214 protein-coding genes and 1 riboswitch (1 of these 215 cut by a window edge) are annotated in these 225,587 nt (G+C 71.7%); of the genes, 73 read left to right on the top strand and 141 right to left on the bottom strand.

What is annotated here, in order from left to right; all coding sequences use genetic code 11:
* The 4 genes from GA0070619_RS07980 to rpe form a co-directional block, all read right to left on the bottom strand.
* Positions 1 to 606: the 5' portion of a riboflavin synthase gene (locus GA0070619_RS07980; protein ID WP_088947475.1), read on the bottom strand. It extends 39 nt beyond the left edge of the window; the window shows 606 of its 645 coding nt (coding positions 1–606); its start codon is at positions 604 to 606; the stop codon falls past the left edge of the window.
* Between the two features lies 1 nt (position 607).
* On the bottom strand, positions 608 to 1,669 hold the full coding sequence (ribD, locus tag GA0070619_RS07975; RefSeq protein WP_088947474.1) for a bifunctional diaminohydroxyphosphoribosylaminopyrimidine deaminase/5-amino-6-(5-phosphoribosylamino)uracil reductase RibD: 1,062 nt from the start codon (positions 1,667 to 1,669) through the stop codon (positions 608 to 610).
* Between the two features lie 167 nt (positions 1,670 to 1,836).
* A riboswitch (FMN riboswitch) is annotated at positions 1,837 to 2,008 on the bottom strand.
* Positions 2,009 to 2,088: 80 nt separating this feature from the next.
* Positions 2,089 to 3,045: a response regulator gene (locus GA0070619_RS07970; RefSeq protein WP_088947473.1), complete on the bottom strand. Its 957-nt coding sequence runs from the start codon at positions 3,043 to 3,045 to the stop codon at positions 2,089 to 2,091.
* A gap of 1 nt (position 3,046) precedes the next feature.
* A complete protein-coding gene (gene rpe, locus GA0070619_RS07965; RefSeq protein ID WP_088947472.1) occupies positions 3,047 to 3,727 on the bottom strand; it encodes a ribulose-phosphate 3-epimerase in 681 nt (226 codons plus the stop codon).
* 254 nt (positions 3,728 to 3,981) lie between these two features.
* Here rpe and GA0070619_RS07960 point away from each other — a divergent pair, with 254 nt between their 5' ends.
* Both GA0070619_RS07960 and GA0070619_RS07955 read left to right on the top strand, forming a co-directional pair.
* Positions 3,982 to 4,872 (top strand): septum formation family protein, encoded by an 891-nt coding sequence (locus GA0070619_RS07960; RefSeq protein WP_088947471.1) that lies wholly within the window; start codon positions 3,982 to 3,984, stop codon positions 4,870 to 4,872.
* A gap of 83 nt (positions 4,873 to 4,955) precedes the next feature.
* Entirely contained in the window at positions 4,956 to 5,846 is an 891-nt protein-coding gene (locus GA0070619_RS07955; RefSeq protein ID WP_088947470.1) for a septum formation family protein, read from the top strand.
* A 65-nt stretch (positions 5,847 to 5,911) separates the two neighbouring features.
* Here the strand turns inward: GA0070619_RS07955 and GA0070619_RS07950 are convergent, their stop codons facing one another.
* The 19 genes from GA0070619_RS07950 to pyrR all read right to left on the bottom strand — a co-directional run bounded on the left by GA0070619_RS07950 (position 5,912) and on the right by pyrR (position 28,242).
* Positions 5,912 to 7,390, bottom strand: a complete 1,479-nt coding sequence (locus tag GA0070619_RS07950; RefSeq protein WP_414855631.1) for an RsmB/NOP family class I SAM-dependent RNA methyltransferase — start codon at positions 7,388 to 7,390, stop codon at positions 5,912 to 5,914.
* Positions 7,345 to 8,271: a methionyl-tRNA formyltransferase gene (gene fmt, locus GA0070619_RS07945; RefSeq protein ID WP_088947468.1), complete on the bottom strand. Its 927-nt coding sequence runs from the start codon at positions 8,269 to 8,271 to the stop codon at positions 7,345 to 7,347. The genes GA0070619_RS07950 and fmt overlap by 46 nt, the downstream gene beginning before the upstream one ends.
* A gap of 4 nt (positions 8,272 to 8,275) precedes the next feature.
* Positions 8,276 to 8,833, bottom strand: a complete 558-nt coding sequence (gene def / locus GA0070619_RS07940; protein ID WP_088947467.1) for a peptide deformylase — start codon at positions 8,831 to 8,833, stop codon at positions 8,276 to 8,278.
* Between the two features lie 44 nt (positions 8,834 to 8,877).
* On the bottom strand, positions 8,878 to 10,146 hold the full coding sequence (locus tag GA0070619_RS07935; RefSeq protein ID WP_088947466.1) for a cytochrome P450: 1,269 nt from the start codon (positions 10,144 to 10,146) through the stop codon (positions 8,878 to 8,880).
* A 128-nt stretch (positions 10,147 to 10,274) separates the two neighbouring features.
* Entirely contained in the window at positions 10,275 to 11,258 is a 984-nt protein-coding gene (locus GA0070619_RS07930; RefSeq protein ID WP_088947465.1) for an AAA family ATPase, read from the bottom strand.
* A gap of 255 nt (positions 11,259 to 11,513) precedes the next feature.
* Complete coding sequence (locus GA0070619_RS07925) at positions 11,514 to 13,493, bottom strand: primosomal protein N' (protein WP_088951632.1); 1,980 nt, start codon at positions 13,491 to 13,493, stop codon at positions 11,514 to 11,516.
* A complete protein-coding gene (gene metK / locus GA0070619_RS07920; protein WP_088947464.1) occupies positions 13,490 to 14,683 on the bottom strand; it encodes a methionine adenosyltransferase in 1,194 nt (397 codons plus the stop codon). The genes GA0070619_RS07925 and metK overlap by 4 nt, the downstream gene beginning before the upstream one ends.
* An 87-nt stretch (positions 14,684 to 14,770) precedes the next feature.
* Positions 14,771 to 15,979: a bifunctional phosphopantothenoylcysteine decarboxylase/phosphopantothenate--cysteine ligase CoaBC gene (gene coaBC / locus GA0070619_RS07915; protein ID WP_088947463.1), complete on the bottom strand. Its 1,209-nt coding sequence runs from the start codon at positions 15,977 to 15,979 to the stop codon at positions 14,771 to 14,773.
* Positions 15,980 to 15,993: 14 nt separating this feature from the next.
* Positions 15,994 to 16,257: a DNA-directed RNA polymerase subunit omega gene (gene rpoZ / locus GA0070619_RS07910; protein ID WP_030335666.1), complete on the bottom strand. Its 264-nt coding sequence runs from the start codon at positions 16,255 to 16,257 to the stop codon at positions 15,994 to 15,996.
* A gap of 64 nt (positions 16,258 to 16,321) precedes the next feature.
* The gene (locus GA0070619_RS07905; protein ID WP_088947462.1) at positions 16,322 to 16,855 is read right to left on the bottom strand and encodes a nucleoside/nucleotide kinase family protein; all 534 of its coding nucleotides are present in this window, start codon (positions 16,853 to 16,855) and stop codon (positions 16,322 to 16,324) included.
* Between the two features lie 25 nt (positions 16,856 to 16,880).
* Positions 16,881 to 17,198 (bottom strand): integration host factor, actinobacterial type, encoded by a 318-nt coding sequence (gene mihF / locus GA0070619_RS07900; protein ID WP_030335662.1) that lies wholly within the window; start codon positions 17,196 to 17,198, stop codon positions 16,881 to 16,883.
* Between the two features lie 178 nt (positions 17,199 to 17,376).
* Positions 17,377 to 18,213 (bottom strand): orotidine-5'-phosphate decarboxylase, encoded by an 837-nt coding sequence (gene pyrF, locus GA0070619_RS07895; RefSeq protein WP_088947461.1) that lies wholly within the window; start codon positions 18,211 to 18,213, stop codon positions 17,377 to 17,379.
* Positions 18,214 to 18,281: 68 nt separating this feature from the next.
* Positions 18,282 to 19,556, bottom strand: a complete 1,275-nt coding sequence (locus tag GA0070619_RS07890) for an adenosylmethionine--8-amino-7-oxononanoate transaminase (protein WP_088947460.1) — start codon at positions 19,554 to 19,556, stop codon at positions 18,282 to 18,284.
* A 358-nt stretch (positions 19,557 to 19,914) separates the two neighbouring features.
* Positions 19,915 to 20,961 (bottom strand): quinone-dependent dihydroorotate dehydrogenase, encoded by a 1,047-nt coding sequence (locus tag GA0070619_RS07885; RefSeq protein WP_088947459.1) that lies wholly within the window; start codon positions 20,959 to 20,961, stop codon positions 19,915 to 19,917.
* On the bottom strand, positions 20,958 to 24,305 hold the full coding sequence (gene carB / locus GA0070619_RS07880) for a carbamoyl-phosphate synthase large subunit (protein ID WP_088947458.1): 3,348 nt from the start codon (positions 24,303 to 24,305) through the stop codon (positions 20,958 to 20,960). The genes GA0070619_RS07885 and carB overlap by 4 nt, the downstream gene beginning before the upstream one ends.
* Positions 24,298 to 25,461 carry a glutamine-hydrolyzing carbamoyl-phosphate synthase small subunit gene (carA, locus tag GA0070619_RS07875; RefSeq protein ID WP_088947457.1) on the bottom strand — a complete coding sequence of 388 codons (1,164 nt, stop codon included), beginning with the start codon at positions 25,459 to 25,461 and terminating at the stop codon, positions 24,298 to 24,300. The genes carB and carA overlap by 8 nt, the downstream gene beginning before the upstream one ends.
* Positions 25,461 to 26,738, bottom strand: a complete 1,278-nt coding sequence (locus GA0070619_RS07870) for a dihydroorotase (RefSeq protein WP_088947456.1) — start codon at positions 26,736 to 26,738, stop codon at positions 25,461 to 25,463. Before GA0070619_RS07870 ends, carA begins: the two co-directional genes overlap by 1 nt.
* A complete protein-coding gene (locus GA0070619_RS07865) occupies positions 26,735 to 27,661 on the bottom strand; it encodes an aspartate carbamoyltransferase catalytic subunit (protein WP_088947455.1) in 927 nt (308 codons plus the stop codon). The genes GA0070619_RS07870 and GA0070619_RS07865 overlap by 4 nt, the downstream gene beginning before the upstream one ends.
* A complete protein-coding gene (gene pyrR / locus GA0070619_RS07860; RefSeq protein WP_088947454.1) occupies positions 27,658 to 28,242 on the bottom strand; it encodes a bifunctional pyr operon transcriptional regulator/uracil phosphoribosyltransferase PyrR in 585 nt (194 codons plus the stop codon). Before pyrR ends, GA0070619_RS07865 begins: the two co-directional genes overlap by 4 nt.
* Positions 28,243 to 28,530: 288 nt before the next feature.
* Between pyrR and bldD the strand changes: the two genes are divergently transcribed.
* Positions 28,531 to 29,019 carry a transcriptional regulator BldD gene (gene bldD / locus GA0070619_RS07855; RefSeq protein WP_007458348.1) on the top strand — a complete coding sequence of 163 codons (489 nt, stop codon included), beginning with the start codon at positions 28,531 to 28,533 and terminating at the stop codon, positions 29,017 to 29,019.
* A 92-nt stretch (positions 29,020 to 29,111) separates the two neighbouring features.
* On the opposite strand, the gene nusB is transcribed toward bldD, so the two are convergent.
* The 5 genes from nusB to GA0070619_RS07830 form a co-directional block, all read right to left on the bottom strand.
* Positions 29,112 to 29,522, bottom strand: coding sequence for a transcription antitermination factor NusB (gene nusB / locus GA0070619_RS07850; protein WP_172862180.1), 411 nt, complete (start codon positions 29,520 to 29,522; stop codon positions 29,112 to 29,114).
* Positions 29,523 to 29,545: 23 nt separating this feature from the next.
* Positions 29,546 to 30,103, bottom strand: coding sequence for an elongation factor P (efp, locus tag GA0070619_RS07845; RefSeq protein WP_007458344.1), 558 nt, complete (start codon positions 30,101 to 30,103; stop codon positions 29,546 to 29,548).
* Between the two features lie 434 nt (positions 30,104 to 30,537).
* Positions 30,538 to 30,969 (bottom strand): type II 3-dehydroquinate dehydratase, encoded by a 432-nt coding sequence (gene aroQ / locus GA0070619_RS07840; protein ID WP_088947452.1) that lies wholly within the window; start codon positions 30,967 to 30,969, stop codon positions 30,538 to 30,540.
* Positions 30,966 to 32,045, bottom strand: coding sequence for a 3-dehydroquinate synthase (gene aroB / locus GA0070619_RS07835; protein ID WP_088947451.1), 1,080 nt, complete (start codon positions 32,043 to 32,045; stop codon positions 30,966 to 30,968). Before aroB ends, aroQ begins: the two co-directional genes overlap by 4 nt.
* A gap of 10 nt (positions 32,046 to 32,055) precedes the next feature.
* The gene (locus GA0070619_RS07830; RefSeq protein ID WP_088947450.1) at positions 32,056 to 33,054 is read right to left on the bottom strand and encodes a helix-turn-helix transcriptional regulator; all 999 of its coding nucleotides are present in this window, start codon (positions 33,052 to 33,054) and stop codon (positions 32,056 to 32,058) included.
* Between the two features lie 79 nt (positions 33,055 to 33,133).
* On the opposite strand from GA0070619_RS07830, the gene GA0070619_RS07825 reads away from it, so the two are divergent.
* Positions 33,134 to 33,862: an alpha/beta fold hydrolase gene (locus tag GA0070619_RS07825; RefSeq protein WP_088947449.1), complete on the top strand. Its 729-nt coding sequence runs from the start codon at positions 33,134 to 33,136 to the stop codon at positions 33,860 to 33,862.
* A 57-nt stretch (positions 33,863 to 33,919) separates the two neighbouring features.
* On the opposite strand, the gene GA0070619_RS07820 is transcribed toward GA0070619_RS07825, so the two are convergent.
* From GA0070619_RS07820 to GA0070619_RS07750, 15 genes are all read right to left on the bottom strand, one after another.
* Positions 33,920 to 34,423, bottom strand: coding sequence for a shikimate kinase (locus GA0070619_RS07820; protein WP_088947448.1), 504 nt, complete (start codon positions 34,421 to 34,423; stop codon positions 33,920 to 33,922).
* Entirely contained in the window at positions 34,423 to 35,601 is a 1,179-nt protein-coding gene (aroC, locus tag GA0070619_RS07815; protein ID WP_088947447.1) for a chorismate synthase, read from the bottom strand. The genes GA0070619_RS07820 and aroC overlap by 1 nt, the downstream gene beginning before the upstream one ends.
* Positions 35,602 to 35,686: 85 nt before the next feature.
* On the bottom strand, positions 35,687 to 36,130 hold the full coding sequence (locus GA0070619_RS07810) for a hypothetical protein (RefSeq protein WP_157743931.1): 444 nt from the start codon (positions 36,128 to 36,130) through the stop codon (positions 35,687 to 35,689).
* A 154-nt stretch (positions 36,131 to 36,284) separates the two neighbouring features.
* Complete coding sequence (locus tag GA0070619_RS07805; RefSeq protein WP_088951630.1) at positions 36,285 to 37,208, bottom strand: glycosyltransferase family 2 protein; 924 nt, start codon at positions 37,206 to 37,208, stop codon at positions 36,285 to 36,287.
* Complete coding sequence (locus GA0070619_RS07800) at positions 37,205 to 37,831, bottom strand: glycosyltransferase (protein ID WP_088951631.1); 627 nt, start codon at positions 37,829 to 37,831, stop codon at positions 37,205 to 37,207. The genes GA0070619_RS07805 and GA0070619_RS07800 overlap by 4 nt, the downstream gene beginning before the upstream one ends.
* A gap of 56 nt (positions 37,832 to 37,887) precedes the next feature.
* The gene (locus GA0070619_RS07795) at positions 37,888 to 38,367 is read right to left on the bottom strand and encodes a glycosyltransferase family 28 protein (RefSeq protein ID WP_088947445.1); all 480 of its coding nucleotides are present in this window, start codon (positions 38,365 to 38,367) and stop codon (positions 37,888 to 37,890) included.
* 214 nt (positions 38,368 to 38,581) lie between these two features.
* Complete coding sequence (locus tag GA0070619_RS07790; protein ID WP_088947444.1) at positions 38,582 to 39,844, bottom strand: phosphotransferase; 1,263 nt, start codon at positions 39,842 to 39,844, stop codon at positions 38,582 to 38,584.
* On the bottom strand, positions 39,841 to 40,743 hold the full coding sequence (locus GA0070619_RS07785; RefSeq protein WP_088951629.1) for a sulfotransferase domain-containing protein: 903 nt from the start codon (positions 40,741 to 40,743) through the stop codon (positions 39,841 to 39,843). The genes GA0070619_RS07790 and GA0070619_RS07785 overlap by 4 nt, the downstream gene beginning before the upstream one ends.
* A gap of 8 nt (positions 40,744 to 40,751) precedes the next feature.
* Entirely contained in the window at positions 40,752 to 42,395 is a 1,644-nt protein-coding gene (locus GA0070619_RS07780; protein ID WP_231927318.1) for a lipopolysaccharide biosynthesis protein, read from the bottom strand.
* On the bottom strand, positions 42,392 to 43,684 hold the full coding sequence (locus tag GA0070619_RS07775; protein ID WP_088951627.1) for an O-antigen ligase family protein: 1,293 nt from the start codon (positions 43,682 to 43,684) through the stop codon (positions 42,392 to 42,394). The genes GA0070619_RS07780 and GA0070619_RS07775 overlap by 4 nt, the downstream gene beginning before the upstream one ends.
* Before the next feature lie 68 nt (positions 43,685 to 43,752).
* Positions 43,753 to 45,351 carry a P-loop NTPase family protein gene (locus GA0070619_RS07770; protein ID WP_088947443.1) on the bottom strand — a complete coding sequence of 533 codons (1,599 nt, stop codon included), beginning with the start codon at positions 45,349 to 45,351 and terminating at the stop codon, positions 43,753 to 43,755.
* Entirely contained in the window at positions 45,344 to 45,859 is a 516-nt protein-coding gene (locus GA0070619_RS07765; protein ID WP_231927317.1) for an acyltransferase, read from the bottom strand. Before GA0070619_RS07765 ends, GA0070619_RS07770 begins: the two co-directional genes overlap by 8 nt.
* Before the next feature lie 133 nt (positions 45,860 to 45,992).
* Complete coding sequence (locus GA0070619_RS07760) at positions 45,993 to 47,930, bottom strand: hypothetical protein (RefSeq protein ID WP_088947442.1); 1,938 nt, start codon at positions 47,928 to 47,930, stop codon at positions 45,993 to 45,995.
* Between the two features lie 219 nt (positions 47,931 to 48,149).
* Positions 48,150 to 49,856 carry a glycoside hydrolase gene (locus tag GA0070619_RS07755; protein WP_088947441.1) on the bottom strand — a complete coding sequence of 569 codons (1,707 nt, stop codon included), beginning with the start codon at positions 49,854 to 49,856 and terminating at the stop codon, positions 48,150 to 48,152.
* 97 nt (positions 49,857 to 49,953) lie between these two features.
* Positions 49,954 to 50,817: a shikimate dehydrogenase gene (locus GA0070619_RS07750; protein WP_088947440.1), complete on the bottom strand. Its 864-nt coding sequence runs from the start codon at positions 50,815 to 50,817 to the stop codon at positions 49,954 to 49,956.
* A 215-nt stretch (positions 50,818 to 51,032) separates the two neighbouring features.
* On the opposite strand from GA0070619_RS07750, the gene GA0070619_RS32185 reads away from it, so the two are divergent.
* On the top strand, positions 51,033 to 51,239 hold the full coding sequence (locus tag GA0070619_RS32185; protein ID WP_157743929.1) for a hypothetical protein: 207 nt from the start codon (positions 51,033 to 51,035) through the stop codon (positions 51,237 to 51,239).
* A gap of 105 nt (positions 51,240 to 51,344) precedes the next feature.
* Here the strand turns inward: GA0070619_RS32185 and mltG are convergent, their stop codons facing one another.
* The 8 genes from mltG to GA0070619_RS07705 all read right to left on the bottom strand — a co-directional run bounded on the left by mltG (position 51,345) and on the right by GA0070619_RS07705 (position 61,625).
* Positions 51,345 to 52,541 (bottom strand): endolytic transglycosylase MltG, encoded by a 1,197-nt coding sequence (gene mltG / locus GA0070619_RS07745; protein ID WP_088947439.1) that lies wholly within the window; start codon positions 52,539 to 52,541, stop codon positions 51,345 to 51,347.
* Positions 52,541 to 52,999 carry a Holliday junction resolvase RuvX gene (gene ruvX, locus GA0070619_RS07740; RefSeq protein WP_088947438.1) on the bottom strand — a complete coding sequence of 153 codons (459 nt, stop codon included), beginning with the start codon at positions 52,997 to 52,999 and terminating at the stop codon, positions 52,541 to 52,543. Before ruvX ends, mltG begins: the two co-directional genes overlap by 1 nt.
* Positions 53,000 to 53,071: 72 nt before the next feature.
* Positions 53,072 to 55,750, bottom strand: a complete 2,679-nt coding sequence (gene alaS / locus GA0070619_RS07735; RefSeq protein WP_088947437.1) for an alanine--tRNA ligase — start codon at positions 55,748 to 55,750, stop codon at positions 53,072 to 53,074.
* Positions 55,747 to 56,052 carry a hypothetical protein gene (locus GA0070619_RS07730; protein ID WP_088947436.1) on the bottom strand — a complete coding sequence of 102 codons (306 nt, stop codon included), beginning with the start codon at positions 56,050 to 56,052 and terminating at the stop codon, positions 55,747 to 55,749. Before GA0070619_RS07730 ends, alaS begins: the two co-directional genes overlap by 4 nt.
* Before the next feature lie 29 nt (positions 56,053 to 56,081).
* On the bottom strand, positions 56,082 to 56,546 hold the full coding sequence (locus tag GA0070619_RS07725) for a DUF948 domain-containing protein (RefSeq protein WP_088947435.1): 465 nt from the start codon (positions 56,544 to 56,546) through the stop codon (positions 56,082 to 56,084).
* Positions 56,547 to 56,695: 149 nt separating this feature from the next.
* A complete protein-coding gene (locus tag GA0070619_RS07720; RefSeq protein WP_088951625.1) occupies positions 56,696 to 57,403 on the bottom strand; it encodes a hypothetical protein in 708 nt (235 codons plus the stop codon).
* Between the two features lie 2,387 nt (positions 57,404 to 59,790).
* A complete protein-coding gene (locus GA0070619_RS07710) occupies positions 59,791 to 61,329 on the bottom strand; it encodes a replication-associated recombination protein A (protein ID WP_088947433.1) in 1,539 nt (512 codons plus the stop codon).
* Positions 61,330 to 61,403: 74 nt separating this feature from the next.
* Positions 61,404 to 61,625, bottom strand: coding sequence for a hypothetical protein (locus GA0070619_RS07705; protein ID WP_088947432.1), 222 nt, complete (start codon positions 61,623 to 61,625; stop codon positions 61,404 to 61,406).
* 140 nt (positions 61,626 to 61,765) lie between these two features.
* On the opposite strand from GA0070619_RS07705, the gene GA0070619_RS07700 reads away from it, so the two are divergent.
* The gene (locus GA0070619_RS07700; RefSeq protein WP_088947431.1) at positions 61,766 to 62,506 is read left to right on the top strand and encodes a GNAT family N-acetyltransferase; all 741 of its coding nucleotides are present in this window, start codon (positions 61,766 to 61,768) and stop codon (positions 62,504 to 62,506) included.
* Between the two features lie 40 nt (positions 62,507 to 62,546).
* On the opposite strand, the gene GA0070619_RS07695 is transcribed toward GA0070619_RS07700, so the two are convergent.
* The 4 genes from GA0070619_RS07695 to aspS all read right to left on the bottom strand — a co-directional run bounded on the left by GA0070619_RS07695 (position 62,547) and on the right by aspS (position 67,262).
* A complete protein-coding gene (locus GA0070619_RS07695; protein WP_088947430.1) occupies positions 62,547 to 63,827 on the bottom strand; it encodes an MFS transporter in 1,281 nt (426 codons plus the stop codon).
* 55 nt (positions 63,828 to 63,882) lie between these two features.
* Positions 63,883 to 64,482, bottom strand: coding sequence for a winged helix-turn-helix domain-containing protein (locus GA0070619_RS07690; protein ID WP_088947429.1), 600 nt, complete (start codon positions 64,480 to 64,482; stop codon positions 63,883 to 63,885).
* Positions 64,483 to 64,548: 66 nt separating this feature from the next.
* On the bottom strand, positions 64,549 to 65,361 hold the full coding sequence (locus GA0070619_RS07685; RefSeq protein ID WP_088947428.1) for a sugar nucleotide-binding protein: 813 nt from the start codon (positions 65,359 to 65,361) through the stop codon (positions 64,549 to 64,551).
* A 95-nt stretch (positions 65,362 to 65,456) separates the two neighbouring features.
* Positions 65,457 to 67,262 (bottom strand): aspartate--tRNA ligase, encoded by a 1,806-nt coding sequence (gene aspS, locus GA0070619_RS07680; RefSeq protein ID WP_088947427.1) that lies wholly within the window; start codon positions 67,260 to 67,262, stop codon positions 65,457 to 65,459.
* Positions 67,263 to 67,417: 155 nt separating this feature from the next.
* On the opposite strand from aspS, the gene GA0070619_RS07675 reads away from it, so the two are divergent.
* Together GA0070619_RS07675 and GA0070619_RS07670 are read left to right on the top strand one after the other, a co-directional pair.
* Positions 67,418 to 68,152: a DUF998 domain-containing protein gene (locus GA0070619_RS07675; RefSeq protein WP_088947426.1), complete on the top strand. Its 735-nt coding sequence runs from the start codon at positions 67,418 to 67,420 to the stop codon at positions 68,150 to 68,152.
* A 73-nt stretch (positions 68,153 to 68,225) separates the two neighbouring features.
* The gene (locus tag GA0070619_RS07670; protein ID WP_088947425.1) at positions 68,226 to 68,879 is read left to right on the top strand and encodes a DUF998 domain-containing protein; all 654 of its coding nucleotides are present in this window, start codon (positions 68,226 to 68,228) and stop codon (positions 68,877 to 68,879) included.
* Between the two features lie 112 nt (positions 68,880 to 68,991).
* Here the strand turns inward: GA0070619_RS07670 and GA0070619_RS07665 are convergent, their stop codons facing one another.
* Together GA0070619_RS07665 and GA0070619_RS07660 are read right to left on the bottom strand one after the other, a co-directional pair.
* Positions 68,992 to 70,038: a S1 family peptidase gene (locus GA0070619_RS07665; protein ID WP_088947424.1), complete on the bottom strand. Its 1,047-nt coding sequence runs from the start codon at positions 70,036 to 70,038 to the stop codon at positions 68,992 to 68,994.
* Positions 70,039 to 70,327: 289 nt separating this feature from the next.
* Entirely contained in the window at positions 70,328 to 70,804 is a 477-nt protein-coding gene (locus GA0070619_RS07660; RefSeq protein WP_088947423.1) for a winged helix-turn-helix transcriptional regulator, read from the bottom strand.
* Positions 70,805 to 70,859: 55 nt separating this feature from the next.
* Between GA0070619_RS07660 and GA0070619_RS07655 the strand changes: the two genes are divergently transcribed.
* Positions 70,860 to 71,366 carry a PaaI family thioesterase gene (locus GA0070619_RS07655; protein ID WP_088947422.1) on the top strand — a complete coding sequence of 169 codons (507 nt, stop codon included), beginning with the start codon at positions 70,860 to 70,862 and terminating at the stop codon, positions 71,364 to 71,366.
* Positions 71,367 to 71,478: 112 nt separating this feature from the next.
* Here the strand turns inward: GA0070619_RS07655 and GA0070619_RS07650 are convergent, their stop codons facing one another.
* From GA0070619_RS07650 to GA0070619_RS07640, 3 genes are all read right to left on the bottom strand, one after another.
* Positions 71,479 to 72,420, bottom strand: coding sequence for an acyl-ACP desaturase (locus GA0070619_RS07650; protein ID WP_088947421.1), 942 nt, complete (start codon positions 72,418 to 72,420; stop codon positions 71,479 to 71,481).
* Between the two features lie 71 nt (positions 72,421 to 72,491).
* Positions 72,492 to 73,820 carry a histidine--tRNA ligase gene (hisS, locus tag GA0070619_RS07645; RefSeq protein WP_088947420.1) on the bottom strand — a complete coding sequence of 443 codons (1,329 nt, stop codon included), beginning with the start codon at positions 73,818 to 73,820 and terminating at the stop codon, positions 72,492 to 72,494.
* A 71-nt stretch (positions 73,821 to 73,891) separates the two neighbouring features.
* On the bottom strand, positions 73,892 to 74,608 hold the full coding sequence (locus GA0070619_RS07640) for an MBL fold metallo-hydrolase (RefSeq protein WP_088947419.1): 717 nt from the start codon (positions 74,606 to 74,608) through the stop codon (positions 73,892 to 73,894).
* A gap of 270 nt (positions 74,609 to 74,878) precedes the next feature.
* Between GA0070619_RS07640 and GA0070619_RS07635 the strand changes: the two genes are divergently transcribed.
* Together GA0070619_RS07635 and GA0070619_RS07630 are read left to right on the top strand one after the other, a co-directional pair.
* The gene (locus GA0070619_RS07635) at positions 74,879 to 75,757 is read left to right on the top strand and encodes a peptidylprolyl isomerase (protein WP_088947418.1); all 879 of its coding nucleotides are present in this window, start codon (positions 74,879 to 74,881) and stop codon (positions 75,755 to 75,757) included.
* A gap of 61 nt (positions 75,758 to 75,818) precedes the next feature.
* Positions 75,819 to 76,661, top strand: a complete 843-nt coding sequence (locus GA0070619_RS07630; RefSeq protein WP_088947417.1) for a peptidylprolyl isomerase — start codon at positions 75,819 to 75,821, stop codon at positions 76,659 to 76,661.
* Positions 76,662 to 76,727: 66 nt separating this feature from the next.
* On the opposite strand, the gene GA0070619_RS07625 is transcribed toward GA0070619_RS07630, so the two are convergent.
* The 8 genes from GA0070619_RS07625 to ruvC form a co-directional block, all read right to left on the bottom strand.
* Positions 76,728 to 79,250: a RelA/SpoT family protein gene (locus GA0070619_RS07625; RefSeq protein WP_088947416.1), complete on the bottom strand. Its 2,523-nt coding sequence runs from the start codon at positions 79,248 to 79,250 to the stop codon at positions 76,728 to 76,730.
* A gap of 197 nt (positions 79,251 to 79,447) precedes the next feature.
* Positions 79,448 to 80,014, bottom strand: coding sequence for an adenine phosphoribosyltransferase (locus GA0070619_RS07620; protein ID WP_088951624.1), 567 nt, complete (start codon positions 80,012 to 80,014; stop codon positions 79,448 to 79,450).
* An 88-nt stretch (positions 80,015 to 80,102) separates the two neighbouring features.
* Complete coding sequence (secF, locus tag GA0070619_RS07615) at positions 80,103 to 81,296, bottom strand: protein translocase subunit SecF (RefSeq protein WP_088947415.1); 1,194 nt, start codon at positions 81,294 to 81,296, stop codon at positions 80,103 to 80,105.
* Between the two features lies 1 nt (position 81,297).
* Positions 81,298 to 83,208: a protein translocase subunit SecD gene (secD, locus tag GA0070619_RS07610; RefSeq protein ID WP_172862000.1), complete on the bottom strand. Its 1,911-nt coding sequence runs from the start codon at positions 83,206 to 83,208 to the stop codon at positions 81,298 to 81,300.
* A gap of 279 nt (positions 83,209 to 83,487) precedes the next feature.
* On the bottom strand, positions 83,488 to 83,844 hold the full coding sequence (yajC, locus tag GA0070619_RS07605; protein WP_231927316.1) for a preprotein translocase subunit YajC: 357 nt from the start codon (positions 83,842 to 83,844) through the stop codon (positions 83,488 to 83,490).
* Positions 83,845 to 83,965: 121 nt separating this feature from the next.
* Complete coding sequence (ruvB, locus tag GA0070619_RS07600) at positions 83,966 to 85,033, bottom strand: Holliday junction branch migration DNA helicase RuvB (protein ID WP_088947412.1); 1,068 nt, start codon at positions 85,031 to 85,033, stop codon at positions 83,966 to 83,968.
* Positions 85,030 to 85,632 carry a Holliday junction branch migration protein RuvA gene (ruvA, locus tag GA0070619_RS07595; RefSeq protein WP_088947411.1) on the bottom strand — a complete coding sequence of 201 codons (603 nt, stop codon included), beginning with the start codon at positions 85,630 to 85,632 and terminating at the stop codon, positions 85,030 to 85,032. Before ruvA ends, ruvB begins: the two co-directional genes overlap by 4 nt.
* Positions 85,629 to 86,156: a crossover junction endodeoxyribonuclease RuvC gene (gene ruvC / locus GA0070619_RS07590; protein WP_088947410.1), complete on the bottom strand. Its 528-nt coding sequence runs from the start codon at positions 86,154 to 86,156 to the stop codon at positions 85,629 to 85,631. The genes ruvA and ruvC overlap by 4 nt, the downstream gene beginning before the upstream one ends.
* A gap of 362 nt (positions 86,157 to 86,518) precedes the next feature.
* Here ruvC and GA0070619_RS07585 point away from each other — a divergent pair, with 362 nt between their 5' ends.
* Positions 86,519 to 87,301 (top strand): 3-hydroxybutyrate dehydrogenase, encoded by a 783-nt coding sequence (locus GA0070619_RS07585; RefSeq protein WP_088947409.1) that lies wholly within the window; start codon positions 86,519 to 86,521, stop codon positions 87,299 to 87,301.
* A 14-nt stretch (positions 87,302 to 87,315) separates the two neighbouring features.
* On the top strand, positions 87,316 to 89,235 hold the full coding sequence (locus GA0070619_RS07580) for a helix-turn-helix domain-containing protein (protein WP_088947408.1): 1,920 nt from the start codon (positions 87,316 to 87,318) through the stop codon (positions 89,233 to 89,235).
* 34 nt (positions 89,236 to 89,269) lie between these two features.
* Here the strand turns inward: GA0070619_RS07580 and GA0070619_RS07575 are convergent, their stop codons facing one another.
* From GA0070619_RS07575 to GA0070619_RS07540, 8 genes are all read right to left on the bottom strand, one after another.
* A complete protein-coding gene (locus GA0070619_RS07575) occupies positions 89,270 to 89,878 on the bottom strand; it encodes a TetR/AcrR family transcriptional regulator (RefSeq protein ID WP_088947407.1) in 609 nt (202 codons plus the stop codon).
* Positions 89,879 to 89,889: 11 nt separating this feature from the next.
* The gene (locus GA0070619_RS07570) at positions 89,890 to 91,458 is read right to left on the bottom strand and encodes an MFS transporter (protein ID WP_088947406.1); all 1,569 of its coding nucleotides are present in this window, start codon (positions 91,456 to 91,458) and stop codon (positions 89,890 to 89,892) included.
* A gap of 81 nt (positions 91,459 to 91,539) precedes the next feature.
* Positions 91,540 to 92,211 (bottom strand): transcriptional regulator, encoded by a 672-nt coding sequence (locus GA0070619_RS07565; protein WP_231927315.1) that lies wholly within the window; start codon positions 92,209 to 92,211, stop codon positions 91,540 to 91,542.
* A 77-nt stretch (positions 92,212 to 92,288) separates the two neighbouring features.
* Positions 92,289 to 93,305: a branched-chain amino acid ABC transporter permease gene (locus GA0070619_RS07560; protein WP_088947405.1), complete on the bottom strand. Its 1,017-nt coding sequence runs from the start codon at positions 93,303 to 93,305 to the stop codon at positions 92,289 to 92,291.
* Complete coding sequence (locus GA0070619_RS07555; protein WP_088947404.1) at positions 93,302 to 94,183, bottom strand: branched-chain amino acid ABC transporter permease; 882 nt, start codon at positions 94,181 to 94,183, stop codon at positions 93,302 to 93,304. The genes GA0070619_RS07560 and GA0070619_RS07555 overlap by 4 nt, the downstream gene beginning before the upstream one ends.
* 55 nt (positions 94,184 to 94,238) lie before the next feature.
* A complete protein-coding gene (locus tag GA0070619_RS07550; RefSeq protein WP_172861999.1) occupies positions 94,239 to 95,489 on the bottom strand; it encodes an ABC transporter substrate-binding protein in 1,251 nt (416 codons plus the stop codon).
* Positions 95,490 to 95,540: 51 nt separating this feature from the next.
* Positions 95,541 to 96,233 (bottom strand): ABC transporter ATP-binding protein, encoded by a 693-nt coding sequence (locus tag GA0070619_RS07545; protein ID WP_088947402.1) that lies wholly within the window; start codon positions 96,231 to 96,233, stop codon positions 95,541 to 95,543.
* The gene (locus GA0070619_RS07540; RefSeq protein WP_088947401.1) at positions 96,220 to 96,981 is read right to left on the bottom strand and encodes an ABC transporter ATP-binding protein; all 762 of its coding nucleotides are present in this window, start codon (positions 96,979 to 96,981) and stop codon (positions 96,220 to 96,222) included. The genes GA0070619_RS07545 and GA0070619_RS07540 overlap by 14 nt, the downstream gene beginning before the upstream one ends.
* A gap of 224 nt (positions 96,982 to 97,205) precedes the next feature.
* On the opposite strand from GA0070619_RS07540, the gene GA0070619_RS07535 reads away from it, so the two are divergent.
* Both GA0070619_RS07535 and GA0070619_RS07530 read left to right on the top strand, forming a co-directional pair.
* A complete protein-coding gene (locus tag GA0070619_RS07535; RefSeq protein WP_088947400.1) occupies positions 97,206 to 98,063 on the top strand; it encodes an SPFH domain-containing protein in 858 nt (285 codons plus the stop codon).
* A 155-nt stretch (positions 98,064 to 98,218) separates the two neighbouring features.
* On the top strand, positions 98,219 to 99,601 hold the full coding sequence (locus tag GA0070619_RS07530; RefSeq protein WP_172861998.1) for an RNA-guided endonuclease InsQ/TnpB family protein: 1,383 nt from the start codon (positions 98,219 to 98,221) through the stop codon (positions 99,599 to 99,601).
* Between the two features lie 11 nt (positions 99,602 to 99,612).
* Here GA0070619_RS07530 and GA0070619_RS07525 read toward each other — a convergent pair whose 3' ends face one another.
* The 6 genes from GA0070619_RS07525 to GA0070619_RS07500 form a co-directional block, all read right to left on the bottom strand.
* A complete protein-coding gene (locus tag GA0070619_RS07525; RefSeq protein WP_088947398.1) occupies positions 99,613 to 100,989 on the bottom strand; it encodes a permease prefix domain 1-containing protein in 1,377 nt (458 codons plus the stop codon).
* Positions 100,986 to 101,351 (bottom strand): PadR family transcriptional regulator, encoded by a 366-nt coding sequence (locus GA0070619_RS07520; protein ID WP_088947397.1) that lies wholly within the window; start codon positions 101,349 to 101,351, stop codon positions 100,986 to 100,988. Before GA0070619_RS07520 ends, GA0070619_RS07525 begins: the two co-directional genes overlap by 4 nt.
* Before the next feature lie 132 nt (positions 101,352 to 101,483).
* Entirely contained in the window at positions 101,484 to 102,536 is a 1,053-nt protein-coding gene (locus GA0070619_RS07515) for a hypothetical protein (RefSeq protein ID WP_088947396.1), read from the bottom strand.
* Between the two features lie 69 nt (positions 102,537 to 102,605).
* Positions 102,606 to 103,745 (bottom strand): alcohol dehydrogenase catalytic domain-containing protein, encoded by a 1,140-nt coding sequence (locus GA0070619_RS07510; RefSeq protein ID WP_231927314.1) that lies wholly within the window; start codon positions 103,743 to 103,745, stop codon positions 102,606 to 102,608.
* Positions 103,742 to 105,196, bottom strand: coding sequence for an aldehyde dehydrogenase family protein (locus GA0070619_RS07505; RefSeq protein ID WP_088947395.1), 1,455 nt, complete (start codon positions 105,194 to 105,196; stop codon positions 103,742 to 103,744). The genes GA0070619_RS07510 and GA0070619_RS07505 overlap by 4 nt, the downstream gene beginning before the upstream one ends.
* Before the next feature lie 105 nt (positions 105,197 to 105,301).
* Positions 105,302 to 105,958 carry a TetR/AcrR family transcriptional regulator gene (locus GA0070619_RS07500; RefSeq protein WP_088947394.1) on the bottom strand — a complete coding sequence of 219 codons (657 nt, stop codon included), beginning with the start codon at positions 105,956 to 105,958 and terminating at the stop codon, positions 105,302 to 105,304.
* 97 nt (positions 105,959 to 106,055) lie between these two features.
* On the opposite strand from GA0070619_RS07500, the gene GA0070619_RS07495 reads away from it, so the two are divergent.
* Positions 106,056 to 107,228, top strand: a complete 1,173-nt coding sequence (locus GA0070619_RS07495) for an acyl-CoA dehydrogenase family protein (protein WP_088947393.1) — start codon at positions 106,056 to 106,058, stop codon at positions 107,226 to 107,228.
* Between the two features lie 60 nt (positions 107,229 to 107,288).
* On the opposite strand, the gene GA0070619_RS07490 is transcribed toward GA0070619_RS07495, so the two are convergent.
* Positions 107,289 to 108,326 (bottom strand): aminotransferase class V-fold PLP-dependent enzyme, encoded by a 1,038-nt coding sequence (locus GA0070619_RS07490; RefSeq protein ID WP_088947392.1) that lies wholly within the window; start codon positions 108,324 to 108,326, stop codon positions 107,289 to 107,291.
* Positions 108,327 to 108,397: 71 nt separating this feature from the next.
* Positions 108,398 to 110,587 carry an FUSC family protein gene (locus GA0070619_RS07485; protein ID WP_157743928.1) on the bottom strand — a complete coding sequence of 730 codons (2,190 nt, stop codon included), beginning with the start codon at positions 110,585 to 110,587 and terminating at the stop codon, positions 108,398 to 108,400.
* 227 nt (positions 110,588 to 110,814) lie between these two features.
* Here GA0070619_RS07485 and GA0070619_RS07480 point away from each other — a divergent pair, with 227 nt between their 5' ends.
* Together GA0070619_RS07480 and GA0070619_RS07475 are read left to right on the top strand one after the other, a co-directional pair.
* Positions 110,815 to 111,348: a SigE family RNA polymerase sigma factor gene (locus GA0070619_RS07480; RefSeq protein ID WP_088951621.1), complete on the top strand. Its 534-nt coding sequence runs from the start codon at positions 110,815 to 110,817 to the stop codon at positions 111,346 to 111,348.
* Positions 111,335 to 112,567 (top strand): hypothetical protein, encoded by a 1,233-nt coding sequence (locus GA0070619_RS07475; RefSeq protein WP_088947390.1) that lies wholly within the window; start codon positions 111,335 to 111,337, stop codon positions 112,565 to 112,567. The genes GA0070619_RS07480 and GA0070619_RS07475 overlap by 14 nt, the downstream gene beginning before the upstream one ends.
* A gap of 204 nt (positions 112,568 to 112,771) precedes the next feature.
* Here GA0070619_RS07475 and GA0070619_RS33765 read toward each other — a convergent pair whose 3' ends face one another.
* A complete protein-coding gene (locus GA0070619_RS33765; protein WP_269458560.1) occupies positions 112,772 to 112,906 on the bottom strand; it encodes a hypothetical protein in 135 nt (44 codons plus the stop codon).
* 129 nt (positions 112,907 to 113,035) lie between these two features.
* Here GA0070619_RS33765 and GA0070619_RS32180 point away from each other — a divergent pair, with 129 nt between their 5' ends.
* From GA0070619_RS32180 to GA0070619_RS07460, 3 genes are all read left to right on the top strand, one after another.
* Positions 113,036 to 113,653 carry a hypothetical protein gene (locus GA0070619_RS32180; protein ID WP_157743927.1) on the top strand — a complete coding sequence of 206 codons (618 nt, stop codon included), beginning with the start codon at positions 113,036 to 113,038 and terminating at the stop codon, positions 113,651 to 113,653.
* 76 nt (positions 113,654 to 113,729) lie between these two features.
* On the top strand, positions 113,730 to 114,626 hold the full coding sequence (locus GA0070619_RS07465) for a DUF4231 domain-containing protein (RefSeq protein WP_088947388.1): 897 nt from the start codon (positions 113,730 to 113,732) through the stop codon (positions 114,624 to 114,626).
* Positions 114,627 to 114,804: 178 nt separating this feature from the next.
* Entirely contained in the window at positions 114,805 to 115,800 is a 996-nt protein-coding gene (locus GA0070619_RS07460; protein WP_088947387.1) for an AraC-like ligand-binding domain-containing protein, read from the top strand.
* A 9-nt stretch (positions 115,801 to 115,809) separates the two neighbouring features.
* Here the strand turns inward: GA0070619_RS07460 and GA0070619_RS32710 are convergent, their stop codons facing one another.
* The 4 genes from GA0070619_RS32710 to GA0070619_RS07445 all read right to left on the bottom strand — a co-directional run bounded on the left by GA0070619_RS32710 (position 115,810) and on the right by GA0070619_RS07445 (position 118,933).
* Positions 115,810 to 116,265, bottom strand: coding sequence for a DUF6069 family protein (locus GA0070619_RS32710; RefSeq protein WP_172861997.1), 456 nt, complete (start codon positions 116,263 to 116,265; stop codon positions 115,810 to 115,812).
* On the bottom strand, positions 116,249 to 116,527 hold the full coding sequence (locus GA0070619_RS32705) for a hypothetical protein (protein ID WP_172861996.1): 279 nt from the start codon (positions 116,525 to 116,527) through the stop codon (positions 116,249 to 116,251). Before GA0070619_RS32705 ends, GA0070619_RS32710 begins: the two co-directional genes overlap by 17 nt.
* 5 nt (positions 116,528 to 116,532) lie before the next feature.
* Complete coding sequence (locus GA0070619_RS07450; protein ID WP_088947386.1) at positions 116,533 to 117,531, bottom strand: RNA polymerase subunit sigma-70; 999 nt, start codon at positions 117,529 to 117,531, stop codon at positions 116,533 to 116,535.
* A gap of 985 nt (positions 117,532 to 118,516) precedes the next feature.
* Positions 118,517 to 118,933 (bottom strand): hypothetical protein, encoded by a 417-nt coding sequence (locus tag GA0070619_RS07445; protein ID WP_088947385.1) that lies wholly within the window; start codon positions 118,931 to 118,933, stop codon positions 118,517 to 118,519.
* A 303-nt stretch (positions 118,934 to 119,236) separates the two neighbouring features.
* Between GA0070619_RS07445 and GA0070619_RS07440 the strand changes: the two genes are divergently transcribed.
* On the top strand, positions 119,237 to 121,954 hold the full coding sequence (locus GA0070619_RS07440; protein ID WP_157743926.1) for an HD domain-containing protein: 2,718 nt from the start codon (positions 119,237 to 119,239) through the stop codon (positions 121,952 to 121,954).
* A gap of 202 nt (positions 121,955 to 122,156) precedes the next feature.
* On the opposite strand, the gene GA0070619_RS07435 is transcribed toward GA0070619_RS07440, so the two are convergent.
* Complete coding sequence (locus GA0070619_RS07435) at positions 122,157 to 123,548, bottom strand: cation:dicarboxylate symporter family transporter (protein ID WP_088947383.1); 1,392 nt, start codon at positions 123,546 to 123,548, stop codon at positions 122,157 to 122,159.
* 100 nt (positions 123,549 to 123,648) lie between these two features.
* Between GA0070619_RS07435 and GA0070619_RS07430 the strand changes: the two genes are divergently transcribed.
* From GA0070619_RS07430 to abc-f, 3 genes are all read left to right on the top strand, one after another.
* Positions 123,649 to 125,235, top strand: a complete 1,587-nt coding sequence (locus GA0070619_RS07430; RefSeq protein WP_088951620.1) for an ATP-binding protein — start codon at positions 123,649 to 123,651, stop codon at positions 125,233 to 125,235.
* Positions 125,232 to 125,927 carry a response regulator gene (locus tag GA0070619_RS07425; protein WP_088947382.1) on the top strand — a complete coding sequence of 232 codons (696 nt, stop codon included), beginning with the start codon at positions 125,232 to 125,234 and terminating at the stop codon, positions 125,925 to 125,927. Before GA0070619_RS07430 ends, GA0070619_RS07425 begins: the two co-directional genes overlap by 4 nt.
* A gap of 436 nt (positions 125,928 to 126,363) precedes the next feature.
* On the top strand, positions 126,364 to 128,001 hold the full coding sequence (abc-f, locus tag GA0070619_RS07420) for a ribosomal protection-like ABC-F family protein (protein ID WP_088947381.1): 1,638 nt from the start codon (positions 126,364 to 126,366) through the stop codon (positions 127,999 to 128,001).
* 52 nt (positions 128,002 to 128,053) lie between these two features.
* Here abc-f and dnaE read toward each other — a convergent pair whose 3' ends face one another.
* Positions 128,054 to 131,584, bottom strand: coding sequence for a DNA polymerase III subunit alpha (gene dnaE / locus GA0070619_RS07415; protein WP_088947380.1), 3,531 nt, complete (start codon positions 131,582 to 131,584; stop codon positions 128,054 to 128,056).
* A gap of 148 nt (positions 131,585 to 131,732) precedes the next feature.
* Between dnaE and GA0070619_RS07410 the strand changes: the two genes are divergently transcribed.
* The 3 genes from GA0070619_RS07410 to GA0070619_RS07400 all read left to right on the top strand — a co-directional run bounded on the left by GA0070619_RS07410 (position 131,733) and on the right by GA0070619_RS07400 (position 133,532).
* Complete coding sequence (locus tag GA0070619_RS07410; RefSeq protein ID WP_088947379.1) at positions 131,733 to 132,353, top strand: L-threonylcarbamoyladenylate synthase; 621 nt, start codon at positions 131,733 to 131,735, stop codon at positions 132,351 to 132,353.
* A gap of 88 nt (positions 132,354 to 132,441) precedes the next feature.
* A complete protein-coding gene (locus GA0070619_RS07405) occupies positions 132,442 to 132,981 on the top strand; it encodes an RNA polymerase sigma factor (protein WP_088947378.1) in 540 nt (179 codons plus the stop codon).
* Complete coding sequence (locus GA0070619_RS07400) at positions 132,978 to 133,532, top strand: hypothetical protein (protein WP_088947377.1); 555 nt, start codon at positions 132,978 to 132,980, stop codon at positions 133,530 to 133,532. Before GA0070619_RS07405 ends, GA0070619_RS07400 begins: the two co-directional genes overlap by 4 nt.
* A gap of 83 nt (positions 133,533 to 133,615) precedes the next feature.
* On the opposite strand, the gene GA0070619_RS07395 is transcribed toward GA0070619_RS07400, so the two are convergent.
* Positions 133,616 to 135,001: a serine/threonine-protein kinase gene (locus GA0070619_RS07395; protein ID WP_088951619.1), complete on the bottom strand. Its 1,386-nt coding sequence runs from the start codon at positions 134,999 to 135,001 to the stop codon at positions 133,616 to 133,618.
* Positions 135,002 to 135,134: 133 nt separating this feature from the next.
* On the opposite strand from GA0070619_RS07395, the gene GA0070619_RS07390 reads away from it, so the two are divergent.
* From GA0070619_RS07390 to GA0070619_RS07355, 8 genes are all read left to right on the top strand, one after another.
* A complete protein-coding gene (locus GA0070619_RS07390; RefSeq protein WP_088947376.1) occupies positions 135,135 to 135,731 on the top strand; it encodes a hypothetical protein in 597 nt (198 codons plus the stop codon).
* A gap of 141 nt (positions 135,732 to 135,872) precedes the next feature.
* Complete coding sequence (locus GA0070619_RS07385) at positions 135,873 to 136,214, top strand: PadR family transcriptional regulator (RefSeq protein ID WP_088947375.1); 342 nt, start codon at positions 135,873 to 135,875, stop codon at positions 136,212 to 136,214.
* Positions 136,211 to 137,158: a permease prefix domain 1-containing protein gene (locus GA0070619_RS07380; protein WP_088947374.1), complete on the top strand. Its 948-nt coding sequence runs from the start codon at positions 136,211 to 136,213 to the stop codon at positions 137,156 to 137,158. Before GA0070619_RS07385 ends, GA0070619_RS07380 begins: the two co-directional genes overlap by 4 nt.
* A 119-nt stretch (positions 137,159 to 137,277) precedes the next feature.
* Positions 137,278 to 138,615 carry a sensor histidine kinase gene (locus tag GA0070619_RS07375; protein ID WP_088947373.1) on the top strand — a complete coding sequence of 446 codons (1,338 nt, stop codon included), beginning with the start codon at positions 137,278 to 137,280 and terminating at the stop codon, positions 138,613 to 138,615.
* The gene (locus GA0070619_RS07370; protein WP_088947372.1) at positions 138,612 to 139,331 is read left to right on the top strand and encodes a response regulator; all 720 of its coding nucleotides are present in this window, start codon (positions 138,612 to 138,614) and stop codon (positions 139,329 to 139,331) included. The genes GA0070619_RS07375 and GA0070619_RS07370 overlap by 4 nt, the downstream gene beginning before the upstream one ends.
* A gap of 81 nt (positions 139,332 to 139,412) precedes the next feature.
* Complete coding sequence (locus tag GA0070619_RS07365; RefSeq protein ID WP_088947371.1) at positions 139,413 to 140,306, top strand: ABC transporter ATP-binding protein; 894 nt, start codon at positions 139,413 to 139,415, stop codon at positions 140,304 to 140,306.
* Positions 140,303 to 141,364: an ABC transporter permease gene (locus tag GA0070619_RS07360; protein WP_088947370.1), complete on the top strand. Its 1,062-nt coding sequence runs from the start codon at positions 140,303 to 140,305 to the stop codon at positions 141,362 to 141,364. Before GA0070619_RS07365 ends, GA0070619_RS07360 begins: the two co-directional genes overlap by 4 nt.
* A gap of 177 nt (positions 141,365 to 141,541) precedes the next feature.
* Complete coding sequence (locus GA0070619_RS07355; RefSeq protein WP_088947369.1) at positions 141,542 to 143,335, top strand: carbohydrate binding domain-containing protein; 1,794 nt, start codon at positions 141,542 to 141,544, stop codon at positions 143,333 to 143,335.
* Between the two features lie 68 nt (positions 143,336 to 143,403).
* Here the strand turns inward: GA0070619_RS07355 and GA0070619_RS33760 are convergent, their stop codons facing one another.
* Positions 143,404 to 144,696: a peptidoglycan-binding protein gene (locus tag GA0070619_RS33760; protein WP_088947368.1), complete on the bottom strand. Its 1,293-nt coding sequence runs from the start codon at positions 144,694 to 144,696 to the stop codon at positions 143,404 to 143,406.
* A gap of 254 nt (positions 144,697 to 144,950) precedes the next feature.
* Here GA0070619_RS33760 and GA0070619_RS07345 point away from each other — a divergent pair, with 254 nt between their 5' ends.
* Positions 144,951 to 146,093, top strand: coding sequence for an RICIN domain-containing protein (locus GA0070619_RS07345; RefSeq protein WP_088947367.1), 1,143 nt, complete (start codon positions 144,951 to 144,953; stop codon positions 146,091 to 146,093).
* 22 nt (positions 146,094 to 146,115) lie between these two features.
* On the opposite strand, the gene GA0070619_RS07340 is transcribed toward GA0070619_RS07345, so the two are convergent.
* The 3 genes from GA0070619_RS07340 to GA0070619_RS07330 all read right to left on the bottom strand — a co-directional run bounded on the left by GA0070619_RS07340 (position 146,116) and on the right by GA0070619_RS07330 (position 148,468).
* Complete coding sequence (locus GA0070619_RS07340) at positions 146,116 to 146,736, bottom strand: ribonuclease FAU-1 family protein (RefSeq protein WP_088947366.1); 621 nt, start codon at positions 146,734 to 146,736, stop codon at positions 146,116 to 146,118.
* A 110-nt stretch (positions 146,737 to 146,846) separates the two neighbouring features.
* Positions 146,847 to 147,599: a YebC/PmpR family DNA-binding transcriptional regulator gene (locus GA0070619_RS07335; protein WP_088947365.1), complete on the bottom strand. Its 753-nt coding sequence runs from the start codon at positions 147,597 to 147,599 to the stop codon at positions 146,847 to 146,849.
* A 230-nt stretch (positions 147,600 to 147,829) separates the two neighbouring features.
* On the bottom strand, positions 147,830 to 148,468 hold the full coding sequence (locus GA0070619_RS07330; protein WP_088947364.1) for an NADPH-dependent FMN reductase: 639 nt from the start codon (positions 148,466 to 148,468) through the stop codon (positions 147,830 to 147,832).
* Between the two features lie 104 nt (positions 148,469 to 148,572).
* Here GA0070619_RS07330 and GA0070619_RS07325 point away from each other — a divergent pair, with 104 nt between their 5' ends.
* On the top strand, positions 148,573 to 149,424 hold the full coding sequence (locus GA0070619_RS07325; protein ID WP_231927453.1) for a helix-turn-helix transcriptional regulator: 852 nt from the start codon (positions 148,573 to 148,575) through the stop codon (positions 149,422 to 149,424).
* Positions 149,425 to 149,440: 16 nt separating this feature from the next.
* Here the strand turns inward: GA0070619_RS07325 and pdxT are convergent, their stop codons facing one another.
* The 6 genes from pdxT to pgsA all read right to left on the bottom strand — a co-directional run bounded on the left by pdxT (position 149,441) and on the right by pgsA (position 154,605).
* Positions 149,441 to 150,046: a pyridoxal 5'-phosphate synthase glutaminase subunit PdxT gene (gene pdxT / locus GA0070619_RS07320; RefSeq protein WP_088951618.1), complete on the bottom strand. Its 606-nt coding sequence runs from the start codon at positions 150,044 to 150,046 to the stop codon at positions 149,441 to 149,443.
* A gap of 43 nt (positions 150,047 to 150,089) precedes the next feature.
* On the bottom strand, positions 150,090 to 151,007 hold the full coding sequence (pdxS, locus tag GA0070619_RS07315) for a pyridoxal 5'-phosphate synthase lyase subunit PdxS (RefSeq protein ID WP_088947362.1): 918 nt from the start codon (positions 151,005 to 151,007) through the stop codon (positions 150,090 to 150,092).
* Between the two features lie 128 nt (positions 151,008 to 151,135).
* Positions 151,136 to 151,639, bottom strand: a complete 504-nt coding sequence (locus GA0070619_RS07310) for a hypothetical protein (protein ID WP_088951617.1) — start codon at positions 151,637 to 151,639, stop codon at positions 151,136 to 151,138.
* A gap of 81 nt (positions 151,640 to 151,720) precedes the next feature.
* Positions 151,721 to 152,881, bottom strand: a complete 1,161-nt coding sequence (locus GA0070619_RS07305) for a glycosyltransferase family 4 protein (RefSeq protein WP_088947361.1) — start codon at positions 152,879 to 152,881, stop codon at positions 151,721 to 151,723.
* Between the two features lie 115 nt (positions 152,882 to 152,996).
* Complete coding sequence (locus GA0070619_RS07300) at positions 152,997 to 153,929, bottom strand: phosphatidylinositol mannoside acyltransferase (RefSeq protein ID WP_088947360.1); 933 nt, start codon at positions 153,927 to 153,929, stop codon at positions 152,997 to 152,999.
* 46 nt (positions 153,930 to 153,975) lie between these two features.
* A complete protein-coding gene (pgsA, locus tag GA0070619_RS07295; RefSeq protein WP_088947359.1) occupies positions 153,976 to 154,605 on the bottom strand; it encodes a phosphatidylinositol phosphate synthase in 630 nt (209 codons plus the stop codon).
* Between the two features lie 251 nt (positions 154,606 to 154,856).
* Between pgsA and GA0070619_RS07290 the strand changes: the two genes are divergently transcribed.
* On the top strand, positions 154,857 to 157,010 hold the full coding sequence (locus GA0070619_RS07290; RefSeq protein WP_088947358.1) for an elongation factor G-like protein EF-G2: 2,154 nt from the start codon (positions 154,857 to 154,859) through the stop codon (positions 157,008 to 157,010).
* Positions 157,011 to 157,317: 307 nt separating this feature from the next.
* Here GA0070619_RS07290 and GA0070619_RS07285 read toward each other — a convergent pair whose 3' ends face one another.
* Together GA0070619_RS07285 and GA0070619_RS07280 are read right to left on the bottom strand one after the other, a co-directional pair.
* Complete coding sequence (locus GA0070619_RS07285) at positions 157,318 to 158,376, bottom strand: aldo/keto reductase (RefSeq protein ID WP_088947357.1); 1,059 nt, start codon at positions 158,374 to 158,376, stop codon at positions 157,318 to 157,320.
* 204 nt (positions 158,377 to 158,580) lie between these two features.
* Complete coding sequence (locus tag GA0070619_RS07280) at positions 158,581 to 159,093, bottom strand: HIT family protein (RefSeq protein WP_172862178.1); 513 nt, start codon at positions 159,091 to 159,093, stop codon at positions 158,581 to 158,583.
* 176 nt (positions 159,094 to 159,269) lie between these two features.
* Between GA0070619_RS07280 and GA0070619_RS07275 the strand changes: the two genes are divergently transcribed.
* Complete coding sequence (locus GA0070619_RS07275; protein ID WP_088947355.1) at positions 159,270 to 159,998, top strand: D-Ala-D-Ala carboxypeptidase family metallohydrolase; 729 nt, start codon at positions 159,270 to 159,272, stop codon at positions 159,996 to 159,998.
* Positions 159,999 to 160,140: 142 nt separating this feature from the next.
* Here the strand turns inward: GA0070619_RS07275 and thrS are convergent, their stop codons facing one another.
* Positions 160,141 to 162,150, bottom strand: coding sequence for a threonine--tRNA ligase (gene thrS / locus GA0070619_RS07270; protein ID WP_088947354.1), 2,010 nt, complete (start codon positions 162,148 to 162,150; stop codon positions 160,141 to 160,143).
* Between the two features lie 187 nt (positions 162,151 to 162,337).
* On the opposite strand from thrS, the gene GA0070619_RS07265 reads away from it, so the two are divergent.
* Positions 162,338 to 163,216: a DUF1775 domain-containing protein gene (locus GA0070619_RS07265; RefSeq protein ID WP_088947353.1), complete on the top strand. Its 879-nt coding sequence runs from the start codon at positions 162,338 to 162,340 to the stop codon at positions 163,214 to 163,216.
* 120 nt (positions 163,217 to 163,336) lie between these two features.
* Here the strand turns inward: GA0070619_RS07265 and GA0070619_RS07260 are convergent, their stop codons facing one another.
* A complete protein-coding gene (locus GA0070619_RS07260) occupies positions 163,337 to 164,257 on the bottom strand; it encodes an ADP-ribosylglycohydrolase family protein (RefSeq protein WP_088947352.1) in 921 nt (306 codons plus the stop codon).
* A gap of 73 nt (positions 164,258 to 164,330) precedes the next feature.
* On the opposite strand from GA0070619_RS07260, the gene GA0070619_RS07255 reads away from it, so the two are divergent.
* Complete coding sequence (locus GA0070619_RS07255) at positions 164,331 to 165,020, top strand: response regulator transcription factor (RefSeq protein WP_088947351.1); 690 nt, start codon at positions 164,331 to 164,333, stop codon at positions 165,018 to 165,020.
* Positions 165,021 to 165,049: 29 nt separating this feature from the next.
* Entirely contained in the window at positions 165,050 to 166,453 is a 1,404-nt protein-coding gene (locus GA0070619_RS07250; protein ID WP_172861995.1) for a HAMP domain-containing sensor histidine kinase, read from the top strand.
* 252 nt (positions 166,454 to 166,705) lie between these two features.
* On the opposite strand, the gene GA0070619_RS07245 is transcribed toward GA0070619_RS07250, so the two are convergent.
* Complete coding sequence (locus GA0070619_RS07245) at positions 166,706 to 167,728, bottom strand: adenosine deaminase (RefSeq protein ID WP_088947350.1); 1,023 nt, start codon at positions 167,726 to 167,728, stop codon at positions 166,706 to 166,708.
* Positions 167,725 to 168,519, bottom strand: coding sequence for a trans-aconitate 2-methyltransferase (locus tag GA0070619_RS07240; protein WP_088947349.1), 795 nt, complete (start codon positions 168,517 to 168,519; stop codon positions 167,725 to 167,727). The genes GA0070619_RS07245 and GA0070619_RS07240 overlap by 4 nt, the downstream gene beginning before the upstream one ends.
* Positions 168,520 to 168,603: 84 nt before the next feature.
* Between GA0070619_RS07240 and GA0070619_RS07235 the strand changes: the two genes are divergently transcribed.
* Positions 168,604 to 169,587: an aldo/keto reductase gene (locus GA0070619_RS07235; RefSeq protein WP_088947348.1), complete on the top strand. Its 984-nt coding sequence runs from the start codon at positions 168,604 to 168,606 to the stop codon at positions 169,585 to 169,587.
* Between the two features lie 88 nt (positions 169,588 to 169,675).
* A complete protein-coding gene (locus GA0070619_RS07230; protein ID WP_088947347.1) occupies positions 169,676 to 169,870 on the top strand; it encodes a hypothetical protein in 195 nt (64 codons plus the stop codon).
* Between the two features lie 116 nt (positions 169,871 to 169,986).
* On the opposite strand, the gene GA0070619_RS07225 is transcribed toward GA0070619_RS07230, so the two are convergent.
* The 7 genes from GA0070619_RS07225 to GA0070619_RS07195 form a co-directional block, all read right to left on the bottom strand.
* Positions 169,987 to 170,190, bottom strand: coding sequence for a cold-shock protein (locus GA0070619_RS07225; protein ID WP_030338233.1), 204 nt, complete (start codon positions 170,188 to 170,190; stop codon positions 169,987 to 169,989).
* A gap of 288 nt (positions 170,191 to 170,478) precedes the next feature.
* The gene (locus GA0070619_RS07220) at positions 170,479 to 170,739 is read right to left on the bottom strand and encodes a DUF4235 domain-containing protein (RefSeq protein WP_371409995.1); all 261 of its coding nucleotides are present in this window, start codon (positions 170,737 to 170,739) and stop codon (positions 170,479 to 170,481) included.
* Positions 170,740 to 170,747: 8 nt separating this feature from the next.
* Positions 170,748 to 171,122, bottom strand: a complete 375-nt coding sequence (locus GA0070619_RS07215) for a DUF3618 domain-containing protein (RefSeq protein WP_088947345.1) — start codon at positions 171,120 to 171,122, stop codon at positions 170,748 to 170,750.
* Positions 171,119 to 171,553: a phage holin family protein gene (locus GA0070619_RS07210; protein ID WP_088947344.1), complete on the bottom strand. Its 435-nt coding sequence runs from the start codon at positions 171,551 to 171,553 to the stop codon at positions 171,119 to 171,121. The genes GA0070619_RS07215 and GA0070619_RS07210 overlap by 4 nt, the downstream gene beginning before the upstream one ends.
* A gap of 342 nt (positions 171,554 to 171,895) precedes the next feature.
* A complete protein-coding gene (locus GA0070619_RS07205; protein WP_088951615.1) occupies positions 171,896 to 173,083 on the bottom strand; it encodes a mechanosensitive ion channel family protein in 1,188 nt (395 codons plus the stop codon).
* Between the two features lie 83 nt (positions 173,084 to 173,166).
* Entirely contained in the window at positions 173,167 to 173,988 is an 822-nt protein-coding gene (locus GA0070619_RS07200) for a DUF1206 domain-containing protein (protein ID WP_088947343.1), read from the bottom strand.
* Positions 173,989 to 174,047: 59 nt separating this feature from the next.
* Complete coding sequence (locus GA0070619_RS07195) at positions 174,048 to 174,413, bottom strand: hypothetical protein (RefSeq protein WP_088947342.1); 366 nt, start codon at positions 174,411 to 174,413, stop codon at positions 174,048 to 174,050.
* Between the two features lie 96 nt (positions 174,414 to 174,509).
* On the opposite strand from GA0070619_RS07195, the gene GA0070619_RS07190 reads away from it, so the two are divergent.
* Complete coding sequence (locus GA0070619_RS07190; protein ID WP_088947341.1) at positions 174,510 to 175,736, top strand: cysteine desulfurase-like protein; 1,227 nt, start codon at positions 174,510 to 174,512, stop codon at positions 175,734 to 175,736.
* A complete protein-coding gene (locus tag GA0070619_RS07185; protein WP_088947340.1) occupies positions 175,733 to 176,020 on the top strand; it encodes a GNAT family N-acetyltransferase in 288 nt (95 codons plus the stop codon). The genes GA0070619_RS07190 and GA0070619_RS07185 overlap by 4 nt, the downstream gene beginning before the upstream one ends.
* Before the next feature lie 14 nt (positions 176,021 to 176,034).
* Here GA0070619_RS07185 and GA0070619_RS07180 read toward each other — a convergent pair whose 3' ends face one another.
* The gene (locus GA0070619_RS07180) at positions 176,035 to 177,528 is read right to left on the bottom strand and encodes a glycoside hydrolase family 3 protein (protein WP_088947339.1); all 1,494 of its coding nucleotides are present in this window, start codon (positions 177,526 to 177,528) and stop codon (positions 176,035 to 176,037) included.
* Between the two features lie 216 nt (positions 177,529 to 177,744).
* Here GA0070619_RS07180 and GA0070619_RS33755 point away from each other — a divergent pair, with 216 nt between their 5' ends.
* The 4 genes from GA0070619_RS33755 to GA0070619_RS07165 all read left to right on the top strand — a co-directional run bounded on the left by GA0070619_RS33755 (position 177,745) and on the right by GA0070619_RS07165 (position 181,249).
* Positions 177,745 to 177,870 carry a hypothetical protein gene (locus GA0070619_RS33755; protein ID WP_255421242.1) on the top strand — a complete coding sequence of 42 codons (126 nt, stop codon included), beginning with the start codon at positions 177,745 to 177,747 and terminating at the stop codon, positions 177,868 to 177,870.
* A gap of 99 nt (positions 177,871 to 177,969) precedes the next feature.
* Positions 177,970 to 178,920, top strand: coding sequence for a TIGR03557 family F420-dependent LLM class oxidoreductase (locus tag GA0070619_RS07175; RefSeq protein WP_088947338.1), 951 nt, complete (start codon positions 177,970 to 177,972; stop codon positions 178,918 to 178,920).
* Between the two features lie 105 nt (positions 178,921 to 179,025).
* Positions 179,026 to 180,657 carry a RecQ family ATP-dependent DNA helicase gene (locus GA0070619_RS07170; protein ID WP_088951614.1) on the top strand — a complete coding sequence of 544 codons (1,632 nt, stop codon included), beginning with the start codon at positions 179,026 to 179,028 and terminating at the stop codon, positions 180,655 to 180,657.
* An 88-nt stretch (positions 180,658 to 180,745) separates the two neighbouring features.
* Positions 180,746 to 181,249 (top strand): hypothetical protein, encoded by a 504-nt coding sequence (locus GA0070619_RS07165; RefSeq protein WP_088947337.1) that lies wholly within the window; start codon positions 180,746 to 180,748, stop codon positions 181,247 to 181,249.
* A 137-nt stretch (positions 181,250 to 181,386) separates the two neighbouring features.
* On the opposite strand, the gene GA0070619_RS07160 is transcribed toward GA0070619_RS07165, so the two are convergent.
* Positions 181,387 to 182,973: an MFS transporter gene (locus tag GA0070619_RS07160; RefSeq protein WP_197699607.1), complete on the bottom strand. Its 1,587-nt coding sequence runs from the start codon at positions 182,971 to 182,973 to the stop codon at positions 181,387 to 181,389.
* An 82-nt stretch (positions 182,974 to 183,055) separates the two neighbouring features.
* Between GA0070619_RS07160 and GA0070619_RS07155 the strand changes: the two genes are divergently transcribed.
* On the top strand, positions 183,056 to 183,817 hold the full coding sequence (locus GA0070619_RS07155; protein WP_088947336.1) for a TetR/AcrR family transcriptional regulator: 762 nt from the start codon (positions 183,056 to 183,058) through the stop codon (positions 183,815 to 183,817).
* Positions 183,818 to 183,826: 9 nt separating this feature from the next.
* On the top strand, positions 183,827 to 184,861 hold the full coding sequence (locus GA0070619_RS07150) for a helix-turn-helix domain-containing protein (RefSeq protein ID WP_088947335.1): 1,035 nt from the start codon (positions 183,827 to 183,829) through the stop codon (positions 184,859 to 184,861).
* A 151-nt stretch (positions 184,862 to 185,012) separates the two neighbouring features.
* On the opposite strand, the gene GA0070619_RS07145 is transcribed toward GA0070619_RS07150, so the two are convergent.
* The 8 genes from GA0070619_RS07145 to GA0070619_RS07110 are packed head-to-tail and all read right to left on the bottom strand — an operon-like array spanning position 185,013 to position 193,682.
* Positions 185,013 to 185,996: a DNA topoisomerase IB gene (locus GA0070619_RS07145; RefSeq protein WP_088947334.1), complete on the bottom strand. Its 984-nt coding sequence runs from the start codon at positions 185,994 to 185,996 to the stop codon at positions 185,013 to 185,015.
* Positions 185,980 to 186,933 (bottom strand): glycosyltransferase family 9 protein, encoded by a 954-nt coding sequence (locus GA0070619_RS07140; protein ID WP_088947333.1) that lies wholly within the window; start codon positions 186,931 to 186,933, stop codon positions 185,980 to 185,982. Before GA0070619_RS07140 ends, GA0070619_RS07145 begins: the two co-directional genes overlap by 17 nt.
* A complete protein-coding gene (locus tag GA0070619_RS07135; RefSeq protein ID WP_088947332.1) occupies positions 186,930 to 187,631 on the bottom strand; it encodes an SDR family oxidoreductase in 702 nt (233 codons plus the stop codon). Before GA0070619_RS07135 ends, GA0070619_RS07140 begins: the two co-directional genes overlap by 4 nt.
* Positions 187,628 to 189,100, bottom strand: a complete 1,473-nt coding sequence (locus GA0070619_RS07130) for a PfkB family carbohydrate kinase (protein WP_088947331.1) — start codon at positions 189,098 to 189,100, stop codon at positions 187,628 to 187,630. Before GA0070619_RS07130 ends, GA0070619_RS07135 begins: the two co-directional genes overlap by 4 nt.
* A gap of 16 nt (positions 189,101 to 189,116) precedes the next feature.
* Entirely contained in the window at positions 189,117 to 189,821 is a 705-nt protein-coding gene (locus GA0070619_RS07125) for a D-sedoheptulose-7-phosphate isomerase (RefSeq protein ID WP_088951612.1), read from the bottom strand.
* On the bottom strand, positions 189,818 to 191,035 hold the full coding sequence (locus tag GA0070619_RS07120; protein ID WP_088947330.1) for a glycosyltransferase: 1,218 nt from the start codon (positions 191,033 to 191,035) through the stop codon (positions 189,818 to 189,820). Before GA0070619_RS07120 ends, GA0070619_RS07125 begins: the two co-directional genes overlap by 4 nt.
* On the bottom strand, positions 191,020 to 191,994 hold the full coding sequence (locus GA0070619_RS07115) for a glycosyltransferase (protein ID WP_088947329.1): 975 nt from the start codon (positions 191,992 to 191,994) through the stop codon (positions 191,020 to 191,022). The genes GA0070619_RS07120 and GA0070619_RS07115 overlap by 16 nt, the downstream gene beginning before the upstream one ends.
* Positions 191,991 to 193,682 (bottom strand): HAD-IIIA family hydrolase, encoded by a 1,692-nt coding sequence (locus GA0070619_RS07110; RefSeq protein ID WP_088947328.1) that lies wholly within the window; start codon positions 193,680 to 193,682, stop codon positions 191,991 to 191,993. Before GA0070619_RS07110 ends, GA0070619_RS07115 begins: the two co-directional genes overlap by 4 nt.
* Before the next feature lie 154 nt (positions 193,683 to 193,836).
* Between GA0070619_RS07110 and GA0070619_RS07105 the strand changes: the two genes are divergently transcribed.
* The 3 genes from GA0070619_RS07105 (at position 193,837) to GA0070619_RS07095 (ending at position 196,237) form a co-directional block, all read left to right on the top strand.
* Complete coding sequence (locus GA0070619_RS07105; RefSeq protein ID WP_088947327.1) at positions 193,837 to 194,283, top strand: SRPBCC family protein; 447 nt, start codon at positions 193,837 to 193,839, stop codon at positions 194,281 to 194,283.
* Positions 194,280 to 195,281 carry an SDR family oxidoreductase gene (locus GA0070619_RS07100; protein WP_088947326.1) on the top strand — a complete coding sequence of 334 codons (1,002 nt, stop codon included), beginning with the start codon at positions 194,280 to 194,282 and terminating at the stop codon, positions 195,279 to 195,281. The genes GA0070619_RS07105 and GA0070619_RS07100 overlap by 4 nt, the downstream gene beginning before the upstream one ends.
* A 188-nt stretch (positions 195,282 to 195,469) precedes the next feature.
* Positions 195,470 to 196,237 carry a polyprenol monophosphomannose synthase gene (locus tag GA0070619_RS07095; protein WP_088947325.1) on the top strand — a complete coding sequence of 256 codons (768 nt, stop codon included), beginning with the start codon at positions 195,470 to 195,472 and terminating at the stop codon, positions 196,235 to 196,237.
* 48 nt (positions 196,238 to 196,285) lie between these two features.
* On the opposite strand, the gene GA0070619_RS07090 is transcribed toward GA0070619_RS07095, so the two are convergent.
* Positions 196,286 to 197,893 carry a phytoene desaturase family protein gene (locus GA0070619_RS07090; protein WP_088947324.1) on the bottom strand — a complete coding sequence of 536 codons (1,608 nt, stop codon included), beginning with the start codon at positions 197,891 to 197,893 and terminating at the stop codon, positions 196,286 to 196,288.
* Between the two features lie 72 nt (positions 197,894 to 197,965).
* Between GA0070619_RS07090 and GA0070619_RS07085 the strand changes: the two genes are divergently transcribed.
* Positions 197,966 to 199,399, top strand: a complete 1,434-nt coding sequence (locus GA0070619_RS07085; protein ID WP_088947323.1) for an aldehyde dehydrogenase family protein — start codon at positions 197,966 to 197,968, stop codon at positions 199,397 to 199,399.
* A gap of 54 nt (positions 199,400 to 199,453) precedes the next feature.
* On the opposite strand, the gene GA0070619_RS07080 is transcribed toward GA0070619_RS07085, so the two are convergent.
* The gene (locus GA0070619_RS07080) at positions 199,454 to 199,855 is read right to left on the bottom strand and encodes a ChaB family protein (RefSeq protein ID WP_088947322.1); all 402 of its coding nucleotides are present in this window, start codon (positions 199,853 to 199,855) and stop codon (positions 199,454 to 199,456) included.
* A gap of 176 nt (positions 199,856 to 200,031) precedes the next feature.
* Here GA0070619_RS07080 and GA0070619_RS07075 point away from each other — a divergent pair, with 176 nt between their 5' ends.
* The 4 genes from GA0070619_RS07075 to GA0070619_RS07060 all read left to right on the top strand — a co-directional run bounded on the left by GA0070619_RS07075 (position 200,032) and on the right by GA0070619_RS07060 (position 202,423).
* Entirely contained in the window at positions 200,032 to 201,021 is a 990-nt protein-coding gene (locus tag GA0070619_RS07075; protein ID WP_088947321.1) for a YihY/virulence factor BrkB family protein, read from the top strand.
* A 99-nt stretch (positions 201,022 to 201,120) separates the two neighbouring features.
* Positions 201,121 to 201,537, top strand: a complete 417-nt coding sequence (locus GA0070619_RS07070) for a DUF2795 domain-containing protein (protein ID WP_088947320.1) — start codon at positions 201,121 to 201,123, stop codon at positions 201,535 to 201,537.
* A gap of 52 nt (positions 201,538 to 201,589) precedes the next feature.
* Positions 201,590 to 202,051, top strand: a complete 462-nt coding sequence (locus GA0070619_RS07065) for an SRPBCC family protein (protein WP_088947319.1) — start codon at positions 201,590 to 201,592, stop codon at positions 202,049 to 202,051.
* A 108-nt stretch (positions 202,052 to 202,159) separates the two neighbouring features.
* A complete protein-coding gene (locus GA0070619_RS07060) occupies positions 202,160 to 202,423 on the top strand; it encodes a hypothetical protein (RefSeq protein WP_088947318.1) in 264 nt (87 codons plus the stop codon).
* On the opposite strand, the gene GA0070619_RS07055 is transcribed toward GA0070619_RS07060, so the two are convergent.
* Positions 202,378 to 203,667, bottom strand: a complete 1,290-nt coding sequence (locus GA0070619_RS07055) for an MFS transporter (RefSeq protein WP_088947317.1) — start codon at positions 203,665 to 203,667, stop codon at positions 202,378 to 202,380. The genes GA0070619_RS07060 and GA0070619_RS07055 overlap by 46 nt on opposite strands.
* Before the next feature lie 158 nt (positions 203,668 to 203,825).
* Between GA0070619_RS07055 and GA0070619_RS07050 the strand changes: the two genes are divergently transcribed.
* On the top strand, positions 203,826 to 204,035 hold the full coding sequence (locus tag GA0070619_RS07050; protein ID WP_088947316.1) for a hypothetical protein: 210 nt from the start codon (positions 203,826 to 203,828) through the stop codon (positions 204,033 to 204,035).
* Here GA0070619_RS07050 and GA0070619_RS07045 read toward each other — a convergent pair.
* Positions 204,032 to 204,481, bottom strand: coding sequence for a hypothetical protein (locus tag GA0070619_RS07045; RefSeq protein WP_088947315.1), 450 nt, complete (start codon positions 204,479 to 204,481; stop codon positions 204,032 to 204,034). The two genes, GA0070619_RS07050 and GA0070619_RS07045, sit on opposite strands and share 4 nt — an antisense overlap.
* Positions 204,482 to 204,642: 161 nt before the next feature.
* Here GA0070619_RS07045 and GA0070619_RS07040 point away from each other — a divergent pair, with 161 nt between their 5' ends.
* Positions 204,643 to 204,996 (top strand): DUF6401 family natural product biosynthesis protein, encoded by a 354-nt coding sequence (locus GA0070619_RS07040; protein ID WP_088951611.1) that lies wholly within the window; start codon positions 204,643 to 204,645, stop codon positions 204,994 to 204,996.
* 68 nt (positions 204,997 to 205,064) lie between these two features.
* Here GA0070619_RS07040 and GA0070619_RS07035 read toward each other — a convergent pair whose 3' ends face one another.
* On the bottom strand, positions 205,065 to 205,874 hold the full coding sequence (locus GA0070619_RS07035; protein ID WP_088947314.1) for a mechanosensitive ion channel family protein: 810 nt from the start codon (positions 205,872 to 205,874) through the stop codon (positions 205,065 to 205,067).
* 198 nt (positions 205,875 to 206,072) lie between these two features.
* Between GA0070619_RS07035 and GA0070619_RS07030 the strand changes: the two genes are divergently transcribed.
* From GA0070619_RS07030 to GA0070619_RS07020, 3 genes are all read left to right on the top strand, one after another.
* Positions 206,073 to 208,211, top strand: coding sequence for an ATP-binding SpoIIE family protein phosphatase (locus tag GA0070619_RS07030; protein ID WP_088947313.1), 2,139 nt, complete (start codon positions 206,073 to 206,075; stop codon positions 208,209 to 208,211).
* 25 nt (positions 208,212 to 208,236) lie between these two features.
* Positions 208,237 to 208,914 carry an HAD family hydrolase gene (locus tag GA0070619_RS07025; protein WP_088947312.1) on the top strand — a complete coding sequence of 226 codons (678 nt, stop codon included), beginning with the start codon at positions 208,237 to 208,239 and terminating at the stop codon, positions 208,912 to 208,914.
* A gap of 107 nt (positions 208,915 to 209,021) precedes the next feature.
* The gene (locus GA0070619_RS07020) at positions 209,022 to 210,320 is read left to right on the top strand and encodes a cation:proton antiporter domain-containing protein (RefSeq protein ID WP_088947311.1); all 1,299 of its coding nucleotides are present in this window, start codon (positions 209,022 to 209,024) and stop codon (positions 210,318 to 210,320) included.
* 61 nt (positions 210,321 to 210,381) lie between these two features.
* On the opposite strand, the gene GA0070619_RS07015 is transcribed toward GA0070619_RS07020, so the two are convergent.
* Complete coding sequence (locus GA0070619_RS07015) at positions 210,382 to 211,320, bottom strand: NAD(P)/FAD-dependent oxidoreductase (protein WP_088947310.1); 939 nt, start codon at positions 211,318 to 211,320, stop codon at positions 210,382 to 210,384.
* A gap of 106 nt (positions 211,321 to 211,426) precedes the next feature.
* Here GA0070619_RS07015 and GA0070619_RS07010 point away from each other — a divergent pair, with 106 nt between their 5' ends.
* Positions 211,427 to 211,642: a DUF3072 domain-containing protein gene (locus GA0070619_RS07010; protein ID WP_172861994.1), complete on the top strand. Its 216-nt coding sequence runs from the start codon at positions 211,427 to 211,429 to the stop codon at positions 211,640 to 211,642.
* Positions 211,643 to 211,751: 109 nt separating this feature from the next.
* On the opposite strand, the gene GA0070619_RS07005 is transcribed toward GA0070619_RS07010, so the two are convergent.
* Both GA0070619_RS07005 and GA0070619_RS07000 read right to left on the bottom strand, forming a co-directional pair.
* Complete coding sequence (locus tag GA0070619_RS07005) at positions 211,752 to 212,252, bottom strand: metallophosphoesterase family protein (RefSeq protein WP_088947308.1); 501 nt, start codon at positions 212,250 to 212,252, stop codon at positions 211,752 to 211,754.
* 91 nt (positions 212,253 to 212,343) lie between these two features.
* Positions 212,344 to 214,176 (bottom strand): glycoside hydrolase family 15 protein, encoded by a 1,833-nt coding sequence (locus GA0070619_RS07000; protein ID WP_088947307.1) that lies wholly within the window; start codon positions 214,174 to 214,176, stop codon positions 212,344 to 212,346.
* A 122-nt stretch (positions 214,177 to 214,298) separates the two neighbouring features.
* Here GA0070619_RS07000 and GA0070619_RS06995 point away from each other — a divergent pair, with 122 nt between their 5' ends.
* Positions 214,299 to 214,886: a YflT domain-containing protein gene (locus GA0070619_RS06995; protein ID WP_088951610.1), complete on the top strand. Its 588-nt coding sequence runs from the start codon at positions 214,299 to 214,301 to the stop codon at positions 214,884 to 214,886.
* A gap of 44 nt (positions 214,887 to 214,930) precedes the next feature.
* Here GA0070619_RS06995 and GA0070619_RS06990 read toward each other — a convergent pair whose 3' ends face one another.
* Both GA0070619_RS06990 and GA0070619_RS06985 read right to left on the bottom strand, forming a co-directional pair.
* Positions 214,931 to 215,518 (bottom strand): DUF1684 domain-containing protein, encoded by a 588-nt coding sequence (locus GA0070619_RS06990; protein ID WP_088947306.1) that lies wholly within the window; start codon positions 215,516 to 215,518, stop codon positions 214,931 to 214,933.
* A gap of 18 nt (positions 215,519 to 215,536) precedes the next feature.
* The gene (locus GA0070619_RS06985) at positions 215,537 to 216,121 is read right to left on the bottom strand and encodes a TetR/AcrR family transcriptional regulator (RefSeq protein ID WP_088947305.1); all 585 of its coding nucleotides are present in this window, start codon (positions 216,119 to 216,121) and stop codon (positions 215,537 to 215,539) included.
* Positions 216,122 to 216,181: 60 nt separating this feature from the next.
* On the opposite strand from GA0070619_RS06985, the gene GA0070619_RS06980 reads away from it, so the two are divergent.
* Positions 216,182 to 216,670, top strand: coding sequence for an FBP domain-containing protein (locus tag GA0070619_RS06980; protein ID WP_088947304.1), 489 nt, complete (start codon positions 216,182 to 216,184; stop codon positions 216,668 to 216,670).
* Here GA0070619_RS06980 and GA0070619_RS06975 read toward each other — a convergent pair.
* Positions 216,660 to 217,205 carry a GNAT family N-acetyltransferase gene (locus GA0070619_RS06975; RefSeq protein WP_088951609.1) on the bottom strand — a complete coding sequence of 182 codons (546 nt, stop codon included), beginning with the start codon at positions 217,203 to 217,205 and terminating at the stop codon, positions 216,660 to 216,662. The genes GA0070619_RS06980 and GA0070619_RS06975 overlap by 11 nt on opposite strands.
* Positions 217,206 to 217,363: 158 nt before the next feature.
* On the opposite strand from GA0070619_RS06975, the gene GA0070619_RS06970 reads away from it, so the two are divergent.
* Positions 217,364 to 217,846: a MarR family winged helix-turn-helix transcriptional regulator gene (locus GA0070619_RS06970; RefSeq protein ID WP_088951608.1), complete on the top strand. Its 483-nt coding sequence runs from the start codon at positions 217,364 to 217,366 to the stop codon at positions 217,844 to 217,846.
* 9 nt (positions 217,847 to 217,855) lie between these two features.
* On the top strand, positions 217,856 to 218,842 hold the full coding sequence (locus tag GA0070619_RS06965; protein ID WP_088947303.1) for a pirin family protein: 987 nt from the start codon (positions 217,856 to 217,858) through the stop codon (positions 218,840 to 218,842).
* 64 nt (positions 218,843 to 218,906) lie between these two features.
* On the opposite strand, the gene GA0070619_RS33750 is transcribed toward GA0070619_RS06965, so the two are convergent.
* Positions 218,907 to 219,035, bottom strand: a complete 129-nt coding sequence (locus tag GA0070619_RS33750) for a hypothetical protein (RefSeq protein ID WP_255508778.1) — start codon at positions 219,033 to 219,035, stop codon at positions 218,907 to 218,909.
* A 132-nt stretch (positions 219,036 to 219,167) separates the two neighbouring features.
* Between GA0070619_RS33750 and GA0070619_RS06960 the strand changes: the two genes are divergently transcribed.
* Complete coding sequence (locus GA0070619_RS06960; RefSeq protein WP_088947302.1) at positions 219,168 to 220,757, top strand: phospholipase D family protein; 1,590 nt, start codon at positions 219,168 to 219,170, stop codon at positions 220,755 to 220,757.
* Here the strand turns inward: GA0070619_RS06960 and GA0070619_RS06955 are convergent.
* Positions 220,706 to 221,461 (bottom strand): hypothetical protein, encoded by a 756-nt coding sequence (locus GA0070619_RS06955; protein WP_088947301.1) that lies wholly within the window; start codon positions 221,459 to 221,461, stop codon positions 220,706 to 220,708. The genes GA0070619_RS06960 and GA0070619_RS06955 overlap by 52 nt on opposite strands.
* Positions 221,462 to 221,836: 375 nt before the next feature.
* On the opposite strand from GA0070619_RS06955, the gene GA0070619_RS06950 reads away from it, so the two are divergent.
* A complete protein-coding gene (locus GA0070619_RS06950) occupies positions 221,837 to 222,661 on the top strand; it encodes a SigB/SigF/SigG family RNA polymerase sigma factor (RefSeq protein WP_088947300.1) in 825 nt (274 codons plus the stop codon).
* Positions 222,662 to 222,752: 91 nt separating this feature from the next.
* Here the strand turns inward: GA0070619_RS06950 and GA0070619_RS06945 are convergent, their stop codons facing one another.
* From GA0070619_RS06945 to GA0070619_RS06935, 3 genes are read right to left on the bottom strand one after another with little or no spacing between them, the layout of a single operon-like run.
* Positions 222,753 to 223,343 (bottom strand): GNAT family N-acetyltransferase, encoded by a 591-nt coding sequence (locus tag GA0070619_RS06945; protein ID WP_088947299.1) that lies wholly within the window; start codon positions 223,341 to 223,343, stop codon positions 222,753 to 222,755.
* On the bottom strand, positions 223,340 to 224,851 hold the full coding sequence (locus GA0070619_RS06940; RefSeq protein WP_088947298.1) for an APC family permease: 1,512 nt from the start codon (positions 224,849 to 224,851) through the stop codon (positions 223,340 to 223,342). Before GA0070619_RS06940 ends, GA0070619_RS06945 begins: the two co-directional genes overlap by 4 nt.
* Before the next feature lie 48 nt (positions 224,852 to 224,899).
* The gene (locus tag GA0070619_RS06935; RefSeq protein ID WP_088947297.1) at positions 224,900 to 225,526 is read right to left on the bottom strand and encodes a GOLPH3/VPS74 family protein; all 627 of its coding nucleotides are present in this window, start codon (positions 225,524 to 225,526) and stop codon (positions 224,900 to 224,902) included.
* Positions 225,527 to 225,587: the final 61 nt, after the last annotated feature.

Raw genomic sequence — 225,587 nt, 5'->3', positions numbered from 1 at the left:
ATCGGTGCCGGTGAGCCGGTCGCCGAGCAGCCGCTCGACGTACTTGGCCAGCACGTCGACCTCCAGGTTGACCGGGTCGCCGACGCTCTTCGCGCCGAGCGTGGTCAGCTTGAGCGTGGTCGGGATCAACCCGACGGCGAACTCGTCCGCGCCCACCTGGGCCACGGTCAGCGAGACACCGTCGATGGTGATCGAGCCCTTCTCCACCACGTACCGGGACAGGGCGGCGGGCAGCCGGAACCGGACCGTCTCCCACTGCTCGGCCGGCTCCCGGGAGAGCACCGCGCCGACGCCGTCCACGTGGCCCTGCACCAGGTGCCCGCCGAGCCGGCTGCCGAGTGCGGCGGCCCGCTCCAGGTTGACCGGGTCGCCGACGTTCAGCGCGCCCAGCGCGGAGCGGCGCAGCGTCTCCCCCATCACGTCGGCGGTGAAGACCCCGTCGGCCACCTCCACCACGGTCAGGCACACGCCGTTGACCGCGATGGAGTCGCCGTGCCGGGCGTCGGAGGTGACCAGCGGACCGCGTACGCCGATCAGCGCCGAATCGCCCGCCGTCGGCGTGACCCGGACGATCTCGCCCAACTCCTCGATAATGCCGGTGAACATCTCAGCCCTCCCTTTTGCGGGGCAAAGCGGTGATCCGGAGATCCGGACCGATCTGCGTAACGTCGACGAACTCCAGATCGATGGCCTCAGCGATGGTGCTCACTCCGGCGTCGACCAGGGCGGTCGGGCCGGCGCCGAGCAACCGGGGCGCGACGTACCCGACGATCTTGTCGACCAGGCCGGCCCGCAGGAACGCGCCGGCCAGCCGGGGGCCGCCCTCCAGCAGCACCGCGCGGACCCCGCGCTGGTGCAGCGCCGCGAGCAGCGCCGTCAGGTCGACCCGGCCGTCCGGGTCGGCGCCCACCTCGGCGGCGGTCGCGATCCACGTCCGCGCGGCGCCGTCGCGGACCCGGGCGTCAGCCGGGGTACGCCCCGAGCTGTCCACCACCACCCGCAGCGGCTGCCGGATGGCCAGGCTGCCGTCACGAAGGTTGCGAGCGGTCAACCGGGGGTCGTCGGCGAGAACGGTGCCCACCCCGGCGAGCACCGCGTCGACAGTGCCACGCAGGGCGTGCACGTCGATCCGGGCCGCCTCCGAGGTGATCCACATGCTGGTGCCGTCGAGCGCGGCGGAGCGCCCGTCGACGGTGGCGGCGTACTTCCAGATGACGTACGGCCAGCCCCGGCGCATCGAGGTCAGCCAGGCGACGTTGCCGGCCTCGGCCTCCTCGCCGCGTACCCCCAGGTCGACACGGACCCCGGCGGCGCGCAGGGTGGCGGCGCCGCCGGACGCGACCGGGTTGGGGTCGGGCACGGCGATGACCACCCGGGCGACCCCGGCCTGGACGAGCGCGGAACTGCAGGGGCCGGTGCGGCCGGTGTGATCGCAGGGTTCCAGAGTGACGACGGCGGTGCCGCCCTTGGCCCGCTGCCCGGCCTGCGCGAGGGCGACGATCTCGGCGTGCGGCCCGCCGGCGTACGCGTGGAAGCCCTCACCCACGACCTGGCCGTCGTCGTCGAGCAGCACGCAACCGACCACCGGATTGGGGCTGGTCGTGCCGAGCCCGCGCGCCGCCAACTCGATCGCACGCCGCATCGCCTCATCGACGGAGACGCTGGCCATCGCGCTGCCCCTGCCCTCTCACTCGCCGGTCCGCGCGCTGGCGGTCAGGGAGGCTGCGGCCATGGGGCCGCGGGCAGGCGGAGACGGAGTCCGGGAACGGCACAGCCGCCCCGGGGGGCTCGGCACGGCACGCTGAAGCCAGCGGCCGGCTCGGACCCGTCCGTCCCGCGCGCTGTCTCCCATCCGGACTGTCTGGGCGCGGACGAACCGCCCCCAACCGTCGGCCCCGGATTTTCACCAGGTCCACCGGGCGGCCAGAGCCGTCCGGGTCGCGGGCTGACCACGGTTGGACCGTGGATCACCGCCGGTTCGGAATTTCACCGAGTCCCGCCAGCGCGTGGTGGGTTATACGGGCAGTCTTACACGCCGATGCGGGTGCGCCGCCACCTAGGCGAGGTACTTCACAGCGGGATCACGCGTCAGGTGACGCCGCGACGCCGGTCCACTGCCACGTACGAGCCCGGCTGGCTCTTGGCGACCGTCTTCATCTCCGAGGCCACCGCGATCGCTTCGAGGGGGTCGGTGAACCGCTTGCCGGCGTCGGAGAGGGACACCCCGATGGAGAGCGTGACCAGGGCGGCGCGCCGGATGTTGCCGCGCCGGTCCTTCAGCTCTACGAAGCCGCGCTCACGGTCGGTCGCGTCGTAGAGCGTGTCGGCCGACTTCTCGAAGTCGACAACCGCACGGGACGTCAGCGGGCGCACCTGGTCCGGGGCGCAGACGATGACGAAGTCGTCGCCACCGACGTGACCGAGGAAGGCCGGTGGCAGCCCCACCGCCACCACCGCCCGGTGCAGGCTGCGGGCCAGCGCGGAGATGAAGTCGTCGCCGCGGACGAAGCCGTACCGGTCGTTGACGCTCTTGAACCGGTCGATGTCGATGTAGCCGACCGCGTAGTCGACACCGTGGCGGACCCGGTCGCTGATCTCCCGACGGATCCGGCTGTTGCCGGGCAGCCCGGTCAGCGGGGAGACCTCCCGGAACTCCTTGTTGCGGCGCAACGTGGACGAGACCCGGGCCACCAGCTCGGCGGTGTCGAACGGTTTGACCAGGTAGTCGTCGGCGCCGGCGCTGAGACCGTGCACCTTGTCCACCGTCATGCCCTTGGCGGTCAACATGATCACCGGAATGGCGGAGGTCATCGGGTCGGCGCGCAGCCGCCGGGTCAGCTCCAACCCGTCGATCCGGGGCATCATCAGGTCGATCACCGCCAGGTCCGGACGCTGGCGTTCGATGACCTCGAGCGCCTCCTGACCGTCGCTGGCGTGGATCACCTCGAAGCCGTGCAGCCGCAGGTTGAACTCGACGAAACGAGCGATGTCCTCGTCGTCGTCGACGACGAGGATGATGTCCTTACGGTCGTCGTCGGAGTCCACCTCAGGCGCCTGGAGCCGCGCGTGCCGCCAGTGCCCGCAGGTGCCGTACGGCCTCCGCCGGGTCGGCGGCGCCGTACACGGCGGTGCCGGCCACGAACGCGTCGGCGCCCGCGGCGGCGGCCTGCTCGATGGTGTCGGCGGCGATGCCGCCGTCCACCTCGATGCGCAGTTCCAGGTGCCCGGCCGAGATGTGCCGGCGGGCGGTACGAACCTTGTCCAGCAGTTGCGGGATGAACCGCTGCCCGCCGAAGCCGGCCTTGATCGTCATGATCAGCAGGGTGTCGAAGCTGGGCAGCAGGTCGAGGTACGGCTCGATCGGGGTGTCCCGGTCGATGGCCAGGCCAGCCTTCGCACCGGCCGAGCGCAGGTCCTTGGCCAGCGCCACCGGGTCGTCGGACGCCTCGGCGTGGAAGGTGACGTTGTACGCCCCGGCGTCCGCGTAACCGGGAGCCCAGCGGCGCGGATCCTCGATCATCAGGTGCACGTCGAACGGCATCGCGGTGACAGCCCGCAGGCTCTGCACGACGGGCAGCCCGATGGTCAGGTTCGGCACGAAGTGGTTGTCCATCACATCGACGTGCAACCAGTCCGCAGCGTCCTCGACGGCACGGACTTCTTCGGCGAGGCGGGCGAAATCGGCGGCCAGAATGCTCGGCGCGACGATCGGCGGCGGTACGGTCACGTGGTCAGTGTACGAACGTTGCGGCCCGCAACCCGCATCGCGGCACCAACAGGGACGCGCTGTGACCCAGCAGTGACCAGTGGTGCAGAATTGGTCGCTCCGGACCGCCGATTCCGGACGAACAGACGTCATTGGCTGGCCGATCGACGGAAAGGCGACGACACTCCAACCGGGACTGTGCCGTAGGCTGCACGCCCGCCGGGGTCTCGCCGCGGGGCGCGGTGACCGGCCGCCAGCTCCCGGAAGGGCGGACGATGCGACGGTGGCTTCCAGCGCTGGCGCTGGCCGGCGTCACCACGATGCTGCTGGCCGGCTGCGCGCCGGCGCGAGGCGCGGACGGTGATCTCACCGACGACTGGCCGGCGCTACGGGTCCCGAAGCCGTTCGCTCCCGCCGCCGACACCTGCCTGCCCCGGATCATCCCGGTCGTGCAGGCCAGCACCTACGAGACGGTGGACTGCGCGCGCAGCCACCTGGCCGAGACCATCCACGTCGGCACGTTCGTTGGGCCCGACGCGCTGACCGAGGCCCGGCCCGAGCCCGGGTCGCCGGCGCTGCGCACCGCCCGCGCCGAGTGCGACCAGCGGGCCCGGGAGGTGCTCGGCGGCGACTGGCACACCGCCCGGCTGGCGCTGTCGCTCGCGTTGCCGTCCGCACCCGCCTGGTCCGGCGGCGCGCGCTGGTTCCGCTGCGACCTCAGCGAGACCGGCAGCATCGACAACACCCGCCCGGTCAACCGCACCGGCAGCCTGCGCGGCGCGTTGATCGGCGACAACCCGCTGACGCACCGCTGCTTCGACCCGAAGCTGATCGGCGACAACCTCAACTACATGGCGCCGGTGCTCTGCACCGAACCGCACCGCGCCGAGTTCGTGGGCGTCTACGAGGAGCGGGACATGAGCTGGGCCGACTTCAAGAAGTCGCCCGCGCAGGCGCACCAACGCTGCATGCAGTTGATCGCCGAGTTCGCGTCCGTGCCGAACAACAGCGACCTGCCGTACCGGGCCGGGTCCATCTACTACCCACCGTCGCAACGCGAGTGGGAGGAGGGTGACCGGGGCGTTCGGTGTTTCCTGTGGAGCGACGACCGCAAACTCACCCGCTCGATGCGGGGTGCCGGCCCGGAGGGACTACCGGCGATCTGAACATCGGTGCCGTATGCTGCTGCGCCGTGGCGCTACCGACCGGCGAGGTCCGGCCGGAGGCCACCAGCGGCGGGAGGTCGGGGATGCGACGGTGGTTGGCGGCGTTCGCCGGGGGTGCGGCCCTGACCCTGGCACTGGCCGGGTGCGGCGCACCCGCCGGAGTCGACACTGACCTCATCGACGACTGGCCGGCGCCCGTCGCGGCGCAGCAGTTCGTTCCCGCCGCCGACGTCTGCCACCACTCCTCCCAGCAGGTCGGCTTCCTGAGCGGTTACAACCCGATGCCGTGCACCGAGGCCCACCGGGTGGAAACCATGCACGTCGGCACCCTCACCGGCCCGGGCGCCGAGCGCGACGCACCGCCGCAGGCCGGGTCGGTGGGCATGCGGGCCGCGCAGAGCGCCTGCGACACCGAGGTCAACAAGGCGCTGGGCGCCGACTGGCGGTCCGGGCGACTCGGCGTGACAGTCGTGCTGCCCTCGCCGCAGGCGTGGTCGGGCGGGGCCCGCTGGTACCGCTGCGACGTCACCGAGATCGCCAGCATCGACGACACCGCCGTCGACCTGCGCACCGGCAGCCTCCGGGGCGCACTGTCCGGCGCGGCGCCACTGGCGTACCGCTGCTTCAACCCGAAGCTGGTCAAGGACGACGTCGACGAGATGGTGCCGGTGTCCTGCACCGCCAAGCACCACGCCGAGTTCGTCGGGGTCTGGCAGGCGCCGGACGTCACCTACGCCGAGTTCTCCCGCACCATCAAGCGCACCCACCGTGCCTGCCAGTCGATGATCGCCAAGTACGCGAAGGTGCCGGACAACTCCCAGCTCGACTTCCGCGCCGGGACGATCTACTACCAGCCGTACGAGGAGGAGTGGAAGAACGGCAACCGTGGCGTGCAGTGCTTCCTCTGGATCTCCGACCGCAACCTCACCCGCTCGATGAAGAACGCCGGCAACAAGGGCCTCCCGGTCACCTGAGCGCCCCTGAGCTGAAGGAAGGGCCCCGAGGGGCCCTTCCTTCGCGCGTCGGGTGTCGGTGCGACTCAGCCTCGGCGCAGGACGGCGAGGAACATCGCGTCGGTGCCGTGGCGGTGCGGCCAGAGCTGCACGGTCGGCCCGTCGCCCAGACCGGGCATGCCGGCCGGCAGCAGCGGCCGGGCGTCCACGAAGTCCACAGCGACCCCGCTACGGCGGGCCGCCTCGGTCACCGTCACGTGTGTCTCGACAGTGTGCGGCGAGCAGGTGACGTAGGCGACCAGCCCACCTGGGCGGACCGCCCGCAGCGCCGCGCCGAGCAACTCCCGTTGCAGCCGGGTCAGCGGCGGCAGGTCGGACGGCTGGCGACGCCAACGCGACTCCGGCCGGCGGCGCAGCGACCCCAGCCCGGTGCACGGGGCGTCGACCAGCACCCGGTCGAAGTGCTGCTCCGGCAGCTTCGGGTCGCCGCCGACCTCACGGCCGTCCATGGTCAGCACGGCCACCGGCAGGTCCCGGGTCGCCAGGGAGACCAGCCGGGCACGGTGCTCGGCCACCTCCACCGCTGTCACCCGGGCACCACGTTGCGCGGCCAGCGCGCCGAGCAGCCCGGCCTTGCCACCCGGGCCGGCGCACAGGTCCAGCCAACGCCCGTCCGGGCCGTCCAGCGGCGCGTCGGCGAGTGCGGCGGCCACCAGCTGGGAGCCCTCGTCCTGGACGTGGGCCCGACCGTCGACCACCGCCGGGATGTCGCCCGGCGCTCCGCCGGGCAGATAGACGGCGTACGGCGAGAAGGCACCGGGCGCTCCGCCGACCTGGTCGGCCAACTCGACCGGGTCGATCAGCCCCGGCCGCGCGCACAGGTGCACCGGCGGGCGCTCATTGTCCTCGATCAGCAGGCGCTCGGTCTCACCCAGATCACCGTCGAGCGCCTCGGAGAACGCCCGCACGATCCACTGCGGGTGGCTGTACGCCAGTGCGAGGTGCCCGACCGGGTCGGTCTCCCTCGGCGGGGCGAGCTTCGCCACCCAGGCGTCCGCGTCCCGGGTGGACACCTCGCGCAGCACCGCGTTGGCGAAGCCGGTGGCACCCGGTGCGACCGAGCGGACCAGGTCCACTGTCGACGAGACGGCGGCGTGCGCCGGCACCCGGGTGTGCAGCAGCTGGTACGCCCCGAGACGCAGCGCGTCACGCACCGGCGGGTCGATCCGGGCCACGTCCCGGCCGGCCGCGTCGGTCAGGATCGCGTCCAACGTGCCGAGGTGGCGCAGGGTGCCGTAGGTCAGTTCGGTGGCGAAGGCCGCGTCCCGACCGAACAGCCCCTCCTCCCGCAGGATCATGGGCAGAACCAGGTTGGCGAACGCGTCGTCGCGGTGCACCGCGGCAACCGCCTCGTACGCCGCACGACGCGGTCGGTCCAGTGGTGGCCGGACCGGCCGGCGGTCCCCGCCACGACCCGCGGGCGGGCCGGAGCGGGTGGGGCGGGTGCCCTCGGGGGCTGTCACGCGAAGTCCTCTCCAGTGCCGACGCGGACGCCGCGCGCCCAGTCGGTCGCGCCCATTGCCCGCTTGCCCGCGGCGCGGACCTCGCCGAGGCGCACCGGCACTGTCGCCGTGCCGCTCAGCACCCGGGACTTCTCCACCAGCAACTCCCCCGGCTTCAACTCTGGGCCGTCGGGCACCGGCACGACCGGGCCGAGCTTCACCCGCTCGCCCCGGAAGGTGGTCCAGCTGCCCGGGGCCGGGGTGCAGGCCCGGATCCGACGGTCCACGGCGAAGGCCGGATCGCTCCAGCGCACCCGGGCGTCGTCCACAGTCAGCTTCGGCGCCAACGACACCCCGTCGGCGGGCTGCGGCTCGGCCCGGGCGGTGCCGTCGGCGATCGCGTCGAGCACCGCCACCAGCAGACCGGCCCCGGAGTCGGCGAGCCGCTCCAGCAGGTCGCCGGAGGTGTCGGCGGCCCGGATCTCGTCGGTCAGGGTGCCGTAGACCGGGCCGGTGTCCAGGCCCTCCTCCAACTGGAAGACGCTGGCACCGGTCAGCTCGTCGCCGTGCAGCACGGCGTGCTGCACCGGTGCGGCACCCCGCCACGCGGGCAGCAGCGAGAAGTGCAGGTTGATCCAGCCGTGCCGGGGGATCTCCAGGGCGGCCGGCGGCACCAACGCGCCGTAGGCCACCACCGGCACGCAGTCCGGCGCGAGCGCGCGGAGCCGGTCGAGGAACTCGGGGTCGCGGGGACGGGCCGGCGTGAGCACCTCGACGCCGTGCTCGTCGGCCCACTCGCCGACCGGGGACCGGGACAGGCCACGCCCGCGGCCGGCGGGCGCGTCGGGCCGGGTGACCACGGCGACCAGCTCGTGCCGGGAGGCGGCGACGGCGGCCAGGGCGGGAACGGCGACGGCCGGCGTGCCGGCGAAGATCACGCGCATCCGGTCACCGACCCAGACCGAACGGGTCGCTGAGGTGCGGGCTGAGCTTCACCGTGGGCGGGGCCGCCGCGTCGTACCACTCGGCCTGGCGGATCGCCTTCATGGCCTCCTTGCGCCCGGCGGCGTCCAGCCGGTCGAGGAAGAGCACACCGTCGAGGTGGTCGGTCTCGTGCTGCACACAGCGGGCCATCAGGCCGCTGCCGACGATCTGCATCGGGTCGCCGAACGAGCTGAAGCCCTTGGCGATGACGTTCTGGCGGCGCTTGGTGTCGAAGTAGAGCCCGGGGATGGACAGGCAGCCCTCCGGGCCGTCCTGCTCCTCCTCGTCGGGGAACTCGAGGACGGGGTTGACCAGGTGCCCGAGCACGTCGTCGACGTCGAAGGCGAACACCCGCAGGCTCACACCGAGCTGCGGGGCGGCCAGGCCGGCGCCGTTCTGCTCACGCATCGTGTCGGTGAGGTCGGCGACGAGCCGACGCAGCTCGGCGTCGAAGTCGACCACCGGATCGGCCGGCGTGCGCAGCACCGGATCCCCAAACAGACGGATGGGCTGGACGGTCACGCGGGGTGGCTCCTTCATGGGTCGGACGGGGATGCCGTACCAGTCTACGGAGTGCCCCGCCACGTGCCGGCCGGCGTACCTCGATCGGCGACGGCCGGTGTGCCCAGTGTCACCAGCAGGCTCTCGTAGCCACGCAGGGTGAGTCGGGTCCGGTGCCGGGGCTGCTCGGCCAGTGCCAGCTCGGGGAGGCGGCGCAGCAGCATCGGGAAGGCCAGTTGCGCCTCCAGCCGGGCCAAGCCGGCGCCGAGGCAGTAGTGCGGGCCGGCGCCGAAGGACAGCGGGTGCGCCTGGGCACGGGTCGGGTCGAAGCGCTGTGGGTCGGGAAACCGGCGCGGGTCCCGGTTCGCCGCGCCGAGCAGCAGCAGCGTCGTGCTGCCGGCCGGGAGGTCGAGCCCGCCGCAGCGCACCGGCGCCGTACTGGTCCGGGTCGTCAGCTGCACCGGCGAGTCGTAGCGCAGCAGCTCCTCGACGTACGCCGGGGCGAGCGCGGGATCGGCGCGCAGCTCGGCGGCGGCGGCCGGGTGGTCCAGCAGCACGACGAGACCGTTGCCGAGCAGGTTGGTGGTGGTCTCGAAGCCGGCCACCAGCAGCACCACCAGGTTGGCCAGCAGTTCGTCGCCGGTGAGCCGGTCGCCGTCGGCGTCGTGCACCTGGACCAGCGCGGTGGTCAGGTCGTCGGCCGGTGCCCGCCGCCGGGCGACGATCAGCTCGACGAAGTAGTCGCGCAGCTCGGAGGCGCCCGCGTCGGCGACCGTCAACTCCTCGGGGGTTATCTCCGGCTCCAGCACCCCGGTCAGGTCACCGGCCCAACGGCGGAACAGCGGCCGGTCGGCGGCGGGTACGCCGAGCAGCTCGCAGATCACCCCGACCGGCAGCGGGTACGCGAAGTCGGCCAGCACGTCGACCGGAGCGCCGTCCTCGGCCCGGGAGACGATCGCGTCGAGCAGTTCCTCGGCCTGCGCCCGCACCACGTCGCGCATCCCGGCGATCCGGCGGGGGCTGAACGCCCCGGCGGCCAGCCGACGCATCCGGCTGTGGTCCGGCGGGTTGGTGCGCAGCATGGACCGGGCGATCGACGACACGGCGGGGCTGTCCCGCCAGTTCGGCCAGACCTCGTCGCGCAGCGGGTCGTCGAGCACCCCGAGGCGGGGGTCGCGCAGCAGCTCGTCGGCCTCCGGGTAGCCGGTCACCACGTACATGCCCGGCATCGCCTGCACCACCGGCCCATGGGCGCGCAGCCGCTCGTACGTCGGGTACGGGTCGACGCGTCCCTGCGGCGACATGAGCAGTGTGAGCGCTTCGGCAGCCTCCATGGCTGGCCTCCCCCGTCGATGCGTCGGAGGTTCCATCATCCCGGTGCGGCCGCCATCCGGCAGCCCTCGGCGCCGTGCAGTCGACGTCGAGCACAGGCGCCGACGACTCAGGCGCCGGCGCCCAGAGCTCAGGCGCTGGCGGCCGGGTCCCCGGCGAGCACCGCGTCACCGCGGAGCAGCGCGGGCTCAGGCAGCGGCAGCTGGATCTTGTGAGCCGCCTCCCAGTCGTAGATCAGGCCGGGGCGGACCTGGGCGGCGAAGTAGTCGATCGCCGTCATCCCACCCACGACCGGCTCGTCGACCTCGGCGACCAGCTGGGCGGGGACCATGGAGAACCCGTTCTGGAGGGCGGCGCTGAGGCGGCGGTGACCGTCGACGACGAAGAAGTACTCGCCGGTGAACCCGATCTTCAGGGGTTCGAGGGCCTCGTCGCCGGCCTCGGCCACGTCGCCGACGAAGTCGGTGTCCCACAGACCGCGCAGCGTGGCGATGTCCTCGGTCGGGTAGACGCGGGCCGGGTCCAGCAGCAGCAGCGGCGGGCCGTCACGCAGCACCTCGGCGCCGAGCTTCCCCTCGTACGCGGCGACGATGTGCTCGATCACCTCGGTGGCGGACGCCCGGGTGGTGTCGCAGATCAGGTCGTAGTTGCGCAGCCGGGCCTTGTCCACGCCGTATCGGATGATGAACCGGCTGCGCTCGCTCACGCTGCGCTCACGAAGCTTGGCCTTGGCCTCCTCCAGGGAGGCGTAGCTCTCCGCCGGGCCGGACGGTCGGGCGAGCACCCGACGGGCCGCCTCGCCCGGCTCGGTGATCATGTGGACCTTGAGCGCGTCAGTGAAGAAGTGCCAGGCCAGCCGGGAGTCCATGACCAGGCGCTCACCGGAGGCGGCGATGTCCCGCTGGAGCTGGTCGACGTAGCCGTCGACAGCCTGGTCGAGCTCGGCGTGCAGGTTGAGCTGCAACGCGGTCATCTGCCGCTGCTGCGCCATCTCCCGGTAGAGGTCCCCCACACTGACCCGGCGCATGCCGAGCCGCTTGGCGATCTCGACCGACACGGTGCTCTTGCCGCTGCCGAGGTCGCCGTTGAAGACGATCGATTGTCCAACGGTCACGACTGGTCCACCCCTGATCACCGGATCATTGACATCATCGACATCGCGCCCGAGCAACGCGTTACCGCCATTGTCGCGCCATCCTGCGGCGGCCCCGACTCGGCGCGTCCGACGCTCCGTCGCGACCTGGAGCCGCCGTACGCCTCGGCATGACGGGCGATGCTACCACTCTGACGCCACCGCCCTGCCGGACGCGGTGTGCGGGCGACCACCCGACGGACGGGCTGCGGCACCGCCGGCACCGGCGGAAACTTCTCAGAAGAGGCTCAACGGATCGACCTGGAGACGGACCGGGTCGGCGGCCTTGCGGGCGGCACGAACACCGGCAGCCGAGTGCAGCGCCTCGGCGAGCGCGGCAGCTCGGGCCCGGGGCACCCGGACCAGCATCCGCTCCCGGCCCTCCTCGGCCGGCACCGGCCCGAGCACCTCGGCGTCCGCGGGCAGCCGGGCAGCGGTGAGCAGGTCCGCCACCGCCTCGGCCGGGCCGGTGACGCTCGCCATCCGTACCGCCGGCGGGAAGCCCAGCTCCCGGCGCTCGGCCAACTCCCGGCCGGCGAACCAGGCCGCGTCCCAGCGCAGCAACGCCTGCACCGGGGCGAGCGCGCCGTCGGCGACCACCACCACCCGGCCGGCCGGCGCCGGGCGGGCCAGCGCCGCAGCGGCCAGCCAGCGCCGGAGCGCCTCCTCCCCGGCCCGCAGGTCGGCCCGGGTCAGCAGGGCCCACGAGTCGAGCAGCAGCACCGCGCCGTAGCCGCCCTCGGCGACCGGCTCCGCACCCGGAGTGGCCACCACCAGGGCCGCGCCGCCGGGCACGTCGGTCAGCACCTCCTCGCGCCCCGAGGTGCGCACCGGGACATCGGGAAACGCCCGGCCCAGTTCCTCGGCGGTCCGCCGGGCACCGGTCACCGCGGCCCGCAGCCGCCGCCCACCGCACTCCGGGCAGGCGTACGCGGCGGCCACCCGCGCACACCACCGGCAGGCCGGGGTGCCGCCGGCCGAGGGCAGCGCGAGCGGGCCGGCGCAGTGCGCGCAGCGCGCCGGGGTACGGCAGTCCTCGCAGGAGATCGACGGCAGGTAGCCGCGCCGGGGCACCTGCACCAGCACCGGATGGTCCTGCCGGAGGGCGTCGCGGGCGGCCGTCCAGGCCAGGCTGGGCAGCCGGGCGGTGGCGGCCCCGGGGTCGCGGGCCAGTTGGGGGTCGTCACCGGTCGGCGCGATGGCCGGGATACGGGCCCGCACGGTCGCCCGGTCGGCGACCACCTCCCGCGCCCAGCCGGTCTCCAGCAGCAGTTGCGCCTCGGAGGTCCGGGCGTACCCACCGACCAGCGCCCCGGCCTCGGCGAGCTGGACGCGGGTGAGCAGCACGTCACGGGCGTGCGGGTAGGGGGCCCGGGGTTCGGAGTGCAGGTCGTCGCCGTCGTCCCAGATGGCGACCAGGCCGAGCCGGTCCACCGGGGCGAACATCGCCGCCCGGGTGCCGATCACCACCGGCACCTGGCCGCGGCGGGCGGCGAGGAACGCCCGGTAACGCCGGGCCGGCCCGAGCGCGGCGGAGAGGCTGACGTGCCGTCCCGGACCGAGCACGCTGGTGAGCGCGGCGTCCAGCCGGTCGAGATCACGGGCGTCGGGCACCACGACGACCGCGCCGCGCCCCCCGGCGACGGTGGCGGCCACCGCGTCGGCGTAGCGGGCCGCCCAGTCCTCGCCGGGCAGCGCCGACCAGACCGCCCGCGGTGCGCGGCCGTCGGTGAGCGCGCGCAGCAGCGCGGGGCCGCTCGGGTAGTCCCGCCATCCACGAGGGTCAACCGCTGCGGCCTCGGCGACGGCCGTCGGGCCGGGTTCGTCGTCGCGGGCCTCCTTCTCCACCCGCGCGTGCCGGGGCGGCACGGCGAGCCGGAGCACGTCGGCGAGGTTGCCCGCGTACCGGTCGGCGACCGCCCGGGCCAGCCGGGCGACCTCGGGCGCCAGCACCGGTTCCGGCGAGACCACCTTCTCCAGGTACGCGAGCCGGCCGGTGTGCCCGGAGTCGTCGGCACGGGACAGCAACCACCCGTCGACGAGCTGCCCGGCGAATCGCACCTTCACCCGGGTACCGGGCACCGCCACCTCGTCCAGCTCGGCGGGCACCAGGTAGTCGAACGGGCGGTCCAGGTGTGCCAGCGGGACATCCACGCAGACGCGCGCGACCGGCGACCCATCCGCGGGTCGCCGGTCGCTGTGCCTGGTGGCGGTCAGGCTCCCGCGGCCGACTTGAGGTCGGCGGCCCGGTCGGTGCTCTCCCAGGTCAGGTCCGGCAGCTCCCGGCCGAAGTGGCCGTACGCGGCGGTCTGCTGGTAGATCGGGCGGAGCAGGTTGAGGTCCCGGATGATCGCGGCCGGGCGCAGGTCGAACACCTCGGTGACGGCCTTCTCGATCGAGGACACCGGCACGGTCTCGGTGCCGAACGTCTCGATGAACAGGCTCACCGGGTGCGCCTTGCCGATGGCGTAGGCGACCTGCGCCTCGCACCGCTCGGCCAGGCCGGCGGCGACCACGTTCTTGGCGACCCAGCGCATCGCGTACGCGGCCGAGCGGTCCACCTTGGACGGGTCCTTGCCGGAGAACGCGCCACCGCCGTGCCGGGCGTACCCGCCGTAGGTGTCGACGATGATCTTGCGGCCGGTCAGGCCGGCGTCACCCATCGGGCCACCGATCTCGAAGCGGCCGGTCGGGTTGACCAGCAGCCGGTAGCCCTCGGTGTCCAACCCGAGGCTCTCCAGCTCCGGCGCGATGACGTGGTCACGCACGTCCGGGGTGAGCAGCGAGTCCAGCGAGATGTCCGCGGCGTGCTGGCTGGACACGACAACGGTGTTCAGCCGGACCGGGCGCAGCCCCTCGTACTCGATGGTGACCTGGGTCTTGCCGTCCGGGCGCAGGTAGGGGATCGTGCCGTCCTTGCGGACCGCGGCGAGCCGGCGGGCCAGCCGGTGGGCGAGGGCGATCGGCAGCGGCATCAGCTCGGGCGTCTCCGAGCAGGCGAAGCCGAACATCATGCCCTGGTCGCCGGCGCCCTGCGCGTCCAGCGCGCTCTCCGACGCCCCGGTACGCAGCTCGAAGGCGTTGTCCACGCCCTGCGCGATGTCCTCGGACTGCGCGCCGATGGAGACGCTGACCCCGCAGGAGGCGCCGTCGAAGCCCTTCTTCGACGAGTCGTAGCCGATGTCGAGGATGGTCCGGCGGACGATCGTCGGGATGTCGGCGTACGCCTTGGTGGTCACCTCACCGGCGATGTGCACCTGGCCGGTGGTGATCATGGTCTCCACCGCGACCCGGCTGTGCGGGTCCTCGGCCAGCAGCGCGTCGAGGATGCCATCGCTGATCTGGTCAGCGATCTTGTCCGGGTGGCCTTCCGTGACCGATTCGGACGTGAAGAGACGGCGTGTCACGGCACTCCTAAGCGTGTGAGGTCGTTCCGCGGCAGTCTAATCACCACTGCGGCCGGTGTCGGGATCGGTCGCGCCGTTTACCACTCGTCAGGAACTGCCGGGCAGCCGCGCCACGACGAGATCCCAGACGGTGTCGGCCACGGCCTCCTTGGCCTGCTCGGGAAGCCGGCTGACCGAGCCGTCCGCCCCGATGACCGTCACCGTGTTGGTGTCGGCGCCGAACACCTTGTCGGGGCCGACCTCGTTGATCACGATCAGGTCGGCCCGCTTCCGGGCGAGTTTTGCTCTGCCGTTGGTCTCGGCGTCGCCGGTCTCGGCGGCGAACACCACCAGCAGCTGCTCCGGTCGCTTGCGCTGGCCGAGCTCCGCTGCGATGTCGGGGTTCGTGACGAGCTCGATGGTGGGCGCGACACCATCGTCCGACTTCTTGATTTTGCCAGCCGCGTACGTCGCCGGGCGGAAATCGGCCGGAGCCGCCGCCATCACCACCGCGTCGGCGTCGACGGCGGCCTTCACCGTCGCCTCCCGCAGCTCGGCGGTGGTGCCCACCCGGATCAGGTCGACGCCGGCGGGGTCGGGCAGGGAGACGTTCGCCGCGATCAGGGTGACCCGGGCGCCCCGGGCCACGGCGGCGCGGGCGAACGCGTAACCCTGCTTGCCCGAGGAGCGGTTGCCCAGGAAACGGACCGGGTCCAGTGGCTCCCGGGTGCCACCCGCGGTGACGACCACCCGACGGCCGGCCAGGTCGGCGGGGGCGACGTCGCCCCGGGCCAGCACCTGACGGGCGATGGCGAAGATCTCCGCCGGGTCGGGCAGTCGCCCCTTGCCGGTGTCGACGCCGGTGAGCCGGCCGACGGCGGGCTCGATGACCCGGACGCCCCGGGAGCGCAGCGTGGCGACGTTGGCGACGGTCGCCGGGTGCTCCCACATCTCGGTGTGCATGGCGGGGGCCAGCAGCACCGGGCAGCGGGCGGTCAGCAGGGTGTTGGTCAGCAGATCGTCGGCGAGCCCGTGCGCGGCCTTGGCGAGCAGGTCGGTGGTGGTCGGCGCGACCACCACCAGGTCGGCCTGCTTACCGAGTCGGACGTGCGGCACCTCGTGGACGTCGGTCCAGACGTCGTCGGCGACCGGCTGGCCGGAGAGTGCCGCCCAGGTCGGCGCCCCGACGAACCGGAGCGCCGACGCGGTCGGCACGACACGGACCCGGTGACCTGATTCGGTGAAGAGTCGCAGCAGCTCACACGCCTTGTAGGCGGCGATGCCGCCGCCAACCCCGAGGACGATCGAGGCGGACATCGGCCGGCGAGTGCTTACGGCTGGTCGGTCGGCTCGGCGGTGAGCAGGCCCGAGTTGATCTCGCGCATGGCGATGGAGAGGGGCTTCTCCTGCGGGGTGGTCTCGACGAGCGGGCCGACGTACTCCAGCAGACCCTCACCGAGCTGGCTGTAGTAGGCGTTGACCTGGCGCGCGCGCTTGGCGGCGAAGATGACCAGCGCGTACTTCGACGTCGTCTTCTCGAGGAGCTCGTCGATCGGCGGGTTGGTGATGCCTTCGGGGTTGGCGATGGATCCCACGAATTAACCTCTGCGTCTTTCGAGCCGCGCGGACGCGGTGCTGAGTCTCAACAGCGGCCGACCGTCAGCCGCGCACTCGCGACCAGGTCGGATCCGGATAAGAAGAACCGAGTAAGCCTACCAGCTCGTCGGCCACCCGCTCGGTGAGGTCGTGGGTCAGCGTGTGCTCGAAGGCGGCCGCCACCACGGCGTCGGGGTGATACCCGGGTGGGCTCAGCAGCACCAGCCGCGAATCGGGCAGGCGCGCGCGCACCAGCGGGGCGCCGGGCAGGTCGAGCGAAAGAAGCACCGGCTGCCCGGCATCGAGCCGGGCGCGCAGCGGTTGGTACGGGGTGCCCCGGCGGTACGAGCCGATCCGGGACCATTCCAGCAGCTCGCCGGCGACGAGTCGGCGATCGAACTCGGCGGGGGCAAGGAAGACGCGGTCAACGCCGTCGATTTCCGACTCCCGGCGCGGCCGTGTGGTCGCCGGCACCGGCAACCACACGGACGGAGAACGCGCCCGGACGAGCTCGACGACACTCTCCCTGCCGGAACCCGAAGGTCCAGCCAGGACAGTGAGCCGAGCCGCCGGGCGCGCCTCGTCATCCGTGCTCACTGCTTGTTTCTACACGCTGCCAGGTTCAGTTGGCAGCGAACTCTCCAAGCAGTGCCTTGCGCTGCTGCTCGCCGAGGCCACGCAGGCGACGGCTGTCGGCGATCTTGAGCTTCTCCATGATCTGGGTCGCCCGGATCTTGCCGATACCCGGCATGGCCTGCAGGACGGCCGAAACCTTGAGCTTGCCGACGACGTCGTCGCTCTCGGCGCGCTCGAGGACAGCACCGAGGGTGGTCTTGCCCTGCTTGAGCTGCTCCTTCAGCTGAGCACGGGCCTTGCGGATCTCCGCGGCCTTCTCGAGCGCGGCAGCGCGTTGTTCGGGGGTCAGTGACGGGAGCGGCACCAGTTCTCCTCAGGTCCCTATCGCGGCGGGCGGGGCGCACCGCCGCATCTGTGAAACGTGGTGTCGCTGTGAACCAAGGGGTCCGTGGTTCCCAGCGCGGGGAAAACTAGCGGTCAACGGAGCTTTCGGCAACGTGGGGGGCCCATGATCAACGCACAGTGACCGACCCGTCAGTCAGTCACCGGGCAGGCAATACGGCCCGGCAGTCGGCCAGAACCCGGTCCGCGGCGGCCCGCAGGGCAGCGACGTCGGGGCCCGCCGAGAGCACCTCCCGGGAGTACGACGGGAGCACCGAGCCCAGGCTCGAGCCGAAGACGGTACGCAGATCGGCTGCCCCGGCACCCTGCGCGCCGAGGCCCGGGGCGAGCAGTGGACCCCCCACGCCGGAGAGGTCGTGACCGGTGTCGCCGATGGTCGCCCCGACCACCAGACCGAAGCTCCCGAGTGGTGTCGCACCCCTGTTGAGCTGGGAAATCTCGTCGATGACGGTCTGCGCGACGGTGCGGCCGTCGGCCGTACGGGCCCGCTGCACGGCCGCGCCCTCGGGGTTGGAGGTGAGGGCGAGCACGAACACCCCGCCGCCGTGCTGGGCGGCCAGCTCGAACATCGGCGCCAGCGAACCGACCCCGAGGTAGGGGCTCGCGGTGACCGCGTCGACATACAGCGGGCTGGATGGATCAAGGTACGCGGAGGCGTACGCGCTCACCGTCGAGCCGATGTCGCCGCGCTTGACGTCAAGGAGAACGAGCGAGCCAGCATCCCGTAACTGTCGGATAGTTGACTCAAGAATCGCCACGCCCTGGGACCCGAATCGCTCGAAAAAGGCCGACTGAGGCTTGACCACCGCAACCCGGTCACCGAGGGCTTCCACGACGGTTTGGGTGAAGCGGTCAAGACCCTGAAGGTCGTCGGCGAGACCCCAACGGGCCAGTAGACCGGGATGCGGGTCGATGCCCACACAGAGCGGCCCCCGCTCGTCGACCGCCCGGTGCAGCCGGCTTCCGAAGCTCTCCATCCGGTACTCCCTCTCTCCTCCTGCCGGGCGGCGGACCGCCTCCCGGGTACCCGTCGACCACTACCGATTCAGCCGGCCGCCACCGCCGCCGCGACGCCAGCCGCGATCCGAGCCAGGTCGACGTCGTCGGTGACGTACGGCGGCATCGTGTAGACCAGGTCGCGGAACGGGCGCAACCACACCCCCTGCTCGACCGCGGCCCTGGTGGCCGCGCCGAGGTCGACCTCGTGATCGAGCTGCACCACCCCGATCGCGCCGAGCACCCGCACGTCGGCGACGCCCGACGTGCCGCGCAGGGGCTCCAGACCGGCACGCAGACCGGCGCCGACCCTGGCGACCTGCCCTGCCCAGTCCCCGGCCCGCAGCAGCCCGATGGAGGCGTTGGCCACCGCGCAGGCCAACGGGTTGCCCATGAACGTGGGCCCGTGCGCCAGCACGCCGGCGGCGGAGATGCCACGGGCGACCTCAGGGGTGCAGAGCGTCGCCGCGAGCGTCAGGTAGCCCCCGGTGAGTGCCTTGCCCACGCACAGCACGTCCGGGGTCACCCCGGCGTGCTCGGCCGCGAACATCGCACCGGTACGGCCGAACCCGGTGGCGATCTCGTCGAAGATCAGCAGCACCCCGTGGGCGCGGGTCACCTCGCGCAGCACCCGCAGGTAACCCGGGTGGTGGAAACGCATCCCGCCGGCGCCCTGGACGACGGGTTCGACGATCACCGCGGCCAGTTCGTCGGCGTACCGCTCGACGGTCTCCACCAACGCCGCCACGTACGCGTCGTCGGGCGGGTCGTCGAAGCCGCCCGGCGGAACCGGCGCGAACACCTGCCGGGGCAGCACGTCGCCCCAGAGGTGGTGCATGCCGCCCTCCGGGTCGCAGACGCTCATCGGGTGGAACGTGTCGCCGTGGTAGCCGCCCCGCCAGGTCGCCAGCCGGCGTCGCTGCGGCTGCCCGACGGCCCGCTGGTACTGCAGGCACATCTTCACCGCCACCTCCACGCTGACGGAGCCGGAGTCGGCCAGGAACACGTGCTCCAGGCCCTCCGGGGTCAGCTCGACCAGGGTCCGGGCGAGCTGCACGGCGGGCTCGTGGGTGAGCCCGCCGAACATCACGTGACTCATCCGGCCGAGCTGGTCGGTCGCCGCCGCGTCCAGCACCGGGTGCCGGTACCCGTGGATCGCCGCCCACCAGGACGACATCCCGTCCACCAGCTCCCGCCCGTCGGCCAGCCGCAGTCGTACCCCCTCGGCGCTCCGCACCACGTAGGGCGGGTTCGTCGGCGGCAGCGCGGCGTACGGGTGCCAGACGTGCGCCCGGTCAGCAGCCAGGATCTCCTCGGGTGTCACGCGTACTCCTTCGTGCCTCAGGCGGCCCGGACGGCGGACGTCCTGCGGCCGGGTCGAACCTCGCCGTCGCCGCCTCCCGCGCCGCCGCCGCTCCCATGTCCGCTGCCTTTGCTCTGCACCCACGGACGCGACACCCACGGACGCGACACCCGGGGACGCGACACTCGGGGACGCGACACTCGGGGACGCGACACTCGGGGACGCGACACTCGGGGACGCGACACCCGGTGGCCGGGTGTCGCGCTCCGGGTGGTGCATTCACGGGTGCAGAGCAAAGGGGCAACAGCGGGGGTGGGCTCCTCGGCGCGCAGCGGGCTCGGCGCCCGGTTGCGCCGGGCCAGCACCGGACCGGGGGCGGTCACCGACCGGCGACCGGTTCCGGTGCCACGGTTGCGGCCGTCGCGCGGGCGGCGGCGCGCACCAGGGCCGGGCCCCGGTAGATGAAGCCCGTGTAGAGCTGCACCAGGGACGCGCCGGCGTCGAACATCCGTGCCGCGTCGTCCGGGTCGAGCACCCCGCCGACGCCGACGATCGGCAGCCGGCCGCCGGTTTCGGAGTGCACGAAGGCGACGACGTCGCGGGCCCGCGTGGTCAGGGGCCGACCGGACAGACCACCCGCCTGGGCGCCGCGCTCGGCGTCCACAGTGGCCAGACCGGTACGGGCCAGGGTGGTGTTGGTGGCGATCACCCCGGCGGCGCCCCGGGCCAGGCACACCTCCAGCAGCTCGGCGATCGCCGCCTCGGTCAGGTCCGGCGCGATCTTGACCAGCACCGGTTTCTCTCCCACCAGGGCGCCGAGCAGCGCGTCCAGGTGGGCGCGGTCCTGCAACGAGCGCAGCCCCGGCGTGTTCGGTGAGGACACGTTCACGGCGAAGTAGTCGCCGTGCCCGCGCAGCGCCCGGTACGAGGCGAGGTAGTCCTCGACCGCCTCGTCGAGTGGGGTCACCTTGGACTTGCCCAGCGAGATGCCCAGCGGGACCCGGAGCGGGCGCGGCAGCGCCGCCAGCCGGGTGGCCAGCGCGGCGGCCCCGGCGTTGTTGAAGCCCATCCGGTTGACCACGGCCTCGCTGGCCGGCAGGCGGAACAGCCGCGGCCGTGGGTTGCCCGGCTGGGCGTGCGCGGTGACAGTGCCGACCTCGACGAAACCGAAGCCGAGCGCCGGCCAGGCCGGCAGCGCCGCGCCGTCCTTGTCCATGCCGGCGGCCAGCCCGACCGGGTTGGGGAACCGCACGCCGAACACGGTGCGCGGCGCGTTGACCGCGTACCGGGCCCGCAGCGCGGCGAGGGCCACCGGACTCCGCGACAGCGCGCTCAACCGCCGCAGTGTCCACTCGTGCGCCACCTCGGCGTCCCCACCGCCGAGCCGGAACAACTGGGGGCGTACCACCCGCTCGAACAGGGTCACTGGGCCGCCCGCAGGGTGGCGTGCAGGTCCTGCAGGGGGCGTACCTGCATGTCGCCGCGGATCCGCGCCTCGATGCCCATCACGGCCGCGGCGGCGCCGGGAACCGTGGTGATGCAGGGGATGTCGGCGGTGACGGCCGCGCTGCGGATCTCGTAGCCGTCCGAGCGGGCACTGGCACCCGAGCCCTGCGGTGTGTTGATCACCAGCGCCACGTGGCCGCCACCGATCAGCGACACCGCGTCGTCGCCCTCACCGGCCTGGTAGTGCTTACGGATCTGCTCGCAGGCGATGCCGTGCCGGCGCAGCACCTCCGCCGTGCCGGCGGTCGCGACGATCTCGAAGCCCAGATCGGCCAGCCGCTTGATCGGGAAGATCATGCCACGCTTGTCCCGGTTGGCCACCGACACGAAGATCTTCCCCGCGGTCGGCAGCGAGCCGTACGCCGCCGACTGACTCTTGGCGAACGCGTGCCCGAAGTTGGTGTCGATGCCCATCACCTCGCCGGTCGACTTCATCTCCGGCCCGAGCAGCGAGTCGATCCCCTTGCCGGCGCGCGTCCGGAAGCGCTTGAACGGCAGCACCGCCTCCTTGACCGCGATCGGCGCGTCGGCGGGCATCGTGCCCCCGTCCCCGGTCGCCGGCAGCAGGCCCTCGGCGCGCAACTCGGCGATGCTCGCGCCGAGCGCGATCCGGGCCGCCGCCTTGGCCAGCGGCACCGCCGTCGCCTTGGAGACGAACGGAACGGTCCGCGACGCCCGCGGGTTGGCCTCCAGGACGTAGAGCACGTCGTCCTTGAGGGCGTACTGCACGTTGAGCAGGCCGCGGACGCCGACGCCACGCGCGATGGCCTCGGTGTAGCGGCGCACCTCGGCCAGGTGCGAGCCGGCGAGGGTGATCGGCGGCAACGCGCAGGACGAGTCGCCGGAGTGGATGCCGGCCTCCTCGATGTGCTCCATCACGCCGCCGATATAGACCTCGCCGTCGGCATCGCAGAGCGCGTCCACGTCGATCTCGATGGCGTCGTCGAGGAACCGGTCCACCAGCACCGGGTGATCCGGGGAGATGTCGGTGGCGCGTCCGATGTAGTCGCGCAGCGTCGGGTCGTCGTAGACGATCTCCATGCCCCGACCGCCCAGCACGTACGACGGCCGGACCAGCACCGGGTAACCGATCTCGTCGGCGATCGTCTTGGCCTCGTCGTAGGACGTGGCCATGCCGTGCGCCGGCGCGCGCAGCCCGGCCCGGGCCAGCACCGTGCCGAACGCGCCGCGCTCCTCGGCCAGGTGGATCGACTCCGGGGAGGTGCCGACGATCGGCACGCCGGCGTTCTTGAGCCGCTGCGCCAGGCCCAGCGGCGTCTGCCCGCCGAGCTGTACGACCACCCCGACCACGCCCGGCCCGCCGGCCGCCCGGCCGGACGAGTCCTCCGCGTGCCAGACCTCCAGGACGTCCTCGAAGGTCAGCGGCTCGAAGTAGAGCCGGTCGGCGGTGTCGTAGTCGGTCGAGACCGTCTCCGGGTTGCAGTTGACCATGACCGTCTCGTAGCCGGCCGCCCGCAGCGCCTGCACCGCGTGCACGCAGGAGTAGTCGAACTCGATGCCCTGCCCGATCCGGTTCGGGCCGGAGCCCAGGATCAGCACCTTCGGCCGGTCCGACGGCACGACCTCGGTCTCCAGGTCGTACGTCGAGTAGTGGTACGGAGTGGTGGCCTCGAACTCGGCCGCGCAGGTGTCCACTGTCTTGTAGACCGGGCGCACGTCGAGGCGATGCCGCAGGGTCCGTACGCCGTCCTCGGCGGCCAGCTCCGGGCGCAGCGCGGCGAGCTGCCGGTCGGACAGCCCGGCCCGCTTCGCCACCCGCAACAGGTCGGCGTCGAGCACCGGCGCGTCCACGATCTCCGTACGCAGCTCGATCAGGGCGGCGATCTGGTCGAGGAACCACGGGTCGATCCCGCCGGAGGCCTCGGCGACCTCGGCGATCGACGCGCCGAGGCGCAGCGCCCGCTCGACGGTGTACAGCCGGCCGTCGTGCGGGATCCGCAACGCGGCGAGAGTGTCCGCGAGCGTGACGTCGGCCGGGTCCGGCACGGTCCAGAAACCGGCGGCCTTGGTTTCCATCGAGCGCATCGCCTTGTTCAGCGCCTCGGTGAAGTTGCGCCCGAGGCTCATCGCCTCACCCACCGACTTCATCGTGGTGGTCAGCTCCGGGTCCGCACCGGGGAACTTCTCGAACGCGAACCGGGGGATCTTCACCACCACGTAGTCCAGGGTCGGCTCGAACGCCGCCGGGGTCTTCAGGGTGATGTCGTTGGGGATCTCGTCGAGGGTGTAGCCGATGGCCAGCTTCGCGGCGATCTTCGCGATCGGGAAGCCGGTCGCCTTGGAGGCCAGCGCCGAGGAGCGCGACACCCGGGGGTTCATCTCGATCACGACGATCCGGCCGTCGACCGGGTTGACCGCGAACTGGATGTTGCAGCCGCCGGTGTCCACCCCGACCTCGCGCAGCACGGCGATGCCCAGGTCACGCAGGCGCTGGTACTCCCGGTCGGTGAGCGTCATGGCCGGGGCCACGGTGACGCTGTCGCCGGTGTGCACGCCCATCGGGTCGATGTTCTCGATCGAGCAGACCACCACGACGTTGTCCCGCCGGTCGCGCATCAGCTCAAGCTCGTACTCCTTCCAACCGAGCACGCTCTCCTCGATGAGCACCTCGTGCACCGGGCTGGCGGACAGGCCGTCGCCTGCGATGCGGGCCAGGTCCTCCGGGGTGTGCGCCATGCCGGAGCCCAGGCCACCCATGGTGAACGACGGCCGGATCACCACCGGCAGACCCAGCTCGGCGACGGTCGCCTCGACCTCGTCCATCGAGTGGCAGACCCGGGAGCGGGGCACCAGCCCGGTCGGGTCGTCGACGCCCAGGCGGACCCCGGCCTTCGCCACGATCTCCTTGAACAGCTGCCGGTCCTCGCCCCGGTTGATGGCGTCGATGTTCGCGCCGATCAACTCCACGCCGTACTTCTCCAGGACACCGCCCTCGTGCAGGGCGACGGCCGTGTTCAGCGCGGTCTGCCCGCCGAGGGTCGCCAGGATCGCGTCGGGGCGCTCCTTGGCGATGACCAGCTCCACGAACTCCGGGGTGATCGGCTCGACGTAGGTGGCGTCGGCGAACTCCGGGTCCGTCATGATCGTCGCCGGGTTGGAGTTGACCAGGCTGACCCGGATCCCCTCACTGCGCAGCACCCGGCACGCCTGGGTGCCGGAGTAGTCGAACTCGCAGGCCTGCCCGATGACGATCGGCCCGGAGCCGATCACGAGAATGTGCTTGAGATCGGTCCGCTTAGGCATTGCTGCGCCCCCTGCTGTGGTTCCGACCCTCGATCAAGTCGGCGAATCGGTCGAAGAGGTAGTCCGCGTCGTGCGGGCCGGCCGCCGCCTCCGGGTGGTACTGCACCGTGAACGCGGGCACGTCCACGGCCCGCAGCCCCTCGACCACGTTGTCATTGAGGCAGACGTGCGACACCTGGACGCCGCCGAAGTCGGTGTCGATCACCTGGTCGGGGACCACCGCGCCAGCACCCGCGCCCGGCACCTTGACCGCGAAGCCGTGGTTGTGGCTGGTCACCTCGACCTTGCCGGTGACCCGGTCGAGCACCGGCTGGTTGATCCCCCGGTGGCCGTAGCCCAGCTTGTAGGTGCCGAAGCCGAGCGCCCGGCCGAGGATCTGGCTGCCGAAGCAGATGCCGAACAGCGGCACCTCCCGCCGCAGCGCCTCCCGGGCCAGCGCCACCGGGGCGTCGGCGGTGGCCGGGTCGCCCGGACCGGGCGACAGGAAGATCGCGTCGGCGCCGGTGGCGAGCAGGTCGTCGATGCTCGACGAGGCCGGCAGCACGTGGGTGGTCACCCCACGGGTGGCGAGTCGCCGCGGCACGTTGCGCTTGATGCCCAGGTCGAGGGCCGCCACGGTGAACCGGTGCTCGCCGATAGCCTCGACGACGTACGGCTGGGCGGTGGTCACCTCGGCGGACAGGTCCGCGCCGACCATCTGCGGTGCCTGGCGGACGCGGGTCAGGAGGCTCTGCGGGTCGTTGTCGACGCTGGAGATGCCCACCCGCATGGCGCCACGCTCGCGCAGGTGCCGGGTCAGCGCCCGGGTGTCCACCCCGCTGATGCCCACCACACCCTCGGTGGCGAGCCGGTCCTCCAGGCCGCCGGTGGCGCGCCAGTTCGAGCCGATCCGGGCCGGGTCGCGTACGACGTAACCGGCCACCCAGATCCGGCCGGACTCGTCGTCCTCGCCGTTGACTCCGGTGTTGCCGATGTGCGGCGCGGTCTGCACCACCACCTGCCGGTGGTACGACGGGTCGGTGAGTGTCTCCTGGTAGCCGGTCATGCCGGTGTTGAAGACCGCCTCGCCGAAGGTCTCCCCGACGCTGCCGTACGCCTCACCGGGGAACGTGCGCCCGTCCTCTAGGACCAGGATTGCGGGTCTGCGCTTGACCATTACTTGACAGCCTTTCCGTCCAGGACCGTCGGCTCGCCACGCAGGAAGGTCGCCACGATGCGACCCGGCAGCGTCATGCGGGCGTACGGGGTGTTGCGACTGCGACTGGCCAGCTCCGCCGGCTCGATGGTGCGGTGGGCGGCCGGGTCGATCAGGGTCAGGTTGGCCGGCACGCCGGGTGCCGGGTCGATGCCGTGCCCGGTCAGCCCCGCGATCCGGGCTGGGGTGCGCGACATCCGCTCGGCGATCAGGTCCCACTCGGGACCGAGCACGTCGAGCGCGATGGACAGGGCGGTCTCCAGGCCGAGCATCCCCGGCCGGGCGTACGCCCACTCGCACTCCTTGTCCTCCACGGCGTGCGGGGCGTGGTCGGTGGCGATCACGTCGATCACACCGTCGGCGAGCGCGGCGCGCAGCGCGGCGATGTCCGCGGCCGTCCGCAGCGGCGGGTTGACCTTGAAGACCGGGTCGTAGCTCTCCGCACGCTCGTCGGTGAGCAGCAGGTGGTGCGGGGTGACCTCGGCGGTGACGCGTACGCCGCGTGCCTTTGCCTGGCGCAGCACCTCGACGCTGCCGGCGGTGGAGACGTGGCAAACGTGCAGTCGGCTGCCGACGTGTTCGGTGAGCAGCACGTCGCGGGCGATGATCGCCTCCTCGGCGACCGCCGGCCAGCCGATCAGCCCGAGCCGGGTGGAGACCTCACCCTCGTGCATCTGGGCACCCTCGGTGAGCCGGGGCTCCTCGGCGTGCTGGGCGATGATCCCGTCGAACGCCTTGACGTACTCCAGGGCCCGGCGCATCAGCAACGGGTCGGCGACGCAGTGCCCGTCGTCGGAGAAGATCCGCACCCGGGCCGCGGAGTCGGCCATAGCGCCCAGCTCGGCCAGCCGCTCGCCGGCGAGCCCGACGGTGACCGCGCCGATCGGCTGCACGTCGACCAGCCCGGCCTCGCGGCCGAGCCGCCAGACCTGCTCGACCACGCCGGCGGTGTCCGCGACCGGGGAGGTGTTGGCCATCGCGCAGACCGCCGTGTAGCCCCCCATCGCCGCCGCGCGGGACCCGGACTCGACGGTCTCGGCGTCCTCCCGGCCGGGCTCGCGGAGGTGGGTGTGCAGGTCGACGAGGCCGGGCAGGGCGACCAGCCCGGTGCCGTCGACAACTCCTGCGTCCGGCGCGGACAGGCCGGCGCCGACCTCGGCCACCACGCCGTCGCGGATCAGCAGATCGGTCGGCGGGCCGCCGACGACGCTCACGCTGGTGATCAGGTACGCGCTCACCGGTTGTTCCCTCCGAGCAGCAGGTAAAGGACAGCCATCCGCACGGAGACCCCGTTGGTGACCTGTTCGACGATGGTGGAGCGGGGTGAGTCGGCGACCTCGGGGGTGATCTCCATCCCCCGGTTCATCGGGCCGGGGTGCATGACGATCGCGTGCTCCGGCAGCCGGCGCATCCGCGGGCCGTCCAGCCCGTAGCGGCGGGCGTACTCACGCGCGGAGGGGAAGTAGGAGTCGTTCATCCGTTCCCGCTGCACCCGCAGCATCATCACCACGTCGACATTCGGCAGCACCGAGTCCAGGTCGTAGGAGACGTCGGTGGCGGGGGCGAGGGCTCCGGCGATGTCGACCGGGATGAGGGTGGGCGGGCCGACCAGGGTGACCTTGGCGCCGAGGGTGGAGAGCAGCAGCACGTTGGAGCGGGCGACCCGGGAGTGCAGGACGTCCCCGACGACCGCCACCGACAGGCCGGCCAACCGGCCCAGCCGGGACCGCATGGTGTACGCGTCCAGCAGCGCCTGGGTGGGGTGCTCGTGCGTGCCGTCGCCGGCGTTGACGACCGACCCGTCGACCCAGTTGGCCAGTCGGTGCGGCGCGCCGGAGGCCGGGTGCCGGACGACCACGGCGTCGGCGCCCATGGCCTGCAGGGTCAGCGCGGTGTCCTTCAGGCTCTCGCCCTTGGTGACGCTGGACCCCTTCGCGGAAAAGTTGATCACGTCGGCGCTGAGCCGCTTCGCCGCCGCCTCGAAGGAGATCCGGGTGCGGGTGGAGTCCTCGTAGAAGAGGTTCACTACGGTCCGGCCGCGCAGCGCGGGCAGTTTCTTGATCTCCCGGCCGGCGACGGTGGCCATCTCGGCGGCGGTGTCCAGGATCTCGGTGGCGGTCGCGGCGTCCAGGTCGGCGCCGGAGAGCAGATGCTTGATCATGAGGTGGGTCCCCCGTAGAGCTTGACCTCGTCCGTCCCGTCGGTCTCGGCGAGCGTCACCTTCACGCTCTCGGCGAGCGAGGTCGGGATGTTCTTGCCGACGTAGTCGGCGCGGATCGGCAGCTCCCGGTGGCCGCGATCGACCAGGACGGCGAGCTGCACGGACGCTGGGCGGCCCACGTCGTTGAGCGCGTCGAGCGCGGCCCGGACGGTGCGGCCGGAGAACAGCACGTCGTCGACGAGGATGACCCGCTTGCCGTCGATGCCGCCGGGCGGCAGCTCGGTCGGGCCGATCGCGCGGGTGGCGTGCCGGCGCAGGTCGTCGCGGTAGAGGGTGATGTCGAGCACACCGACCGGAACGGCGACGTCCTCGAAGGTGCTGATGCGGTCGGCGAGCCGCCGAGCGAGGGGGGTTCCTCTGGTGGGAATCCCAAGAAGCACCGTGTTGGCGGCGCCCTGGGTCTTCTCCAGGATCTGGTGGGCGATGCGGTCGACCACGCGTTGCACGTCGGCGCTGGCGAGGATCACCTTCACCGAGGGTTGTCGCGGTGGTGACGAGCGGGCAGCCGGTGGGTATGCCACGGCGGACCTCCTTCCCCGCCTCACTGGACGGGTCGTTAAAGGATGTCGGGCACCTCCGGCCGGACCGCAGAGCGCTCCTGAGCCGGGGCTTCACGCCACGTTACCAGTGGTCACCGGGCCGATGGACGGCGGCCACTGACCACCGGATCAGCACCACGAAAGGGGATAACTTCCCAGACGCTCCCCAACGGTAGGGTCACGACCACTTGACCACGTGTCCCATTCCCCGTACCGTCACGCTCCGTAGCGATCGACGGGAGAACCCCGAGCAGCACTGGGAGTGTCCGAATGCCCTCTGAATACGCCAAGTCTCTGGGCGCCCGCCTGCGCTCCATCCGCCAACAGCAGGGTCTTTCCCTGCAGGGTGTGGAGGAGAAGTCGAACGGGCGGTGGAAGGCCGTGGTGGTCGGCTCGTATGAGCGTGGCGACCGGGCCGTGACGGTGTCCCGTCTGGCCGAGCTGGCCGAGTTCTACCGTGTCCCCGTCTCGGAGCTGCTGCCTGACGGCAGCGGCGTCCGTCACGAGCCCACCAGCAAGATCGTCCTGGACCTGGAGCGGCTCTACGACGAGGCCTCCGAGGACCTGGCCTACGTCGCGCGCTACGCCCGCGCCATCCAGCAGCAGCGCGGCGACTACAACGGCCGGGTGCTCTCCATCCGCGCCGACGACCTGCGGGCACTCGCGATCGTGTACGACGCCTCACCGTCGGGCCTGATCGAGCGGCTCACCGAGCACGGTGTGCTGGTGGCCGACCCCCGGGCGTTCTTCGCCTCCTGAGCTGTCGCTTCACCTGATCTGCGGCTTCACCGAAAGGGCCCGTGCCGGATGGCACGGGCCCTTTCGCGTTGCGGCGTTCGTCGGTGCGACGCTCAGCGGGTGGCGTACTCGGCGATCCGGCCGAGCACCCCGTTGAGGAAGCGCGGCGAATCGTCGGTGGACATCTGCCGGGCCAGCTCAACGGCCTCGCTGATCGCCACCGCGTCGTCGATCTCGTCGACGTAGAGCAGCTCGTAGACGGCGATCCGGGCCAGATTCCGGTCGACGACCGGCATCCGCTCCAGCGTCCATCCCTCGGCGTAACTGGCGATGAGCTCGTCGATCCGGTCAAGGTGCTCGGCGACACCCTCGACCAGGCCCACCGCGTAGCCCAGGTGCTCCGGTCGGGGCTGCTCGATCCGCTGCACGTAGCCGGCGAGCACCTCCACCGGAGGCTTGTCTCGTAGGTCGGACTCGTAGAGGACATCCAGCGCCCGCTTGCGCGCCTTGCGGCGCGCCGGCATCTGCTGCTTGGAACCCTCAGCCATCAGGCGCGGCCGAGGTAACGGCCGTCGCGGGTGTCGACCTTGATCTTCTCACCGGTGGTGATGAACAGCGGAACCGGCACTGTGGCACCGGTCTCCACGGTCGCCGGCTTGGTGCCACCGGTCGAACGGTCGCCCTGCAGGCCCGGCTCGGTGTAGGTGACCTCCAGCACGACACTGGTGGGCAGCTCGATGTAGAGCGGCACCCCCTCGTGCTGGGCGACGGTCGCCTCCGCCTCGGGCAGCAGGTAGTTGGCTGCCTCACCGACGGTGCCACCGGGCACGGTGATCTGGTCGAAGGTCTCCAGATCCATGAAGACGAAGTCTTCGCCGTCGGCGTAGAGGTATTGCATCGTGCGCTTGTCAACGGTCGCGGTTTCGACCTTGGTGCCCGCGTTGAAGGTCTTGTCGACCACCTTCCCGGACAGCACGTTCTTCAGCGTGGTGCGCACGAAGGCACCACCCTTACCGGGCTTGACGTGCTGGAACTCGACGACGGCCCAGAGCTCGCCGTCCAGGTTGAGAACCAGGCCGTTTTTGAGGTCGTTGGTGGAGGCCATTTCCTGCCTTGATCATCAATTGGCGGACAGACCTTACGAGTCTACTAGCTGCGCCGAGACTCGCTGACCGCCCTACTTCGGCGCGGGCCACCCCTTGGGCATCGACACCCACGGAGATAACGCAGAGCGACCTTTCAGGGAGGCACCCCTCCCCTGGTCGACCCCCTTTGCTTTGCATACCTATATGCGACAGTCACGCACCGTACCGGCAGGCTGTCGCACCTACGGCAACGCGGCTCGCATATTCGCAGCTCACCGCCCTGTCGCATCCGCAGGTGCAGAGCAAAGGGAGCGAGCAGGCAGGTGCCCTAGCGTCGGGCGGGGGACGCGGAGTGACGCTCGCCGACGAGAGTTGGCGATCACAATCGGTGATTTGCCACAGACCGGCGCGAAAGACGGTGAAAGGTCGGGTGCGGCGGGCGGGAAGCCGCCGGTCAGGCGGCTCGGGTGGCCAGGTGGTGCAGTGCGAGGCGATAACCGTCGATGCCGAGACCGCAGATCACCCCGGTCGCCACCGCGGACACCACCGAATGGTGCCGGAACCCCTCACGGGCGTGGATGTTGGACAGGTGCACCTCCACCAACGGCCCACGCAGCATGGCGCACGCGTCGCGCACCGCGTACGAGTAGTGCGACCAGGCGGCCGGGTTGAGCACCACCGCGGCAGCCTCGTCGGCGGCGGCGTGCAGCCAGCCGAGCAGTTCGTGCTCGGCGTCGGTCTGCCGGACCGTCACGTCCAACCCCAGTTGCTCTCCGGTGCGCTCGCAGAGCGCCACCAGGTCGGCGTAGGTGGTCGCGCCGTACACCTCGGGCTCGCGGGTGCCCAACCGGCCCAGGTTCGGCCCGTTCAAAACATAGACCTTCACGGCGTTGCCACCTCCCGGTAGGCGGCCTCCAGCAGCGCGTCGTCCGGGCCCTCCAGCATCGCCGGGCGGGCCAGCCCGTCCAGCACCACGAAGCGCAACCGACTGCCCCGGGCCTTCTTGTCCACCCTCATCGCGGCCAGCAGCTGCGGCCAGGCGTCGGCCGGGTAGCTCACCGGCAGATCGAGCGCGGTCAGGGTGACCCGGTGCCGGTCGGCGGTCGGGGCGTCGAGCCGGCCGGCGAGCCGGGCCAGCGCGGCGGCGTACACCAGACCGACGGCGACGGCGTGACCGTGCCGCCAGCGATAGCCCTCGTTCTGCTCGATCGCGTGGGCGAGGGTGTGACCGTAGTTGAGCACCTCCCGCACGCCCGACTCGCGCAGGTCACCGGCGACCACGTCGGCCTTGACCCGGATCGCCCGCTCGATCAGCTCCCGCGTCACCGGGCCGCGTGCGTCGGTGGCCGCCTCCGGGTCGCGCTCGACGAGGTCCAGGATCGCCGGGTCGGCGATGAACCCGCACTTGACCACCTCGGCGAGCCCGGCCGCCAGGTCGACAGCGGGCAGACTGTCCAGGGTGGCCAGGTCGGCCAGCACACCGACCGGCGGGTGGAACGCGCCCACCAGGTTCTTGCCGGCGGCCGTGTTGATGCCCGTCTTGCCGCCGACGGCGGCGTCGACCATGCCCAGCAGCGAGGTCGCCACCGGAACCCAGCGCACCCCGCGCAACCAGCAGGCCGCGACGAACCCGGCCAGATCGGTCACCGCGCCACCGCCCACCCCGACGACAGCGTCGGTACGGGTGAAGCCGGCGGCCCCGAGCCGGTCCCAGCAGGAGGCGGCCACGTCGATCTGCTTGCCCGACTCGGCGTCGGGCACCTCGATCGGCAGCGGCTCGATGCCGGCGGCGCGCAGCCGCTCGCCGAGCGCGTCCGCCAGGGCCTTGAGCGGGGGCGCGTGCAGCACCGCCGCACGGCTCGCGCCGGGCAGCAGGCCGGGCAGCGCGCCCAGCAGGTCACGCCCCACCAACACGTCGTACGGCCGCTCGCCGCCGACCGGAATCCGGGTCACCTCGTCCATCGCCGGCAGCCTAGTCGAGCGGACGACGTGGTGCGGGCGGCTGCCCACCTGCTGGCCGGGTCGCCCAGTCGGCGAGCAGTCGGGCGTGCTCGGCCACCTCGGCGCGCAGCGCGTCCGGGTGTCGCACCGTGAACGGGCAGCCCAGGCCGGCGAGCAGCGCGGCCATACCCGGCAGGCTCTCCGCCCGGGCCCGCAGCAGCACCCCGTCGGTGGCGGCGGTCAGCTCGGCCACGCTGGGCGGGATGCGGCGACGGGCGGTGACCAGGTCGGTCTCCAGCAGCACCTCGACCTCGTGTGTGTATGGCACACCGGCCAGTGACCGGGTCACCCGGGCAACCGGGTCGAAGCCCTCCGGGACGGTGAACGTCGCCCCGCCCGGCGTCACGGTGCCGATGCGGTCCAACCGGAACGTGCGGACCTCGCCACGCCGGTGGTCGTGGCCGGTGACGTACCACCGGCCGGAGTGGAAGACCAGACCGTACGGGTCGAGCTCCCGGTGCGACTGCTCACCGCGCCAGGAGCGGTAGTCCAGTGCCACCCGCTGCCGGTGCCGGGCGGCCGAGGCCAGGGCGAGCAGGGTGCCCGACGTCGGCCGCAGCTCCGGCTCGGGGCGTCGCAGGGTGAAGCCGAGGTGCTCCTGCACGGCCGCGAGTCGGTCGGCGAGCGCCGCCGGCAGCACCCGGCGGATCTTCGCGAGTGCCGTGGCCGTGGCGGGCTGCTCGGTGGCCAGCCCGACCCGCTCGGCGACGACCAGGCCGAGCAGCACCGCCACCGCCTCGTCGTCGGTGAGCATCAGCGGTGGCAGCTTGTAGCCCGGGTGCAGCCGGAAGCCGCCGTGGCGGCCCCGGTCGGCGGTGACCGGGATGCCCAACTCGACCAGGGTGGCCGCGTACCGGCGCACGGTCCGCTCGTCGACGCCGAGCCGCGCGGCCAACTCGGCGGCGGTCGCGCGGTGCCGGGCCTGGAGCAACTCCAGCAGAGCCAGCACCCGACCGGCGGGATGTGACACGGGCCACTCCTTCAAACCGGGCGGATCCTGTCCGGATTCGATCGTACGGTCTGTCGGTAACCGAGAGAAGGAGCGACAGATGGCGACGTTCGTACTGGTGCCGGGCTTCTGGTTGGGCGCCTGGGCGTGGCGGGAGGTGACCGCGACCCTGCGCGCGCAGGGTCACGACGTGCACCCGATGACGCTGACCGGGCTGGCCGAGCGCGACCACCTGGCCGGGCCGGAGGTGAGCCTGGAGACCCACACCCGCGACATCGTCCGGCTGATCGAGGTCGAGGACCTGCGCGACGTGCTGCTGGTCGGGCACTCCGGCGGCGGCATGCCGGTCGCCCAGGCGGCGGACCGCATCCCGGACCGCATCGCCCGGGTGGTCTACGTGGAGAGTGGTCCGCTGCCCGACGGCACCGCGCAGTTCGACACAGTGCCCCCGGACGAGCAGCAGCACCTGCGGACCGCGATCGGCGACGGGCACCTGCTGCCGCCGCCGGCCTGGGATCCGGCCGCCGACCCGACCAACCTGGCCGGCCTGGACGAGCCGACGCTGGCCCTGCTCCGCGCCCGGGCCACCCCGCAGCCGCTGCGGGCCGCCACCGACCCGGTGCGGCGCACCGGCGGGCGTCCGGTGCCGACCGCGCTGGTCGCCTGCACCTTTCCGCTGGCGGTGGTGGAGCAGATGATCAGCGAGGGCCACCCGTACTTCACCGGGTTGGCCGGTGGTCAGCTGTTCGCACTGCCCACCTGCCACTGGCCGATGCTCAGCGAGCCGAAGGCCCTGGCCGACGTGCTCGACGCCGCGGCCCGAGGCTGAGCGCTGCCTCGGGAAGGGCGCCGTCGCCCGGCCGGTAGCTCACCGGCCGGGCCGACGTCAGCGGGGCAGCAGGGCGGTGATCTCGTCGACGATCGCCGCCGGGGGCCGCCCGTCGGTGGTCACCGTCGCGGTGGCGACCTCGGCGTAGAGCGGCCGGCGCTGGTCCATCAGGTGCTTGAGGGTGGCCCGCGGGTTGAGCGCCAACAGCGGCCGGCCGGTGCCGAGCCCGACCCGCTTCACCGCGTCAGGCAACTCGACCGAGAGGTGCACCACCCGGTGCCCCACCAGGGCGGCCCGGGTCTCCTCGGCCAGCACCGCGCCGCCGCCGAGGGCGAGCACGCCCGTGCCGGCAGCCAGCGCCGCGGCCACCGCGGCCCGCTCGAGGGTACGGAAGTGCGCCTCACCCTCGTCGATGAAGATCTCCGGGATCGGCTTACCGGCCATCTGCTCGATGTCGGTGTCGGTGTCGCGGAACTCCACCCTGAGGGCGTCGGCGAGCGCCCGCCCGACGGTGGTCTTGCCGCAGCCGGGCGCGCCGACCAGCACGACGAGCGGGGCCATCAGCGGATGACCAGTGCGTCGAGGTATCCGGCCAGGTTGCGGCGCATCTCGGCGATCGAGTCCCCACCGAACTTCTCGGTGGCCGCCTCGGCGAGCACCAGCGCCACCATCGCCTCGGCGACGACCGCCGCGGCGGGCACCGCGCACACGTCGGACCGCTGGTTGATCGCGGTGGCCGGCTCGCCGGTCGTGACGTCCACGGTGGCCAGCGCCCGGTTGAGCGACGAGATCGGCTTCATCGCGGCGCGGACCCGCAGCGGCTCACCGGTGGTGATGCCGCCCTCCAGCCCGCCGGCGCGGTCGGTGACCCGGCGGACGCCGGTGGCCGACGGAATGATCTCGTCGTGCGCCTGCGAGCCACGGGATCGGGCCTGCTGCCAGCCGTCACCGATCTCCACGCCCTTGATCGCCTGGATGGACATCAGCGCGGTGGCCAGTCGGGCGTCGAGCTTGCGGTCCCACTGCACGTGGCTGCCCAGCCCCGGCGGCACCCCGTACGCCAGGACCTCGACCACGCCACCGAGGGTGTCGGCGGCCTTCTTCGCGGCGTCGACCTCGGCGACCATCAGGGCGCTGGCCTCCGCGTCGAGGCAGCGCAGCGGGTCGGCGTCGATGCGGGCGGCGTCGGACGGGGTGGGGCGCAGACCGGGCTTCGCGGCCACCGGGCCCAGCTCGACGACGTGCGAGACGATCTCGATGCCGAGCGCCTGACGGATCAGCGCCTTGGCGACCGCGCCGACGGCGACCCGGGCGGCGGTCTCCCGGGCGCTGGCGCGTTCCAGGATCGGCCGGGCGTCGGTGTGGCCGTACTTCTGCATGCCGGCCAGGTCGGCGTGGCCCGGCCGGGGGCGGGTCAGCGGGGCGTTGCGGGCCTGCCGGGCCAGCTCGTCGGGGTCGACCGGGTCGGCGGCCATCACGGTCTGCCACTTCGGCCACTCGGAGTTGCCGACCCGGATGGCCACCGGGCTGCCCAGGGTGACGCCGTGCCGCAGGCCGCCGAGCAGCTCGACCTCGTCGCGTTCGAACGACATCCGGGCGCCACGGCCGTAGCCCAGCCGCCGGCGGGCCAGCTCGTCGGCGATCACGGTGGTGGTCACCTCGATGCCGGCCGGCACCCCCTCCATCATCGCGACGAGGGCGGGACCGTGCGATTCACCTGCAGTCAGCCAGCGCAACACGTCGGTCAGTCTGTCACGGCCGGTGGCCGCCCCGCCGTGCCGCCCGGCGCGTCCCGCCCTGCGGACGCGGACGTCCGCAGGGCGGTCACCGGGACCCCGCCTGTTCCTGCCAACGCCGTACGTCGGCCAGCAGTTCTCGCAGCCGAATCACGTGCACCGCGATGGGAAACCACGAGTACACGCGGGACGCGGTCAGCGGCGCCTCCCGTCCGTCCCGGAGCGTCAGGACCAGACAGTGACCTTCGAGGAAGCCACCAGGCCGGCCGAGATGCACCTCGGCCACCTCCGTTCGCTCGTACGTGCGCCGCACGAAGAGCCGGACATCGGTGACCGAGGAGTCGGTGATGGAAACCCTGACGACGGCCGCCCGCCACGCCAGCAGTACGAGAACGATGCCGGCCCCGACACCCAGCGCCTTATCCGGTGCGCCCTCAGCGGTCACCACCGACGCGGCAGAGGCAACGGCGAGAACGAGCAGGAGCCCGACCTTGTACGGCTGCTCGGGTGAACGCAGTTCCCTAGTTCGCAACTCCCCACTGGACGTCACTGTTTCGCCAGCGCTGCAGCCCCTTTGAATTCTTCTCAGCCTGGATGCCCTTGGGTCAATTCGACTTGCAATGGACCGAGGGATACTCAGCTTCGAGGCGGCAGGAGTGGATCGATCAGCTCCGTCGTGCACCGGTTCAGATCCCCCGACCGCGCTTGTGCAGGGTGCGCAGCACCGCGTCGGCCCTGACCACCCGACCGGCGACGGCCAGGGCCAGGTAGGCCCGCGGCTCGCGGGGATTGCTCCGCAGGGTACGTCGGGCCCAGCGCAGCGCGCCCCGGCGGTCGCCGGAGGCGGCCTGGGCGAACGCGATCTGCCCGGCCACCCGGGCCTCACCGGCCGGTTGGCTGGCGAACTCCGGGTAGCGCTGCAGCAGCCATTGCAGCGCCTCGGAGATGGTGTCCCAGCGCTGCGCGAAGTACGAGCGTTTGTGCCAGCGAACCAGCACCGACGGCGTACGCAGGTTGATCAGCGGCGCGCTGCGCGCGGCCCGGAGCAGGAACTCGTAGTCCTCCGCGTAGCTGCCCGGGATCTCCTCGTCGACCAGGCCGAAGCCGTCGCGCAGCGCGCTGGCGCGGATCAGGAAGGTCGACGGGTGCAGCTCCGTCATCCGGTCGCGCAGCAGGTCGTCCAGGGTGATCCGGTCCTTGTCGAGCACCCGGTCGACGGTGTGCCCGTCGTAGCTGACGCGGATGCCGCAGCAGACGAACTCGGATTCCGGGTGGGCGGCCAGCGCGTCGACCTGGGCGGCCAGCTTGCCGGGCAGCCACTCGTCGTCGTCGTCGCAGAACGCGACCAGCTCACCGCCGGACGCGACGGTCCCGCTGTTGCGCGCACCAGCCAACCCGGGCGTACGGGAGTTGTGGATCACCCGCACCGCGCGGTCCGGGCCGGTCGCCAGCTCGGTCAGCGACTCGTCCGACGCGGACTGGTCGAACACCACCACGGCCTCGATCGAGCCTGGGTATTCCTGGGCCAGGATCGCGCGCACCGCTGCCCGCAGCAGTTCGGGACGGTCCCGGGTGGGTACCACGACGCTGATGCTGGGCTGCTGGGTCATCGGGTCTCCTTCGTGCCCGGACGTGGCCGGGACCGGACCCGCCACCGGGATGGGCGCGGGGTCGAACCGGCAACCAGGTCGTCGACGATCCGCCCGACCCGGGCCACCGCCGCCCGTCGCGCCTCGTGTGCGTCGGGGTCGGCGGCCACCGCGTACCGGGAAGGGTCGGCCAGCCCGGTCGTCAACGCGTCGTGCAGCGCCTCCCGGGTCTCGCAGAGCGCCACCAGCCCGGCCGCGCCGAGGCGGCGGGCGAAGAGGAGCTGGTGGTCGTCGACGTGCTCACCGCGCGTCGGGTCCCGGGGAACCACGATGGGCAGGTGGCCGTGCCGGCGGGCCTCCAGGATGGTCGCCGGGCCGCCGTGGCAGACCACCAGGTCGGCGTGGACCATCGCCTGCTGCAGCTCGTCGTGGCCGAGGAACGGCACCGCGCCGGGCAGCGACGGCGCGTTCGTGTGCCCGTGCTGCACGGTCAGCCCGACTGGGGCGGTGACCTGCGCGTGCCACTGCGTCAGCCAGTCCACGAGCCGGTCGAAGGGGTGCTTGTCGGTGCCGACCGCCACCAGCAGCTTGAGTTCAGCCGTCGACGCGCTGTCGCGCTGACGCGGCAGGCGGGACGACTCCACTGTCGGCTGCGGCTGCGGCTGCGGCTGCGGACGCCGGGCGGTGCCCGTCTCCCCGGTCACAGCAGCGTCCCGACGACGGTCGCCTCGGGGTACTGCCGGCGCTGCTCGTCCCACTGCACGAGCATCGCGGACAGGAACGGGCGGCAGAGCCGGGCGGTCAGCGTCGGGGTGTCGATCCGGTCGTACACCTCGATGTAGACGGTCGGGATGCGCCGCAGCCGGGCCAGCACCACGAACGGCACCGCCACGCCGGCACCGGTGGTGACCACCGCGGCGACCCGCCGGGCCCGCAGGACCCGCCAGGCCAGCAGCGCGTTGCGCAGCAGGTTCGGCACGTTGCGGGTGGTCGGGTGGTGCGCGGGCACCAGATCCTCACCGTTGAGCAGGGACAGCGCCTCCGGGGTGTCAAAGGTGACCCAGCAGCGCTGCCACTGTTCGTACCAGGGCCGCAGGGCGAGTAGTTGGGCCAGGTGTCCGCCGCTGGATCCGACCAGCAGCAGCACCGGCGCCGTACCGTCATCGTTCTTCGTGTCCACGCGACTCCCCACAAGTTCGCTTGGAATTTCAGTTCACGCCACGCAGAAGCAGATCACACGTTCCCCGGTCCTTGAATAGCGCGACCGGACGAGATGTCGATCTCCACATCGGGCTGTCCGGCGCACCGATCGCCCGAGGACCCATCGACCGTCATCACCACCTGCGAGTTTGTCGTCACTCTGCGCCGCATCCTCGACGCCGCGATTCCCCGGATCAGCCGCTATGTCTTTTCTCTATGACGTCCAGCAGTGCGGGATGCAGCGCGACGTTCCAGCCCGCGCCCGCGTCGGCCAGTCGCCACGTGCGCAACCACATCTCCACCAGGTACGCGTCCGCGACCAGCCGACGCTGCGCCGCGTCGAGGCCGAGTCGGTCGCCGTGCCGGCCCAGGTGCCCGTCGACGGCCGATGCCGCCGCGTCGGCCGACTCCCCCCGCAGCACCAGCGCCCGTTGGAACGCGTCGTGCGCCAGGTCGAACCCGACCGGCACGTCCGGACCGCTGTGCTCCCAGTCCCAGGCGACCAACTGGCCGCCATGCCAGCCCAGGTTCCATGGCACCCAGTCACCATGCCAGTGGCCGAACTCGACACGGGTGTCGCCATGCCGGCGGCCCAGCGCGGAAACCGCGGCTACCGCCCGCGCACCGGCCGGCTCGACCGCGGCGGCCCGATCGGCCAGCCCGGCCAACCGGGTCAGGAAGGTGGAGCCGGCCAGTGGTCGGGGCGTACCCGCCGGGCCGCCGCGTCGGGCGACCGCGAGCAGCGCCGCGATCCGTGGCGGATCGTCGACCGGCACACCGCGTACGCCTGGTGGCAACGGCTCGATCACCGCGACCACCTGACCCGCCCACGCCGTCTCGGTGAGCAGCCCCGGCGGCGTCGGATGATCCGGCACGCCGGTCACCGCGCGCAACGCCCGCAGCGCCGCCGCCTCTGCGGTGACCAGCGCGCGGGTCGCGTCGTTCCAACCGATCTTCGCGTACCCGCGCGGACGACCATCGGCGGTGAAGAGTTGCAGGGTCGGCTTGGCGTTCGGGTCGGGTGGCCGCACCCCGCAGGCGGCCAGCAGCGGCGCGCCGCCCAGATCCGCGGCGAGCCGCTCGGTCAGCAGCAGTTCGGCCGCCGACGCTCCGGCGGGCACCGAGACGGTCAGCGTCGGAAAGGGCGCGAGGCCCACCTGACCGAACCGTGCCAGGCCGCCCAGCACCGCCCGTAGCGCGCGCACCTTCGGTGGCCGGAGGGCGTTGTACGCCAGCAGCGACGCCGCTCCGGCCCGGGATGAGCCCAGCGGCACCAGGAACCTCGCCCGGGCGACCGAGGGCACGACCGCGTACCGGGCCACCGCCTGGTGGCCGGCCGGCAGGGCACCGCCCACGGTCAGGCCGACCCGGTCGTCCGGGAAGACCGCGCGGCTCACCCAGCCCAGACCGTCCACCCGCGAGCGCGGGTCCGTGGTCGGGCCCACCCTCGTCGTCACGCCGGACGGTCCGACCAGTCGAGGTCCAGCCCGAGCCGCTGACGCAACGCGTCGTTGTACGGCCGGTAGTAGTCGGTCAGCTCCGCGCGCACCGCCGGCTCCAACGGCGACGAGCGCCGGTCGTTGTAGACCTTGAAGTTGGGCAGGTCGTACGCCGGCAGCCCGAGGAAGTCGAGCGTGCGCCGGTAGGTCGCGCGGGAGTCGCGGTAGAGGTCCTCGCTGGGCAGGAAGAGGATCTGCTGCCGGTCGAAGCGCTCCAACCACGGCTCCAGGTGTTCCAGGTAGCGCCCCCGGGCCCGGTACGTGTACCAGTCGTACGCCTCGCTGAACGACTCCGGCTCGGCGATCAGCCGCTCCCGCTCCCCCGCCGTGCGCTCCGGCTCGGCGGCCAGCGCATCGGGGAAGTCCAACGGCTCGATGCCGTGGGTGCGGCGTTCCTTCCAGTGCGAGTACGCCCGCTCCACCGGATCCCGCAGCAGGACGATCAGCTTGACCGTCGGCATCAGCGCGGCGACCCGCTGCGCGGCGAGGGGGTGGAACATGTACAGCGGGGCTGCCTCACCGACCCGGACCGGCCCGCCGTGCCGCTTGGCCAGCGCGTCCCGCTGCCGCTCGGTCGGGAAGTGCGAGCGGTACCAGGACTCGCCGCGAGCCCAGTGCTCCTCGAAGTAGTGCGCCGACTTGGTGTTCCACGCGGGAAAGAGGCGCGGCACCAGCGGGTGCTGGATGAGGTAGTTCCACAGGGAGGTGGTGCCACCCCGCTTGGTGCCGATGATCAGGAAGTCCGGCAGCGGCCGGCGATCACTGGTGCGTACCCCGTAGTCGACCAGCGACTCCTTCACCCGGGTGGTCACCTGGGTCGGGACCAACTGCTTGACCCGGTCACGGATGGACGCCACGACGGACCTCACCTGCCTCTCGTCGATGCCGGAGTGGGCTCGGCGGCCGTGGCCGCGTTGTCCCCTGCACGGATCTGCCTCATGGTCCCCCGGATGCCGGCGCGCACCCGGGGCAACGTCAACATGCCGACGCAGCCGGCCAGCAGCACCGCCAGCGCCACCAACAGGCCGGGCAGGCCGCGACCGCCCGCCAGCACGCCGGCGCCGGCCGCCAATCCCACACCGGCGACCGTGACCGCCGCGGCGCGCACCATCGCGGCGTCGAACAGCGGCTCCCGAACCACCGACCGGGCGAACCCGGCGGCGGTGAGGTTCTCGGTGGCGATGCCCGCGGCCCAGGCCACCGCCGCGCCAGTGGCGCCGTGGCTGGGGATCAGCCAGAGGCCCAGCGAGACGGTCACCGTCAACCCGGCGACCGTGGCCACCAGGTGCAGCCCGCTGCGCCCACCCATCAGCAGCAGGCTCTGCACGTTGCCCACCCCGGTGTTGACCAGCATCGCCAGCGCGAGCACCGTCATCGCCGGCACGCCAGCGGTGAACTCCGGCCCGAACAGCTGGAGGAAGGCCAGAGCGAACACCGCCAGCAGCAGGTACACCGGCCAGGACAGCACCAGCCCCCAGATGGTCAACTGCCGGTGCACGGCCGCCGCCGCCGCCCGCTCGCCACGCCCGAGCAGCCGGGACAACTGCGGCGACACCGCCACCCGCAGGCCCTGCATGGCCAGTTGGCCGGCCAGCACGTACCGGCCGACCGCGCCGAACACGCCCGCGTCCGCCGGGCCGGCCAGCACCGAGGTGAGCAGCACACCCACCCACATGCTGCCCGCGTCGATGGCCGCCGAGGCGGCCCGGGGCAGCGCGAAGCGCCAGAACGTCGACCAGTCGGAGCGAACCGGGCGCAACGTCGCACCCCGGCCCAACCCGAGAGGGCCGGCGACCAGGGTGAGGCAGGCCAGCAGCGCCAACGCCGCCGGCACCAACCAGCCGGTCATGCCGGCGAGCAGGCCGCCACCGGCGAGCGCGGCGGCGCCGACCAGCACCGGGCGGGCCACCGGCAGCAGGAGGAACTGCACTCCCACGTACGCCCGGATGGGTCGCACGCAGCGCAGCGCCGCCAGCAACAGGGTCATGGCGACCACCACCGGCACCGCGGCGAACGTGACGGTGAGCAGCGCGTCGCCGCTCGCACCGGAACCGCCCAGCAGCCGGGGAGCGAGCGCGTCGGCGACCAGCACGCCGACCCCGGCGACCAGGAGCCCGGCCAGCAGCGGCGGGATCAGCGCCACCGGGAGCAGCCGCGCCGCGTCCCCGCGCACCCCGGCCGTACGGCGGGGCAGCGCCCACATCAGGCCCGTCTCCGCGCCGAGCGTGCACACTGCGGTGGCCACGGTGACCACGCCGATCGCGGCGAAGAACGCGCCCGCGCCGGCCGTGCCGTACCCCCGGGTGATCACCACGGCCAGCACGAAGCCGAACAGGCCGCTGGTGGCCGCGCCGAGCAGCCCGGCCACGCCGCTGCGGGCGCTGCGGCGGGTCTCGGCCGAACCCGCGTCCGCCGCCACGGCGGCGGCCGGAGCCACCGGCGCGTCCGGGCCGACCGGCGACGGGCCGACCGGCGTCGGGCCGACCGGAGGTCGGGTGGCGGCGGTCATGCGAGCACCACCGGGTCAAGCGTGGCGGGCGGTCGCGGCACCGCCAAGCGGGTCAGCCGTTCGCGTTCGCTGAGCGCCATCGCGAAGGCGACAGCGAAGAACGCGACCGCCAGGTTCTGATTGGCCATGCCGTAGAACGGGACCTGGACCAGGCAGACCACCGGCACCACCGCCAACCACTGCCCGGCCGCCGAGGTCGCCCGCGCGCAGATCACCGCGGCGGCGACGAACCAGGCCAGGAAACAGATGAGCGCGGGCACGCCGTGGCTGAACAGCACCATCCACAGCTGACCCTGGGTGCCGATCGGCGCGGCCGCCGAGACGGTGTCGACGTTCACCGGCGCGCCGTAGCCCAACCACGGCGACTCCTGCACCCGGCGGATCACCTCCGTGTAGAGCGAGAGCCGGTCGGTGTTGGTGTCGCTGGAGTCGACCCGCTGGCTGATCAGGTCGGTGATCGGAATGAACAGCGTGGCCAACGCGCCGATCACCACCACCCCGACGATGGAGGCGGCGACCCGGACGTTGCCGCGCAGGCTGGCCCGCACCCCGAGCACCGCCAGCCCGGCGCCGAGGCTCAGGAACATCGCCCGGTTGAGGGTGAGGAACGCCGGCGCGAGCGACAACGGCAGCGACGCCAGCAACGCCCAGCGCAGCACCCCCCGCCGACGCAGCATCGAGTACGCGACCATGCACGGCAGGGTCATGGCGTACGCGCTGCCGTAGTTGTTCGTGTACGCGAACGGCGCGGCCGGTCGGTAGATCGGGTTCAGCGATCGGGCGCTGTACTCCGCAGTGGTCAGGTGCACCATGTCCTGGATGAACGGGGTGCCGGCCACCCCTGAAGGCAGCAGCACCTCCATCGGGGTGGTCATCGCCAACCGGGGCACCAGCACCCCGAGCCAGCCCAGCGCCACCAGCCCGAACCAGAACGCGCAGAGCGGGGTGAGCACTGCCATCAGGCTGGCGCGTTCCCGCGCGGCGGCGTAGACGTAGACCCCGACCACCAGCGCGGTCAGGTAGAAGGCCAGGCGCAGCGCGAACGTCAGCAGCGAGGCGGGCGACGTGAGCTGGGTGGCACTGACCACCACGATGGCCAGGAACAGCAGCCAGATGCCCACCGCCGGCGGCAGCGGCACCCGCCCCCGGGTGAGCAGCAACGCGAACAGCAGCGCACCCAGCAGGGGCCAGCCGAGGTAGAACGCGCCGAGCAGCCACCAGAGCGGCACCAGGCCGAACATCAGCGACAGCGGCCAGAGCGGCAGTCGGGGCGGCGCGGGCCGCGGCACCGGGGCGACGGCGGCCGGAGCGCCTCCGGGCGGCGGTTCGGTCGCCGGGGCGCGGGTGACCGACACCGTCAGGCCCGGCCGTTGCGCGTGAGCACGAAGCCCAGCGGGGTGACGCCGGCCGCGCGCAGCCGCTCCACGAGGCGGCGCAGGTCGCTCTGCCGGGTGCGGTCCCGCTCGACGACCACCACCGCGCTGCCCTGCCGGGCCACCGCGACGCCGCGCTCGTCGGACTCCGCAGGCGGGGCGTTGAACAGCACCAGGCCGTGGTCCGCACCCTGCCGCCAGGTGCCGAACCGGACGCTGCCCACGCCCACGGCCACCTCCTCCGGGTCGACGACCCGGCCGTTGTCCGGGCGGCCGGACGACACCCGGGGCAGTGTCAGCGTGGCGTCCGGGTCGGTGGACGGGCGGGCGCCGGGCGGGTGCGGCGAGGGCCGGCGGGGGGCCGTGCTGTCCGCGCCGCCAGCGACGACCGTGGTGCTGCCGGCCGGGCGGGGCTTGGGCACGATCGGCCGGGACGGGTCGATGGGCAGCCGCCCCCGGTCGGCGAGCACTGTGGCGCGCAGCCGCTCGGTGCGCCCGCTGTCGTCGGCGACGAAAACCTCACGACCGTCGGCGGCGAGCGCCACAGCGAGCCCCGCGGTGAGCGCGGTGGCGTCCTCCCGGGCGGTGACCAGGGCCACCCGGGCGGGCTGACGGACCCGTTCGGCGACGGCCATCGCCACGTACCGGATGTCGGCGTCGACCGCCCGGGCGCTGCCCCGCAACGCCGGGCGGCGCACAGTGCCGAGCAGCGGCAGACCGGTGGCGTCCCGCCCGTCGGCGACCGAACGGACCCGCCGGTCGGTCGACTCCCAGGCGTACGCCAGCACGATGCCGATCAGCGCCCCACCGAGCAGCCCGGCGACCAGATAGAGCGGTCGGTGCCCGGCGGAGGTGACCAGCGCCTTCTCGGCGGTCTGGGTGACCCAGCCCGGGTTGACGTCGACCGCGGCGATCTCGGTACGGGCTGCGTTGAGTTGCGTGAGCTGGTTGTTGATCCCGGCCAGCTCGGCCACCAGCGCATCCCCGGCGGCGGTGTCCTTGGCGGTGTTCGCCCGCTTCTGCAGCGCGGTCTGCTGGGCGACGACCTTGGTGATGCTCTCGTCGTAGGAACGCAGCATCTCGGCGCGCTGCTGCTCGTACATCGTGCGTCGCACGTCCAGGTAGGCCTGGGCGGCCATGTTGGCGCTCTGCACCGCCCGCTGCGCTTCGCCCGTCTGGTAGGTGAAGCGCAGGATCTGCCCACCGGTGGGCACCTCGACCTCGAGCGCGTTGCGGATGTCGCGCGGGTCGCCGCCGGCGGAGTCGGCGAGCCGCTGCACCACCTCGGTGCCGGTGGCGATGCCGCTCTCCACGTTCATGTTGACCGCGCGGTCGGCGCCCGCGCCGCTGGGTGTGAACGCGTCGGTCACCACCGGCCGGACTGCCACCACGGCGCTCGCGCTCATCGCCGCCGGCACCAGCAGCACGTAGCCGAGCGCAGCGAGCAGACCGACCATCGCCACCGCCGCCACCAACCGCAGCCGGTGCATCGGCACCCGCAGCAGGTCGGTCAGTGTCACCGCGCCGGAGGTCCCGGAGGACGGGGCGTCGGTGGACCAGGTGCCGGGAGCTGCATCAGTCATGGAACTTCTTCACCGTCTGTTGAGGATTGCCGACGACCACGACGCCGGGTGCGACGTCCGTCCGGACCACAGTGGCCGCGCCCACGACGCTGTCCCGGCCGATGCGTACGCCCTTCATGACCAGGGCGTGCGCGCCGACCCACACGTTGTCCTCGAGGACGATCGGGGCGCGGGTGGCGGGGCCGGGCGGCGCGTGCCGCTGCGCGGGCGGCAGGTTGTGGAAGTCGTTGTCGAGCAGCTCGCAGTCCGACAGGAGGCACCGGTCCCCCACTGTCACCGACGTCCAGGTGCCGATCCAGGTCGCGTTGAGCAGACAGTCGGCGCCGACGCGCACCTCGCCGGGGCCCGCGAAGCGGACGAGTTTGTTCAACCGGGTGCGGTCACCGATGGTCACCCGCACGCCGCGGCGCAGCCGGATCCGACCACGGATCTCCACGTCCCGGCCGAGTGTCAGTCGCCGATAGCGGAGCCGATACCAGCCGCGTTTGACCGCGAAGAGCAGACGCACCGCGCGTCTCGTACGGATGCCAGCGGCGCCGAGCAACGACCCTCCCCCACATCGCGGGGCCGGCGGCGGATGAACCACCGCCACCGGCCCAACGTGAACAATCTACCGATGCTCCGTTACGAACGGTTGACCGTTACTGTACGGAGAAGAATGTCGATGGGGTGGACCAGGACAACTCGGGCGTCGCCGTGCTGATCACAGTCGCCGTGGCACCATCGACCGCCGCGCTCGGCCCGGCCGTCGGGTCGAACGGCACGCTGCGCAGAGCGCCGTCAGTGGCACCGTAGACGATCCGGCCACCCACCCAGGCCATGCCACGCACCGTCGACCAGGTCACGCCAGTGGTCGGCAGGGTGAACTCGGTGGCACCGAGGTAGTTGCCGTCGATCTCGAAGTAGCGGTAGTAGAGACCGTTGGCCCCGGTACGGGTGTAGTAGAGCCGACCGTCGAGGAAGAAGGCGCCGGTCAGCAACGCCGGGTTGTACCAGTCGTTGTAGCCAGACGCCTCCCACGGAGAGCCGATCGCCCCGCCGTTGAACAGCGACACGTCGATCCGGCTGCCGGTCGGCGTGCCGGCCACCGTGTGCGACCAGTAGATCCGGTCGTCCACCCGCCAGGTCGCGCCGGCCGCCGTGTACGCGGGCTGGCTGACCGTGGCCGGGGTGCCCAGGGCGACACCGTCGAACGGCACCTTCGCCACGGTGCCCGGAGCGGTGTTGAGGTAGAGGTTGCCGGTGGTGGCGGCGGGCGGGTTCTTCGGGGCGAAGGTACGACCGCCGGCGAGCGGGAACATGCCGAGGCGGCCGTGGTATTCCTCGCCCATGCCATCGGAGTTGTGCCCGAAGTACAGGCCGTCCGAGCCTCGCCAGAGCACCGGCACCGACGAACCCCACGTGCTGGTGCCCGAGGGCATCGAGGCGCCGCCGCTGCGGCGCGGGTTCCAGTTCACCGGCATACCGGTCGCCGGGGTGACGGCGGCGATGCCGAGCCGGTCGACAGCGCCCGCGCCCGCGTTGTCGCTGGCGTTCGGGTTGTTGAGCCAGCGGAAGTGCCCACCCAGGTAGATCACGTTGTCCGCGACCTCGACCGAGGTGATGGTGTCGTTGCCGGTGTAGTCGGCCCAGGTGGCGAGCTGGCCGCTGCCCCGCGCGGCGGTCTCGAAGCGGACCAGGGCGTCGCAGTACGCGGCCGGCCAGCCGCTGCCGCCGTTGGTGCCGACCACGAACCAGCTGCCGTCGGCGCCGAACTTCACGTCCTGCACGTAGTGCACGAAGGTCGCCGGCGCCGCGCACGGCGCGATGAACTTGTCGGTGCTCCAGTCGATCAGCGTGGGCGTCGCGGAGACGTCCACCAGCGCCATCTGGTTGCGCGCCAGGCCGTTGACGAGCGTGAAGTTGCCGCCGACGGCCAGCGTGTTGCCGTCCGGGGTGACGTCGATGGTCCAGACGTACGACGTGGTGCTGTGCCGCCCGACGGTGGCGTCGATGACGAAGCTCGGGTCGATCGCGCCGGTGGTCGCGTTGAGCCGGCCGAGACCGGCGTGCGCGGTGCCGTTGAGCCAGTTGAACGCGCCGGCCACGTACAACCAGTTGCCGTGCAGCACCAGGTCACGGACCGTGCCGCCGTCGGAGCGCCCGACCCAGCTGTCGATGATCGCGCCGGTCGACGGGTTGAGCGCGACCAGGTTCTTGCGCGAGACGCCGTTGACGTTCTTGAAGGTGCCGCCGACGATCAGCGTGCCGCCCGGGCCGGCGACGAGTGTGTTGACCGCCCCGTCGAGCACCGGAAGGAACGTGGTGGACATGGTGCCGGTGGTCCGGTCGTACGCGAAGAGGTAGCGCTGGGTGACCCACGCGGAGCCGGCGGTCTGCCGGAGCTGGGTGAAGCTGCCGCCGACGAAGACGGTGTTGCCCACCTGCGCGAAGGCACGGGTCTCACCGTCTCGCGCGTGCGGAGTCACGTCGGCGGGGTTCGCCGACACCAGGGTTGCCGTCTCCGGGACCGGAACCACCGCAGCCGACGTGGGCGTGGGCACGCCCAGAACTGCGGCGACGATCGCCAACGCGACCACCCCCGCCCGAGCACGACGTCGTCCTGCAGAACGCCACAAGTGCGAGAGTTTGGGCACGCTTCGCCTCCAAGATGGATGAGAACCCGAGGTAGCGTGCCTCGTCCAGCCTGGTAAACAAAATCCGCCGATTGGGCGGTGCATGAATCTGCATGCCGACAGAACGCCGGAGGTCGGATGTCCGACCCCGGCGAACGGCGTCCCGTCAGCGCGTCATGGTCGTCAGCGGCTCCCCCCGGTGGGCTGCCGCAGGTACGGGTCCTGACCGGCCTTCGCGAAGCCGGCCACTGCCGCGGCATTGTGGTTCATCGTCATGTCGCAGGTCGACGTCCGGCTGGTCATGCCGGCCGAGTTGAAGTAGATGGCGGCCTTGATCTTGGGGTGCGCCTTCAGCGCCGCCGGGAACTCCTGGAACCAGCGCTGCTTGGCGCCCGGGTCGGCGGCGTCGAAGTTGGTGCCGAACTCGGCGAGCATCCGGGGCTTGCCGGCGCCGATACCGTTGTCGTCCAACCAGCGGTAGAAACCGCTCACCGTCGTGCTCGGGCTCTTCCACACGGTGCTGCCGTTGCAGACGTGGAAGTTGTACGGGTCGTAGGCCACCCAGTCGACGTACTGGTCACCGGGGTACAGGCCGGCGTACCGGGAGTAGTGGCCCGACCAGCCCATCATCGTCCAGACCCAGACCGCGTTGGTCGCGCCGGCCCGGGCGAACCGCTCGTGGACGTAGCGCCAGGCGCGGACGAAGTCGGCGTCGCTGCCCTTGTTCGGCTCGTCCTCGGGCTCGTGGTCGAAGCCCATGAAGACCGGCACCTTGGCGGCGCGGATACGGCCGGCGACCGCGTCGATGGTCTCGTCCTGCTTGCCGTTGTAGACGTCGGACCACTTCAGCGTGGTGCCAGCCGAGAAGTTGCGGGACTCCCAGGCGAAGAACATCAGCCGACCCTCGCGCATCTGCTGCTGCTCGTACGCGTCCGGGAAGGCGCCGTTGCTGCCGGCGTTGGAGAAGTCGTGGTAGCGGTGCACGACGTCGAACTTGCGGCCGACCTGCGCTTCCACGTCGGTGACGGCCTTGCCGTGGTCCCAGCCGCCGGCGGATCCGGCGGGCGAGTACATGCCCCACCACGCGCCGCAGGAGGGAACGAGCTTGGCCGACACGGACCCGCACTGGCCGGAGGGAAGGGTGCCGGTCGCGCTCGGGGTCGCCGTCCGGCTCGGGGCGACGGTCGGCGAGGGCTTCGGCGAGGCGGTGGTCGGCGAGGCGCTCGGTGCCGGCGGCGGCGCGGGCCGGGTGGTCGTCACCGGCGACGGCCGGGACCCGAGGTCATAGCTGATCAGCAGGCTCGGGCGCAGATCCGGACTGCGGTTCTCGACCGACGCCCAGTAGATCCGGCTCTCCAGGCCCGTCTGGGCCAGCGAGACCGTCCAGGTGCCGTTGCCGGTGACCAGCTTCGAGACGTCCCACTCGTTGAAGCCCTTGGACACACCGGTCACGCTGTCCAGCGCGTCGCCGGTCGCTGCCAGACCCGGCCTGGCCTCGCGGGCGCTCAGCGGCGAGGCGTGCGCCGTCACCGTGGCGGCGAACTGCTGCCAGGCGTGCACCCGCAGCGTCGCCCGGACGTTGACCGCGGCGGCCGGCACTGTGGTCACCGCGAACTCGATGACCGCCTCCCGGCCACCACGCGGGTTGCCTTCGCAGCGCGTCGGGCAGGTGGCCAGCGTCGTCTTGGCGGCGTTGTCCCCGTCCTGCGTCACCGCCGTCGCGGTGGTGTCCGCCACCGCCCGGATCGACAGGTCGTCGCTGGCCAGCAGCGGCATCATGGTCGCCACGATGCCTGCCACCACCGATCCGCCGACCACGCCGATGGCGATGGCCTTGCGCCGGGGTCCGGAGCGGAACCGGGTGATGCGGTGCAGTCCGTGCCTGGTCAAGGAAACTCCCTGTGTCTGCGTCCGTAACGGTGAGCAGCGTATCGATGACCAGGACTTGTCGCCGGGACGACAGTTTCCCGTAAGCGCGTCTTAACCGTCAGCTAAGAAAGTCGGCTGACGTAGCCTCCCCCAGCGCTTTCCGCATCGCCCCGACGGGGGCGACCACGCCGGTGAACTGCTCGAACTGACCGACCGCCTGCGCCAACAGAAGGTCCAGACCGGACACCAGCCGAAGGCCGGCCGCGGCGGCGGCAGCGGCCAGCGGCGTCGGCCACGGGTCGTAGATCGCGTCGAAGAGCACCCTCCCCGGCCGCCACGCCACCTCGCCGGCCAACGGGTCGGCGACCCCCTTCGGCACCGTGGAGACGACCAGGTCAGCGGAGGAGACGCACCGGGGCGCGTCAGCCCAGTTTGCGGGGGTCAGCGCGACGCCCAGGGCATCGGCCACCGGCCGCAGCTCGTCGATCGCCTCCGGTCGGCGGGCGACCACCGTCACCGACGGGCAGCCCAACTGGGCGGCGGCGGCCAGCGCGGCGCGGGCCGTGCCACCGGCACCGAGCACCGTCACGGCGGCACCCGCGCTCACCCCGGCGGCGGTGAGCACCTGCACCATGCCGGCGACGTCGGTGTTGTCGGCAAACCAGGAGCCGTCCGGACGGCGTACCAACGTGTTGGCCGCGCCGACGGCGGCGGCGACCGGCGAGGCCTGCGCGGCCACCGCGAGGGCCGCCTCCTTGCCCGGCATGGTCACCGACAACCCGGCCCACTCCGGGCCCAGGCCGGCGACCAGATCCGGCAGCTCCGCCGCCGCGCACTCGATCCGGGTGTACGACCACCCGGTCAGACCGGCGGCGGCGTAACCGGCGGCGTGGATGACCGGGGAGAGGGAGTGCGCGATCGGTTTGCCCAGCACCGCGGCCCTACGGGTCGTATCGCCCGGGACCCCTGCCGTGTTCCGCATCAATCTCCGCCCTCCGCGATGTTCGGATCGACCCTACCCAGCACGCAGGCCACGCCACCAGAGAACGGGACCGCGGACAATGCTCGACGGCCCGACAATCGCTTGACGGCGATGCATTCTTACGGCGTTACGGCCGACCGGAAAATGGGGGGAAACCTTCAAAACGCATTCTGCGTGCCCTTGTCGCGACTGCCGCGGTCCTCAGTCTTTCGCTGATGATCGGCGCGCCCCCATGCGGACGCCGCAGCCGGCAGCCGGTCGGACAAACACCAACTCTGACCTGGGGCGAGACTTACGGCGCGGTCGACCGCAACACCGGCTACAACCGCACATTCGCGCTGCGACAGCAGAACAGCAACGGCGCGTGGACGTTCCTGAACCCGCGCACCGTTTCGTGGACCGGAACGAGTCACTCACAATGACGCGATAGATGCGTCAGCGTCGACTCAAAAAGGCTCCCTTACCGACGAGACCGCAATTTCGGTCACCGTCGGCAAGGGAGCCTTTCTGGTCTGCTGCGCGGCCGGTCAGATGATGCCGGCCTCCCGGGCCTTGGCCTCGTTGCGCTGGTGCTGCTCGTACGTCTCGGCGAACTCGGAGTGGCCCTCCTTGTCGATCGCCACGAAGTAGAGCCACTTGCCCGTCGGCGTGGCCATGGCACCTTCCAGGGCCTGCTTACCCGGGTTGTTGATCGGGGTGGGGATCATGCCGGGCAGCTTGCGGTTGTACGGGTTCCTCGGGTCGTCCAGCTCGGCCGCCGTCATCTGCTTGGACGACTTGGTCGGCTTGCCGATCGACTCCAGGTAGTAGTTGACGGTGACGTCCATCTCCAGGCAGTTGCAGGGGAACTCGCCGTACGCCCGGTTGTACGCCACCCGGGCGACCTTGCCAAGGTCGTCCTTGTTACCCGCCTCGGCCTGGGCCAACGACGCCACGATCAGCGCCTCGTACGGGCTGACCTTGCGTTCCTTCTGCACCCGGTCGGCGAACTTCATCTCCTGGGTCACGGTGAGGAAGTTGTCCACCATCAGCTTGAGGATGCTCTCCGCGGTGGCCTTCGGCGGGATCTCGTACGTGTCCGGGTAGAGGAAGCCCTCGACGGACTTGACGACCTTCTTGCCGTCCTCGCGCGTGAACCACCAGTCCGGAACGCCGAGCGCCTCCGGGTCCTTCGCGGCGGCCTCGAACTCCTTGACCGGGATCTTGGTCTTGTCGGAGAGCAGCTTGTAGATGTTCTTGGCGGTGCGGCCCTCGGGGATGGTGAGCCCGTTGACGATCTTGTTCTTCAGGTCGAGCATCGCGGTGACGGCACTCTCGCCGCTCATCTGCTTGCGCAGCTTGTACGTGCCCGGCTGGATGTTCTTGCTGCGGGAGTTGGCCTCGGCCGCCTCGATGAACGCCTTCTGGCTCTTCACCACGTCGGCCGCGACGAGGGCGTCCGCCATGTCGGCGATCAGCGCCCCGTTCTTGATCTCGACGGTGATCTCACCGGACCCGGCGCCGTCGTAGTCGGGGGTGACGAAGTAGTTCTGGATGCGGTCGAAGCCGTAGAACGCGCCACCACCGATGCCGCCCAGCAGGACCAGTGCCATCAGCAGAGCCAGGAACGTCTTGCCCCGGCCGCCGCCACCGGACTTACCGTTGCGCTTGCGGAAGCCGCGCCGATGCCGGCCCTTCTCCCCCCGCTCCGGCTCGTCGAACCCAAGGTCCAGATCGTCGATCATTACGTCCGCCTCCGCTGCGCATCCAGCCAGCTCTGCAGGATCTCCACCGCGGCCGCCTGGTCGACAACCGCACGTTGACGTTTACCTCGGACGCCACGCTCGGCAAGCCTACGAGAAGCGACCACGGTCGACATCCTCTCGTCAGTGAGCGTTACCGGGACGGGCGCTATCACATCGACCAGTCGGTCAGCGTACGCCTTCACATGGACGGCCGCAGGGCCATGCTTGCCCGCGAGATTGACCGGAAGGCCGACGACAACCACAACGGCCTCATGCTCGGCCACCAGCGCGGCCAACTCGGCGAGGTCGCTCGGCACCGCGTCCGGCGCCGCCGTCAGATCACGGGCCAGCGTGACCAGCGGCGTTGCCAGGATCCCGTCCGGATCCGAGCGGGAGACCCCCACCCGCACCTGACCGACATCCACACCGATCCGCACACCGCGCTTGAACTCAACCACCGACGGTCACCGCCCGGCGGGTACGAACCAGGGCGGACCAGATGGCCCGCCCTGGCTGAGAGTGATCGCCCATCACGCCTCGGTGATCGCCTTCTCGACGGTGAGCAGCAGGTTCGGAGCCTCGGTCGCCGGCAGTCCGCCACCCTGGGCCAGGTCGGGGCTGCCACCGCCGCGCCCGGAGAACGCCGCCTTCACCAGGTCCGACGCGGCCAGGCCACGGCTGCGCGCGGCCGCGTTGACCGCCACCACCAGGGACGCCTTGCCGTTCGACCGGGCCGCCACCGCGACCACCGCCGGCCGCGCCGGGTCGATCTTGCCGCGAATCTCCTGGGCCAGGGTCCGCACGTCGTTACCGGCCGCGCCCTCCGGCGCCTCGGTGCCCACGTACGCGACCCCGCGCACGTCCTTGGCCTGCGCGGCGAGCGCCGCCGCACCACCCAGCACCAGCTGGGCACGCAGCTTCTCCAGCTCTTTCTCCGCGTCCCGGAGCTGGGTGACGGTCTGCTCCACCCGGTCGGCGACCTGGTCGTTGGGCACCCTGTACAGCTCCGCCAACCGGGAGACCAGCAGGTGCTCACGGGCCAGGAAGCCGAAGGCGTCCATGCCGACCAGCGCCTCGACCCGGCGGACGCCGGAGCCGATGGACGACTCGGAGAGGATCTTCACGAGGCCGAGCTGGGCCGAGCGCGCCACGTGCGTGCCGCCGCACAGCTCCCGGGCGTAGTCACCCACCTCGACGACCCGCACCTCCTCGCCGTACTTCTCGCCGAAGAGCGCCATTGCCCCGATCCGCCGCGCCTCGTCCAGCGAGGTGATGAAGGCGTGCACCTCCAGGTCGGCCAGGAGCACCTCGTTGACCTGCTGCTCCACGTCCCGCAGGACGGTCGGCGACACCCCGGTCGGGGTGTTGAAGTCGAACCGGAGCCGACCGGGCGCGTTCAGCGACCCCGCCTGGGTCGCCGACTCACCGAGGAAGTTGCGCATGGTCTGGTGCACCAGGTGCGTGGCGGTGTGCGACCGGGAGATCGCCCGCCGCCGGGTCGTGTCGATCTCGGCGTAGCCGGCCTCACCGGCGCGCACCTCACCCCGGATCACCCGGGCGCGGTGCACGATCAGGCCAGGCACCGGCTGCTGCACGTCGAGCACCTCGACCTGCCCGCCACCGACGGTGATCATGCCCTGGTCGGGCTGCTGACCACCGCCCTCGGCGTAGAACGGCGTCGTGTCGAGAACCAGCTCGATGGTGTCGCCCTCGGTCGCCGCCTGGCGCGGGCCGTCGGCACCGAGCAGCGCCCGGACCGTCGACTCGCGGGCCACCTCGCTGTAGCCGGTGAACGTCACCGGGCCACCCGAGTCGAGCACCGACCGGTACGCCGACAGGTCGGTGTGACCGGTCTTGCGGGCCTGCGCGTCCGCCTTCGCCCGGGTCCGCTGGTCGGCCATCAGCCGCCGGAACCCCTCGTCGTCCACCTGGAGGCCCTGCTCGGAGGCGATCTCCAGGGTCAGGTCGATCGGGAAGCCGTACGTGTCGTGCAGCTGGAACGCCTTCGCCCCGGACAGCGAGGTGCCTCCCGCGGTGCGGGTCTCGGCGATCGCGGTGTCCAGGATCGTCGTGCCCGCACGCAGGGTGGACAGGAACGCCTCCTCCTCCGCGTACGCGTAATCCGCGATCCGGTCGAAGTCGGTCGCCAGCTCCGGGTACGACGGGGCCATGCAGTCGCGGGCCACCGGCAGCAGCTCGGGCAGCGCGCGATCCTGCCAGCCGAGCAGCCGGATCGACCGGATCGCCCGGCGCATGATCCGGCGAAGCACGTAGCCGCGCCCCTCGTTGGACGGGGTCACGCCGTCGCCGATCAGCATCAGCGCCGTGCGCACGTGGTCGGCGATCACCCGCAGCCGAACGTCGTCCGGGTGCGACTCGCTCGCCACGTGCCCGGAGTGCGCCCCGTACCGCTTACCGGTCAACTCCGCCGCCCGCGCCAGGATCGGCCGGACCTCGTCGATCTCGTACAGGTTGTCGACGCCCTGCAGGATCGAGGCCATCCGCTCCAGGCCCATGCCGGTGTCGATGTTCTTCGCCGGCAGGTCACCCAGGATCGGGTAGTCCTCCTTGGTGGTGCCCGGACCCCGCTCGAACTGCATGAACACGAGATTCCAGTACTCCATGTACCGGTCCTCGTCGACCGCCGGGCCGCCCTCCCGGCCGTACTCCGGGCCCCGGTCGTAGAACAGCTCCGACGACGGGCCGCACGGCCCGGGAATGCCCATCGACCAGAAGTTGTCCGCCTTGCCCCGGCGGACGATCCGGTCGGCCGGCACACCCACCGACCGCCAGATCTCGTACGCCTCGTCGTCGTCGAGGTAGATCGTCGGCCAGATCCGCTCGGGGTCCAGGCCGTAGCCACCCTCGGCGATCGGCTTCGTGGACAACTCCCAGGCCAGCGGGATCGCGCCGGCCTTGAAGTAGTCACCGAAGGAGAAGTTGCCGTTCATCTGGAAGAACGTGCCGTGCCGGCTGGTCTTGCCGACCTCGTCGATGTCCGGGGTGCGCAGGCACTTCTGCACACTGACCGCCCGCTGGTACGGCGGAGTCTGCTGCCCCAGGAAGTACGGCACGAACTGCACCATGCCGGCGTTGACGAACAACAGGTTCGGGTCGCTGATGGCGGGCAGCGGAGCGGACGGCACCACGGTGTGGCCATTCGCCTCGAAGTGCGCGAGGTACCGTCGCTTGATCTCCGCCGTCTTCATCGCTGGTGTTCCTCCGGAAAGATTTCCCGATCGCCGATCCGCGGGTCTTCCCGCAGCTCGGCGAACTGATCGTCGAACGCCTCGCCCTGGGCGAACGCCTGGTGGATCTCCTGCTCGCGCTCGGCCATGCCGACCCGCACGTCCTCCACGAAGCTACGCAGCGACTCGACCAGGCCGCCAGCGGATTCCGTCAACGTGCTGGCGATGCCGGCCGGTGTGTACGCCTGCGCGGTCCGGGTCGCCTTGCGGACCACGATCACACCGACGGCCACTCCGATACCGAGCCAGAACAGACGCCTCATGTCTCGTTACCTCCTGGTACGCCGGCCGGTCAGCGGTTGCCGCGCCGCGCGGCCCGCCGCTGCTGCTTGATGGTGTCGCGGACCTCACGCTCGGTCTCGGCGTGCCGACGGCCGGCGGCGGCCTTGCGCACGCTGTAGCCGAACGCGGCCACCTTGACCAGCGGGTTGGCAGCCGCGGCGGAGACGACGGTGGCCAGGTTGGCGACGTTGGCGGTGACGTTCTGCGCGTGGCTGGTCATCGTGTCGACCTTCGCCAGCTGCAGGTTGACGCCGTCGAGCGAGGTCTGCACCTGCTCCAGCGCCGTGTTGACGTTCTTCACAGTGGTGTTCACGTCACCGAGCAGCGGCGCTGTCCGGTCGTTGAGGTCGTTGATCATGCGGGTGGTGGCGTCAACCGTGTGCCGCAGCCGCAGGATGGGCAGCGTCAGAATGAGCACCAGCACCGCGAACGCGCACGCCGCGATCAGCGCCGCGATGGCTCCAATGTCGCCCACGCCTGTCCTCCTCAAGCAGAGTTCCGCAGGACCCGACGTCCTCGGAACGCACAACGATGGCACCCGTACCGGTCGTCGAGTCGTCGACGCTCACCGGTAGCGGGCATGCCCGCCAGCCCCAGACCCTACCGTCCGTGATGGAGGCCGGCTCAGGACGGTGAGGGTGTCAGCTCCCCCAGCGGATCACCGCTGACCGTCGGGAACGGATCCTCTCCGGTCAGTGACGGGTCGGTGGTCGGCTGCGGCCTGGTCCGCTCGTCGTCGATCGCGTTGCGTACCTTCACCGACACCAACGAGCCGGTGCACCCTGTCGCAGCGGCCGACGGATCGGCAGACGGATCGGTCGACGGCACGACGGCCGGCTCGCCGTCGACCGGCGGCGGCACACAGGTCGGCTCGCGGACCCACAGGTCGAGCGTCAACTCGTCGCGCCGCCAACAGGTGTAGCTGCCCTTGGTCTCCTGCTCCGGGCAGCGGCTCACCTTCCACGGCTGCCAACCGTCCTGACGCAACGCGTTCTCGTAGGCCTTCGCCGTCTCGTCCGGCGCCTTCTCCGAGGTGACGGTGCGCTCACGCAGCCGGCAGTCGAGCAGACACCACCGGCTGCCGCTGACGTCGTCGACGGTCTTCGCGGCAGCCCAGCCGGGCACGTCGAGCTTGTCCAGGTTGTCGAAGACCGGGTCACGGCTCAACGTCCGGATGCCGAAGAAGAGCGGCACCGCACCGAGCAGCACGATGCTGACCAGGGCCAGCACCGCCGCACGCAGCCGGCGTCGTTCACGCGACTCGCGGTGCGCCTCGGCCCGGGCACCCGCTGCGGCGGCGTCGTCCGGCGAGTCCTGATCCGCCGGGCGCAGGGCCGGCCCGCCGGACGGATCCGGTGCCGGGCGGTCCACCGGGCCGGACGGGGACGGCACCGCGGCGGCGGCGCGGGCCACACCGACGGGATCGCCGGGGCGGCCGGGTGGTGGCACCGGGGCGACACCGCTCGGCTCGGCTCGGCCGGGCTCCCGATTCGGAGGCAGGGCACGGCCGGCGGCACGGTCAGGTGGCACCGGTCGACCGACCTGCGCACCACCACGGGCCGGCGCGGGAGAACCCGGTCCGCCGCCCGGCGCACCGCCCGGCCGTTCGTCGGCGGAGGGCGGTTGCATGCCACCGGGTGGGCGGACGGCGGCGCGGGCCGGACCGTCCGGACGCGGACGCGGCGGCCCGTCTCCACCCGGAGGCACGGCGGCACGAGCCGGGCCCTCCGAACGGACGGCGTCGCGGGGGCCGGCACCCGGTGCCTCACCCGCAACGGGCCGGGCCCGACCGGGCGGAGTGGAACGGGCGGCACCCCGAACCGGTGCGGCGGGGCCGGCACCGGGCGCGGGTCGCCCAGCGGCATAAGGGTCGTCGCCCCGGTCGCTCGCCGGCCCCTGTCGACCCGGGCCACCCTCGACGGGCGGACGTCGCCGACCGGCCGGATCCGGAGCGGGCATCCCGTCCGGACCAGGACCAGCAGCCCCACGACCACGCCGCACTGTGGGATCCGGAGCAGGCATGCCGTCCGGGCCAGCACCAGCTGCCGCACGGCCACGCCGCACTGTGGGATCCGGAGCAGGCGCTGCGGCGCCCCGGCCCCGGCCGGGACGGTCGCCGGTCGCCGGCGGATAGGGGGTCGCCTGTTCTCCGGTGGAACCCGACGCGTCGGGGCGTACGGCACGACGACCGGTGGGTCCCTCCGAGCCCGGGTCGGTCGGTGGCCCGGCGGGCCGGCGGCCAGCGGAGCGCTCCGCGGCCGGATCGGGTACGCCGAGCCGACCGGCCGCCGGGTCGACGATGTCACCGGCGCCGGCGGGCGGTACGGGACGCCGGCCCTCGGCCGGCGGGGGCCCACCTCGGCGGTTGACCACCGGCAGGCCCGGGTCGGTGTGCGGCAGGCGACCGGCCTGGCGCAGCCAGTCGGCGGGCCGCTCCGGGCGGTCCGGTCGAGGTTCGCCGCCGGCCGGCGTACGCCGCTCCGGCTCGTCGGAGGTGGCCCGGCGGCGACCCGTGCCGTCGGTGGGGGCGATGGTGGGCGTCGCGCCGCTGTGACCGCCGGACGCTGCGGGCACCGGCGGCGCGTTGCCCGAGCGGGGCACCATCGGCTCGTCGGGTTCGGCGGCGCGGCGGTGGCCGCCGGCTGCCGGGCGGGAGCGCTCAGCGGCACGGGGGCCGGTGGGCTCCGGCGCGCCGGGGTCGACCGGGCCTGGCCGGCGCCGGGCGGTACGCGGGTCACGGTCGATGGCGGGGTCGGGTCGCAGGCCATCCGCGATCGGCGGGACGGCGCCGGCCGGCGTGCCGTCGTACCGCGCTGCGGCGGGGGACGGCCCGGTGCCCCGAGCTGGATCGGGTGCTGGACCGGCGGACCGGCGGCCGGCGGGCGTGCCGTCGGCAGGCGGCACCGCGCGGCCGGGCTCGACGGGCTCGGGGCCCGGTCGGCGGCCCGGCGCTCCGGCGTCCGGTCGGCGCAACGGCGGCATCGCGTCCGGGTTACCCCCGGGCGTGGCAGCGTCCGGACGGCGACCGGTCGGACCGGCAGCATCCGGACGGCGACCGGTCGGGGCGCCGGAGGTCGGAGGGCCCACGGGTGGGCCGGGCGGAACCGCCGCGGGGCGGGAGCGGACCGGGCCGCCGGGCGCGTCGGGGCGAGGCCCCGGTGGGCCGGCCGGGTCGCCGCCAACTGGTCGGGCGGTGGGTGGCGCTGGTGGTACGGCGGCACGCGCAGCGGGTGCCGGCTGCACTCCTCGGCGCGCCGGCTGGCCCGGGGCGGGTGCACCGGGGCTGGCCGCGGGTGGCCGCTCATCCGGGTGGCGGCCGGCGGGCGGCGCCTCCCCCGGCCAGGGACCGTCGACCGGTCGACGCGGGCCGGCACCCGGGTCGGTCTGGCGCGGCGCGGGTGGAGCCGGGGCCTCCGGCGGCACCGGAGCACCGCCGCGTCCACCGGCCGGCGCTGCCGGCGTACCCGTACGCGGCCCCGCCGGTGCGGCCGGCGCACCCGCAGCGGGACGGCTCGGCTCCGCCGGGGCGCCGTCCGGGCCCAGCTCGGTGCGTTGCTGCTTGGCAGAGCGCAGGTCGTCGATCCAGCCGAACTCCTCGCCGGCGACCGGCTCCTCGGGCTCGGGCTCGGCGGCCCGCCCCCGACCCCAGCGACGCGTCTTGGCGCGGGGATCGCGCCGCTCGTCCGGGCCCTCGTCCGGGCGGTCCCCACCACGCGATCTCACTGTTGACCCTCTCCTGCGGCATCAGTGCCGCTGTCCTGCATCGTGCCGGGTGCGCCCGTGCCGGTCGCCGGGCGACCGGTCTCGCCAGGTAGCGCCGACGCGGCCTGTGCCGTTACAGGTGGCTCGGCTGTCGGAGTGTCCGGACGGGCGGTCGGAGCCGGCAGACCCCGCACGATCCGGCGCAGCAGCGGCAGCCGGGTGGCCACCGACCGTTCGGCGCCGTGCGGGCTGGGCTGGTAGTAGTCGGTGCCCACCAGGTCGTCCGGGACGTACTGCTGGGTGACCACACCGCGTTGGTCGTCGTGCGGGTAGCGGTAGCCGGTGCCGTGGCCCAACCCTCGGGCGCCGGCGTAGTGCGCGTCACGCAGCCCTCGCGGCACGGGACCGCCGCGACCGGCCCGCACGTCGGCGATCGCGGCGCCGATGGCGGTGGTGGCGGAGTTCGACTTGGGCGCCGTCGCCAGGTGGATCACCGCCTGGGCAAGGTTGAGCTGCGCTTCGGGCAGACCGACGTACTCGACGGCGTGCGCCGCGGCGGTGGCCACGCTCAGGGCCCCGGGGTCGGCCATGCCCACGTCCTCGCTGGCGAAGATGACCAGGCGGCGGGCGATGAACCGGGCGTCCTCGCCGGCGACCAGCATGCGGGCCAGCCAGTGCACCGCGGCGTCCACGTCCGAACCGCGCATGCTCTTGATGAAGGCGCTGACCACGTCGTAGTGGGCGTCGCCGTCGCGGTCGTAGCGCACCGCCGCCACGTCGACGGCCTGCTCGGCGGTGGCGAGGTCGATCCGCCCGGCGCCGAGCGCCGTGGCGGAGGCCGCCGCCGCCTCCAGTGCGGTGAGTGCCTTGCGGACGTCACCGGCGGCCAGCCGGACCAGGTGGTCCTCGGCCTCCGGGGTCAGGGTCAGGGCGCCGTCCAGCCCGCGCTTGTCGGTGACAGCGCGGCGCAGCAGGCCCCGCACCGCCGCGTCGTCCAACGGTTGCAGGGTCAGCAGCACGCACCGCGACAGCAACGGCGAGATGACCGAGAAGTACGGGTTTTCGGTGGTCGCCGCCAGCAACGTGACAGTACGGTCCTCGACGGCGGCGAGCAGCGAATCCTGCTGGGTCTTGCTGAACCGGTGCACCTCGTCGATGAAGAGCACGGTCTGCGGGCCGCCCGAGCGGCGCTGGCGGCGGGCCGCCTCGATCACCGCCCGCACGTCCTTGACGCCGGCGGAGAGCGCCGACATGGCGACGAATCGGCGGTCGGTCGCCCCGGCCACCAGGTGCGCGATGGTGGTCTTGCCGCTGCCCGGCGGGCCCCAGAGGATCACCGACAGCGGGGCGCCGCCGGAGACCAGCTGCCGTAGTGGGGCGCCGGGGGCGAGCAGGTGGTCCTGACCGATCAGCTCGTCGAGGGTCACCGGGCGCATCCGGACGGGCAGTGGCGAGTCGTCGGCCACCGCGGTGAAGCCGTCGACACCGGCGGGGCCGTCGGGCGCGCTGCGCGACCCGGCGGGTTCACCGAGGGAGAAGAGGGCGTCGGACTCCATCACGAAGACAGTACCGGGCCGGGCCCACGACGCCGGAATCGCGCCGTGGGCCCGCCACCGGTGATCGGTTCCGGTCAGCCGCGACCGGGGCGACGGCCCCGGTACCAGCGGCCGCCGCCACCGCCGCCACCGCTGCGCGGGCCGCTGCCCACGCCGGCCAGGTAGAGCGAGAGCAGGAGCAGCCCGATGAGCACGAGGGTGTTCCAGTTGAACAGGTCAGGTGCGCCGAAGTCGGTGTTGAGCAGATCGAGCAGCAGGGCAAAGCCAAAGACGATGGCCGCGAGAATGGCGAGCATGTCGGTCCTCCGGTGGGGGTTCCCAGTAGGTCGGCGCGTGATGTACCCAATCGGTCCACTCGTCAATCTCCACGGTGGATCTGGTTGCGTCGCCGCTGCCCGGCGCGGGCGTCGCACCGCCGGCTCCTAGGCTGGTGAGCATGATCATCGACGACCCGGTGCTCCAGGACACCCGTGCCATCCTGGCCGCCGTCGGCCACCACCCGTTCGCCCGGCACGCGCTCGGACCGGGCACACCGGCTCGCGGTTACCGGCGCAACGGCGCCGTGGTGTGGAAGGTGTCGCCCGAGCACGGGCCGGCCGGCTGCGGGATCGGCCCGGCCCGGGCGGCGATCGAGACCTGTGCCGCGTTGGCGGCCGACGGGCTGCTGCAACCGGGGCAGCGGCTGCACCTGCCCCGCCACGATCGCGGTCTGCTGGCCGACCGGCTGACGGTGACCGAGCACCGCGACTGGGACTTCCACTGGACCGACACGGCACCGCCGGCACAGGCCGACGAGCACCGGGTGGTGCGACTCGCCGAGGCGGACCGTCCCGCGCTGGAGGCGCTGATCGACGTGGCGTTCCCGAGCAGCACCTCCCGCCCCGGAGACCCACGGGTGGTGGCCTGGTACGGCATCCGGGCAGGCGACCGGCTGGTGGCCTGCGGCGCGGACCGCAGTCAGAGCGACGTTGGCTTCCTCGCCGGCCTGACCGTTGCCCCGGACCAGCGGGGTCGGGGCCTGGGTGCCGCCCTGACCGCCGGCATGACCCGGGCGCTGCTGGCTCACCACGACACCGTCGCGCTGGGCGTCTACACGGACAACGTCGGGGCCGCACGCCTCTACCGTCGACTGGGCTTCACCAACACCCTCCCGCTCAGCTCGGTCCGCCTCGGGTGAGAGGCGAGGTGCCCCTTGCCGTGACAGGGGCACCTCGTCCTCACCGGTCGGCCGGTACGGGAACCGCCGTCGGCTCGGCGGCGGGGGCGCGGCGCCCGGCCAGCCAGGCGGGCAGGTAGAGCGGGGCGGCGACGGCGAGCGCCACCGCGCCGACCACCATCGCGGTGCTGATGCTTGTGGCGGCGGCGAGCGCGGTGAGCACCACCCCGCCGAGGGCGGCGGCCGGCTGCGCCATCATCGAGTTCAGCGAGAGCACGCTGGTCCGGTACGGGCCGTCGACCTGCCGGTGCAGCAGCCCACTGTGCAGCGGGTTGGACGCGCCGTGCACGGCGTAGCAGGCCAGGTACGCCACCAGCACGCCGACCGGCCCGGCGAACAAGCCCATCCCGACCACCGTCACGCCCTGGAGGATGCGCAGCAGGGCCGCACCCGGCGCGGCGCCGAACCAGCGCAGCAGCAGTGGGGTCAGTGCCGCACCGGCCGCCGAGGCGAGCCAGGCGGCCGAGTTCGCCGGCCCGAGCAACGCCGCCGCGCGTTCCGGATCACCGATCACCTCGGCGAGCCGGACCGGCAGCAGCGACTCGAAGGTGACCATGCCGAAGCCCCAGAACAGCTCGACGGCCACCAACGCCAGCAGCACCCGGGAGCGACGCAAGAGCCCGACGGCCTGGCCGATCATCCGGGGCGCCTGGACCACTGAGGCCCGCAGCGCCGCGAACCCGGTTGCCGGCCGCTCTTCGACAAGCAGCACGACCAGCGCGACGAGCGCCGCCGCCTGCGCGACGATGGCGGCCAACACGGGCACCGTGAGCGCGCTGACCGGCCCGATCGGGCCGAGCGCGATGAGACCGCCGCTGAGCAGCGCGCCACCACCGATCGCACCGCCGATGACGGTGCCGGCGTACCCGAGGCCGCGCTCGTACTCGGCCTCCGGGTCGGCGGCCAGGGTGGCGTCGACGTACCAGGACTCCAGCGGGCCGCTGTCCAACGCCCGGTAGACCCCCTGCAGGGCCCAGACCACGAAGAACAGCACGAACGAGTCGGCCACCGCGAACAGCGCCAACGAGGCGAGGTTGATCGCTCCGGCGGCGAGCAGCACCGGCCGGCGGCCGAGTGCGTCGGCGAGCCCGCCGGTGGGCAACTCCAGCGCCAGCACCAGCAGGCCCTGCGCGGTGCCGACCAGGCCGATCTGCGGCAGCGACAGGCCACGCTCCTGCATCAGCAGGATCATGACCGGGATCATCAGACCCGTCGGCAGCCAGCGCAGGCCGTAGAGCGTGAGGTAACGATTCCGGACCTGGCGTACGGTCAGCGCGCTCACGACGACACCTCCGTTCGCGTCTGCGGGGCTCGCACACCCGGCTCACTCCTCGCGCTCACCAGCGCTCGTCCAGACGAGGGAAACCGGCCAGGAACACGTGCACGGGTTTGACGTCCGGGGCATCGGTCGCGGCTTCGTCGCGGTAACGCATCAGCACCGCCCAGAGGTCGTCGCTGAGAGCACGTAGTCGGGCCGGGTCGAGCGGCAGCACCAGGTCACTCATCCCGGCGGCGTCGCGCCAGGCCGGAGACTGGTGGTGCTCGACGGCCATCCAGCGCTCGGCCAGCTCACCCATGAGCCGCACCTGGTCGGCTTGGATCCACTGCACGGCGGCGCGGGTGTCCGGGTCTTCGTCGAAGTCGGTGGGGTCGAAGTGACTCATGTCGTGCGCGGCCTGCCACCAGCGCTGCCGACTGGTGCCCCGGTCGGGATCCTCGGCCACGAGCCCCACCTCGGCGAGTTGCCGCAGGTGGTAGCTGGTCGCGCCGGTGTTGGTGCCCAACTTCTCGGCGAGGGCCGTCGCGGTCGCCGGGCCGTCGATGCGCAGCGAGCCGAGCAGCCGCATCCGCAGTGGGTGGGCCAGCACGCGAACCTGCCGGCCGTCCAGATCGACGCGCCGTGGCTCGGTGCGGCCGTCGGGTGGGGGGTTCTCCATGACTGCACACTATCTCTGCACACTTCCTATGCACAAGAGTTGTGCATAGGAAGTGTGCAATGGCGATCAGGGTGCCAGGAGTTCGCGTACCCCGCGCAGTCGCGTGCGCAGCAGGCCGACGGCGCGAGCGGAGTCGAGGCGTACGTCCAGGGGGCGGGACAGGCCGACGGCGGCCCCGGTGGTGGTCTTGAGTCCGGCCGGGTCGAGGCCGAACCGCTCGGCGACCAGCAGACCCAGCTCGGCCCGGCTGACCGCGTCCGGGCCGGCCACGTTGAGCACACCGGCGTACGTCGAGGCGACCAGTTCCAGTACGGCGTCCGCGAGGTCGGTGACGTCGATCGGGCAGCGCAGCTCGTCGCTGAACAGGACGGCCCGGCCGGCGAGCGCCTCCCGGCAGAGCTGGATCTGCTTGCTGCCCTCCCCCAGGATCAGCGAGGTACGCACCAGGGCCGCGCCGGGGTCGATCGCCCGTACGGCGGTCTCGGCGGCGGCCTTCGCGGCGCCGTACGCGTGCACCGGCGTGGGCGGGTCGTCGTCGGCGTACGGCGTGGGTCGGCCGGCGTGCAGCGCGTCACTGGACACGTGCACCAGTCGGGCGCCCGCCTCGGCGGCGGCGACCGCCACGTTCGCGGCACCGTCGGCGGTGACCGCCCAGTCCCCGTACCGATAGGGGGTCCCGACCACGGCGTCCGGCCGCACCTCGGCGACCAACGCGCGCACGGCGGCCCGGTCGGTCACGTCCAGCCGACGCTCCTTAACGCCCGGCACGGCGATCTCACCGGAGTGGAACGTCCCCACCACCGACCACCCGGCGCGAACCCCCCGCCGACAAACGGCACGCCCGAGTAACCCACTACCCCCGACAACAAGCACCCGCATCCCAGCCCACTCCCCCACCGACGATCAAGAGGTTTGCGTCATCTCGCGGGGCGATGATGACGCAAACCTCTTGATCAACCAAGCAGGAGCGGGGGTCAGACCGGGTCGGCTACCGGGGCTGCGGGGCCGGCCGTTCCCGTGTGGGCCGTTGCGGGCGGCTTGGGCTTGGCGTCGATGCCGGCCTCGGCGCGCTGCTGGGCGGTGATCGGGGTGGGAGCGCTGGTCAGCGGGTCGAAGCCACCCCGGGTCTTCGGGAAGGCGATGACCTCGCGGATCGAGTCGGCGCCGGCGAGCAGCATGCACACCCGGTCCCAGCCGAAGGCGATGCCGCCGTGCGGCGGCGCGCCGTACTTGAACGCCTCCAGCAGGAAGCCGAACTTGTCCTGCGCCTCCTCGGGGGTGATGCCGAGCAGGTCGAAGACCCGCTTCTGCACGTCACCACGGTGGATACGGATCGACCCGCCGCCGATCTCGTTGCCGTTGCAGACGATGTCGTACGCGTAGGCGAGCGCGCGGTCCGGAGCCTCCTCGAACCGGTCGACCCACTCCGAGTTCGGCGACGTGAACGGGTGGTGCACGGCCGTCCAGCCGCCCTCGTCCGTGCGCTCGAACATCGGCGCGTCGACCACCCAGCAGAACGCCCAGGCGCTCTCGTCGATCAACCCGGTCCGCTTGGCGATCTCGACGCGGGCCGCGCCCAGCAGCTCCTGCGCCTCCCGGGTGGTGGCGCTGGCGGCGAAGAAGATCGCGTCGCCCGGCTTGGCGCCGACCGTGTCGGCGAGCCCGCCCAGGTGCTCGGCGGAGAGGTTCTTCGCCACCGGGCCACGCGCCTCGCCGGTCTCGGCGTCCAGCACCACGTACGCCAGGCCGCGCGCGCCGCGCGCCTTGGCCCAGTCCTGCCAGCCGTCCAGCTCCTTGCGGCTCTGCGCCGCACCACCCGGCATCACGACCGCGCCGACGTAGCCGCCCGCGTCGATCGCCCCGGCGAAGACCCGGAACTCGGTGCCACGCAGGTAGTCGGTCAGCTCGGTCAGCTCGACCCCGTAGCGCAGGTCCGGCTTGTCGGAGCCGTACCGGGCCATCGCGTCGTGCCAGGTGATCCGCGGGATCGGCTGGCTGATCTCGTGCCCGGCCAGGTCCTTCCAGAGCGCCGACACGATCGCCTCGCCGAGGTCGATCACGTCGTCCTCGGTGACGAACGACATCTCGATGTCGAGCTGGGTGAACTCGGGCTGCCGGTCGGCGCGGAAGTCCTCGTCGCGGTAGCAGCGGGCGATCTGGTAGTACCGCTCCATACCGCCGACCATCAGCAGCTGCTTGAACAGCTGCGGCGACTGGGGCAGCGCGTACCAGCTGCCGGGCTGAAGTCGCACCGGGACCAGGAAGTCACGGGCGCCCTCGGGCGTCGAGCGGGTCAGCGTCGGCGTCTCGATCTCCAGGAAGTCACGCTCGTGCAGCACGCCCCGGGCCAGGTGGCTGGCACGCGAGCGCAGCCGCAGCGCGTTCGCCGGGCCGCTGCGGCGCAGGTCCAGGTAGCGGTACCTGAGCCGGATGTCGTCGCCGGCCTCGATCTGGTCGTCCACCGGCAGCGGCAACGGCGCCGCCTCGGAGAGCACCTCCAGGTCGGCGACGGTCACCTCGACCTCACCGGTGGGCAGCTCCGGGTTCTCGTTGCCGGCCGGTCGGCGGGTCACCTCACCGACGACCTTCACGCAGAACTCGTTGCGCAGCGCGTGCGCATCTTCCTCACGGAACACCACCTGGACAACACCGGAACCGTCGCGCAGGTCGACGAAGATGACCCCGCCGTGGTCGCGCCGGCGGGCCACCCAGCCGGCGAGCGTCACCGTCGAGCCGGCGTCCGCGGCGCGCAGGCTTCCGGCATTGTGGGTACGGATCACGGCTGGCAACTCCTCATCGTGGAACAGTCCTCACCGGCATTCTGTCAGGGGTGGCCGCCCTGCCTCCGGGGCACCCGGCAGCCCGACGCGATTCGCAGGTGGGGCAGCCCGGCGAACCCGGCTCGGGCAGCGGCCATGCCGGTTAACGTGGCGAAATGCGCGCCGTACCGAACTGGGCCGTCGCCACGGCGGCTGCCGCACCCCTGCTGCTGGTGGCCGGCTGGACGGTCGCGGAGGCGCGGCAGCCCGCCGGTTACGACCCGATCCGGGACACCATCAGTGAGTTGGCCGGGCAGGAGGCCGTCGACGCGTGGATCATGATCACCGCGCTGGTGCTGCTCGGGTGCTGCTACCTGGCCGTCGCCGCCGTGCTGCACGCGGCCGGATTGCCCAGCCGTTTCCTGCTCGCCGTCGGCGGGGTGGCGACCATCGCGCTGGTCGCGTTCCCCCGCCCCACTGTCGGCGGTTCGCTCAGCCACGGCATCGCGGCGACAGTGGCGGTGCTCGCCTTGGCGCTCTGGCCGGCCGGATCGGCACTGTGGCTTCCGCGCGGACACGACACCGAGCACCCGAGCAGGCCGGACCCGCCCTGGGCGTTCCGTCGGGCGGTGGGGCTGAGCGCCACGGTGGTGCTGCTCGCGCTCTTCGGGTGGTGCGCGTACGAGGTGACCAGCGGGTCCCGCACTGGGCTGGCCGAGCGGGTGACGGCGGTGGCGGTCTCACTTTGGCCACTGCTGGCCATCCTCTCCGCCCGGCGGGCGCACCTGGCCTGGGCCGTCGGCGGTGCGACAGCCATCGGTCCGACGTTGCCGACCGGCGGCGTCATACCCCCGGATCCGCTCGGGCCCACAATCGGGCCCGCTCCTCGAGGGCCCGATCGGCTGCCGTAGGTCACGGTGTGTCGGCCCGAATGCCAGGCCTCGGACCCGGGAGTGGGGCCGTTCGCACCGCTACGCTCACCCGATGTCCGCCGTTCCCCGCTGGGCCCTGCTGTCGGCCGCTGGCGCACCGTTGTTTCTGATCGGGGGCTGGACGCTGGCGCAGGCCGCCCAACCCGACGAGTTCGACCCGGTCCGGCAGACCATCAGCGCGCTCGCCGCCGCCGACGCCGACCAACGCTGGATCATGACGGCAGGGCTGGTTGGCCTGGGCATCTGTCACCTGGCAACCGCACTCGGCCTGGTCGTCGCGGCACCGGCGGGTCGTGGGCTGCTCGCCCTGGGCGGCCTTGCCACACTGGTTCTGGTCGCGTTCCCGCAACACCCGGGAGGCGGCTCGACGACGCACGTCGTCGCCGCTGGGGTGGCGTTCGTGGCGTTGGCTGTCTGGCCCGCCCTGGCGGTGCCCCACCGAGCGGCGCCGACGGTGCCCCGTCGAGCGGCACCGCCCCTCGGCCGAACCCGGCGCGATCCACCGGACGGGTCGGCTCCGCGCGTCCGCTGGACAGCGCTCGCGGTGACGACGGCGCTCCTCGGACTGCTCGGCTGGTTCGCCGTCGAGTTCTTCACCGACGGCGCGTGGATCGGGTTGACGGAGCGGCTGGTGGCGGCCGCCGAGGCGGTCGTACCGCTGGCCGCCGTGCTCGCCGCACTGGCCTCTGGGCGGCGGCCGGGCTGACCGCTCGGCGCCGCTCTTTTCTGAGGTACGCCGAGCGCGCCGCGGACGGCGGGTAGCCAGGACAGCGAACGGGCCGCCGGAGAAATCCGGCGGCCCGCTGGCGGTGACTGGATCAGAAGACGCTGACGCCGTAACGGCTGAGCGCCTCGGTGACCGGCTGGAAGTAGGTCGTGCCGCCGGTGCGGCAGTTGCCACTGCCGCCGGAGGTCATGCCCAGGGCGGTGCCACCGGCGAACAGCGAGCCGCCGCTGTCGCCCGGCTCGGCGCAGACGTTGGTGCGGATCAGGCCGGAGACCGAGCCCTCGGCGTAGTTCACCGTGGCGTTGGTCGCGTTCACCGAGCCGCTGCGCAGGCCGGTGGTGCTGCCGGAACGCTGCACCGACTGGCCGACCGACGCGTTGCCGGAGCCGGTGATGTCGCGGAAGCTGCCGTTGTAGAGCGACACGTTGCCGGCCGCGTTGGCCGAGTTGCTGTGCCGCACGATGCCGTAGTCGTTACCCGGGAAGCTCGTGCCGGTACGGGTGCCGATCAGCGAGCTCTGGGAGGAGTTCGAGTACCAGCTGGACGCGATGTTGGTGCAGTGCCCGGCCGTCACGAACGAGTAGGTGCTGCCACTGCGCACGTTGAAGCCGAGCGAGCAACGCCCGCCCCCGCCGGCGTAGATGGCCTGACCGCCGGAGATCCGGGTGCTCAGCACGCCGGCCTCGGCCTCGACCCGGACCGCGCCGTTGGCCCGCGCGGCGGCGGCCTTGACCCGCTCCAGCTTCGCACCGGTGACGGTGCTGTCCACGGAGACGACGACCTGGTTGGTGACCGGGTCACTCCACCAGGCGGTGCCCGGGATCTTGGCGGACCGCTCCAGGTCCGCGGTGGCCCGGTTGAGCTCGCCGGCACCACGGGTGACGTAGCGGACGACGGCGCCGGCCTTGCTCGCCTTGCTGGCGGCGGCGGCGTCGGTCACCGTGACGACGGACTTGCCGCTGGCGTCGATGTACGAGCCGGCGGAGCGGTCACCGAGTGCCGCGGAGAGCGCCGCGGCGGCATCGGGCGAGGCGGCGGGAGCGGCCTGGGCGGGTGCGCCGATGAGCGCGCCGACGACCAGGGATCCGGACACGGCGACGGTGGCCGCGACGCGGAACGAGGACCTCGTGGGTCGCATGTAACAAACCTCCTGGGCGGGGGGACGGGTCACGCCGGGGGGAACGGCTGACCCGAGGGCAACCCGGCCGATCTGCGAAAACCGGTCGAGTGAACTGAAGTATTCACATACTTAAGATCATTGACAAGGCTTGGTTTCGCCCGGATTTGCCGATCTTGGCAGGCCGCAATGCCGCAACACCCCTGACACGCTGGTGAACAACCACCGTCACACCCGCATGGTTTCTCGCGCGCACGATCGTCGATACCTTCCCCGACACCGGATGCCGGGTGGGTGGGGGCGCCGCGTGTCAGGGCGTACGGCGGCGGGCGCCGGGGCCTGGGCGCGGCACCACATCGCGCGGCTGGTCCACGTCGTGCCCCTCGGCGCAGCGCAGGTCCACACGAACCGGAGCGCCACAGTCGCGGTGAGCGACGCTGAGCGGCGGACCCTCCGGGCCAGCGAGGTACCGGTCGCCCCAGCCGAGCACGGCGACCAGCACCGGCCACAGGTCCAGGCCCTTCTCCGTCAGCCGGTACTCGTGGCGCAACCGGCTGCCCGGCTCCCGGTACGGCTCACGGCTCAGCACGCCCTGTTCGACCAGAGTGGCCAGCCGGTTGGTCAGCACCTGACGCGGGATGCCGGTGCGCACCCGCATGTCGTCGAACCGGCGTACGCCGGTGAACACCTCGCGGAGCACCACCAGGGTCCACCGCTCACCGAGGATCTCCATCGCGCGGGCGATGGTGCAGTTGTCCACCGACCAGTCCAGTGCCGCGGGTCGCATCCGACCAGGCTAGGTCTCATTGACAGACTCAGCAACCTGCTGCCAGGCTGCGTCCATGACGCAGACGCAGGAACCGGCGCGCAGCCGGACCTTCAGCTGGGCGGACCCGGCGGCCAACGCCGCCCAGATCGGCCGACGCAGCGGCATCGACATGCTGCGGGCGATGATCGCCGGCGAGCTGGCCGCGCCGCCGGTGATGCACCTACTCGACATGAGCCGGATGGAGGCCGACGAGGGCCGGGTCAGCGTCGAGTTGACCCCGCAGGAGTTCCACTACAACCCGCTCGGCACCGTCCACGGTGGCGTTCTCTCGACGCTGCTGGACACCGCCGCCGGGTGCGCCGTGCACACCACCCTGCCCGCTGGCGTCGGCTACACCTCGCTGGACCTGAACGTGAAGTTCCTCCGCCCAGTCACTGTCGACAGCGGCACGCTGCGCTGCGAGGGCACTGTGCTGCAACGTGGCCGGCGTACGGCCCTGGCAGAGGCCCGCATCACCGACGCGGACGCCCGCCTGATAGCCCACGCCACCAGCACCTGCCTGATCCTCCCCCTCCCCTAACCCCACCTCCCCTTGAGTTGATCAAGAGATTTCGGTCAGGAAACGGGCTCACGGTGACCGAAAGCTCTTGATCAACCCGGTGGGGTGGGGGTGGGGGCGGGGGGGTGGGGGTTTAGCGGAGGGCCAGGCGGGCGGCTCGGGCGTCGCGCTTTTCCTCGAAGCGGCTCGCGGCGCGCTCCAGGTTGTCCAGCTGGCCGGCGAGCTGCTCGCGGGCGGCTTCGCCGTCGGCGTTGAGGCCGGTCACGTTGAAGACGTCCCACTGGCGCAGCACCGGCTGCAGCACATCGTCGCGGTGCTGGCGCAGGTCGTAGATGCCGGCCAGGGCGATCGCCACCGACTTGCGGGCGAAACCGTCGATGCCGCTGCCCGGCATCTGGAAGTCGGCCACCACGTCGGCGACGGCCCGCATGGCCTGACTCGGGGCCAGCTCGAACGCGGCGGCGAGCAGGTTGCGGTAGAAGACCATGTGCAGGTTCTCGTCGGCCGCCACCCGGGCCAGCAGCGCCTCACAGGCGGGGTCGCCGGTGGCCTTGCCGGTGTTGCGGTGCGAGATCCGGGTGGCCAACTCCTGGAACGAGACGTACGCCAGCGAGTGCAGCACCTCGTCGCCGTGGGCGTTGGTGTAGCCCTCGGACATGTGCGTCATCCGGGCCCGCTCCAACGCCACCGGGTCCACGGCCCGGGTGACGGTCAGGTAGTCGCGGATCGCGACGCCGTGCCGGCCCTCCTCGGCGGTCCACCGGTGCACCCAGGTGCCCCACGCGCCGTCGCGGCCGAACAGGGTGGCGATCTCGTGGTGGTACGAGGGCAGGTTGTCCTCGGTCAGCAGGTTCACGATCAGCGCGGTGCGAGCCACGTCCGGGATGGTCGAGTCGGTCGGCGACCACGCCTCGCCGCCGAGCGGCCCGTCGAAGGTCCGCCCTTCGCTCCACGGCACGTACTCGTGCGGGAACCACTCCTTGGCGAGCGTGAGGTGGCGGTCGAGGTTGCGTGCGACCACCGGCTCCAACTCGACGAGGAGAGCGGTCTGACTGAGTGTGGTGCTGACGGTCACAAGAAACTCCCTACGGTGGCGTAACTTACGCTACCGTAGGTCCCCGCGGCCGTCAGCGCCAGTGGAGAGACTCACCCAACAGTCGGCTTGAGGTCCTCCAGAGGGGGCATCCACTCCTGCGCACCGGCCGTGAGCTGCTCACCCGAGCGGATGTCCTTCACCTCGTCCGGCGCTCCGTCGACACCGGGGAACCAGACGTACGGGATGCCGCGCCGCTCGGCGTAGCGGATCTGCTTGCCGAACTTCGCCGCGCTCGGCGACACCTCGGTCGGCACCGCGCGCCGCCGCAGCGCCTCGGCCACCCGGTTGCTGGCCGTCCGCTGCTCCTCGCTGGTCACCGCGACGAGCACGGCGGTCGGCACCTCCCGGGACACCGACAGCTCCCCCGCGCCGAAGAGCAACCCGAGCAGCCGGGTCACCCCGATCGAGATTCCCACCCCGGGGTACGAGACGGCGCCGGCGGTGGCCAGGTTGTCGTACCGGCCGCCGGAGCAGATCGAGCCGAACCGCTCGTAGCCGCGCAGCTGCGTCTCGTAGACGGTGCCGGTGTAGTAATCCAGGCCACGGGCGATGCGCAGGTCCGCCACGCAGAGGCCGGGAGAGTGCTCGGCGGCGGTCTCCACCACCCGGACCAGCTCGTCGATGCCCTCGTCGAGCAGCGGGTCGCTCACCCCCAGCGCGCGGACGGCGTCGGCGAACGAGGCGTCCGGGGCGGAGATCTCGGCCAGCGCCAGGCACGCCTTGGCCTGCGCCTCGCTCGCCCCGGCGGTCTGGGCCAGCAGGTCGGCCACCTTCGCCGGGCCGATCTTGTCGAGCTTGTCCACCGCGCGCAGCGCCGCCTCCGGGTCGGTCAGCCCGATGCCCCGGTAGAAGCCCTCGCAGATCTTGCGGTTGTTGACCTGGATCGTCACCGGCGGGATCGGCAACGAGCGCAGCGCGTCGCCGATGACGAGGGGCATCTCCGCCTCGTGGTGCGGGGCCAGGGTGTCCCGGTCGACGATGTCGATGTCGGCCTGCACGAACTCCCGGTAACGGCCCTCCTGCGGCCGCTCACCGCGCCACACCTTCTGGATCTGGTAGCGGCGGAACGGGAACGCCAGCTTGCCGGCGTTCTCCAGCACGTACCGGGCGAACGGCACGGTCAGGTCGAAGTGCAGGCCGAGCTGGTCGTCACCACCGGAACCCTCCGCGTCGGCGTGCAGCCGCCGGATCACGTAGACCTCCTTCGAGGTCTCGCCCTTGCGCAGCAGCTGGTCCAGCGGCTCCACCGCGCGGGTCTCCAGCGGCGCGAAGCCGTACAGCTCGAAGGTGGCCCGGATCCGGTCGAGCACGAACTGCTCGATCATCCGCTGACCGGGGGTCCACTCCGGGAAACCGGAGATGGGCGTGGGCTTGCTCATCGGCGTACTCCTTGCGGTGCCGCGCCCGCGGCGCGGTGGTGTCGTGGGTCCGCGCGCGGCGCGGAGAAGGTCTAGAGGCCCCGGGTGGGCGCCGGTCGGCCGCCGCCGACCTGCGCCACCTCGATGAGGTACGGGTTGCTGGCGCGCTCGCGGCCGATGGTGGTGGCGGGGCCGTGGCCAGGCAGCACGACGGTGTCGTCGGCCAGCGGAAGGATCTTGTCGCGCAGGCTGGTGAGCATGGCCGGCATGCTCCCGCCCGGCAGGTCGGTGCGGCCGATCGACCCGGCGAAGAGGACGTCACCGGAGAGGCACAGCTCGTCGGCCTCCCAGTCCGACCCCGCGCCGGGCAGCCGGAACAGCACCGACCCGCCGGTATGGCCCGGGGCGTGGTCGACGGCGATCTCCAGGCCGGCGAGCGTGAGGGTGGCGCCGTCGGTCAGCTCCGCCACGTCCTCCGGCTCGGTGTAGCTCAACCGACCGCCGAAGAGCGACGTCAGGTCGGCCGAGAGGCCCTTGGACGGGTCGGCCAGCATCTCCCGGTCGCCCGGGTGCACGTAGGCGGTGACGCCGCGCGCACCACAGACCGGCGCGACCGAGAAGGTGTGGTCGAGGTGGCCGTGAGTGAGCAGCACGGCGGCCGGATGCAGGCGGTGCTCGGCGAGCAGCGCGTCGAGCTGGTCGAGCACCCCGATCCCGGGGTCGACCACCACGCACTGCTCCCCCGGCGCGGTGGCAACCACGTAGCAGTTGGTGCCGAAGGCGTCCGCGGGAAAGCCGGCCACGAGCACAGGCGCTGTCCTTTCCGTCGAGCAGCTGTCGTCCTGCCAGCAGCCTAACGGGCGTGCCGAGCGACTTTGCCGCGTCCGCCCCTCGCGCCCCGTACGGCACAGTGACAACGCCCGATAAGCGCTGCTCGGGATGGGGTGGAACCTCGTACACCACATTCCCAGTCGCTAGCCGTACACTCTGGCGGGCGTGTGGCGCGACACACGTGACGCCCGGACGGGCCGGGACGCCCGGTCGCCGGCGACGACCAGGTAGAGGAAAGGGGAGCACGGGTGGCTTCCAGCAGGGACCGGCAGCGCAAACTGGCGCGGGAAAAGCTCGACCGGCAGTTGGCTCGCCGGGCTGCCGCGACGCGGCGCCGTCGGCAGATCCAGGCCGGTGTCGGTGCCGCCCTGATCCTCGTGTTGGTGGTGGCCGGCTCGGCCTGGGCGCTCGGGGCGTTCGACTCCGACTCGAAGCAGAACACCGCCGCGGAGGAGACCTGCCTCTGGACGCCGCAGGACGCCACGGCCAACACCAACCTGAAGGACGTCGGCACGCCGGCGACCAAGGATCTGCCCACCGACGGCACCCGGGCGATGACGGTGACGACCAACCAGGGCGCGCCGATCACCGCGGAGCTGAGCCTGACCAACTCCCCGTGCGCGGCGGCGAGCATCGCCCACCTGGCGAGCCGGTCGTTCTACGACAACACCAAGTGCCACGAGATCACCACCGAGGGCGCGCTGCACTGCGGCGATCCCAGTGGCACCGGCCTCGGTGGGCCCACCTACTCGTTCTACGACGAGGAGGTGCCGACCGTGCCGTCGGCGTCCCCGTCGGCCAGCCCGGCCCCCGGCCAGCCGCCGACGTACCCGAAGGGCACCGTGGCGATGGTCTCCAACCCGCCGGGCAGCAACGGCAGCCAGTTCCTGATCTTCTTCAAGGACTTCACCACCGCCGACCCGAAGTACCCGGTGATCGGCCGGGTGACCGGCGGGCTGGACGTGGTGGAGAAGATCGGCGCCCTCCCGACCGTGGACAATGGGACCGGGGCCAAGGTCAAGCCCAGCACCGACGTGACGATCCAGAGCCTCACGGTCGGTGAGCCGGTCACCGGCGCCGCACCCCCGGCCTCCGGCGCCCCGGCCAGCAGCCCGAGCGCCGGCTGACCGGGCGCCACCACCCACCCCAAGCGGCACTCAGCAGCAGACAGCCCAGGAGGATCCAGGCGTGACGTCCACCAGAGAGCGGCAGCGCGCGGCGGCACGCGCCCGGCTCGAGAAGGAGATGGCCGAGCGGTCGGCCAAGGCCCGCAAGCGCCGGCAGACGCAGGCGATCGTCAGCGCGGCTGCCGCGTTGGTGCTCGTGGTCGCCGGCACCGTCTGGCTGGCGATGAGCCTCGGCGGCGACGACGACGACAAGAACGACACCGCCGCGCCCGCGGCCGGGGCGTCCGAGTGCGTGTTCAACGCGCTGCCGGCCGAGCAGCGGCCCCCGCAGATCAAGGACGTCGGGGTGCCGAGCAACGAGCAGTACGCCAAGGGCGTGCAGACCATGACGATCGACACCAACCTCGGCCCGATCACGGCCAAGGTCGACCGGTCGCTGGTGCCGTGCACGGCGGGCAGCTTCACCTACCTGGCGGAGAAGAACTTCTTCGACAACACCAAGTGCCACCGCCTGGTGACCGAGGGCATCAAGGTGTTGCAGTGCGGTGACCCCAGCGCCACCGGCAACGGCTGGCGGGAGACCGACGGTCAGGGTGGTCCGAGCTACCGCCTGCCCGAGGAGAACCTGCCCACCGACAAGCGCCCGCCGTACCCGGAGGGTGTCATCGCGATGGCCAACTCCGGCCAGCCGGGCAGCACCGGCAGCCAGTTCTTCATCGTCTACGGCGACTCGCCACTGGACCCGGCGTACACGGTGCTGGGCACCATCACCGGTGGCCTGGACATCGTCAAGGACGTGGCCAAGGCCGGCGACGACGGGGCTTTCGCCCAGCAGGCCGGCGGTGGCCACCCGAAGAAGGAGGTCGTCATCAAGGACCTCACCATGAGCAACCCGCAGGGCTGACCCCCGCGCGCACGACGAAGCGCCCGCCGGCTGAGCCGGCGGGCGCTGTCGTGTCCGGGGTACGCGTCAGGCGCCGGAGGTGACCCGGTACGCGTCGAAGACGCCGTCGACCTTGCGGACCGTGGCCAGCAGGTGGCCTAGGTGCTTCGGGTCGGCCATCTCGAAGCTGAACCGGCTCACCGCCACCCGGTCGCGGGTCGTGGTGACGGTCGCGGAGAGGATGTTGACCCGCTCGTCGGAGAGCACCCGGGTGACGTCGGCCAGCAGCTTGTGCCGGTCCAGTGCCTCGACCTGGATCGCGACCAGGAACGTCGAGGCGGAGGTGAGCTTCCAACTCACCTCGACCACGCGCTCGCTCTGCGCCCGCAGGTCCTCGGCGTTGGCGCAGTCGTCGCGGTGCACGCTCACCCCGCCGGAGCGGGTGACGAAGCCGAACACCGAGTCCGGTGGGACCGGGGTGCAGCAGCGGGCCAGCTTGATCCAGACGTCGCTGACGCCCCGCACCACCACACCGGGGTCGCTGCTGCTCTGCCGGCTGCGCGGTGGCCGGGTGGCGACGGCGGTCTCGGCGATGTCCTCCGCCGCCCCCTCCTCGCCGCCGTACGCGGCCATCAGCTTCTGCACCACCGACTGCGCGGAGACCTGGCTGTCGCCGACCGCCGCGTAGAGCGAGGCCACGTCGGCGAGGTGCAGGTCCCGGGCGATCGACATCAGCGCGTCGGAGGTGAGCATCCGCTGCAACGGCATGCCCTGCTTGCGCATCGCCTTGACGATCGCGTCCTTGCCGGCCTCGATCGCCTCCTCGCGCCGTTCCTTGTTGAAGTACTGCCGGATCTTCGTCCGGGCGCGGGGGCTCTTGACGAAGCCCAGCCAGTCCTGCGTGGGGCCGGCCGTCTCGGACTTCGACGTGAAGATCTCGATCACGTCGCCGTTGGACAGCGTCGACTCCAACGGCACCAGCTTGCCGTTGACCCGCGCCCCGATGCACTTGTGCCCGACCTCGGTGTGCACCGCGTACGCGAAGTCCACAGGCGTCGACCCGGTCGGCAGCGGGATGACGTCACCCTTCGGGGTGAAGACGTACACCTCCTGGCTGGACAGGTCGAAGCGCAGCGCGTCCAGGAACTCGCTCGGGTCGGCCGCCTCACGCTGCCAGTCGAGCAGCTGCCGCAACCAGGTCATCTCGTCGATGTGTGCGGGCGGGCCGACGATCTGGGTGCCCTTGTGCTCCTTGTACTTCCAGTGCGCGGCGATGCCGAACTCCGCGGTGCGGTGCATCGCGTACGTGCGGATCTGCATCTCCACCGGCTTGCCGGTGGGCCCGATGACAGTCGTGTGCAACGACTGGTACATGTTGAACTTGGGCATCGCGATGTAGTCCTTGAAGCGGCCCGGCACCGGCTGCCAGTTGGCGTGGATGACACCCAGCGCCGCGTAGCAGTCCCGAACCGTGTCGACCAGGATCCGCACCCCGACCAGGTCGTAGATGTCGTTGAAGTCCCGACCCCGCACGATCATCTTCTGGTAGATCGAGTAGAGGTGCTTCGGCCGCCCGGTGGTCTCCGCCTTGATCTTGGCGGCCTTCAGGTCGGTGCCGACCTTCTGGGTGACCTGCCGCAGCAGCGTCTCGCGCTGCGGCTGGTGCTCCCCGATCAGCCGGTTGATCTCCTCGTAGCGCTTCGGGAACAACGTGCCGAAGGACAGGTCCTCCAGCTCCCACTTGATCGTGTTCATACCGAGCCGGTGCGCGAGAGGCGCCAGGATCTCCAGCGTCTCCTTGGCCTTCTGCTCCTGCTTGGGGCGGGGCAGGAAGGTCAGGGTGCGCATGTTGTGCAGCCGGTCAGCCAGCTTGATCACCAGCACCCGGGGGTCCTTGGCCATCGCCACGACCATCTTGCGGATCGTCTCGGCCTTGGCCGCGTCACCCAGCTTGACCTTGTCGAGCTTCGTGACGCCATCGACCAGGAGGGCGACCTCGCCACCGAAGTCGGCGCGCATCTGGTCGAGGGTGTATTCGGTGTCCTCGATGGTGTCGTGCAGCAGGGCGGCGACCAGCGTGGTGGTGTCCATCCCCAGGTTGCCGAGGATGGTCGCCACCGCGAGCGGGTGGGTGATGTACGGGTCGCCGGACTTGCGGTACTGCCCGGAGTGCCACCGCGCGGCCGTGTCGAAGGCGCGCTGCAGCAGCCGGGCGTCGGCCTTGGGGTGGTTGTCCCGATGGCTCGCGATCAGCGGCTCCAGCACCTCGCTGACCTGCGAGGTCTGCCAGGGCGCGTTGAACCGGGCCAGCCGGGCCCGCACGCGCCGGCCGGTGGGCGCGTTGGACAGCCCGAAGCCACCGCTCGGCGACGGGTCGATGCCCGCGTCGGTCGGGAACGGCACGACAACCCCGTCGGCGCCGGGCGCGGCCTCGACGCTCGGCGGGCCGCTGATCGGGCGGACAGTGGTCTCGCCCGCAGCCCTGCCGGAGCCGTTGCCGGTGCCCGTCACCCGGGCCGGCGCATCGCCTGACCGGTCAGTCACCGAGCCGTCAGCGTCGCCTGTCGGGTGCACCGTGCCCTCCGCCGGAGGGACGACATCGTGGGACACCGGCCTCCTCACCGCTCGCCGGAAACACACCGACCGAACATCGGCCGGCCTGGTCTCGCCTCGCCGGACGTGTGCGGCCGGCGTCAGCAAAGGGCAATGCTACCCGCACCGGAGGCCACCTGCCGCTCCGCCGGACGGTCGACGCCGGCAGTGTCCGCCGGATCTGGGATCAAACGGTCAGCCGCGTGTCTAACTGCTCAAACGGTCAGCAGGGCGTGCACCGGACGCTGCGCCAACCGCTCGCGCCCGCCCAGGAACCCGAGCTCCAGCAGGACCGTGAAGCCGGTGACGGTGCCGCCGGCCCGCTCGACCAGGTCCAGCGTCGCCTCGGCGGTGCCGCCGGTGGCCAGCACGTCGTCGACGACCAGGACCCGGTGCCCGGCGGTGAAGGCATCCTCGTGCACCTCCAGGGTGGCCTCGCCGTACTCCAGGGCGTAGGACACCGAGTGCGCCGGACGGGGCAGCTTGCCGGCCTTGCGCACCGGCACCACGCCCACCCCGGCCGCGTAGGCGACGGCCGCCGCGACGACGAAGCCGCGCGCCTCGATGCCGACCACCACGTCGAAGGCGTCCCGCCCGTGGTACGCGACGATCCCGTCGATCACCTCACGGAAGACCTTCCCGTCGGCGAACAGCGGCATCAGGTCCTTGAACAGGACGCCGGGCTTGGGGAAGTCGGGCACGTCCAGCACCCGGCTGGCGACCAGTCGGGCGGCCTCCGGGCCGCTGTCCCCGCGCGCCTCGGTGCTGTGGGTCTCCGTCACGGCTGTTCCGCTCTCCTTCAACGACGACGGCGTCCGGCAGTGCTGCTCACACAGCATGCCGGACGCCGTTCGGGTGTTTCCGTTCGGGTCAGCGCCGCTTGGCGCCACCCGGCCGGTTGCCGCCGCCACCCGGGCGACCGCCCCGGGCACCGGTCGGCCGCTTGCCCGCCGGCCGGGCGCCCACCTTGGGGGCGGCGCCCGCCAGCGCGGCGGCGTCCGGGTCGAGCGGCTCGTCGGTCGCGTCGGCCTGGGCCGGGCTCGCGGCCCCCTTCGGGGTGACCTCGCCACGGGCCAGGGCGCCCCGACGGGTCAGGACGCGCTTGTTGTGCGCCTGGATCCGCGGGTCGTAGTTCTTCAGCAGCGCCAGCAGCGGGGTGGCCACCAGGATGGAGGTCAGGAACGCCACCGCCATACCGACGAACAGCACCAGGCCGAGGTCCTTCAGCGTGCCGGCGCCGAGCAGGCCGGCACCGATGAAGAGCAGACCGCCGACCGGCAGCAGGGCGACCACCGAGGTGTTCAGCGACCGCATCAGGCTCTGGTTGACGGCCAGGTTGGCCGCCTCGCCGTACGTCTGGTTGTTGTTGGCGGTGATGCCCCGCGTGTTCTCCTGCACCTTGTCGAAGACCACCACCACGTCGTAGAGCGCGAAGCCCAGGATCGTGAGGAAGCCGATGATCGTCGACGGGGTGACCTCGAAGCCGACCAGCGAGTAGATGCCGGCGGTGAGGATCAGGTTCGTGATCAGCGAGGCGACCGCGGCGACCGCCATCCGCCACTCGAAGCGCAGGATCAGGTAGACCATGACCAGCGCGATGAAGATGACCAGACCGAGCACGGCCCGCTCGGTCACCTGGCTGCCCCACGCCTCGCTGACCTGGTTGCTGCTGATCTGAGCCGGGTCGATGCCGAGGTCCTCGGCGATCTGGGCCTTGACCGCAGTGGTCTGGTCGGCGTCGAGCTGCGCCGTACGCAGCTCATAGGTGTCGCCGCCGGTGCCGCCGACCTTCTGTGCGGTGGCCACCGTGACGCCGGTGTTCTCCGTGGCGAGGGCCGAGTTGACCTCCCGCTCGGCGTCCTCCAGGGTGCCGACGCTGGCCGGCACCTGGAACGAGTTGCCGCCGGCGAACTCGATGCCGAGGCTGAAGCCACGCAGCCCGAAGCTGAGGAGCGCGATCAGGATCAGGACCCCGGCGACGCCGAACCAGACCTTGCGCTTGCCGACGACGTTGAGACCGGCTTCGCCGTTGTAGAGGCGGCTCGCCAGACCGTTTTCAGCCATCTCAGGCCTCCTTGGCGCGCGGGTTGCGGGGCTGAGTCGGCTGGTTGCGGGCCGGAAGCGCCCGACCCAGACCGCTGACCCGCGGGGACAGGAACGCCCGGGTCCGGGCGAACATGGTCATGATCGGGTGGCGGAAGAGGAAGACCACGACCAGGTCCAGGACCGTGGCCAGACCGAGGGCGAACGCGAAGCCCTTGACCGTGCCGACCGAGACCACGTAGAGCACCACCGCGGAGAGCAGGGTGATCGCGTTGGCCGAGATGATCGTCCGGCGGGCGCGGATCCAGGCACGGGGCACCGCGCTACGCGGGCTGCGCCCCTCCCGGATCTCGTCCTTCAACCGTTCGAAGTAGATGACGAACGAGTCCGCCGCGACACCCAACGACACGATCATGCCGGCGATGCCGGCGAGGGTGAGCGTGAAGCCGATCTGCCGGCCGAGCACCACCAGCGCGCCGAAGACGAGCAGCGCGGAGAGGATCAGGCTCAGGAAGATCACCGAGCCGAGCAGCCGGTAGTAGAAGAACGCGTAGATGATGACCAGCAGCATGCCGATGCCGGCCGCGAGCAGACCGGCGCGCAGGTGGCTGGCACCCAGCGTGGCGGTGACGTTCTGCGCCTCCTGCTGCTCGAAGGTCACCGGCAGCGCGCCGTAGCGCAGCTGACCGGCCAGCGTGCTGGCGTCCTTCTGGTTGAAGTTGCCGGTGATCTGCGAGTTGCCGGTCAGCACGGCCTGGATCTCCGGGGAGGAGACGATCTCGTTGTCCAGCACGACGGCCACCCGGCACTTGCCGTCCTGACCCAGCGCGGTCGCGTCGCAGGCCTGACCCTCGTTGTTGAACGCCTCACGGGTCAGCGCCGTCCACTTGCCCTGGCCGTTGCCGGTGAAGTCGAGGCTGACCACCCAGGCGTTGGTCTGGTCGAGCACCGCGTCGGCGTCGGACACGTCGGTGCCCAGCACCTTGGCCTGGTCGAGCAAGTACTTCGAGGCGCCGTCCTCGCAGGAGACGACCTGCTGCTTCGCGTCCGAGATCGACGCCGGCGGGCGGGCGTCGAGCTGCGCGCAACCGATGGTCGGCACGTTGAACTGCATCTGCGCCGGCAGCACGGCGACCTCTTGCGGCGTCAGCGTGCCGAACGGCTTGAGCTTGTCGGCCAGCGAGGGGTCGGACGCCAGGTCGGCGGGGGCCTGCAGACCGTTGGCGGCCTGCCAGGACGCGGCGCCCACCTTCTGCTCGACGGCCTTGCGCTGCTGCTCGATGCTGGCCGGCACCGGCTCGGTGCTGGCGCTCGCCGTGGGGGCGGCGGCACTCGGCGAGGCGGACGCGGACGGGGTCGGCGTGGCGCTCGGCGACGCCGGGGCCATCCCGCCCTGACCACCGCTGGGCGAGGAGGTCGCCTTCGGCGCGCCACTGCCCGACGGGGTCGGGACCGCGCTGCCGGACGGGGTCGGCACGGCGCTGCCGGACGGGGCCGGCGTGGCGGCCGGCGGCGGCACGGCGGCCGTCCCGCTGCCGTCGGCGGCCTTGAGGACCTTGCGGAAGCGCAGCTCGGCCGCTTCGCCGACGTCGTCGAGGTTGCGGTTCTCACCGGGCAGGGAGATGACGATGTTGCGGTTGCCCTCGGTGACCACCTCGGCCTCGGCCACGCCGAACGCGTTGACGCGGCTCTCGATGATCTGGCGGGCCTCCTCGAGGTTCTCCGCCGTCGGAGGCTTGCCGTCGACGCTGTTCGTCGCCTCCAGCGTCACCCGGGTCCCGCCGATGAGGTCCAGACCGAGCCGGGGCTCGAGCCGGTCCTTCAGGCTGCCGCTGGCACCCGAGAAGAACACCAAAAGGTAGAGGACGACGAAGATGAACCCGAGCACGGCGAGCTGCCGCCCGGGGCGCATCTGTCCCTGAGGTGGTGCCACGGCTGTCCTGTCTCCCTGTACGGTCGCGCCGCTGCGCGCAGCGGCGGCGGGTGTCGGGCCGGGGGTCCCGGCCGACGGGTCGGCCCTGGGCCGACGAGGTGCCGACACGAGGACCGGTCACGCCGGCGTGGGGACGCCGACGGTCACGGGAACGTGCCGACGCCCGGCGTCGACCCAACTATCCAGTTTTCACGTCTCGTCCGCTGCCCCGTCGGGCGCGGCGGCCCGGAAGCCGGTCGACCGGCCGTACGCCGGACTCGCCACCCCCGGGAGGAAGGGTCACTCCTTGACGACGTCCGCGTCCTCGGTGACCGGCTCGCTCGGCAGCTCCGCGCGGGTGACCACCCGGGCGATGGCCGGTCGGGCGTAGCGGGTCTGCACGCCCGGAGCGACCTCGATCAGGACGGTGTCGTCCTCGATGCCGGTGACCGTGCCGTAGAGCCCACCGATGGTCACGACCTCGTCGCCGGGGCCGAGGTTGGACTGCATCGCCTCTGCCTCTTTGCGGCGCTTCTGCTGGGGCCGGATCATCATGAAGTACATGACACCGAAGAGCAGGGCGATCATCAGGATCGGCGTGAAACCGCCGGCCCCGCCACCCGCTGCTGCCAAATGCACGGTTACTGACCTTCCCATTGGCCACCTGCCCGGCACCGGGGTGCCGGAGCGGAGGCGGATTCTCACGTCCTGTACAGACCGCGGCGAAGTCTAAACCCTGCACCTGAGAACGCCGAATGCGGCACAGATCACGTTCACATCACGGCTGATCGGTGTCCAAGGAGAACAGATCGGGCGCGGGCGGACTATCCATACCAAATGCACCATTCGGCGGGGTACGTCCGAGATGCCGCCAAGCTCCCTCAGTCGCCACCCGGCCCCGAGGCGTACGGGCCAACAGGCCGGCACGGACCAGGAACGGCTCGCAGACCTCCTCGACCGTGTCCGGCTGCTCCCCCACCGCCACAGCGAGGGTGGACAGACCCACCGGGCCACCCCGGAACGAGTCGACCAGCGCGGTCAGCACCGCCCGGTCCAGCCGGTCCAGGCCGAGCGCATCCACGTCGTACACGATCAGGGCCGCCCGGGCGGTGTCGAGATCCACCACCCCGTGGGCCCGCACCTCCGCGTAGTCGCGGACCCGGCGCAGCAGCCGGTTGGCGATCCGGGGCGTGCCCCGGGACCGACCGGCGATCTCGGTCGCGCCCTCGGGGGTGATCGGCACACCGAGAATCCGCGCCGAGCGGTGCAGCAGCGTCTCCAGATCCGCCGGGGCGTAGAAGTCGAGATGCGCGACGAAACCGAACCGGTCCCGCATCGGCCCGGTCAACAGGCCCGAACGCGTCGTCGCCCCCACCAGGGTGAACGGCTCGACGTCCAGCGGGATCGCCGTCGCCCCCGGACCCTTGCCGACCACCACGTCGACCCGGAAGTCCTCCATCGCGCTGTAGAGCAGCTCCTCCGCCGGCCGCGCGATGCGGTGGATCTCGTCGATGAAGAGCACATCGCCCTCGGCGAGGCTGGTCAGGATGGCCGCCAGATCACCGGAACGCTCGATCGCCGGGCCGCTGGTCACCCGGATGCCCGCGCCCAGCTCCGCAGCGACGATGTTGGCCAGACTCGTCTTGCCCAGCCCCGGTGGGCCGGAGAGCAGGATGTGGTCCGGTGGTGACCCCCGCCGCATCGCTCCCTGCAACAACAGGTCGAGCTGATCGCGCACCCGGTCCTGGGCGATGAACTCGGCCAGCCGCTTTGGCCGTACCGTGGCCTCCGCGTCCCGTTCCGCGTCGCTCACGTACGCCGAGACGAGCCCGTCGATCTCGCTCATCGGGTGCGGCCCAGCAGACGGATGGCCTGCTTGAGCAGGACCGGCACCGGCGGCGTCGGGCCGTCGATGGTCTCCGCCACGGCGGCCACCGCCTGATCGGCCTGACCGGCGGACCAGCCCAGGCCGACGAGCGCCTGCCGGACCTGGTCTGGCCAGGCGCCAACGGTCACCCCGCCCACGCCGTCGGCGCCGATCGACACCGGGCCGATCCGGTCGCGCAGCTCCAGCACCAGGCGCTCGGCGCCCTTCTTGCCGATCCCGGGCACCCGGGTCAGCGCCGCCGTGTCGGCGTTGGCGATCGCCTTGCGCACCGCGTCCGGGGTGTGCACGGCCAGCACCGCCTGGGCCAGTCGCGGGCCCACCCCGCTGGCGGTCTGGAGCAGCTCGAACAGCGACTTGGCGTCGTCGTCGGCGAAGCCGTAGAGGGTCAGCGAGTCTTCCCGCACGATCAGGCTGGTCGCGAGGCGGGCGACCTGACCGACCCGCAGCTCGGCGAGCGTGCCGGGAGCGCAGTGCACGGCGAGACCGACACCGCCGACCTCGATCACGGCCTGGTCCGGACCCGTCGCGGTCACCGTGCCGCGCACGCTGGCGATCATCGTGCTCCTCCTCGTCGTACCCGGTCGGCCGCCGCGGCCAGCTTGGAGCGGGTGCCGCCGCGCCACACGTGGCAGATGGCCAGGGCCAGCGCGTCGGCGGCGTCGGCCGGCTTCGGTGGCTCGGCCAGCCGCAACAGCCGGGTCACCATGGCGGTCATCTGCGCCTTGTCGGCCTGACCGGACCCGGTCACGGCCGCCTTCACCTCGCTCGGCGTGTACGTCTGCACCGGCAGCCCGGCACGCGCCCCTGCCAGCACGGCGATGCCGCTGGCCTGCGCGGTGCCCATCACCGTGCGCACGTTGTGCTGGCTGAACACCCGCTCGACGGCGACACTCTCCGGCTGGTGCTCGGCGACCAGCTTGGTCAGCGACTGATCCAGGTGCAGCAGGCGCAGCGACAGGTCGTCGGCCGGGTCGGTGTAGACCACGTAGTAGGCGATGAGAGTGCAGGGCCGGCCCGGCACACCCTCGACCACGCCCACCCCACACCGGGTCAACCCCGGGTCGACACCCAGCACCCGCACGCGACCCCTCCCCGAAAACCGTGACCAGTACGTGTGTTCGACACCCTACTGCCCGCCCTTCCCAGGAGCCCCACGGGACACGCCCCACGCCCACGCCCCACGCCCCACGCCAAGATCTACGCAACTTCCCGGATGTTGCTGCCTCCGGCGGGCGAGAGACAGCAACATCCCTGATGTTGCGCGGATCTTGACGACGAACACCGTGCCCGCGGCGCGGCGGGACGGGGCCGGAGCGGGGTGGTCGCGAGCGGCGGTGGGGCGGGAGTGGGTGGCAGGGGCGGGTGGGGCCACACAGCTTTGCGCCGGAGTATGTGTCGCTGGCCCATGTGCCGGGGAGCACACAGCTCGTAACTTCTTGCGCCATGACGGCAGAACCCGTGGCGGTCCCCCACGTCGTACAGGTCGACCTCGCCGGTCGGACCGCCCTGGTCACCGGGGGCGGCAGCGGCATCGGGCGGGCGTGCGCCCTGCGGCTGGGCGCGGCCGGTGCCAAGGTGCTCGTGGTGGACCGCAACCTGGAGGCGGCCAAGGCGGTCGCGGCCGAGGCTGGCGGCCGGGCCGAGGGCGTGGACCTGTCCGACGCCGCGGCGGTGGACCGCCTCGACGTGGACGTGGACATCGTGGTCAACAACGCCGGGCTCCAGCACGTCGCGCCGGTGCAGGACTTTCCCGTCGAGCGCTTCGAGTACATCCAGCGGGTGATGGTGGAGGCGCCGTTCCTGCTGATCCGCCGGGCGCTGCCGCACATGTACGCCCGGGGCTGGGGTCGCATCGTCAACATCTCCTCGGTGCACGGGCTGCGCGCGTCGCCGTACAAGGCGGCCTACGTCTCGGCCAAGCACGCTCTGGAGGGGCTGTCGAAGGTGGTCGCGTTGGAGGGCGCCGCGCACGGGGTGACCGCCAACTGCATCAACCCGGCGTACGTCCGCACGGCGTTGGTGGAAAGCCAGATCGCCGACCAGGCGGCGAGCCACGGCATCGACGAGACCGAGGTGATCGAAAAGATCATGCTGGCCCGGGCCGCGATCAAGCGACTGATCGAACCGGAGGAGGTGGCCGAGCTGCTGGCGTACCTCTGCTCGCCGCCGGCGGCCTTCATCACCGGCGCGTCGATCGCCCTCGACGGGGGCTGGACGGCCAACTAGTGGGCCCGAGCACAATGTCGACCATGTCTTCGCCGGTGGAGTTCCTGGAACTGCTCGCGCGGGAGGCCGCCGCTGTCGAGTTCGAGGGACCGTTGGTGGCCGCGCGTGCTGCCGGGCTGCCGCCCGACAAGCTGGCCGAGCTGGAGCAGGCCAAGTCGGTGGCGTTGCGGGTCCGCGCGCTGCTGGAGCGCCGGCGCCGGCGCGAGACCGAGCTGTCCGGCCTGTACGACACGGTCAGTGACCTGGCCGGGCTACGCGACCTGGACGACGTGTTGCGGGCGATCGTGCACCGGGCCCGCAACCTGCTCGGCGCGGACGTGGCCTACATGACGCTCAACGACGACGAGCGCGGCGACACCTACATGCGGGTGACCGACGGGTCGGTTTCGGCCCGTTTCCAGCGGCTGCGCCTGCCGATGGGTGCCGGCCTCGGTGGGCTGGTGGCCCAGTCCGGGGCCCCGTACGTCACCGCGAACTACGGCGAGGACGCGCGCTTCCACCACACCGGTGAGATCGACGCCGGGGTCGGGGAGGAGGGGCTGGTGGCGATCCTCGGGGTGCCGCTGCGGCTCGGCTCCACCTCGATCGGCGTGCTCTACGCGGCCAACCGTTCGGCCCGGCCGTTCGTCCGGGAGGAGGTGGCGCTGCTGGTCTCGCTCGCCGCGCACGCCGCGGTGGCGATCGACACCGCCCGGCTGCTGACCGAGACGCGCTCGGCGCTGGGCGAGCTGTCGGCGGCGAACACCACCATCCGGGCCCACAGCAGCTCGGTGGAGCGGGCCGCGGCGGCGCACGACCGGATGACGGCGCTGGTGCTGCGCGGCGGCGGTGTGGAGGACGTGGCGGCGGCGGTGACCGAGGTGCTGGGCGGTGCGCTGCTGGCGCTGGACGCCGAGGGCCGCCTGCTGGCCCGGGTGGGTGAGATCGACGAGCCGGACCGGGCGGACATCGTGGAGGCGGTTGCGGCCTCGCGCACCGAGGGGCGCAGCGTGCGCCGCAGCCCACTCTGGTACGCGGCGGTGGTGGCCGGTGCGGAGAACCTGGGTGCCCTGGTGCTGCGTCCGGACGACGAGTTGGTCGACGCCGACCAGCGGATCCTGGAGCGGGCCGCGCTGGTGACCGCGCTGCTGCTGTTGTTCCGCCGTACGGTCGCCGAGGCGGAGGGGCGGGTCCGGGGTGAGCTGCTGGACGACCTGATCGCCCGCCCGTTGCGGGACACCGACGCGTTGCGCAGTCGGGCCCGCCGCCTCGGGGTCGACCTGGACGCGCCGCACGTGCTGGTGGCGGTGGGCGACGACGCGATCGCCGCGACCGGCTCGGCGAGGCAGCGGGTGCTCTCCTGGGCCACCACGTACGCCTCGGCGCGCAGCGGGCTGGCCGCGGCGCGGGACGGCCGGGTGGTGCTGATGCTGCCGGGGCTGGACGCCGGTGGCAGCGCTCGCGCGGTCGCGCGGGACCTGTCCCGGGTGACCGGCCGCCCGGTGACCGCCGGGGCGAGTGGTCCGTCGAACGGGCCGGCGGCGCTGGCCGCCACGTTCCACGAGGCGGATCGGTGCCTGACGGCGTTGGGCGCTCTGGGTCGCGACGGGCAGGGTGCGAGCACCGCGGAGCTGGGCTTCGTCGGGTTGCTGCTGGGCACGGTCGGCGATCGGGGTGAGAAGGACGTGACCCAGTTCCTCGCCACGACCGTCGGGCCGGTGGTCGACTACGACGCCCGGCGGGGCACGGCTCTGGTGAAGACGCTGGAGGCGTACTTCGGGGTGGGTGGCAGCCTGGCCCGGGCCGCCGAGCAGTTGCACGTGCACGTCAACACGGTCACCCAGCGGTTGGAGCGGGTCGGGCAACTGCTCGGCGCCGACTGGCAGCGGCCGGAGCGGGCGTTGGAGGTGCAGCTCGCGCTGCGCCTGCACCGGCTGCGCGCACCGGCCGGCTGACCAGGACCGGCCAGCGGGCGGGCTCGCGGCCGGTTCAGCGGACCTGAATGCCCTCCAGCACGGCGTCGACGACCCGCTCGGGGAGGGTCTGCTCGTCCAGGTCCGGGTTCCACTGGAGCACCCGTTGGATCAGCATCGGCCCGGTGAGCAGCGCCATCGTCACCTCGACGTCGATGTCGGCCCGGAGCACCCCCTCGGCGATGCCGCGCCGCAGGACCTCGCGCATGAGCTGCCGCCGGGGCCCGATGATGTTCTGGTAGAGCTGGAACTGGTCCGCGCTGCGGTTCACCGCGGGCACCAGACAGGGCATGATCTTCGCCGCGCGCGGGTCGACGTTCTTGCCGATGGCGCCGACCAGCAGCACCAGGTCGTCGCGGACGGAGTGCCCAGCCGGTTGCGCCATGACGCCCTTGAGTCGCCGCAGCGCGTCCAGCAGGAGGGCGTCCTTGCCGGCCCAGCGGCGGTAGATGGTGGCCTTGCCGACCCCGGCCCGCGCGGCGATCGCCTCGATCGACAGCGCCTCGATGGTGCTGCCCTCGGCGAGCAGGTCGAGGGTGGCTTCGATGATCGCCTCGTCGGCGCGGACGCTCCGCGGTCGCCCGGGCGACCGCGGAGCATCGGCAGTGGACATCATGTCCGGCATTCTTCCCGCACCTACGCCGTGCCGGCCAACTCGGGCTCGGCGACCGGCGCCACAGGGGCGACGTTGGTGTCCTCCCGACCCGGCATCCAGCGCAGCACCACGATGACCCCCAGTGCGGCGATCACCGCGGAGAGCCCGGCCGCCCAGTGCATGGCGGTGACGAAGGCGTCGTTGGCCGCCGAGATCAGCGCCGGCGCGTCCGGGCCGAGCTGGCCCGCCGCCGCGTACGCCCCGGAGATCGACTCGTTGGCCGTGTCGCGGGCCTGCGTGGGCAGGCCGGTCAGTGCGTCACCGATGTCGCTGCGGTAGACGGCGGAGAGCACCGAGCCGAGGATCGCCACGCCGAGCGCACCGGCGACCTGGCGGACGGTGTTGCTGACCGCGGAGCCCACGCCGGCCTTCTCCCGGGGCAGCGCCGACATGATCGACTCGGTGGCGGGCGGCATGATGTTGGCCATCCCGGCGCCCTGGATGAGGAAGGCGAGCAGCACGACCCAGATCGGGGTGGAGGCGCCGATGAACACGAACGCGGCGAGTGACACCACTGTCAGCGCCAACCCGACGGTGGCGACGGCCCGGCCGCCGTAGCGGCGGACCATCGCGGCGCTGCGCGGTGCGAAGACCAGCTGGGCGGCGGCGAAGGGCAGGAAGAGCAGACCGGTCTGCAGCGGGCTGTAGCCCCGCACCAGTTGCAGGTAGAACGAGCCGAAGAACAGCGAGCCCATCGCGGCGAAGAACACCAGACCGACGATGGCGACCGGCGCGGCGAAGCGGGGCACCTTGAACAGCCGGACGTCCAGCGACGGGTGGTCACTGCGCCGCTCGTGCTGCACGAACCAGGCCAGCACCGCGATGCCGACCAGGATCGAGCCCCAGACCACCGGGCGGCCGAAGCCGTGCTCGCCGCCGTCGATGATGCCGTAGGAGAGGGCGACCAGGCCCACCACGGAGAGCAGCACACCGAGCACGTCGACCCGGCCCGGCCGCGGGTCACGCGACTCGGGGACCAGCAGCGCCACCAGGATCACGCCGGCGACGACCACCGGCACGTTGATCAGGAAGACCGAACCCCACCAGAAGTGCTCCAGCAGCGCGCCGCCGAGGATCGGGCCGATGGCCACGGCGAGACCGACCGCTCCGGCCCAGACACCGATGGCCCGACCACGCTCACGCGGGTCGAAGACGTTGGAGATGATCGACAGCGTCACCGGCATGATGGCCGCGCCGCCGACGCCCATCAGGGCGCGGGCCGCGATGAGCTGGCCGGGGCTCTGGGCGTACGCGGAGAGCAGCGACGCCAGGCCGAACAGCACCAGACCGATCATCAGGAAGCGCTTACGGCCGGCGCGGTCGCCGAGCACCCCGAAGGTGAACAGCAGCCCGGCGAAGACCAGCGTGTAGGAGTTGATGGACCACTCCAGCTCGCCCTGGGTGGCGCCGAGGCCGTGCACCGGGTCGGCCAGCGTGCGCAGGGCGACGTTGAGGATCGTGTTGTCGAGGACGACCACGAGGAGGCTGATCACCAGCACCCCGAGGATCGCCCACCTCCTCGGGTGGCCCGTGTTGTTGTGCAGCTCCATGCCTGATTTCCCCCCACGCTTTCCCCGCGACGCAATACGATACGGGTCAGACTCGTAACGCGGGTCAGCCTACGACGCGCATTAACGATACGGCACCGATCCGTATCGTATGTGGTGGGCGTCACGTCCGGGGACGCCCGCGAGGCAGGCGGTGACGGCCCTCGGCAGCGAGTCGAGATGCGCCACCGGCGCGGTGAGCGGCTCGATCCAACCCGGCCCCGCGCCGTACACCCGCAGGCGTGCGAACTCCCGGGCGAAGCGGACCAGACGGTACGCGCGGCCGGTGACCGGCGTCTGCGACCAGAGCACGACGGTGTGCGGCCGTGCCCGATACACCGCGCTGGTCAGCGCCGACCAGGGCAGCGCCGGGCCGAGATTCAGACACCCGCGGCCCTGCTCGCGCAGCGCGGCGGCCAGCGCCTGGAGGCCGAGACTGTGCGCCTCCTTCTCGGCACCCGCCAGCAGCACGCCACCGGTCGGCAGCGACCGGCCCGGCTCCCGGCGGTAGACGTCCAGCCCGACCCGGACACCCTCGCTGAGGGCGTGCTCGACGACCACCTCGGCGGCGGTACGCCCCGACAGCCCGGCCAGCAACGGACGACAGACCTGCTCCCAGAGCGCCGGCACGCCCCAGGCCTCGGCCAACTCCAGCACCAGCGTCGCGACGGCGTTGCCGTCCAGGTCCTCGGCAGCCAGCGACACCTGCTTGTGCGCGATCTCCACGGCCTCGGCCGGCATCGGCTCGATCAGCACCAGACGCACCCCCGGGTAGACGTTCCCTACCCGGGGGTTCGCTGAAACGGCGCGCGGCGGATGCGCCGTCGTGAGATTTACCGGCGACGGGCCGCCAGCCGATGGGCCAGCGCGGCGACGCTGCCCCAGATGCCACGGCGGAACAGCACGACCACGAGGACGAAGATGCCGCCGGTCACCAGGCCGATCGCCTCGAACCCGGAGAACGACAGCCAGTCCTCCAGCCGCACCACGATGCCGGCGCCGAGCACCCCACCCCAGAGGGTGCCGATGCCACCGAGCACCACAACGATGACCGCCTTGCCGGAGGTGGTCCAGTGCAGCACGTCCAGCGAGACGAACCGGTGGCCGACAGCGAACAGCCCGCCGCCGAGGCCGGCGATGAACCCGGAGAGCACGAACGCGGTGAGCTTGTAGCGGTGTACCGGGTAGCCCAGTGCCCGCGCCCGGGCCGGGTTGTCCCGGATGCCGACCAGCACCCGACCGAACGGCGAGTGCACGATCCGCCAGGCGGCGGCCAGCCCGAGCAGCACGATCGGCAGGATCGCGTAGTAGAAGAAGTAGTCGTCGGTCAGATCCAGGCCGAAGAACGAACGGGGCACCCCCTGGAGACCGTTCTCACCCTGCGTGACCGAACGCCACTCGTTGGCCACGTAGTAGACCATCTGCGCGAACGCCAGGGTCACCATCGCGAAGTAGATGCCGGTCCGCTTGACCGCGAGGTATCCGATCGGCACCGCCAGAACGGCCGCGGCGAGCGCGCCGGCCAGCACCGCGAGCGGGAACGGCAGGCCCGCGTGGATGGCCACCAGGCCGGTGACGTACGCCGAGGTGCCCCAGAACGCGGCGTGACCGAAGGACATCAGCCCGGTGAAGCCGAGCAGCAGGTCCACCGCGACGGCGAACAGCGCCCAGCAGAGGATGTCCACCGCGACCGCCGGGTAGAGGCCGTTGGGCAACCACGCCGCGACGGCCAGCCCGACGGCGAGCAGCGCGTACCGCACCCAGCCGGGAGCCCGGGCCACGGCGATCAGCCCGGACGGCGGCGTCGAGCGGGACGCGTCGGCGGCGGCAGTGTCCACGGTGCTGGTCATGCGGGAGCCTCCTCACGACCGAACAAGCCGGCCGGGCGCCAGAGCAGCACGCCGGCCATCACGACGAAGACGATGGTCTGCGAGACGATCGGGAAGGCCGACAGGTACGCCTCACCCCACGCCTGCACGAGGCCGATGCCGAAGCCGGCGGCGACCGAACCGAAGATCGAGCCCAGCCCGCCGATCACGACCACCGCGAACACCACGATGATCAGGTCGGCCCCCATCAGCGGGTTCACCGCGCGCATCGGTGCGGCCAGCACGCCGGCGAGACCGGCCAGCCCGATCCCGAAGCCGAAGACCGGTGTCACCCACCGCCCGACGTCGATGCCGAAGGCGCGGGTCAGGTCGGGCCGCTCGGTGGACGCCCGAACCACCATCCCGATCCGGGTACGGGTGAGCACCCACCACACGGCGACGCAGAGCAGCACCGCGAAGCCGAGGATGAACACCCGGTACGTCGGGAAGTCGAAGAGCCCGAAGTTGACCGACCCGCTCAACAGCGACGGGGTCTCGTACGGGCTGGACTGCACGCCGTAGCGCAGCTTCACCAGATCCTGGAGGATCAGCGTCAGGCCGAAGGTGAGCAGGAAGTTGTAGAGCGGGTCGAGCCTGGTCAGCCGCTGGATCACGGTGCGTTCCAGCGCCATGCCGAGCAGTCCCAGCCCCACCGGCATGATCACCAGGGCGGCCCAGAACGGCACTCCAGCCTCGGTGAGCAGCACGTACGCCCCGAACGCGCCGAGCATGTAGAACGCGCCGTGCGCGAAGTTGACCACCCGCAGCATGCCGAAGATGACGGCGAGCCCGAGGGCGAGCAGGGCGTAGAACGCTCCGCTCACCAACCCGTTGAACGTGTTCTGCGCGAAGCCGCTCACAGCGTCACGCCCGTTCGCGACCGCGGGGCTCGCAAAACCGGCTCACTCCTCGCGCTCACAGCTTGCAGTCCGCGGAGGGCGCGCGGAACGCCTCCGCGGCGGGGATCGTCTTGAGCACCTTCACGTAGTCCCACGGCTCGGTGACCTCGGCCTGAGGCTTCACCTGGGCCAGGTACGCGTCGTGCACCACCCGGTGGTCCTCGGCGCGGATCTTGCCGTTGCGCAGGAAGACGTCCTCGACCGTCTTGCCCTCCAGCCCCTTGACCACGGCGTCCGCGTCGTCGGTGCCGGCGGCCTGCACCGCCTCCAGGTACTGCAAAGCCGCCGAGTAGTTGGCGGCGTGCGCGAACGTCGGCCGGGTGCCGGCCTTCTGCTGGAAGCGGTCGGCGAACTCCCGGTTCTTCGCGTCGAAGTTCCAGTACCAGGCGTCGGTGTACGTGGTGCCGGCCAGCGCGGCCGGGGTGAGCGAGTGGATGTCGGTGAGGAACATCAGCCCCACCGCGAGGCCGACGCCCTTGTCGCGCAGCTTGAACTCGTTGTACTGCTTCACCACGTTGACCAGCTCGGCACCGGCCTGCATGGTGCCCAGCACGTTCGGCTTCGGGTTCAGGTTCGGCGCCTTGAGCAGGAAGGTGGAGAAGTCACCGCTGGTGTTCGGGAACGGCGCCCCGTCCTTGCCGACCACCGTGCCGCCGGCCGCCGTGATCGCGGCGGAGAAGCTCTTCTCCATGTCCTGACCGAAGGCGTAGTTCGGGTACAGGATGTACCAGTTCTTGCCGATCTGCTCGGTGGTGGTCTTCCCGGTGCCGTTGGCCAGCATGTACGTGTCGTACGCGTAGTGGAACGTGTACTTGTTGCAGCTCTTGCCGGTCAGGTCGGTGGTCGCCGCGCCGATGTTGAAGTAGAGCTTCTTCTTCTCCTTCGCCACGTCGGCGACCTTCAGCGCCGCGGACGAGGTGGGCACGTCCAGGATCAGGTCGACGCCCTTGCGGTCGTACATCTCCTGGGCCTTGGAGTTGGCCACGTCCGGCTTGTTCTGGTGGTCGGCGGTCTCCACTGTGATGTTTTTGGTTACCGCCTTGTCGCCGTACTTCGCGGTGAAGTCGGCGATGGCCAGCTCGACCGCCGCCACCGAGTTCTTCCCGGACAGCTCCGAGTACGCCCCGGACTGGTCGTTGAGCACGCCCAGCACGATCTTGTCGCCGGTCAGTTCCTGGTCGCCACCCGACTGGGGGCCACCGCCGCCGCAACCGGCGACCAGCACCACCGCGGCTGACGCCACGGCCACACCCACCGTCCTGCGCATGCCCACTCCATCCATCCGGCGCGTCGTCGCGCGGGTCGTCGTTGAGAGAATTCAGATGCCGAGGTACGCGAGCAGTTCGCGTTCGCGCGAGCGCACCTCGGAGTTGTCCATCGCCTCGGCGACACGCCCCTCGGCCAGCAGGTAGTGCCGGTCGGCGACACCCGTGGCGAAGTGCAGGTTCTGTTCGACCAGCAGCACGGTCACCCCGTGCCGCTTGGCCTCGCGCAGCAGCTCACCGACCTGCTGCACCAGCAGCGGCGACAGCCCTTCGGTGGGCTCGTCGCAGAGCAGCAGCCGGGCACCCATCCGCAGCACCCGGGCCAGCGCGAGCATCTGCTGCTCGCCGCCGGAGAGCATGGTGGCCGCGGAGTCCCGCCGGGTGTGGAGGGCGGGGAACGCCTCGTACACCCGCTCCAGCGGCCACGGGTCGGGGCCCACAGTGGGCGGCAGGGTGAGGTTCTCGGTGACGGTCAGGGTGGCGTAGCTGCCCCGGTCGTCCGGCACCCAGCCCAGCCCCAGGCGGGCCCGTTTGTGCGCCGGCAGCCGGGAGATGTCGCGGCCGTCCAGCTCGACAGTGCCGTGCTGACCGGGGTGCAGCCCCATGACGCAGCGCAGCAGGGTGGACTTGCCGGCGCCGTTGCGCCCGACCAGGGTGACCACCTCGCCGGCGGCGACGTCGAGGCTGACGTCGCGGAGCACCTGCGCCTCGCCGTAGAAGGCGGAGAGGTTCTCAATGCGCAGCATCAGCGGCTCCCAGGTAGGCGGTGATCACGCGCTCGTCGGCCCGGACCTGCTCGTACGGGCCCTCGACGAGGACCTTGCCGGCCTGCAGGACGGTGACGGTGTCGGCGAGTCGGCCGACCACGCTCATGTTGTGCTCGACCATCACCACGGTCCGGCCCTGACGGACAGTGCTGATCAGCTCGACGGTGCGGTCCACGTCCTCCATGCCCATCCCGGCGGTCGGCTCGTCGAGCAGCAGCACCTTCGGGTCCAACGCCAGGGCGATGGCCAGTTCCAGGGCCCGCTTGCGCCCGTACGCCAACGACTCGGACGGTGCCTGCGCCAGGTCGTCCAGCCCCACCATGGCCAGCAACTCGTCGGCCCGCGCGGTGTAGCGACCCATCAGCTTCGCCGACCGCCAGAACCGCCAGCCCAGCCCGCTGGGCGACTGGAGGGCCAGCGCGACGTGCTCCCGGGCGGAGAGCTGCGGAAAGAGGCTGGTGATCTGGAACGAGCGGGCGACACCGAGCCGGGCCACCTGCTCCGGGGGCAGGCCGGTGACGTCCCGGCCGTCCAGCTCGATCCGCCCGGCGCTGGGGCGCAGAAAGCCGGTGAGCAGGTTGAACAGGGTGGTCTTACCCGCGCCGTTCGGGCCGACCAGCGCGTGCACACTCTCCGGCGCGACGTCGAGGTCGACGTCGTCGACCGCCCGGAAGCCCCGGAAGTCGCGGGTCAGCCCACGGGCCGACAGGAGCGCTTGCCCGGCCATCGCCTCATCCTCCGCACCGTCGCCGCGACGGTCGGTTCGGTGACCGTGGTCACAGGCCCGTCGCGTGGACGAAACCTACGGCGGGCCGTGCGAGTCGAGCCATGTCGATGGGATCCATATTCGCCCCGCAATTGACGTGCGCGAACTCCACCTCCCCGTGCCGTCGATTTGACAGGACCCCCTAGGTTGATGATCCACACAGCCCACCGGAAGGTCCTCACCCCATGCCCGTCGGCTTCACCATGGCGATCGTCTTCGCCGTCGCCCTGGCGGTCACCGCCGTCGTCGCCCTCGTCGCCCCGGCACGGTCGCTGAAGCGGATGGCCGCCCTCGCGGCGCTCGGCTTTCTCGCCCTCACCCTGGTTGTCGGCATCGCCTCCAGCGCCCACTCGGTGCCCATCCGCTCGGTGGGCATCGTCACCAGCTTCGGCAAGCCCACCGGCGAGGTGACCGGTTCCGGCCTCAAGTGGGTGGCGCCGTGGCAGAAGGTCGGCGAGTGGGACGCCGGCCGGCAGAAGTACGACCACATCGGCGGCAACAACTGCGTACGGGTGCGCACCGGCACGCTCGCCGACGCCTGTGTCGAGGTGCTCATCGAGTGGCAGGTCAAGCCGGAGAACGCGCCGAAGCAGTTCATGGACTACAAGGGCGACTTCGTCAGCTTCCGGGGCCAGCGGGTGGGTGTGCAGCTCGACAGCGCTGTCAACGACGCGTTCGCCGCGTACAACCCGCTGGAGAAGATCGACGCCCAGACGGGTGACCTCAACGTCGACCTCAAGCCGTTCGCCGCGAACATCAAGACCAGCGCGGAAACCCGGCTCGCCGCCGACGTGGACATCCTCTCGGTGACCATCACCCGGGTGAACCACGACGACAAGACCGAGGGCAACATCAAGGCGTTCCAGGACAAGCTGGCGCAGACCCGCAACCTGGAGCAGGACCGCAAGAACGCCGAGATCTCCAAGCAGATCACCGAGACCAACGCGAAGGTCGACAAGGTGACCCGCTGCCTGGAGATCGCCGAGAAGAACGGCGCCAACCCGGGGCTCTGCATCAACCCGGGCATCGTCACCGGCAAGTGACGGAGAGGCCGGCCCACCCGTGGCGGGTGGGCCGGCTTCCGCCTCGCGTCGGTGGCCCTGGCTAGTGCTGTGTCCACTAACGTTGGCCGGGTTGTGTCAGACCCTCGTGGTTGGCTTCGGGTATGCCCAGACGTAGGGATTCGGGAGCGCCGCGGGTGGTGCATCGCACCGCCCGGGTCGGCCTGCGTCTGACCCGGGCGCAGCGGCAACGCTGCTTCGGCCTGCTCCGCGCGGCCGGGGATCTTTGGGCGTGTGTATTGGAATACAACAGCTGGCGGCATCGTCGTCAAGATCGGCCGGTCGCGAGCTATCAGGAGTTGTGTCGACTGCTCGCCGCGTCTGGTCCGGGCACTTTCGGTGAGCTCGACTCGACCGGCGCCCGGTCGGTGTTGCGTCGCTATTCTGATGCGTGGTTCAGCGCTGCCGCCCGCCGCAGGGCGGGCCATGGTGAGGTGCGGTATCCGCGGCGGCGACGGTCGTTGATGCCGGTCCGCTGGTATCACGGCACGTTCGGTCTGAGTGAACAGCGGCTGCGGTTGCCGACCTCGGCCGGGAGCCCGCCGCTGGTGGTGCGCCTGGACCGGGCGGTTCCCTACCCCCATGATGCGGTGCGGTCAGTGACGCTGGTGTTCGATCAGGGGCGGTTGTGGGTCGAGGTCACCGCGGAGCTTCCGGTCGCGACCTACCCTGCGGGTCAGGAGCCGGAGCGGGGGCGGGTCGCCGGGGTCGACCTGGGCATCATTCACCCGTACGCGGTGGCAGCCGGTGACGGGCAGATGTTGCTGGTGTCCGGGCGGGCGATCCGCGCCGAGCACCGTCAGCACCTGGCCGACACGAAAGGCCGCCGCCGGGCGACCGCCGCCCGTGCGCCGAAGAGGGGCCAGCGGGGTTCGCGGCGGTGGCGCAAGACCCGCCGGCGGGCTCGGCTGATGGAGGGGCGGCATCGGCGTCGGGTACGGCAGGCCGGGCACGAGGCCGCGAAGACCGTGATCGGCTGGGCAGTGCAGCACCGGGTCGGGACGCTGACCGTCGGTGACCCGCGTGGTGTCCTCGATCTGCCGGCGGGTCGGCGGCACAACCTGCGGTTGCGGCAGTGGCAACTCGGCCGGGCGATCGCGGTCCTGAAGGACAAGGCGGAGCTGGCCGGGATCACCGTGTATCTGGTCGATGAGCGGGGTACGTCGTCGACCTGCCCGGTGTGCCGGCGCAGAGTGGTCAAGCCCCGCGGGCGGACCATGATGTGCAGGAGTTGCGGGTTCGTCGGGCATCGTGATGTTGCCGCGGCGTTCACCATCGCCACCCGGACCCCGGGCGGCGTCACCACCACCGCACCCGACGTGGGTGCGGTCATCACGCACCGTCGAGCAGGCCGACACCTTCCCGGTGCCGGGCTGTCCCGGCGTGACCCGCGCCGCCCACCAGCGGTGTCAGGGTCGGTTGGCCGGCTGAGGCCCGCCCCACTACCGGTGGGGAGTCGCTCGCTCCGACAACGTCTGGGCGAGGAACCACAACACCACCGACAACCCGGTGAACGTTAGTGGTCACAGCACTAGGCGTAGCTGAACAACGGTGGGAAGACGAGGACCACGATCCAGGCCCACGCGGCGTACACCGGCAGATAGCCGGTCTGCCACCGTTCGAGCGCCGCGAACGGTGTGCGCCGCCGGATGAAGGCCAGCAGGAGCCACGCCGACCACGCGAGGTTGACCAGCAGGATGACGTTCTCGCCGACCGCGGCCGCCCGGTTGGGCGTTCCGCCGTACTCGTCGGTGATGCGTCCGGTGATCTCCAACAACACCAGCACGTCGATGGCCAACGCGCTGACCACGAGCGCGAGCTGGAGCTTGTCGAACGGGCCGGGCGGGGCCAGCGGATCGCGGGCCGAGAGCGAGTAGAGCAGCAGCCCCAGCACCACGACGAGCAGCAGGTCGAACAGGATCAGAGCTTCGCGCTCGACCTCGATGCCGTGGCTGGTCCAGACGACAGCGACGAGGAAGGCGAGCAGGGCGGCCGTGAAGAGCGGGGTGAACAGCCGGGTGAGGACCGGCGCGATGTTCTCGACGACACTCTGCTTGGCCTCGACCAACCACCCGGCCACCACGACCGCGGCCGCGGCGCCGCAGGGCAGCAGCCACTGCGAGATGAACGCCTCCGGGACGATTCCGATGGCCGCGAAGGTGTTGAACAGGAACGCGGCGAGCACGCCACCACCGAGGGCCATCAGTACGAAATAGATGAACCATTCGCCGGTGAAGCGGATGAAGTCCATGCGTCGACGAGACGAGCGCCAGTCGTCGGCGACGTAGGCCAGACCGACCACGAGCCACAGGGCGATGGGGAGATGGACGCCGCTGACAACCACGGATTGCGAGTCGTCCGCCAGGGGATAGGCGTTGGCCGCCACCGCGCCGAGGGCGAACAGCGCCACCAGCACCGCGATCATCGCCGGTCGGGCTTGCCGTCGCCAAGCCAGGAACGCCGCCAGCCAGGGCAGCGCGAACAGGGTGGCGTTCCGCGCGTAGAACGAGCCGTCGTCGTCGAAGGTCAGCCCGAACAGCGCCGGCGCCTTGACGGACACCACCGCACCCGCCGCGCAGCCGAACATGACCCACAGGTCCCGCCGGGAGCGCGCGCCGGTAACCGGACTGCCGGAGTCGCCGGTCAGCACCAACTGCTTCCACAGTCGCTCCGAATGCTCCCGGGCGAACTCGCGGGAGATGTCGTCGAGGCTGCCCATCCGCTTCACCGCGACCAGGAACGCCTCATCCGGGCTCAGGCCCGCCGCGACCAACTCGTCGACGGAGCCGCGAAGGTGGTCTTCGAGCTCGTCGGCGTCCGACGGTTGCAACTCCCTGCGACGGAGCACGTACTGGCGCCACTGCGCGAACTGCGCTTCCACCTGCTCCGGCCCGTCGTGTGCCGTCATGCGAGGCCCTCCAGCGGGTTCACCGTCAGCGGTGCACGGTCATGCCAGATCTCCTTGAGCGCGCCCACGACGGTGTCCCACTGCCGGCGCTGCTCGGCCAGCTCGGCGAGACCCTTGTCGGTGATGCTGTAGTACTTGCGTTTCCGCTCGCCGACGGCCGACTGCCAGCTCGCCTCCACATAGGCGAGGCGCTCAAGCCGGTGCAGCAACGGGTACAGCAGCCCCTCGGTCCAGTCCAGCTCGCCCCCGGACAACTCGTTGATCCGCCGGAGGATGGCGTAGCCGTAGCTCTCGCCCTCGGCCAGGATGCCGAGCACCATCGGTGTCGCCGAGGCGGCCACCAGATCCTTAGCGACCTTCACGAGACCTCACCACGCTCTCCCAACCCAAGCCTAGAACTACTATGCATAATAGTGCTAGGTATAGGAGGGCGCAACGGGCCAATCAGCAGTGCTTGGGGGTCCCGTCCTGCTCGACGACGTCCGATCGTCTAGTCAGAACGGACCGGCGTACGGATGGCCCGTGACACGGTCGTAGATCGCGCGCAGCCACGGCTGGCGGACCTCGCGCAGCCGCGCCAGCGTGGACAGGAACACCGCCACGTCGGGTCGAAACAGCCCGAAGGGCGTCAGCGGCGACGGGTCGTCTCGGCGGGCGTCGGCGGGCATCGTGCCGGCTCCTGGGACGGACCGCCGGTCGTGCCGGAAGGCCAATTGCGCCCAGACGTCCCAGGGCAGTGGGACGGCGTCCGCCGTTACGGGCGGCGCCCAGTGCTCGCCCGTCTGTGGGTGTTGCGGGACGAGGGCGATGGAGGTGCTGACGGTGGGCAGGCCCGGTCCGGCCAGGGCCAGGGTCTTGACCGGCGGACCCGGCGGGAGCAGAGCGTCGAGCGCGCGGCCGAACGTGTCGGCGACGAGGCCGTCCGGAACAGCTACCCGGGTACCGGCCGACACGGCCAACAGGCGGGCCAGCGCCGCCCCGACGGCGGCCTCCCACAGCGGATGCCACTGCCCGGGCGGCTCGACCGGCGGTACGCCCGGCCGGTCCCTGCGCAGCGCCTCCCAGTCGACCGTCTGAGGCCGGACGGCAGCGCCGGCGACGCGGCGGACCGCCGCTGGGTCGAACCACACCGCCTGCCAGAGCGAACAGTCGTCGATGCGGGTCGCGACCGGCCGGCCGCACTGTGCACACGCCAGGTTAGGGCCGTCCCGGCCGTCCAGTCCGCAGCAGAGTCCACCGGACCGCGCCGGAATGAAGACGGTCCCCCGCACATCGCCCGGCGCGAGCACAGCCGCTCCCCGCGAACCACCCGACAGCGCGCCCACCGGCGCGTACACACCACAGGCTTCCGCCTCGGCTGCGCCGACTTCGGCCCAGGGCCGCCACGGTGGTCCGAAGGGGTCGGGATTCACGGCGTACGTCCGGGGCTCCATCAGCACGCCGAGCAACCCGTGGCCGTACCGCTGGTCGACGTGCACCGGCAGCGGCACCCGCGACATTGGCACGCTCAGCGTGGCACCGCAGCCCGCACAGGCGAACACCGTCACGCGACCTCCCGACCCACAGCCACACCAACCCGCGGCGCGGCCCACTCTCGCACCGGCCGACCCGCGTGCTCAGTCCAGGGTGACCACCCAGCGAGCGCCCTCGCCCCGGGCCAGCCGGTCGAACGCCGAGGGCGCGTCGTCCAGCGGGAGCGTGCCGCTGACCAGCACACCCAGATCCAGTGCACCGTCGGCGAGCTCGGCTGCCAGCACGGGCACCTCCCGGTCCGGGTCGGATGAGCCGTACACCGAGGAGCGCAGGGTCCGCGCGGAGTGGAAGATGTCCAGCGCGCCGAGGCTGACCATGTCGTCCTTGGCGCCCATGCCGACCACGGTCACCGCTCCCCCGCGCCGGGTGAGCCGCCAGGCCGCCCGGATGGTGGCGGCGCGACCGACGCACTCGAAGGCGTGGTCGGCGCCGCGGCCCTCGGTGCGCGCCCGCACCTCCTTGGACAGCCGGTCGTCGGAGAGCAGGAAGTCGGTCGCCCCAGCGGCGAGCGCCAGGTCGCGCTTGGCCTCGGCGACGTCCACGGCGAGGATCGTGGTGGCGCCGGCCCGGCGGGCGGCGGCGAGCACGGCGAGGCCGACCCCGCCGAGGCCGATCACCGCGACCGACTCACCGGGTACGACGCGGGCGGTGTTGCGCACCGCGCCGGTGCCGGTGAGCACCGCGCAGCCCAGCAGGGCGGCCTGCTCCGGGGGCAGCCCGGCGGGGATCGGGATGACGGCGTTGTCCGGCACCACCACCGCCTCGGCGAGCGCGCCGAGGCCGAGGGTGAGGTGCAGCGGGGTGCCGTCGTCGGTCTCGCCACGCGCCACTGTGGGCGCGGTGGTGGCGGCGCACAACCAAGGCTCGCCGTGCCGGCACCACCAGCAGGCCCGGCAGGCCGGCGCCCAGTTGAGCACCACCGGGGTGCCGACCGCCAGCCGGCTGCCGGGGCCGGTCTCGGCCACCACCCCGGTCGCCTCGTGCCCGAGGACCAGCGGGAACCTCGCGGCGAGGGTGCCGTTCACCATCGACAGATCCGAATGGCAGACACCGGCAGCCCGGATCGTCACCCGCACCTCGCCGGGACCGGGCGCGGGCAGGCGTACCTGCTCGATTCGCAGCTCGGCGCCGGCCCCACGCGCGACCAGGGCGCGGACGGTGACCGGCGCGCCCGCCGGCTCGCCGCCGCCCGACGCGGCCGGGGACGACTCGGGGGCGCTCATCGCTGGATCGCCTTCAGCTCGCAGAACTCGGCGAGCCCGTGCACGCCCAGCTCCCGGCCCAGGCCCGACTGCTTGTAGCCGCCGAACGGGGCGAGCGGGTTGAACGAGGCGCCGTTGATGTCGACCGCCCCGGTGCGCAGCCGGCGGGCCACCGCGAGCGCCGCGTCGGTGTCGGCGGACCAGACCGCGCCAGCCAGCCCGTACTTCGAGTTGTTGGCGATGGCGACCGCCTCGTCGGTGTCGGCGAACGGGAGGACGGCGAGCACCGGGCCGAAGACCTCCTCCTGGGCTAGCGCGCTGTCGGGGTGCACGTCGGCGAAAACGGTAGGGGCCACGAAGTGCCCCGCAGACGGCACCGCGGCGTCGGGACCACCGGCGACCAGTCGGGCGCCGTCGGCCACTGCCCGGTCGATGTGACCGCGGACCCGCTCGGCCTGGGCGGCGGAGACCAGCGGGCCGAGGCGGGTCGAGGGATCGAACGGGTCGCCGAGCCGGTAGCCGGCCACCGCCTTGGCGACCAGGTCGAGTGCTTCGTCGTACCGGTCGCGGTGCACGAGCATCCGGGTCCACGCGGTGCAGGTCTGCCCGGAGTTGAGCAGGGCGTTGCCGACGCCCACCTTGACCGCGGTGGCCAGGTCGGCGTCGGGGAGGATCACGTTGGCGGACTTGCCGCCCAGCTCCAGCGCGACCCGGGCGATCCGGTCGGCTGCCAGCCGCATGATCCGAGCACCGGTGGCGGTGGAGCCGGTGAACGAGACGAGGTCGACGTCGGGGTGCCCGGCCAGGGCCTCGCCGACCACCGGCCCGGTGCCGGTCACCAGGTTGAGCACCCCCGGCGGCAGGCCGGCCTCGGTGACCGCGTCGAAGAGCAGGTACGCGGTCAACGGGGTCATCTCGCTGGGCTTGAGCACCACAGTGCAACCGGCGGCCAGCGCGGGCGCCAGCTTCGCCATCACCTGGTGCAGCGGGTAGTTCCACGGGGTGATCGCACCGACCACGCCGATCGGCTCGCGGACGACGAGGGAGTTGCCGATCGTCTCGTCGACCGGTGCGCGGGCGGCGAGCGCGACGTGGTCGCGCAGCACGGTCAACGGCAGTCCGACCTGCACCCGGGTGGCGAGCTTGAGCGGCGAGCCCAGCTCGACGGCGATGGTGCGGGCGAGGTCGTCGGCGCGTGCGGCGAGCGCGGTGTGCAGCCGGTCGAGGTGGGCGGAGCGCTCGGCGGGAGCGGTGGCCGACCAGCCGGGGAAGGCGGCGCGGGCTGCGGCCACGGCGCGGTCCACGTCGGCCGGGGTGCCGGCCGGCACCTGCCCGATCAGCTCGCCGGTGCTCGGGTTCTCCACGTCGATCAGGTCGGTGCCGGCGGGCGACGACCATTCGCCGCCCAGGTGCAGGTGGCGCCGGAGGCGCAGGGCGTCGGACAGCTGCGACGGCGGGGCGGCGAGGTCCATGTCGTCCCTTCGGGGGGTGGTCGATGGGCGATGGCGACGGGGTCGCGATGGGGGATGGCGACGACGTCGCGGCGGGCGATGAAACTAGCGCTGGGAGTTTGGACGCTACCCGTTGGGCCGCCCGGACTCCACAGTGCCGACGGTGCGGGCGTACTCGGCGGCCAGGCCGTACAGCAGGGCGTCGAGGCCCAGCGCGAAGGCGCCCTCGTCCACGCTCTGCTGGTGCTCGGCGAGCCGGTGCGCCTGGCGCAGGTGCGGGTAGTGCGCGGCGTACAGCTCCGGGTCCTCGACGAAACCCCGGGCGAACGAGCCGAGCGCCGACCCGGCCACGAAGTAGCGCAGGGCCGCGCCGATGTGGGTGGCCCGCGCGGGCGGCCAACCGGCGCGGACCAGCCCGCCGTAGACCGCGTCGGCCATGGCCAGCGCGGCCGGTCGACGGCCCGGCCCCTGCGCCAGGTACGGCACGATGTTCGGGTGCGCGGTGAGCGCCCGCCGGTACGACCAGGCCCAGTCGAGCAGCGCGGCGGCCCAGTCCCGGCTGGCGAAGCCGCTGGTGTCGACGGCGCCGGTGACCGTGTCGGCGACCGCGTCGAGGATCTCGTCCTTGGTGGCGAAGTGGTTGTAGAGCGACGGCCCGCGTACGCCCAGCTCGGCGGCGAGCCGCCGGGTGGAGAAGGCTGGCAGGCCCTCGGCGTCGATGAGCGCGGTGGCTGTCTCGACGATCAGCTGCCGGGTCAGCCGGGGCTGGCGGGGTCGGGGCACTGCGCTCCTCGCGGGTCTCGGCCGTCAGGTCTGGACGCGGCAAAACTTGCACCGCTAGTTTAAGGGTGACCGGCTGCGCCGACGCCAGGAGGACCACGTGGACTTTTCGCTGACCGACGAGGAGCGGGCGGTGCGGGACACCGTCCGATCGTTCATCCGCCGCGAGGTGATGCCCCTGGAGGCGGAGGTGCTCCGCCGGGAGAGGGCACACCAGCCGGGCCTGGACCACTCCGAGGTGCGTGAGCTGCAACTCAAGGCGCGCAAGTTCGGCTTCTGGGGCCTGGCCACCCCCGAAGAGTACGGCGGGATGAACCTGCCGGCGGTGCTCCAGTCGTTGATCTGGACGGAGCTGGGCCACACCTTCGTGCCGTTCCGCTTCGGCGGCGAGGCGGACAACATCCTGTTCCACGCCACCGAGGAGCAGAAGCAGGAGTTCCTCATCCCGACCATCGAGGGTGAACGGCGCTCCTGCTTCGCGATCACCGAGCCGGGTGCCGGCTCCGACGCCGCGAACATCCGGCTCTCCGCCCGCCGCGACGGCGACGACTGGATCCTGGACGGCGAGAAGACCTTCATCACCGGGGGCCACGACGCCGACTTCGCCATCGTGGTCGCGGTGACCGACCGGGAGAAGGGCGCCCGCAACGGCGGGGCCACCGCGTTCCTGGTGGACCGTTCGATGGGCTGGCGCTCGGAGTTCATCCAGACCATGGGCGAGGGCGGGCCCGCATCGCTCATCTTCGACGGCGTACGCGTGCCGCACCGCAACATCCTCGGCGAGATCGGGCAGGGCTTCACGCTGGGCATGGAGTGGATCGGCAAGGGCCGTTACACCATCCCGTCGCACGCCATCGGCATCGCCGAACGGGTCCTCCAGATGGCCATCGACTACGCCAACACCCGGGAGACCTTCGGCACGAAGATCGGCACCAACCAGGCCATCCAGTGGATGATCGCCGACTCGGAGACCGAGCTGGAGGCGGCCCGCTGGCTGGTGCTGCGCTCGGCGTGGACGGTCGACCAGGGCCTGGACCCCCGGCACGCGTCGTCGATGGGCAAGCTCTACGGCGCCGGCATGGTCAACCGGGTCGTCGACCGGGTGCTCCAGATCCACGGCGGCATGGGCTACACCCGTGAGCTGCCCATCGAACGCTGGTACCGGCAGGTCCGGCTCTACCGGATCTTCGAGGGCACCGACGAGATGCAGCGACTGATCATCTCCCGCGACCTGCTGCGCGGCTACACGAAGATCGGTGGCCACCTGGCCTGAGCCCGCGTGAGTGGTCTCAGACCACCGGCCGGCCGTGCCCCGCCGCGGGCGCGGCCGGCCTCACCCAACGAGCGCGGTCAGCGCGGCGTCCACGTCGGCCTCTGTGGAGTAGAGGTGGAACGAGGCACGGACCCGCCCGGCGCGCACCGCCGCCCGGATGCCGGCCGCACCGAGGCGCTGCTCCGCGTCGGGCACGTCGACGCTGACGATGGCGCTGTCCCCCGGCGGCCGGCCCAGCCCGGTCAGGAACCGGTTGGCCAGCGCCACGTTGTGCTCCCGGATCGCCGGCACACCGATCTCGGCGACCAACTCCAGGGCGGGCGCCGCACCGACCCAGCTGAACCAGGCCGGCGAGATGTCGAACCGGCGGGCGTCGTCGGCCAGCCGCAGCGGCGGACCGTAGTAGGAGGCGTGCGGGTCGCGGCCCGCATACCAGCCGGCCGCGTCCGGGCGCAGCCGCTCGCGCAGCGCCGGGGCCAGATAGGCGTACGCGGTGCCGCGCGGATTCATCAGCCACTTGTAGCCGCCCACCGCCACCACGTCGGCCCGACTCCCGTCGAACGGCAGCCAGCCGCACGCCTGGGTCGCGTCCACCACCACCAACGCGTCGTGCGCGCGGGCCGCCGCGACAATTTCGTCGTACGCGGCGACAGCACCGTCAGCCGACTGGACCAGACTGAACGCGACCAGGTCGGTGTCGGCGTCGATCGCGTCGGCCAGCCCGTCCACCGGCACCGTGCGGACCGTGACGCCGCGGCCCTCCTGGACCAGCCAGGGGAACAGGTTCGAGGTGAACTCGACGTCCGGCACCACCACCGTGGCACCAGACGGCAGCGCCGCCGCGACCGGCGCGAGGATCTGGGACACGGCGGCACCGACCGCCACGTCGCTGTCCGGCACGTTGATCAGACCCGCGACCGCGGTACGGGAGCGCTGCACCGACTCGCCCCACCCCTCCCACGACGTGCTGCCGACCCGCCATGCGGCGAGAGCGTCCTGCAACGCCGTCCACGCCGGCTCGGGCGGCAACCCGTAGGAGGCGGTGTTCAGCCAGCCGGGTTCCGGCTGCCACAGCTTCTGTGCCTGCTCGATCTCCATGTGCTCGACGCTAGGCGGCACGGCCCCGAAGGGGCACGGCCAATCGGCAACCGGCGGCCTGGCGGACCGGGTCACGGCTGCCCACGGCGGCCAGCCGAGTCGCCCTGAGCCGGCGGGTGGATCCGGGCGAGGGTGTCGGCGAGACCGGCGAGCCACCGGTCGACCTCCACCAGGTGCCGGACGGACCGGGGGTCGGCCTCGCCGAGGGCCGGACGGATCCGGTCCAGTTCGGCGGCACAGCCGGTCGGGAGGGGTGTCGGACCAGCTGGCCGGCCGTGCGCGACCTCGTCGGCGAGGGCCGCGTACGCCGATCGCAGGTGCCCGGCGGAGTCCCGCAGCAGGACCGCCGCCGCCGGCCAGCCGGCCAGGCAGCCGGGCGGGTTGCGCCGCAGCAGCGACTCGGCGCCGGGCACCACGTGGTGCCCGGCGCTCAGGATCGCGGACCAGTTCACCTGCTGACGGTGCGGGTCGTGCCGCTCGAAGTGGTACTGGCAGTACGACGAGTCGATCAGGATCATCCGGCGTCGTACCCGGTCGAGGGCGCGGTCCGGAGACGGCGCGTCACCGAGCATCGCCTCGACGGTCTGCTCGACCGCGTCCGCGTTGGCGGCCAGGTAGCGGGTGGCGTTGTGCCGCAGGTCGTGGGCCGCGCCACGCGGCCACATCGCCACGCCGACGAGAACACCGATCACCGCACCGAGCAGCACGTCGACGAGACGGACCTCGGCGAGCCGCCACCCCTCCGGGCTGAGCTGGGCGAACACGACCGTCAGCAGCAGGGTGAACAGCGCCTGCTGCCACACCGGACCGAGCAGGCGACCGACGCCGAAGGCCAGCATCAGGGTGACCGGCAGGACGACGGCGTACACGACGGGCTGGTCGACGACGACCATCAGCCCGCCGCTGACAGCGGCACCGGCGATCGTGCCCAGCACGGCCGGCCGCAGGGCGGTGCGGGTGTCCGAGGCCGAGGTACGCAGGACCGTGAGGGTGGCCAGCAGCACCCAGAAGCCGTGGGTCAGGTGCAACACCCCGGCGGCGACCCGAGCGAGGGCGAGCGCCACCGCCAGCCGGAGCGAGCTGTGCAGGTGGGCGGAGCGGGGTGCCAGGTGGGAGCGGAACTGCCACCAGTACAGCGTCCACGGGCTGTGTCGCGCGTACTCGAAGAGCCCCGAGGTCGCGTCCTCGCCGTGCAGCGGCGCCCCGGTGGCCACCCGGGCGCCGACGGCGAAGACCCGCACCTGGTCGGCGAGGGCCAGCGCTGTCGCGTCCCGGCACAACCGAGGTACGTCCGACGTGTCGCGGCCGTCGCCCTCCCCCACGGGGTACGCCGTCTCGGCTCGCCCGACCGCGGTGTCCAGGCCGTCGACGAGCACTGCCGGGGCACCCGGCGAGAGGCTGCGACCCGCGGCGCGGGTGGTGTCCGCGCACGAGCGCAGCAGACCCGCCGCCGCCAGGTCCCCGGCCGGCTCCGGCGGGGCGTCCGTCACCAGCCGGTCCGCCTCGACGAGCACCTCCCGCAGGGCGGCCGCGCAGATCCGCAGCGCCCGGTCCTGAACGCCCGCCGCGGTGGGGGCCCACTCCGGTGGGTTGCGGCCCAACTCGATGGCGGCCACCACGTCGTACGCCCGCTCGCGCCGCGCGTCCCGATCACCCGGACCGGCGTGCGGGTGGGTCAACCCGTCGGCGGTGGCGTCCAGGAGCGCCGCGACGCCGTCCGCCGCCTGGGTGAGACGCTGCCGGTAGGAGACCGGCACCGGATCGGGCCAGAGAACAACCTCGGCGGCGGCGAGCAGCACGATCGCGAACGTGACCCCGCCGAGTCGCTGCGGCAGGGTGCCCGGCTGGTACGGCGGGAAGGACGCCAGGATGTAGAAGAGCTGGAACGCGCTCGCCAACCCCACCAGGCGCGGGTTGCCAACCCCGGCGAACGCCACGACGAACCCGATGACCAGCATCCCACCGGCGGCCGCCCACGTGCTCCACGCCAACAGTGAGCCCGCGACGATCAGCGCCCAGACCCCCGGCAGCGACAGGACGAGGATCCGCGCCCGTTGCGGCGCGGGACCGGGCAGTTGCGCGAACGACCCGGCCGCGATCGTGCCGAACAGGCCGTACGTGGCGAGCATCGGACTGCCCGCGCCGTAGCGGCAGCCGTAGAAGACGACGGACGCGACGATCGTCAGTCGCGCCGCGCGCCGCAGGATGGCGTCCCCCGGGTCACGGCGGCGGAGCCGGCCGAGGAGGCTGGTTGCCAGCACGCCTGCTCCCCCGGCTCGTCGCGGCACCCCTCCCCGGTCCACCATTCTGCTCCGGGGCGTCCCGGCACCGGCGGGTTTCGCGACGAAATCAGCGCCGAGAACCCCGGAACAGGCCGAGCCCAGCTGATCGGCAGCGACCGCCGCTGTCAATCTGCCCACTTCTTCGAGCGGTGCAACTTTCCGGGTGGGCGGGTCCGTTCTACCTCCGTCATGAGGAGGCAGTGGACTTGATAGCCGAAGACGAGCAAGCATTCCGCGAGTTCGTGACGTCAGAAATGGCGTCACTGCGCAAGCTGGCGTACGTGACCTGCGGTGACTGGCACGCGGCGGAGGACGCCGTGGCCAACGCTCTGGTCAAGCTTTACCCCCGCTGGCGGAAGCTGGACCGGCCCGATCTCTACGTCAAGACCATGGTCTACCGGGCCGCGGTCGACGAGACCCGTCGGCCGTGGCGACGCGAGCGGTCGGCCGGTGACGCCATGCCGGACATCGCGCTGCGCGACCCCGCCGGTGCGACCGACGAGCGGATGCGCCTGCGGGCGGCGCTTGACGCGGTGCCACCCCGGCAGCGAGCCGCAGTTGTGCTCCGGCACTACCTGGATCTGAGCCTGGAGGACACCGCCAGCGTCCTGAACTGCACTGTGGGCACGGCCAAGAGTCAGGTCTCCCGTGGCCTGGCGAAGCTGCGCGAGTCACTCGGCGGCGACCGTACCGATCTCATTGAACCGTCGAAAAAGGAGTGGACCCATGCGGTTGCATGATCTCGTGGACACCGTAACGGGCGAAGAGCCGCCGATGTCCCGCACCATCGACGACATCATCACGGCAGGGCGGCGGGCTGAGCGCCGCCGTCGGGCCGGATTCGCGTCAGCTGGCGCGGCGGGCCTCGTCGTGGCCGTGGTCGCCGGTGCGTTCGTGGTACCGACCCTAGGTGCCGAGCAGAGCTCCCCGGCCACGCCGGCCGGGGCCGGCGCGGCGGCGTCCAAGCCGGCCGGGGCCGAGTGGCCCGACGCCGCGCCGTTCACCTTCACCTTCACCGGGTACGACGCCGGCACGCTGCATGTGCAGGACCCGATCGTCGCGTCCACCGCGTACCAGATCGCCTCCGTCTACTCCGACGGCCACACCTCGAATGACAAGCCCATGACCCGCCAGGAGGTGGAGGAGCAGGGCGACGAGTTCTTGCGGAACAGGGAAAACGGGAAGCCGGCCCTCTGGGCATACCTGACCGTCTACCGGCCCGGCGCCTTCGACCCCACCAAGATCAAGGACGGCACGAACGTCACCGTGGCCGGGCGCAGGGCCGTGCAGGCGACGCTGCCGGTCGGCCTTGACCCGCAGCGCCCGGTGGATGGCGGCAACAAGCTCTTCGCCTGGGAGTACGCCGACAACGCCTGGGCGGCTGTCACGTCGTACTCCGGCGACAAGGCCACGCCGAGCTTCGAGGAGCTGGGCGGCCTGGTCGAAGGCCTGAAGCCCAGCAGGCCGACGCCGGCCCTGGTGCCCTTCACGGTGGGCTACCTGCCGGACGGTTACGTGCCGTTGCAGATCGGCACCCACACCACGGCAGGCCTCGGCGGCATCGCCACGGCCCGCGCCGGCGACTACGGCGGCGCGACGTACACCAAGTCCTCCGTGCCCACCACTGGACTGGCCGCACCGTACGACGCGACCGAGGGTGCCATCACAGACGGATTCCACATCTCCGTCATCCCGAGTAGCAGCGCGGACCAGACGCCGAAGCCCGGTGTGACGGAGTGCTACGACGTAGCCGACCGGCCCGGGCGGGACGGCCCGCTGCCCGGCAGCTGGTGCCAGTTCTGGAGCGCCGACGGCACAGTCGTCCTCGAGGTCAGCCCCGCTAGGCACGGTAACCAGCTGCCGCGGGCCGAGCTGGAGAAGATCGCCAAGGGGATCACGGTCGCCGACGTCGAGGACGAGTCGACCTGGACTCCGGCCGCGACCGCCCTGCGGCCATGACGGCCAGCACCGGCAGCGACCACCCGACGTCGGCGCCGGCAAAGTCGCCGACAGGGATGCAGGTGGCTCAGCAGCAGTTCCCCGGTTGTGGTCGGGCATCCGCTGCGAGAAGTAGTCAACCCCGGTAGTTGGGCGACACACTCGCCCAATTGAACGCGACAGAGAAGAGGGGCGGGAAGCAAGCTTCCCGCCCCTCGGCGGACATCAGCGACGTCTACGGCCGTCAACCCAGGTCGTCGCCATCTGTCCTAGCACCGCGAGGGCCTTTGCCACCACGGCGAGGTCCTCGCGCTGTTGTTGGGCTGCCACGAAGGCGACCAGCTCCAGCGTGAGGCTCACGTAACGCCAGCTCCTACAACCGGGGGCCATGCGATCACCCCTCGAACGGTCGGGGAACCACAACATCCACGACCGTAACCACCTCCGGGCCGGCCGTCAGGGATCACGACAACCAGCTATGAATGTCGGATGAGTGCGAGCACGACGACCATCCGGCCCCCACGCGTTCCGGTCCAACCGGTGCCCGGGCCGATCGCACGGTGGGGCCTGGTGTGTCTGGCGGCGGCGCTGACCGCCTGCACGCCCGCAGGTGACTCGCGGCAACCCAGCGCGCCGCCGCCCAACGGCGCGACGACATCAACGAGCCCGAGCGGTGGCGAGCCGCCCTGCACCCCGTCGGTCACGGAGATGTCGGCACCGCCGGCGGGCTACCGGCTGGTTGGAGAGGACGTGGCGGTGCCCAGCGCGGCCGTGCTGTCCGCCGAGGAGTCCGGCGAGGCCGACCCGGCGGCGCGGCTCTTCGCCAAGTGGGGGCTGGTCGTCCGCGCGGACCGGGTCGTGGACCTCCGGATCGCACCGGGATGGGAGGGCAGGGCCCGGGTCGGATGGGGCGCAGCCACCACGCCAGCCGCGACCGCCACCGTGCACGCCTGCGCACCAGAAGGTGGGCAGGCTCGGTGGCTGGCGTTCGTCGGCGGCACCTGGGTCGCGCGGGCGGGCTGCGTACCCGTCATCGTGACCTCGAACGGCCAGGACCACCGCGTCGACCTCGGCATCGGCGTGGCCTGCGCCACGACCACACCGTAGAGCCGGAAGCACCGCGACGGACGGCGACACGCGTCGATCTTCGGACAACCACCGTGGGCGGCACCATCTACAGTGAATGATCTGTCGAGAGGCCAACGCCATGCTGAATGCCGAGGATCTTCCCCCGTTTCAGCGCGCCGTGTCCCACGAGTCGCAGCGCGGCCAACGAGTGTTCACGACCCTGATCGCACTGCGGTTGTCCCTGCTCCTGTTGGCCGCCGTCGCGGGCGTCGCCACCTGGAAACTCGACGACTTCGCCCTGGGCCCGGCATTGGCGGCGGGCGCCTTCGCCGCCACCTCGATCGTCGAGGTCTTCCTGCTCACCAATCGTCCCAACGAGCGGTGGTACGTCGGCAGGGCCCTCTCCGAATCCGTCAAGTCGCTCACCTGGCGATTCGTGACAGCTTCAGAGCCCTTTCCCCGGTCGCGGAGCGACTCGGACAGCACCGAGGAATTCACCGGCCGGCTGCTGGGCCTCACCAGGGACATGTCGGCGGCGGGGCTGGCGGCGCCGGCGATGACCGGGCAACAGATCACCGAGGGGATGCGGGCTCTCCGCTCATCCTCCCTTGAGGACCGCCGTGCCGCGTACCTGACCGGCCGCCTGGAGAGCCAGCGGGCCTGGTACGCCGAGCGGTCGTTGTCGAACCGCGCCCGGGCGACACGCTGGTCGGTCAGCATGCTCGTCCTGGAGATCGTGGGGGTGACCCTGGCCGTGTCGAGGGCTGCCGGCCTGACCGACGTCGACCTGCTCGGCGTGGCCGCCGCGGCGGTCGCGGCCGGCGCGGCGTGGACGCAGACCCGGCAACACGGTGCGGTGGCAACGGCCTACGCCCTGGCGAGTCAGGAGCTTGCCGCCATGGGGTCGCTCGCCACCCGGATCAGGTCGGAAGCCGACCTGTCGCAGTTCGTGAACGACACGGAGACGGCGATTTCCAGGGAACACACGATGTGGCGGGCACGCCGGCGCTGACTGGATTGAAGGCCGGGCCACCCCTTCAGGGTGGTGGCCGTTGTGTGCGCGTCCTGCGAACATGAGGCGACGACGAAGCCCCCTCGCCGAACCTGAGTCGGGGTTAAGGTGATCTTGCAAGATCGATCGGCAGTGCTGCCGTCGCCAGTCAACACATCGACAGGAAACGAGGCAGCCAGTGCTCACCGTAGGCTCGGCGGACACGATCTCGGTGCCCGAGAGTGAACGATTCGGGTACTGGCACGACCTGGTGGCACGCGAGTCGGTCCCGATGCGGATCCACAGTGCCCACGCGGCAGACTTCCGCGCCCGCGCCGACGTCATCAGCCTGGGCGAGGTCGTGTTGTCGTCCTGGCAGTACCCATCCCTGGACATGCAGCGGACCAGCACGTTCATCCGCCGCGGCGACCCGGAGATGTACGAGTTCGCATTGCCGCTGTCCGGGTACGGCGGGTTGGAACAGGAGCGGCGGACGAACCGCTTCACGCCGGGGCACTTCGCCGTCGTCGACACGTCGCGACCGCATCAGTCGTCCCACCAGAGGCAGTCGCAGCACGAGGACCTGTTGACCACCCTGACGATCCTCGTGCCGCACGATCTCATACCGCTGCATCCCAACAAGGTCGCGCAGCTCCTCGGAACGACCATCTCCGCTGCCGAGGGGATGGGTGTGCTGCTCAACCACTTCGTACGCCAGGTGTTGACCCACCCCGAGCAGTACCAGGAGAGCGACGTTCCGCTCCTGGGCACTGTCGCCCGGGACCTGATCTCCGCGATGCTGGCCCAGCGCCTGGACCTCACGGAGGCTCTACCGACCGAGGTACGCGGACACAGCCTGCGCGTGCGCGTCAAGGCGTTCATCGACGAGCACCTCGGCGACCCGGACCTCTCCCCGGGCACTGTCGCGGCCGCGCACCACGTCTCGCTCCGCAGCCTGCATCGAGCGTTCGAGGCCGAGGACCAGACCGTCGCCGAGATCATCCGGACGAGGCGCCTGGACCGGTGCGCGCGCGACCTGCGCGACCCCCTGCAACGCGGGCGGCCCATTCTCAGCATCTCCGCCCGCTGGGGCTTTCCCTCCCAGGCCCACTTCAGCAGGGTCTTCACCGCTGCCTTCGGCATGTCTCCCCGAGCCTTCCGCAGCGATCCCTCGGCACCTCGTCGGCATCGTTGACGAGACCAGTCAGTCGGTTCGGGTGCGCAGGCTGCGCGCCAGGGTGGGGATCATCACCGCCGCGGGCACCAGGTGCAGCCCGAGGAGAGCGGCGATGGTGGCGGTGTTCGCCCCGGAGATGAGGGGCGGGACCAACGAGACCGCGGTCAGCGACAGCGCCGCCCACACGAATCGCCTGGAGGGCTGAGCGCTCCACCGGCGCAAAGCGGCGGCGATGACGATGCCCACGACCGAGAAGAAGCCGGTCACCACGGCGAAGCCGGACAACGGGATCGTCTCGCCACCATCGGGGATCTCGAAGTCGACGCCGGCGCCTTGGGCGAGCGCGGCTGCGAGGGTCGTGGCCACCACCGCTGCGAGCGCGGCGACGAGGCCGGTGCCGACGAGCCCGCGGAACCGGCGGGTGTGGGTGGTCCGGGCCGGTGCCGGGCCTGCGACGACTCCGGTGTCATTCGTGCTGCTCATGTCGGTCCTCCATCGGTAACTGGGATACGGGGTGTCTGGGCGCGACGATGCGCACCGTCGCCGTACGACGGCCGGGGTTGCGCAGGGCGCGGACGCCGGTGCCGCGCAGCCAGAACCCGGCGTCGGGGCCGAGGACCGGCCCCGGTTCGCCGTCGCGCAACTCCAGCTGCACCCGCCCGTGCGTGACGACGCCGAACGCGTCGCGCCACTGCGCCGGGTCCACGACGACACGCTCACCGCCGCGCAGCGTGAGCGTCCACATCGGGACTACTCCGTGCCGTCCGCCGGCAGTCGCTCCGGCAGCCCGAGCCGCGGGAACTGGTCGTCGTGGAACGTGACGATCTCGGTGATCGCTCCGCCGGTGACGCGCAGGACGTCGAGCGTCAGCGGGAGGTACGCGCCTTCCTGCTCCCGCCACAGGTAGAAGGCGACCGCCGGCTGCCGGTTCACCGAGGTGGGGATGCCCCGCAGCCCCTTCATGCCGACGAATCCGTCCTGGACCCAGTCGTTCACCACCGCGTCACGGCCGACGTGCAGGCCCGGCGTGGGCGGCATCGAACAGCGGACGTCGTCCCGCAGCATGCCAGCGAGCACGTCGATGTCGGTGGCCACGCTGGCGTCGGTGAAGCGGCGCACCAGCTCACGTGTCCCGGCGTCCTCTTCACCACCGGTCCAGTCCTGCCGCTCGGCGGGCAGGTGCTCCCGCATGCCGGCGCGAGCCCGCTGCAACGCGCTGTTCACCGAGTTGACGGAGTCCCCGAGGAGATCCGCGACCTCCTTCGCCGGCCAACCGAGCACATCCCGCAGGATCAGCACCGCCCGCGGACGCGGCGCGAGGTGCTGGACCGCCACCAGGTACGCCAGCTCGATCGTCTCCCGCGCGACGGCAACGGCCTCCGGCTCGTCCGCGTCGCCAGCGGGCAGCTCGTCGAGCAGCCGATCCGGGTAGGGCTGCAACCACAGCACCTCGCCGCCGGTCGCCGGCTCCGGGCGACGCTTGGCGAGCAGGTCCAGGCAGGCGTTGGTGGCGATCCGGTACAACCAGGCCCGGAACGTCGACCGTCCCTCGAAGGTCTCCCGCCGCCGCCAGGCACGCAGGAACGTCTCCTGCACGGCGTCCTCGGCGTCCTCGAACGACCCGAGCATCCGGTAGCAGTGCACGTGCAGCTCCCGCCGGTGCCGCTGCGCCAGCCCCGAGAACGCCGGCTCGTCGACCTCACCCAGATTGCTCACGCCCAGCTCCTTCAGCCGCGTGTCCGCACTCATCGCGTCATCCTTCCGCCTCGTCATGTCCTGTCGTAGGTATGACGGGCGCGGACGCCGGAACTCATCACCAGGTTGGTCACCATGGCGAGCAGGGCCGCCGGGGTTGAGTCGACGCCAGGTGGGATCGGGACAGGAGACAGCAGCGTGCCCCTCGGTAGGCCATGGCCGACCGAGGGGCACGGATTAAGTACTGCTCGAACCCACCCTGTCGCGCACTCCACCTCGGCAATACTCAGCCGGGCTCCGCAGGTGCCGTCGACGACAGGCTCACCGTGAATGGTCCCGCCCGCTCAGTTCGCTCGCCTGCTCAGCCGTCCCGACGAATTATCACCTCACGACGGTTCGGGCATTGGGTCGCTAACGCGTCGGCGCGTTCAGCAAGGGTAGAGGCGAGCAAGGAGAGTCCGTCAGTACCGCTGCAACAGAACTACTGGCGATGCGATGACTTCACATCAAGCCAGATTCGTCCAAAGCGTCAAGTGCTTCCGCATCACACGAAAACACTCTTCGCGCTCGCGTTTATCGTCAAAGTTGTACGGATATCCGACTTCTATCTGGACATCAGAAGAACTCGGCGGCCTACTCAGTGCGTCCCTCCTGAACTCGCTATTTCTCTCCCGGATTTTATCGACAAGACTGTCATAAGCGGCGCCTACCTCACGCGAGTCGAGAGTTAGACGCCGACGATGGAAAGCGAGGGATGCTTGAGCTTCGCCTAGGGCTGCCGCTAAATGTGCACGCGTTTGTGGTGTCTCGTCGTGCAATCGCAGAAAAGTATAGGGAAGTTGCCGATAACGCTCTACGGCATCCAGCGCGTCCGCGTAGCGCCGAGCTCGCTCGGAACGCCTCGCGGCAGCACTGTTCAATAGGTAGCCGGCGAGGGCAGTCGCTGCCGCGATAAGACCGACGGCAAGAGTCGCATCAAGCTGCATCCGTGCAATCTACGCCGTGGAGTCAAGCGCGACGCACACGCGCAACGCCGAGACTAGGCAGTCACAAATGGGTAGCTACTTAGGAATATCTCAGCAATCTCCTCGTAGACGCCCGGACCCCCCGGAAGATGCCTCAGCAAGGTTTGCGCCTGAGCGTGATCCAGCTTGATCCGCAAGTCAGAGAACTCAGGCGCGTCCAAGCTTGCGAGATGCCGAAGCGTCGCACCGTAAACAGCCTCTCTTACGACGGGGCTGTCTCCATGTATGGGATCGACAAGGATTACGAAGCGTGGGTCCAAGCGGCGAGTGTGCGCCACCGCTTCTAGCTCTCGATAGGACGCCTCGACCGCACGGTAGAACGGCTCGCCGCGAGTCGAAAGGACACCGATACCCTTCTCAACCAGTGCAGCTAACAGGCCTGCGAAGAAGTCATCGACTGTCAGGTCATCCATCGTCGCGTCCACCCTCATTGCACAATGATTGATTCGATCGTATCGATGCAGGTGGTACTGTCGTTGATCTGACAGCCACTACCACTGCTTTCCCATCCACTTCGGAAACGAGGCTTAGCCCGAACAGGTTGTGGCGTCACGTCCGTGGGGAGCTGGCCGGCACGTCCACGGCACCAAATCTTCGGGCCTCGCCTCCACCAGGCCACTCTGCAAGCTCCAGGGTATCGCAAAACGCCCATAAGGAGCGGATACTCGGAGCGGTCGTGGGACCTCCGATGCCGAGCCTCGCCATCTGTGACTGAGGGGTCTACCCTCAGCCACATGGTCCGCGACCCATTGAACGCTCACCAAGGCCGCCTAGAGGCTTGGACCAAGGAACTGCTCGACCCGTATATCGCCCGACTCAAACGACACTCGCCGCCTTACGAAACGGCGAAGGAATTCAACGACCCCGTCTGGGGCACTTTGCAGCTCCGGCCCTACGAAGTCGTGATCCTTGACTCGCCCCTGCTTCAGCGCCTCCGGCGAATTCGCCAACTCGGCGTTGTTCACTTTGTCTACCCTGCTGCAACCCACACTCGGCTAGAGCACAGCTTGGGCGTGGTTCATCAGGTCCAACGTCTGGTTACAAGCATCAATGATCACGGCCTCTCGAGCGATCCTGAAGGTCGGCGAGATAAACCGCTGTCCGAGCATCACGAGATAATACTCAGACTCGCCGCCCTGTGTCACGACGTGGGACATGGCGCAATGTCTCACGTATCCGAGTACTCGATCGAGGAAATTCGGGAATGCGAAGACATACGTCTCCAGTTTCAGAAATACCACGAGCGCGCCGCCCCTAGTCAATTGTCGGAGATAGCGGCGTACTACATTCTGGGATCACCTGCATTTGCGAATCTGCTGTCAGAGGTGAGTCGGCTTTGCTCTGTGCCTTTCATCGATAGCCTGCCTGAGAAACTCCAAGCAATTGTGATAGGCAAGAGCATCGGCACCGACGTTCTACTACTACACGAACTCATCAGCGGACCCTTTGATGCCGACAAGCTCGACTATTTGGCTCGCGATGCGCTAATGTGCGGTGTTCCCAGCGTGGCCGACGTCCCCCGATTGATCCAGAAAGCTCGAGCAGTTCGTGTAGATAGGACCCAGCTACCCAAGAAGCTCAAGAAGTTGGCGGTCGACAAGCAAGGCACATATCTGGTAACAGGGATTGCACGTAGCGGCGCGCGAACATTAGAAGAAATAGCCCTGGCGAGGGCTCTAATGTTCGACAAAATATACAGGCATCAAAAGGTCCGCGCTACGGAAGCCATGGTCTTTAGTCTGATCCGTGAACTAAACAAGATCACCCCAGATCACCCTGCAATGCTCCCCTTTAAGATAACTGACGACGAGCTGCTCTCTTTGACCTTAGAAGACATTGAGTCCTTAAGTGGCCGCCAATCTAAATCTCTTAGCGAAGAGCAATTGAGCGCCGCCAAAGCAGCGACTTACATCGCGAAACGATTGCGTGACCGACGACTGTTCGTGCGCGGTTTCGCTTTCGCCGCCGTCATGCCTCAAGACCCTTATCGCGATGAACCCGAGCACAAAGAAGGATTAGAGCGTTTAATCGCAGATTGCGATAAGCCGGACATGAGAACGCGAATAATCGCCGGCATCTCCAAGCTTATTCAGGAGATCTGCCCCTTAATTGACAATCCAACGCTCGCCGACGTTCCAGGCGGCCAACTCGATCCCTTTATCTGGCTAAGCGCACCCAAATCTCCGCCTAAGATCAGCGGGACGGAGACTGGCCATGCCTATCTAATCGACGAGAATGGCTGGCTCCTGCAGGCCGAAGAGAACGTTGCTGAAACTCCAGGCTGGGCAGGCGCTCACGTTTCCACCCAAGACCTCGGATACATATTCTCCCTTCGCAGGTTGTCGACAGTTGTTTTCATTGCCGCCGAGGCTTACGCGCGAGAAGAATATGGAATTCGAATCCCGGACACGATGTTCGCTTACGCTAAGCAAGATCCGACCAAGGTGGATAAGCTTAAACGGCAGCTAGACAGAGCGGGCTGGTACGATTCCAAACCTCTCGATATCCGGCCAATGCCCCTGAATCTCACCTTACTCGACGCATCCGACCGCGCAGATGACATCGTCGAGAGGCTGGCTGGCTACTCGGGACCATGGCAGATGCCGCAGGCTGGCCTTAAAGCCCCTACATCTACTATAAATCGGCAGAAGGTGCTGTCGTTTGTCCGCCAGTTCCATGAGGACGATCTTGTCGATACGGCATTAACGATGCTGGGCCAGATCAAGGTGATCGGACGAGTGGACGCAAACCAAGCGCTCAAGGCCTTCTTGGATCAAGCACCCGATTTCAGGTCCGCCAGTTATACCGCCTTGGGTGAATATCGGGACTCGTCCGCCCTATTGACCTACTATGTGGGTGACGTCGCTCAGAGTAACGGCCTTACGCAGCACTCGCTCGGCGAGGCACTGATGCTAGACCAGCCGATAATTTTCGTTGACGACCTTGTCGGGCGAGGGAGCCAGTCTATCTCGATCGTCGAGAAGTGGCTCGGCGAAAAACCGACCGAACAGCTCAACGAGAGACGGGCGCACAGCTTATCGCCAAGCCAGGTTGCCGAGCTGCGGAGGCACCGGTTGGCTTTTGTCTTTGTCGCGGGCCTAGATGCGGGAAGGGCCCGACTGGAGAAGCGTCTGGAAGAGTTGGGACTTCAAGCGGATGTCTTCGTACATATACCAGAAAGCAAGCTTCCCTTCTTGGAGACGGTTATCGACGACACCGAGAAGTTGGAGCGGATGAAGGCATTCTGCAGCCGAAAGGGTTATGAGCTACTCGCAGCCGAAGAGCATCGGACAGAAGACTGGATGACGGGGCGCGTACTTGGGTACGGCAATCTGGGACTTCTGGTCGCAAGCACATATAATACTCCATCCGCGACTCTGACCTGCCTTTGGCATGGCGGCAGATCAGCCGTCGATTGGACGCCGCTACTACCACGGCGGAAGAAGCATTGAGCCGTTTCGGTTAGAGACCGAAGGCTGCCCCGAGCCGGCCCGAGAAGTATTCGCCCCCCACTGACTCTCCATTGTGCTGCCCTCCGCTGACCTGTCACGGCTTCACCGCCGGTAGCACGGCTGACTTGCGCAACTGGATAGGTCTGCGAAGTGGGCAGCGTCGGCATCCTGCCGACGCTGCCCGGCCGCTGGCAACCAATGGTCAGGCTGGCGCTCCCGCCGTCGCGGGCTTCTCCTCATCGGAACGCGCAGCGGCCGTCTCGTCGGCGTCGTCGTGCTCGTCGAGCATCGTGGCCTCGTCGAACGGGTCGTCGCCCCTGAGCACCCCGACCGCCCGGTCCCGGTCGAACTCGCCGGTCCACGTTCCGACCAGCACGGTCGCCACGGCGTTGCCCGCGAAGTTGGTCAGCGCGCGGGCCTCCGACATGAACCGGTCGATGCCCACGATCAGCCCGACACCGTCGACGAGGTCCGGTCGGTGCGACTGGAGCCCACCGGCCAGCGTCGCGATGCCCGCGCCGGTCACGCCCGCCGCACCCTTCGACGCGATGATCATGAACAGCAGCAGCGACACCTGCTCGCCGATGGAGAGCGGGTTGCCCATTGCCTCGGCGATGAACAGCGACGCCATCGTCAGGTAGATCGCCGTGCCGTCCAGGTTGAACGAGTACCCGGTCGGCACCGTGATGCCGACGACCGGCTTGCTCACCCCGAAGTGCTCCATCTTCGCGATCAGCCGCGGCAGGGCCGACTCCGACGACGAGGTCGACAGGATCAGCAGGAACTCCCGGCCGAGGTAACGCAGCAGCGAGAAGATCGAGATCCGGGCCACGAACCAGAGCAGCGCGCCGAGGAACACCAGCACGAAGATCAGACAGGTCGCGTAGAAGCCCAGCATGATCTGGGCGAGACTCTTGAGCGCGTCCACCCCGGTCGCGCCGACCACGGCGGCCATGGCACCGAACGCACCGACCGGCGCCAGCCACATGATCATGGCGAGGACCTTGAAGACGACGCGCTGGATGACGGCGATCGCGCCGAGCACCGGCTCGCCGCGCCGGCCCATTGCCTGGACGGCGAAACCGACCAGCAGGGCCACCAGCAGCGTCTGGAGGACCTCGCCCTCGGTGAGCGCGGACAGCATCGTGGTCGGGATGATCCCGAGCAGGAACTCCGTCGTACTGGCGGCTTCGTCACCGGCGGCGGCCTTGCCCGCGCCCGCGAGGTCCGAGCCCAGGTTCAGGCCGGAGCCGGGGTGGATGAGGTTGCCGACGACCAGGCCGATGGCGAGCGCCACTGTCGACATGGTGAGGAAGTAGCCGAGGGCGAGGCCGCCGACCTTGCCGACCTTCGCGGCCTGCCGGACGGACCCGACGCCGAGCACGATGGTGCAGAAGATGACCGGGCTGATCATCATCTTGATCAGGTTGACGAAGCCGGTGCCGATCGGCTTGAGTTCCTTGCCGAAATCGGGGGCCACCAGGCCAACCACGATGCCGGCGAGCACGGCCACGATGACAGCGATGTACAGGTAACGGGTACGGTCCCGGCGGGCCGGGGACGCCGGTGAGGTGGTGGATGCGGTGGTGTCCATGTCGACAATGTGAAGCGTGTCTCACCCGTTGACAGCCTTGCGGTCATTCTGTTCACCGCTGAGGAGACAACGGCAGCGGCGCAATGAGGAGGTGGTGGAGGTGGCCCGACGCCAGTGGAGCATCGCGGCGCAACTCTTCGCCCTCCAGGCGGTGGTGGTGACGCTGCTCGTGCTGGCCGGCGCGGCGGGCGCCGTCTGGCTGGCCCGCAGCGACTCCCGCCAGGCCGCGCAGGAGGAGGTGCTCGCGGTGGCGCAGACCGTGGCCGGCTCCCCCGACGTCCGCGCGGCCCTCGCGACCGCCGACCCGGCCAGCATCCTCCAGCCGTACGCCGAAGCGACCCGGGAGGCGACGGGCACCGACTTCGTGGTGGTGATGGCCCCCGACCGCACCCGTTTCTCGCACCCCACCCGGGAGCGGATCGGCGAGCCGTTCGTCGGCGACATCGGCCCCGCCCTGGCGGGTCGCGCGTTCACCACCACCAACGTCGGGACGCTCGGCGAGTCGGTGCGGGCGGTGGTTCCGGTGTACGACGAGCAGCGGCGCATCGTCGGTCTGGTCTCGGTGGGCATCACCACCCGCGCCATCAACCGCAAGCTGCTCGGCCAGTTGCCGGTGCTGTTCGGTGTCGCCGCGCCGGCCCTGGCGCTCGCCGCGACCGGCTCCTGGCTGCTCAGTCGCCGACTTCGCCGCCAGACGCACGGTTTGGGGCCGGCGCAGATGACCCGCATGTACGAGTACTACGACGCGGTCCTGCACTCCGTCCGCGAAGGTCTCGTCGTGCTGACCACCGACCGGCGGGTGGCACTGGTCAACGACGAGGGACGCCGACTGCTGGGGCTCGACGCGGACACGCCGGTGATCGACCAACCGGTCGCCGGGATCGACCTGCCGCCAGCGGCGGCCGAGTTGCTCGGCTCCGGGCGCGACGCCCGCGACGAGCCGATCGTCGCCGGCGACCGGGTGCTCGTGGCCAACCAGCGGACCACCCGCTTCGAGGGCGCGGTGCTCGGCACCGTGCTGACCCTGCGCGACCAGACCGAGCTGCGCACGCTGGCCAGCGAGCTGGACTCGGTGCGCGCGCTGACCGAGGCGTTGCAGGCGCAGACCCACGAGTCGGCCAACCGGCTGCACACCGTGCTGACCCTGGTCGAGTTGGGACGCGCCGACGAGGCCGTCCGGCTCGGCACCCGGGACCTGGCCCTCGCCCAGCAGCTCACCGACCGGGTGGTCGGCGCCGTGACCGAGCCCGCGTTGGCCGCGCTGCTGCTGGGCAAGTCCGCGCGGGCCGGCGAACGCGGGGTGGACCTGGTCATCGAGCCGGACTGCCGCCTCGACGACAGCCCACTGCCGAGCGGCGACCTGCTCACCGTGGTCGGCAACCTGGTCGACAACGCCCTGGAGGCGGTGGCCGGCACGCCGGCGCCACGCCGGGTGCGGGTCTTCGTCGGCGCCGTCGACGACGAGCTGGTGATCCGGGTCGCGGACAGCGGCCCCGGGCTGGCCCCGGAGCGGGTGGCCGACGCGTTCCGGCGTGGCTGGTCCACCAAGAGCACCGGCCGCGGCCTCGGTCTGGCGCTGGTCGGGCAGGTGGTCCGCCGGCACGGCGGCAGCGCCGAGGTGACTCGCTCGGACGACGGCGGCAGCCTGTTCACCGTCCGCCTGCCCGGTGGAGGTGAGCGGTCGTGACCGACATCCGCGTGCTGGTCGTCGAGGACGAGCCGCTGCTCGCCGAGGCCCATTCCGCGTACACCGAACGGGTTCCCGGGTTCGTGGTGGTCGGCGTGGCGCACACCGCGCGGGCGGCGATGGCTGCCCTGCGCGCCAACGACGGCGGCGACGTCGACCTCGTACTCCTGGATTTTCGGCTGCCCGACCTGCACGGCCTGGACGTCTGCCGGGCGCTGCGCGCGGCCGGCAGCAGCGTCGACGTGCTCGCGGTGACCTCCGCGCGGGACCTGGCGGTGGTGCGCACCGCGGTGTCCCTCGGGGTGACCCACTACCTGCTCAAACCGTTCACGTTCGCCGCGTTTCGCGACAAGCTGGAGCGGTACGCGGACTACCGCGCGCAGGCCCTCGCCGACGGCGAGGTGGCCGCCCAGCACGACGTGGACCGGATGTTCGCCACCCTGCGCGGCACCGCCGGACACAGCCTGCCCAAGGGGCTCGACGCGCAGACCCTCAATCGGGTACGCGCCGCCCTCACCGACGGGGCCGGCGCCCAGGCGGGGCTGTCCGCGACCGAGGTGAGCGGGCTGACCGGCATCTCCCGGGTGACCGCCCGCCGATACCTGGAATATCTGGTGACCGTCGACCGGGCGGCCCGCAGCCCCCGCTACGGCACCCCCGGCCGCCCCGAAGTCGAATACCGACCCCGCTGAGCGACCCCGCGCGCCGCCCCGCCCGGCGCCGCCCCGCGCCGCGCCGCGCCGCCCCGCCCCGCCCCGCCCCGCCCCGCCCCCATCGTCAAGATCCGAGCAACTTCCCTGTTGTTGCTGCCTCCGGCACGCGTGAGACAGCAACATCCCTGATGTTGCGCGGATCTTGACGATGGGCGCCGTCGCGACGGTGGTGGTCGGCGGGAACCCGGTGGCGGGGTGAAGATCCGTTGTTAGACTTGGCCGAGTTGGGTTGGTGGCACGACCAGGGAGACCAGACATGGCGGGTGACGACGACATCTCCGGGTGAGACCGGATGTGTTCGGCCATCGGTTCGGCGCGCGTAGGCGCAGCCGCCGAGGCCATGCCGTCGTTCCACCGGTTCCCGTTGTCGTCGGGCGACCTAGGCGCGCCCACCCCACCCTTTGAGGTCACTCGCATGTCTGATGCGTTCATCGTCTGCTCGAACCTGTCCTTCTCCTGGCCGGACGACACCCCGGTCTTCTCGGAGCTGTCCTTCACCGTCCCGGGCGGGCGCACCGGCCTGGTCGCGCCCAACGGCGCCGGCAAGAGCACCCTGCTGCGGCTGATCGCCGGGGAGCTGCGGCCCAGCGGCGGCAGCGTCACCGTCGACGGCCTGCTCGGCTACCTCCCGCAGACCCTGCCGCTGGTCGGCGACCTGACCGTGGCGCAGGTCCTCGGCGTCGCCGAGCGGATCGCGGCCCTGCACGCCATCGAGGCCGGCGACGCCAGCGAGGCGCACTTCGCCACGATCGGCGACGACTGGGACATCGAGGAACGCACCCGTGCCGAGCTGGACCGGCTCGGCCTCGGTGAGCTGTCACTCGACCGGCGGCTGCACACCCTCAGCGGCGGCCAGGTGGTCTCCCTCGGTCTGGCGGCGCAACTGCTGCGCCGCCCGGACGTGCTGCTGCTCGACGAGCCGACCAACAACCTGGACCTGGAGTCTCGGCACAAGCTCTACGACGTGCTCACCGACTGGTCCGGCTGCCTGCTGCTGGTCAGCCACGACCGGGAACTGCTGGACCGGATGGACCGCATCGCCGAGCTGGACCGCGGGGAAATCCGCTGGTACGGGGGCAACTTCACCGCGTACACCGAGGCGGTGCAGGCGGCGCGGGAGGTGGCCGAGAGCAACCTGCGCAACGCCGAGCAGGAGGTCAAGCGGGAGAAGCGGGAGATGCAGCAGGCCCGGGAGCGGGCCGACCGGCGGGCCAGCAACGCCTCGAAGAACCTCAAGAACGCCGGCCTGGCGCGGATCGTGGCCGGTGGGCTGAAGCGCAGTGCGCAGGAGTCGGCGGGCCGGGCGCAGGAAACCCACTCCAACCGGGTCGGTTCGGCCCAGGCGCGCCTCGACGAGGCCGGCCGGGCGGTACGCGACGAGGACCGGATCACCGTGGACCTGCCGGACACCACCGTCCCCGGCGGGCGCACGGTCTTCTCCGGCCAGGGGATGCGGGCCCGCTTCGACGACCGGGAACTGTTCGGCGGCGACGGCGCCGACCTGGTGATCCGGGGGCCGGAGCGGATCGCGCTCACCGGGGCGAACGGCGTCGGCAAGTCGACACTGCTGCGCCTCGTCAACGGTGATCTCGAACCGGCCGGCGGCGAGCTGAAACGCGGCGACGGGCGGATCGCGTACCTGTCGCAGCGGCTGGACCTGCTGGACCTCGACCGCACGGTGGCGGAGAACTTCGCCGCGTACGCGCCGAGCCTGCCGGACGCGCAGCGGATGAACCTGCTCGCCCGGTTCCTGTTCCGGGGCTCCCGGGTGAACCTGCCCGTCGGGGTGCTCTCCGGCGGTGAGCGGCTGCGCGCGACCCTCGCGTGTGTGCTCTGCGCCGAGCCGGCGCCGCAACTGCTGCTGCTCGACGAGCCGACCAACAACCTGGACCTGGTCAGCGTCGCCCAGTTGGAGAGCGCGCTGTCCGCGTACCAGGGGGCGTTCGTGGTGGTCAGCCACGACGAACGGTTCCTCGCCGAGATCGGCGTGCAGCGCTGGTTGCGGTTGGCCGACGGCCAACTACGGGAGATCAGCGCCCCCGACCGGGACTGACCGGTGGCCGTCCGCGGCCCGGCCGGTGTGCGCCGGCTGGGCCGCGGCCCGGTCAGCTCACGTTGGCCGGGCCGAGGACGCTCTTCAGGTCACCCATCAGCGCGGTCGTCGCCGCCACCCGGAACGGGCCCAGCCGCAGGGTGGTGGTGCGCCCACCGTTCTGGAGTTTGACGTGCACCTCGGTGTCGCCGGGGTGCAGCACCAGGGTTTCCTTGAGTTTCTCCACCAGCGGCGGTGTGCACCGGTGCACCGGGATGGTGAGGGTGACCGGCTTGTTGGTGGCGCTGGTGCTGACATCCGGCATGGACATGTCCATCGCCATGATCCGTGGGGTGTCGTCGCGGCGGTCCACCCGACCCTTGACCACCACGATGGCGTCCTCGGCGATGTACTGCCCGATCACCTCGTAGGTGTTGGGGAAGAACAGCGTCTCGACCCCACCGGCCAGGTCCTCCAGGGTGGCCGAGGCCCAGGCACGGCCCTGCTTGGTGACCCGGCGCTGCACACCGGACAGGATGCCGGCGAGGGTGACCACCGCCCCGTCGGGCACCGCGCCGTCCTCGGCCAGGGAGGCGATGGTGGTGTCGGCGGCCGCGTTGAGGATGTGCTCCAGGCCGAACAGTGGGTGGTCGGAGACGTACAGGCCGAGCATCTCGCGCTCGAAGGCCAGCTTGTCGCGCTTGTCCCACTCGCTGTCGCCGATGATCGGCATCACCGTCGTGCTGCCGGTGTCGGCGTCTCCGAAGCCGGCGCCGAACAGGTCGTACTGGCCGACCGCCTCCTTGCGCTTGACATCGGCGTACGCGTCGATGGCGTCCGCGTGCACCGCGAGCAGACCCTTGCGGGGGTGGTCCAGCGAGTCGAACGCACCAGCCTTGATCAAGGATTCGATGGTCTTCTTGTTGCAGACCACCGCGTCCACCTTGGACAGGAAGTCGTAGAAGTCGGCGTAGTCGCCCTTCTCCTCCCGGCACCGCATGATCGAGGCGACGACGTTCGCGCCGACGTTGCGCACGGCGGCCAGGCCGAAGCGGATGTCCTTGCCGACCGGGGTGAACGGCCCGGCCGAGGTGTTCACGTCCGGCGGCAGCACCTGGATGCGCATCCGGCGACACTCGGCCAGGTAGAGCGCCATCTTGTCCTTGTCGTCGCCGACGCTGGTCAGCAGCCCCGCCATGTACTCGGCCGGGTAGTGCGCCTTCAGGTACGCGGTCCAGTAGGAGACCAGGCCGTACGCGGCAGAGTGCGCCTTGTTGAAGGCGTAGCCGGCGAAGGGCACCAGGACGTCCCACACCGCCTGGATCGCCTCGTCGGAGTAGCCACGCTCGCGGCAGCCGTCCCGGAACGGGATGAACTCCTTGTCGAGGATCTCCTTCTTCTTCTTACCCATGGCCCGGCGCAGCAGGTCCGCCTGGCCGAGGGTGTAGCCGGCGAGGATCTGCGCGGCGCGCTGCACCTGCTCCTGGTAGACGATCAGGCCGTGGGTGGGCTCCAGGATCTCCCGCAGCGGCTCTTCCAGCTCCGGGTGGATCGGCGTGATCTCCTGGAGCTTGTTCTTGCGCAGTGCGTAGTTGGTGTGCGAGTCGACGCCCATCGGACCGGGTCGGTACAGGGCCAGGACGGCGGAGATGTCCTCGAAGTTGTCCGGCTTCATCAGCCGCAGCAGGGACCGCATCGGCCCACCGTCGAGCTGGAACACGCCCAGGGTGTCACCGCGGGCCAGCAGCTCGTACGCGGCCTTGTCGTCCAGCGGCAGGCCCAGCAGGTCGAGCTTCCGACCGTGGTTCAGCTCGATGTTCTTGACCGCGTCGTCGATGATCGTCAGGTTGCGCAGGCCGAGGAAGTCCATCTTCAGCAGCCCGAGCGACTCGCAGGTCGGGTAGTCGAACTGAGTGATGATCGCCCCGTCGGCATCCCGCCGGGTCAGCGGGATGTGCTCGATGATCGGCTCGGCGGACATGATGACGCCGGCGGCGTGCACACCGGTCTGCCGGATCAGCCCCTCGATGCCCTTGGCCGTGTCGATCACCTTGCGGACGTCCGGGTCGGAGTCGTACAGGCCGCGGATCTCACCCGCCTCGGCGTAGCGGGGGTGCTTGTTGTCGAAGATGCCGGTGAGCGGGATGTCCTTGCCCATCACCGCCGGTGGCATGGCCTTGGTGATCCGGTCGCCGACCGCGTACGGGAAGCCGAGGACCCGGGCCGAGTCCTTGATCGCAGCCTTCGCCTTGATCGTGCCGAAGGTGGCGATCTGGGCGACCTTGTCCTCACCCCACTTGTCCGTGACGTACTTGATCACCTCACCGCGCCGACGCTCGTCGAAGTCGATGTCGACATCCGGCATCGAGACCCGCTCGGGGTTGAGGAACCGCTCGAAGATCAGGCCGTGCTGGATCGGGTCAAGGTCGGTGATGCCCAGCGCGTACGCGACGAGCGACCCGGCGGCGGAACCACGACCCGGGCCCACAGCGATGCCCTGGTTCTTCGCCCACTGGATGAAGTCGGCGACCACGAGGAAGTAGGACGGGAAGCCCATCTGGTTGATGACGCCCAGCTCGTACTCCGCCTGGACGACATGCCCCTCCGGAATGCCGTTCGGGTAGCGGCGGGCCAGACCGGCGAACGTCTCCTTGCGGAACCAGGACTCCTCGGTCTCCCCCTCGGGCACCGGGAAGCGTGGCATCAGGTTGTGGAACTCGAACATGCCGGTCGGGTCGACCTTCTCGGCGACCAGCAGGGTGTTGCGGCAGCCCTCCTGCCACAGCTCCGACGAGTCCACTGCGCGCATCTGGTCGGCGCTCTTGATGAAGTAACCGCCACCCTCGAACCGGAACCGGTTCGGGTCGTCGATGTTGCTGCCGGTCTGCACACAGAGCAGCACGTCGTGGGCGGTGGCCTGTGCCTCGTGGGTGTAGTGCGAGTCGTTGGTGACCACCGGCGGGATGTCCAGTTTGCGGGCGATCTCGGTGAGCCCCTCACGGACCCGGCTCTCGATGGAGAGGCCGTGATCCATGATCTCCAGGAAGTAGTTGTCCTTGCCGAAGATGTCCTGGTAGCTCGCGGCGACCTTGAGCGCCTCGTCGAACTGGCCCAGCCGCAGCCGGGTCTGCACCGCGCCGGACGGGCAGCCGGTGGTGGCCATGATCCCCTCGGCGTGCTCGGCGATCAGCTCCATGTCCATCCGGGGCCACTTGACGTAGTGCCCCTCCATGGACGCGCGCGAGTTGAGGGTGAACAGGTTCTTCAGGCCACGGGCGTTCTTCGCCCACATCGTCTTGTGGGTGATCGCGCCGTTACCGGAGATGTCGTCGCTCTTCTGCTCCGGCCGACCCCACTTGACGCGCGCCTTGTGGTAGCGCGACTCCGGCGCCACGTACGCCTCGACGCCCAGGATCGGGGTGATCCCGGCGGCCATCGCCTGGTTGTAGAAGTCGTTCGCGCCGTGCATGTTGCCGTGGTCGGTGATCGCCACGGCGGACATGCCGAGCCGCTTGGCCTCGGCGAACAGGTCCTTGAGGCGGGCCGCTCCGTCGAGCATCGAGTATTCCGTGTGCACGTGCAGATGCGCGAACGAATCGGCCATGCCTGGCGCCCCCCGGCGGTGTGGATCTTGTTGGTCGGAGCCGACCGGGACCTACCCTACCGAGGTGATCTCGGCGGCTCCACCGTCCGCGCCGACGGTCGTGGCCCTCGTCTCCTACTCGCCCGCGAGTGCGCCTAGGCTCTTCAGGATGGCGAGGTACTACGACGTGCACCCGGAGAACCCCCAGCCCCGGATCATCGGCCAGGTCGCCGACCTGATCCGCGGTGGTGGGCTGGTCGCCTACCCGACGGACTCCTGCTATGCCCTGGGCATCCAGCTGGGCAACCAGGACGGGCTGGACCGGATCCGCCAGGTCCGCCACCTCGACGACCGGCACCACTTCACGCTGGTCTGCCGGGACTTCGCGCAGCTCGGCCAGTTCGTCCGGATCAGCAACTCGGTCTTCCGGCTGGTGAAGGCGTCCACCCCGGGCAGCTACACCTTCATCCTGCCGGCCACCAAGGAGGTGCCCCGCCGGATGCTGCACCCGAAGAAGCGCACCGTCGGTGTCCGCGTACCCCGGCACACCGTCACCCAGGCGCTGCTGGCCGAGCTGGCCGAGCCACTGGTGTCGAGCACCCTGGTCCTGCCCGGCGACGACGAGCCGATGACCCAGGGGTGGGAGATCAAGGAACGGCTCGACCACCAGCTCGACGCGGTGCTCGACGCCGGCGACTGCGGCAAGGAGCCGACGACCGTGATCGACCTGTCCGGCCCGGAGCCGGAGATCCTGCGCCGGGGTGCCGGAGACGTGTCCCGCTTCGAGTAACGCGTCGGGTGCCGGACCGTACCGGGGCGCGGCGGCCGCACCGGTCGTACGCTCGGGGATCGGCACCGGCGAGCATTGGACACCCGGCATGCCCGACGCGGACGACATCGACGCGCTGGCCCGGTCCGCCGGGCACGGCGACCCGGCGGCACTGGACGCCCTGCTGCTCGCGGTACGCCCCGAGGTGCTGCGGCTGTGCGCACGCTTCCTGCCCAACCGGGAGGACGCCGAGGAGGCCTGCCAGGACACCCTGCTGGCGCTGGCCAACGGCATCACCCGGTTCGAGGGGCGCTCCTCGTTCCGCACCTGGCTGCACCGGCTGACCGCCAACCGGGCCCGCTCGACGTACCGCACGCTGCGCCGCCGCTGGCGGTTGGAGGCCGGCGGCGTGCCCGTGCCCGAGCAGGCCGACCCGCGACGGACCAGCGTGGTCGCGGGCACCCGCCTCGACCTGCTCGACGCCTTCGACGCGGTCCGCCCCGACCTCGCCGAGGTGGTTGCCCTGCGCGACGTCCTCGGGCTGAGTTATCCCGAGATCGCGGCGCTGCTCGACGTGCCGGTGGGCACCGTGAAGTCCCGGCTGCACCTGGCCCGGCGGCGGGTCCGGCAACGACTCGGCGCCGAATGAGCCCCACCGCGCGACTCCCTTGGATCCGCCGGCTCCTCGCCGGTGGCGTCGCCCTCGGGGCCGCCGTGGCGGTCGCGGCCTGCGGCGGCACCGACGCGGTCGCGCCGCTGCCCGTGCAACCACCCGCCGAGTCCCGACCGTCGCCGACCCCCTCGGCGATCCCGGCGCCCACCGCATCTCCGTCCCGACCGCCGCCGACCAGCGGGCGTCCGATCGCGGCACCGCCCGCACCGGCCACCGCCAGGGGTACGCCGCACCGCCCGGCCGCCACGTCGACCGGGCCGACCACGAGCTGCCAGGGCGCCGTGCGCTACGACCTGCCGCTGGCCGAGACCGAGCTTGAGCTGCTGCGGTCCCTCTGCTTCGCCGCCGGCGCGGTGCTGCGGATCCAGGGCATCGGCCCGGGCCTGGTCACCGTCGACCGCCCGGAGCTGGTCTCGCAGCACTACGAGGCCGGCGTGGTGGACATCCGGTTCGTCCGCCCCGGCACCGTCGACGTCACGATCCCCCAGCAGGACCGGGAGCACACCATCACCGTGGTGGTCCGCTAGCCCGCCGCGATCTGACCGGCCCGCGCACTGTCACCCGTCACCACGGAGCGCCATTCAGCGCACCCGTCACCACGGAGCGCCATTCAGCGCACCCGCACGCCGGCGAGCAGCCCGTCCACGAAGTCGGGTCCGCCGTCCAGTGGTGGCACGACCTGCACGTACACCAGAGCGCCGCGGGCGGGATGCAGGCCGGCCGACTCGACGATCCGCGGCCGGTCCCGGTCGCAGCGGTACGCCACCACGGTCCACTCGACGCCCGCCTGGCGGGTGGTGCGCACCGGCGCGGACGTGCAGTCCCCGTGCGTGCGCTCGGCCAGGAACCTGGCGGGCGTGGTGCGCGCCGCCGTGCTGACGGAGACGCCGACGAACGCGCCGGGCACCCCGGGGTCGGCGGCCCAGCGGCGGGGCTGCGGCGACATCACCAGCGCCGGTTCCGCTTCGCCGTCGGCGTCGTACTGACCGGCCCAGGTCGCCCCGGTGGCCGACCAGCCGTCCGGCAACGTCACGGTGAGCGGTCCGGCGGTGTAGGTGTCGCGTTCGGCCCCGGTGCCGCCCGGCTCGGCGCCCACCACGGCGACGGCCGCGACGGCCGCCCCGGCCAGCAGCATCCGGTACGGGCGACGGGCCATCGGCGACGACTGCCGGACGGGATCGGTGGCCCGGTCGAGCGCGGTGTGCAGCGCGGCGGCGTCCGGGTAGCGGTCGGCCGGCCGGTGGGCGGTGGCCCGGACGAGCACCGCCGCCACCCGCGCCGGCACGCCGTCGCGCAGTCGCAGGGCGCCGGTCGATCTGGGCGGGTCGGGCCCGGGGGCGGCGGCGAGCAGGCGGATCCCGAGCCGTCCGAGCCCGTACACGTCGGCGCGGGTGTCGATCACCGCGCCCGGGTCGTCCTGCTCCGGCGCCATGTAGCCGGGCGTACCGGCCCGGGCGGTGAGGCCGGAGGCGGCGGCGAGCGCCTTGGCGAGACCGAGGTCGGCGATCAGCACCCGCTCGGCGCCGGAGGGCGCCCCGGTGGATTCCGCGCCGGAGGGCGCCGGAGTGGAGTGGAACAAAATGTTGCCGGGAGTGAGGTCGCGGTGCACGACGCCGTGGCGGTGCAGCACGCTCACGCCCGCGCAGATCTCGCCGAGCAGGCGCAGCGCAGCCGGAACGGAAATCTCAGCGAGAGCGAGCCGGTCCCGGAGACTGCCCCCGTTCGCCCAGGCCAGCACGGCGTACGGCCGTCCGTCGGGCAGCTCACCAACGGCGTGCACCCGGACCAACCGCTCGTGCTCCAGCCGGCGCAGCAGCCGGGCCTCGTCTCGGAAGCGTTCCCGGACCCGCAGGTCGTGGCTCCAGTTCTCGGCCAGCACCTTGATCGCCACGTACCCGTCGAGCACCGGGTCGTAGCCCAGCCAGACGGTCGCGAACGATCCGACGCCCAGCAGCCGCTCGATGGAGTAGGGCCCGATCCGTTGCGGAGCCGTCACCGCGTCACCCCCGGCCAGCACGGTCGGTCGGCGTCTCTCTGCACAGTAGACCGGGCTGGTCGGAAAGCCGACGAACCGTTGGGCCGGGCGCGGTGACTAACAGGGCAGAGACCCATCACCGAAGGAGCGCACGATGAACCGACCCTCGATCCTCCTCACCACCGCCGCGCTGGCGCTCGGCACGCTCGTCCCGCTGGTCAACGCAGGTCCGGCCTCGGCGGCTCCGGTGTCGGGCGGCACCGCGCCGGCCTCGACGCGCGGACCACTCGCCACGGCCGGGCACAGCCACCCGCAGGTGCTCGGCGTCGGCGGCGCCGGGGCGTACCGGATCGGCGCCGACCTGGCGGCGCTCACCGCGGCCGGGCGCATCGGCTGGACGGCGACGGCCTGTGGCGGGGTGGTGCACGCCGGCACGACCGGTTCCTGGGCGGGGGTGCTCATCCTGGCCTTCCGAGACGGCCGGCTGGTGGAGGTCGGTACGGCCACCGCGCCGCCACGCTCCCCCGCCGGCGCGATGGTCGGCATGTCCTTCGACGAGTTGGAGGACATCTATGGCCGGCGGGGTTCGCTGATCCGCAACGACGCCGGGGACGCCGAGGCTTACCTCGTACGGGTCGGCTCCCGGGTCGAGCTGTTCACCGGGCACCCGATCCGGCCGGGCGTGGGCTACTTCCAGGTCGGCCCGGCCAGCTTCGTCGAGCGGAACTTCCGGCAGGGCTCGACCTGCTGATCCGTGTCAGATCTCGGGGCGTCCGGCCCGTGCCGGGCGCCCCTCGTGCTGCCCGGCGCGGCCACCCGTCCAGTGCATCTGTGAGCGACACGATGATATCGGCGTAGACAACACTGTGTGGCACACAGTATGGTGTGACACATGGTTAGCGAGGACGTTCTACGGACGCACCTACAGGAGTTGCGTCGAGGCACCGTCGTGGTGGCCAGCCTGGTCGCGTTGCGCCGACCGGACTACGGCTACGCACTGCTGCAACGGCTCACCGACCACGGCTTCCCGGTCGACGCCAACACGCTCTACCCGCTGCTGCGCCGCCTGGAGGACCAGGGGCTGCTGACCAGCGAGTGGAACACCGCGGAGAGCCGGCCGCGCAAGTTCTACCGGACCAGCGACGAGGGCGAGTCGATGCTGACCCGGCTCCTCGACGACCTCGCCGCCGTACAGACCTCCATCACCGGGCTGATTCAAGGAGCCGACCGATGAACACCCTGACCGACCGCTACCTCGCCGCCACCCTGCGCTCGGTGCCCACCCAGCGCCGGGACGAGATCGCCAGCGAGCTGCGCGCCTCGATCGAGGACATGATCGAGGATCGGACCGGCAGCGGCCAGGACACTCCCACCGCCGAGCGGGAGGTGCTCACCGAGCTGGGCAACCCGGACGAGCTGGCCGCCCGGTACGCCGATCGCCGGTTGCAGCTCATCGGCCCGACCTACTACCTGGTCTGGCTGCGCCTGCTGAAACTGCTGCTCAGCTTCATCCCGGCGCTCGTCGGCACGATCGTCGCCATCGTCAAGGTCGCCGAGGGCAGCGGTTTCGGCGCCATCGGACCAGGTCTCGTCGTCGCCCTGCACGTGGGCGTGCACATCGCTTTCTGGCTCACCCTGACCTTTGCGATCATCGAACGCTCCCAACCGGCCGTGGACCTGCCGGACTGGACGGTCGACCAACTGCCCGACGTCCCGGCGCACCGCGACGTGTCCCTCGCCGACACCATCGCGTCGGTGGTCATGCTGGTGGTGACCATTGGCTACCTACCGTTCCAGCACTACCGGTCCTGGGTGCGCGACACCGACGGCGACAACATCCCGATCCTCGACCCGGCGCTGTGGTCCTTCTGGCTGCCGGCACTGATCGTCGTCATGCTCGGCACCCTGGTGTTCGAGATCGTCAAGTACCGGATCGGGCATTGGAACCGGGCGCTGTTCGGGACCAAGGCGCTGCTCAACCTCGCGTTCTCGGTGCCGCTGGTGTGGCTGGCACTCTCCGACCGGCTGCTCAACCCCGCCCTCGGCGAGCGGCTGAGCTGGCTGGCGGACGCGGACAACCGCAACCTCATCGGGGTCGCCATCGCGGTCGGCACAGCCGCGATCCTGGTCTGGGACCTGATCGACACCGCTCTGAAGACGCGCCGCCAGACGGCGTGAGCGACACCCGACACGACGGCCCGGCGCGCACCCCACGCCGGGCCGTCGCCCGTCGGCAGGAGCTGGTAGCTGCCCCGCCCGGTGGACGGGCACCGGGGGTTCCGTGGCATCGTTCCTGGATGAGCACCTCATCGCGAGAGGACTGGCGCCGACCCGGCCCGACGGCAGAGCAGCGTCGGGTCGACCTCTGGCTCGGCCTCGGGGTGACCGCGCTGGCCCTGGTGAGCCTCACCCTGGCCCGCAGCACCGGGGCGTTCATGCTGGGTCCGCCGCCGTCCGGGCCGGAGCAGCTGTTCTGGACCGTCGCGGTGACCCTGCCGCTGATCTGGCGGCGACGCTGGCCGGCCGCGACCCTGCTGATCATCTCGGTGGCTTTCATCGCCGCGCAGGCGCGCTCGGCCCCGGAGACCCAGTTCTCCTCGTGGGCCCTGTTCTGCGCCCTCTACACGGTGGGCGCCTGGGGACAGGACCGTCAGCGGTCCCGCAGGCTGCGGATCGGCGTGATCGCCACGATGTTCGCCTGGCTGGGGATCTACTACGCGGTGTCCATCGACCACATCCCGCCCGGCGCCTTCGCCGACGCCGTCGGGCCGGTGCCACCGGTGCTCGCCGCGATGGTCACCGGCGTCCTCGTCAACGTGCTGGTCTTCGGTTTCGCGTACTTCTTCGGCGAGACCGCCTGGGTCGCCGCACGCCGCGAGCACGAGCTGCGGACCCAGGCCGAGGACCTGCGCCGGTCCCAGGCCGAGGCTCGGGAACGGGCGGTGCTCGGCGAACGGGTCCGGATCGCCCGGGAGCTGCACGACGTGGTCGCCCACCACGTGTCGGTCATGGGGGTGCAGGCGTCCGCCTGCCGCCGGGTCTTCGACCGCGACCCGGGTAAGGCCCGCACAGCCCTCACCGCCATCGAGCAGAGCGCCCGCACCGCCGTCGACGAGCTCCGTCGGATGCTCGGCGTGCTGCGGGCCCCCGCCAACGCCGACGCCGAGCCGCCGGCGACCGGCGGCGTCGAACGGATCGGCGAGCTGGTCGAGCGGGCCCGAGCCGCGGGCCTCACGGCGACCCTCGGGGTGTACGGCGACGCGGTCGCGTTGCCCGAGTCGGTCTCGCAGGCGGCCTACCGGGTGACGCAGGAGGCGGTGACCAACACCCTGAAGCACGCCGGAGCGAACGTGTTGGACGTGCGGGTCCGGTACCTGGCCCGCGAGGTGGAGGTCGACGTGACCGACGACGGACGAGCTGGCCGCCGGGTCAACGCCCTCGGGCTGGGCCTGATCGGAATGCACGAACGGGTCAGCGCCCACGATGGCGACCTGGAGGCCGGGCCGCGCGCCGGTGGCGGCTGGCGGGTACGCGCCCGCTTCCCACTGCCGGCAGCGGCGGACCCGCCGGTCGGCGCGCAGCGGGCACCGAGCGACGAGCAGCAGCCGGTCGTCGACACGGCGCGTTCGGCATGAGCGCCGCACCGACCGGCGAGACGTCGGCCCCGGGTCCGACCGTCCGGGTGCTGCTCGCCGACGACCAGCACCTCGTCCGCACCGGCTTCCGGGTCATCCTCGAGGTGGAGGACGACATCGAGGTGGTCGGCGAGGCGGCCGACGGCGAACGGGCCGTCACCATGACCCGAGCCACCCGCCCGGACGTCGTACTCATGGACGTGGAGATGCCCGGGATGGACGGCCTGGAGGCCACCCGGCAGATCACCGCCGACGGGCCCGGGGGGCCGGCGGTGCTGATCCTCACGACCTTCGACCGGGACGACTATCTCTTCGCCGCGCTGCGGGCCGGTGCCAGTGGCTTCCTGTTGAAGAACGGCACGCCGGAGGAGCTGATCGAGGCGATTCGTGTGCTGGCCAGGGGCGACGGCCTGCTCGCCCCGGAGATCACCCGGCGGGTGATCTCCACGTTCGCCCGTCCCGGTGACCCGGCGGGCACCGCCCACCGGGGACCGGAGGCCGACGCCGCGCTGGCCGGGCTGACCCCGCGGGAACGGGAGGTGCTGGTGCTGCTCGCCGGCGGGTCGAGCAACGCCGAGATCGCCGCGAGCATCCACCTGGGCGAGGCGACGGTGAAGACGCACGTGAGTCGGGTGCTGGCCAAACTGGGCCTGCGCGACCGGGTCCAGGCGGTGGTGTTCGCGTACGAGAACGGGGTGGTCCGGCCCGGCGGGTGACCGCCATCCGTCGTAGGACGGACCCACCCGCTCAACCGTCGGGCGGACGGCGTGACGCCGCATTCGATCTAGCGTGGATGCGTGACCAGAACGCTTCGCCTCGACGGCGTCGACCGCAGTTTCGGCGACCGGCAGGTGCTCAAGAACGTGTCCTTCGAGGTGGCCGCCGGCCGGATGACCGGCTTCGTCGGCGCCAACGGCGCCGGCAAGACCACCACCATGCGGATCATCCTGGGTGTGCTGTCCGCCGACGCCGGCGAGGTGAGCTGGGGCGGCAGGACGCTGACCCGGCAGGACCGCCAGCGCTTCGGTTACATGCCGGAGGAGCGCGGCCTCTACCCCAAGATGACCACCCGGGAGCAGGTGACCTACCTGGGCCGGCTGCACGGCCTGGACGCACCGGCGGCTCGGCGCGCCACCGACACCCTGCTGGAACGGGTCGGGCTCGGTGCGCGCGGCGACGACCTGCTGGAGACGCTGTCGCTGGGCAACCAGCAACGGGCCCAGATCGCCGCCGCGTTGGTGCACGACCCCGAGGTGCTGGTGCTCGACGAGCCGTTCTCCGGCCTCGACCCCCTCGCCGTCGACACCGTCGTCACAGTGCTGCGGGAACGCGCCTCGGCCGGAGCGCCGGTGCTCTTCTCCAGCCACCAGCTCGACGTCGTGGAGCGCCTCTGCGACGACCTGGTGATCATCGGCGACGGGGTGATCCGCGCCGCCGGCAGCCGGCAGCAACTGCGCGACTCGTACACCGTGCCCCGCTACGAGCTGGTGGTGGCCGGCGACGCCGGCTGGGTACGCGACCACCCAGGGGTCACCCTGGTCGAACTGGACGGTGCTCGAGTCGTCTTCGACCTGCCGGCCGGCGCCGACGAACAGCCCGTGCTGCAGGCGGCCCTCGCCCGCGGCCCGGTCCGCGCCTTCCGCCCGGTCAGCCCCTCGCTCACCGAGATCTTCCGAGAGGTCACCCAGTGAACGTCACCCAGGCCACCCGGCTGGTCGCCGAACGCGAGATCCGCGTCAAACTCCGCGACCGCACCTTCCTGTTCGGCACCCTCTTCTTCCTGCTGATCGCGGCGGCGGGCACCATCCTGCCGCCGCTGCTCTCCGGCGGTCCGGACACCGTGGCCGTCACCCAGGAGGCAGCCGGGCCGCTGCGGGACGCCGGACTCGACGTCCGCGTCGTCGCCGACGACCGGGCCGCCGAGCAGGCCGTCCGCGACGGTGACGTGGACGCGGCGGTGGTCTCCGGTCCGAAGGTTCTCGCGATGGACGAGTCCCCCACCGACGTGGTCCAGGCGCTGAGCACCTCGCCGCCGGTGCAGTTGCTCGACCCGGACGCGGTCGACCCGGTGGTGGCGTTCCTGGTGCCGTTCGTCTTCGCGTTCGTCTTCTTCATCACGTCGCAGACCTTCGGCCTGCAGATCGCGCAGAGCGTCACCGAGGAGAAGCAGACCCGCATCGTGGAGATCCTGGTCGCGGCGGTGCCGGTACGGGCGTTGCTGGCCGGCAAGGTGGTGGCCGGCGGCATCCTGGCGTTCGCACAGATCGCGCTCATCGCCGTGGTGGCGGTGCTCGGCATGCAGATCGGCGACAGCGGTGGCCTGCTCAGCCTGCTCGCCCCGGCGATCGGCTGGTTCGTGCCGTTCTTCCTGCTCGGTTTCGTGCTGCTCGCCGCGATGTGGGCGGCAGCCGGCGCGCTGGCCAACCGGCAGGAGGACATCGCCGCCGTGTCGACACCCGTGCAGCTCGCCGTCATGCTGCCGTTCTTCGCAGTGATCTTCCTGAACGACAACGCCACAGCGATGCGGGTGCTGTCGTACCTGCCGTTCTCGTCGCCGACGGCCATGCCCCTGCGGCTGTTCACCGGTGACGCGGCCACCTGGGAACCGATCGTCTCGCTGGTCATCCTGCTGGTCGCCGCCGGAGCGTTCGTGATCGCCGGGGCCCGGGTCTACGAGGGTTCACTCCTGCGCACCAACGGCCGGACCTCGCTGCGCGCCGCCTGGCGGGAGCGCGAGACGATCGGCTGAGTCGACGGTTCGCCCCACGCGGGCGCCGGTGTCCTGACGGATGCCGGCGCCCGCCGCCGTACGGGCCCGTTCCGAGCGCTGTTCGGTGGCCGTGAACAGCGCGAACGCTCCTACGTTGAGCCGATCCTCACGGCAACGACCTGGTCGTCGCCGGTCCCTGGACCGGAAAGGCTCTCGATGTCCCCACCGATCAACACACGGCACCTTCGTCGCCTGCTCAGCGTGGTGCTCGCGGTCGCCCTCGCCAGCACCCTCACGGCCCTCGTCCGGCCCACGCCGGCCGCCGCCGCCCCGGGCGACCTCATCCTCAACGGCACGTTCGACAACGGCAGCACCCAGCCCTGGTGGACCCGGCTCGCCTCGACCAGCACGACGGTCAACGCCGGGCAACTGCGGGTCCGCACCAGCGCGACGGTCGGGAAGCCCGTCTGGGAGGACCTGGTCGGCCACTTCGAGTTCGGAGTGACGGCCGCGCAGCCGTACCGGTTGCAGTTCGACGCCGCCGCAGACGTCAGCCGCTCCCTGCGCGTCTCGGTCTCCCGGGCGGACACGCCCTTCACCTCCGCCGTCGACCAGAGCGTCGCGCTCACCCCCACGATGCGCCGGTTCACCTTCGACTTCACCTCCGCGTTCGGTGACCCGAAGGCGGTGCTCCTGTTCCACCTCGGTGGCCAGGCCTCCTCGACGGTCCGGTTCGACAACGTCTCGCTCAGCCCGTTGGCCGTCGACCCGGCCACCGATCCGATCCTGTACTGGAACGGCGTGCTGCTGCGCACGTACCAGGCGCTGGACCTGCCGCCCACCTCCTCCTCCCGGGAGGCCGCCATCCTGCACGCGGCGATGCACGACGCCGCCGTCTCGGTCACCGGCGTCGGAAATCCCTACCGGGTACGGGTGCCGGTCAGTTACCCGGGCACCATGGACAACGTCGTGGCGCCGTCCCTGCACGCCGCCATCGACCGGGCCGCGTACGACGTGCTGACCGCCCTGTACAGGGGTCAGGGCCAGTCCTACACCCAGGCCCTCGCTGGCGCTGTCGCCCTCCGGCCGTCCGGGGTGAACGCCGCCGAGGTCGCCCGTGGTGACACCGTCGGCGCGGCGGCGGCCACCGCCAACCTCCAGGCCCGCGCCAACGACGGCTCCGGCAACAACACGCCGTACCAACTGGACGCCGTGCCCGGGTCGTGGCGGCCGACCAACGGAAAGGCGGCGGTCAGCCCGAACTGGGGCCTCGTCACCCCGTTCGCGCTCACCTCCGGCCGGCAGTTCCGCCCCGGGCTACCCGCCGGGGTGACCGGAGGTTACGCCGACCTGCTCGGCGAGCAGGAATACCGCGACCAGGTGCAGGAGATCCGTGACTACGGCGGTCAGACGTCGTCGCTGCGGACCCCCGAGCAGACGCAGATCGCGTTCTTCTGGGCCAACGACCTGGGAGGTACGTACAAGCCACCGGGTCAGCTCTTCTCGCACACCCGGATCGTGTCGGAGCAGCGTCAGCTCGGCATCCTGGCCAACGCCCGGCTCTTCGGGCTGGTCGCGCTCGCGCTCGCCGACGCCGCCATCGCCGCCTGGGACGCCAAGTACCAGACACCGATCGACCTGTGGCGGCCGGTGACGGCCATCGAGGCGATGGGCGGCGCCGGTTGGCAGCCGCTGTCCCAGGATCGCGCCGGGGTGCCGTACACGCCGGCCTTCCCGGCCTACATCTCCGGGCACGCCACCTTCGCGGGGGCCTGGTCGGCCGTGATGAAGAGGTTCTTCGGCACCGACGCGATCGCCTTCGACGCCACCACCGACGACCCGCATGCCGAGGGCGTGATCCGGCGCATGCCCGGCTTCGACCACGCCGCCGAGGAGAACGCGCTGAGCCGCATTTACCTCGGCGTGCACTACCGGTTCGACGCGGACGCCGGACTCGCCACCGGCCGTTCCGTGGGCGCGTACGTGTACGCCAACCGGCTGCGGCCGTGAGCCGTCGGTCGGTGTGACGGGGGATGCTGCCCGCCTGGTCCGTGGACCCGGGCGGGCAGCATCACGCGTCACCGCGACGCCGTGCAGTGCCAGTGGCCAAAATCGCCGGTACGCGACCAGACGTGCCGGGCCGCCCCGATGCTCCAACCCGGGTCCAGCGCCGTCCGCCGATCGACGCCCAACCGGGACAACTCCATGTCGCTGAACTGGAACAACCCCCAGCGCCGCGACCCGTCCCCGGCGATCTCCACGCGGTACGGGTCCAACCCGGACAGGCAGCGCGCCAGCTGCACCGCCCCGCCCGGGTCCTCCGGGAAGACCCGCCGCACCTCCTTGCCGATCCGGTCCTCCGTCCAGGTGGGCGGCACCTTCACCGCGCCGGACAACTCGTCGAGCACCCGCCCGTCCGCCGTGCCGCTGACCGGCAGGCCACCGAACGCCTGGAAGACGATCAGTCGGCTGGTGGTGTCCGGGCCGAACCAGCCGTCCACGGGCACCTCCAGTCCGCCCGCCACCAGACGCTCCTGGAGGTCCAGCACGCACGGGCCGTACATGCCCTGGCGCAGGATCAGCGGGCAGCCCTCGGACGGTGAGCTGTCGACGGTGGCGGCGGCACCAGGGAGCAGCACCCCGGACGCCCCGACCGTCAGCACGCCGAGCACGGCGAGCACCGCGAGCCGAAGCCAACGGCGGCTCGGCCAGGGCGCGGTGACCCGCGGCTGCGCCGGCCGGACCGGGCCGACGACGGTCCCGGCCGGTCCGCTGTTCGCAGCCGGTTCGCTGTTCGCGGCTGGTTCGCTGTTCCCGGCCGGTTCGCTGTTCCCGGCCGGTTCGCTGTTCCCGGCCGGTTCGCTGTTCCCGGCCGGTTCGCTGTTCCCGGCCGGTTCGCTGTTCCCGGCCGGTTCGCTGTTCCCGGCCGGTTCGCTGTTCCCGGCCGGTTCGCTGTTCCCGGCCGGTTCGCTGTTCGCCGCCGGTGGGCCGTCCACGGCCGGTGCGCTGTTCGCGGCCTGCTGGGGGGCGGCGGGTGGCGACGAGGTGGTCGGCACCGCCTGGTTCTCCCATCGATCCCGCTCGCCGAGCTGGGCCTCGATGTTCCGGCGCGTCTCCACCCACCGCCGCACGTCGGCGGGCGTGATGCCGCAGGCCACCAGCAGGGCCACGACGGTGCGCTCCCGGGGCAGGGTGGTCCGCCCCAGCATCGTGGCGAGAGTGCTCGGCGGTAGCCAGTGCCCGGCCGCCGAGGCCTGCCTGGTGATCTCCCGGTAGGTCAGACCGGAACGCCGACGCACGTCGCGGAGCAGTGCGACGTACTCCCCCGCCGTGGCCACGTGCGTCAGCGGATCCCGGGCAGCGTCATCCATCGGATCTCCCCGTGTCGTTGATGTCGTCGGGCCCTGAATCGGTGCCCATTCGAATGCGCCAGCCGCACACCGATCAGCGGTGCGGCCATTGAGGACAGACGGTAGATAAGCCCGTCGGCGAGAACAATGCCCTGGTCAGCGCGGTGCGATGTCCGGGCAGCTCAGGACGGCATGTCCGGATCTTGTCCGACCATCTCGGACAGTCACCCCGGGCCGCCTTGCCCCCACCCGTCCCGGGTCTGGACAATCGTGCGATGACCACGGGGGAGCTACGACCGGACGAGGCGACCGACCCGGCCGAGTTCGTCGACATGCTGCGCCGGCTCAAGGACCGGTCGCGGCTCACGTACCGACAGTTGGAGCAACGCGCGGCGGCGAGCGGTGACGTGCTGGCTCGCAGCACCGCCGCCGACATCCTGCGCCGATCCTCACTGCCTCGACCCGAGGTGGTGGCCGCGTTCGTCCGGGCCTGTGGCGCGGAGGATCAGGTGGAGACGTGGCTGCGGGCGCGGCACCGGCTCGCGGTGGGCACCTACGCGCCGACACCGCCCCCGCCGGTGTCGCCCGCGCCGGACCGCCAGCCGGTCGACGGCGCCGCAGCCGACCACCAGACCGGCGACGGCATCGCAACCGGAGGCCGGGCCGCCGACGGCGTCGCACCCGACCTCCGTCCATCCGCCGACACGGGGGCGGGGAGCGCGAGTGCCAACCGACCGCGCTGGTTCGCGCGGCCGGTGCCACTGATGCTGCTCGTCGGCGTCCTGCTGGCGGCGCTCGGCGTGGGCATCTGGACGCAGCGCCCCGACGACGACGAGCGGCGAACGGCACAGCTCACCGACCCGAGCACATCGGCAGGTGGGAGCCCGCCGGCCACGTCGGCGGGCGAGAGCCCTCCGGCCACGCCCGAGAACAGCGCCAGCCCGACCATCGGCCCAGACGCGCTCCTGAGCCAGATCCGTCCCGCCCGCAGCCCGCAACTCTGCGTCAGCGAGGGGCGTGACCGCACCGGCGAGTACGGCAGCCAGGTGGCGGTGCAGATCTCCTGCGCCGAGGCCACCCCGCCGGACACCTACCTGGAGCCGGCGGCCGGCGGGCTGTACTTCATCAAGTGGAACCACCCAGAGCACGGGCCGGGCTGCCTCACCGTCCGGGGCGAGAATCCCGGCCGGAACATGCTCGAACCCGTCACGAAGTGCAGCCAGGCCAACTGGTCCCAGCTGTTCCGCTTCGAGCCGACCGGGTCCGCGCCGACCTCGTACCGCATCCGGCCCACCCGCACGGACCTGTGCGTCGGGCTGCGTGACGATGACACGGAGGTGTTGGCCGAGGCGCTGGTCGAGCCGTGCACGAACGGCCCGGACCAGGTGTTCCTGATCGACGCGCTGCCGAAACGCTGACGCCCGGGGGTCGGCGGGCTGCTCAGCGGGCGGGCGGCACCTGGTCCCAGCCGGTGGGCAGCGGGGGCACCGACCAGGCCGGGTCGGGGTGCCATTGCGCCCACGCCGGGTCCCACCAACGCTCGCTCGCGTCGAGCAGCGCCGCGATCCGGTCACCCTCGGCCTGGATCGCGTCCGCCATCCCGGGGTAGCGCCCCTCGACGAGGCGCTGGGCGAACATCTCCACGTCCTTCCAGACGTACCGGTCGGCGTCCGCGCCCCACCACAGGTCAAGCTCGTGGTCGAGGGTGTCCACCCCGATCGGCGTACGACGCACCGGGTCCTGCAGGTTGAAGTACCAGCCGGCGAAGTCACGCCCCGGCCCCGTCCAGAACACGTCGACCGAGTGCGCCTCGCCGGGGCGTTGCAGCATCAGCTTGCCGTGGCCGGACCAGGAGCGGTGCCCGGCGGTCTCCCACGGGTGCCGGCCGCACGGAAAGACGCCGGTCTTCGGGAAGCCGAACTCGGCCCCCGGTGGAAGGTAGAGGGCGAGCAGGTCGGGCGAGTCCTCGACGCAGATCGTCGGGCAGGCGAACCAGACCTCGCCCCGCAGCACCTCACGGCGCACCACAGTGTCACCTGGCGCGAACCGGTCTGCCGCCACTTTCCCACCTCCACGTTCGACGCCATCGCCTGGTCCACCCGGCTTTGCGAAAGTCGGGGTGTCCCAGCGCGCGGGACACCCCGACCTCCGTGATTCCGAGTCGACCGCTCTCAGGCGTCGACCGCCGCCATCACGTCGTCGCTGATGTCGAAGTTCGCGTAGACGTTCTGCACGTCGTCGCAGTCTTCCAGGACGTCGATCAGCTTGAAGATCTTGCGGGCGCCCTCTTCGTCCAGCGGGATGTTCATGCTGGGGATCAGGGAGGACTCCGCCGACTCGTACTCGATGCCGGCGTCCTGCAGCGCAGTCCGCACCGGGACCAGGTCGGTCGGCTCGGAGACCACCTCGTACGCCTCACCGAGGTCGTTGACCTCCTCGGCGCCGGCGTCGAGGACGGCCATCATCACGTCGTCCTCGCTGGTGCCCTCCTTGGGCACGATCACCACGCCCTTGCGGGAGAACATGTACGACACCGAGCCGGCGTCGGCGAGCGAGCCGCCGTTGCGGGTCAGCGCCGTCCGCACCTCGGTGGCCGCCCGGTTGCGGTTGTCGGTGAGGCACTCGATGAGCATGGCCACGCCGTTCGGGCCGTACCCCTCATACATGATCGTCTGCCAGTCGGCGCCGCCCGCTTCCAGGCCGGAGCCGCGCTTGACGGCGCGGTCGATGTTGTCGTTCGGCACCGAGCTCTTCTTCGCCTTCTGGATCGCGTCGAAGAGAGTCGGGTTGCCGGTGGGGTCGCCGCCGCCGATCCGCGCGGCCACCTCGACGTTCTTGATCAGCTTGGCGAACATCTTGCCGCGCTTGGCGTCGATGACGGCCTTCTTGTGCTTGGTCGTCGCCCACTTTGAGTGGCCGGACATCTTCTACCTCCGTTGCTACCCGCCGTCTGCATCGACCGCACCGCTCACGCCCCACTCCCGCCGGCGCACGCGGAGGTGCCGGTCAGCTCTGGCGGAAGCCTGGCGGGCAGATGGCCCTGCCGAATCTCCGCAATCCTACCGACGTCCCCCGGGTCGCTGTCATGCACCGCGCGCGGCGACTCCGTCCCGTCCCCCCAGACCGGGGCAGACGGGACGAAATCCGCGATGGGCTACGACCCCAACAGCGCACGATCTGCCGGACGAAGCACCCGCGACCAGGTCACGACCTCGGCGAGCATCGTGGACAACTCCGCTTCCCGACCGTCACCCGGCGCGAAGCGGCCGGTGGTCCGGTCACCAGGGTCGGCCCCGGTGAAGTCGAAGTCAGTGAAGATCGACAGCGCCACTCCGGTCGGCGCCACCACCGTCCGCACCTCGGTCAGAATCGCCCGCAGGTGATCGGCGGCCCGGGTGCCGCCCTGCACGCCGTAGCTCAGCACCCCGGCCACCTTGTCGGTCCACTCCGCGTACAGGAAGTCGATGCCGTTCTTGAGCGCTGCCGGTATCGAGCGGTTGTAATCCGGGGTGACGAAGACGAAGGCGTCGCAGCCGTCCACCACCTCCGCCCACCGCCGGGTGTGCGGATGCCGGTAGTCGCCGAACAGCGCCGGCACCGGCTCGTCCAACAGTGGTAATGCCTGTTCGGCGAGGTCCACCAGTGTGAAGACGGCGTCCCCGGCGCGTACCGCCTCGTGCCGCTCGGCCACCTCCATGACCCAATGGGCGACCGCCGCGCCGCGCCGACCCGGGCGGGTGCTGCCCACGATCACACCGATCCGCAGCGGTCCTGTGCTCTGTGCGTTTCTCATGCCCCCGATCCTGCGAGCCACGCGGCGGTGGGGGGAGACCGCCGCGAGGATGGCCCTGCCAGGGCCACCCACTGGCCGACGCCGACTGCCAGACTGGCTCGGTGATGGACGGAGAGCTGGGCGCCTTCCTGCGCAGTCGCCGCGAAGCGCGGCGGCCGGCCGAGGTTGGCCTCCCCGAGGGCCCCCGCCGACGCACCCCCGGGCTGCGCCGGGCCGAGCTGGCGACGTTGGCGCAGGTCAGCGTGGAATACCTGACCCGACTGGAACAGGGCCGCGACACCCGACCATCGCCGGAGATCCTCGCCGCGCTCGCCGACGCGCTGCGTCTGGACAGCGCCGACCGCGAACACCTGCGGCAACTCGCCTCGGCTCAACACGCCCGACAGCTCTGCTCGGGTGACCGGCCGACGGTGTCCCGCACCGTCCGGCCCACGGTCCGCGCCATGCTCGACGCGCTGCGCGACACCCCGGCGTACGTGCTGAACCGGCTCGGCGACGTGCTGGCCTGGAATGAGCCATTCGACATGCTCGCCCGCCCGCTCGGCCTGCTGGACGGGTCGCGACCGAACCTGGTCTGGTTCGTGCTGACCGACGAGCGGGCCCGTGGGCACTATCCGCAGTGGTCGGCGCTGGCCGACCAGCAGGTCGCGGAGCTGCACCTGCTGCGCCGGGGCGATCCGGCCAGCGACGCCTTCGCCGAGCAACTGGCCCGCACGGTGGGCGCGCCGTTCGTCGACCGTTGGCGGCAGCGACCGGTCACCGCCGCGCGTACCGGCCTGCTGACGGTGCGCCATCCGGCGGCGGGGCTGTTGCGCCTCAACGTCGAGACCCTGGAGCTGGCCGATGCCGACCCGCAGCGCCTGGTGGTGCAGTTGCCCGCCGACGCCGCCACGGCCATCGCGCTCGACCAGCTGGCCGGCCGCCGCCCGGGGCAGCTCCGGGCGGTCGCCGGCTGAGCAACGGGGCACGCCGTCAGCAGGCGGCCCGCACCAGGTCCACGAAGTACGCGTGCACGCGCAGGTCACCGGTCAGCTCCGGGTGGAACGAGGTGGCCAGCAGGTTGCCCTGCCGGACCGCCACGATCCGGTCGGCGGCCGGGCCGTCGGTCACCGTCCCGATCACCTGGACGCCGGCACCGACCCGCTCGACCCAGGGCGCGCGGATGAACACCGCGTGGAACGGCTCCCCCGGCACCCCGGTGATCTCCACCGGCGCCTCGAACGAGTCGACCTGCCGGCCGAACGCGTTGCGCCGGACGGTCATGTCGATGCCGGCGAAGCCCCGCTGGTCCGGTCGGCCGTCCAACACCACCGTCGCCAGCATGATCATGCCCGCGCAGGATCCGTAGACCGGCATGCCGTCGGCGATCCGCTTGTCGATCGGCTCGCGCATCTCGAAGATGTCGGTGAGTTTGCTGATGGTGGTGGACTCGCCCCCGGGGATGACCAGGCCGTCGACCGCGTCCAGCTCGGTCGGACGCCGAACCGGGCGGGCGTCCGCGCCCGCCGCGGCCAGTGCCGCGACGTGCTCGCGGACGTCTCCCTGGAGCGCGAGAACGCCGATCACGGGTGCCGTCACGTTCACACCGTTCCTCTCCGGTTCACGCCGCCCGAAGGAGCGCTCACCAGCCGCGCTCGGCCAGGCGGTGCGGCTGCGGGATCTCGTCGACGTTGATGCCGACCATCGCCTCGCCGAGACCCCGGGAAACCTTGGCCAGCACGTCCGGGTCGTCGTGGAAGGTGGTGGCCTTGACGATCGCGGCGGCCCGCTGGGCCGGGTTGCCGGCCTTGAAGATGCCGGAACCGACGAAGACGCCCTCCGCGCCGAGCTGCATCATCATCGCCGCGTCGGCCGGAGTGGCGATCCCGCCGGCGGTGAACAGCACCACCGGCAGCTTGCCGCTCTCGGCGACCTCCTTGACCAGCTCGTACGGGGCCTGCAGCTCCTTGGCCGCGACGTACAGCTCGTCGGTCGGCAGCGAGGACAGCCGGGCGATCTCCTGGCGGATCTTCCGCATGTGGGTGGTGGCGTTGGAGACGTCACCGGTGCCGGCCTCACCCTTGGAGCGGATCATGGCCGCGCCCTCGGTGATCCGGCGCAGCGCCTCGCCCAGGTTGGTCGCGCCGCAGACGAAGGGCACCGTGAAGGCCCACTTGTCGATGTGGTTCGCGTAGTCCGCCGGGGTCAGCACCTCGGACTCGTCGACGTAGTCGACGCCAAGCGACTGGAGGATCCGCGCCTCGACGAAGTGACCGATGCGGGCCTTGGCCATCACCGGGATGGAGACCGCCTCGATGATCCCGTCGATCATGTCGGGGTCGCTCATCCGGGACACCCCGCCCTGCGCGCGGATGTCGGCGGGCACCCGCTCCAGGGCCATCACCGCGACAGCGCCGGCGTCCTCAGCGATCTTGGCCTGCTCGGCGTTGACCACATCCATGATCACGCCGCCCTTGAGCATCTCGGCCATGCCACGCTTCACGCGGGCGGTGCCGACGACGGGGGCGGTACCGGTGTTCGAGACGGTGTTTTCGGGCACGGGTCATCGCTCCTTGGACGGGCTCCTGGGGGTGGCAGCGAAAATGCTACGCGCGGGTCAACGCCGCACCGACAGCCAATCAGACCCCCGGTGGCCTGCTCTGTGGCACCGATCACCGGCCCACCGGGTCAGCTCGCGGGCACGTCCGCGGGCACGGTCAGGGTCGGGTCGTCGATGTCGAAGTAGCGCGGCCACTCCCGGCCCCGCCCCATCCGCAACAACCGCACCAGCGGCCGGCTGCGCGCCGAACGGGCGTCCCGCACCAGGTCGGTGTGCACCTGGCGGGACAGCGCGAGCCGGCGACTGGCGGCGATGACCGCCCCGCAGTCCGGATCGCCCGGATCCAACGGGACGGAACGCAGCTGCCGGGTCAGGTCGTTCTCCGCCGCCTCCCGCTCGTCCGGGCTGGCGTCCAGGGCGATCCGGGCCGCCGCGTACAGCTCCACGCCGAAGCGCCGCTCGGCCAGCACGGCCGCCGCGGCCGCCCGGCGCAGCAGGTGAGCGTCGAGAGCCCGGGCCGCCAGCTCCGCGCGGCTCTGCAACCTCTCGACCCGGCCGGCGGTCCAGATGAGGTACGCCGCGACCAGCCCCACGACCACGCTCGCGGCCACCACCCACCACATGTGCGGCATCGTAGTGCTGCTCCGTTTCAGCTCCGAGTGGGTGCGGTCACGCCGGACAACCGGTCGCTGCCACACCATCCGTCACACCGGTCAGCCCAGCCCCACCCATTCCTGGTCGATGACCCGCCCGTCAGTTGCTTCGATCGCCGCTGCGTATACCTCCAGAACGCGGCGAGCAACCACGGGCCAGTCGAAATTCGCCACGACCTGATCCCCGCAGGCGGTCAGTGCGGCCCGACCCGCCGGGTCGTCCAACAGCTCGGCCAGGGCGTTGCGCAGTCCCGCCGGGTCACCGGTGGGAAAGAGCCGGCCCGCACGCCCACCGTCGAGCACCCGCCGGAACGCGTCCAGGTCGCTGGCGACGACCGTCGTACCGGCTGCCAACGCCTCGGTGAGGATCATGCCGAAGGACTCGCCGCCGGTGTTCGGTGCCACGTAGAGGTGCACACTGCGCAGCATCCGCGCCTTGTCCGGTTCGGTGACCAGGCCGAGGAACGTGACGCGCTCGTGCAGGTCGGGCGGGAACTGGTCGTACAGGTCGTCGGGAGCACCCGGGCCGGCGACGAGCAGCCGTAGCCCCGGCCTGGTGGCGGCCAGCGCCACGAACGCGTCGCGCAGCACCGGGAAGCCCTTTCGCGCCTCGGTGAACCGGCCCAGGAAGCCCAGCGTGCCGCCGGAGCCCGGGGCGCACTCACCCGGCCAGCCCGGCAACGGCTCGACGTCGGCGAACTTCGCCACCGCCACCCCGTTGGGGATCTCCACCGCGCCGCCGTCCATGTGCTCGACCTGCACCTTGCGGGCCAGCGCGCTGACCGCGATCCGGGCGGTGATCCGCTCCAACACGATCTGGAGCACACCCTGCGCCGCCGCCAACACCCGCGAACGGGTCATCGCGGTGTGGAATGTGGCCACCACCGGGCCGCGCGCGGAGAGCACGGCCAGCAGCGAGAGACTCAGCGTGAGCGGCTCGTGCACGTGCAGCACGTCGAAGTCGCCATTGGTGAGCCAACGCCGGACCCGGGCGGTCGAGACCGGGCCGAACGCGATCCGTGCCACCGATCCGTTGTACGGCAGCGGCATGGCACGGCCGGCGGACACCACGTACGCCGGCAGCGGCGAATCCTCGTCGGCCGGGGCGAGCACGCTGACCTCGTGGCCGAGCGCGATCAGCGCCTCGGCGAGGTCCATGACATGGTTCTGCACCCCGCCGGGGACATCGAAGGAGTACGGGCACACGATGCCGATCCGCATGCGTCAGCGCCCCCTGTCCGTGACCGTGGGACACCATCCCGGCGCGCCCGCCTCGCTCACGACTGCGGGGCTCCGCTGCGCTGCACTCCTCGCGCTCACCGTGCCCACCACCCCCTCAGACCTGCCCGGAGGCCGACGAGGGCAGCTCCGTGCCGTCCCCCGTCCTCCGCTGGTCCAGCCACATCCGCTGCAACATGTGCCAGTCTTCCGGATGCCGGGCAATGCCCGCCGCCAGACGGTCGGCGATCAGCTGGGTTAGCGTTCGGACCCGCTGGTCCAAAGGCCCCACCTCGGGTCCGGGGACCGGCAGCGGGCCGGCGAGCGACGCGCACGCGGCGTCCGGTTCGTACCACATCGAGGCCACGTAGAGCGGCGCTCCGGTGTGCAGCGCCAGCAGTGCGGGCCCGGCCGGCATCCGGGTCTTCCCGCCGAAGAAGTCCACCTCCACCCCGCGGGCGGAGAGGTCCCGGTCGGCCAGCAGCGGCACCACCGCACCGGCGCGTACCCGGTCCAGCAGCACGTCGAACGCCGGACGTGGCCCACCGTGCGTCGGCAGGATCTCCATCCCGAGGACCTCTCGGAAGGCCAGGAACCGCTTGTACACGCCCTCCGGCTTGAGCCGCTCCATGACGGTGGCGATCGGCCAACCGGTTGCCGCCACCCAGGCGCCCGCGGCGTCCCAGTTGCCGGCGTGCGGCAACGCCACCACAGCGCCCCGGCCGGCGGCCACGTCCGCGGCGAGCAACTCGGCGCCGTCGAGCCGGAAACCGGACAGGATCTGCGCGCGGCTCAGCGAGGGCAGCCGGAACGCCTCCATCCAGTACCGGGCGTACGAGCGCAACCCGCGCTTGACGAGATCGTCCAGCTCGGCGTCGGGCAGGTCCGGGCCGACCACCCGGCGCAGGTTCGCGCGCAGTCGGGCCGTACCCCCGCCGCCGGTGCGGTGGGCGCGGTCCGCGCCCGCCTGGAACGCCGCCGCCACCAACGGCCGAGGTAACGCGCGGACCACCCGCCAGCCGGCGACGTAGCCGAGCTCGGTGAGGTTCACGCGGCCCGGCCGCCGGTCGTCCGGCGCCGGGTCGCCGCCGCGCCGCTCACGCCTGACCGTCCGGCTGGAGCTGCTGGGCCTGGCGGTAGACGTGCGCCATCCGCTGCCCCACCGTGAAGATCGACACCGCGGCGAGCAGCCAGAGCGCGATCTCCAGCGCCGGCTTCACACCGACGCCGGTGAGGATTCCACCGACCCCGACGATCAGCAGCCGCTCGGTGCGCTCGGCGATGCCCACGTTGCAGGTCATGCCGAGCCCCTCGGCGCGAGCCTTCACGTAGGAGACCAGGCTGCCGGCGGCCAGACAGACCAACGCGGCGGCCACCCCGGAGTAGTTGCCCTCCGTGGCCAGCCAGTACGCGACGGCGCCAAACACGGCGCTGTCGGCGACCCGGTCCATGCTTGAGTCGAGGAACGCGCCGAACCTGGTGGAGCCGCCGCTCATCCGGGCCATCGTCCCGTCGAGCAGGTCGGTGAGCGCGAACAGGGTGACGATCAACGCGCCCGCGACCAGATGGCCTCGGGCACCGAAGCCGAGCGCGCCGACGAGCACACCAACGGTGCCCGCGACGGTGACGGCATTGGGGGTGACGCCGGCGCGCAGAAGGGCGCGGGCAATCGGCTCGACGACGCGGGTCATCCCCGCGCGGGCCGACACTTGGAAGATCTTCGCCATGGCGGTCCCCACGATAACGGTCGCCCCAGCTCCGCCGATACGGCCGGTCCCGCCGACGCGCCTGCGAGAGGCTTGTGCCTACCCGACGAGGGGTGTGAGATCGAGCCGGGAGGTGAGCCAGCTCACCCGTCCACCCGTCCCGTTCCCGCTGTGCAGCAGACCACCGGAGGATATCGCCGCGCTCTCGCCCCGGGCCGCTTCCACCTCGCGCGGCGGTCGCCACCCACCACCGGCTGAGGGAGGTGCGCCCCATGGCGCAAAAGCATGAGAAGGGTTCCACCGGCGGCACGCCGGTGCTGACCGAGCCCGAGCGGGTCCGCAACGTGGTGCTCGTCGGGCACTCCGGAGCGGGCAAGACGACACTGGTCGAGGCGCTGCTCGCGGCCACCGGCACGATCGGCCGGGCCGGCAGCGTCGTCGACGGCACCACTGTCGGCGACCACGACCCCGCGGCCGTCCGCCAGCAGCGCTCGGTCAGCCTGTCCTGCGCGCCGCTGCTGCACAACGGCATCAAGGTCAACCTGCTGGACACCCCCGGGTACGCGGACTTCGTCGGCGAGCTGCGCGCCGGGCTGCGGGCCGCCGACGCCGCGCTCTTCGTCGTCTCGGCGGCCGGCGGCATGGACGCGGCCACCGTCGCGCTGTGGGAGGAGTGCGCGGCCGTCGACATGCCCCGCGCGGTCGCGGTGGCCCGACTGGACCAGCCCCGCGCCGACGTCGACGAGACGGTGGCGCTCTGCCAGCGCCTCTTCGGCGACAACGTGATGCCGCTCTACCTGCCGATGCTCGGCGACGACGGCGTGTCGACCGAGGGTCTGCTCGGCCTGATCACCCGCCGGGTCTTCGACTACTCCGCCGGGCTTCCCGCCGACGTCCGCGATCCCGACCCGGAGCACCAGCGGGCCATCGACGAGTCCCGCGACGAGCTGATCGAGGGGATCATCGCCGAGAGCGAGGACGAGACCCTCATGGACCGCTACCTCGACGGCGAGGAGATCAGCACCGAGGTGCTCATCGACGACCTGGAGAAGGCCGTCGCCCGGGGCCACTTCTACCCGGTGGTGCCAGTCTGCGCCGCGACCGGTGTCGGGCTGGACGTGCTGTTGGAGGTGCTGACCGCCGCGTTCCCGTCGCCGCTGGAGCACGAGTTGCCGGCGGTGACCGGCGTGGACGGCTCGCCGCGTCCGCCGCTGACCTGCGACCCGGCCGGGCCGCTCGTCGCGGAGGTCGTCAAGACCACCATCGACCGCCACGTCGGCCGAGTGTCGCTGGTCCGGGTGTTCTCCGGCACGCTGCGCCCCGACCAGACCATGCACGTCTCCGGTCACGGCATGGCCGAACGCGGGCACCCCGACCACGACGCCGACGAGCGGGTCGGGCACATCTTCACCCCGCTGGGCGCCACCCTGCGGGAGGTGCCGCTCTGCGTGGCCGGCGACATCTGCGCGATCACCAAGTCGGGCAGCGCCGAGACCGGCGACACCATCTCCGCCCGGGACGAACCGCTGCTGATCGCACCCTGGGAGATGCCGGAACCGCTGCTGCCGGTGGCGGTCGTCGCCCACAGCCGCGCCGACGAGGACGCCCTGGCCCGCAACCTCGCCCGCCTGGTCGCCGGCGATCCCACGCTGCGGCTGGAGCGCAACCCGGAGACCCACCAGTTGGTGCTCTGGTGCATGGGTGAGGCACACGCTGACGTGGTGCTCGACCGGCTGCGCGCCGGCGGCGTCGAACTGGACACCGAGCCGGTCAAGGTGTCACTGCGCGAGACGCTGACCGTGCCCGCGAGGGGGCATGGCCGGCACGTCAAGCAGTCCGGTGGCCACGGCCAGTACGCGGTCTGCGACATCGAGGTCGAGCCCCTTCCCCCGGGCAGCGGCTTCGAGTTCGTCGACCGGGTCGTCGGCGGCGCGGTGCCGCACAACTACATCCCCTCGGTCGAGAAGGGTGTCCGCGCCCAGCTCGAACGTGGCCTGGTCGCCGGTCACCCGGTGGTGGACCTGCGGGTGACCCTGGTGGACGGCAAGGCGCACAGCGTCGACTCCTCCGACGCGGCCTTCCAGACCGCCGGTGCGCTGGCGTTGCGCGACGCCGCCGACCGTGGCCAGCCGGCGTTGCTGGAGCCGATCGACGAGGTCACCATCCGGGTGCCCGACGGCTCGGTGGGCCCCGTGATGGGCGACCTGTCCAGCCGGCGTGGCCGGGTGCTCGGCACCGAACCGGACCCGGACACCGAGGGCCGCACCCTCGTCCGCGCCGAGGTTCCGGCCACCGAGTTGCTGCGCTACGCCGTCGAGCTGCGCTCGATGACGGCTGGCACCGGCACCTTCCGCCGTCACTTCGTCCGGCACGACCCCATGCCCGCGCACCTGGCCGATCAGATCCGCAAGGAACACACCCCCTGACCATCGCCCCACCGAGCCCGCAGCCCGGAGCCCGCGATCCGCGATCCGCGATCCGCGATCCGCGATCCGCGATCCGCGATCCGCGATCCGCGATCCGCGATCCGCGAGGCACAACTCGTGCTCGACAGCGGCGGTTCGGCGGGTTGGCATGGCATGTCGCGCGCCCTGTAGAGCTGCCCCAGATGCGGGGCAGCTCTACAGGGGGCCGCACTCACAGGTGGGGTGGGCACGCGAGTTCAGGACGGAACGGCGGCACGGACCGGGCAGGTATCCGGACGGATGCGCCCGACGGGTACGGATGCCCCGCTCAGGGGTGGATGGTGGGGTGCGTGGGAGGGGGCCAGTGGGGGCGGTCGGCGTCGCGGAGGGCTGCGGTCCGCAGAGCGGCCAACTGGCGCTCCACCTCGACGAACTGGTCCGCCGGCAACGGGCCCCGGTGCAGGGCAGCGGCGTTCTCCTCGACCTGGGCGACCGTACGGCAGCCGGGGATCGGGATGGTGCGACCGCTGCGGGCCCAGATCCAGCCCAGCGCGCCCTGGGCGAGGGTGCGCCCGTCGGCGGTGAGCGCCGCACGGACCGCGCCGACCCGGCGCAGCCACTCCGGTGCGGGCCGACCACCGCGGAACCACTCCAACCAGCTGGGGGCCAACCCGCGTACGTCGTCGCGGGGCAGGGTCGACCCGGACGAGTACTTGCCGGTGAGCAGACCCATCCCCAGCGGGCCCCGGTTGACGCTGGCCAGGTCGTACTTGTCGCAGACGGCGAGCAGTTCGGGAGCGTCCCGCAGCACCGACAGGGTGTGCTGCACGGCGGTGGCACCGGCGGCGGCCTGCCCGAACGCGGTGGCCCGGTCGGGACGGTCGGTGCTCCACCCGTACGCCCGGATCAGGCCCTCGGTGACCAGGTCCTCGCAGGTGCCGATGAGCGCCTGCGCCCGCGGCACCGGCAGGTCGGCCAGGTGCAACTGGTAGAGGTCGATCCGGTCAGTGCCCAACCGGCGCAGCGAGTCCGTGACGGCCCGGCGCAGGTACGCGGGCGACGCGTCCTCCCCGGTGGCCTGCCGGCTCGCCTCGTCGAAGGTGTAACCCCACTTGGTGGCGATCACGGCCTCGTCCCGGCGGCCGGCGAGCGCGCGGCCGAGCACCCGCTCGCTGTGCCCGGCGCCGTACGTGTCGGCGGTGTCGAAAAGGGTGATGCCCTCGTCGAGCGCCCGGCGTACCGCCCGCACGGACTCGTCGTCGTCGACCGCGCCCCAGCCCAGCGGTTGGGCGCCCTCCGCCCAGGGGCCGCCGATCGCCCAGCACCCCATGCCGAGGGCGCTGACCTCGATGCCGCTGCGTCCCAACGTCCGTGTCGTGACTGCCATCGGCCGATCGTGCCACCTTCGCCGGGTCGGGGCGTAGCAGATCCCGACGCGGAATTGAGGATGCGCACCCACCGGTGGGGTGCGGCATGATCGACGCCGTGCGACGGCTGGGTGTGGGCATCGGCGGTGTGATCATCGAGCCGGACGCCGCGCTGCTGCGCGCCGGCTAGCCGGACCGGCGCGGCCCTCGCGCTCCGGCGGCGGTCAGGACGGCCAGGCGCGGGCCAGCAGGTCGCGGGTGTCACCGAGCAGTTGCGGCAGGACCTTGGTGCGGCCGATCACCGGCATGAAGTTCGCGTCACCGCCCCAGCGCGGCACCACGTGCTGGTGCAGGTGCGCGGCGATGCCGGCGCCGGCCACCCCGCCCTGGTTCATGCCCAGGTTGAAGCCGTGCGCGTTGCTCACCTTGCGGATCACCCGCATCGCGGTCTGGGTGTACGACGCCAGCTCGGTGGTCTCCGGCACGTCCAGGTCGGTGTAGTCGGCGACGTGCCGGTAGGGGCAGACGAGCAGGTGGCCTGGGTTGTACGGGTAGAGGTTGAGCACCACGAAGACGTGCTCGCCGCGGGCCACCACCAGGCTCTCCTCCGGCGGCAGCTTGGGGGCCCGGCAGAACGGGCAGCCGGTCGGCTTCTCGTAGCCCTCGGCCGGGCGGTCCTCGCCGGAGATGTAGGTCATCCGGTGCGGCGTCCAGAGCCGCTCCAGGCCGTCCGCCATGCCGTCGATGTCCGTGTGCCGTTCCGCCCCTGTCACGAGCCGATCCTACGGAGCCACCCAGGCGGGCCGCGACACCCGCTGTCGGGAAAACTCTTTGCTGCAAGTTCTTGACGGATCAATGCCCAAACCTGAAACTTTCTGCATCCAAGAACTTCCATGCATTGATGGAGGGCTCCATGATCCGACGGCTCGGCCGGCTCCTCGCGGCACTCGCCCTGACTGCCGCCACCACAGTGGCCGGCGTCACCCTCACCGCCGGCGCCGCACAGGCGGACGGCTGTTACACCTGGGGTCGCGCCCTGTCCCAGGGGATGTCCGGCGAAGACGTCCGGCAACTCCAGATCCGGGTCGCCGGCTACCCCGGCTACGGCGCCGTGCTCACCATCGATGGCGCGTTCGGCCCGGCCACCCGGTCCGCGGTCATCCGCTTCCAGCAGGCGTACGGGATGTCGGCGGACGGCGTCGCCGGCGCGCAGACGTTCAACCGGCTCTACGCCCTCCAGGACGACGACTGCACACCGGTCAACTTCAGCTACGCCGAGCTGAACAACTGCAACAGCACCTGGGCCGGCGGCGCGGTCTCGGCGAGCACCGCGCGGTTCAACGCGCTCGTGTCGATGTGGAAGCTCCAGGCCATGCGGCACGCCCTCGGGGACGTGAACATCGCGATCAGCAGCAGCTTCCGCAGCTACACCTGCAACAGCGCGGTCGGCGGGGCGTCGAACAGTCGACACCTCTACGGTGACGGGGTCGACCTGGTCGGGTCCCCGTCCTTCTGCCGGCTGGCCCAGCAGGCCCGCTACCACGGCTTCGGGCAGATCCTCGGCCCCGGCTACCCGGACCACAACGACCACACCCACGTGGCGGCGGTCGGCGGCTGGTCAGCACCGAACTGCGGCATCTGACCGCAGGCGCCGACTCCTGGCGTCGGCCTCCGGGCGAAGATCGCGCCCGGACATGGATGTAGTGGCCTCCCCACGCCGGGGAGGCCACTACATCCTGGGTCGAGCGCGATCTTGCGGCGGGCGCGCGACCGCGCGGGCGGCGCTACTCCGCGGCGGCCGAGGGGCCGATGTTGGTACGCGAGCTGACCACGTCCAGCACGTGGGTCACCGCCTCGGCGACCGGCACCCCGTTGCGCTGCGAGCCGTCGCGGTAGCGGAAGGAGACCGTGCCCGCGGCCACGTCGTCGTCACCGGCGATCACCATGAACGGGATCTTCTGCTGCTGCGCCGTACGGATCTTCTTCTGCATCCGGTCGTCACCCGCGTCCACCTGGGCCCGGATCCCCTCGGCGCGCAGCGCCGCGACGAAACCGTGCAGGTAGTCGGTGTGGTCCTCCCGGATCGGGATGCCCACCACCTGCACCGGTGCCAGCCAGGCCGGGAACGCGCCCGCGTAGTGCTCGGTGAGCACCCCGAAGAACCGCTCGATCGACCCGAACAACGCCCGGTGGATCATGACGGGCCGCTGGCGGGTGCCGTCGGCGGCCTGATATTCCAACCCGAACCGCTCCGGCTGGTTGAAGTCGACCTGGATGGTGGACATCTGCCACGTCCGGCCGATCGCGTCCCGCGCCTGCACGGAGATCTTCGGCCCGTAGAACGCCGCGCCGCCCGGGTCGGGCACCAGGTCCAGACCCGAGGTCGCGGCGGCGGTCCGCAGCGCCTCGGTCGCCTCGGCCCAGTCCTCCTCGGCCCCGATGAACTTGGGCGAGTCGTCCCGCGTCGACAGCTCCAGGTAGAAGTCGTCCAGGCCGTAGTCGCGCAGCAGGTCCAGCACGAAGCTGAGCAGCGCGGACAGCTCCCCGGCCATCTGCTCACGGGTGCAGTAGATGTGCGAGTCGTCCTGGGTCAGGCCACGGACCCGGGTCAGGCCGTGCACGACGCCGGACTTCTCGTACCGGTAGACAGTGCCGAACTCGAACATCCGCAGCGGCAGCTCCCGGTACGACCGCCCGCGCGACCTGAAGATCAGGTTGTGCATCGGGCAGTTCATCGCCTTGAGGTAGTAGTCCGCGCCCTCCAGCTGCATGGGCGGGAACATGGTGTCCGCGTAGTACGGCAGGTGACCGGAGGTCTGGAACAGCTGCGCCTTGGAGATGTGCGGGGTGTTGACGAACTCGTACCCCGCCTGCTCGTGCCGCTGGCGGGAGTAGTGCTCCATCTCGCGGCGGATGATGCCGCCCTTGGGGTGGAAGACCGCCAGGCCGGAGCCGATCTCGTCGGGGAAGCTGAACAGGTCGAGGTCCGCGCCGAGCTTGCGGTGGTCGCGCCGGGCGGCCTCCTCCAACAGCTTCAGGTACGCCTTGAGCTCGTCGCGGGTCGGCCACGCCGTGCCGTACACCCGCTGCAACTGCGGGTTCTTCTCCGACCCACGCCAGTACGCGGCGGCCGAGCGCATCAGCTTGAACGCGCCGATCATGCGGGTGGTCGGCAGGTGCGGGCCCCGGCACAGGTCCGACCAGCAGACCTTGTCCTCCTTGGCGTCAAGGTTGTCGTAGATGGTCAGCTCGCCGCCGCCCACCTCCATCACCTCGTCGGTGTCCAGGCCCTCGCCCTTGACCTCGATCAACTCCAGCTTGAACGGCTCGTCGGCCAGCTCGGAGCGTGCCTCGTCCAGGCTGTCGAAGCGGCGGCGACGGAACCGCTGCCCGGACTTGATGATCTCCTGCATGCGCTTCTCGAGCTTGCTGAGGTCATCGGGCTGGAACGGCTTGTCGACGTCGAAGTCGTAGTAGAAGCCGTTCTCGATGGGCGGGCCGATGCCCAGCTTGGCCTCGGGGAAGATGTCCTGCACGGCCTGGGCGAGCACGTGTGCGGTGGAGTGGCGCAGCACGTTCAGCCCGTCGGGCGAGTCCAGACTGACCGGCTCGACGACGGTCTCCTCGGCCGGCGACCAGTCCAGGTCGCGCAGCTGGCCCTGCGGGTCTCGGACCACGACGATCGCCTTGGGGCCGTTCGCGGGCAGTCCGGCCGCGGCCACCGCGTCGGCCGCCGTCGTCCCGGCGGCGACGACGACAGGGTCGGCCACGGCGGGGGTACGGGGTGCGGACACGGTGACTCCTCCAAGTGGTACGAAACGGTGCCGATCCTCGGCTCCTGCCGATGCTATCGGTCGCCCCACCCTCGACCGGGAAGGGCACCTTCCTCACGTCCGCGTTGAACCTTTCGCGCCTCGCAGCCGAACTACAGAGTGTGGCCGGAACCGGTGCCGGTCGCGCGGACACGGATGGGGGCACGAGATGGCGAGCACGTACGGCGGCGAGCGCCGACGGCGGATCACGGCGGTGACCGCGCTGACCGCCGCCGGGCTGCTGCTCTGGCCCGGCACGGCGCACGCGGTGGACGTGACGACCACCCCCACGGAGGCCCGGCAGGGCGACGCCGTACGCCTGGAGTTCAGCGTTCCGGAGGAGCGGGCCGGCACGAAGACCAACCAGATCGAGGTCCGGTTGCCGACCGACGCGCCGATCGCCGAGGTCTACCCGATGTCGGTGAACGGCTGGGCGCCCCGGATCAGCTCCCGCACCCTGGACAAGCCGGTGGCCGGCATCCACTCGTCCGGCGTGAGCACGGTGACCACTGCGGTGACCTGGGTCCGGGTGGGCGAGAGCGATCCCGGCCCGGCCCGGCTGGCGCTGTCCATGGGGCCGATGCCGCAGGCGGAGCGGCTCACCTTCGAGGTGGTCCAGACGTACGCCGATGGCACGGTGGTCCGGTGGGCGGACGCCGCCGGCCCGCACCGGGCCCCGGCGCTCACCCTGCTGCCGGCGGCGCCCGGCGCGGCGGGTCAGGCCGCACACGGCGGGCACGGCGGTCCGGCGGCCGGTGCGCCAGCCGCTGCGGACAGCGGTGTCGACGCCCCGGCCGCTGGCGCGGACGAGGAGTCCGGCAGCGCCGACGGGATGTTGGCCGCCGGCCTGCTGGCCGGCCTGGGTGGCGGCGCGGCGATCGGTTGGCTGGTCAGCCGGTGGCGCCGACGCGACCCGGGCGAGGCCACCGCACTGGCCGAGGTGACCGGCGGAGCGGACGAGGACCAGCCCCCGACGCTCGCCGAGGTCACCGGCCGCACGGACAAGGACCAGACCCCGACGCCCGCCGTTTCCGCGTCATCTGGGTGATCCACTCGGGTTCCCGGAAACCGCGGCATCAACGCGGCACGGACACCCCGATCTGCAGAAACCCGAGTCGATCATGACCCGGGCGGCCAGGCCGGGCGGCGGTCCAGGCCGGCGGGGTGGTCAGGGCAGCCAGGTGGGTAGCGGCTCGCGGGCGGCCAGCCACGGCTCGGGCACGCCCCCGGGGGTGCCGACACCGGTGTACGCCGCCACCACCGCCCCGGCGATGGCGGACGTGGTGTCCACGTCCCCACCCGCCCGCACGCACGTCCGGATCGCCGTCGGATAGTCGTCGAGGTGGGTGGCGGCCACCCAGAGCGTGAACCCGACGGTGTCCTGCGCGGTCACCCGGGAGCCGTTGCCGAGCGCCGCCACCACCTGGGGCAGTGGCCGGCCGAGCAGCCCGGCCGCCCGGTTCACGCTCCGGTGCACCTCGGTGCCCGGATCGAGCGCGGCGGCGATCCCGGCGAGCAGCCGCTCCGGGGCTGGCCGGTGCCCGTCGAGGCGGGCTCGGGCGGCCAACGAGGCGGCGACAGCGACCGCGACGGCGCCGGCGATGCCCTCGGGGTGCGCGTGCGTCACCTCGGCCGAGGAGCGGGCCTGGGCTGCGGCACGCGCGGTCGAGTCGGCGAAGTACGCGCCCAGAGGGCCGACCCGCATGGCCGCGCCGTTGCCGCAGGAACCCTGACCGTCGAACGCGGAGGCGGCGGCCAGCGGCCACGGGGTGCCGGTGCGGATCAGCCGGAGGATCAGCGTCGCGCCGGCGCCGTAGCCCCTGCGCGGCTCGCAGCGCTCGGCGAAGGCCAGGGCCAGCCGGTCCCGGTCGATGCTGCCGGAGTCGGCGAGCTCGGCGAGGACCGAGCAGGCCATCTCGGTGTCGTCGGTCCACTCCCAGGGCGACGGCGGCAACGCCTGCGGGGTGAGATCCGCAGGTGCCGACCCCGGCAGGAAATACTGAGCGCCGAGCGCGTCGCCGGTGGAGAGACCGGCGAGGCTGTCCCGGGCGAGCGCCAGGCGGGCATCGGCGAACAGGGTGAACGACATCGTCGTACCAGCTTGCCCCCTCGCCAGGCACGTCGCAACGCGATCAACTTGCCAGGCCCAGTACGGTCTTGTCGTGGCCTCCGTGCTCCTGGTCGAAGACGATCACGTCGTACGCGGCGCGATGCTGCGGTCCCTCACCGACCGGGGGCATGCCGTGCACGCCGTGGGTACGGCGTTGGACGCGCTGCGCCGGGTCGCCGCAGAGACACCCGACCTGGTGGTGCTCGACCTGGGTCTGCCGGACCTGGACGGCTCGGACGCGCTGCGGATGCTGCGCGGCATCACCGACGTCCCGATCATCATCGCCACCGCCCGCGACGACGAGCAGTCGGTGGTCAAGCTGCTGCGTGCCGGCGCGGACGACTACATGGTCAAGCCGTTCACCGGGGCGCACCTGGACGCGCGGATCACCACGGTGCTGCGCCGGGCCGGGCGGGCCAGCCGGATCGTGCAACCCGCTGTGCACAGCGTCGGCGGGCTCAAGGTGGACGTGGGCGAACGCAGTGCCCAGCTCGACGGGGAGCCACTGGCGCTGACCCGCAAGGAATTTGACCTGCTGGCGTATCTCGCCGCGCGACCTGGGCGGGTAGTGTCCCGCCGGGAACTCTTGGAGGAGGTATGGCGGCAGCCATCGGTCGGCGAGGATCAGACCATCGACGTTCACCTGTACTGGCTCCGCAGAAAGATGGGCGAGTCCGCGGCGAAGCCGCGCTACCTGCGCACCGTGCGGGGGGTCGGGTTCCGGCTGGTGGCACCGGACTGAGGACGGCGCTGGCCCTGCTCACGGCCGGCATGTGCAGTCTCGTCGCGCTCGCGTTCCTGATCCCCCTCGGCCTCAGCCTGCGTGAGCAGAGCCGGGACGAGGCGATCGCCGACGCCGCCCGGCGCAGCGCCCTGGTGACCGGCGCGCTGGCGGTCAGCACCGACCCGACGGTCGTCGAGCGTGCCGTGGTGGCCAGCGCCGAGGGTGCCCAGACCCGGCCGGTGGTGCACGGGTTGGGTCTGGACGAGTCCGCGGGCCGGGCCAGTGGCAGCGACCTGGACCGGGCCCGTGCCGACCGGCGGTCGCTGGTCGTGGACGTCGACGGCGGTGTGGTCCGGCTCGACCCGGTGGTCCTCGGTGACCGGACGGCCGTGGTCGAGGTGTTCCTCCCGGATTCGACGCTGGGCGAGGGTGCCGGCGGCACCTGGTTGCTGCTGTTCGCGGTCGGCGCGGCGATGGCCGGCGCGGCGGTGCTGGTGGTCGACCGGGTCGCCGCCCGCGCGGTGGACTCGACCCGAGGTCTGGTGAAGGCCGCACTGTCCATCGGCGACGGCGACCTGGGCGTACGGGTGGAGCCGACCGGTCCCCGCGAGCTGGCCGAGGCCGGGTACGCCTTCAACCGGATGGCGGACCGGCTCGACGCGGCCCGCACCGATGAGCGAGAGCTGGTGGCCGACCTGTCGCACCGTCTGCGTACCCCGTTGACGGTGCTGCGGTTGGACGCGGAGGCGTTGGAGTCCGACGACACCAGCGTGGGTTCGTTCAGCCCGGCGGAGCTGGACCGGCTCCGGGGCATCCGGCGGATCCGGCAGGCGATCGTCACCCTGGAGGGTGAGATCGACGTGCTGATCAAGACGACCCGCAAGTCGGTGGCGCACGAGGCCGGTCCGGCGATGTGCGACGTCAGCGAGGTGGTGCGGGACCGGATGGTGTTCTGGGCGGCCCTGGCCGGCGACCAGAACCGGCCGCACCGGGTGAACGGCGCGCAGTTGCGCATCCCGGCGCCGGTGCCGCGGGCCGAGCTGGCCGCAGCGCTGGACGCGGTCATCGGCAACGTCTTCCGTTACACGCCGCAGGGCACCGCGTTCGAGGTGGCCGTGTCCCGACGGGACGGCTACGTGGCGATCCGGATCGACGACGCCGGTCCCGGCATCACCAACCCGGACCGGGCGCTGCGCCGGGGCACCAGTGACCAGGGTTCGACCGGGCTGGGGCTGGACATCGCCAAGCGGGTGGCGTTGCAGGCCAACGGGTCGGTGAGCATCGACCGCGCCCGGCTGGGCGGGGCCAGCGTGGTGATGCTGCTCGCCGACCCGGAGGCGACGCCCCGGCAGGTGAGCCGCTTCGGTCTGGTCGGCCGGATGGCCCGCGACGCCCGGGACACGAAGTCCAGCGGACGTCGCTGGCCCCGCCAGCGCCCCACAGACGAGTGACCGCGACGGCCCGGGTTGTGGGCCGGCGCAAGTCTTCCTTAGATCGCGGTTAACGATCGCGTGTGACCGGCTGCGGGCTGACAGGATCAGTGCACGAACCCACCAGTTTCACCGGTCGAGCGCACCACGCACCCCCGGCCGGTGAAGCCGCGCGCGCGGCGGGAGTCTCAGGTCCCCCCACACCCACGCTCCCGCCGCGCGCCCCGCTCCCCCGAACGGCTCAGCGGCTCAGCCGCGTTCCGGCCGCCCAGCTCAGCCGGCGGTGGCGAGGTACGCGTCGATCTCGGCGCCGATCCGCTGCTTGCCGGCGGGGTCGAGGAAGGACGCGGTCACCGCGTTGCGGGCCAGCCCGGCCAGACCCTCGCGACCGGCCCCGAGCAGACGGGCCGCCACCGCGTACTCGTCGTTGAGGGTCGTGCCGAACATCGGCGGGTCGTCGGAGTTGATGGTGACCAGCAGCCCAGCCTCGACCAGCTGGGGCAGCGGGTGCTCGTCGAGGCTGGCCACCGCCCGGGTCCGTACGTTGGACGTCGGGCAGATCTCCATCCCGATCTGCCGCTCGGCCAGGTGTGTGAGCAGCTCCGGGTCCTGTGCGGCGGAGATGCCGTGCCCGATGCGCTCGGCGCCCAGCTCGTTCAGCGCGTCCCAGATCGTCTGCGGCCCGGTGGTCTCCCCGGCGTGCGGCACCGAGCGCAGACCGGCCGCGCGGGCCTGGTCGAAGTAGGGCCGGAACTGCGGTCGGGGCACGCCGATCTCCGGGCCACCCAGACCGAAGCTGACCAGCCCGTCCGGGCGTTCCTCCAGGGCGATGCGCAGCGTCTCCTCGGCGGATGGCAGACCCGCCTCGCCGGGAATGTCGAAGCACCAGCGCAGTTCGAGGCCGAAGTCGGCCAGGGCGCGCCGGCGGGCGTCCTCGATCGCCTCGCAGAACGCCGGCGCGGGGATGCCCCGGCTCACGTGCGAGTACGGGGTGATGGTCAGCTCCGCGTACCGGACCTGTTGGCGTGCCAGCTCCCGGGCCACCTCGTGGGTGAGGATCCAGACGTCCTCCGGGTCGCGGATGAGGTCCACCACGCTCAGGTAGACCTCGATGAAGTGCGCGAAGTCGCGGAACTCGAAGTAGGTGGCGAGCGCCTCCGGGTCGGCCGGCACGGGGGTGCGTCCCTCGTGGCGGGCTGCCAGCTCGGCGACGATCCGGGGCGAGGCGGAGCCGACGTGGTGCACGTGCAGCTCCACCTTGGGCAGGCCGGCGATGAAGGTGGGCAGGTCGGTCACGGGTTCTCCTGGGCATGGTCGCCGGTGCGGGCGACGACGAAGACGCGGCGGAACGGGAAGTACACCTGACCCTGCCGCACCGGGTACGCCGCGGTGAGTCGTACCCCCAGCTCGGCCCGGAAGGCCGACCAGCCGGCGGCGTCCAGCGCGGCCCGGACCGGGCGCAGCGCGGTGCCTTCCATCCAGGTCAGCACCGGGTGCGCGGCGGCGGGCCGAGCCGGCAGCAGGTGCACGTAGGTAGTCTCCCAGGCGTCCACGGCGCAGCCGGCGGCGGTCAGCAGCGCCGCGTAGTCGGCCGGGTCGTCGACCGGGTCCGCGCGCAGCAGCGGGGCGATCCCGGCCCGCCAGGCCGGCTGGTCGGCGACCTCGCGCAGGGCGCGGTGCGACGGGGCGGCGAAGTTGCCGGGGACCTGCATGGCCAGCCACGCCCCGGAGGGCAGCTCGCCGGCCCAGCGGCGCAGCAGCTCCTGGTGACCCGGCACCCACTGGAGCGCGGCGTTGCTGACGACCACGTCCTCGTCGCCGGTCGGATGCCAGTCGCGCAGGTCGGCGACCGCGAAGTCGACGGGAGTGCCGAGGGCGGCGGCCCGGTCGATCATCTCGGGTGAGGAGTCCAGGCCGAGCACCCGGCTGGTCGGCCAGCGCTGGGCGAGGGTGGCGGTGAGCTGGCCAGGGCCGCAGCCGAGGTCGACCACGGCCCGGGGCCGCTCGGCGGGGATCCGCGCGACGAGGTCGTGGAACGGCCGGGACCGCTCGTCGCCGAAGCGCAGGTAGGTTGTCGGGTCCCACATCGCAGCCTCCCAAACCGTACGTCCGTCTTGTTTCAAGATACGGCTCGCGTGGCAGGCCGGCAACCCGATCACTAGGCTCGGGGCATGGAACAGCGCAGCTTCAACCGGCTCGGCCGGACCGTCGGCGCGGTCGGCCTGGGCGCCTGGCAGCTCGGCGCCGACTGGGGCACCGTCAGCGAGGGCGACGCGATGGCGGTGCTCGCAGCCGCCGTGGACTCCGGAGTCACCTTCCTCGACACCGCCGACGTGTACGGCGACGGTCGCAGCGAGCAGCTGATCGGCCGCTTCCTGCGCTCCCGACCCGACGCCGGGCTCACCGTCGCCACCAAGATGGGCCGCCGCGTCGAGCAGCGGCCGGAGGCGTACACCCTGGCCAACTTCCGGCAGTGGACCGACCGCTCCCGAGCCAACCTGGGCATGGACACGCTGGACCTCGTCCAACTGCACTGCCCGCCCACCGCCGTGTTCTCCTCCGACGAGGTCTTCGACGGCCTCGACACCCTCGTCGCCGAGAAGGCCATCGCCGGGTACGGGGTCAGCGTCGAGACCTGCGACCAGGCCCTCACCGCGATCGCCCGGCCGGGCGTGGCGAGCGTCCAGATCATCCTCAACGCGGTCCGCCACAAGCCGCTGGAGCGCGTCCTGCCGGCAGCCGCGGCGGCCGGCGTGGGCATCATCGCCCGGGTGCCACTGGCCAGCGGCCTGCTCTCCGGCCGGTACGACGAGCACACCGAGTTCGCCGCCGACGACCACCGCAACTTCAACCGCACCGGCGCGGCCTTCGACGTCGGCGAGACGTTCTCCGGCGTCGACTTCGCGCAGGGCCTCGCCGCCGTACGCCGGCTGGCGCCGCTGGTCGACGCGGACCGCACGATGGCGCAGTTCGCGTTGCGCTGGGTGCTCGACCAGGCGGGCGTCACCGTGGTCATCCCCGGTGCCCGCGACGCTGACCAGGCCCGGCGCAACGCCGCTGCGGCGGACCTGTCGTCGCTGAGCGACGACCAACTGGCAGCCGTACGCGAGACCTACGACGAGCTGATCCGCCCGCAGGTGCACGACCGGTGGTGACCCGCACGCCCGGGGTGCTCGCGTCGCGCCACCCGGCCGACCATGCTGGAGGGCGACGCGCCGCCTCGGGTGTCGGAGAGGGGACGCGATGAGGGGCTGGCTTTCGCTCACCCTCGGCCTGCTGGCCGTCGTGATCGGTGCCGTGTGGACGGTGCAGGGCCTCGGCTATGTCAGCGGCAGCGTGATGACCGACCAGAAGATCTGGGCGGTGATCGGCCCGATCGTGGCACTGGTCGGGCTGGTGGTGCTCTGGCTCGGCCTGCGCTCGCGCCGCCGACGCTGACCAACTGGCCCTGGTGGCCTGGCACGGAAAAGCCCCGCATCCCTGGAAGGATGCGGGGCTTTTCAACGGCCCTGTGCCGGACCGTCCCACTGACCGGCGGGGGCCGGCCATCTCACTCAGATGGGACGGACCTGCTCAGCCTGCGGGCCCTTCTGACCCTGAGCGATCTCGAACTCCACCCGCTGGTTCTCCTCCAGCGAGCGGTAGCCGCTGGTCTGGATGGCCGAGAAGTGGACGAACACGTCAGCACCCCCACCATCGACGGTGATGAAGCCGAAGCCCTTGTCAGCGTTGAACCACTTCACGGTTCCCTGAGCCATGTGTATCTCCCTCGAAAAACTGGCGGCCGTGCACGCCGTCCGGCCGATTGGCCGTTTTCGAGCGGCGGTGCCTGAGGCGGCCCCACGAAGGAGACTTCTCTCAACCCACGCCATCTCGCAACAGCGGGGACCAGCAAATCACGGAGGTAAAAAGTCTGTCACGACCTCTCCGACGAATTTCTCCGACATGTGACCTGACGGATGCCTCAGTTCCGCTGGGCGGCGTCCGAAGCCATGCGAAAGCCCCCTTCCCATCGATGCGGGAAGGGGGCTGAAGTCGCTGTGTGGTCAGTCCGGCCAGCTGCCGGTCATCCGGCGGACGCCGACCGCGCCGCCCCGGTCCACAGCGGCCCGGACGACCGCGAAGATGGCCCCCTGCAACGCCGCCGCGGCCAGGATCTCGCCCCAGCCGCGATCCTCGTCGATGGCGTTGGGTGCCTCACCGTCGCCCGCGGTGACCTTCCAGACCTGCCGGAAGATCGCCCCGGCCACCGTGCCCGCGGCGATACCCAACAACACGCCGACCGGCCGGTATGCGACCCTGCCGATGTTTCTGCTCACCTACGCCTCCCCCGCACGATCATCAGCACCACCACGGTGGCCACCGCACCGGCAGCGATCGCCGCCCACGGCACCGGGTTGCGTCGCATCAACTCGCCCTTGTCGTGCGCCTGTACGCGCACCAACTCGCCCTTCTCGTAGGCCTGTGCGCGGGCCATTCCGGCACCACGCACGGCCTGCCCGCGAACCCGGGCGACGGTCTGCGCCGCCTGCTCGCGCATCCGCTCCTTCGCCTGCTCGGCGGAAACCTTCAGGCGCGCCTTGACGTCGGCCTTGGCGGCCAGCGCCTCCATCGTCTCGCCCAACTCGACCCGGGTGCGGCGGATCTCCTCGCGGAGCGCCTCCGTGTCGCCGGTCCCGTTGCCGGTCATTGCCGCCCCCTGTCCTTCACCGCGGCGGTGACGGTGTCCATGTCGGCCCGGAGGCTGCGGACCGTCGCCGCCGGCACCGGTGGGACCGCACGGCTGACCTGCTTCTTGCCCACCAGGGCAAGGATGCCGGCCACCAGGAAACAGGCAACCGCCACGATCAGCGCGGCGGCCCAGGCGGGCAACACCAGGTCGAGCAGCAGGATCGCCGTGACGACCAACGCGCCCAGACCGTAGAACGCCAGTGCGCCGCCGCCGCCGAAGAGCCCGATGCCAATGCCCGCGTGCTTGCCCTTCTCGGTCAACTCCGCTCGGGCCAGCGCCAGTTCGTCCCGTACGAGACGGGAGACCTGCTCGGTGGCCCGCTGCACCAACTCGGCGGTGGAGGGCTCGCTCCCGTTCTGGGATGTGCGGGCGTTCGCCACGTCAGCCATGCTGTCCTCCTTTCCTCATCACCGCGCTGTATGCCCGGAGTCGCCGCCCGTCAATCCTAAAGCGCGCCGAGCAGCTCACCGTCCGCGTTGTCCGGACGCCGCGCCGAGGACCGGCGCACCGTCCCACCCTGATCACGCCAGAGACGTCCGGCAGCACATCCCCCACCCAAGCCCGACCAAACCTCTCAAACCAAACCCCACCCCGACCCCTCCCGCCCTTCAGCGCGCTACCGCGCCCGGAGCCGTTGATCATGAAGTTATTGCCCCGACACGCCGCTCTGGATGGCAATAACTTCATGATCAGCGGGGTGAGACGGGTGCCGGCGGCCGGGCGCGGACCGGTCAGGGGCGGGTTTCTTCGGGGCCTACGAAGGCTTCACTGCGGGCGTCGCCGTCGTCGCTGCCACCGAAGACGCGAGCGTCGTCCGGTGCCTCGGTCTCCGACAGGCGGCGTGCCGGCCGCCTCGGCTGCACCCACTGCCAGGGCAGGTTGCTGCTGGAGTCGCCCAGCTCGGTGCGCATCCGGGGCATCGCGGTCGGGCGGTTGTCCCGGATCCAGGCCACCAGATGCTCGCGGACCAGGCAGCGCAGGTCCCACAGGCTGCCCGCGTCGGCGGCGCTGACCAGCGCGCGCATTCGTACCATCCCGCCGGTGGCGTCGGTGACCTGAAGGACGCAGACCCGGCCGTCCCACAGCTCGGTGCCCTCGACCATGCGGCGAAGCTCCTCGCGCATCGTCTGCACCGGCACCGCCCAGTCCACGTCGAACTCGGCGGTGCCGAGCACCGCCGCCTCGGTCCGCGTCCAGTTCTGGAACGGCTTGCTGGTGAAGTACGAGGTGGGCAGGATCAACCGCCGGTCGTCCCAGATCTGCACGACCACATAACTGAGGGTCAGCTCCTCGATCCGACCCCACTCCCCCTCGACGACGACCACGTCATCGAGCCGGACGGCGTCGCTGAACGCGAGCTGGAGGCCGGCGAACACGTTGCCGAGCAGGCTCTGTGCGGCGAGCGCGGCCACCACACCGACCACACCGGCCGAGGTCAGCACACCGGCGCCGATGCCCCGCACGCTGGGGAACGTCATCAGCATCACGCCGATGGTCAGGATGACGATCACCGCGATGGTCAGCCGGCGCAGCATCACCACCTGGGTCCGGACCCGCCGGGCGTGCCGGTTGTCCGGCACGTCGACCCGGAACCGCGCCAGCGCGGTGTCCTCCACGACGACCAGCAGCGAGGCCACCAGCCAGGCCGCGGTGGCGATGACGGCGAGGACGAGCAGGTGCAGCAGCAGGCGGCGCCAGCTCTCGCCGACCGCATACCCGGTGCTGAAACGGACGGCGAACTGCACGGCGAGGACCGTCCCGGCGACCTGGAACGGGCGGTGCGCGTGGTCGGTCAGCTCGGTCATCAACAGCGAGCGACGGCCGAACCGCCGGGTCAGCCGATGGACGACCTCGACCAGGAACAGGGCGACCGCCGCCGCGACGAGCGCGGCGACGGTCGTTTCGACATAGTTCTGCAAGGCTTCGGTGCTCCCCTTCGACCAGGCGTCGGGCACTCCGGGCAAAAGCCCAAGAGTGCCCGACGACCGTGGTATCGACCAGCTCAGACCTTGCGGTACCGGGACTGGAGGAAGCAGTAGACGCCGAAGGCGGCGATGCCCAGGGCGACCAGGGTCAGCAGGAAGGTGCCGTACGACTGCTCGCGCAGGGTGTGCAGCGCGGCGTCCAGACCACGGGCCTTCTCCGGGTCGTAGTTCACGGCCGCGACGATGACCAGCAGACCGGCGATGCCGTACGCGACGCCCTTGGCCACGTATCCGGCCATGCCGAGACGGCGGGCCAGTTGGCGGGTCTTCGGGCTCATCTCACCGGTCTTCAGGTGCTTCTCGAACTTCTTGAGGGCGCCGTAGATGACCAGGCCGACACCGATCGCGGCGAGCACCAGCCCGGCCAGGCCGACGAGCCAGCGACCACCGCTGGAGGTCATCAGCTTGCCGGTCAGCGCCTCCTGCTGGTCGGCGCTGTTCGACCCGGCGTCCTTGAAGACCTTGAACGCGGTCCAGGCGAAGTAGAGGTAGACGATGGTCCGGCCGGCCGAGGCGAGCCGTTCGATGACCTGCTCCTTGCCCCGCTCGGCGCGGTGCCCGACCGCCGCCTCCAGCGCCTGCCAGATCGCCATCGCGAGCAGGCCGACCGCGACGGCGATGACCAGGAACTTACCGAGGGGCTGTGCGGAGAGGGTACGCAGCGCGCCGGACTGGTCGCCGTCGTCGGACGACTTGTCGAAGGCGATCTGCAATGCCAGCCAGGCGAAGAGGAGGTGGACGATGCCGTAGCCGATGAAGCCGGCCCGGGCGAGGAGTTCCAGCCACCGGCTGTCCGCCGTACGGGAGGCGGTGGCTTCGGCGCTACGGGTAAGTGACATGGCGTCACAATCTCCGATTGCGAAGATTCTCAAACGTCGGCCACCGCCGCCCGCCCAGGTCAGCTGCCCGGGTTACGCGCTACGCGAATCTTGACCTGTTGGTCGGTCACGCTGTCCAGGGTCACCCCGAAACCCCCGGCCTCGGCGGCCTGCTGGCCGGTGGTGAGGGTGAGCTGTTCGCCGGCGACCTCGACGGTCACCTGGTCACCCTCGGCGCCGACCAGCTTGGCCTCGACGCCCAGGATGGTGGTCCTCGCGTCGACACCTCGATCGAAGGTGATGGTGCAGGCGTCCACCGAACAGTCTGTGGAGGCGCCCTGGGAGCTGCAGCCGGCGAGCACGGCGATGCCGAGCGCCAGACCGGCGAACAGACCGGCGGCGCGGCGGACGGTGGGCATGGGCATGGTGGCGGGTCGGTTCGTCACCTCGCCAAGAGTACGAGACGCCCGCGATGTCACAGTCGATTGGTGATCACCCGGTGGCTGGACGGGGTCGCGGGAGCACCGGCTAGGGTCCGGGACATGCCGTTCGACATCGCCCGCACCCGGGCCGCGTACCCCGCCCTGACCGAGGGCTTCGTCCACTTCGACGGGGCCGGGGGCACCCAGACCGCCGCCGGTGTGATCGACGCGGTCGCCGACGCCATGCGCGCGGCGGTCGGCAACCGCAGCGCCGCCAACGTACCGGGCCGCCGGTCGTTGGAGCTGGTGGCCGAGACCCGCTCGGCGGTGGCCGACCTGCTCGGCGCCGACCCGGCCGGGGTGGTGCTCGGCCCGAGTGCCACCGCGCTGACGTACACCCTGGCCCGCACGCTCGGCGCGACCTGGCGCCCGGGTGACGAGGTGGTGGTGTCCCGGCTCGACCACGACGCCAACATCCGGCCGTGGGTGCAGGCCGCCGAGGCGGCTGGTGCGACGGTGCGCTGGGCGGAGGTCGACCGGCACACCGGTGAGCTGCCCGCCGCCCAGTACGCCGACCTGGTCGGCGAGCGGACCCGGCTGGTCGCGGTGACCGCCGGCAGCAACGCCATCGGCACCATGCCGGACGTGCCGGCGATCGCCAAGATCGCGCACGCCGTCGGCGCGCTCGTACACGTCGACGGGGTGCACTCCGTTCCGCACGGGCCGACCGACCTGAGCTCACTCGGCGCCGACGTGCTGGTGACCAGCGCGTACAAGTGGTCCGGGCCGCACCTGGCGGCGATGGTGGCCGACCCGGCCCGCTGGGCGGCGCTTCACCCGGCGAAGCTGGTGCCGTCCTCCGACGCGGTGCCGGACCGGTTCGAGTACGGCACGCCGAGTTTCCCGCTGCTGGCTGGGGTGACCGCGGCGGTCGATCACCTGGCCGGGCTGGACCCGGACGCGGTCGGGGACCGGCGGGCGCGGCTGCGGGCCGGTCTGGCCGCCGCCCAGGCGCACGAGGAGGCGCTGCTGGACCGGTTGCTCGCCGGGTTGGCGGAGCGGCCGGAGGTCACCGTGTACGGCTCGCCGGCCCGTCGCTGCCCGACGGTGTCGTTCCGGGTCGCCGGGATGTCGCCGGCGGCCACCCAGGAGGCGTTGGGCGCCGCCGGGTTCTGCCTCTCGGTCGGCGACTACTACGCCTACGAGTACTTCCAGATGATGGGTCTGCGGGACAGCGGCGGCGCGGTGCGGGCCAGCCTCTACCACTACAACACGGCCGACGAGGTGGACCGGTTGCTCGGCGAACTCGACGCGCTGACCGACAGCACGGGGAGAATGGCCGGATGAGCACCCTGGTCGAGGACAACCCGGCGAAGCACCGCTTCGAGATCCTGGTCGACGACGCGTTGGCCGGCTTCACCGCGTACCTGATGCGCGGGGAGGTCCTGGTCTTCACCCACACCGAGGTGGACCGGGGCTTCCAGGGCAAGGGCGTGGGCGGCGCGTTGATCCGGGGCACCCTGGACGAGGTCCGCGCCCGGGGTGGCACCGTGGTGCCGCAGTGCCCGTTCATGGCCGCGTTCATCGACAAGCACCCCGAGTACGCCGACCTGGTCGCCGACCTGCCGTAGGCGGGACGGTCGGCTCAGCGGGTGCCGGTCAGCACCTCGGCGGCGGCCCGGCCACTGGCCCGGGTCGCGCCGTGGGTGGCCAGGTGCACCGACCCGGTCACCAGCTCCGGCACGCCCAGCTCGACCACTACCGCGTCGGGGCGGACGGCCAGCGCGCGTTGCACGGCAGAGCGCATCCAGTGGTGCCGGTGCAGGTCGCGGACCACCAGGACCAGGGGGCGGGTGCCGGCCCCGGCGCCCGGATCGGCCGGCACGTCGGGCTCGGCGTAGCGGACCGTGCTGGTGCCGGGCAGCAGCTCGCCCAGTGGCGCGCCGATGCCCCACGGGGTCTCCGCGCCGATGGCGATGTTGCGCAGCGGCTCGAACTCGACGACGTGCGCCGCGCGGGTCAACGGCAGCGCCCCGGCCGCGGCCCGGGCGGTGGTGACCCGAACGGCCCGGCGGGCGGCGACCAGCCCGACGTCGGCGGCGCCGCGCACTCCGGCCGACCCGGCGGTGCGGGCGGCGGCCATCGTCCAGGCGGCGAGTTGCCCGACCCGCTTGGCCGCCTCGGCGAGTCGTTCCTCGGGCAGCTCACCGGAGACGACCGCGGCCACGATGGCGTCGCGCAGCTCGCGCACCGCCTGCTCGTCGGCCCGTTCGCCACCGACGCAGATCGCGTCGGCTCCGGCGGCGAGGGCGCGAACCGTCGCCCCGGCGAAGCCGTAGCGGTCGGCGACCGCGCGCATCTCCACCGCGTCGGTCACCACCACGCCGGAGAAGCCCATCTCGTCGCGGAGCAGCCCACCCAGGATGCGCTGACTCAGCGTGGCCGGCAGCTCCGGATCCAGAGCCGGCACCAGCAGGTGGCCGGTCATCACCGCCTGCACCCCGGCGGCCACGGCGGCCCGGAACGGGGCCAGCTCGCAGGCGTCCAGCCGGGCCCGGTCGGCGGTGATGCGGGGCAGGTCATGGTGTGAGTCGACGCGGGTGTCGCCGTGGCCGGGGAAGTGCTTGGCGCAGGCCGCGACACCGCCGGCCTGGAGGCCGCGTACCCAGGCGGCGGTGTGCCGGGCGACCAGCGCCGGGTCGGCGCCGAAGGACCGCACGCCGATCACCGGGTTCTCCGGGTTGGAGTTGACGTCGGCGTCCGGGGCGTAGTTGAGGGTGACCCCCGCGGCGGCCAGCTCGACACCGAGGTCCCGGGCGACCGCCTCGGTCAGCGCCGGGTCGTCGACGGCGCCGAGGGCGAAGTTGCCGGGCCGGGTGCTGCCGTGCACCGACTCGAGTCGGGTGACGTCGCCGGCCTCCTCGTCGATCGCCACGATGACGTCCGGCCGCTCTGCGCGCAGCGTCGCGGTGAGTGCCGCCACCTGCGCGGGGTCGACGACGTTGCGGGCGAACAGCACCACCGCGCCGAGGCCCTCACCGAGCCAGCGACACACCCACGGCGGCGGGGTGGTGCCGACGAACCCGGGTTGCAGGACGGCGGAGGCGAGCGCCGGGAGGTGCCCGGCGGACCCGGTCACACCGCCCCCTCAGGACGGTCTGTCTCCAGCACCGGCGTCGGTGCGCCCCCGTCAAACCACTGGTCGCGCTCGCTCATGCGGCCCCCGTACCCCATCTCTCGCGCGCCCTCGGCGCACCGCCACCGGCAGGCGGTCATGCCATGGTCACACCGGGCGATTCAATAGTCAATAAACCTTACAGTTGCCTGGCGGCCCGCTCCCCGGGAGAGTGCGGGGATGGACCCCGCCCTGCTGGCCGACGCGACGAGCCCGGCCGACATCCCCGGCGTACGCCTGCTCGGCCTGGTGGTCGGCGCGCTGCTGCTGCTCGCCGCGATCCGGGCGATGTTCGGTCGACGCTGAGCGCCGCACACCGATCCGGGCCCGGCGAGCCGTGTGTGGCCGACCGCGCCCGGGGTACGGCATTCCCCATCAGCAGGTTCGCGCGCCGAAGGGGAAACGATGAAGATCGGATACTTTCTGTCCAGTGAGGAGTTCACGCCAGCCGAGCTGCTGGAGCAGGCGCGCGGTGCCGAACGGGCCGGCTTCGAGGCGCTGTGGATCTCCGACCACTACCACCCGTGGGTGGACGCGCAGGGCCAGAGCCCGTTCGTCTGGTCGATGATCGGCGCGCTCAGCCAGGTCTGCTCGCTCCCGGTGACCACTGCGGTGACCTGCCCGACCGTGCGGATCCACCCGGCCGTGATCGCGCAGGCGGCGGCGACCAGCGCGGTGCTGCACGGCGGGCGGTTCGTGCTCGGCGTCGGCACCGGCGAGGCGCTCAACGAGCACATCTTCGGTGACGCCTGGCCGCAGGCCGACGTCCGCCTGGAGATGCTGGAGGAGGCCGTCGAGGTGCTGCGCGCGCTGTGGGCCGGCGGCTTCGTCAACCACCGCGGCAAGCACTACACAGTCGAGCAGGCCCGGATCTACACGCTGCCCGACACTCCCCCGCCGATCTACGTCTCCGGCTTCGGGCCCAAGTCCATCGACCTGGCCGCCCGGATCGGCGACGGCTACGTGAGCACCATGCCCGACGGCGAGATGGTCCGGCGCTTCCGCGAGAACGGCGGCGGCGACAAGCCGTGCCAGGCCGGCTTCAAGGCGGCGTACGCGGACAGCGAGGACGAGGGCATGCGCATCGCGTACGAGCGCTGGCCGAACGCGGGGGTGCCGGGCGAGCTGTCCCAGGTGCTTCCCTCACCGCGCCACTTCGAGCAGGCCGCCGAGCTGGTCAAGCCGGAGATGGTCAGGGACGCGTTCGTCTGCGGCAACAGCGTCGACGCGCACCTGGAAATGATCGACAAGTACGCCAAGGCCGGCTTCGACGAGGTGTACGTGGCCAACACCGGCCCGCACTACCAGGGCCTGTTCGACCTGTACCAGCGCGAGGTCCTGCCCCGCCTGCGCTGAGCCCCGGATCAGACGAGCCGGCTACCCAGGGACATTGCCGATGCCCCGCCCATGATCGCCCGAATGCGTTTCGGCGGTCATGGGCTCGGGTACCTCCGGCCCTCGATGAAACTGTCCACGCATTCGATGACGTTGCGCCGCGCGGCCCGCAGCCTTTTCGGCTGGAAGGCGCTGAGGCCCAACCAGCTGGCCGCCATGCGCGCGGTCATGAAGCGACGTGACGCCCTGGTGGTGTTGCCCACCGGGGCCGGCAAGTCGGCGATCTACCAGATTCCGGCCAGCCTGATCCCCGGCCCCACCGTGGTGATCTCCCCACTGCTGGCCCTCCAGCAGGACCAGATCGCCTCCCTCAACGAGCGGCAACGCCCGGAGCTGCGGGCGGTGCGGATCAGCTCGAACGAGTCGCCCACCCAGCAGGCGGAGGCGATCACCGAGATCCGCGAGGGCCGGGCGGAGTTCCTGTTCATCACCCCGGAACAGCTCAGCAACCCGGACCGGATGGCCGAGGTCGCCGATCTGAAGCCGGCGCTGGTGGCGATCGACGAGGCGCACTGCATCTCGGCGTGGGGGCACGACTTCCGCCCCGACTACCTGGCGCTCGGGCACCTCATCGACGGCATCGGTCGGCCGCCGGTGGTCGCGCTGACCGCCACCGCCTCCCCTCCGGTACGCGACGACATCATCGCCCGGCTGCGGCTGCGCGACCCGGAGGTCGTTGTCTCCGGGCTGGATCGGTCGAACCTGTTCCTCGAGGTCGCGCACTGCCCGACCGAGGACTACCGGTGGCGGCGACTGGTCGCGCTGCTGAGCGACGACGAGCGGCCGGGGATCATCTACGTTCCGACCCGCCGCGCCGCCGAGGAACTGGCCACCCGGTTGACCGACGCCGGCTTCCCGGCGCAGTTCTACCACGGTGGAATGGCGGCCGGCGCCCGTGCTGAGCTGCACGAGGCGTTCCTCGCCGACCAGGTTCCCATCATGGTGGCGACGTCGGCGTTCGGCATGGGCATCGACAAGCCGAACATCGCCTGGGTGGCCCACATGGCGCTGCCCGACTCACCGGACAGCTACTTCCAGGAGATCGGCCGGGCAGGTCGCGACGGGCAACCGGCCCGGGTGCTGCTGCTCTGGCAGGCCGAGGACGTGGGCCTGCAGCGGTTCTTCAGCGGCGGCCTGCCCGACGTCGACGAGCTGCGCGACCTGGCCGCGCTGCTGCGCCGCAAGCCCGCCACCAAGACCGAGCTGCGCGAGACCACCGGCCTCGGGCCACGCAAGCTGGGCCAGTACCTCTCCCTGCTGGAGCAGATCGGCGCCGCCGAGCCGCGCGCACGGCAGCGCATCGGCGCTCCCCGCTACTCCCCCGCCCCGGCGGACGCCGCCGCGGCGGCACTGGCCGAGGCGGAGCGCCAGCAGACGGTGACCCGGTCCCGCACGGACATGATGCGGGCCTTCGCCGAGACCACCGCCTGCCGGGGGCAGACGCTGCTGGCCTACTTCGGCGAGCAGATGACGCAGGTGTGCGGCCACTGCGACAACTGCCACAACGGCACCAGCGTGGCCGACCAGGGTGCGGTCGGGCCGTTCCCGGTGCACAGCCAGGTGCGTCACCCGGAGTGGGGGCGCGGCATGGTGCTCTCCTACGAGGAGGACAAGATGACGGTTCTCTTCGATGAGGTCGGGTACAAGACGTTGTCGGTGCGCGTGGTGTCCGAACAGGGCCTGTTGACCCTGGACTAGCCTGACCCGGGCTCCCGTTGTCGGGCCCGTTGATCGACCAAGCGAAGCACCGAGTGACCAAGCAGAGCAGGGCGGAAGGGGCATTGCCGTGATCGAGCAGCCGGCGTACACCGGTTTCGGTTTCTCCGATGGGGAGTGGGGGTTGCTGGTCGGCCTGCCGCAGTCGGTTCTGACCGCGGCGAGCGCCGCCGAGTCCGACGGCACCCGCCGGACCATGGCGGAGACCGCTGCCGGCCTGGAGACCATCGCCGCCGGCCGGGAGTCGGCCAGCCCGCTGGTCGCGGCCGTGGCCGGCGAGATCGTGACCCGGGTCGGTGACCCGGAGACCGGTGCGGAGCTGCCGGTCATCGCGCCCACCGACCCGAAAGCCATGATCGACGACGTGCTGCTGCGCGCCGGCGAGGCCTCCGCGCTGCTGGCCGCCCGGGTCGACGAGGGCGAGGCCGGTGCGTACAAGCACTGGCTCGTGAAGATCGCCGAGCAGGTCGTGGGCGCCGCGTCCAGTGGTGGGCTGCTGGGCATCGGAGGCGAGTCCGTCAGCGACTCCGAGCGGCGCTTCCGCGACCGGCTCGCGCACGTGCTCAACGACTGACGCCCCCGAGCAGCCACCCTGGTGGCGCGACCGCCCGTGGTGCGCCACGTTGATCGACTCGGTTTCCTGGAAACCGTGGCATCCCCGCGTTCGGGACGCCCCGACTTCCGGGAAACCGAGTCGATCATTTGGGGCGGCTACGCCTCGGCCGGCGCCGGCAGCGCGGTCGGCGTCGGGTCGCTCGGGAGCGCCGCGGTCGGGTCGGCCGGCTGGGCGCCGCGCAGCGTGACCAGCGCGGCGACCGCGCCCAGCACCATCGCCACCATGGCGGCGACCGCCGCGAGGTGCAACCCGTCGGTGAACGCGACCCGGGCGGCGTGCAGCACCGCGTCGGCCAGATCCGCCGGCAACTCCTGGGCCACCGCGAGCGCGCCGCCCAGGGTCTCCCGGGCAGCGTCACCGCTGTCGGCGGGCAACCCCGCCGGCAGGCCGTCGAGGATCTCGCGCCGGTAGACCGCCGCGCCCACGCTGCCGAGGATCGCCATTCCCAGCGCGCCGCCCAGCTCACTGCTGGACTCGGTCAGCGCCGACGCGACTCCGGCCTGCTCGGGCGGCGCCGCGCCGAGGACCAGCTCGGTGACGAGCGACATCACCATCACCAGGCCACCGGCGTAGACACTGGCGCCGACGAGCAGCAGCCACAGCGGCGACTCCGGCGTGACACGGGTCAGCACCGCGAAGCCGAGCACGGCGATCCCGAACCCCGCTCCGATCAGGTACGCCCGCTCGACGCGCTGGGCGAGCGCGGCGGCGGCCGGCGCCACACCGCCCACAGCGAGGGACGGCACCAGGCTCCACAGTGCCGCTCGCAGCGGGCTCAGGCCGAGCACCAACTGGAGGTGCTGGGTGGTGAAGATGGCGAAGCCGACCAGCGCGAACATCGCCAGCAGGTTGACCGCGAGCGAGCCGGCGAAGCCGCGGCGACGGAACAACGCGAGGTCGATCATCGGGTACGCCCGGGTCCGCTGCCGGTGCAGGAACAGCGCGCCCATCAGCAGACCGGCGACGATGGCGAGCACCCGCGCCGGGCTGAGGCCGTCGCGGGCCATCTCCTTGATGCCGTAGATCACCGGCAGCAGCGCGCCGAGGGACAGCGCGGCGCTGAACAGGTCGAACCGCCCGGTCGCCGGGTTGCGTGACTCCGGCACGAGGACCGGGGCGAGCAGGAGCAGCATCAGCATCGCCGGGATGTTGATCAGGAAGATCGAGCCCCACCAGAAGTGCTCCAGCAGGATGCCGCTGAGCACCGGGCCGAGCGCGATGCCGCCGGTGAGAGTGGCGGTCCAGATGCCGATGGCGGTGCCCCGCTGCTTGGCGTCGTGGAACAGGTTGCGCACCAGGGCGAGCGTGGACGGCATCAGGGTGGCCCCACCGATGCCGAGCACGGCGCGCGCGGCGATCAGCGTTGCGGCGCTGTCGGCGTACGCGGCCAGCAGCGACGCCGCCCCGAACGCGGCGGCGCCGATCAGCAGGAGCCGGCGTCGCCCGATCCGGTCGCCCAGAGCACCCATGGTGATGAGCAGCCCGGCCAGCACGAAGCCGTAGATGTCGAAGATCCAGAGCTGCTGGGTGGCCGTGGGGCGCAGCTCCTCGCTGATGAACGGCACCGCGAAGTAGAGCACCGACACGTCCATCGAGACCAGGAGCAGCGGCAGCATCAGCACCGTGAACCCGATCCACTCCCGTCGGCCCGCCCGTGGTGCCGGTGTGGTCGTCGCCATCATGACCAGTCCCCCTTCTGCGTATGTCGTACGCTGTTATGCGTAGACCATACGCAGAACTAGGATGGCGAGGCAAGGAGGAAATGTGGCGGCACAGACGGACGACAGCGGGCCGGCGATCCCGGCCTCCATCGAGAGCGCCTGGGGGCTGCGGGAACGACCACCCAAGGGCCCCCGGCCGGGGATGAGCGTGCCCGCCATCGTGGACGCCGCCGTACGGGTGGCCGACGCCGACGGGCTGGCAGCCGTCTCCATGAGCCGGGTCGCCAAGGAGCTGGGCGCCGCCACCATGGCCCTCTACCGCTACGTCGGCTCGAAGGACGAGCTGCTGATGCTCATGGTGGACACCGGCTACGGCCCGTCGCCGGGACCGCCTCCGCCGGAGGCCGACTGGCGCGCCGGCCTGACCCGGTGGGCCTGGGCCGAGCACAGGGTGCTGCGGCACCGCGCCTGGTTGCTGCACGTGCCGATCACCGGCCCGCCGATCACCCCGCAGCAGCTCGGCTGGATGGAGGACGGGCTGCGCTGCCTCGACGGCACCGCCCTCGGTGAGGGCGAGAAGATGTCAGTGCTGCTGCTGCTCACCGGGTACGTCCGCAACGAGGCCACCCTCACGTCGCAGGTGGCCGAGGGCAGCAAGGCCGCCGGCGTCGCGCCCAGCGAGATGATGCCGGCGTACGGTCGGACGGTGGCCCGACTCATCGACCCGGCCCGCTTTCCGGCGCTGCACCGGGTCCTGACCGCCGGCGTGCTCACCCAGGACGACGACCCCGACGACGAGTTCGCCTTCGGCCTGGACCGGATCCTCGACGGCGTCGAGGCCCTGATCCAGCGCCGAGCCAACTGAGGGAACCGGATGCTGCCGAGAGACACCATCGACACCACGGTCCTGCCCCCGGGCGAGCGGTTCGGGATGTGGCTCGACCTCGTCGCGCGCACCTCCGCGCCGCTGCGCATCCAGTCCGCGCACGCCGACGACTTCGCCGCCCGCGCCGACTTCATCGAGCTGGGCCCGATCCAGCTGGTGGAATACCAGTACCCGTCGCTGGACGCCACCCGCACCCGCAAGCTGGTCCGCCAGTCCGACCCGGAGCTGTACATCCTCGCCCTCACCACCGGCGGCATCGGCACGTCCAGCCAGGACGGTCGCCGCAGCGAGATCCTGGCCGGCGAGTTCACCTTCTACGACGGGTCCCGACCGCACGACGTCTGCCACCACGCGACCGAGCCGGAGCGGGACCAGGCGAGCTCGATCATCACGTTGATCCCGCACGCCGCGCTGCCGTTGCCCCCGCAGCGGATGGCCGCGCTCTACGGCGGTCGGATGTCCGGCAGCGAGGGGATCGGGGCGCTGCTGGCGCAGTTCCTGTTGCAGGTGACCGGGCATCCCGAGCAGTACCATGCCGCCGACGCCAGCCGGCTCGGCACCGTGGGACTGGACCTGGCCACCACCATGCTCGGCCGGCACCTGGTCGCCGAGGACGCCGTGCCCACCGAGGTCCGCCGACGGGCGCTGCTCACCCAGGTGCAGGCGTACGTCCACCGGCACCTCGGTGACGCGACGCTCGGCCCACAGGTCCTCGCCGACGCCCACCACATCTCGGTGCGGTCGCTGCACCGGCTGTTCGAGGCCGAGCACACCACCGTGGCGTCGTACGTCCGGGGTCTGCGACTGGCCCGGTGCCGGCGTGACCTGTCCGACCCGGCGCTGCGCAACCAACCCGTACAGACCATCGCGGCGCGTTGGGGGTTTTCCGACAAAGCTCATTTCAGCCGGGCGTTCCGGGCGGCATACGGGGTGAGCCCGCAGGAACACCGCGACGGCGGCTCGCATCCGGCGCGGATCGTCAACCGGCCGGCATCAACGGTCAACTCACTGCCGGCAGACTGACACCAGCGCGTCCACCGTTCGATCGGTGGGCCGCCAACGGGGGCCGTGGCGCGGCGCCCGCCGCGAAAACGCGGCGGGCGGCCGCCCGGTGCACCCCTCATCCTGAGGCCCCGGTCCCGCCACCTCCCCCCAGGATCGTTGGCGGGGCCGGTCAGGTCTTCTCCAGCAGCTCCAGGACCACCCGCTCGGCCTCCTCGCGTGGCGCCTGCGGGTCCACCGACGCCACCACCCCGTCGTGGTACAGGTCAACGACCCGCGGATCCACGTAGGACGTCCGCGCCACCGTCGGGGTGTTGCCCAGCAGCTCGGCCACCTCGCGCATCACCGCGACCACCGCCTTGCGCCGGGCGGTGACCGAGCGGGCCGGGCCGACGGTCGCCAACTCGGTGGCGGCGAGCACTGTGGCGTGCCAGGTGCGGAAGTCCTTCGCGGTCATCTCCCCGCCGCTGGCGTCACGCAGGTACCCGTTGACTTCGTCGCTGCGCACGTCGCGCCACTCCCGGCCGTCCCAGTAGCCGAACAGCCGGTCCGCCCACCGCCGACGACGGCGCAGATTGACCAGCACCTGGCACAGCTCCGGGTCCTCGATCCGGCGTACCTGCTCGATGCCACCCTTGGCGGGGAACACGAAGACCACGCAGCCGCCCCGGGATCGGGCATGCTCGGGACGCAGGGTGGACACCCCGTACGTCGGGTCGTCGCCGGCCGCGTACTGGTCGCTGCCGACCCGGAACATCCCCATGTCCAGCAGTCGGGCCACCGTCGCCAGCACCCGGTCCCGGCCCAGCCCTCGGCCGTCCAGGTCACGCCCCACCCGCTCGCGCAGCACCGGCAGCCGGCGTGCCACCTCCAGCATGTGGTCGAACTTCGCCTCGTCCTGCTTCTCCCGCCACCGGGGGTGGTAGACGTACTGCTTGCGCCCGGCCGCGTCGATCCCGATCGCCTGGATGTGCCCGTTCGCGTACGGCGAGATCCAGACGTTCTGCCAGGCCGGAGGAATGACCAGCTCCCGCAGCCGGGCCAGGACCTCCGGGTCACGGACGGGATCGCCGGCCGGGTCGACGAAGGCCCAGCCCCGTCCACGTCGACGCCGCCCGTACCCCGGTCGACCCGGGTCGCTACGCCGCAACCGCACCGGAGACACGCACCAGCCTTTCCACCTCAGCCACGGCGGCCAGCACCGCGTCGAGACGCAGGGCCGCCATCGTCGGGTGGCTTCCTACCCCGTCCCACCTGGGCCAATCCCCGTCGCCGGCCCAGAGCACCCGGTGCCGGGGCCGGTCCGGCGGCGGCCCCCAGTGCGCCGGCGGGACCGGCCCGAAGAGCACGACCGAGGCGGTGCCGTACGCGGTGGCCAGGTGGGCCACCCCGGTGTCCCCGCTGACCACCAGCCGGGCGTGCGCCACCAGCGTGGCGAGCGCGCCGAGGTCGGTGCGGCCGGCCAGCACGGCGTCGGACGGCAGGCCGGCCGCCTCGGCCACCCGTCCTGCCAGTGCCCCCTCGTCGGCCGATCCGGTGAGCAGCACCCGGTGCCCCTGCTCGCTGAGCGCCCGGGCCAGCGCGGCGAACCGCTCGGCGGGCCACCGCTTGGCGGGGACCTTGCTGCCGGGATGCAGCACTGTGACACCCGTGGGCAACCCGGCCGCCCCGGGCCGGCGCAGGTCGAGATCGGAGCGGTCGGCCGCGATGTCGTACCAGGACAGCAGCCGGCACCACCGGTCCACCTCGTGCTCGTCCACGGACCACCGCGGACCGTCGGTGTGGCCAGCCTCCGGGTTGGCGAAGGCGAACAGCCGGCCGGGCCGGGTGGCCGCGAGCAACCGGTGCGACTGCGGGCCGCGCCCGTGCAGGTTGACCGCGACCTGCGGGGCCGCCCCGACCCCGATGGGCCGGTCCAGCCCGGCCGTGTCCACCAGCCGGTCGACGCCGCCGACCAGGTCGACCAGCGGTGCCAACCAGGCGGGCGCGGCGAGCGCCAGTTCCCGGGACGGATACGCGGCCCGCAGCGCCCGCAGCGCGGGCACGGCGGTGACCAGGTCGCCGACGCCGAGGGCGCGCAGCACGAGGATCACGGGTACGACGTCTCCTGCTCGGCGCAGACCACCAGCTCGCGAACCGCGCAGCCGGGCGGCTGGTTGAGCGCGAACATGACGGCGGCGGCGGTGTCGGCGGGATCGTTGAGGATCGCGTCCGGCCCCGGTTTGTACTGCGGGTCGCGCTCGTCGAAGAACGCGGTGCGCATTCCGCCCGGGATCAGCAGCGTGACACCGACCTGCCCGGCGAGCTCGGCGGCGAGGGCGCGGGTGAAGCCGACCACGCCGAACTTGGCCGCGCAGTACGCGGTGGCGTCGCTGACCGCCTTGACGCCCAGGGTGGAGGCGACAGTGACGATGCGCCCCCGGGACGTCAGCAGGAACGGCAGCGCGGCCCGGATCACCGCCGCCGTGGCCAGCAGGTCCACCGCGACGATCCGGTCCCAGGTCTCCCCCGGCACGTCGGCGAGTCGACCCGGCACGTCCGTGCCGGCCGCGGTCACCACCGCGTCCAGGCCGCCGGCCTGCTCGGCGAGGTGCTGGGTGGCCACCTCGGCGGCCCGCGTGTCGGCCAGATCGCACTCGGTCCAGGACACCCCGTCGGCCGGCGGCTGCCGGTCCAGCACGATCGGTCGACCACCGGACGCGGACACCGCCGCGACCACCGCCGCGCCGAGGCCGCTCGCGCCGCCGGTGACCAGGACGGTGGGCCCGGCTCCGGGCCGCGTGGCGGTCATCGGACCCGCTCCGCGAGCGTCCGGACGATCATGTCGGTGGTGGAACGACCGTCCAGATAGGGCACCACCACCGTGTTTCCGCCCCACCGGCGCAGAACCTCCGCCTCCGGCAGGGTGGCCGAGGCGTCACCGCCGCCGGTGGCGTAGTCGCCACCCTTGACCCAGACGTCGGGCCGTATCCAGGACAGCGCCGCGTCCGGGGTCGGCTCGTCGAAGACGAGGACCGCGTCGACACAGCTCAGAGCGGCCAGCAGCCGACTGCGGTCACCCTCGGACATCACCGGCCGATCCGGGCCCTTCAACCCGGCCACGCTGGCGTCGGAGTTCAGGCAGACGATCAGGCAGTCGCCGAGCTGCCGGGCGGCCTCCAGGGTGGCCACGTGCCCGGCGTGCAGCAGGTCGAAGCAACCACCGGTCGCCACCACCGTGCCACCTGCGGCCCGTACCTCACCCAGGAGCGTGGCGACCGCCGCGACTCCGACCCGGTCCCCACCGGGGCTGACCAGAGCGGCGTTCGCAGGGCCACCCCTCGTTCGCGACTGCGCGGATCGCAACCCGGACTCCCTCCTTGCGTTCGCCGCCGGAAGCGCCGCGGCCACTCCTCCACCCGCCACGAACCGGGACGCCTCGGCGACCGCCGCCTGCACCGCCTCGGAGACCAGGGCGCCCTGAGCCAACGCGAGGCTGGCAGCGGCCGCGAAGCGGTCCCCGGCTCCGCAGGTGTCCCCCTCCGCGCTGCCGGGGGTCGGCACCACCAGCGGCGTCGACCCGGCGTGGCAGAGCAGCGCGCCGTCACCGCCCAGCGTCACCGCGACCGCGCCGGCCCTCCAGCGCCGGCGGAGCCCCTGCGCACCACGCGAAGCGGTGGCCAGCCGGGAGGCACCGGGCAGCGCGGGAACCAGCTCCCGCACCTCCGACTCGTTCGGGGTGGCAAGGTGGACGCCGGGCACCGCCGCCGGACCGCGCGGATGCGGGTCCCACACCACCGGCGCGCGGGTCGCGGCCAACGCGTCACGAAGCGCGGGCTGCCGGGCCACCCCCCGGCCGTAGTCGCTGACCAGCACCGCCGACGCTCCGGCGATCACCCGCAGCACCTCGTCGGAGGGCTGACCCGGCTCCCCGGACGCGCCACCGCGGTCGTGGCGCAGCAGCACCCGACCCCGAGCCCGTAGCCGGATCTTCTCCGGCGTCGCGCCGGAGAGAGCCAGGGGATACACCTGCACACCAGCAGCGGCGAGCAGCGTGCTCAGTCGGGCTCCGCCAGCGTCGTCGGCGAGCGCGGTCACCAGCACCACCTCGGCGCCCTGCGCGGCGGCGAACACCGCCGCCAGACCGGCGCCACCGGGTCGGTCGGTGGCCGCGGTCTCGTCGAGCACCGGCACCGGGGAGTCCGGGCATAGCCGGTTCACCACCCCTTCCACGTCCCGGTCGAGCAGGGTGTCGCCGAGCACCACCACGGGTCCTCTCACGCTTGCCTCCTCATCCTCACGCGTCGACCTGCTGTCCGGTCCCACCGTCGAGCACCACTTCGACCCCGGTACGCACCGACCGGGCCGGCGGAGCGGGCTCGGTCGGGTCGTGGTGGACCGCCGCCGGGTCGGCGACCGCGGCCAGGGCGGCGGGCAGTTCCTGTTCGAGGTACTCACAGAGCAGGTGGCTGGTCACGAGGTGCAGCTCCTGGACGACCTGGGTGTCGGGGGACGCGACAGCCAGCACCTCGTCACAGGCGTCGGCGAGGGGATTGGGCGTCGCCCCGGTGAGCGCCCAGCTCGTCAGGCCGGCCTCCCGGGCGGCCAGCGCGGCGGTGATCAGGTTGGCGCTGCTGCCGCTGGTGCTCAGCAGCAGCAGGACGTCACCGGGACGACCATGCGCGCGCACCTGGCGGGCGTAGACGTCGGTGTAGCCGTAGTCGTTGGCGATGGCGGTGAGCGCGCTCGTCTCGGCGTGCAGCGCGATCGCGGACAACGGCTGCCGGTCGTGGTGCAGCTTGCCGACCAGCTCGGCGGTGAGGTGCTGGGCCTCGGCGGCACTACCGCCGTTGCCGGCGACCAGCAGACGACCCCCGCCGGCCAGCCGGTGGGCCAGGTCCGCACCCCAGCGGGCCAGCTGCGACTCACACCTCCGGTACGACACCAGCGCCGCGGCGAGGTTCGTCAGGTGGGTGTCGAGCAGGCTTCCCGCCGGCATCAGGCCACCACCCGGGTCGGGCGACGCACGGCGGCCACCTCGCTGTAGACCTCGACCAGCCGCTCGGCGGTTGCCGCCCACGAGTACCGCGTCCGGGCCCGCTCGCGCGCCGCCGTCGCGTACGCGAAGCGCCTGATCCGGTCGTCGAGCAACCCCTGGATCGCGGCGGCCAGCGCCTGCGGGTCCCGCGCCGGCACGAGGTCACCGGTCGTCCCGTCGACGACGGTGTCCCGGATGCCGCCGACGGCGGTGCCGACAACCGGCACCCCACAGGCCATCGCCTCCAGCGGGGTCAACCCGAACGGCTCGTACCAGGGTGCGGCGACCAGCAGGTCCGCCGAGCGGTACCAGCGGCCCATCTCCTCCCGGGGCACCGCGCCGACCAGGTGCACCCGGTCGGCCACCCCGCACGACTCGGCCAGTGCCCGAAGCCGCCGGGCGTACGGGTCGGTCTCCAGCAGCCCCTCGGGCGGGCCGCCGACCACCACGCACTCGGCGTCCGGGACCAGGGCCATCGCACGGACCACGGTCTGGAAGCCCTTGCGTTCGACCAGTCGACCCACGGTCAGGATCCGGGCCCGACCCGGCTCGCGGTCGGCGGCCGGCCCGAGCGGGGCGAACGTGGCGAGGTTGACTCCGGAGGGCACGACGGTCATCCGGGACCGGGGCACGCCCATCCGGACCAGTTCGCCCACCTCGTCACGGCACTGGGCGACGATCCGGTCCACCGAGCGGCCCAGCTCGCGCTCGTAGGACACCCGGCGGGCCGGGCTGGTGTCCTGCACGCCCTGGTAGCGGCGCTTCACAGTGCCCAACGCGTGGTACGTCTGCACCACCGGCACCCCGGTCTGCCGGCCGGCGGTCAACGCCGCCAGGCCGCTCATCCAGAAGTGCGCGTGGATCACCTCGGGCACCCAGTCCCCGCCCCGCCAGCGCTCGATCAGCCAGGCACTGAACTCCCGCATGTGCGGCAGCAACGCGTCCTTGGCCACCGGCTCGGCCGGCCCGGCGGAGACGTGCACCACGTCGTACCCGTCCGGGCTGCGGACGGTCACCGGCAGGTCGGGCGCGTCCCGCCGGGTGTAGACCCGTACCTCGTGCCCGGCGGCGGCGAGCGCGGCGGACAGCTCCGCGACGTGCGTGTTCTGGCCGCCGGCGTCCTCCCCTCCGAGGACGGCGAGCGGGCTGGCGTGCTCCGAGATCATCGCGATCCGCATACTTCCTCCTCCAGCAGCCGGTCCCAGTCAGCGAGGAAACGGTCGAGGCCGTACCTGTCGCGTGCGGCCGTTCGCGCCGCCGCGCCGGCCTGGCGCGCGGTCGCCGGTTCGGCGATGAACCGGCGGGCGGCGTCGAGCAGGGTGTCCGTCCGGGTGGCGAGGGCGCCCGCCTCCGGGGGTACCGCCATCACCGCCTCGGTGGTGGCGAGCGCGACGACCGGCATGCCGATCGCCATCGCCTCGATGAGGCTGAGCCCGAGCGAGGTCCACCGGCACAGGTGCAGGTACGCGCGCCGCCGGGCCAGCTCGGCGTGCATCCGGTGCTGGGGTACGTCGTCGTGGCTGGTGAGCCGGTCGGCGGGCAGCCCGAGGTGGTCGGCCAGGCCGGCGACGCCCATGCCGAAGACGTCCAGCGGCGCGATCTCGGCGAACTGGGGCAGCAGGTCGGTGCCGGTGACCCGTCCTCGCCGGATCGGCTCGTTGATCACCACGGCGAGCCGGTCGAGTTCGCCCGTGTAGGACACGGTGGGGGCGACGATGCCGTGGTCGACCACTGTGGTGCGGGTGGCGCCGGTGTCCCAGAAGATCTGGTTGAACCCGGTGACGTGGGCGATGAGCAGGTCGTCGCGGTCGGCCATGGGGTGCCGTGTGTTGGGCACGTCGCCCTTCGGGGTGTTGTGTTCGACGTAGATCGCCGGGAGGTCGCGGCCGGGGCGGCGGCGCAGCCACGCCTCGGCCCGGTCGATCTCCTCCGGCCGTTGCAGGATGACCAGGTCGATGTCGGCGCCCGGCAGGTCCTCCGGGGCGACCTCGACCGCACTGTCCGGCCAGGGGTAGGTGCGGGCCCGGCCGAGGCCGTAGGGGCCGCGGTCGGGTGTGGTGGGGATCAGGTAGCGATGGCTGCCGTGCACGAACGACGTGGTCCACGAGCCGTGCACGTGCCAGAGCAGGATGTTCATCGGCCGCCACCACCACTGACGGCGAGCATCCGCAGCGCGTCGACCACCTCGTCCGGGTCGATGCCACTGAGGCAGGGGTGCCCGGGGACCGGGCAGCTGGCGGCACGGGTGTCCCGGCAGGGCGCGGCGGCGTCGCCGAGCCGAACGGTGGGCACCCGGTACGGCCCCCACTGACCGAACGGGACGGTCGGCGCGAAGAGACTCACCACCGGCACTCCGCTCGCGGCGGCCAGGTGCGCGGGCCCGGTGTTGCCGACCACTACCGCGCTGGCGTCCGCCACGATCCCGGCCAGCCCGGCCAGGCCGGTTCGCCCACCCAGGTCGGTGCCCCCGGCCGCCGCGACCCGGGCGGTGACGTCACGCTCGTCGGAGCTGCCGGTGACCAGCACCCGATGCCCGGCGGCGGTCAGCGCCCCGGCGATCCGGGTCGCCACCTCGGGCGGGCAGGCCCGGCTCGACGCGGCCGAGCCGGGGTGCAGCACCACGTACCCCGGGTCGCCGAGGTCGGCCGGGCGCGGCGGCACGGCGTCGCGGCGGAGCCGGAGCACAGGTTCGTCGCCGTCGGGCAGCCGGTGACCGGCGGCGGCGGCGAGGGAGAGGGCACGTTCCGGTTCCGGGACGCCCACCGGCACCCGGTGCCGGACGTCCAGCAGCGAGCCCGGGTAGTCGTCGCTGATCGCCGCGATCCGGCCGACACCCGCCATCCGCAGCAGCAGTGCCAGCGGCAGGGCGGACTGGTGGAACGAGGTGAACACCACCGCCTGGTCCGCGCCGATCGCGGTGAGGCGGGCGGTGAGGCTCCGCACCGCCTCCGGGTCGACCGGCCCCGGCGTGGGGTCGATCCAGGGCAGCGGGTGCTCGATGATCTCGTCGACGCCGGGCAGCAGGTCGGCGGCGGCGCGGCCACGCGGCCCGCACAGCAGCACCACCCGCTGCGCCCCCGCCGCGACGGCACGGATCGCCGGCCCGGTGACCAGCACGTCCCCGGCCGAGTCCGACCGGACCACGAGCGCCGTGCGCACCGGGTCACCGGTCGGGGTCGCCGGTCGTACGGCCTGTTGGCGGCGCAGGATCTCGTCCACCGCCGCCGGCAGGTCGGTGGCCACCCACCCGGCGGCCGCGATCTCCTCCGGTCGGGTCACCGGGGTCGGCACCAGCACTCCCGCCGCCCCGGCGGCCAGCGCGGCACCGACGTCCCGGCCGATGTCGCCCACCAGCACACACCTGGACGCGGTGGTGCCCAGTTCCCGAGCGGCGGCGTACACAAGGCCGGGCGCCGGCTTGCGGCAGTCGCAGCCGTCGGCGTCGTCGTGCGGGCAGACCAGCCACGCGTCGAACCGACCCAGCAACTCCTCGACGCGGGCGTGCACGGCCCGCATCTGCTCCCCGGTGAAGTAGCCCCGGGCCAGGCCCGACTGGTTCGTCACGACCGCCAGGCGCAGCCCGGCCGCCCGCAGCCGGTCCAGCGCCGCCCGCGCCCCCGGCACCGGCCGCACCTTCTCCGGGTCGCCGTTGTACGGCACGTCCTCGATCAGGGTGCCGTCGCGGTCCAGCAGCACCGCGTCGTACAGGACGGGTCGGGGGCTTCCGACAGTTGTGCGACTGGCCCCGGCGGAACCGGCGCGGTCAGCAGCGGCGTAAACCGGGGCTGACCTGCGCTGATACGGATCCTCCTGGTCCTGTCGCACAGCCGGCGGGTTCCCTGCGCCCCGAGGAGTAAACGTCGTCGTCGAGGGGGTGGGCCAGCGCCGCCAGCGGTGCCCCGCGTCGGCCTTACCCGCCGTGCCGGAGAAGCTAACCCGCCGGCCGTTAGCCGGTGCCTGCCGGGGGTATGAAAGCCCAGTGGCGATTGTGGAGAAAGTGATCGACGCTCCCCCGCAGCAGGTGTTCGACGTGCTCGCCGACGGGTGGACGTACAGCGACTGGGTGGTCGGGACGACACACGTACGCGACGTGGACGACGCCTGGCCCCGGGTGGGCAGCCAACTGCACCACAAGGCCGGGCCGTGGCCGTTCTCCCTGCAGGACGCGTCGACGGTGCTGGTCTGCGAACCGCCGCACCGGCTCGTGCTCAAGGCCGGTCTCTGGCCGGCCGGGGAGGCGATCGTGGCCTTCACGCTGCAGCCGGTCGGCGACAACGCCACCCGGGTACGCCTCGGGGAGGACTTCGCCGCCGGCCCGCTGCGCTGGGTCCGCAACAAGGTCAACGATCTGGTGCTGCACCTGCGTAACCGGGAGACGCTCGACCGGCTCGCCGACATCGCCACCCGGCAGAAGGCGTCCCCGTGACGCAGACCGTGGTGGTGACCGGGGCGAGCGCCGGTGTCGGTCGGGCCGTCGCCCATGCGTACGCGGACCGGGGCGCCCGGCTGGCGCTGCTGGCGCGGGGCGAGGCGGGCCTTGCCGCCGCCGAGCGGGAGTGCCGGCTGCGGGGTGCGACCGACGTACGCGCGTACCGGGTCGACGTGGCCGACGCGGGCGCGGTGCAGCAGGCCGCCGACGACGTGGTGCACCGGTGGGGCGGCATCGACGTGTGGGTCAACAACGCCATGGCGTCGGTGTTCGCGCCGGCCTGGGAGATCCCGGCCCGCGAGTTCCGCCGGGTCACCGAGGTCACCTACCTGGGCACGGTGCACGGCACCCTGGCGGCGCTGCGGCACATGCGGGCGCACGGGCGGGGCTCGATCGTGCAGGTGGGCTCCGCGTTGGCCTACCGGGGGATCCCGTTGCAGTCGGCGTACTGCGCGAGCAAGCACGCCGTCCAGGGTTTCAACGACTCGTTACGCGCCGAGCTGCTGCACGACTGCCCGGGGGTGAAGCTGTCGATGGTGCAGCTGCCCGCCGTCAACACGCCACAGTTCTCCTGGGTCCGCACCCGGCTGCCCCGGCATCCGCAGCCGGTGCCGCCGATCTTCACGCCGGAGTTGGCCGCCCGGGCCATCGTGTGGGCCGCCGACCGTGGCACCAGGGAGCTGAACGTGGGCGGCCCGACGTGGCGGGCCCGGCTGGGCGACATCCTGTTCCCCGGCCTGCTGGACCGGAAGTTGGCCCGCGACGGTTACGACAGCCAGCAGACCGGGGAGAAAATCGACCCGGCCACCTGGCGGGACAATCTCGACCATCCCGGCGACGAGGACACGGACCGGGGCACCGCGGGCGTGTTCCACGACCGGGCGCGCGACCGCTCTGCCGCGCTCTGGGTGGGCACCCACAAACCGGCCCTGTCCGGTGTCGCGCTCGCCGCTGCGGGACTGACCCTCGCGGCCGTGGCGCGTCGCTGGCGCTGACCGACCCCGGAAGGGCTGGCCGGCCCTCTCGGGCGCTGACCTGGCAACGCCGCGACCGGCGAATCGATGGGCGGACACGGCCGGGCGGCGCCATACGCAACGCCCGGAAGGGGTGCCTCTTCAAAACCGAATGTGCCAACTGGATACCCTCTTCGGTAAGCCCTGTCCGCGAACCGAGGATGTCCCGCATGATCGAGCCTGTGCAGCTGCCGTCGCCGTGGCAGGACGCACGTCTGACCGTCGTCGTGCCCACCTACAACGAGGCGGGCAACCTGCCCACGCTGGTGGAGCGACTTCTCGCACTGCCGCTGCCTGGTCTGCGCATCCTCGTCGCCGACGACAACTCCCCCGACGGCACCGGCGACGTGGCCGACAAGCTGGCCATCGAGCATCCGGACCGGATCGAGGTCGTGCACCGCGCCGGCAAGGAGGGCCTCGGCCGCGCGTACGTCGACGGGATGGGACGGGCGATCGAGGGCGGCGCCGAGTACGTGGCGCAGATGGACGCCGACCTGTCGCACCCGCCGGAGGCTCTGCCGGGCATGCTGGGCGCGCTGCTCTCCACCCAGGCCAGCGTGGTGATCGGTTCCCGCTACGTGCCCGGTGGCGAGCTGGACGAGAACTGGCCGCTGTACCGCCGGGCCCTCAGCGGCTGGGCGAACCTCTACGTGCACACCCTGCTGCGGGTACGCATCCGGGACCTGACCGCTGGCTTCAAGGTCTGGCGAGCCGACGCGCTGCGCGACATCGGCCTGAACCGGGTGCAGTCCAACGGATACAGCTTCCAGGTGGAGATGCACTACCTCGCCACCAAGCTGGGGCACACCATCCTGGAGGTGCCGATCCGCTTCGAGGAGCGGCAGGAAGGCCTCTCCAAGATGACCACCGCGACCAAGGTGGAGAGCGCCCTGATGCCGTTCCGCCTACGCAGCAAGCACCGCAACATCACCCGCTGACCCCCATCCCCACCTCGGTGAGGGCTGTGGGCGGGGTCCGGGCGGGGGTTAGTCGGGATAGACGGCGCGGTGGGCCGTCGCGATGGCCGCGGCGTAGGCACGCCCGGTGAGGGCGCGGTCGCGGGCCAACGCCGCGCGGGCGGCGTTCGCACCGGGAGCGCCGTGCACGCCGCCGCCGGGATGCGCCGACGCGCTGGCCAGGAAGAGCCGGTCCACCGGAGTGTCCGCCCGGCCCAGGCCGGGGATCGGACGCAGGAAGAGCTGTTGGTACGCGGCAGCGGTGCCACCGCCGAGGGTGCCGCCGACCAGGCTCGGGTTTCCCTTCTCCAGGTCGGCCGGCCCGGCCACGTGCCGGCCGACGATGAGCTGCCGGAAACCCGGGGCCGCCTCCTCCAGCACGTCCTCCATGCGCTGCACGTGCCCGGCGACGTCCTCGGCCCGCCAGTCCCGGCGGAACGGCAGATGGGTGTACGACCAGAGCGACTCGGTGCCCGGCGGGGAGTGGCTCGGGTCGGCCACGGACATCTGCCCGACCAGCAGAAACGGGTCCCGGGGCAGCTCACCTCGGGCCAGCTCGCCCGCGTAGTGGGTCAGCCCGTTCAGGTCCGCGCCAAGGTGCACGGTGCCGGCCCCGGCCAGCTGCTGGTTCGTCCAGGGCATCGGCGCGGACAGCGCCCAGTCGACCTTGAGTGTCGAACCGTCCCAGCGGAAGTGCGCCAGGTCCTCCACCAGCCGCGACGGCAACGCTGCCGCGCCGACGAGGTCGAGGTAGAGCGCTGGCGCCGGCACGTCGGCGAGCACGGCCCGGTGGGCCCGCCACAGCGTGCCGCCCCGCGTGCGTACGCCCATCGCCCGGCCCCGGGCGGTGAGCACCCGGTCGACGTGGGCGCCGTAGAGGATCGCGCCGCCGCGCTGTTGCAGCCGCGCCACCAGCGCGTTGGTGATCTGCTGCGCGCCTCCGGCGGGCACCGGCCAGCCGACCTGCTGGCCGAGCATGGCCAGCAACCAGCCGTACACCCCGGAGCCGGCCTCCTCCGGGGACAGGTCGGTGTGCAGGGCGCAGCCGGCCAGCAGGGCCGGCCCGCCGGGGCCGTCGAAGAGTTCGTCGCCGAGCTTGCGGACCGGCACCACGAGGCGCCGGGCCAGCCGCAGCGCGCCGGCGACGCGCAGCTGACGCAGCAGACCGAGCCCTCCGCGGACCGGCGGGAACGGCGTGGTGATGGTCTCCAGCATCGGCCCGGCCACGTCGAGCCAGTCGGTGTAGGCGTTGAGCCAGCGCTTGCCGTCGCCCGGGGCGAACTGCTCCAGCGAGGCGGCTGTGACGTCCGGGTCCCGGTTGATCACGGCGGCCCGGCCGTCCGGCAGCAGGTGCGCCAGCACGTCGGGCGAGTGCCGCCAGGACAGCCCCTGCTGACCCAGGTCCAGGCCGGCGAGCACCGGTGAGGCGTACCCGAGGGGGTAGAAGGAGCTGTAGAGGTCGCTCAGATAGCCGGGCGCGGTCACCTCGGCGGAGCGGACCGCGCCGCCAGGTGTCGCGGTGGCCTCCAGCACCACCACCTCCCAGCCGGCGTCCGCCAGCAGGTTCGCCGCCACCAGGCCGTTGTGACCGGCACCGACGACGACGGCGTCCGCGCTGTGCGCGGCGGTGGTAGTCATCCGATCCGCCTACCCTGCGCGCAACCGGGCGAAACGCGTTTGCCTCGCCGAGGCCGGGGCATCCAGCGCCGCATGTACACGGTTGCGCAGTTGGTGGGTGGGGTTTGGGGCGCCGGCGGCGACGGCGGTGAACTGGTGGTGCGTGACCCGGCGGACGACTCGCCGGTCAGCACCGTGCCGGTGGCCACCGCCGACGAGGTCGGCAAGGCGACCCAGGCGGCCCGCAACGCGGCGGCCCAGTGGGCGGCGACCGCTCCGGCCGAGCGGGCAGCGGCGCTGCACCGGGCCGCGGACGCGGTCGCGGCGGTCACCGAGGAGCTGGCGGAGGCGGTCACCGCGGAGATGGGCAAGCCGTTGGCGGACGCCCGCGGCGGCGTCGAGGCGGGCGTCGGCACCCTGCGACAGTACGCGGAGCTGGCCCCGCTGCGCGGCGGGCGGACGCTGAACGGCGAAGCCGACGCGCTGGACTTCCTCACCCCGCAGCCACGCGGTGTGGTCGCCGCGATCACCCCCTGGAACGACCCGGTTGCGGTCTCCTGTGGGCTGCTCGGCGCGGCCCTGGTGACCGGAAACGTGGTGCTCTACAAGCCGAGCGAACGGACGCCGGCGACGGGTTGGCTGCTGGCGCGTGCGCTGGACCAGGCGCTGCCGGCCGGTGTGCTGTCACTGCTCACCGGCGGCCCGGAGGTCGGTGCGGCGCTGGCGGCGCAGGACGTCGACGTGGTGGCTCACGTCGGGTCCACCGCGACCGGGCGGGCGATCGCCGCCGCCGCGGCCCGCACCGGCGCCAAGGTGCTCCTGGAGAACGGGGGCAGCGACCCGTTGATCGTCGACGCGGGCGTCGACCCGGAGTGGGCGGCCGGTCAGGCCGCGATGGGCGCGTTCGCCAACGCCGGGCAGATCTGTGTGGCGGTCGAGCGGATCTACGTGCACCGGGAGGTGGCCGGGGCCTTCGTGGCCGCGCTCGCGCGTCACGCCGAGGCGCTGCGCGTCGGGCCGGGTCGGGACCCGGGCACCGAGCTGGGCCCGCTGGTCGACCGACGGCACCGCGACCACGTGCACGGGCAGGTAGCGGCGGCGGTTGCGGCCGGCGCTCGGGCGCTGGTCGGCGGCGAGGTGCCGGACGGGCCGGGGGCGTTCTACCCGGCCACTGTGGTCACGGACTGCCGGCACGACATGCCGCTGGTGCGGGAGGAGACGTTCGGGCCGGTCGCGCCGGTGGTGGTCGTCGACTCGTTCGACGAGGCGCTGCGCTGTGCCGCGGATTCCCCGTACGGGTTGGCCGCCACGGTGCTGACCGCGTCGATGAGTCACGTGCAGCGGGCCTGGCGTGAGCTGCCGGTGGGCACTGTCAAGGTCAACGCGGTGTTCGGGGGCGCGCCGGGTGGCGCCGCGCATCCGCGCCGGGCCAGTGGGCAGGGCTTCGGGTACGGCCCGGAACTGCTGGACGAGTTCACCGCCACGAAGGCGGTGCACATCGAGGCACCGGGCGGCGGGCACTGGTGAACGGCACGGACGGACGCAGGGGTGGTGCGTCCGCCCGTGCCGTCGTCTGTGCGGTCAGTCGCCGCGAGCCTTGCGGGTGGCCCGGTCGTTGGCCTTCTCGATGGCCTTGACCAGGTCCGGCTTGGTCATGCTGGACCGACCGGGCACGTCAAGTTTGCGGGCCACCGACAGCAGGTGGTCCTTGGTGGCGTTGGCGTCCACCCCACCGGCGGTGGGTGCTCGCCGTTCCGGCCCGCCGCCGGCGGCCTGCTGGTCGCTCGGGCCCTTGCGGTCCTTCGGCTCCCAGTGGTCGCCCACCTTCTCGAACTGGTGCTTCACCGCTGCGAAGGCGGTGCGGTGCGACCGCTGCCCCTCGCCGTAGGTCTCCACCGCCGAGTCGTGCGTCTTCTCCCACGTGCGCTGCGCCTTCTCCGGGGAGCGCCGCAGCGTGCTGGGCAGGTCTTCGCGCCCGGGCATCTCGTCCTCCTCCGTGTCGACAGGGTCACCATGACCGTTCCCCGGTGCCGCGGCGGCAAACCATAGGCGCTACCGGCGGGGCGCCGGGCGAGTTTCTCGATTTCCCGATCCGGGTATCGGGGGCCAGGCCCGACCGGACGACCGGTCATCCGGTGGCCGGGGCGCAGGGAGCGGGCATGACGACCACGGAGCCCGGTACGACGCGCGAGGGCGCACACGGCACGCGGGGGGTTCCCCGCCGGATGCGGCAGCTGAGCTGGCGGACCTGGCGCGGGGTGCTGGTCCGCAGCGTGCAGAACTTCGTCAACGACAACTGCTCGGACTGGGCCGCCGCACTGACCTACTACGGGGTCCTGGCGGTCTTTCCGTCCGCCATCGTGATCGTGGCCCTGGTCGGTCTGGTCTCCAGCGGCGAGCAGACCGTCGACACCATCGTCGAGCTGGCCAGTCAGGTGGGCGCCGGGTCGGTGCTCAGCGACGACGAGGACGGCGTGGTCGGGGTGATCCGCACGGTGGTGCTCGACCAGAGCAACCCCAAGCTGCTGCTGAGCTTCGGCCTGCTCGGTGCGTTGTGGTCCGCGTCGGGTTTCATCGGCGCGTTCACCCGGGCCTCCAACGCCATCTACGGGGTGGACGAGGGCCGGCCGGTCTGGAAGCTGCGGCCGTTGCAGATCGGCCTGGCCGCGATCACCCTGGTGCTGCTCGCGGTGGTCGCCCTCGGGTTGATCGTGAGCGGCCCGGTCACCGACGCGGTCGGCGACCTGATCAACGCCGGAGGTCTGGCGCGCACGGTGTGGAGCGTGGCGAAGTGGCCGGCGCTCGCCATGATCATGATGTCGCTGCTGTCGCTGCTGTTCTGGATCGCGCCGAACGTGCGTCAGCCCCGGTTCCGCTGGCTCACCCCGGGTGGCGCGGTGGCACTGGTCTCCTGGGCGCTGGCCTCCTTCGGTTTCGGCCTCTACGTGACCAACTTCAGCTCGTACGACACCACCTACGGCAGCCTCGGGGCGGCCATCGCGTTCCTGGTCTGGCTCTACCTGTCCAACTCCGCGCTGATGCTGGGCGTGCAGATCAACGCCGAGGTGCAGCGCGGTCGGCAGTTGCAGGCCGGCGACCAGGACCCGGAGGACCCGGTGCTGCCGCCCCGCAAGCCCGCCGACGACTGAGCCGGTTAGGTGCCGGTCGTCCGGTTCGGAGTCGGACCATGGGCCCGTTCGTGGCCCGGTGCCGGTTTAGCGGGCGGGGTGCCGGGTAGCGCAGAAGGCATGGAGCGTGGCAACAGCAAGCACGGACCGAGGATCGACGAACAGATGAGCCAGGAGGTCAGCGGCCTCGTGCAGGGGCCGGGGACCGGTGGCTCTCGGGTCGATGAGTCGCGGGTGCCGGAACCGGCTGGCGAGGACCAGCCGGAGACGACCACCGCCCCGGCCGGCGACCTGCGCACCGGCACCCCGCAGGGGATGAGTTCCACGGACGTCGAGCAGCGCAGCCGGCTCGGCCGGTTCATCTCGATGAGCGCGCTGCCGGGCGACCGCCTGGTGCTCATTGCCAGCGCCCGGGAGAACGAGGCGCCCGACGACATCGTGGCGGCGCTGGAACGGCTGCCCGAGGGCACCGTCTACCAGACGGTCTCCGAGGTGTGGGCCGCGCTCGGCAACAAGAACGAGACAACTCGCTGGTGAGAAGGATCGCCCCCCGATCCGACGACCATTGGCGACTGAAGGAGGTTCTCTGATGAGTGGCGTAACCGAACATGTCGACGTTGCCGTGCCCGTACGCACCGCGTACGACCAGTGGACGCAGTTCGAGGAGTTCCCGCAGTTCATGGAGGGCGTGCAGGAGGTCCGGCAGCTCTCCGACACGATGACCCACTGGACGGTGGACATCGCCGGGGTGAAGCGTGAGTTCGACGCCGAGATCACCGAGCAGCTCCCCGACGAGCGGGTCGCCTGGCGCTCGACCGGTGGCACCCAGCAGGCCGGTGTGGTGACCTTCCACCGGCTCGACGAGGACAAGACCCGGGTCACCCTCCAGCTCGAGTTCGAGCCGCACGGGGTGGTCGAGCAGGCCGGTGACAAGCTCGGCATCGTCGACCGGCGCGCCAAGGGCGACCTGGAGCGGTTCAAGACCTTCATCGAGCGGCGCGGTCAGGAGACCGGCGCCTGGCGTGGGTCGGTGGACCGTCCCCAGCCGTGACCCTGAGCAGTGACAGCGATGGCCGCCAGATTCCTGGCGGCCATCGCCGTGTCCGAGCCTTTCGCACACCACCGTTTGCGATCATCGCGCCCGGGTACGGCTGAAGACATGACCGACGACAACATCAGGGTGTGGCGGGACGAGGAACGGCTTCCGTTGGAAGAGCTGGAGCAGGCCGTGGCCGGCTCCAGCATCGACGGGCAGGCCGACGACGTGACCGGCAACGACGCGGGGGAAGAGGCGACGTTCGGCCACGGGCCGGCAGCGGACGACCGTAAGGGACAGGCCCAGGGCAACAGCCGGGAGGACACCGATCCGGAGCGCCGCTACCGCCCGTCCACCACCGGACGGACCGGCCCCGACGTCGGCTGACCCTCCCCGCCGGTCTGCGCGGGCACCGGGTGTGCGGTGGGCCGGCCGGTCGAGCGACGAGCGCCCCACTCGTACAGCACGATCAACGCCAGCGCGAGCACCAGCAGGGCCGAGCCCAGCACCTGCACCGACGTGTTGCCGATCAGGACACCGAGGCCGGCCGGGACGAGCGCGGCGCCGATGCCGGACGCGCCGATCTGGAGCCCGATTGCCCGGTCCGCGTGCGCCGCGCCGACCCGGTCGGCGGTGGTGAGGGTGAGCAGCGGGAACACCGGCGCGGCGGCGAACCCGACCACGACCAGGCCGGCCACCGCCAGCACGGCCGGCCCGGGAACGGCGATCAGCAACGCGCCCACGGCCATCCCGGCCAGGCTGGCGCGCAACACCAGGCCGGCCCCCAGCCGCTCGGCCACCACCCCCTGCACGACCCGGCCGACGAAGAGGCTGCCCCAGTACGCGGAGACGCAGCCGCCGGCCACCTCGGCGCTCAGCCCACGCCCCTCGGTGAGCAGCAGGAACGCCCAGAGGCCGGCGGACACCTCGATGGCCACGTACAGCGCGAAGGCGACCGTCCCCGACCAGACCGCCGGCAGTCGCAGCGTCGCCCGGACCGGAAGCCGGACGACCGCCGGAGTCTCGGCGGGTGTGACGTCGGCCGCCTCCGTGCTGGCCGGTACGCGACGTTGCCAGGCTCGCACGGTGAGCGCGAAGGCGATGGCGAGGAGGATCTGGGCTCCGGCCACGATGCCGTAACCCCAGCGCCAGGCCAGGCCGCCGCTCAGCACCGCAGTCATGATCAGCGGACCGATCGCCACGCCCAGGCCGAAGAAGGCGTGCAGCCAGTTCATGTGGCGCGGGCCGAAGGCCCCGGCGGCGTACGCGTTGAGCCCGGAGTCGACCGCGCCGGACCCGAGACCGAGCAGCAACGCACAGCCCACCAGCACGGCCAGCACGGGGCTCACGGAATAGCCGGTCAGCGCCAGGCTGGCCAGCAGGGTGCTCCCGGCGAGCAGCGCGCCCACGCCGACCCGGGCCAGTGTGAACCCGGCCAGGACGCTGGAGGTGAGATAGCCGACGGTGCCGGCGGTCAGCACCCACCCGACCGCCTCGGTCGGGACACCGAAGTCGCCCCGGATCGACGGCCAGGCGACGCCGAGCAGGCCGTCGGGCAGGCCGAGGCTGACGAACGCGAGGTAGGCCAGCAGGAGCAGCGAGGCACGGGGCCGTGGAGGCGTGGTGGACACGAGACACCATCCTGCCGCAGGGGCACCTTAGCGCCGTCGGCACCCGAGCGCCCCCGGCGCAAAGAAGTCGTGTCCGGACGGTCGAGAAAACGGACAGCTCATCCAGAATCGGCCGATCGGAGGACGGCAACCCGGCGTGTTCGCGTAAGAATTTCGGGATGCATCAAGGCTCCGGAATCCTCTCCACGCGTCAGCGCCGGCTCGCCTGGCTCGGCTTCATGCTCGCCGCGCTGCAGGCACCCGTGTCCGCCTGGCTCGTCGCTGACGAGTCGTGGCTGTTCAGCCTCTGCGTCGCGCTGATGGTGGCCATCGTGATCATCGCTGACGACGCGGCGCGGCGACGCCCCGCCAACGCGACCGGCGACTAGCCCTCGCTGACCGGTCGGGCCTCGTGCCCCGGCCGGCCCCGACTGCGGCGACGCTCCTTCATCTCCGCCTCGTAGAGGTGGCGTCGCCCGCCCACCAACTCGTCACGGGCCTGTTGGTCCACCTCGCGGAACAGCGCGTGGTAGCCGTCGTCGAAGTCCTCGACGATCTGGAACGTCCACCGCCCGGCGATGACGTTACGACCCAGCAACTCAGTGTCGATCCGCTCGGCGAGCCGCTGATGCCCGGCGGCGCGAAACTGCTCCACCGCGTCGTCGAGCATCAGGTCGGCGTGCCCGATCAACTGGTGCAGGGAGTACAGGTGCCCCCGGGCCCGCTCCACACACTCCAGCGCCTCGCTGAGCTTGCCGAGCGCGGCGACCGTCTCGTCACTCACCCCCGGTGGCCGCTGGTGCTGCTCGTCCGGTCCGTCCGCCTGCTGTCCCATCCGTGCCTCCGTGCCGTGTCCCGTGATCCGTGGGTGTTCTCCTGCTGCCCCGTCTGTGCCGGATCAACCCCCGCGGTCAGCACTGGTCACCCAGTGGCGCAGCCGACATCCGCCGAGCGGCCGAGGTCGACCCGGTCACCGGTCGGTTAGCCTCGGTCACCATGCGTGTGCCGTTCAACCGGGTCGCCTCCCGTACCGCCGTCGACTCGGCGCGGTCTACCCTGGCCGCCCTCACCGTCTCCATCGGCACTGTCGGGCTGACCGCCGCCGCGGCGCGACCGGGGCTGCTGGCCCTCGTCGACCAGCACGCGGCCGCCGTCCGGGACAGCCTCGACGGGGACCGTCAACCGCTGACCGCCGCGGCGCTCGCCGGCTATGCCGAGGGGGTCCGCGAGGCTGCCCTGGAGCACGGGTGGACGCCGCCGGGTGGGCCGGTCGACTGGAGCGAGCCGGAATGGCTGCTCACCCGACTGCTCGCGGTCTGCGCGATGGCCCGCTCGCTCGACGGGGCCTGACGCGCGCGGGGAGGGCACCCCGCGTCGTACGCGGAACACCCTCCCCACCGCCGTACCGTTACGAACCCTTACGAGCGGTACTGCTGGGCTTCGTCCACCCGAGGCATCGCCTGGGTGCGGTCGCCCCCGCGGTCGGCCATCTGCCGCTCCACGTCGCTCCGTCCGGCCGCCGTGGCCTGACGCTGCTGCTGCACCGCCCGGGCCTCCTGGGCGGCCCGGTCCAGCCAGCCGTCCCAGCGCTTCTGCATCGGCTTCACGAGGCCGCCACCGACACCGACGATCAGGATGCCAGCCACAGTGGCGAGCACCGCGATCAGCACCGGAGTGGTCACCGTGGTGGCGATACCCACCTGGTTCAGCGCGGCGATCACGCCGAGAGCGATGATGAATATCGCCGCCAGGTCGGCCAGGACCTTGCCGTACGAGAGCCCGCCCAGCGCCCCGGTGACCAGATCCCGGACAGCGTTGGCGATCGCAGCCGCCACCACCACGATGACGATCGCGATGAACGCACGTGGCAGCCAGGACACCACGCCGCTGATCAGGTCACTGATCGCGTTGGGCCCCCAGACTCCGAAGGCGAACTGCAGCGTGAACAGCAGTACGGCGTAGTACGCCAGTCTGGCCAGAATGTCGCTGGCGTCGTACTTCGTTCTCTCCAGGGCCCGTTTGATGCCGCCCCGTTCGACGGCCTGGTCGAAGTGCACCCGTTCCAGCACCGTATCCACGATCTTGAGGACGGCTCTGGCGATGAGCCAGCCGACCACGAGGATGACGATGAAGGCCACTGCCTTCGGGATGAAGAGCAGCACCGACCTCCAGGTGTCGGCGATGGCATCGCCGATATCGGCCTGCCGGACCGCGAGGGTTTTCAGCATGATGTCCCTCCTGTCGCATGGACTGCGCCGGGCGCATACCCGGCTACCGGTGCGGCACTCCGCGCAGAGCGCCGCGTTTTTTGCGACAAGCTGCCGAACAGGGGCCCTGAACTGCCCGAACGGCCACCGCGAACGGGGCCGCGACAGCCCAGGGCCATGATCGGATGCCTTTCCCGGTCGGCCGACTAGGCTGCGGACATGCCAGGAACGGTCGGGCGAGTCCCCATGCCAGCAACCCCGGGCCCGGGTGCACCCACCGGCTCCGGTGCGGCCGCTGCCGTGCTCGCCCACGACTGGGCCGACACCCCGCTGGGCCCGCCCGAGAGCTGGGACATGGCGATCCGGGTCGTGGTCGAGCTGATCCTCGCCTCGCCGATGCCGATGGCCCTGGCGTACGGCGACGACCTCGTGCTGCTCTACAACGCCGGTTACGCCGAGTTGCTGGGCACCAAGCACCCGAGCGCCCTCGGCCGCCCGGCAGCAGAGGTGTTCGCGGAGATCTGGGCGCTGCCCGGCGTGGGTGAGGTGATCGAGCGCAGCTACCGGCAGGGCGAGCCGTTCCTGGAGAAGGAGTCCACCCTGCCGTTGGTTCGTGGGTATTCCCCGACCGTGGAGCAGGCGGTCTTCACCCGGGGCTACTCGCCGGTGCGCGACAGCGCCGGGCAGATCGTCGGCGTGTTGGCGGTCGCGGCCGAGACCACCCACGTCACCGAGCAGTTGCAGAGCCTCAGCGAGGTGGCTGCGGCGCTCGCCGGCACGCTCACCCTCGACGACGTGGCCCGGGTGGCGCTGCGCTACGCGATCACCACGTTCGACCCCGACCAGGTCTCGTTCGCGGTCGACGAGGGCGGTGGCGGTTGGCGCATGGTGCGCCGGGTCCGTGGCGAGTTGCTGGACGAGGCCGACGAGCGGCTTCCCCCGCTCTGGCGACGCGCTCCGGCGGACTGGTCGGCCCCGGTGGTGCAGGCGGCGCGCTCCGGCGGCCCGTCGTTCGTTCGGGACGGGCAACCGCTGCGGGAGACCGCTGTGGACCGCCACGACCAGAAGATCCGCTCGATGGCGGCCCTCCCCCTGGGCACCTCGGTGGTGCGCGGCGGGCTGGCGGTCGGCTACCAGGTCCCGCACACCTGGTCCCCCGCCGAGCGGGCACTGCTGGCCGCCTCGGCCGAGCTGATCGGCCAGGCCGCGGAGCGGGCCCGCCGCTTCGAGACCCAGCACGGCACGGCTCAGCTGTTGCAGCGCAGCATGTTGCCGGAGCACCTGCCAGACCTGCCCCGGCTGCGGATCGCGGCCCGTTACGACCCGGGGGTCGACGGCAACGCGGCCGGCGGCGACTTCTACGACGCGTTCCTGCTGCCCGACGGCACGCTGGGCGTGGTGCTGGGCGACGTCGCCGGGCACGACGTGCAGGCCGCCGCGCGGATGGGGCAGGTCCGGGCCGCGCTGCGCGCGCTGGCCCTGTCCGACCCGGCACCGGGCGCGGTGCTGGCCGGGCTGGACCGGCTGGTGACCAGCCTGGGCGTGGAGGCCGGCACCCATGAGCTGTTCGTCACCGTCGTGTTCGGGGTGATCGACGCGGAGCGGCGGCAGCTGACCCTGGCCAGTGCCGGCCACCCCGCCCCGCTCATCCGCCGGGGCGACCCGGAGGGCCGCTCCCACGCCGAGTACGTGGACGTCCCCGCCGGGCCCCCGCTCGGTCTGGGCGGCCGGCCGGGCACCACGACTGTCGAGTTCCGCCCGGGCGACACCCTGCTGCTGTTCAGCGACGGGGTGGTGGAACGTCGCCGGCAGAGCCTGACCGCCGGGCTGACCACCCTCAGTGACGCCGTCGCGAAGGCCGGCAGTGGCGACCCACGCGCCCTCTGCGCGGTGGCCACCGCCGCGGTTCCGGGCGGCACCGAGGACGACGTGGCCGTGCTGGCGGTCGAGCACGCGCTCAAGCCGAGTCGCTCGGCGAGCATGGAGGTGCCCGCGGAGCCGACCGCCCCCAGCCGGGTCCGGCACTGGATGACCGGCCAGCTGACCGAGTGGCAGGTGCCCGAGTCGGTGATCGGTGCGGCGGTGCTGTGCACCAGCGAGCTGACGACCAACGCGCTGCTGCACGCTGGCACCGCCGCCCGGGTGGAGATCGACCTCAGCCCCGAGCGGCTGCTGGTCTCGGTCGCCGATTCCGGCACCCGGGGCACCGTGACCCGGGCCCGCACCGACACGTTGAGCAGTCGTGGGCGCGGGCTCGGCCTGATCGAGGAGCTCAGCGACGCCTGGGGCACCGACCCGTCGGTCCGCGGCTCCACGGTCTGGTTCGAGATCCTCACGCCGCCAGCCGCGCATTCCTGAGAGCCCGAAGGGTAGGAGGACGCCCATGCGTACCGACGAGCCCGCCGGAGTCTTCTTCGACGTCGATGGCACCCTGGTAGACACCACCTATTTGCACACCGTGAGCTGGTGGGAGGCACTGCGGCAGACCGATCAGCCGGTGCCGATGGCGATGGTGCACCGGTCGATCGGGATGGGTTCCGACAAACTCCTGGATCACCTGCTCGGGCCAGAGCGGGACCGCGACGCCGACACGAAGCTGCGCGACGCGCACGACACCCTCTATGCCGAGTACTGGGAACGACTCACGCCGCTGCCCGGGGCGGCGGACCTGCTGCGCGCCTGCGCCGAGCGAGGGCTGCGGGTGGTGCTCGCCACCTCCGCCTCGGAGCCCGAGGTCGGCGCGCTCCGTCGGGCACTGGGCGTTGACGACGTGATCGACACTGTCACCTCCTCGGCGGACGCGAAGCAGAGCAAGCCCGCACCGGACATCCTGGTCGCCGCGTTGGAGCAGTCCGGGTTGGCCGCGGAGCGGGTGGTCTTCGTCGGCGACTCGGTGTGGGACGTCGTCGCGGCCGGCAAGTTGAACATCCCCTGCGTGGGGTTGACCTGCGGCGGCACCAGTCGGGGCGAGCTGGCTGGCGCCGGCGCGGTGGCGGTGTACGACGACCCGGCCGCCCTGCTGGGCGAGTTGGCGGACTCGCCGCTCACCCGACCCCGGTGAGGATCACTCGGGTTCACCCACCCGTCCGCGCATAGCGACCGGCCCTGCGGGGCATGGTCTGTCACCACCTGCCCGCACCTCGCGGGTGCGGGCTGAAAGGTGGTGCCGTGGAGCCGGTAGATGTGGCGTTCGCGCTGGTGGGCCTCGGCGCTCTGCTCGCGGGCATCCTCCCGCGGGTCTTGGAGCAGCGTCCACTGTCCATGCCGATCGCCTTCCTCGCCCTCGGCATGCTGGTGTTCCTGCTGCCGGTGGGGCTACCGACACCGGATCCGCTGGCCCACCCGGAGTTGACGACCCACCTCACCGAGATCGGGGTGATCGTCGCGCTGATGGGCGCCGGGCTCAAGATTGACCGGCCGTTGAGTTGGCGGCGGTGGTCGTCCACCTGGCGGCTGTTGGCGATCGCGATGCCACTGTGCATCGCGGCGGTGGCCCTGCTCGGCTGGTGGTGGGCGGGGTTGGTGCCGGCCGCCGCACTCCTGTTGGGTGCCGCGTTGGCCCCGACCGACCCGGTGCTCGCCGCCGACGTGCAGGTGGGCGAACCGACCGACGTGGAGGATTCCGAGGACGAGGTCCGCTTCGCGTTGACCTCCGAGGCCGGTCTCAACGACGGGCTGGCGTTTCCGTTCGTGTACGCCGCGATCGCCATCGCCTCGACGAGTCTCGCCCCGAGCGACTGGTTCGCCGAGTGGTTCACGGTGGACGTGCTCTGGAAGGTGGGCGTCGGCGTCGGCGGTGGCCTTCTCATCGGTTGGCTGCTGGGTAAGTTGTTCTTCCGCGCGCCCAGCGAGCTGCGGCTGGCCCGGCACGCCGAGGGCTTCCTGGCGCTGGCCGCCACGTTCCTGGCGTACGGGCTGGTGGAGGTGGTCGGCGGGTACGGCTTCCTGGCGGTGTTCGTGGCCGCCCGGGCGATCCGGGCCGCCGAGCGGACCCACGAGTTCCACTCGGTGCTGCACGACTTCGCCGAGCAGGTCGAACGGCTGCTCACCCTCGTGCTGTTGCTGCTGCTCGGCGGCGCGATCGTGGGCGGTCTGCTGACCCCGCTGACCTGGCCGGCGGCCGCCGTCGGGCTGGCACTGGTGTTCCTGATCCGACCGCTGATCGGCTGGTTGTCGCTGCGCGGCGCGCCAGGACGGCCGGCCGAGCACTGGGTCATCTCGTTGTTCGGCATCCGCGGCGTCGGCTCGTTCTACTACCTCGCGTACGCCACCACGAAGGCCGACTTTCCACAGGCCGAGCTGCTCTGGGCGACCGTCGGGCTGGTGGTGCTCGTCTCCGTGGTGGTGCACGGCATCACGGCGACTCCGGTCATGCAACTGCTGGACCGGGAGGGCGAGCGGACCTCCGACCCGGCCGAACGACACACCGACGACCCCCGGCCGGTCGCGGCGGCGGGGCACGCCTAGCCCTGCGTCAACGCCCCGGGGCCAGGTCTACGACAGCGGCTCCGGGGCCCGGGCACGCCGCTCAGGTCAGGCGGGCGACCAGGGCACGGCCGAGGTCCCGGCCAGAGCGCCAGGCGCTCTGCACCCGGGGCTTGCCGAACGCGTCGCCGGCCAGACCGATCCCGTCGGGGTCCAGGTGGTAGGTGTCGCCGCCGGCGTCGCTGGTCGGCTTCGCGTACGTCCAGCGGTGCACGTGCACGTGGGCGGCCCGCTCGGGCAGTCCCAGCAGGTCCCGGACGGCCTGCTCGATGGCCGGGCCGGCCCCGGTGGGTTGGGCCAGATGCCCGGCGGCGAACTCCGGCACGGTGTGCGCGACGAGCACCGGCGCGCCGTCGCCGCGTCGGTCGCCGTCGTCGCAGACGAGGTTGAGGACCGGGTGGTCGTTGACGAACGCGCCCCGGAAGTCCGGCCAGCGGCGGGTCGGGAACCGCAGCACCGCGGCCAGCGTCGGCGACCAGCGTTGCGACTGCACGAGCTGGGTGGCGGCCGTCAGGGCCGGGTCGAGCAGCAGGGCGGCCTGCGGGCCCGGCATGGCCAGGGCGACCGCCGCGCACGACTCGCCGTCCACTGTCGGCCCGGGCTCCACTGTGAGCACCAGCCTGTCGACGGTGACCGGCACCTCGCCGGCCAGGTGTTCGACCAGGGAGCGCAGCCCACGCGGGGCGGCGAAGCGCATCGGCCCGGGCACCTCCTGGCGGCCGGCCCGGTCGTAGGCCTGGAACGTGTCGGTCCATTCGCGGACCAGCCCGGCGGCGCGCCACTGCTCGACCAGCTCGGCGAAGTCCGGGTCGCTGGCGGTGAAGTACGCGGCGCCGATGTCCGCGGGCCGGCCCTCGAAGCGCTTGCTGGCCATCCGGCCGCCACGGACGTGGCCTCGCTCCCGGACCTGCACCGGCACCCCGGCCCGGGTCAGCTCGACCGCACAGGCCACCCCGGCGATGCCCGCTCCGACCACCACCACTCGCGTTCGGTCCACACTCATCCGGTGATCGTAGGTGGCGGCGGTGGCGCATGAACCACCGACGACGAGGGTACTGGCACACCTGTTCGAAGAAAGGATGATGACAATGACGGACCGCCGCAACGAGCAGGCCGACCAGAATGCCGCGATCAAGGACCCGGACGAATGGGTCACCGGTGACGAGCCGCCCACTGCGGCTCAGGAGTCCTACCTGAACACGCTGGCCCGCGAGGCCAACGCGGATCTTCCGGACGACCTGACCAAGGCCGAGGCGTCCAAGCGCATCGACGAGCTCCAGGCCGAGACGGGCCGGGGCCAGTAGTCACTGGTCGACTCCGCTTCCGCGACCATGGCGTGTCCGCGAGTCCTGGACACCGCGAGATCAGGGAAGCGGAGTCGATCACGTCCCGGACCAGCACCGTGGCCGGCGGTCAGCCGCGGGTCAGCCGGTGCAGCTCCACCTCGGCCAGGTGGCCGGCACTGATGGTGGCACTGAGGTAGGTGGCGTGCGGTTGCGAGCGCCGGTCGGTGGGTGAGCCGGGGTTGAGCAGCCGCAGCCCGCCGGGCGCCTCGGTGTCCCACGGAATGTGGGAGTGCCCGAAGACCAGGAGGTCGACATCGGGGAACCGGGCCGCACACCGCTTCTCGCGACCGGTCCGTTGCCCGGTCTCGTGCACCACTGCGACGCGCAGGCCGTCGAGTTCGACCCGGGCCACCTCCGGCAGCCGGGCGCGCAGCGCCGGCCCGTCGTTGTTGCCGTACACCCCGATCAGCCGGCGCGACCGCGCGGTCATCGCGTCCAGCAACGCCTCGTCCACCCAGTCACCGGCGTGCACGACCACGTCCGCCGCCTCGATCGCCGCCCAGAGCGGCCCGGGAAGGTCCCGGGCCCGCTTCGGTACGTGGGTGTCCGCCGTGAGCACCAACCGCATGCAGGCATTCTCCCCCGTGCCCCGGCCGCCCGCCCGGGGACGCGACTGCGTGAACGCATCGAAACTGGCCAAGCTTTGACGAAAGTACGGGTCAGCGACGCGGCGGGGTGAAATGCGCCGGGGGCATCCCGCACTCACGCAACGTCGGGTCCTGCTCGACGTCGGTGAGCACACCGGCGGCATTGATCAGGCCGATGTGTGAGAACGCCTGCGGGAAGTTGCCCAACTGCTCCCCGGTCTGCTGGTCGATCTGCTCGGCGAACAGGCCCAGGTCGTTGACCCGACCAGCCAGATCGCGGAACAACGCGTGCGCCCGGTCCCGCTCACCGGCCAACGCCAGGCAACTCACCAACCAGAACGAACAGATGACGAAGCCCGCCGGGTCGCCGTCCCAGCGCCGCAGCAGGCCGTCGTGCGACAGCCGCCGCTCCACCGCGCGGACCGTCGAGCGCATCCGCGGGTCATCGGCTCGCAGAAAACCCACCAGCGGCATCACCAGCACCGACGCGTCCAGCTCGTCGGAATCGAAAATCCCGGTGTACGACTGGAGCCGGTCGCTCCACCCCCGCTCGAGGATCGCCGCGCGCACCTCGTCCCGGGCCGCCGTCCAGCGGGCCAGGTCCTGCGGGCCGCCGAGTTGATCGCCGAAGCGGACCGCCCGGTCCAGTGCGACCCAGCACTCCACCTTGGAGGACACGTGGTGGTGTTGCACTCCACGCTCCTCCCACATCCCCGCGTCCGGCTGTTTCCAGTCCTGCTCGGCCTGATCGGCGAGCACCCGGAGCAGGTGGTAGACGTCCCTGTCGAACGGCTCCAGCTGGTCCCGCATCAGCCAGGCGGCGTCCATGGCCGCGCCGTAGATGTCGTTCTGCCGCTGCCGCCACGCGTCGTTGCCGGTCACCACCGGCGGGCTGTCGCGGTAACCGCCGAGCTGGTCCAGCCGATGCTCGGTGAGGTCCCGCTCCCCCAGGACCCCGTACATGATGGGCACCGGCTGGTCGCTGACCCGGCCCATCGCCCGGCCCAACCAGGCGAACTGCCGCCGCACCTCGTCGAAGCACGCCGACCGCCACAACGCCCGCAGGGTGTGGCTGAAGTCGCGCACCCAGACGTAGCGGTAGTCGTAGTTGCGGTCCCCGCCGAGCTTCTCCGGCAGCGAGGTGGTCACCGAGGCCACCACCGCGCCGCTGGGTCGGTACGTCATGCCCTGCACCACCAGCCCGCTGCGCCGCACCTCCTCGGCGTAGAGGCCCTGGTAGTCGTGCTCGGCAGCCCAGGACCGCCAGCCGGCGACGGTGTCGGCGATCGTCTGGTCGGCGTCCGGCACCTCCGGCAGTGGGGCGTCGTAGGTCGGGGCGTACCCGAGTGTGAAGTTGTGGGTCGTGCCGGCGCGGACGGTGAACGTCGCTGCGGCATCGCCATCGTCGCCGCACGTCAACCGCACGCTGCCGCGGAACGTGAGCCGCGCGGCCCCGGCGATGGCCTCGAGCATGTCCTCCCGCTCGACCAGGTATGCGATGGTGCGCCCGTACTCGAAGCGCGGCCGGTAGTGCACCCGCATCGGCACCGCACCGGAGAGTCCCTGCACGCTGCGGACCAGCACCTGTGGCGGGTGCATCCCGATGTCGTGCCCTCGCGAGCCGGGCTCGAAGGCGAGCGCGTCGGTGAGCGCGACCTCCCCCTGCGCGGTGCGGAAGACGGTCCGCAGCACCAGGGTGTCCTCCAGGTAGCTGCGTTCGACAGTGAAGTCGGCCTCCGGTCGGATCGACCAGTGCCCCGCGTCGTCGTCGAGCAGCCGCCCGAACACCGACGGGGCGTCGAACCGGCCCGGGCACCACCAGTTCACCGAGCCCGCGGCGTCGACCAGCGCCGCGCTGCGGCCGTCGGCGAGGAACCCGTAGTCACTGATCTGTCCGCTCTCCACCTGACTGGCTACCCGGGCCGCCCGCGCACACTCCTCCCGTTCGGGCACGGCACTCACCGTGCTGGCTGGCGTTACCGCTCGGCATGGGCGGGAACCCGGGAAGCTGACGAGGGGGGATGCTCATGACGTCAGCTTCGGGGCCGACCGCCGCATGGCGGCCCGGCGCACAGGGTGGCGACCTGCTTCCATCCGGGCCGGCCGGCCGTTTGGCGACACCGGCCGGTGACGGTCACGGGCCGCAGGCCGGACCGCCAACCGTGACTATCGGCTCGTACCCGGACTATCCGGCCGCACAGCGGGTCGTCGACTATCTGGCCGACAACCGGTTCCCGGTGGAGCACAGCGCCATCGTCGGCACCAACCTCACCCTGGTGGAGTCGGTGCTCGGGCGGATGACCACCGGCCGCGCCGGCCTGCTCGGCGCCGGCACCGGTGCCTGGTTCGGTCTCTTCATCGGCCTGCTGTTCGGCATCTTCACCGTCGGCAACTGGCTGGCGGTGATCCTGGTCGGGCTGGTCATCGGTGCGATCTGGGGCGCCGTGTTCGGCGCTGTCGCACACGCGATGACGGGCGGGCAGCGCGACTTCACCTCGGCCAGCTCACTGCGGGCCGGCCAGTACGCGGTGACGGTCGACGCGCAGTTCGCCGACCAGGCCCGCCAGTTGCTGGGCCGGATGCAGATGCCCAACCCGGCCGCGAACAACCGCTGAGCGACGATCGACCGGCCGTCCCGGCAGTACGCCGGGGCGGCCGTTCAGTCGTGGTACGTCAACTCGCCGGCGTGGATGTCGACCTCGACGCGGTTCTCCGGCGGTGCCAGTGGGCAGGCCCAGCGGTCGTCGTAGGCACAGCTCGGGTTGTAGAGGTAGTTGCCGTCCAACCGGACGCGGTCGCCGGGCAGCAGCTCGACGCCCCGGCCGAAGGTGCCCTTCACCGTGTCGGTGAGATAGCGGCCTCCCCCGTAGGTGTCCCGCCCGCAGGTGCCGTCCCGTAGCGGCACGAACAGCCCGCCGCCGTACGCCTCGATCCACCACAGGGTCAGCGGCCCCCACGGTGTCTCGGCCACCGCGACCCGTCGGTACGCGACCACCCCGTCCGGACCGCCGGTGTCGATCCGCAGCTCTCCGCTGGCCGCCCGCAGCGGCGCCTCCACCACGGCGTCGGGGTTGGGCGGGAAATAGCGCACCCCGGAGAAGCCGACCCGTTCCGCTGGTGGGATCGGGCTCTGCGGGTGGGTCGCGAAGAGTTCGTCGCGCCCCGCCCGGAACCCGGTCAGGTCGACGTCGGACAGGTACAGCCGGGCGACCCGCTCCCGCCAGTCGGCCAGCTCCAGATCATCCACGCCACCGAGCCTATGCCGTCACGCGGCGGCACTTGAGCGTGGCGGCCAGTTGGTCAGGACGGCGTCGAGGGCGTCCAACGTCCGGGACCACGAGTCGTCCGTCGGACGCGGGGTGTGCCGGAAGCCGCCGGTCTGCTCCAGGCTGACGAACCCGTGGAACGTGCTGTGCATCATCCGTACCGCGTCGGTCTGGTCCGGCTCGGAGAGCCGGTAGCCGCGCAGGATGGCCCGGGTCATCTCGGCGTGCCGGACACCGGCGCTCGCCGCGGCCGTCTCCGGGTCGAGGTCGATCTGCATCGCGGCGTACCGACCGGGGTGCTGCCTCGCGTAGTCCCGGTAGGCGTTGGCGAAGGCCACCAGCGCGTCCTTGCCGGCCCGGCCGGCGAGTGCGGCGGCCACCCGGTCGGCCAGCTCCGCCAGGGCCAGCAGGGCGATCCGGACCCGCAGGTCCCGCCCGTTCCTGATGTGGAAGTACAGGCTCGCGTCCTTGACCCCGAAGTGGCGTGCGAGCGCGGCAACTGTCACGTTCTCCACGCCCACCTCGTCGGCCAGGTCGGCCGCGACCAGGGTCAGGCGCTCGGCGGTAACCCCTGCACGTGCCATGCACCACACCCCAAACCTAGCCGCAATAATCGTTTGCCTAGGAGAGCTAGGCTACTACCTATGTTAGAGCCGACCGAATCCGCCATCCGCAAATCCTTCGTCAACTGCACCCAGGGTGAGGCGAAGCGGATGGCCGTACCGAATGATCTCGGGACGCGCCCCTGGGACGACCTCGACTTCTTCGGCTGGCGGGACCAGGCCGCACCGCAGCGGGCCTACCTGCTCGCCGAGTCCGACGGCAGGCTCGTCGGCGTGGCGCTGCGGGCGGCGACGCACCAGATCGGGCGCGTGCGGCGCAGCATGTGCTCGCTCTGCCTGACCACACACCTCGGCGACGGCGTCTCGTTGATGACCGCCCGTAAGGCCGGGCCGGGTGGGCGGCAGGGCGACTCCGTGGGCACGTACATGTGCTCCGACCTGGCCTGCTCGCTCTACGTGCGGAAGAAGAAGCACGCCGGGCCGCCGATGCCCGACCCGCTGCCCCTGCCGGAGAGGATCGACCACGTCCGGGCCGCCCTCGCGGCGTTCCTGCGCAAGGTCAACGAGTGATCTGAGGGTCGGTGGCCAGGCGGGCGTGCAGGTGCTCGTCGTAGCGGCGGCCGTCGCCGTAACGGTACGACTCGCGCAGCGTCCCCTCGGCCGCGTAGCCGGCCCGGTCCGCGACGCGGCAGGAGGCCGGGTTGGCGACCGCGTGGCACAGCTCCACCCGGTGCAGCCGCAGGTCGGTGAACGCCCAGTCGGTGAGCCGGACGACGGCCCGCACCGCAACCTGACGCCCTCGCGCCGCAGGCATCGTCCAGTAACCGATGGACGCGTCTCCGTCGCGGATGTGGTGCAGTGACACCGATCCCAGCAGTTCGCCGTCGGTCGCGGCGGTCACCGCCATCGAGACATGGCCACCGGTGGACCAGTCGGCCCGGCGGCGAACCCAGAGCAGCGCGACCTCGTCGTCGATCGGGTCGCCGCCCTGCGGGTTCCACTGGGCGATCGCCGGGTCGCGCAGGGCGTCGCGGACCGCCGGGGCGTCCTCGTCCCGCCAGGGGCGCAGCAACAGGTCGGCGGCGGTGAGTTGCACGTGTTCCACGAGGCCGGAGTCTGGCACATCACGTCACCACCGCGCCGCCGGTTTAGCGTCGACTTCGTTCAAAGCTGCACAACCGGGTGCCCACACGGCCGAGAACGTGATCCAGGAGACGCCTTGCGGCACTAGTTAAATTTTGAAGGAGTGCTATCGTCATGGGCATGACCGAGAGCCTGGACAGCACCCGAGAGGCCGCCTGGCGCGCCTACATCGAGGCCAGCCAGCGTCTCTACACGCAGCTGGAAGAGGACCTGCGCGCCGAGAGCGATCTCAGCTTCGCCGACTACCACGTGCTGGTCCTGCTCTCGGAGGCACCGGGGCAGCGGCTGCGGATGGGTGAGCTGGCCAGCCGGCTCATCTTCTCGCCCAGCCGCCTGACCTACCAGATCTCCTCCATGCAGCGCCGGGGCATGGTCAGCAAGGAGCCCTGCCCGGACGACCGACGCGGCAGCGAGGCGGTCCTCACCGCCGCCGGGCTGCTCGCCCTGCGGGATGCCGCACCCCACCATCTGGCGTCGGTGCGCACCTACCTGATGGACGACCTCGACGACGCCGAGGTCGCCTGCCTCACCCGGGTCTTCGGCCGGATCGGTGACCGCCTGCGCGCGTCCCGGGCCGGCTCGACCACCCACGCCACGAGCTAGGAGCCCTCGATGCCCGCGATCACCGTTGACAACGTCCTCGTCCTTCCCCGCCTGCCCCGGCTGGAGGAGTCCACCACCTTCCGCCCGGTGCGCAAGGTGACCACCGCGCCCACCGGCTTCGAGGGTGAGGGCTTCCCGGTCCGTCGCGCCTTCGCCGGGGTGTCGACCACCGACCTGGACCCGTTCATCCACCTCGACCAGATGGGCGAGGTCGACTACGCGCCGGGCGAGCCGAAGGGCACCCCCTGGCACCCGCACCGCGGCTTCGAGACCGTCACCTACATCATCGACGGGGTCTTCGACCACCAGGACTCGAACGGCGGCGGTGGCACCATCACCGACGGCGACACGCAGTGGATGACGGCGGGCAGCGGGCTGCTGCACATCGAGGCGCCGCCGGAGCACCTGGTGATGAGCGGCGGGCTGTTCCACGGCACCCAGCTCTGGGTCAACCTGCCCCGCTCGGCCAAGATGAACCCGCCCCGCTACCAGGACATCCGTGGTCGGGAGTCGGCGCTGCTCACCACGCCCGACGGCGGTGCGCTGATCCGGGTCATCGCCGGCGAGGTCGCCGGGCACCGGGGCCCGGGGTCGACCTTCACCCCGATCACCATCACGCACGTCACAGTGCAGCCGGGGGCGCAGGTCGACCTGCCCTGGCAGCCCGACTTCAACGCCCTGGTGTACGTGCTGGGTGGTCGTGGCACGGTCGGCACCGACCGGCGGCCGGTGCGTACCGGCCAGCTCGCGGTGCACGGCCCTGGTGACGCGCTGCGGTTCAGCGCCGACACCACGCAGGACAGCAACACCCCCGCGCTGGACCTCTACATCATGGGCGGCCAGCCGATCCGGGAGCCGGTGGCACAGTACGGCCCGTTCGTGATGAACACCCGGGACGAGCTGCTCCAGGCATTCGAGGACTTCCAGGCCGGCCGGCTCGGCGTGATTCCCACCGAGCGACTGCCGCACACCGGCGGCCAGGGCACCCGGCCCTGACCCCGCGTCACCACTGAGATCGGCGCCGACGCCCCCGGTTCACCACGGGAGCGCCGGCGCCGCCTCAGGAGACCGCAAAAATCCCAGCGACGCCCAGAATCACCATCACCAACACCGCTACCAGCGCACCCCGTTCGCTCTCCACCGCCGGCTCGCGGTACTCGGTCACGGGATTCGTCGTGTCGCGGGGCATGGTGTGGCCTCCTCGGCTGTTTTGACGTCGCTTCCGATGGCGTTGACCAGGGGCCGGTCTGCCGGCCCGGCATGCGGACCCGCGTCGGGGGTCCTACCGTGAGGACGTTGCCGACCTCCAGGGGGCTGGACGTTGCCGTTGCAGGACTGGTTCCTCACCGCTGAGGAACGCGCCAACCCGGTGTCTGGGTTACCCGTCTGGACCAGGGGAAACCTCGCCGAGCCGTTGATTCACGGCGCCGCCTACTTCGACCGGCTGGTCGATGAGGTGGAGGCTCTGGGCCCCGGCGACCACCTGTTCTTCACCGACTGGCGGGGCGACCCGGACCAGCGGCTGCGCCCGGACGGCCCGACCGTGGCCCAGCTCTTCGCCCAGGCCGCCCAACGCGGTGTGGTGGTCAAGGGGCTGATCTGGCGCTCACACCTCGACGTGCTGGCCTACAGCGAGGCGGAGAACCGCGACCTCAGCGAGACGATCTCGGCAGCCGGCGGCGAGGTGCTGCTCGACCAGCGGGTCCGGCGCGGCGGGTCGCACCACCAGAAGCTCGTGGTGCTGCGACACCAGGGCGCACCGGAACGGGACATCGCGTTCGCCGGCGGGATCGACCTGTGCCACAGCCGCCGCGACGACGCCGATCATCATGGCGACCCGCAGCCGGTGCAGATGTCCCCCCGATACGGGCCCAACCCGCCCTGGCACGACGTGCAGCTCGCGGTGCGGGGTCCGGTGGTGGGCGCTCTGGACACCCTGTTCCGGGAACGCTGGACCGATCCGATGCCACTGGACTCGGAGAACCCGATGGCCTACCTGCGCGATCGGCTGCGCGGCGCCGACCTCCGCCCTGACCCGCTGCCCGAGCAACCGGCCGACCCGCCGCCGTGCGGTCCGCACCAGATCCAGGTGCTGCGCACCTACCCCGCCGTCCGCCCGCGTTACTCGTTCGCGCCCGACGGCGAACGGACCGTGGCCCGGGGTTACACCAAGGCGGTACGCCGCGCCCGTCGGCTCATCTACCTGGAGGACCAGTACCTCTGGTCCGCCGAGGTCGCGGATCTGTTCGCGCACGCCCTGCGGGACAACCCGGAGCTGCACCTGGTCGCCGTGGTGCCCCGCCACCCGGACGTGGACGGCAGGCTGGCGCTGCCACCGAACATGGTCGGGCGGGAGCAGGCGCTGTCGCTGTGCGAACGGGCCGCACCGGACCGGGTGCACGTGTTCGACGTCGAGAACCACGCCGGCGACCCGGTCTACGTGCACGCGAAGGTGTGCGTCATCGACGACGTCTGGGCCAGCGTGGGCAGCGACAACTTCAACCGCCGGTCCTGGACGCACGACAGCGAGCTGTCCTGCGCGGTGCTCGACGACACCCGCGACCAGCGGGAGCCCACCGACCCGGCAGGCCAGGGCGACGGTGCGCGGACCTATGCCCGGGACCTGCGGCTGCGGCTCTGGCGCGAGCACCTGGACCGTGACCCGGCCGGCGCGGACGACGCCGACCTGCTCGACCCGGCCGACGCGGTCGCGGCTGTCACGGCCGCGGCCGACGCACTCCAGCGGTGGTACGACGACGGCCAGGTGGGCGAGCGACCGCCCGGACGGCTGCGCCCGCACCGCCCTGAGCGGTTGCCCTGGTTCACCCGGGCCTGGGCGTTGCCGGTGTACCGGCTGGTCTACGACCCGGACGGCAGGCCACTGCGGGCGAGGCTGGCCGGCACCTGGTGAACCGCTCGGGCCGGCTCCGGCGCCGTGGCGACGGTCGGGTGCACGCTCAGCCCACCGGGGTAGGCGAACGAGGAGCGCGGCGAGTAGTAGCCGAAGCCGATGGTCAGCGGGTTGTCCGGGCGGAGCGCGTACGTCGGGTGCCCCGGCTGGAGGAACTCCACCGACTCGATCTCGAATGGGGCGACCGGCTCGGCGATGAACGGGTAGACCGAGCTGAGGAGCTGGCCGTCCCGACGGGTGAAGTAGCGGTGGTGCCCACTGCTGATCGCGTGACCGGTCTCCCCCACCCGGCACCGTGCCCGGATCAACGGCGTCCGGTCGATCGTCGTCTCGGAGAGCAGCTCCTCACCGCTCACCTCGATCCGGGTGCGTCCGGCGAGCACCGGTGCACCGCGGGCGGCAGCGTACTCACGGACCAGGCGACTGGAGGCCACGTACTGCGTCCACCAGCCGCCCGGGCTGAGGCCGTCGGGAGCGTCGACGCCCAGCAGTGAGACGCCGAGGTAGGTCAGGGTGTACGCGCCGAAGCCGGAGGTCTGGGTCTCGTCCTCGACGATGTACTGGTTGAGGAACACCTGGCGGTCGGGGCGGGGGCAGAGGCCTGGCGGGACCAGTGCGGCGACCGCGTCCGGATCCGCCGGCAGCCAGCTGAAGTAGAGCGTTCGACTGTTCACGACGAGCTGGGGAGCGGCTGGATCGAGCACGGTGCCTCCGAACCGGGTGTGTACACCGACGCTACGGCCGGTCCCACCGGCGGGACAAGGACGGATAGTCGACACTGCTGCCCCATTGTCGGATTTCATGTTGACCGCTCGGCGCGGGCCGAGGGCCGTTCGATCGAAACCGAGGGATGACCGGGCGGCAAGGCATGGCCGGAAAATGGGTAAGGACCCTCACAGTCCTCTCAACTTCCGCCGCGTTCGCCCCTTTTGTGGTTCGACACACCTTAAGTACATCAGCCTTTCGGCTAGATTTCCGCGAGACGATCAGGTTAAGGTGGGTCCCGAACGGCCCATAGGAAGCTAAACCAAAGCGTCACACCTTTTTTGTCCGCGGACGAGGTGCAGGGAGGACCACCCATGACCGCTTCAACGATCACCGAGCAGCCGAACACCGCTGCCAAGGCGAGCACCAAGCTTGACCCGCGCGCCCTCACCGACAGTGCCGCCGACCTGCTCAACGCCATGGCCGCGCTGCCCGCCAACCACCCGTCGCGTGCCGCCCTGCGGGACCGCGCGATCGAGGCCTGGCTGCCGCTGGCCAACCACCTGGCCCACCGCTACAGCGGGCGTGGCGAGCCAACCGACGACCTGGCCCAGACCGCCGCTGTCGGCCTGATCAAGGCCATCGACAAGTTCGACCCCTCCCGCGGCGTCGACTTCGCCGGCTACGCGATCCCCACCATCATCGGCGAGCTCAAGCGGCACTTCCGGGACCGCACCTGGGACATCCGCGTGCCCCGCCGGCTCCAGGAGCTGCGTCTGGCCATCTCCGACGCCAACAGCTCGCTGCTGCAGACCCTCGGCCGCTCGCCGACGGTCGCCGACATCGCCGCCCACCTCAAGCTCACCGAGGAAGAGGTGCTGGAGGGCCTGGAGGGCGCCCGCGCGTACAACGCGGTATCGCTGTCCACCCCGACGGGCGACGGCGAGCGCGCGACCGAGCTGGGCGACATGCTCGGCGGCGAGGACAGCGAGTTCGAACTGGCCGAGCTGCGGGTCGCCCTCGGCCCGGCACTGGCCACCCTCGACGAGCGCGAGCAGAAGATCCTCACGCTGCGCTTCTACGGCAACCTGACCCAGTCGCAGATCGCCGACCAGATCGGCGTCTCGCAGATGCACGTCTCGCGACTGCTGACCCGGGCGCTGACCAAGCTGCGCGGTCAGCTCGACGGCACGTACTGATCGGTCCACGACAGGAGGGCCGGGTCCATTGGACCCGGCCCTCCTCCGTGTCCGCATTGTCACGCGAGCGTGACAGCACGGACCGGTCCGGTCAGCGGCTGACCGGCTCCCGCCACATCGGCCAGAACGGCGTGCCGTCGGGCACCCGGAACGGCTCCCCGGCCAGGTAGCCGTTCTTCGCGTACAGGTCCCGGCTGCGCGGGCTGCTCGCCTCCAGGTACGCCGGCATCGCGTTGGCGTCCAGCCAGGCGTGGTGGTGCCGCATCAACGCGGTGCCCAGCCCCTGACCCTGCCGGCCCGGCTGGGTCGCCAGGAAGGCCAGGTGGTGGTGCTCCGGATGCGGGTGGTGCGCGGCGAACAGCTCGTCGAGATGCTGGAACCGGTCGGTCCACTCGCCGCAGGCGGCAGCCAGCCGGGCGTCGTAGTCCACCGGCGGCGGAGCCGGCTCGCCGACCGACGGGAACCACACCGCGACGGCGGCCCGGTCCTCGGTGGCGTGGACGAAGCCGTGCCGCATGGCGTGCCCGACCAGGATCTCGAAGTCCCCGGCCAGCACGGCCTCCCGCTTGCTCGGGTCGGGCACCAGCCAGCGCGTCACCTCCAGGACGGTGAACGCCTCGGCGATCCGGCCGGCCACCAGGCTGGTCTCGTCGGGTCCGAGTTGCTCGATGACGATGCTCATCGGTTCACCTCCACGCTGGCCGGCGCCTCTGGCTTGACCGCAGCGGCAGCGCTCGCCGCTCCGAGGCCGATCCGGGCGTACGTGTCCGGACGGCGACGGCGCAGCACCAGCGCCCAGTTGATGCCCAGGACGGCCACCACCGGGAACACGGCGGGCGCTAGCCAGCGCAGGGGGGAGTCCGGCGCGACGCCGAGCAGGTTGGCGAAGTTCGACACGGCCAGCCAGATGATCACGAAGAGCGCGAGGGTGGCCAGGACGGGTGCGATGAGCCGCCGCCACAGCGTCTCGTCGCCGCCGGAACGGGCGAAGTAGGCGATCACCGCCACCGAGGTGGTGGCGATCAGCAGCAGCACGCCGAAGCCGCCGGTGGTGCCAACCCAGAAGAACAGCTTGACAACCGGATCCCAGCCGTTGACCGCGTACAGCAGGATGACCAGTAGGCCGAACACGCTCTGCGCCACCGAGGCGGCCTGTGGCGCGCCGCTGCGCGGCGAGGTCCGTCCGAACACCGCCGGCAGCACCCGCTCCCGACCGAGTGCGAACGCGTAGCGGGCCGTGGTGTTGTGGAAGGAGATCATCGCGGCCAGCACCGAGGTCAGGAAGAGCACCTGGCCGATGGTGACCGCGGTGTCACCGAGGTGCGCCGCGGCCAGGTTGAAGATCAGCCCAACGCTCTGCTCGCCGGCCTCGCTGACGATCTGATCCGGTCCGACGGCGACCGCCATGGTCCAGGAGGAGAGCGCGTACAGCGCGGCGACGATCACCACTGAGAGGTACGTGGCCAGCGGCACCGTCCGCTTCGGGTCCTTGCTCTCCTCGCTGAACACCACGGCGGACTCGAAGCCGACGAACCCGAGGACGGCCAGCACCAGCACCGCGCCGACCCCGGGCACGAAGAGGTTGTCGGGCGCGAACCCGGCGAAGCTGACCTCGCCGCCGGCCGGGTTGCCGAGCTGGCCCAGGTCGAAGATCAGGACGACCACGATCTCGGCGACCAGCAGCGCCGCCAGCACCCGGCCGTTGATGTCCACCCGCAGCAGGCCGAGTACGCCGACCAGTGCCCACGCCACCAGGGCGACGATCGACCAGTGCGGGTGCCCGCCGAAGATCCGGTCGAGCACCGGCTCGGCCGCCACGCCGATGGTGCCGTACAGCCCGACCTGGAGCGCGTTGTACGCGGTCAGCGCTACCCAGGCCGCAGCCACACCGGCCGGTCGGCCCAGACCTCGGGAGACGTAGGCGTAGAAGGCGCCGGCGTTCTCCACCCGACGGGACATCGCCACGTAGCCCACCGAGAACAGCGCGAGCACAGCGGCGACCAGCAGGAAGGCCAGCGGGATGCCGGTCACGCCGATGACGCCGTAGCCGGTGGTGACGACGCCGGCCACCACGGTCAACGGCGCGGCGGCGGAGAGCACGAAGAAGATCACCGAGGGGATGCCGAGGCGGCCCCGGGCGAGAGATTCGGAGACGTTGCTGGGTCGGTCGACTGTCGATGTCGGTCGCATACGACTACTCCGGTTGTCGAGGGAGGGGTAGGGGGTTACCGGGGGGGATCAGGGGAGGCCGCGCAGCACGGCGGCGCCGACGGCGGCCTCGGTGTGCCCGACGAGCTCCTTGAGGGGTGCCGGCAGCGCGGGGATGAGGACGTTCAGGCGGTGGTGGGCGCGCGGGCCGGCGCTCCACAGCACCTCGCGGGTCAGCCCCGTCGCCATGACCAGGCCGAGCAGCAGAGCATCCGGCACGCTTGGCGGGTCCGGCCGTTCCAGCAGGGCCCGCAGCCGGGTGGCCGGCCAGGCCACCGCGTTGAGGTCGATCGGCAGGTAGCTGACCGAGGTACGCAGCAGCCGACGGCTCTCCTGGCGGCGCAGCACGCCGGCGCGGGCCAGCCGCTCCCCCACCGAGGTGGTCGCGCTCTGGGCCAGGAAGCTGAGCCAGATGCGCAGCTCCTGGTGCTGGGACTCGCCGATCAGCTGGTCGAGCACGGTGTGCGCCAGCGCGTCAGCCGGCGGACGGCGGTCGATGACGGTGACCCGGCCGTCGGAGACGGTGATGTGTCCATAGAGGAGCAGCTCGCCGAGCAGCCCGGCGGCCAGCCCGAGCCCGGTCGCCGCCGGGTGCAGCTTGGCCTTGCCACGACTGTCGTTGTGTGCGATCAGGAAGAACTCGTCGGCGCTGAGCAACGGTCCTCCCCGCACAGGTGTGTCCACAGTGATCGCGACCGGGAAAGGATGCACCGACTGC

The sequence above is a fragment of the Micromonospora zamorensis genome (assembly GCF_900090275.1).
In the GTDB taxonomy this organism is placed as follows: Bacteria; Actinomycetota; Actinomycetes; order Mycobacteriales; family Micromonosporaceae; genus Micromonospora; species Micromonospora zamorensis.
This window is presented reverse-complemented; position numbering and strand designations above follow the sequence as displayed.

Excerpts from the sequence above, each read along its gene's own strand:
- GA0070619_RS07210 (WP_088947344.1), bottom strand. The coding sequence starts at position 171,553 with ATGGCTGACGTGGCGAACGCCCGCACATCCCAGAACGGGAGCGAGCCC.
- GA0070619_RS07370 (WP_088947372.1), top strand. The coding sequence starts at position 138,612 with ATGAGCGCCGCACCGACCGGCGAGACGTCGGCCCCGGGTCCGACCGTC.
- GA0070619_RS07445 (WP_088947385.1), bottom strand. The coding sequence starts at position 118,933 with ATGAGGGTGGACGCGACGATGGATGACCTGACAGTCGATGACTTCTTC.
- hisS (WP_088947420.1), bottom strand. The coding sequence starts at position 73,820 with ATGAGCAAGCCCACGCCCATCTCCGGTTTCCCGGAGTGGACCCCCGGT.
- GA0070619_RS06950 (WP_088947300.1), top strand. The coding sequence starts at position 221,837 with ATGACCGCTTCAACGATCACCGAGCAGCCGAACACCGCTGCCAAGGCG.
- GA0070619_RS07045 (WP_088947315.1), bottom strand. The coding sequence starts at position 204,481 with ATGGGACAGCAGGCGGACGGACCGGACGAGCAGCACCAGCGGCCACCG.
- GA0070619_RS07865 (WP_088947455.1), bottom strand. The coding sequence starts at position 27,661 with ATGATCAAGCATCTGCTCTCCGGCGCCGACCTGGACGCCGCGACCGCC.
- GA0070619_RS07510 (WP_231927314.1), bottom strand. The coding sequence starts at position 103,745 with ATGAGCGCCCCCGAGTCGTCCCCGGCCGCGTCGGGCGGCGGCGAGCCG.
- GA0070619_RS07175 (WP_088947338.1), top strand. The coding sequence starts at position 177,970 with ATGAAGATCGGATACTTTCTGTCCAGTGAGGAGTTCACGCCAGCCGAG.
- GA0070619_RS33750 (WP_255508778.1), bottom strand. The coding sequence starts at position 219,035 with ATGCCCCGCGACACGACGAATCCCGTGACCGAGTACCGCGAGCCGGCG.
- GA0070619_RS07375 (WP_088947373.1), top strand. The coding sequence starts at position 137,278 with ATGAGCACCTCATCGCGAGAGGACTGGCGCCGACCCGGCCCGACGGCA.
- GA0070619_RS07400 (WP_088947377.1), top strand. The coding sequence starts at position 132,978 with ATGAGCCCCACCGCGCGACTCCCTTGGATCCGCCGGCTCCTCGCCGGT.
- GA0070619_RS07780 (WP_231927318.1), bottom strand. The coding sequence starts at position 42,395 with ATGACCGCCGCCACCCGACCTCCGGTCGGCCCGACGCCGGTCGGCCCG.
- GA0070619_RS07280 (WP_172862178.1), bottom strand. The coding sequence starts at position 159,093 with ATGGCGGACGGCCTGGAGCGGCTCTGGACGCCGCACCGGATGACCTAC.
- GA0070619_RS06980 (WP_088947304.1), top strand. The coding sequence starts at position 216,182 with ATGTTAGAGCCGACCGAATCCGCCATCCGCAAATCCTTCGTCAACTGC.
- GA0070619_RS32705 (WP_172861996.1), bottom strand. The coding sequence starts at position 116,527 with ATGTGGACGCTCACGCTGCGCGGCGGTGAGCGTGTCGTCGTGGACCCG.
- fmt (WP_088947468.1), bottom strand. The coding sequence starts at position 8,271 with ATGCGCGTGATCTTCGCCGGCACGCCGGCCGTCGCCGTTCCCGCCCTG.
- GA0070619_RS07010 (WP_172861994.1), top strand. The coding sequence starts at position 211,427 with ATGACGGACCGCCGCAACGAGCAGGCCGACCAGAATGCCGCGATCAAG.
- GA0070619_RS07215 (WP_088947345.1), bottom strand. The coding sequence starts at position 171,122 with ATGACCGGCAACGGGACCGGCGACACGGAGGCGCTCCGCGAGGAGATC.
- coaBC (WP_088947463.1), bottom strand. The coding sequence starts at position 15,979 with ATGTCCGCCTCGATCGTCCTCGGGGTTGGCGGCGGCATCGCCGCCTAC.
- GA0070619_RS07660 (WP_088947423.1), bottom strand. The coding sequence starts at position 70,804 with ATGCGACCCGCGGCACTGGACTGGTCGGTGGACAACTGCACCATCGCC.
- GA0070619_RS07705 (WP_088947432.1), bottom strand. The coding sequence starts at position 61,625 with ATGCTCGCCATTCTCGCGGCCATCGTCTTTGGCTTTGCCCTGCTGCTC.
- GA0070619_RS07230 (WP_088947347.1), top strand. The coding sequence starts at position 169,676 with ATGAGGGGCTGGCTTTCGCTCACCCTCGGCCTGCTGGCCGTCGTGATC.
- pyrF (WP_088947461.1), bottom strand. The coding sequence starts at position 18,213 with ATGGAGAGCTTCGGAAGCCGGCTGCACCGGGCGGTCGACGAGCGGGGG.
- GA0070619_RS07310 (WP_088951617.1), bottom strand. The coding sequence starts at position 151,639 with ATGCCGCACATGTGGTGGGTGGTGGCCGCGAGCGTGGTCGTGGGGCTG.
- GA0070619_RS07540 (WP_088947401.1), bottom strand. The coding sequence starts at position 96,981 with ATGGCCGGGCAAGCGCTCCTGTCGGCCCGTGGGCTGACCCGCGACTTC.
- GA0070619_RS07710 (WP_088947433.1), bottom strand. The coding sequence starts at position 61,329 with ATGGAGTCCGACGCCCTCTTCTCCCTCGGTGAACCCGCCGGGTCGCGC.
- GA0070619_RS07235 (WP_088947348.1), top strand. The coding sequence starts at position 168,604 with ATGGAACAGCGCAGCTTCAACCGGCTCGGCCGGACCGTCGGCGCGGTC.
- GA0070619_RS07355 (WP_088947369.1), top strand. The coding sequence starts at position 141,542 with ATGTCCCCACCGATCAACACACGGCACCTTCGTCGCCTGCTCAGCGTG.
- GA0070619_RS06985 (WP_088947305.1), bottom strand. The coding sequence starts at position 216,121 with ATGGCACGTGCAGGGGTTACCGCCGAGCGCCTGACCCTGGTCGCGGCC.
- GA0070619_RS07730 (WP_088947436.1), bottom strand. The coding sequence starts at position 56,052 with ATGAGGCGTCTGTTCTGGCTCGGTATCGGAGTGGCCGTCGGTGTGATC.
- GA0070619_RS07670 (WP_088947425.1), top strand. The coding sequence starts at position 68,226 with ATGTCCGCCGTTCCCCGCTGGGCCCTGCTGTCGGCCGCTGGCGCACCG.
- abc-f (WP_088947381.1), top strand. The coding sequence starts at position 126,364 with ATGTCTGATGCGTTCATCGTCTGCTCGAACCTGTCCTTCTCCTGGCCG.
- GA0070619_RS07825 (WP_088947449.1), top strand. The coding sequence starts at position 33,134 with ATGGCGACGTTCGTACTGGTGCCGGGCTTCTGGTTGGGCGCCTGGGCG.
- GA0070619_RS07050 (WP_088947316.1), top strand. The coding sequence starts at position 203,826 with ATGCATCAAGGCTCCGGAATCCTCTCCACGCGTCAGCGCCGGCTCGCC.
- GA0070619_RS07535 (WP_088947400.1), top strand. The coding sequence starts at position 97,206 with ATGCCCGTCGGCTTCACCATGGCGATCGTCTTCGCCGTCGCCCTGGCG.
- GA0070619_RS07290 (WP_088947358.1), top strand. The coding sequence starts at position 154,857 with ATGGCGCAAAAGCATGAGAAGGGTTCCACCGGCGGCACGCCGGTGCTG.
- bldD (WP_007458348.1), top strand. The coding sequence starts at position 28,531 with ATGCCCTCTGAATACGCCAAGTCTCTGGGCGCCCGCCTGCGCTCCATC.
- GA0070619_RS07225 (WP_030338233.1), bottom strand. The coding sequence starts at position 170,190 with ATGGCTCAGGGAACCGTGAAGTGGTTCAACGCTGACAAGGGCTTCGGC.
- GA0070619_RS32180 (WP_157743927.1), top strand. The coding sequence starts at position 113,036 with ATGAGTGCGAGCACGACGACCATCCGGCCCCCACGCGTTCCGGTCCAA.
- ruvA (WP_088947411.1), bottom strand. The coding sequence starts at position 85,632 with ATGATCGCCAGCGTGCGCGGCACGGTGACCGCGACGGGTCCGGACCAG.
- GA0070619_RS07665 (WP_088947424.1), bottom strand. The coding sequence starts at position 70,038 with ATGCGACCCACGAGGTCCTCGTTCCGCGTCGCGGCCACCGTCGCCGTG.
- GA0070619_RS06945 (WP_088947299.1), bottom strand. The coding sequence starts at position 223,343 with ATGAGCATCGTCATCGAGCAACTCGGACCCGACGAGACCAGCCTGGTG.
- GA0070619_RS07550 (WP_172861999.1), bottom strand. The coding sequence starts at position 95,489 with ATGCGCAGGACGGTGGGTGTGGCCGTGGCGTCAGCCGCGGTGGTGCTG.
- nusB (WP_172862180.1), bottom strand. The coding sequence starts at position 29,522 with ATGCCGGCGCGCCGCAAGGCGCGCAAGCGGGCGCTGGATGTCCTCTAC.
- GA0070619_RS07160 (WP_197699607.1), bottom strand. The coding sequence starts at position 182,973 with ATGATGGCGACGACCACACCGGCACCACGGGCGGGCCGACGGGAGTGG.
- GA0070619_RS07085 (WP_088947323.1), top strand. The coding sequence starts at position 197,966 with ATGTACACGGTTGCGCAGTTGGTGGGTGGGGTTTGGGGCGCCGGCGGC.
- GA0070619_RS07435 (WP_088947383.1), bottom strand. The coding sequence starts at position 123,548 with ATGGACACCACCGCATCCACCACCTCACCGGCGTCCCCGGCCCGCCGG.
- GA0070619_RS07285 (WP_088947357.1), bottom strand. The coding sequence starts at position 158,376 with ATGGCAGTCACGACACGGACGTTGGGACGCAGCGGCATCGAGGTCAGC.
- GA0070619_RS07335 (WP_088947365.1), bottom strand. The coding sequence starts at position 147,599 with ATGTCCGGCCACTCAAAGTGGGCGACGACCAAGCACAAGAAGGCCGTC.
- GA0070619_RS07685 (WP_088947428.1), bottom strand. The coding sequence starts at position 65,361 with ATGCGGGTGCTTGTTGTCGGGGGTAGTGGGTTACTCGGGCGTGCCGTT.
- GA0070619_RS07330 (WP_088947364.1), bottom strand. The coding sequence starts at position 148,468 with ATGAGAAACGCACAGAGCACAGGACCGCTGCGGATCGGTGTGATCGTG.
- GA0070619_RS07250 (WP_172861995.1), top strand. The coding sequence starts at position 165,050 with ATGTGCAGTCTCGTCGCGCTCGCGTTCCTGATCCCCCTCGGCCTCAGC.
- GA0070619_RS07750 (WP_088947440.1), bottom strand. The coding sequence starts at position 50,817 with ATGCGGAACACGGCAGGGGTCCCGGGCGATACGACCCGTAGGGCCGCG.
- GA0070619_RS07095 (WP_088947325.1), top strand. The coding sequence starts at position 195,470 with ATGATCGAGCCTGTGCAGCTGCCGTCGCCGTGGCAGGACGCACGTCTG.
- GA0070619_RS07380 (WP_088947374.1), top strand. The coding sequence starts at position 136,211 with ATGAACACCCTGACCGACCGCTACCTCGCCGCCACCCTGCGCTCGGTG.
- GA0070619_RS07410 (WP_088947379.1), top strand. The coding sequence starts at position 131,733 with ATGGCGAGGTACTACGACGTGCACCCGGAGAACCCCCAGCCCCGGATC.
- GA0070619_RS07690 (WP_088947429.1), bottom strand. The coding sequence starts at position 64,482 with ATGGAGAACCCCCCACCCGACGGCCGCACCGAGCCACGGCGCGTCGAT.
- GA0070619_RS07070 (WP_088947320.1), top strand. The coding sequence starts at position 201,121 with ATGGAGCGTGGCAACAGCAAGCACGGACCGAGGATCGACGAACAGATG.
- carB (WP_088947458.1), bottom strand. The coding sequence starts at position 24,305 with ATGCCTAAGCGGACCGATCTCAAGCACATTCTCGTGATCGGCTCCGGG.
- GA0070619_RS07820 (WP_088947448.1), bottom strand. The coding sequence starts at position 34,423 with ATGGCCCCGCTCGTCGTGCTGGTCGGCGCGCCCGGCTGCGGCAAGACC.
- ruvB (WP_088947412.1), bottom strand. The coding sequence starts at position 85,033 with ATGAGCGAGATCGACGGGCTCGTCTCGGCGTACGTGAGCGACGCGGAA.
- GA0070619_RS07150 (WP_088947335.1), top strand. The coding sequence starts at position 183,827 with ATGCTGCCGAGAGACACCATCGACACCACGGTCCTGCCCCCGGGCGAG.
- GA0070619_RS07185 (WP_088947340.1), top strand. The coding sequence starts at position 175,733 with ATGAGCACCCTGGTCGAGGACAACCCGGCGAAGCACCGCTTCGAGATC.
- GA0070619_RS33755 (WP_255421242.1), top strand. The coding sequence starts at position 177,745 with ATGGACCCCGCCCTGCTGGCCGACGCGACGAGCCCGGCCGACATCCCC.
- GA0070619_RS07490 (WP_088947392.1), bottom strand. The coding sequence starts at position 108,326 with ATGGAGATCGAGCAGGCACAGAAGCTGTGGCAGCCGGAACCCGGCTGG.
- GA0070619_RS07935 (WP_088947466.1), bottom strand. The coding sequence starts at position 10,146 with ATGGAGGCTGCCGAAGCGCTCACACTGCTCATGTCGCCGCAGGGACGC.
- GA0070619_RS07955 (WP_088947470.1), top strand. The coding sequence starts at position 4,956 with ATGCGACGGTGGTTGGCGGCGTTCGCCGGGGGTGCGGCCCTGACCCTG.
- alaS (WP_088947437.1), bottom strand. The coding sequence starts at position 55,750 with ATGAAGACGGCGGAGATCAAGCGACGGTACCTCGCGCACTTCGAGGCG.
- GA0070619_RS07525 (WP_088947398.1), bottom strand. The coding sequence starts at position 100,989 with ATGACGGCACACGACGGGCCGGAGCAGGTGGAAGCGCAGTTCGCGCAG.
- GA0070619_RS07655 (WP_088947422.1), top strand. The coding sequence starts at position 70,860 with ATGACGCAGACGCAGGAACCGGCGCGCAGCCGGACCTTCAGCTGGGCG.
- GA0070619_RS07200 (WP_088947343.1), bottom strand. The coding sequence starts at position 173,988 with ATGTCACTTACCCGTAGCGCCGAAGCCACCGCCTCCCGTACGGCGGAC.
- GA0070619_RS06970 (WP_088951608.1), top strand. The coding sequence starts at position 217,364 with ATGACCGAGAGCCTGGACAGCACCCGAGAGGCCGCCTGGCGCGCCTAC.
- GA0070619_RS07120 (WP_088947330.1), bottom strand. The coding sequence starts at position 191,035 with ATGCGGATCGCGATGATCTCGGAGCACGCCAGCCCGCTCGCCGTCCTC.
- GA0070619_RS07675 (WP_088947426.1), top strand. The coding sequence starts at position 67,418 with ATGCGCGCCGTACCGAACTGGGCCGTCGCCACGGCGGCTGCCGCACCC.
- GA0070619_RS07030 (WP_088947313.1), top strand. The coding sequence starts at position 206,073 with ATGCCAGGAACGGTCGGGCGAGTCCCCATGCCAGCAACCCCGGGCCCG.
- GA0070619_RS07505 (WP_088947395.1), bottom strand. The coding sequence starts at position 105,196 with ATGGACCTCGCCGCCCCGCCGTCGCAGCTGTCCGACGCCCTGCGCCTC.
- GA0070619_RS07305 (WP_088947361.1), bottom strand. The coding sequence starts at position 152,881 with ATGCGGATCGGCATCGTGTGCCCGTACTCCTTCGATGTCCCCGGCGGG.
- GA0070619_RS07115 (WP_088947329.1), bottom strand. The coding sequence starts at position 191,994 with ATGAACATCCTGCTCTGGCACGTGCACGGCTCGTGGACCACGTCGTTC.
- GA0070619_RS07385 (WP_088947375.1), top strand. The coding sequence starts at position 135,873 with ATGGTTAGCGAGGACGTTCTACGGACGCACCTACAGGAGTTGCGTCGA.
- GA0070619_RS07580 (WP_088947408.1), top strand. The coding sequence starts at position 87,316 with ATGTCGACCATGTCTTCGCCGGTGGAGTTCCTGGAACTGCTCGCGCGG.
- GA0070619_RS06965 (WP_088947303.1), top strand. The coding sequence starts at position 217,856 with ATGCCCGCGATCACCGTTGACAACGTCCTCGTCCTTCCCCGCCTGCCC.
- GA0070619_RS07560 (WP_088947405.1), bottom strand. The coding sequence starts at position 93,305 with ATGACCAGCACCGTGGACACTGCCGCCGCCGACGCGTCCCGCTCGACG.
- GA0070619_RS07170 (WP_088951614.1), top strand. The coding sequence starts at position 179,026 with ATGAAACTGTCCACGCATTCGATGACGTTGCGCCGCGCGGCCCGCAGC.
- pgsA (WP_088947359.1), bottom strand. The coding sequence starts at position 154,605 with ATGGCGAAGATCTTCCAAGTGTCGGCCCGCGCGGGGATGACCCGCGTC.
- GA0070619_RS07770 (WP_088947443.1), bottom strand. The coding sequence starts at position 45,351 with ATGACTGATGCAGCTCCCGGCACCTGGTCCACCGACGCCCCGTCCTCC.
- GA0070619_RS32710 (WP_172861997.1), bottom strand. The coding sequence starts at position 116,265 with ATGAGCAGCACGAATGACACCGGAGTCGTCGCAGGCCCGGCACCGGCC.
- yajC (WP_231927316.1), bottom strand. The coding sequence starts at position 83,844 with ATGGGAAGGTCAGTAACCGTGCATTTGGCAGCAGCGGGTGGCGGGGCC.
- GA0070619_RS07475 (WP_088947390.1), top strand. The coding sequence starts at position 111,335 with ATGCGGTTGCATGATCTCGTGGACACCGTAACGGGCGAAGAGCCGCCG.
- GA0070619_RS07345 (WP_088947367.1), top strand. The coding sequence starts at position 144,951 with ATGACCACGGGGGAGCTACGACCGGACGAGGCGACCGACCCGGCCGAG.
- GA0070619_RS07025 (WP_088947312.1), top strand. The coding sequence starts at position 208,237 with ATGCGTACCGACGAGCCCGCCGGAGTCTTCTTCGACGTCGATGGCACC.
- GA0070619_RS07035 (WP_088947314.1), bottom strand. The coding sequence starts at position 205,874 with ATGCTGAAAACCCTCGCGGTCCGGCAGGCCGATATCGGCGATGCCATC.
- GA0070619_RS07440 (WP_157743926.1), top strand. The coding sequence starts at position 119,237 with ATGGTCCGCGACCCATTGAACGCTCACCAAGGCCGCCTAGAGGCTTGG.
- dnaE (WP_088947380.1), bottom strand. The coding sequence starts at position 131,584 with ATGGCCGATTCGTTCGCGCATCTGCACGTGCACACGGAATACTCGATG.
- GA0070619_RS06995 (WP_088951610.1), top strand. The coding sequence starts at position 214,299 with ATGACGTCAGCTTCGGGGCCGACCGCCGCATGGCGGCCCGGCGCACAG.
- GA0070619_RS07060 (WP_088947318.1), top strand. The coding sequence starts at position 202,160 with ATGACCGACGACAACATCAGGGTGTGGCGGGACGAGGAACGGCTTCCG.
- GA0070619_RS07465 (WP_088947388.1), top strand. The coding sequence starts at position 113,730 with ATGATCTGTCGAGAGGCCAACGCCATGCTGAATGCCGAGGATCTTCCC.
- GA0070619_RS07135 (WP_088947332.1), bottom strand. The coding sequence starts at position 187,631 with ATGACCGCCACGCGGCCCGGAGCCGGGCCCACCGTCCTGGTCACCGGC.
- GA0070619_RS07325 (WP_231927453.1), top strand. The coding sequence starts at position 148,573 with ATGGACGGAGAGCTGGGCGCCTTCCTGCGCAGTCGCCGCGAAGCGCGG.
- GA0070619_RS07960 (WP_088947471.1), top strand. The coding sequence starts at position 3,982 with ATGCGACGGTGGCTTCCAGCGCTGGCGCTGGCCGGCGTCACCACGATG.
- GA0070619_RS07080 (WP_088947322.1), bottom strand. The coding sequence starts at position 199,855 with ATGCCCGGGCGCGAAGACCTGCCCAGCACGCTGCGGCGCTCCCCGGAG.
- GA0070619_RS33760 (WP_088947368.1), bottom strand. The coding sequence starts at position 144,696 with ATGGATGACGCTGCCCGGGATCCGCTGACGCACGTGGCCACGGCGGGG.
- GA0070619_RS07405 (WP_088947378.1), top strand. The coding sequence starts at position 132,442 with ATGCCCGACGCGGACGACATCGACGCGCTGGCCCGGTCCGCCGGGCAC.
- GA0070619_RS07260 (WP_088947352.1), bottom strand. The coding sequence starts at position 164,257 with ATGTCGTTCACCCTGTTCGCCGATGCCCGCCTGGCGCTCGCCCGGGAC.
- GA0070619_RS07005 (WP_088947308.1), bottom strand. The coding sequence starts at position 212,252 with ATGCGGTTGGTGCTCACGGCGGACACCCACGTACCGAAGCGGGCCCGG.
- aroB (WP_088947451.1), bottom strand. The coding sequence starts at position 32,045 with ATGGACGAGGTGACCCGGATTCCGGTCGGCGGCGAGCGGCCGTACGAC.
- mltG (WP_088947439.1), bottom strand. The coding sequence starts at position 52,541 with ATGATCGACGATCTGGACCTTGGGTTCGACGAGCCGGAGCGGGGGGAG.
- GA0070619_RS07700 (WP_088947431.1), top strand. The coding sequence starts at position 61,766 with ATGATCATCGACGACCCGGTGCTCCAGGACACCCGTGCCATCCTGGCC.
- carA (WP_088947457.1), bottom strand. The coding sequence starts at position 25,461 with ATGGTCAAGCGCAGACCCGCAATCCTGGTCCTAGAGGACGGGCGCACG.
- GA0070619_RS32185 (WP_157743929.1), top strand. The coding sequence starts at position 51,033 with ATGATCGGCGCGCCCCCATGCGGACGCCGCAGCCGGCAGCCGGTCGGA.
- GA0070619_RS07275 (WP_088947355.1), top strand. The coding sequence starts at position 159,270 with ATGATCCGACGGCTCGGCCGGCTCCTCGCGGCACTCGCCCTGACTGCC.
- GA0070619_RS07065 (WP_088947319.1), top strand. The coding sequence starts at position 201,590 with ATGAGTGGCGTAACCGAACATGTCGACGTTGCCGTGCCCGTACGCACC.
- GA0070619_RS07265 (WP_088947353.1), top strand. The coding sequence starts at position 162,338 with ATGGCGAGCACGTACGGCGGCGAGCGCCGACGGCGGATCACGGCGGTG.
- secF (WP_088947415.1), bottom strand. The coding sequence starts at position 81,296 with ATGGCTGAAAACGGTCTGGCGAGCCGCCTCTACAACGGCGAAGCCGGT.
- GA0070619_RS07040 (WP_088951611.1), top strand. The coding sequence starts at position 204,643 with ATGCGTGTGCCGTTCAACCGGGTCGCCTCCCGTACCGCCGTCGACTCG.
- GA0070619_RS07090 (WP_088947324.1), bottom strand. The coding sequence starts at position 197,893 with ATGACTACCACCGCCGCGCACAGCGCGGACGCCGTCGTCGTCGGTGCC.
- GA0070619_RS07075 (WP_088947321.1), top strand. The coding sequence starts at position 200,032 with ATGACGACCACGGAGCCCGGTACGACGCGCGAGGGCGCACACGGCACG.
- GA0070619_RS07190 (WP_088947341.1), top strand. The coding sequence starts at position 174,510 with ATGCCGTTCGACATCGCCCGCACCCGGGCCGCGTACCCCGCCCTGACC.
- GA0070619_RS07450 (WP_088947386.1), bottom strand. The coding sequence starts at position 117,531 with ATGAGTGCGGACACGCGGCTGAAGGAGCTGGGCGTGAGCAATCTGGGT.
- GA0070619_RS07390 (WP_088947376.1), top strand. The coding sequence starts at position 135,135 with ATGAACCGACCCTCGATCCTCCTCACCACCGCCGCGCTGGCGCTCGGC.
- GA0070619_RS07570 (WP_088947406.1), bottom strand. The coding sequence starts at position 91,458 with ATGGAGCTGCACAACAACACGGGCCACCCGAGGAGGTGGGCGATCCTC.
- efp (WP_007458344.1), bottom strand. The coding sequence starts at position 30,103 with ATGGCCTCCACCAACGACCTCAAAAACGGCCTGGTTCTCAACCTGGAC.
- GA0070619_RS07805 (WP_088951630.1), bottom strand. The coding sequence starts at position 37,208 with ATGACCCAGCAGCCCAGCATCAGCGTCGTGGTACCCACCCGGGACCGT.
- GA0070619_RS06940 (WP_088947298.1), bottom strand. The coding sequence starts at position 224,851 with ATGCGACCGACATCGACAGTCGACCGACCCAGCAACGTCTCCGAATCT.
- ribD (WP_088947474.1), bottom strand. The coding sequence starts at position 1,669 with ATGGCCAGCGTCTCCGTCGATGAGGCGATGCGGCGTGCGATCGAGTTG.
- GA0070619_RS07575 (WP_088947407.1), bottom strand. The coding sequence starts at position 89,878 with ATGCCGGACATGATGTCCACTGCCGATGCTCCGCGGTCGCCCGGGCGA.
- GA0070619_RS07585 (WP_088947409.1), top strand. The coding sequence starts at position 86,519 with ATGACGGCAGAACCCGTGGCGGTCCCCCACGTCGTACAGGTCGACCTC.
- GA0070619_RS07545 (WP_088947402.1), bottom strand. The coding sequence starts at position 96,233 with ATGCTGCGCATTGAGAACCTCTCCGCCTTCTACGGCGAGGCGCAGGTG.
- GA0070619_RS07240 (WP_088947349.1), bottom strand. The coding sequence starts at position 168,519 with ATGTGGGACCCGACAACCTACCTGCGCTTCGGCGACGAGCGGTCCCGG.